Genomic DNA, 161,712 nt, shown 5'->3' on the forward strand with positions numbered 1-161,712 from the left:
TAGGTTTTCACACAGTCTGATGAGTGCCGGTTTTTTCATGTCGCCCGATCTTACTTGATCAGCGCCAGGAACTCGCTGCGGGTCGCGGCGTTTTCGCGGAACTCGCCGAGCATCACCGAGGTGATCATCGACGAATTCTGTTTCTCCACACCGCGCATCATCATGCACATGTGCTTGGCTTCGATCACCACCGCGACACCCAGGGCCCCGGTCACCTGCTGGACCGCGTCGGCGATCTGGCGGCTGAGGTTTTCCTGGATCTGCAGGCGCCGGGCGTACATGTCGACGATACGCGCGACCTTGGACAGGCCCAGCACCTTGCCGCTCGGGATGTAGGCCACGTGGGCCTTGCCGATAAAGGGCAGCAGGTGGTGTTCGCACAACGAGTAGAGCTCGATGTCCTTGACCAGCACCATTTCGCTGTTGTCGGAGCTGAACAAGGCACCGTTGGTGACTTCTTCCAGGGTCTGTTCGTAACCGCGGCAAAGGTACTGCATGGCTTTGGCGGCGCGCTTGGGCGTGTCGAGCAGACCTTCGCGGGAGACGTCCTCGCCGAGTTGGCCGAGGATCGCGGTGTAATTCTGTTCCAGGGACATGAAGCTACCTGTGGGAGTTTACGCAAAGAGCAAGGATACGGCGGCTGGCAGCCGCCTGCAAATTCGATGACGGTTCGGTTACTCGTCGCGACCTTCCATCATGGTTCGTTTCAGCATCACATACACCGCGCCCGCGCCGCCATGCTTGGGCTGGCAGGAGGTGAACCCCAGGACCTGGGCGTGCTGACGGAGCCAGGTGTTGACGTGGCTCTTGATCATCGGGCGCTTGCCGTCCAGGCGTACGGCCTTGCCGTGGGTGACGCGCACGCAGCGGATTTCGAATTTGGTCGCCTCGGCAAGAAACGCCCAGAGGGTTTCCCGGGCTTTTTCCACACTCATGCCGTGCAGGTCGAGACTGCCTTCGAAGGGGATCTGGCCGATCTTGAGCTTGCGCATCTGGCTTTCCTGGACCCCGTCACGGGCCCAGTGCAGGTCGTCTTCGGGACCGACGTCGATGACGAACTGGTCGGACAGCCCGTCCACCGCGGTGTCCTGCACCCGCACCGTGGCCGCCTGGCGCAGCTTGGCCAGTTGCGCACGGTCGGACTTGGGCTTGCCGGTGTCGGCACGGTCATGCTTGATCGGCTTGACGCCACGGATCTCGCTTTTGAACAGGGAAAAGTCGTCGTCTTGCATGTCAGCCTCCGCAGGGCCTGGCAGTTTACCCAAGTCCCCCGGGTGTCGTCACAGTCGATTGCGCGCAGGTGCTTGATCAGTCGTGCTTTTTCATCAGGTGGGGGGCGATGTTCAGTCCATGGCGGCTGCGCATCCGACGACGGCTGCGGCGCCACAGCCAGACCCCGAACCAGAGCGTCAGCACGCCCACGCCCAAGGCCACCGCCGAACCGGTCGGCGTGGCATTCAAATCCCCGAGTGCCGGCGCATGGCCGAGCAGGCTGGCCGCCCCGGCCATCACCAGCAACACCCCGAAGGTGGCCAACAGCGCCGCAATGGCAGCGCTCAAACGCGAGCCCCAGGTGCTCTGGCCCCGGGGACGCAGGCGGCGAGCGTCAAAACCATCGGATATCTTCATTCCGATTTCCTCTATGAGTATCGGCCCTTCGACCGGGAGATGGTCGGCTTGTTCCTGATGTGTCCGGGAAATCGGAAAATGAGACGCAATTGACAGGACTAATGGATGGGCGGTCGCCAGGACAACCCATCGCCGCCGCTAGCCGATCAGGTCTTTGGTCTGCGCCAGGGTGGCGAAATTGTCCGCCATGATCGCCATCTCGGTGCGCTGGACCTGGGCGGCGCTGATGATTTCATCCTTGTAGGGCAGGTCGCGGGTCGCGCAGGCATCTTCCACCAGGGTGCAGCGGAAGCCCAGGTTCTTGGCCGCGCGCACCGTGGTGCTGACGCTGGAGTGGCTCATGAAGCCGCAGACGATCAGGTCCAGGGAGCCGAGTTCCTGCAGGTGCTTCTCCAGGCCCGTGCCGTGAAAGGCGCTGGGCAGCAGCTTGCCGATCAGGGTTTCGTCGCCCTGGGGTTCCAGCCCCGGAATGAACTCACCGCGCTCGCCCTGGGGATCGAACAGACCGCCCACGGTGCCCAGGTGACGGATATGCACGATAGGCCGTCCGGCCTGGCGGGCGGCGGCAACCAGTTGCTTGATATTGTCGACGGCAGCGTCCATGCCGGACAAGGCCAGCGGGCCACTGAGATATTCTTTCTGGGCGTCGATGATCAACAGGCTGGCATGGCTCAGATTGGCGGCTGCATAACCACGACCGCTGAGTTGAAACATCGTCTTTGGAACGGACATTCGGGGCTCCTTTGAGTGGGGCTTTTACCGCATTGTCCTCCGGCTGAGCGCGTATGTGAATCGCAACCCGTGCAGGCGGCGTGGTTATTGGGCTGTAGCCGTGTCAAGGGTTGTTTGCCGGCGTGCGAAACCGCGCTCGATGATGTCTTTTTGCCTTATTTTCACCCGGTGCTGGTTTGACTGTTAGAATCCCCCGTCGTTTTTTTCAGGAGCCTCCCCGTGATCAATTCCCGCCTGCGCACGCTGCGCGACCATATTCGTTGGGCTGTCAGCCGCTTTCATGGCGCGGATCTGTTTTTCGGCCATGGCACCGACAATGCCTGGGACGAGGCGCGTCAATTGGTGCTGGGGGCCTTGCACCTGCCTTGGGAAATTGCCGATAGCTATCTCGACTGCCGCCTGGAAGACGACGAACTGAGCCGTTTGCAGCACTTGCTCAAGCGCCGCATCGAAGACCGTGTGCCCACTGCTTACCTGTTGGGTGAGGCGTGGTTCTGCGGCATGTCGTTTATCGTCGATGAGCGGGTGTTGATTCCGCGTTCGCCGATCGGCGAGTTGATCGAAGGCCACTTTGCTCCCTGGCTGGCGAATGAGCCGGCGCGGATTCTCGACCTGTGCACCGGCTCCGGCTGCATCGGCATCGCCTGTGCCTATGAGTTCCAGCAGGCGGAAGTGGTGTTGGCCGACCTGTCTTTCGAAGCGCTGGAAGTGGCCAACCAGAATATCGAGCGCCATGGTGTCGATGAGCGGGTGTTCACGGTCCAGGGTGATGGCTTCGATGGTCTGCCCGGTCAGCGTTTCGACCTGATCGTCTCCAATCCTCCTTATGTGGATGCCGAGGACTTTGCCGACATGCCGGAGGAATACCAGCACGAGCCCGAGCTGGGCCTGGCCTGCGGCGAAGACGGCCTGAACCTGGTGCGACGGATGCTGGCCGAGGCGGCGGATCATCTGACCGAGAAGGGCCTGCTGATTGTCGAGGTCGGCAACAGCCAGGTGCATGTCGAGGCGTTGTACCCCGAGGTGGATTTTGCCTGGCTGGACTTCGAGCGGGGCGGGCATGGCGTGTTCATGCTGACCGCCGAGCAGTGTCGTGCGCATCAGGCGCTGTTTGCCGCGAAAATCTGAAGAACGACACCGACCTGTAGGAGCAGGGCTTGCCCGCGAAGCTTTTGGCGCCCTCAAGGACGCCTTCGCGGGCAAGCCCGGCTCCTACAGGTTTTGCCGTGTTCTGGAGATCGCCGAACGCTTGAGCAATCCTGGCGGACATATTCCCGACGAGTGAACCGTTTAAGTCGCCAGGCCCGCCCGGCAAGGTGAGCCAGAGGCAAACCTTCCCTCGGTTATCCGCAAAGCCCGCCATAGAGAGGCGTGCAGCGATATTTCGAGATAAATAAATCTCCCTTTTTTCGCCAATTCCGGTATAGTGCGCGCCGGCCTTTAACCGGGCCGCGTTTAGGTAATGCAATTCCCCGAAGTCAGCTTCGGCTGCTGTCCGCCATGCGGACTATCCTTGACGATTCTTTCATTCAATCGTTTTCGCAAATCCCCGCCGACAAAGCTGCCAGGGTGACTCTCAGAGTCTTACAAGGCATGCGCAGCTTTGGAGCATGGGTCTTTGCGGATGCACTTAGAGGCAGACCCATGACCCAGGAAATCGGCGGCTTCGCCGCTTTTAATCTTAATCCGAATATTCTTGCAGCCGTCACCGCGACTGGCTACGAAGAGCCTTCGGCTATCCAGCAGCAATCGATCCCGATCATCATGGCCGGCCACGACATGATTGGCCAGGCGCAAACCGGTACGGGTAAAACCGCTGCGTTCGCCCTGCCGATCCTGCATCGCATCGATCCTGCTAAGCGCGAACCGCAAGCCCTGATCCTGGCGCCAACCCGTGAGTTGGCGTTGCAAGTAGCAACCGCTTTCGAAACCTACGCCAAGCAAATGCCGGGCGTTACCGTTGTGGCCGTTTACGGCGGCGCGCCCATGGGCCCACAACTGAAAGCAATCCGTAATGGCGCACAGATTGTTGTCGCCACTCCGGGCCGTCTGTGCGACCACCTGCGTCGTGACGAAAAAGTCCTGGCCACCGTGAACCACCTGGTTCTCGATGAAGCGGACGAAATGCTCAAGCTCGGCTTCATGGACGACCTGGAAGTCATCTTCAAGGCCTTGCCGGCAACCCGCCAGACCGTTTTGTTCTCGGCGACCCTGCCGCAGTCGATCCGCGCCATTGCCGAACGCCACCTGCGCGATCCGCAACACGTCAAGATCCAGACCAAGACCCAGACCGTGACCGCGATCGAACAGGCTCACCTGTTGGTTCACGCCGACCAGAAGACCTCGGCTGTGCTGAGCCTGCTGGAAGTCGAGGATTTCGACGCCCTGATCATGTTCGTGCGCACCAAGCAAGCGACCCTGGACCTGGCCAGTGCCCTGGAAGCCAAAGGCTACAAAGCCGCTGCGCTGAACGGTGACATCGCCCAGAACCAGCGTGAGCGCGTGATCGACTCCCTCAAGGATGGCCGTCTGGACATCGTTGTGGCGACCGACGTTGCTGCTCGTGGCCTGGACGTTCCGCGCATCACTCACGTATTCAACGTCGACATGCCGTACGATCCTGAGTCCTACGTTCACCGTATCGGCCGTACCGGCCGTGCCGGTCGCGAAGGTCGTGCGCTGTTGCTGGTGACTCCACGTGAGCGCCGCATGCTGCAAGTGATCGAGCGTGTAACCGGTCAGAAAGTTGCCGAAGTCCGCCTGCCGGATGCCCAGGCCGTTCTCGATGCGCGCATCAAGAAACTGACCAACAGCCTGTCGCCACTGGTAGCCGATGCTGAATCGACCCACGGCGAACTGCTGGATCGCCTGACCGCCGATATCGGTTGCAGCCCGCGTGCCCTGGCCGCGGCCCTGCTGCGCAAGGCCACCAATGGCCAGGCGCTGACCCTGGCGGCGATCGAGAAAGAGCGTCCGCTGGTGCCGAACAACGCGCCACGTGGCGATCGTCCGGAGCGTTCCGGTGACCGTCCCGAGCGTAGCGATCGTGAGCGTCGTGCCCCGGTGCCATTGGCCGAAGGCCGTGCCCGCTGCCGTACCGCGCTGGGTGCGCGTGACGGTATCGCCGCCAAGAACCTGCTGGGTGCCATCCTCAACGAAGGTGGCCTGGCCCGTGAAGCGATCGGTCGCATCCAGGTGCGTGACAGCTTCAGCCTGGTGGAACTGCCGGAAGATGGTCTGGAGCGTCTGCTGACCAAGCTGAAGGACACCCGTGTGGCTGGCAAGCAGCTCAAGCTGCGTCGCTACCGCGAAGATTGATCAACCCCCGGGTTGATTGATCGATAAAAAAATCCCCGACTGGTTCGGGGATTTTTTTTGCCTGCTGTAGGAGCGAGCTTGCTCGCGATGGGCGTCAACGATAACGCGGGGCGTCTGATACCCCGCGGTGCCTGAGCCATTATCGCGAGCAAGCTCGCTCCTACAGGGGATTGGTGGGGTCAGGCGAAGCGATAGATGTCCATGCCCAGCGCGCCCATGGTGAACCCCTTGTGGGCGATGCTCATCTGGCCACCGGCGCCACGGGCGAAATACAACGGCAGCAGGTGCTCGTCACTGGGGTGGCTGCGCACGGCGTAGGGCGCCTGTTTGCGGTAGTCGTGCAGGGCGGCTTCGTCATCGGCAGCGAGTTTGTCGACCATCCAGTCGCGGAAGGCCTTGGCCCACGGCTCGATGCTGTCGGGGCCGGCATGCCAGTCCAGTTCTCCGAGGTTATGGGTAATGCTGCCGGAGCCGATCAGCAGGATGCCCTGGGCCCGCAGGCCGCTGAGGGCATGCCCGATACGGGTTTGCAAGGCAGGGCCCATGCGGCTTGGCAAGGACACCTGGACCACCGGGATATCGGCTTGCGGGTACATCAGCGACAGGGGCACCCAGACCCCATGGTCGAATGGGCGCTGGTCATCGAGGCGGGCGGCCAGGCCGTCGGCGTTGAGCAGGGCGACAATCTCGGCGGCCAACTGCGGTTCGCCGGGTGCCGGGTACTGCACGGCGAACAGTTCCCGTGGAAAACCACCGAAGTCGTGCCAGGTTTCCGGCTGCGGATTGCTGCTGACCCGCAGGTCCTGGCTTTCCCAGTGGGCCGAGACGATGACGATGGCCTTCGGTCGCGGCAGCTCGGCCGCCAGGCGGGCCAGGGCCGGGCCGCTGGCGCCGGGGTCCAGGGCCAGCATGGGTGAACCGTGGGAGATGAACAGGCTGGGGAGCATAATGAAAGTCCTGAGCGTCAAGTTTAAGATGACGCCATCTTCAATCAGATCATTGATCTAAATCTAATATAAGTTTTAGTGCTTTTTGATCGAATTTTCAGGGTGAACCTATGCAACCGGAATTTTGGCACAAGCGTTGGGAACACAATCAGATCGGCTTTCACCTGGAGCAGGTCAACCCCCATCTACAGCGCTTCTGGCCCGACCTGGCGCTGCCGATAGAGGCGCGGGTGCTGGTGCCCTTGTGTGGCAAGAGCCTCGATCTGGCCTGGTTGGCGGCCCAGGGCCTGCGCGTCTTGGGGGTGGAGTTGTCGGAGAAGGCCGTGGAGGCGTTTTTTGCCGAGCAGCAGCTCAAGCCGCTGATACGCCGGCAGGGTGAGTTCATGGTCTATGAGGCGGGTCCGCTGGAACTCTGGTGTGGAGACTTCTTCGCCTTGACGGCCGCCGACGTGGCCGACTGTGTGGGGCTGTATGACCGGGCGGCGCTGATCGCCTTGCCACCGCCAATGCGCGAGCGTTATGCGGCGCATTTGAGCGGGATACTGGCGGCGGGCACCCAGGGCTTGTTGATCACCCTCGACTACGATCAGACCCAGCTCGACGGGCCGCCGTTCGCCTTGCTCGATGGCGAGGTCCGGCGCTTGCTGGAGCCGCAGTGGCAGCTTCAGGTGGAGGATGAACAGGATGTGCTTGGCGAGAGCTGGAAGTTTCTCCAAGCTGGTGTGACCCGGCTTGATGAGCGGGTTTACCGGCTGGAGAAGGTTTTGTAATCAGGGGCGGGAAATGCAAAAGGGCGACTTTCGTCGCCCTTTGCGTTGTGCCTGTGAGGTCTGATCAGCCGCGACGACGCAGGGCTTCGATACGCTCTTCCAGCGGCGGGTGGCTCATGAACATCTTCGCCAGGCCCTGTTTCAGGCCGCCGTTGATACCGAAGGCGTTCAGGGTATCCGGCATGTGCACCGGCAGGCCCTGTTCGGAGCGCAGGCGTTGCAGGGCGCCGATCATCGCGGCGGTACCGGCCAGGCTGGCACCGGCTTCGTCGGCGCGGAATTCACGCTTGCGCGAGAACCACATGACGATGGCGCTGGCCAGGAAACCCAGGACCAGTTCGGCGAAGATGGTCGCCACGTAGTAGGCGATACCCTGGCCCTCTTCGTTCTTGAAGATGACCTTGTCGACGAAGTTGCCGATGATCCGTGCAAAGAACATCACGAAGGTGTTCACCACGCCCTGTATCAGCGCCAGGGTGACCATGTCGCCATTGGCCACGTGGCCGATCTCGTGGGCCAGCACGGCCTTCACTTCATCGGGCGAGAAGCGTTCCAGCAGGCCCTGGCTGACCGCGACCAGCGCGTCGTTCTTGTTCCAGCCGGTGGCGAAGGCGTTTGCCTCGTAGGCCGGGAAGATACCCACCTCGGGCATCTTGATCCCGGCGTCGCGGGACAGTTGCTCGACGGTTTGCAGCAGCCACTGCTCATGGCGGGTACGAGGCTGGGTGATGAGCTGGGTGCCGGTGCTCATCTTCGCCATCCACTTGGAGATGAACAACGAGAACAGCGAACCCGCGAAACCAAAGACCGCACAGAAGACCAGCAGCTGATTGAGGTTGAGATCAACCCCGTTGGCCGCCATGAACCCGTTGAAGCCGAAAAGGCTCAGGGTGATGCTGGCAATCAGCACGACCGCCAGGTTAGTGGCCAAGAACAGCAGGATGCGCATCATGGTTGAAAGTTTCTCCTCAGCTAAAGATGTAGCGTCATGCGGGGTATATAAGGTGCAGCTGCGACCTATTCAACCGGGTGACTATTTCAAACTGTGTCCTACAGCTTGATTCTAGCCGCTTGCCAGTCATTTCCTAATGGAGGGCTTGGGTTTTCGAGGCGTTGCAACGCCGCACGCCCCTTTGAAACCGGGGGATGTGCTGGCAATGAGAGAGGTTCCCTGGCCGGCGGCATGCTGACGCAAAGACATACAAAAAGAAATGGGGGCAAAGCGCTTTCCTGCGACTCTCGGATGAGTCGCAGGAAAGTGTAGGAAATTACTGGCGGTAGGTTTTCAGGAACGAACCGATGCGCCCGATGGCCTGTTCCAGGTCATCCACCCGTGGCAGGGTGACCACGCGGAAGTGATCGGGCCATGGCCAGTTGAACGCGGTGCCCTGGACCACCAGCAGCTTTTCCGAGATCAGCAGGTCGAGGACGAACTTCTCGTCGTTGAGAATCGGGCAGACTTTCGGGTCGATCCGCGGGAAGGCGTAGAGCGCGCCCATGGGTTTCACGCAGCTGACGCCGGGAATGTCGTTGAGCAGTTCCCAGGTGCGGTTGCGTTGTTCCAGCAGGCGACCGGCCGGCAGCACCAGGTCGTTGATGCTCTGGTAGCCGCCGAGGGCGGTCTGGATCGCGTGCTGGCTCGGCACGTTGGCGCACAGGCGCATGTTGGCCAGGATGTCGATGCCTTCGATATAGCTCTGGGCATTGTGCTTGGGACCGGAGATCGCCACCCAGCCGGAGCGGAAGCCCGCGACCCGGTAGGACTTGGACAGGCCGTTGAAGGTCAGGCACAGCAGGTCCGGCGCCAGGGATGCGGTGCAGACGTGTACGGCATCGTCGTAGAGGATCTTGTCGTAGATCTCGTCGGAAAAAACCACGAGGTTGTGCTGGCGGGCCAGTTCGAGCATGCCCAGCAGCACCTCCTTGGAATACACCGCGCCCGTCGGATTGTTCGGGTTGATGATCACCAGGGCCTTGGTATTGGGGGTGATCTTGGCCTTGATATCGGCCAGGTCCGGCCACCAGTTGGCCTGTTCGTCGCACAGGTAGTGCACCGGGTTGCCGCCGGCCAGGCTCACGGCGGCGGTCCACAGCGGGTAGTCCGGTGCCGGGATCAGTACTTCGTCGCCATTGTTGAGCAGGGCCTGCATGGACATCACGATCAGTTCGGACACGCCATTGCCCAGGTAGATGTCTTCGATGCCGACACCTTCGACCTGCTTCTGCTGGTAGTACTGCATGACCGCCTTGCGGGCGCTGTACAACCCCTTGGAGTCACTGTAGCCCTGTGCGGTCGGCAGGTTGCGGATCACGTCCAGGAGGATTTCGTCCGGGGCTTCGAAACCGAAGGGCGCCGGGTTGCCGATGTTCAGCTTGAGGATGCGATGGCCTTCCTCTTCCAGGCGTTTGGCGTGCTTGAGCACCGGGCCGCGAATGTCGTAGCAGACGTTGGCGAGCTTGTTCGATTTGCTGACCTGCATGGCGATGTAATCCTGAAAATGGACGATCCAGGCGGTCTCGTCGAGGCCGCTATGGCAATACTGCGTTTTCACCTCGTCCCATGGTCCCCGGCCGCCGGCTTGGAAAATCCGTTTGAATGCGTCGGACGCGGGTGCCAGACTGGCGTTTGACGAGGCGCAATCATACGTGCCACCCGATCCGTGGAAAAGATACAGATCGGGGTTTTTCAGCCGCCGAGGTGTGACGATGGAAAAGTTGGAAAAAACCCTGGACGAATGGCGCGCCATGCTCGACCCGGAGCAGTACAACGTGTGCCGGCTCAAAGGCACGGAGCGGCCGTTTTCCGGCAAATACAACGGCACCAGGACCGATGGGGTCTATCACTGCATCTGCTGCAATGAGCCGCTGTTCGATTCCCGCGCCAAGTTCGACTCCGGCTGCGGCTGGCCGAGCTTCTACCAGCCCATCGGCGACAGCGCGATGGTCGAGATCCGCGATATCAGCCACGGCATGATCCGCACCGAAGTGGTCTGCGCCAAATGCGACGCGCACCTGGGCCATGTGTTTCCCGACGGTCCGCCGCCGACCGGTTTGCGCTACTGCATCAACTCCGTGTGCCTGGATCTGGTGCCGCGGGGCTGAGTCCGGTTCTTGCGCGGTGTCCCGGAATTCAGGGCCCGCGCCAAGCCCGGCGGGGGAGTCTGTGTGGTCGTGGCTTATAAAGCTCCATCCACCCCGGTTATTAAATTGTGTGCAATTCAATTGCTCGCTATCTTGTTCGACATTCATTGGAGGAACTGTCATGAGCGATAACCTGCTGAACATCCCTTGCACCACCATCAAGGGTGAGCAAAAGACCCTGGGCGACTTCGCCGGCAAGGCGATCCTGGTGGTCAACACCGCCAGCAAATGCGGTTTTACCCCTCAGTACAAAGGGCTTGAGCAACTCTGGCAGTCCTACAAGGACCAGGGGCTGGTCGTCCTCGGTTTCCCCTGCAACCAGTTCGGCAAGCAGGAGCCGGGTAACGAAGGGGCGATTTCCGAGTTCTGCGAGCTGAACTACGGCGTCAGTTTCCCGCTGTTCAAGAAGATCGACGTCAACGGCGACGGCGCCCACCCGCTGTTCGTCCAGTTGAAGAAACGCGCGCCGGGGTTGCTCTGGTCCCAGGGCATCAAGTGGAACTTCACCAAGTTCCTGATCGGCAAGGACGGCCGTCTGGTGAAGCGTTTCGCGCCCACCACCAAGCCCGAGAACCTCACCCGCGAGATCGAAGCCCTGCTTAAATGAACGACCTGTCCAGCGATTCGCTGAGCCTTGACTCCCAGCTCTGCTTCAAGCTCTACGCCGCTTCACGGGCAGTGATTCGGGGCTACAAGCCGATGCTGGAACAGTTGGGCCTGACCTATCCGCAGTACCTGGCGATGCTGGTGCTGTGGGAGTGGCATGACGGCGCACCGGCGCAACCGACGGTCAAGGCCCTCGGTGAGCGCCTGCTGCTGGACTCGGGGACGCTGACGCCACTGCTCAAGCGCCTTGAGCAGATGGCCTTGGTGCAGCGCCGGCGTTCGGCCCTCGACGAGCGTGAAGTGCACCTGAGCCTGAGTCCCGCCGGAGTGGCTCTGCGCGCGCAGGTGCTGCCGATCAAGGCACGCCTGCTTTGCGACAGTGGTCTCGATCTGACCCGGCTGGATGAACTGCGCGACGGTCTCGACCAGTTACTGACCCAACTCAAGCCGTTGTAGCCGGTACCCACTGTTCGAGCAGGGCGATCAGCTCTTCTCGGCGGAAGGGCTTGGCCAGGTAGTCGCTCATGCCCGCGGCCCGGCAGCGTTCACGTTCCTCGGGCATGGCGTTGGCCGTCAGCGCCACGATCGGCAGGTTCGGCCAGCGCCCGCTGCGGCGAATCTGCCGACTGGCTTCGTAGCCGTCCATGACGGGCATATTGCAATCCATCAGCACCAGGTCGAACACCTGCTGTTCCAGTTGGCTCAGCGCCTCGCCGCCATGGGCGGCCACCGTTACTTCGCAGCCGAGCTTGCCGAGCATGCCCTTGGCCACCAGCTGATTGACCGGATTGTCCTCCACCAACAGGATCCGGGCCCGGCGTAGCGGCTGGTTGTCCCGCGGCTGCACGTTCAGCTCGGCCGGGTCATCGGGCAGCAGGATGCGCGCCAGTGTCTGGTACAGCGCGTTGCGCGCCAGCGGCCGGGCCTGTTGCTGCAGCGGGGTGAGGGCGTTGGCCTGTTCGGTGGGCATGAAGTTGCCATAGGCGGTGACCAGCAGGATCGGCGCGCTGATCGCTGGCCGCAGGCCGAACAGGCATTCCGGGCAGTCGGTGATCAACAGGTCGGGGCTGACCCCCGCCAGGCTGTCGTCCAGCCCGTAGCGCTGGTAGTCCAGGCCCCAGACCGGCAATTGGTGGCTGAGCAATTCGCTCAGGCCGCTGGTGCTCGACGTCACGGCGATGACCTTGCCGGTGAGGCGTCGCGGTGTCGCGGCCGGCGTGTGCCCGGGCAAGGGCAGTTCGGCACAGAACTGGCTGCCGAAACCGACTTCGGAATTGATCGTCAGGCTGCCTTTCATGGCCTCGCACAGGTTGTAGGTCAGGGTCAGCCCCAGGCCGGTGCCGCCGTACTGGCGGGTAATGCCGGCGCCGGCCTGGGTGAAGGGCTGGAAGATCTTGGCCTGGGCCTCCTGGGCGATGCCGATGCCGGTGTCGCAGACTTCGATGCGCACGCCGTTGTCGCGAGCACTCAGGCGCACATCGACGCGGCCGAAGCGGGTGAACTTCAACGCGTTGGACAACAGGTTGCTGACGATCTGCCGCACCCGCGTCGGGTCGCCCAACACCAGGGCCGGGAATTGCGGGTCGATCAGGCAGGCCAGTTCGACGCTGGGGGCGGCGTTTTGCGAGAGCAGGTTGGCGGTGTCCTCGACCAGGGCGCCGAGGTCGAAGGGGATGCGTTCCAGCTCCAACTGGCCGGCGTCGAATTTCGACAGGTCGAGGATATCGTTGAGCAACTCCACCAGCACCTTGCCGGAGTCGTGGGCAATCGACAATTGCTGGCGTTGCTCGGCGTTCAGCTGGCTGTCCAGGGACAGGGCGATCATGCCCAGCAGGCCGTTCAGGGGCGTGCGGATTTCATGGCTCATGTTGGCCAGGAACGCCGAACGGGCCTGGGCCATGTCCAGGGCCGTGCGGCGCGCCACTTCCAGTTCTTCGTTGGACTGGCTCAGCCGCGCGTTGCTGGCCTTGAGTTCGGTGGTGCGCGCCGAGACGATATTCTCCAACTGGCCGAGGTAGTCGGTCAGGCGGTTTTCGGCGCTGCGCCGCTGCTGGATCTCGGTGCCCATGTTTTCGAATTGCTGGTTGGCGACCTTGACCAGTACGCCGATTTCATCGTGTTCATGGCCGGGGGGAAAGGCCAGGCGCGCCTGTTTCGACTGGCCCGGGGTGCTGCTGCTGAGCGCCTCGATCACCCGCACCAGGGGTTTGGTCAGCATCGTATAGAACAGCACGAGAAGGATGATGGTGAGGATCAGGCTGCGGACAAAACCGTTGAGCAGGGTGATCTCGGCCCGATGCAGGAAGCGGATACCGAAGGTGTAGGTGTCGATATCAAGGTGCAGGGTGCCCAGGGATTCGTCTGGCAGATGGCTGAGATAAAGCCGGTCTTCGAAGGTGCGATCAGAGCCGAACAGCCAATCGCTGATCATCCGATAGCTGCCTTCCTGGCGCGGTCGCTCGACGCTGGCCAGGACCATATTGTTGTTGTCGATCAACTGCGCGCGCAGCACCGCCGGCGAGTGCAGCAGGCCAAGGGCCAGTTCCTGCGCCAGTTCGGCGTCGATGTTGTAGGCGATCCTCGATGCCGGGTTGTGGCTGATTTCCAGCAGGGAAAGGATTTCACGGTTGATCGAGGCGCTTTCGCTGGCATAATCGATGCCGATTTGCAGCAGACTGAGCAGTGTTCCCAGAATGAAGCCGACCAGCACCGTCAACCGGGCTTGTTTGTAGGACAAGCGGTGGGTGAACTTTATATCCATGGGGTGGTGTACCACTTTCCTTTCCCTTAGCCCGGCAAGCATAGCTGATTCGATGCGTGCACCGGCAGTGGGGGATTCGATACGCGCGGTGTGCAGTCTGCCAGAGCTTGCAGGCGCCCGGCGGCGCCAACGCGACATCATCGTATGAACTTGCCTGAGGAAACGTCGTGGATTCTCGATTGAATGCCTTTCTTGAGCGTGCCGATGCGGTGCTCGCCCGTCTTGAACCCCTGTTGCCGGCACCGCGCCAGGCCATCGACTGGAACGGCTGCCTGGCGGCCCGCTGGCAGCGCGAAGGGCGCAGCGGTTATCTGTTGCCGCTGGAGGTCAGCCTGGACATGCGTTTGTCCGACCTGATCGGCGTCGACAAGCAACGCGAGCAACTGGCGCGCAACACCCGCCAGTTCCTCGATGGCCTGCCCGCCAACCATGCCTTGCTCTGGGGGTCGCGCGGCACCGGCAAGTCCTCGTTGGTGCGCGCCTTGCTCGCCGAACATGCCAAGGCCGGTTTGCGCCTGATCGAGATCGAGCGCGATCACCTGGCCGACCTGCCGCGGGTGGTGGAGCAGTTGCAAAAGCTGCCCCAGCGTTTCGTGCTGTTCTGCGATGACCTGTCCTTCGAGGCCGGTGAAGGCGACTACCGTGTGCTCAAGAGTGTGCTCGACGGTTCCCTTGAACAGGCCCCGGACAATGTCCTGCTCTACGCCACCTCGAACCGCCGGCACCTGGTGCCCGAGAAAGAGAGCGACAACGAAAACTGGAAGCGCGTCGACGGCGAGCTGCACCCCAGCGAAGCGGTGGAGGACAAGATTGCCCTGTCCGATCGTTTCGGCCTGTGGCTGTCGTTCTATCCCTTTACCCAGGAGCACTTCCTCAGCGTTGTCGAACACTGGATCGGCGAGTTGGCGCTCAAGGCCGGCCTGGCCTGGCAGCGCGACGAGGCGCTGGATATCCAGGCGGTGCGCTGGGCCACCGGACGCGGCAATCGCAACGGTCGCTGCGCCTATCAGTTTGCGCGTTATTGGGTGGGTTTGAAGTTGTTGGAGCAGGCACCATGATCGATTTGCAGAACACCGGGGCCGGCCTCGAGGGCTATGGTCTGTTGCACGCACAGCTGGAATCGTTGCTGGCGGACGAGCGGGATTTCATCGCCAATGCCGCGCAGTTCTCGGCCTTCCTGTTCAATCAGCTGGATGACCTGAATTGGGCCGGTTTCTACCTCAATCGCCATGAGGAACTGGTCCTTGGGCCGTTCCAGGGGCAGATCGCCTGCGTGCGCATCCCCTTCGGCCGGGGCGTCTGCGGCACCGCCGCGGCCACCCGGGAAACCCAGCGGGTCGAAGACGTGCATACGTTTGCCGGGCATATCGCCTGCGACAGCGCCTCGAACAGCGAGCTGGTGGTGCCACTGGTCAAGGACGGCCGCCTGATCGGCGTGCTCGACCTGGACAGCCCGAGCCTGGCCCGCTTCACCCTCGAAGACCAGGCCGGGATCGAACACCTGGCAGCGATCTTCCTGCGCCTGACCGACTGCTGAGGCGACTCAGGCGCCCAGACCGGCCTTTTCCAGCAGCGACTCGGCATCCACCGTGTCGATCTGCTGGGGCAGGACGTGTTGCCGGGCGTACGCCAGGTAGATTTCCTCACGGATAAACAGCTCGAACAATTGCGGGTCGATATGGGCGTCGCGGCACATGCCGGCCATGATGCCCAGCGCTTCGCTCAGGGTCTTGCCCTTTTTGTACGGGCGATCGGCGGCGGTCAGCGCCTCGAAGATATCGGCAATCGCCATCATCCGCGCCGGCAGGCTCATCTGTTCGCGCTTCAGGCGCTTGGGGTAACCGGTGCCGTCCATTTTCTCGTGGTGGCCGCCGGCGATCTCCGGCACGGCGGTCAGGTGCCCGGGAAACGGCAGTTGATCGAGCATCAGGATGGTCTGCACCATGTGATGGTTGATGATGTAGCGCTCTTCGCGGGTCAGCGTGCCGCGGGTAATGCTCAGGTTGTACAACTCCCCCCGATTGAACTTGTAGGGCGGCACGTCGAGCTGAAAGCCCCAGCGATTGTCGGCGGGGATCAGTTCGGCCTCGTTGCGTTCGAACAGATGCTCGGGCTTGTCCGCCAGCAGCGCTTCGGTGGCCGGCAGGGGCGCGGCGGGGCTGCGTTCCTGGCGGAGCTTTTCTTCCCAGGACACCCCGAGACGATCGTCCAGCGTGCGGGTCCAGGTGCGTTGGGCAATCCGCTGCAGGTGTTCCAGGTCGGCTTCGGCCATGGCCTCGCCGCCCAGGTTGCAGTGGGCGACAAAGGCGAAGTCCTCGTCCAGGGCCGTCAGGCTGGCGTCGCGCGCCCGGCCCAAGTCGGCTTCGTCGCCACCCAGCGCCCGGCCTTGCCAATAGTCGACCCAGGCATCGCGCTTGAGCACTTCGAAGCGGGTGCGTATTTCGTGAATGCGGTCGTACAGGGTTTCCAGCTTGGTGGCCTTGTCGACCACGTATTCGGGAGTGGTGACCTTGCCGCAGTCATGCAGCCAGGCAGCGACATGCAGCGCCTCCCATTCGTCTTCGCTGGGTTGGTAGCCTTTGAACGCCGGTGTCTGGCTGGCCGCGGCGGCCTCGGCGATCATCAGCGTCAGCACCGGCACCCGTTGGCAGTGGCCGCCGGTGTAAGGACTCTTGGCATCGATGGCGCCGGCCAATAACTGGATGAACGCGTCCAGCAGTTGTTTCTGCCGGGCTTGCAGGCGCTGGCTTTCGATGCAGGCGGCCGCGGTGCCGGAAATGGCGCTGATAAAGGCGATGCGGTCCGGCTGCAGGTTCTCCATATCGGTCTCGGTGCCACTGTCGGGCAGCAGCAGGGCGAGGACGCCGACGGTTTCGCCATGGCGGTTGTGCAAGCGGATGCCGATCAGGTGAATCCGCGGGCTCTCCAGGGCGAGCATGACCTTTTGCAAGTCGGCCGCCTGCTCGAAGCCGAGGGTGGCGACCACGTTGTCCTGCCGGTCCAGTGCCTTGAGCCAGTCCGGGCGCTGTTCGTCAGCCTCGGCTGCACCGCGGATATCGAAGTGCCGGGGATCCTGCTGGACACCATCGATGATCAGGGCATGGGCTTCCAGCTGGCGGCTGTCGCTGTCCAGCAGGTAGATCAGCCCGGCGCGGGCCTGGGCGATTTTCAGCGTTTCCTCGAGCACCCGTTGCAGCAGGGGATCGAAGCGGGTTTGCGCCGAGAGGCTGGAGGCGATTTCGAAGAAGCTCGCCAGGGTCTGCTTCATTCGGATCATCGAGGTCGCCAGCCGGTCGACTTCCAGCACCGGCGAGCGCGGTGTCGCCGGGTGGTTGAAGTTGAAGCTGCGAATCGCATCGGCCTCCTGTACCAGGGTGTGCAGCGGCTTGACCAGCAGCCTGGACGTCAGCCAGCCCAGGGGCAGGCACAGCAGCAGGGTGGCCAGGGTGATCAGCGCGCCTTGCCAGCGGATCCGGTAGGCGTCCGCCAAGAGTTCGTCTTCCGGAACCAGCAGGGCCAGTTGCAGGCCCTTGGGCCCGCCTTCGGCGAGTTGCGTACGGGCGACTATCCATTGCCGTTGCGCGCTGTCCAGGTGGTGCTCGGTGCTGCTGCCCGGTTCCATGAAGCGTTGCAGGATCGGGCTCAGATCCTGGACCCGGGGCAACCGTGCGTCGCTGCTGTGGCCGATCAGCCGGGCGTAGTCGGGATAGGCCACGGCATTGTCGTGTTCATCGAACAGGACGATTTCGGTCGAGGGCGTGACCTTGTGTTTGTCCAGGGTCGCGGAAAGATCCGCCAGGGTCAGGTCGGCGGCGATCACCACGTTGGCGCTGCCGCGCCGGGCGAGGGTGGTGCCGACATTGTGGGTGGAGAAAAACAGGTAGGGCGCGGTGGTGATCTGGTCGCTGTCCTTCAGGGCGCTGTTGAACCAGGAGCGTACGCGGGGATCGTAGGCTTCGCGGTGATTGTCCTGGCGGCTGATCAGTTGCAGGGCCGCGTCGTAGAACAATGATTCGGACTTGACCCCCGCGACGCCGGGGTCGCGCTCGATACTCCAGACCTGGAAGGCGGCGTTCTCCGGTGCCTTGAAATAGGCGCGCAGGGCGCTGTCGCGCAGCGGCCGGACCATGAAGAAGTCGCCATCGGCGTAACCGAGGTACAGCGATGCCAGGTTCGGGTTGTCGTTCAGGGCCTGGGTGAAGGGCTTGAGCAGTGCCAGCCGTTGCCCAAGCGTAAGGGCCTGGGTGCGATCGTCGATGGCCAGCAGGCTCAGCAGATGACGAATCGGCTGGTAGGTGTGCAGCAGATCCAGCTGTACATCGTCGCGGACCCTGCCGAAGATTTTTTCGCTGCTGGCGAGAATGATCTGCGTGGTTTGCCGGTAGTTGAACAGCCCCAGCAGGGTGCCGGTCAGCAGCAGCAGGCAGGTGAACAGGATACTGATGTGCACGTGCAGCGCCAGCCGGCGTCTTTCGCGTTGCATGGGACGGGGCATCGCTGATCTCCCTGGGTGATGGGGCCGTGCTCAGCGCCCAAGGATAGCCAATGTCCGCTGTCAGGTGTGCTCCTGGCCGGGCATTTTTTCAGGCGGCGGGCCGGTGTGCTCGCGCAAGGCCGTTTCGAGTTCGAGCAAGGCCTGCACAATCGCCTGCCGGGCGCTTTCGATCTGCGGCCTCGGAGCGTCCTCCTGGCATTGTTTTTCCAGGATTTCGCAGTGTTCCACCAACGCGTTGGCCTGGGCGATCCGCGCCGCGCCCTTGATCTTGTGGGCCATGTCGATGAGGGGTACCAGGTCACCGCTGATGGGCAGTCCGAGCAGTTCCTCGCGGTCCGCCTGGCAACTGCTCAGCAGCTCGTCGATCAAGCGACGCATCAGCAGCGGCTCGCCCCCGGTCAGGGCGTGCAGGCCGTCGAGGCTGAAGGCGGCCTGGCTCGGACGCGGGCGCGGCGTGACGTCGGCGAGTTTCTGGTTGAGGGTGGTCAGGCTGATGGGCTTGAACAGGCAGTCGTTCATGCCGGCTTCCTTGCAGCGGGTGCGTTCCTCGGGCTGGGCGTTGGCGGTGAAACCGAACACCGTGCAGGCCGGGAGGTCATGGCGGGCTTCATGTTCGCGCAGGCGGCGGGTCATCTCGTAGCCGTTCAGGACGGGCATGTTGCAGTCGACGATCACCAGGTCGAAATGCCCGTCTTTCCAGGCCTGCAAACCGGTTGCACCATTCTGTGCGGTGCTGAACGAGTGGCCGAGAAAGCCCAGTTGCTGGCACATCAACAGGCGGTTGGCCGGGTGGTCGTCCACCACCAGGACATTCAGCGCCTGCAGCGCCGGGGTCAGTTCCGGATCGCGCCGGGCGGTGCCTTGAGTGGCTTCGAGGCAGTCCAGTTCCAGGGCCACCACCACTCGGGTGCCTTCGCCCGGCACGCTGGACAGGCTCAGGGTGCCACCCATCATTTCGCACAGGCTGCGGCAGATCACCAGGCCCAGGCCGGCGCCGCTACGGGCCAGGTGGCCGGAGTTGTCGGCCTGTACAAAGGGCTCGAACAGCCGGGCCTGATCGGCGGCGCTGATGCCGATGCCGCTGTCCTGGACGGTCAGGGTCATGTTCGTCCGTTGCGCCACCGCGGTGGGCTGCATCTGCAACGAGATGGTGACCTGGCCCTGCTCGGTGAACTTGATGGCATTGCTGATCAGGTTGGACAGGATCTGCTTGAAGCGCAGGGGATCGATCAGGATGTCGCCGATGTCCTGGCGTTCAGGCAGCTGCACCACCAGGTCCAGTTGCTTCTGCCGTGCCAGGCCATCGAAGACCCGGACCACCGATTCCACCAGTTCGCCGAGGTTGACCCGCTCGGGGGACAGGCTCAGGCGACCGGACTCGATGCGGGCGATATCGAGGATATCGCCGATCAGTTCCAGCAGGTCCTTGGCCGAGTTGTAGGCGACTTCGATGGCGGGGCGATCGAGGTGGCCCTGGTCCGCGCGCTTGAGGGTCAGTTCGAGCATGCCGATCACCGCGTTCATCGGCGTGCGGATTTCGTGGCTCATGGTTGCCAGGAAGGTGCTCTTGGCCCGGTTGGCGCTGTCGGCCTGGTCCTTGGCCGCGCGCAGTTCTTCGAACAGTTCGCGGCGTTCGCTGATGTCGATCCAGCCGCCGATGATGCCCTGCACCTCGCCCAGGGAGTTACGGTAGGGCAGGATCCAGTGATAGATGGTCATCCGGCGGTCGCCGATATGCAGGGTGCGGTCGCAGATCTGCGCCGTGCCTTCGTCCATCACCCGCTGGTAGTCGGCCTGGTATTCCCGGGCCTCGAAGGCGTTGCCCTGGTAGGCGTCCATGACCCGCTTGCCGATCACATCCTCGAGCTTGGTCGAGAAGGCTTGCAGGTAGCTGTCGTTGCAGGTCTGCAACAAGCCTTCGCGATCACGCACATAGATCGGGTGCGGGGTGCCGTTGACCAGCGCGCGCATGAATTCGAACTGGTCGCTCAGGGCCCGCTCGGCCAGTTGCCGTTGTCGGATCTGCCGGCGCATGTAGGCGTTCCAGCCCAGCGAGAGCAGCAGCAGCGCGCCGGCCCCCATGACGATCTGCAGGATCAGCCGATGGTAGTTGCGCCAGTAGCTCTCGGACGATGGTGTGTAGCCGCGCCAGCGACTGTTGATGATGCCCAGTTCGTCCGGGGCGATGCTCAGCAGCGCCTTGTCGAGAATCGAGCCCAGCTCCGTGGCCCCACGGGCGGTGGCCAGGGCGAAGATCGCCTGCTGGGTGCCGATGGTCGCGCTGATCTGCAGCTTGTCGTCGAAGGTTTGCGAAGCGATCAGGTAGTTGGCGATCACCAGTGAACTCACCGCGCCTTCCGCCTGGCCCTGGGCGAGCAGTTCGACCGCCTTGAGGCTGTCGTCGGTTTCAATCAGCTTGATCTCCGGGAAATCGCTGCGCAGGTAGTCGATCAGCGGGTTGCCGCGGATCACCGCCAGGCGCCGGCCCTGCATCTGGTCGAGGTTGTTGACGCTGTCGCGGCCCTTGGCCGTCAGCAGCACGAACGAGTTCTCCATGTACGGCCGGCTGAAATGCAGGATGTTCTCGCGTTCATTGGTCGGGCTGACGGCGGCGATAATGTCGGCCTGGTTGTTTTTGATCCGGTTGATCATGTCGTCCAGGCTGCGCGAGCGCTGCACGTCGAAACGCAGGCCGGTGCGCAGGCGGATCAGTTCCAGCAGGTCGGCGGTGACGCCACGGAAGCTGTTGTCGGCGTCGAAGAAGGTGATCGGCGCCAGGGCTTCGTTGACCACCACGCGGACCACCGGGTGCTCCTTGATCCAGCGTTCTTCGCGCGCGGTCAGTTGCAGCTTGTGGTCGGTCAGCAGGATGTCGCTGCCGGCGCTCCAGCGGTGGGCGATACTCTCGCGCTCGCTGGTGGGGATCGCTTTCAGGGTGGCGTTGACGGCGCCCAGCAGGGCGGCGTTGTCACCGCGCACGGCAAAGCTGAAGCCGTAGGCCTCGTGCTTGCCGAAGTTGGCCATTTTCACATTGCGCAAATAGCCCTTGTTGATCAGGTAGTGGGTCGAGATGGTGTCGCCGAGAAACACGTCGGCCTGGTCGAACGCCACGGCGTTGAGCGCGTTCAGGTAGGACGGGTAGAACTGCAGCGTGGCGTTGGGATAAAGGCTCTTGATCTCGTCCAGTGGCAGGTAGTGGTAGACCATGCTCAGGCGCATGCCCGCCAGGCCATCGCTCAGGGCGCGGGTTTCGTTTTCACGGGTGACCAGCACCGGCTGGTCGATGGCGTAGGGGGTCGACAGCGCGATGTTCTTGTTCACCGCCTCGAAGCCGTTGGCGCTGCCGAGCAGGTCGATTCGGCCTTGTTCGAGGGCACTGATGGCGGCTTCGCGGGTGGCAAAGCTCTGCACCTTGATCGGCAGGCCCAGGGCCTTGGCCAGGATACCGGCGTAGTCGGCGGTGATGCCTTCATAGTCATGGCCGCTGACGGTCATGTCGAAAGGCGGGTAATCCGGAGCGGAGGTGCCGAGCACCAGCTCGCGCTTGTCCTCGACCCAGCGCCGTTGCTCCTTGTCCAGCACGACCTCCATGTGGCTGGCGCTTGAACGGCTGAGTAATGAGAAGTGGGTGATACCCGGGGTCTCTGCAAGCGCTGACAGGCACAGGCACAAGCCTGTGATCACCATCAGATAGTCCTTTATGCGCATGGGCATTGGTTTTCTCACACTACCGCGTTGCGTTTGGCCATCTCGATAAGCTCTACCAGGGATTTGGCCTTGAGTTTTTGCATAAGTCTTTTCTTGTAGGTACTGACGGTCTTGTTGCTGAGAAACATACCCTTGGCGATTTCCTTGTTGGTCCGGCCCTGGGCAAACAATTGCAGGACCATCAGTTCCCGATCATTGACGAGTTTGAAGAGTTCGATCTCCGGATTTTCCGGCCCCTCTTTTCGAGCACCGATCAACGCCTGGCTTGGGAAGTAATTGTAGCCGGACAGTACCGCCTTGATCGCACTCAGCAACTCGCTCAAGTCTTCGGCCTTGCAGACATAACCCGAGGCGCCGGACTGCATGCAGCGCATGGCGAACAGGTTGGGCGTCTGCGCCGTCAGCACCAGGGTCTTGAGCGGCGAATTCATTGCATTGAAGCGGGCCAGCACCTCCAGGCCGTCGAGTTTGGGGATACTGATATCGAGGATCACCAGGTCCGGCATGCATTCGCGGACCATTTGCATCGCGTCGACACCGTTATCGGTTTCCCCGACTATTTCATAACAATCTTCTTGTTCCAACAATATCCTGATGGCCAGGCGGACAACGGGGTGGTCGTCGACGATAAAAACCGAGTTCATAATAAAGTCCCATACGAGCTGTTTGGAAAGCGCGAACCTTAGCTCAGTTGGACAAGCGGGCGCATGAAGGGAAGGCCCTACAGAGGTAGTATAGGAATATTCCTACTTTAAATAGGGTTTCGACTTACGCATGACGCAAGTTTGAAAGGGAAGAGCCGTTCAGTATTGAATGGGGTGGTTATACGGAATGGTTGATGCTTTATAAATTCTTATAATGTTTTGGGAAATGTCCTACTTGCTGGTAGGCATGTTTTTGCCATTGCCGCCCCCGGGGCGGAGTCGGGGCAGGGGGGCAGGTCACGTCGGCGCGCCGGGATGAGGCTCGGCGATGGCTAGGGCTCGGCAGGGCCGCGTACCTCATGCGGGTAGCGATCCAGGCCCAGGGCGCTCTGCAGGTCCGGGCCGTTCAGCGGTTTGCTCAGGCAGCCGAGCAAGGGCAGCCGTCGCTCCAGCGCGAGGGCGCTGAGGGCCGCGAGTTCTTCGCTGCTGAGGCTGCTGAGCAGGATCGCCTGTTTGATCATGCCGCTGCGGCAGGCGGTTTCGATCAGGTCCAGCCCGAGGACGTCCGGCAGGCACTGGTCGCACAACATCAGGTCGAACGGGGTGTGCGCCGAATTCAGTGCACTCATGGCTTCCCGGGCGTTGAGCGTTGGCGTCAGGGCGTGGAAGCCATAGCTGTTGAGCAGGCTCTGGGTGGCGGCCAGTTGAAAGGGGTGATCCTCTACCAGCAACACGCGTAAGTTGTGTTTGGGCATGGTGTTTTCCGGGCGACCTGTCGGCTCGGGACAAGGCTACATAGATAGGCGCTGTGTAGGAAAATATGCCTGGAATCGGGCGCTTGTTGAATGGCAGGTCAGCTTGAGTGTGGGCGGCAGACATAAGAGGAAAGCAATTATTTCAGTGGGCCGAAGCCATGATCAATCAGTTCATTCTCTCGCCGATGTAGGTTTTATCCCGCTAGACAGCCCGCCCTGATCAGGGGCGGGCGGCTGAGGTTTATACCGGGCTGGAGCGACCGGTCATTTCCCGGGCCATTTCACTGGCGTAGCTGTCGGTCATGCCGGCGATGAAGTCGATCACCCGCAGGAACGAGCTGTGCAGCGGCCACTCGGGCCGGGGGGCGCTGTTGCCGAGCAGGTCGAGGATACGCCGATGCTTGAACGACGGCGTGCGTCCGCCGTGTTGTTCCAGGGCCGCGCCACAGAAGGCGTTCAAGAGGATTTCCAGGGTGGTGTAGGCGCCGATCTCGTGGAGGGTCTTGCGCTTGTCCTGGAAGATTTTCTTGCGGGCGATGTCCTTGGCGTTGAGCACGCAGCGTTTGGCCGGGCCATGCATATGCTCGACCAGATCCCCTGGCAGGGTCCCGGCCAGCAGCGCGTCCTGTTGCTCGACGAAGGCCCTGGCCGCGGCGTTGGTCAAGTGTTCGATGGCCTTGCCGCGCAGGATCGCCAGCTTGCGTCGACGGGAGTCCTGCGGCCCGAGTTGCCGATAGGTTTCCGGCAGGTCGTCGCCCACCAGGCCGAGCAGCAGGGACTCGACCTCGGCATACTCGAGCAGGTCCATTTCCAGGCCGTCTTCCAGGTCGATCAGGGCGTAGCAGATATCGTCGGCGGCCTCCATCAGGTAGACCAGCGGGTGGCGCGCCCAGCGTTGTTCCTCCAACTGTGGCAGGCCGAGCTTGTGGGCGATCTGCTCGAGAATCGGCAGTTCGCTCTGGTAGCAGCCGAACTTGTGTTTCTTGTAGCCCAGGGAATCGGCGTGGCGCGCCGTCCACGGGTACTTGAGGTAGGTGCCGAGGGTGGCGTAGGTCAGGCGGGTACCGCCTTCGAACTGGTGATATTCCAGCTGGGTCAGGACCCGGAAGCCTTGGGCGTTGCCTTCGAAATTGAGGAAGTCATTGCCTTCGGCCACGCTCATGCCGTCCAGCCAGCCGCGCCCGGCCGCCTGCTGGAACCAGTGGCGAATGGCGTCCTCGCCGGAGTGGCCGAACGGCGGGTTGCCGATGTCATGGGCCAGGCAGGCCGATTGCACGACCATGCCCAGGTCGCTCGGTTCGCACCAGTCGGGCAGGGCATCGCGCAGGGTTTCACCGACGCGCATACCCAGGGAGCGACCGACACAACTGACTTCCAGCGAGTGGGTCAGGCGGGTGTGGATATGGTCGTTGCTGGTCACCGGGTGGACCTGGGTCTTGCGCCCCAGGCGCCGGAAGGCTCCGGAGAAGATGATGCGGTCGTGGTCTTTGTGGAAGGGGCTGCGGCCCAGTTCTTCAGGGCTGTGCAGCGATTTCCCGAGACGTTCGCGGGTAAGCAGGGTGTGCCAATCCAAGGCGGGGCTCTCCGTCGGTGACTGATGCCCCAGCTTCCCGTTTAGTGTGCCGGCCTGCAAGCAAAACTGTGCAAGTAAACCTGTGCAGGCAAACCTTATAGGCCGGCGGCGTCGATGTCGATCAGCAGCAGCCGCTGGCCGTTGCCGAAGAATTGTCCGGCGGTCAGGCAATACTGGTTGCTGGTGGCGTCGCGATAGGTGCTGGAAAGGATCAGACGGCGCTCGTCCCAGCCTTCGGCCAGCAGGTGATAGAAGTAGGGCCGCCAGGACCAGTTGTGGCCCAGGTAGCTGCTGTCGGCCTGCCAGGCATTGTGGCGCCATTCCAGATTGGGCGTGAGCTGGGTGCCGTGGCGATCGCACTGGTAGAAACGCAGCAGCCAGGGGTAACCGTCGGGCCGTGGCAACTGGCTGAGCGGCGCCTGGCCCTGGGCCCAGCTCTGCAGTGTGGCCATGAGCCCGCCCAGTTGCTGGCGCAGGTTCATCAGGCGCGCGCGCTCGGCCAGCTTCTGCTGCACATAACGCTCGCGCAGTTCGGCGAAGCGGGCGACAAAGGCATCGGTGGCAAAGAAATCCAGTTCGGCCTTGGCGAACAGATAACCCTGGACGTAACGCGAGCCGCATTCCAGGGCGAAATTCAGCTCGGCCTCGGTTTCCACGCCTTCGGCGATGATCCAGCAGCCGGTCTTTTCCGCCATTTGCGCCAGGGCCTTGACCACTTCGCTGCTGGGACCGCCGCGCGCCGCGGCCTGGAACAGGCGCATATCGAGCTTGAGAATGTCCGGCTGCAAGGCCAGCACGCGATCGAGTTGGGAATACCCGGCGCCGAAATCGTCGATGGCAATCCGTGCGCCGGCCTCTCGATAGCGCTTGACCACTTCCGCCAGGCGCAGGCTGTCGCCCCCCAGTTCGGTGATTTCGAAGACGATGCGCCGTGGGTCGACAGCGTACTGCGCCAGTTGCTTGAGGCTCGGCAGGGCCTGGCCATTGCTCAGGCGGCTGATCCAGCGCGGCGACATGTTCAGGCTCAGGAACCAGTCCGGGGGCGCTTCATGCAGCCGGCTGAGGGCGTTGTCGCGGATCTGCCGGTCCAGGCGTCGCAGTGCGGCGGAGGGGGTTCGCGGATCGGCGAACAGGGGGCCCACGGAGGTCAGTTGTCCATTGTCCTGGCGCAGTCGGCCAAGGGCCTCGACACCGGCGATACGGCCGGTGGCGGTATCGATGAACGGCTGAAAGCAGGCGAGCGGTTGCCCGTCGATCACGGTGCCTCCTTGGGCTGGGTCTTATAGGTCTGGCTGCGGCGGGCAAGGCAGATTGAGCGCGAGCCCGAAGGTTCGCGCTCAACCCGATGGCTACTGCAAGAATGCAGCCAGCTTTTCTGACGTCAGGGTTTGGACGCGGTGCCCCGCAGCGCCAGCCGAATCAGCGGCAACAGGCTGGCCCCCAGGCGCGCCCAGCGCGACAGGCTGTCGACGCCGCCGCCCTTGGCGCCCCTGCCGCTCATGAAACCCAGCAGCGTGACGATGCCGATTCCCCACAGGGGCGCGTGCTTGAGGCCGAGGTTGGCCTGCCAGTTCTGGCCCAGGCCACGCATGCGCTGCAAGGGTTGCAGCAGTTCCCGGGACTCATGGCGGATTTCCTGGCGATGCATTTCCATGCGCAGGCGGATCAGCGCCTTGCGCATATCACGCCGGGTATGGAGGTGCGTCAGGTCGGGCAGGCTCATGGCAGCAGTCGCTCGCGGTCGTTGGCCAACTCTTCAAGGGTGGCATGGAAGGGCGACGACTCATCGAAGATCGCCGCTTTCAGGCGCAGGGCGCAGAACAGCGCGGCCATGCAGTAAAACACGCAAAGGCCGATGATCCCGGCCAGGCGCGCGGTGTCCCAGAGCAGGATCAGTACCAGCGCCGACAGCCCCACCAGCAGCAACAGGCCGAACACCAGGGTCAGCCCGGCGAACAGCAACAGGCTGACGGTCCGGGCCTTCTGCTCCTGGAGCTCGATGCCGAACAATTCAACATGGCTGTGCAACAGGCCGAGGAACGCCGCACCCAGGCGGCGACTCGAGGCGCCGCTGCCGCTCGATTCATCTCCAGCCATATCAGCGCCGCGTCGCCAGCAGGCCGACGATAAAGCCGATACCGGCGGCAATCCCGATGGACTGCCAAGGTTTGGCCTGGACATAGGCTTCGGTCGCGTCGACCGCCGCCTGGCCGCGATCGCGCAGGGAGGCTTCGGTCAGTTGCAGGGTTTCGCGGGCCTTGAGCAGGCTTTCGTGAATCTGCGTGCGCAGCTCATCGGCCTGGTCGCCGGCGAGACTGGCGGTGTGCTCGAGCAGGCGCTCGGTGTCGCTGACCAGGGTCTGGAAATCCGCCATCAGTATCTCTTGAGCCGTCTGTGCCGTTTTGCGAGCCATGATGTTCTCCGTGAAAAGCTATCTATGAAAAAGCGTCCGTGAAAAGTCTGTGCAGGTTTCGAGTGTGGACCCGGGCTGAAGGTTCACTGCGATCGGCTGGTACAGCTTTTGCTTTGTGCTGGTGCGTTGTGCCGGGCATGTGCGCTGTATTTGGGCGCGCCAGGGCCCTGGCCTGCGAAAACCATACCTCAAATAATCAAAAAACGCGGAAAAAACCCGAGGGTTCCTCGCGCTGCGTGTTTCGTCCTGCGCCAAAGCGGTTCGCTCTCGGCTCGGGGTGGCGCCAATCTGGTGCGAAATGCGTAGTAATTGAACTGCTTTGGTGCTTTTCCCTGACTTCAGGTCTGCCGTCTCCATGGAAAATTTGCAAAGCGCTGTGGACACTCTGGTCCACGGTTCCAACACCCTGTTCATTCTGCTCGGGGCGGTCATGGTCCTGGCCATGCACGCCGGTTTCGCCTTTCTCGAGGTCGGCACCGTTCGGCAAAAGAACCAGGTCAATGCCTTGTCGAAAATCCTCAGCGACTTCGCGATTTCGACCCTGGCCTATTTCTTTATAGGTTACTGGATTTCCTACGGTGTGAGCTTTTTACAGCCGGCGGCGCAAATCAGCGGCGACCACGGCTATGGCCTGGTGAAGTTCTTTTTCCTGCTGACCTTCGCGGCGGCGATTCCGGCGATCATTTCCGGCGGGATTGCCGAGCGTGCGCGGTTTGCCCCGCAGTTGTGCGCCACCGCCCTGATCGTAGCCTTTGTCTACCCGTTTTTCGAAGGCCTGGTCTGGAACGGTAACTTCGGCCTGCAAGCCTGGCTGCTGGCGCGCTTTGGCGCCAGCTTCCATGATTTCGCCGGCTCCGTGGTGGTGCACGCCATGGGTGGCTGGCTGGCGCTGGCGGCGGTGCTCTTGCTGGGGCCGCGTCAGGGTCGCTACCGCGAGGGGCGGTTGGTGGCGTTCGCACCGTCGAGCATTCCGTTCCTGGCCCTGGGGTCGTGGATCCTGATCGTCGGCTGGTTCGGCTTCAACGTCATGAGCGCGCAGACCCTGCAAGGGGTGAGTGGGCTGGTGGCGGTCAATTCGTTGATGGCGATGGTCGGCGGCACGGTGGCGGCGCTGATCATCGGCCGCAACGATCCGGGTTTCCTGCACAACGGCCCCCTGGCCGGGCTGGTGGCGATCTGTGCCGGTTCCGACCTGATGCACCCGGTGGGCGCGCTGGTGACCGGCGTGGTGGCGGGCGGCTTGTTCGTCTGGTGTTTTATCGCGGCCCAGAGCCAGTGGAAGATCGACGATGTGCTTGGCGTCTGGCCGTTGCATGGCCTGTGTGGGGTCTGGGGCGGGATTGCCTGTGGGATCTTCGGCCAGCAGGCGTTGGGCGGCCTGGGTGGCGTCAGCCTGGTCAGCCAGTTGATCGGCACCGGCTTGGGGGTGGTGGTGGCCCTGATCGGTGGCTTTGCCGTGTACGGCGCGATCAAGGCCGTGCATGGCCTACGCTTGAGCCAGGAAGAGGAGTACTACGGGGCCGATCTGTCGATCCACAAGATCGGTGCGGTGAGTCAGGACTAATCCGACTCGGTTCGCTATGATCAACCCCAGATCAGGGGGGGCGTGTGGCCAGGTTCCCGTCGAGCGGAGAGGTCTATGGAGCGTCTGTATTCACTGCAAGGCTTGAGGGGCGCGGCAGTGCTGGGCGTGGTCTTGTTCCACATGGCGGCGGTCGAGCACAAGTACTCCGGCGGCGATACCTTGCTGCCGGCGTGGGTGGATTTTTTCCAGCTGGGTGTCGACCTGTTTTTTGTCATCAGCGGCTTCGTCATGGTGATCGTCACCCGCGGCCGCTTCCAGGATCGGGTCCAGGCCCAGCGTTTTCTGTTCAACCGGGTCTCGCGGATCTACCCCAACTACTGGCTCTACTTCTTTATCACCCTGGCGGTCTATCTGGTCCAGCCGATGCTGGTCAACAGCTCCCACGGTGGTTCCAACCTGTGGCTGTCGTTCCTGCTGCTGCCCAATGATCGGGTATTGCTGGTGATGGTGGCCTGGTCGCTGGTGTTCGAGTTGTGGTTCTACCTGGTGTTCAGCCTGCTGCTGGGGTTTCGCGAGCGTGGCTTGCCGCTGTTGCTGCTGGCCTGGGCGGTGGCGCTGGTGGCGTTCAACCTGTTGGACTCCTGGCGCGACTATTCCTCGGCCCTGAAGATTATCCTGCACCCCTATGCACTGGAATTCATTATCGGCAGCGCGGCGGCGCTGTTCTTCTATGGTCGGCACAGTGCAAAAGTACCGAACGCCGTGCTCTGGCTGGTCCTGGCGACGGCGCTGGTGCCGGGTTTTGCCTTGATCGGGCACTATGAACTGTTCTCTACCGAGGGCTTGCCGAGGATGCTGTGGGTGGGGCTGGTATTCGGCGCCTTGACACTGTCGCTGGCCTTGCTGGAGCGGCGCCAGTTGATCCGTTGCCCACGCTTTCTGGTCTTCACCGGTGATATGTCCTACACCATCTATCTCTCGCACTTGCTGGTGCTCGGCGTCGTGGGCCGGGCCTGGCAGATCATCGGCAACTGGCCGACCCATATCGAGGACAATCTGGTGTTCCTGGTCCTGATGATGCTCGCGGTCTGGGGTTACGGCTGGGTCGGCTACTCGTTTTTTGAAAAACCGGTGCTCGATCGGGCGACAAGCTACTGCAAGCGACGGTTTCGGACCGTCTCCTCCCACAAAGCGTCCGATCCGTTGCCGGACGGCAAATGAGGATGGCTAAAGTCCTCAACGGCAATCTGGATGCCTTGAAAGTCCTGCTGGCGATATTTGTCGTGGTGCTGCATTGCCATTTCATGGGCGGCAACTACACCGCGGTGGGTTACTTGCTGTGCAATGGCTTGTTCCGCGTGGCGGTGCCGACCTTCTTTGTCATCAACGGTTACTACCTGTGGCAGACCCTCGCCTCCGGGCACTCGTTTGCGCTCTGGTTCAAGCGTGGCCTGCAGTTGTATCTGCTCTGGATGCTGGTCTACAGCCCGATCTATGCGAGCTTCGCCGACCTGGGCAGTGTCGGCGGCGTGCTGGGAATACTGAAGCAGTTCGTGATCGGTTACTTCCACCTCTGGTACCTGGTGGGCATGCTCGGTGGCGGCCTGATCCTCTACCTGTTGCGCAATCGACCCACGGGCCTGCTGCTGGCGCTGGCGTCGAGTGCCTTTGTGGTCGGCCTGGTGCTGCAATATGTCCGGGTCTATTTCGAGCTGCCCAACGCCTTTCTCCAGCATTTCAACCAGAACGACTACACCGCGCGGAATTTCCTGTTCATGAGCTTTCCGTTCATGGCGCTGGGGTTTCTCCTGGCCCGTCACGGCGTGCCGGAACGGGCTACCCGGGGAAAGGTCTGCCTGGCGTTGGCGCTCGGCCTGGCCCTGCTGTTGGGCGAAGCCTGGCTGAATTACTCGCATCAGGCCGATGCCCGGCAGAACTTCGATTTCCTGGCATCGTTGCCGCTGGTCACGTCGGCGTTGTTCCTGTTGCCGTTCGTGTTTTTCCGCGCTTCCAGCAGCAACCTCAACGCCAAGCTGTCCTCCGCGCTCTACTATGTGCATCCGTTGTTCCTCTACGGGGCGTTGTCGGCGGGACTGGCGTACGGCAATACCCTGACCGCGGTAGTGCTGCTCCTGGCTTTAGTCGCGGCACCATTGCTGATCCTCGTCAGCCGGCGTGTGCGCTTCCTGCTCTGAGGGCCGTGTCGTCGCTCGACTGGCCCGGATGACGGACCTAGAATAAGTCTTCATCCTGTCCCGGACCCCTTGCCATGCTTCCTGAATGCCAGCTGTTCGGCACCCTGGGTTGCCATCTCTGTGAAGTCGCCGAAGCCCTGCTGATGCCGCTGGTCGATCACGGCCTGATGGTGGAACTGGTGGATATCGCCGCCGATGAGGCCTTGTTCGATGCCTATGGCTTGCGGATTCCGGTGCTACGCCGGGCAGACACCAGGGCCGAGTTGGACTGGCCCTTTGATGTCGAGCAGGTCGTGGCCTTTCTACGCTGAAGCGATCTATCTCGCTCCTGTCATATGCCTGCTGCACCCTTGTCGGGTGGTGGTGGCGCTTCTGTTTCATCAAATTACCTGCGGTTGCGCTGGAAAAACGACTGTGCTTACGTCGCTGCATGACGTTTGAGGCAGCACGTTCCAGTGGTGCAAGGGAGGAAATGAAATGAAAGGGAGGTCCATTCTGCTGGTCAACCAACTGGGCGGTCGCAAGTTCCTGGCCACCGTGGTGGTTGGCGTAAGCACCGCGGCGTTGACCTGGTATGGAAAGATCGATGGTGGGACCTACGCCATGGTGATCCTCGGCACGGTGGGCTCGTTCATCGGCGGCAACGTCTATGGAAAAGTCCATCCCAGGGAATCATGAGGGCTGCCGGCAGGCGGCAATCGGTTGGCGGGTCATCAAAAAATCAGTTACTGTATGTTTATACAGTTTTCGTTCCGGTGTTGGGACAGGATGCCCACCCTGACGTGCGCACCCGGGAACGGAATCCAGAGAGATTAAGAGGGTTAAAGCATGCTCAATGTCGAACAATTGAAATCCAGCGTGAACCGCATGTCCGCTGATGTGGTGCGCGAGGCGGTACTCGAGTTGCGCCTGGACGGGCTGGTAACGGAAGGCAAGACACCGTTCAACAAGTTGCATTTCAACACCTGTTTCGCGGAAATCGAAGCCCTGTTCCAGCGCGCGGGTTATCACCGGCAACTGGATGTGGTGGGTTACCAGGGCTTGTTGTATGCCCTCTACGATCCGGGGCGCTGGGAGGCGGTGGATGTGTTGCGCTGGCTGAAGGACTACACCGAGGCGGCCGGTGCAAAGCTGCTGGGTAGCAAGATCGCTTCGGGCTGAGGCACGGGCAAGGCGACGGGCATCGCGATTGCGTTACCGCGAGCCTAGGTTCTGCCGGGGTCTTGCGGGATAATGCCGGCTTGCCCAGCCGTTCGAGTCCTGTCATGTCCGCCTTGCCCTTCAATGCCGCCGAGCACCAGGCCAGCACCTTGTACCTGCCACCCGGTTCGTGGGCCACGGTGCTGGACTGCCTGTGCGAACATTTCAAGGCGATCAGCCGCGAGCAATGGCTCGATCGCATTGCCCGCGGCCGGGTGCTGGACGCCGAGGGCGTGGCCATCAGCGCGCAGTTGCCTTACCGCGAAGGCCTGCGCATCCACTACTTTCGCGAAGTGCCGAACGAGACGCCGATTCCGGTGAGGGAGACGATTCTCTACGCCGATGAACACCTGGTGGTGGCGGACAAACCGCATTTCCTGCCGGTCACGCCGGCCGGCGAGTATGTCGAGCAGACCTTGTTGCGACGCTTGATCCACCGCCTGGACAATCCGCACCTGGTGCCGTTGCATCGGATCGACCGGCATACCGCCGGCCTGGTGCTGTTCTCGGCCAATCCCGCGAGCCGTTCGGCCTATCAGGCGCTGTTTCCGACCCGGCAGATTGAAAAGCGCTACGAGGCGATTGCCCGTGCCTTGCCGAGTCTGTCGTTCCCGCTGGTGCACAAAAGCCGCCTGGTGGAAGGCGAGCCGTTTTTCCGCATGCGCGAAGGGGACGGTATCAGCAATACCGAAACCGCTGTCGAGGTCGCTGAAAAAAATGGCGAGCTGTGGCGCTACGGGCTGTATCCGGTGACGGGCAAGAAGCATCAGTTGCGGGTGCATATGGCGGCTCTTGGCGCGGGCATCTGCAACGACCCGTTTTATCCACAGGTGCTCAAGGATGCCGTGGATGACTACGCCAACCCTCTCAAGCTGTTGGCCCAGGGCTTGCGTTTCATTGATCCGATCAGCGACCGGGAGCGTCGCTTCGAGAGCGAGATCGTTCTGCACTGGTGACACCGACGGCCGTCAGTAGCAGGCCTGGGCTTGGGCCTGAGCCGCGCTCACCGCGGCCCGCAGGCCCAGCAGGTAGCTGTCGACGCCGAAACCGCAGATCTGGCCCCGGGCCACTTCGGCCAGCACCGAAGGCTGGTGCAAGGGTTCGTTGCGATTGATATTGGCCATGTGCAACTCGATCACCGGCACCGACAAGTGCGCCAGGGCGTCGCGAATATCGTAGCTGCTGTGGGCCCAGGCACCGGCATTGATCAGCACCGCGTCGACCTGCTCGCGGGCGCCTTGGCGAATGCGGATGCACATCGCCCCCTCGCTGTTGGTCTGGAAACTGGTGACATCCACGTCCAGTTCCCGGGCCAGCGTGCGCAGGCGCTCGTCGATCTGTTCCAGGGTGATGCCCGCATGGCGGATCGGCTCGCACTTGCCGAACAGATGGTGGTTGAGGCCGTGCAGCATCAGGACTTTCATGATTCAGCTACCGGAAGAGAAATGGGCTCGAGTGAGGGATTCCCATAGAATAGGCCGTACCCGCGGGTTGTGCCTGTACGTCGCCGCCGTCGGGAAAAAAACGACGGAGCCCGCGCAAGGCGGGCTCCGTGTTGAAAGCGTAGAGGCTTTACAGCTCTTTGACTGTCCGCACCTGGTCCTTGTTGATGCGGGTCTTTTTACCGTCCAGTTGCTTGAATTCGTAGAACCCCGAGTCTTCGTCGTATTTCGGGGTGTCCACCGCCTGGATTTCACGTCCGTCATTCAAGGTGATCACCGTCGGCGACGAGCAGCCGGCGAGGCCGGCCAGGGCGGTTGTCAGCAGGAGTGCGGCAAGAGTCCGTTGCGTCATGGTACTTCTCCGGAAAGGGTGTTTTTTGAGAATAGCGTTAATGGATGTCAGGGCCGATGGATTACAACACTGATTGAAGTTTCTGACGGATATAGGCTCAGCAAGTTCCTTATGAGGGTGCATCAGGCGAGCGATCCGGCGATTGCAGCAGCTCCGGGGTATTCAGATTGGCCAATCGGGGATCATCCGGCGGGCACTGCAGGGCCTGGGCCCGCAGTTGCAACATGACCTTGCGCGGACTGCGCTCGCCCAGGGCCCAGGCGCTGTCGAAGACTCCGGCGTGGGCAGTGGGGATCACACATAACAGCGGTTCCCAGTGTTCGCCCTGGCGCAGCATCAGCGGCCGGCTCGGATCGCGGCGAACGGCCTCGAGCATGGCCGTGAGCAAGGCGGCGTCGATTTGCGGCACATCGCAGGGCAGTACCAGCAAATGCCCATGGCGTGCCGCCGCGAGGCCCGCGCGAATGCCGGCCAGGGGCCCGGGAAAATCGTCGCTGTCGTCGCTCACCAGCCGGTCGGCATAGGCCGCATAGCGCTCCGGGTTGCGGTTGCAGGAGATGATCAGGTCATCGGTGAACGGCCGCGCCACGGCATGCAGATGGGCGATCAACGGTTGCCCGCGCCACTCCAGCAGGCCTTTGTCCTGGCCGCCCATGCGTTGGCCGCGCCCGCCCGCCAGGAGCAGAATGGAAAAGTCGTTTACGGACATGGGCAGTGGTCTCGGCAGCAGCGATCAAAAGGGACGCTGTGATATAACACCGGGCTGTTCCTCCCTACAACTGGACCGAGCCTATGAAAGCCAAGGCTGATACACCTTTCGTACCGCTGAACATCGCGGTCTTGACCGTCAGTGACACCCGTACCTTTGAAACCGACACCTCGGGGCAGGTCTTCGTCGACCGCCTGACCGCCGCCGGGCACCGCCTGGCCGAGCGGGTGTTGCTCAAGGACGACCTCTATCGGATTCGCGCGCAGGTCGCTACCTGGATCGCCGAAGATGTGGTCCAGGTCGTGCTGATCACCGGCGGCACCGGTTTTACCGGGCGCGACAGCACCCCGGAAGCCGTGGCCTGCCTGCTGGATAAACAAGTCGACGGCTTTGGCGAACTGTTCCGGCAGATCTCCGTGGCGGATATCGGCACCTCCACCGTGCAATCCCGGGCCCTGGCCGGCCTGGCCAACGGCACCCTGGTCTGCTGCCTGCCGGGTTCGACCAACGCGGTGCGCACCGGCTGGGACGGGATCCTCGCCGAGCAGCTGGACTCGCGCCATCGCCCGTGCAACTTCGTCCCCCATCTGAAACAGGCGGCGCCTTGTGAATCCCGCGGGTAAGCCGGGCAAGCTCGGTGCCTTGATGCCGGTGGAAGTCGCCCTGGCCCGTCTGCTTGAACTGGCCGAGGCGGCGCCGATCCGTGAGGCGCAGCGTGTACCGTTGGCCCAGGCCGATGGGCGGGTGTTGGCCGAGGACCTGATTTCCGGTCTCGACCTGCCGCCCTGGCCCAACAGCGCCATGGACGGGTACGCCCTGTGCCTGGCCGATTGGCAGGGCGAGCCGCTGCCAGTCAGCCAGCGGATTTTTGCCGGGCAGGCCCCCGAGCCTTTGCAGCCGGGCACTTGCGCGCGGATCTTTACCGGTGCCCCGGTGCCGGCGGGGGCCGATTGCGTGGAAATGCAGGAAAACGTCGAGGTACTCGCCGATGGGCGGGTGCGCTTTATCGAAGCGCTGGTGGCTGAGCAGAATATCCGGCCCCAGGGCCAGGAAACCACGGTGGGCGAAGTGGTACTCACCGCCGGGACCCGCTTGGGGCCGATCGAGCAGGGCTTGGCGGCGTCCCTGGGCTGTGCCGAGCTGAACGTGGTGCGGCGGGTGCGGGTGGCCGTGTTGTCCACCGGCGACGAGTTGATCGAGCCGGGCCAGCCGCTGGGGCCGGGGCAGATCTACAACAGCAACCGCGTGTTGCTGTGCAGCTGGTTGACGCGCCAGGGTTGCGAAGTGCTGGATGCCGGGATTTTGCCGGATGACCTGGAGGCAACCCGCCAGCGCCTGACGCAGTTGGGCGATGTCGACCTGATCCTGTCCACGGGCGGGGTGTCGGTGGGCGAAGCCGATTTCCTTGGCATCGCCTTGCGCGAGGCCGGTGAGCTGGAGCTGTGGAAGCTGGCGATCAAGCCGGGCAAACCGCTGACCTTCGGGCATTTTCGCGGGGTGCCGGTGATCGGCCTGCCGGGCAATCCGGCTTCGACCCTGGTCACCTTTGCGTTGTTGGCCCGGCCTTATCTGTTACGTCGCCAGGGTGTACAGGAGGTCCGGCCCTTGCAGTTCAAGGTGTCGGCCGGGTTTGTCTGGCCCAAGCCGGGCAATCGCCGTGAATACCTGCGCGGGCGCCTGGAAAACGGCCGGGCGATCATCTACCGCAACCAGAGCTCCGGCGTGCTGCGTAGTGCGGCGTGGGCAGAGGGTTTGGTCGAGGTGTTGGAGGAGAGCACCCTGGTGGAAGGTGACTGGGTCAACTTTATTCCGTTGAGCGAAGTGCTGGGTTAGTCCGGCAGGTTCATATGGTGGTCTTGAGGGCCTCTTCGCGGGCAAGCCCTGCTCCTACAGTGCGGTGTCGGACACAAGTCTGAAGCACGCACAAACCTGTAGGCGCAGGGCTTGCCCGCGAGGCTCTTGGCGTCCTCCAGAACGCCACAATCGCATCAGCCCTCCAACGACCCCCCCGCCAGCGCACAGAGCTGGATCGGGTCGAGGATATGCACTTCCTTGCCTTCGGCGGCGATCAGTTCATTGCTCTGAAAACGGGTAAACACCCGCGAGACGGTCTCCACCGCCAGCCCCAGGTAATTGCCGATCTCGTTGCGCGACATGCTCAGGCGGAACTGGTTGGCCGAGAAACCCCGGGCACGGAAGCGCGCCGAGAGGTTGACCAGGAAAGTCGCGATGCGCTCGTCGGCGGTCTTTTTCGACAGCAGCAACATCATTTGCTGGTCGTCACGAATCTCCCGGCTCATCACCCGCATCAACTGCCGGCGCAATTGCGGCAGTTGCAGGGCCAGTTCGTCCAGGCGCTCGAAGGGAATCTCACAGACCGAAGTGGTTTCCAGCGCCTGGGCCGACACCGGATAGGTCTCGGTATCCATGCCCGACAGGCCGACCAGTTCGCTCGGCAAATGAAAGCCGGTGATCTGTTCTTCGCCGCCGTCACTCAGGCTGAAGGTCTTCAGCGCCCCGGAGCGCACGGCATAGACCGAGCCGAACGTGTCGCCCTGGCGAAACAGGAACTCGCCTTTCTTCAGTGGTCGGCCACGCTTGACGATTTCGTCCAGCGCATCCATGTCCTCCAGATTCAGCGAAAGGGGCAGGCAGAGAGGGGCCAGGCTGCAATCCTTGCAATGGGCCTGACTGTGGGTGCGCAATTTCACTGGGTCGGACATTTCTTAAATCCTTGTGGGAGAACACACATAAGACGTAAGGGTAACCCAGCTAGGGTCGCTCAGGCCAGCCTGCGCCGAAATGGCGCACCCCTGCCCTGGGTGACCCCCCCCAACTCGGATCCTGGGTTGGCGTGAGTGGCACCGCGCAGGTCCGGGGCCCGGCCGTGGCAAACCGATCGATCCTTCAGATCACCCGCGAGAAACGCTGGCGGTTCTGCTGTTCCAGATAGGCATCGAAGACCATGCAGACCGAACGCACCAGCAGGCGCCCGGCCGGCAGGACCGTGAGGCGCTGGCTGTCGAGTTCGATCAGGCCGTCCGCGGCCATCTCCGTCAGACGTGGCCAGAGCGCGGCGAAATAACCGCCGAAGTCGATATTGAACTGGCGCTCGATATCGGCGAACTCCAGGCTGAAGTTGCAGATGATCTGCTGGATCACGGCCCGGCGCAGGCGGTCGTCGGCATTGCACAACAGGCCCCGGCTGGTGGCCAGTTGCGCACTGGCGAGGGTGTTCTGGTACTGGTTCAGGTCACTGCTGTTCTGGCAGTAGAGGTCGCCGATCTGGCTGATGGCCGAGACACCGAGGCCGATCAGGTCGCAATGGCCGTGGGTGGTGTAGCCCTGGAAATTGCGCTGCAGGGTCGATTCTTCCTGGGCAATCGCCAGCTCGTCGTCGGGCAGGGCGAAGTGGTCCATGCCGATATAGCGGTAACCGGCGGCGGTGAGTTGCTCTATGGTGCGGTGGAGCATTTCCAGCTTGTCGGCCGGCGCCGGCAGGTCATCGCTGTTGATCCGGCGTTGCGGCATGAAGCGCTCGGGCAGGTGGGCGTAGTTGAACACCGACAGGCGATCGGGTTGCAGGTTGATCACTTCGTCGACGGTACGGGCGAAGTTGTCCGGGGTCTGCTTGGGCAGGCCGTAGATCAGGTCGATATTGATCGAGCGGAATTGCAGGGTCCGCGCCGCCTCGATGATCGCCCGGGTTTCTTCCAGGCTCTGCAGGCGATTGACCGCCCGTTGCACGTTCGGGTCGAGGTCCTGCAGGCCGATGCTGACCCGGTTGAAGCCCAGTTCGCGGAGCAGGCCCATGGTCGACCAGTCGGCTTCCCGTGGGTCGATCTCGATGCCGTAGTCGCCGGAATCGTCGTCCAGCAGGTTGAAGTGCTGGCGCAGGCAGCTCATCAGTTGTCGCAGTTCGTCGTGATTGAGAAAGGTCGGGGTGCCGCCGCCCAGGTGCAGTTGCTCGACTTTCTGCGCCGGGTTGAGGTGGCAGGCGACCAGCTGGATTTCCTGCTCCAGGCGTTGCAGGTAGGGCAGGGCACGGCCGCGGTCCTTGGTGATGACCTTGTTGCAGGCGCAGTAATAGCAGATGTTCGCGCAGAACGGCACGTGTACGTACAGCGACAATGGCCGCAGGGCCTTGCGGCTGTCACGCAGGGCGTGGAGCAGGTCGAAAGTGCCGACCTGGCTGTTGAACTGTACGGCCGTGGGATAGGAGGTGTAGCGCGGTCCCGCGATGTCGTAGCGGTGGATCAGGTCTGAGTCCCAACGAATGGCGTCGAGCATGCGGGCGTTCCCCCGGATTGGCTGCAATATCCGAAGTCTAGGGGCTGCGCCACCGGGCCATCTTGACCTGAATCAACGGCCGTTAGTGCCCCATCAACCAGTGCTGGTGCGGCCCCGGCAAGGTCCACAGGCCGAACAGGATCACCAGCAGGCCGCCGCTCATGCGCACGCTGCGTTTGCGCAGCACGGCGGTGACCCGCTCCGCCGCCAGCCCGGTGGCCAGCAGCAACGGCCAGGTGCCCAGGCCGAAGGCGAGCATCAGCAGCGCACTGTCGACGGCATTGCCCTGGCTCGCTGCCCAGAGCAGGGTGCTGTAGACCAGCCCGCACGGCAGCCAGCCCCAGAGCGCGCCCAGCAGCAAGGCGCGGGGCAGGCTCGACACCGGCAGCAGGCGGTTGGCCAGCGGCTGGATATGCCGCCACAGGCCGCGTCCCAGGCTTTCGATACGGGTCAGGCCGCTCCACCAGCCGGCCAGGTACAGGCCCATGCTGATCAACAGCAAGCCGGCGATCACCCGCAGAAACAGCGCCGCCGGGCTACTGGCCACGGCCCAGCCGGCGAGGCCGATCAGCAGGCCGGCGCTGGCATAGCTGAGAATTCGCCCGAGGTTGTAGGCCAGCAGCAGGCGAAAGCGCCGGCTGCGTTGCTCCGGGGGAATCGCCAGGGTCAGGGCGCCCATCAGGCCGCCGCACATGCCCAGGCAATGACCGCCGCCGAGCAGGCCGAGAATCAGCGCCGAGACCAGCAGGGGCGCGAGTTCAAGCATGGGGTGGGGCCTTGTCGTGCTTGTCCGGGGTGGCTTTGCTTTCTTCGACGGCGGCGGTGTGGTTCGGGTCCTGGTCGTCGAACAGGATGCTGTGGGCCGGACCTTCGAGGTCGTCGTACTGGCCGCTGTCCACGGCCCAGAAGAAGATGTAGACGGCGATGGCCACGATCAGCAGCGCGGCGGGGATCATGATGTAGAGAGCTGGCATGGGAACTCCATGCCCGCGCGGCTCAGGCCGGCAACGGGCTTTGCTTTTTCATAATTTCTCACTTCCAGATCGCGTGAAAACGTAGCGAGCGAAGGAAAGGCAAAAACAGGCGAGGAAGCGGAGTTTACTGACTGTAAATGAGCATTCCGAGCCTGTTTTTAACGCAGCATTTCCGAGCGCAGTAGTTTTCACGTGATCTGGCGGGTCAGGCGCAAGGCATTGAGGACCACGGTCAGCGAGCTGATGGACATGCCGATCGCGGCCCACACCGGGGTGACCCAGCCGAGGGCGGCGAACGGCAACATCAGGCCATTGTACAGGCTGGCCCAGATCAGGTTCTCGATGATGATTCGCCGGGTCCGCCGGGCCAGGCCGATGGCTTGCACCAGGGCGCCCAGGCGATTGGACAGCAGCACCGCGTCGGCACTGGTCTTGGCCAGGTCGGTGGCCGTGCCCATGGCCACGCTGATATCGGCGGCGGCCAGGACCGGCACGTCATTCACGCCGTCACCGAGCATCAGCACCTTGTGGCCCTGGCGATGCAGGTCCCGCAGTACCTGCAACTTGTCGTCCGGACGGAGGCCGCCCCGGGCTTCATCGATGCCCAGTTCGGCGGCGACGCTGGCGACCATCGGCGAGCTGTCGCCGGACAGCAGCAGTGTGCGCCAGCCCCGGGCCCGGCAGGCTGCCAACAATGCGGGGGCGTCGTCCCGCAGGCGGTCGTCGAGGACAAACCAGGCCAGTGGCCCTTGGGTGTCGCCCAGCAGCAGCCATTGTCCGGCTTCGTCCGGCGTCGGCGGCAGCGGGCTGGCGCCGAGTTCGCAGACAAACGCCGCCTGGCCGATCCGCAGCAACTGCTCGCCGACCCGGCCCTCAAGGCCCAGGCCGGGGGTGCCGTGGACCTCTTCGGCGGCTTGCGGGGCTCGGCCGAAGGCGCGGGCAATCGGGTGCTCGGAACGGTTTTCCAGGGCTGCGGCGAGGCTCAGGCAGCGTTCGCTGTCCAGCTCGCGCAACGGGCGGATGGAACGCAGGGTCAGGCGGCCTTCGGTGAGGGTGCCGGTCTTGTCGAAAATCACCGTGTCGATCTGGTTCAGGCCCTCGAGCACGTGGCCGCGGGTCAACAGCAGGCCGAGCTTGTGCAGGGTGCCGGTGGCGGCGGTCAGGGCGGTGGGGGTGGCCAGTGACAAGGCGCACGGACAGGTGGCGACCAGCATCGCCAGCACGATCCAGAACGCCCGGGTCGGGTCCAGTTGCCACCAGATCAGGCCGATGACCGCTGCGGCGATCAGCGAGAACAGCAGGAACCACTGCGCGGCGCGGTCGGCGAGCTGCGCCAGGCGCGGTTTTTCGCTCTGGGCACGGTCAAGCAGGCGGACGATGGCGGACAGGCGGGTGTCCTGGCCGAGGGCCATGACCTCGACGGTCAGCGCGCTTTCGACGTTCAGGGTGCCGGCGGTGACCGCATCCCCCACGGTGCGCGGTTGTGGCAGGTACTCGCCGGTCAGCAGGGATTCGTCGATGCTCGACTGGCCGTCGATAATCCGCCCGTCAGCCGGCAGCACGGCACCGGGATGCACCAACACCCGCTCCCCCAGGCGCAGTTCACTGAGCAGGATGCGTTCGCTCTGGCCGTCGGCTCCCAGGCGCAGGCAGGACGCGGGTAGCAGGTTGACCAGTTGCGCGGTGGCGGCGGCGGTGCGTTCGCGGGCGCGGCGTTCCAGGTAGCGGCCGGCCAGCAGGAACAGGGCGAACATGCCCACGGCGTCGAAATAGAGTTCGCCGACCCCGGTAATCGCGGTCCAGATCCCGGCGAAGTAGGCGCTGCCAATGGCCAGCGAGACCGAGACATCCATGGTCAGATGGCGGGTGCGCAGGTCGCGAAAGGCACCGCGAAAGAACGGCGCACAGCTGTAGAAGACGATGGGTGTGGTCAGGAACAATGCGACCCAGCGCAGGATGGTGTGCAGTTCCGGACTGAGGTCGATATTGAATTCCGGCCAGGTGGCCATGGTCGCCATCATCGCCTGGAACCACAGCAGGCCGGCCAGGCCCAGTTGGCGCAGGGATTTGCGGTTTTCGCTGGCGAGCTGTTCGCTGGCCTGGTCGGCCTGATAGGGGTGCGCGGCGTAGCCGATATGGCGCAGTTCGCCGAGGATCTGGCTCAGCGGCAGCTGGCTGTCGGCCCAACGCACCTGCAGGCGGTGATTGGACAGGTTCAGCCGCGCCTCGGCCACGGCGGGCAGGCCGAGCAGGTGTTTCTCGATCAGCCAGCCGCAGGCGGCGCAACTGATGCCCTCCATCAGCAGGGTCGCTTCGGCGAGTTCGCCGTCATGGCGGACAAAGGGTTTTTGCACGTCGCTGCGGTCGTACAGCGCCAGTTCGTCCACCCGTTGCACCGGCAGGCTTTCGGGGTTGGCCGAGGTTTCGCTGCGATGGCTGTAATAGTGTTCCAGGCCACCGGCAACAATCGCCTGCGCCACCGCCTGGCAACCCGGACAGCAGAACTCGCGGGGCTCGCCCAGGACGACAGCGGTGAAGCGACTGCCGGAGGGGACGGGCAGGGCGCAGTGGTAGCAGGGTGTCGGGGTTGTCATAGGCGCCATCGGTCACTGTAGGAGCCGGCTTGCCGGCGATGGGCCCTTGAACCTGGCATTGCCTGTTCGGACGCCATCGCCGGCAAGCCAGCTCCCACAGAAGCGGGATCGTATTTATTTGCTCTGTTCTTCAGCGCCTTGCAGCGGCTCGTCGCCCAGCTTCAGGTCCTTGTCCTGGCTGATCTGTTCTTCCTCGAACATGCGCCAGGTCTTGTCGCCTTCGACCCCCAGCAACTCGACAAAGCGCCGGCCTTCGATCTTGTCGGCCAGTTGCCCGATATAACGCCCCGGTTCGCTGGCGCTGCGGTTCAGGATGACCTTGCGGTCCTTCTCCGGCTGGGTCGGCGAGATCAGGTTCAGCTCGACACTGGCCGGCTGGCTGTTGCCCAGCAGGCGCAGGTCGACCTCACCGGTCACCTCATCCAGATGCACACTGGCATGCAGCTTCAGGCTCTGGGCCAGCAGTTCGCGGTCCAGGGAACGGTTGATGCCCTTGCCGGCCTCGTAGTAGTTGTCGTTGACCAGGTTGTCCGGGTTCTTCACCGCAATGGTCACCATCGACAGGGTCAGGGTCACCGAGCAGGCCATGATCCCGATCAGGATCCAGGGCCAGAGGTGCTTGTACCAGGGGCTTGCGGCGGTTGCTGCGGGCATCGTGTCGTTCCTTAACGGATTTGCGGGCCGATGAATCGGCTCTTGGCTTCAATATGAACGCTGTCGTCATCGGCATCGCGCAAGGTGAATTTCACCTCGTTGGTACTCGACGGCAGTTGCTCGGGGGCGCTGGACAGTTCCATCGGCATGCTGAATATCTCGCCGGCGGCCACGTGGATTTCGCGCTTGCCCTGGAGTTTCAGGTCGGGCAGTCCGCTGGCGTCCAGGACATAGGTATGGTCGCGCTGATCCTTGTTCATGATCTTCAGGCTGTAGACGTTTTCGATCCGCCCTTCGGCGTTCTCGCGGTACAGCACGCGGTCCTTGCTGACGTCGAAACCCACCAGCGGACGCATGAAGAACGCCGTCACCAGCAGGCCGATCATGGTCAGCAGCACCAGTGCATAACCGATCAGGCGTGGCCGCAGCTTATGGGTTTTCTGCCCGGAAAGGTTGTGTTCGGTGGTGTAGCTGATCAGCCCGCGGGGGTACTGCATCTTGTCCATGATGCTGTCGCAGGCGTCAATGCAGGCGGCGCAGCCGATGCACTCGATCTGCAAGCCGTCGCGAATGTCGATACCGGTGGGGCAGACCTGCACGCACATCGTGCAGTCGATGCAGTCGCCCAGGCCCTGGGCCTTGTAGTCGACGCCTTTCTTGCGCGGACCCCGCTCTTCGCCCCGGCGCGGGTCGTAGGAGACGATCAGCGTGTCCTTGTCGAACATCACGCTCTGGAAGCGCGCATAGGGGCACATGTAGATGCACACCTGTTCGCGCAGCCAGCCGGCGTTGCCGTAGGTGGCGAGGGTGAAGAAGCCGACCCAGAAGTACGACCAGCCATCGGCCTCGCCGGTGAAGAAGCTGATGACCAGTTCGCGAATCGGCGAGAAGTAGCCGACAAAGGTCATGCCGGTGACAAAACCGATCAGCAGCCACAGGCTGTGCTTGGCGAATTTGCGCAGGAATTTGTTGGCGCCCATGGGCGCCTTGTCCAGCTTGATGCGCTGGTTGCGGTCGCCTTCGGTGACCTTTTCACACCACATGAAGATCCAGGTCCAGACGCTTTGCGGACAGGTATAGCCGCACCAGACCCGTCCGGCATAGACGGTAATGAAGAACAGGCCGAAGGCGGCGATGATCAGCAGACCCGAGAGCAGGATGAAGTCCTGGGGCCAGAAGGTCGCGCCGAAGATGAAGAACTTGCGTTCGGGCAGGTTCCACCACACGGCCTGGTGACCGCCCCAGCTCAGCCACACGGTACCGAAGTACAGCAGGAACAGGCCGGCCCCCCCCACCATCCGCAGGTTGCGGAACAGGCCGGTGAAGGCACGGGTGTAGATTTTCTCTCGCGAAGCGTAGAGGTCGACAGTTGCATTGGCGGGTTTGGCAGGTGGCGTGACGTCGTGTACCGGAATCTGCTTGCTCATTATTGCGTCCCACGGCTGGGGGAAATGCCTCGGTCAGTACGTGCCGACCGCGATCGGAAAGAGTAGTGCAATGGCGCAATGATACGCCCGTCCCTGCGCTCCAAGGGTGCGACCTTTGGTCGCGTTGGGTCTGCGCTCAGTATGGTGTAGCAGATGTAACAAAGCATGATCCAAGTCAATTGACTATAGATGATTGATCGTGAGTGGGGGCGGATTGGCGCCGGCTATGGCGATCTCTGATCCGCCGACCCGTGGGGTGTCTCCTGCGTGTGGAAAGCGGCCGCGCGTAATGAAAACGGCCCCGCCAGTTATGCTGGTGGGGCCGTCGGGGGTTGCTCAAACTGGCTTATTCAGCAGGCTTGTTATCACCGTGGGACAGGCTGTAGACATAGGCGGCGAGCAAGTGAACCTTGTCGTTGCCCTGCAACTGCGCCTGGGCCGGCATCTGCCCTTGGCGACCATAACGGATGGTCTGTTGCAACTGCGCGAAGCTTGAACCGTAGATGAACGCCGCCGGGTGCGTCAGGTTCGGCGCGCCCATGGCCGGGGTGCCTTTACCTTCAGGACCGTGACAGGCCACGCAGTTGGTGGCGAAGAGTTTCTGCCCCGCCACCGGATCGGCCTTGGCGCCTTCCGGCAGCTTGCGCCCATCCAGATTGGTCAGCACGAACGAGGCGACATCGGCCACGCCCTGCTCACCGATGACTTCGGCCCAGGCCGGCATCACCGCGTGGCGACCGCCCATGATGGTGGTCTTGATGGTTTCCGGTTCACCGCCCCAGCGCCAGTCTTCGTCGGTCAGGTTGGGGAAGCCGTAGGCGCCCTTGGCGTCGGAACCGTGACACACCGAGCAGTTGGAGGCGAACAGCCGTGCGCCCATCTTCAGCGCCAACGGGTCCTTGGCTACGTCCTCGATGGGCATGGCCGCGTACTTGGCGAAGATCGGCCCGAACCTGGCATCCGAGCGGGCCATTTCCTTTTCCCACTCGTGCACGCCGGTCCAGCCGGTCTGGCCGTTGGCGAAGGCGGTCTGCTTATCGTTGTCGAGGTAGGCGTAGCCGGGCAGCAGGCCTTTCCAGTTGCCCAGGCCCGGGTACAGGACCAGGTAACCGAGGGCGAAGATGATGGTGCCGACGAACAGCATGAACCACCATTTGGGCAGCGGGTTGTCGTATTCCTCGATACCGTCGAAGGAGTGGCCAACCGTCTCCTCGGTCTGATCGGCGCGCTGTCCCTTGCGGGTGGACAGCAGCAGCCAGGTCAGGGCGAAGATGGTACCCAGAGTGAGGACTGTGACGTACAGACTCCAGAACATAGTCATTCTTTATTACTCCTAGACGCTTTTTCGACCTGCTTGATGGCTTCGGGGTCATCCGCGAAAGGCAACAGGGTTGCATCCTCGAATTCCGATTTGCGCCGTGGGCTGAACACCCACAGCGCCAGGCCGATAAAGGCCACCATCACCACCAGGGTGCCCAGGCCACGAATCATCCCGATATCCATCCAGATCACCGTTTGCTTTTGATGATGGTGCCCAGGCCCTGCAGGTAGGCCACCAGCGCGTCCATTTCGGTCTTGCCCTTCACGGCATCCTTGGCCCCGGCGATGTCTTCGTCGGTGTAAGGCACGCCGAGGGTGCGCAGGACTTCCATTTTCTTCGCCGTGTCCTTGCCGTCGAGCCTGTTTTCCACCAGGAACGGATAAGCCGGCATTTTCGACTCGGGCACCACGTTGCGCGGGTTGTACAGGTGCGCGCGGTGCCAGTCATCGGAGTAACGCCCGCCGACCCGGGCCAGGTCCGGCCCGGTGCGCTTGGAACCCCAGAGGAACGGGTGGTCCCAGACGCTTTCACCGGCTACAGAATAGTGCCCGTAGCGTTCGGTCTCGGCGCGGAATGGGCGGATCATCTGCGAGTGGCAGCCGACACAACCGTTGGCGATAAAGATGTCACGGCCTTCCAGTTCCAGTGCCGGGCGTGGCTTCATGCCTTCGACCGGCTTGTTGGTGACGTCCTGGAAGAACAACGGGACGATCTGGGTCAGGCCGCCGATGCTCACGGCGATGACCATCAGGAAGGCCAGCAGGCCGATATTCTTCTCGACTACTTCGTGCTTCATCAGTGAGCTCCAACGACAGCGATCTGAGCGGCGGCTTCAGCTTCAGCCGGGTCCGAGGCGCGAACGGTACGGAACACGTTGTAGGCCATGAGCAGCATGCCGCTGGCGAAGAACGCACCGCCGATGGCGCGTACGATATAGCCGGGGTGGCTGGCCTGCAGGGCTTCGACGAACGAGTAGGTCAGGGTGCCGTCGTCGTTGATCGCGCGCCACATCAGGCCCTGGGTGATGCCGTTGACCCACATCGAGGCGATGTAGAGCACGGTGCCGATGGTGGCGAGCCAGAAGTGCGCGTTGATCAGGCCGACGCTGTGCATCTGCGGACGCCCGAAGATTTTCGGGATCATGTGGTACAGCGAGCCGATGGAGATCATCGCCACCCAACCCAGGGCCCCTGCGTGCACGTGACCGATGGTCCAGTCGGTGTAGTGGGACAGCGAGTTGACGGTCTTGATCGCCATCATCGGCCCTTCGAAGGTCGACATGCCGTAGAACGCCAGGGACACCACCAAAAAGCGCAGGATCGGGTCGGTGCGCAGCTTATGCCAGGCGCCCGAGAGGGTCATCATGCCGTTGATCATGCCGCCCCAGCTCGGTGCCAGGAGGATGATCGACATCGCCATGCCCAGGGACTGGGCCCAGTCCGGCAGGGCGGTGTAGTGCAGGTGGTGGGGACCGGCCCAGATATACAGGGTGATCAGCGCCCAGAAGTGCACGATGGACAGGCGATAGGAGTAGATCGGCCGCTCGGCCTGTTTCGGCACGAAGTAGTACATCATCCCGAGGAAGCCGGTGGTCAGGAAGAAGCCCACGGCGTTATGGCCGTACCACCACTGGATCATCGCATCGGTCGCCCCGGCATAGGCCGAGTAGGACTTGAAGAAGCTCACCGGCAGCGAGATGTGGTTAACGATGTGCAGCATCGCGGTGACGATGATGAAGGCACCGTAGAACCAGTTACCGACATAGATGTGCTTGGTCTTGCGCTTGATGATGGTGCCGAAGAACACCAGGGCGTAGACCACCCAGACAATCGCCAGGAGGATTGCCAGCGGCCATTCCAGTTCGGCGTATTCCTTGGTGGTGGTGTAACCCAGGGGCAGGGTGATCCCGGCACCGACGATCACCGCCTGCCAACCCCAGAAGTGGAAGGCCGCGAGGCCGTCGGAGATCAGTCGTACCTGGCAGGTTCGCTGCACGACATAGTAGGAGGTGGCAAACAACGCACAACCACCGAAGGCGAAGATCACCAGGTTGGTGTGCAGCGGGCGCAGGCGTCCAAAACTCGTCCAGGGCAGGCCGAAATTCAACTCCGGCCAGACCAGTTGCGAGGCGATGAAGACACCGAGCCCCATGCCAAGGATCCCCCAGACCACCGTCATGATGGCGAACTGGCGGACTACCTTATAGTTATAAGCAGTCGGACTGATTGCTGTGCTCATTCTAAGGTTCCACGGTTTAGGTATATTTATTAGGGGTGAAAATCGCCCGCAAGTATGGATAAAGCCCAGGGTCATTGCAACGCGGCATGACCTGGGTCAATACCGTGCGACGCTGATTCTGCGGCCTTTCCATGCTCGGTGTAAGGTCAAAACGCGCCCTCGAAAAGGCCGGAATCGTCCGGCAGGCGAGGGGATGCGGTTTGATCGAAGTGAGCAAAGCTTAGTACCGATTCCCGGGAGTGGGTAGGCGGACTAAAAGAGAGGTGCGACATTGGGTCGCGTACAGGCGGGGAACTGTCGCATCCTGATCGATGCGACAGGAAATATCCGGTGGTTATTGGGCTTTGTTTTCTCCTTGACCGCCATGGGAGAGGCTGAACACGTAAGCGGCCAGCAACTGCACCTTATCGTTGCCGAGCAGTTCGCTCTGGGCCGGCATCTGGCCCTGGCGGCCGTGACGGATGGTCTGCTGCAATTGCACCAGGCTGCTGCCGTAGATAAAGCCGGAAGGCTGGGTCAGGTCGGGGGCGCCCATGATCTGGCTGCCCTGGCCGGTGGCACCGTGGCAGGCGATGCAGGTGGTGCTGAAGGTTTGCCGGCCCGCCGCCAGGTCCGCCGTGGAATCCTGCGCCAGCGGTAGCTTGGCCAGGTCGTGACGGACATAGGCCGCGACGTTCTTCACCCCGTCCTCACCGAGGATTTCGCCCCAGGCCGGCATGGCCGCGATGCGTCCGCCCATGATGGTGGTCTTGATCGTGTCGGCACTGCCGCCCCAGCGCCAGATCTCGTCGGCGAGGTTGGGGAAACCGTAGGCGCCCTTGGCGTCCGAGCCATGGCACACCGCGCAGTTGGAGGCGAACAGGCGTCCGCCCATTTTCAGCGCTTGCGGGTCCTTGGCTACTTGTTCCACGGGCATGGCCGCGAATTTGGCGAAGATCGGTCCGAACTTGGCATCGGCCTTGTCCATTTCCTTTTCCCATTCGTGGACGCCGGTCCAGCCGTTCTCGTAGCCGGGCAGGATACCTTTCCAGTTGCCCAGGCCGGGGTAGAGGATCAGGTAGCCGACGGCAAACACCAGGGTCCCGGCGAACAGCATGAACCACCACTGCGGCAACGGGTTGTCGTACTCCTCGATGCCGTCGAAGCTGTGGCCCATGGTCTGGTCGACGCTGCCCTTGGTTTCACCCTTGCGTGTGCCGATCAGCAACCAGGTCAGGCCGATCAGGCTGCCGATGGTCAGTACGCAGATATACGCACTCCAGAAGGTGGTCATGGCCGGGTGCTCCTTGTTGCAGTGGGATCTTCAGGGGGGGCGGGAAGCGGCTCGTCATCGGCGAAGGGCAGCATGCAGGCTTCGGCGAACTCGGAAGTACGCTTGGCGTTGAACACCCAGAGGGCCAGGCCGATAAAGGCGATGAACACCACCAGGGTGCCGAGGCCGCGGATCATTCCGCTACTCATGTCCATGACTCACCTCTTGCTCTTGATCGAAGTGCCGAGCACTTGCAGGTAGGCGACCAGGGCGTCCATTTCGGTCTTGCCCTTCACGGACTCCCTGGCCCCGGCGATATCGTCGTCGGTGTAGGGCACGCCCAGGGTGCGCATCGCCCGCAGCTTGGTTTCGGTCAGGCTGTTGTCCAGCGGGTTGGCCACCAACCAGGGGTAGCCCGGCATTTTCGATTCCGGGACCACGTTGCGCGGGTTGTACAGGTGCGCGCGGTGCCAGTCTTCCGAGTAGCGTCCGCCGACCCGGGCCAGGTCCGGTCCGGTGCGCTTGGACCCCCAGAGGAACGGGTGGTCCCAGACGCTTTCACCGGCCACCGAGTAGTGCCCGTAGCGTTCGGTCTCGGCACGGAATGGGCGGATCATCTGCGAGTGACAGCCGACGCAGCCTTCGCGGATGTAGATATCGCGGCCTTCCAGTTGCAGTGCGGTGTAGGGCTTCATGCCTTCCACCGGTTTGTTGGTGACGTCCTGGAAAAACAGCGGAACGATCTGGGTCAGGCCGCCGATGCTCACGGCCAGCACCATCAGCAGCATCAGCAGGCCGACGTTCTTTTCAATCACTTCGTGTTTCATGACGAACTCCTCAGGCCATCTGCGCGGCGGCGATCACGGCGGCGGGTTGCGCGCCGCGCACGGTGCGCCAGGTGTTGTAGGCCATCAGCAACATGCCGCTGAAGAAGATTGCCCCGCCGATCAGCCGGACGACGTAGCCGGGGTGGCTGGCCACCAGGGTTTCGACGAAGGAGTAGGTCAGCGTGCCGTCATCGTTGACCGCGCGCCACATCAGGCCCTGGGCGATGCCGTTGACCCACATCGAGGCGATGTAGAGCACGGTGCCGATGGTAGCGAGCCAGAAGTGCGCGTTGATCAGGCCGATGCTGTGCATCTGCGGGCGGCCGAAGATTTTCGGGATCATGTGGTACAGCGCGCCGATGGAGATCATCGCCACCCAACCGAGGGCACCGGCGTGTACGTGGCCGATGGTCCAGTCGGTGTAGTGGGAGAGGGCGTTGACGGTCTTGATCGCCATCATCGGCCCTTCGAAGGTCGACATGCCGTAGAACGCCAGCGACACCACGAGGAAGCGCAGGATCGGGTCGCTGCGCAACTTATGCCAGGCCCCGGAGAGGGTCATCATGCCGTTGATCATGCCGCCCCAGCTCGGGGCCAGGAGGATCAGCGACATCACCATGCCCAGGGACTGGGCCCAGTCCGGCAGGGCGGTGTAGTGCAGGTGGTGGGGACCGGCCCAGATATACAGGGTGATCAGCGCCCAGAAGTGGACGATGGACAGGCGATAGGAATACACCGGGCGCTCGGCCTGTTTCGGCACGAAGTAGTACATCATCCCGAGGAAGCCGGCGGTCAGGAAGAAGCCCACTGCGTTGTGCCCGTACCACCACTGGACCATGGCATCGGTAGCGCCGGAGTAGATCGAGTAGGACTTGGTCAGGCTGACCGGCAGTTCCAGGTTGTTGACGATATGCAGGATCGCCACGGTGATGATGAAGGCACCGAAGAACCAGTTACCGACATAGATGTGCTTGGTGGTGCGCTTCACCAGCGTGCCGAAGAACACGATGGCGTAGGCGACCCAGACAATGGTGATCAGGATATCGATCGGCCATTCCAGTTCGGCGTATTCCTTGGAGCTGGTGTAGCCCAGCGGCAGGCTGATGGCCGCCAGGAGGATCACCAGTTGCCAACCCCAGAAAGTGAACGCCGCGATCTTCGGCGCAAACAGCTGGGTCTGGCAGGTGCGTTGCACCGAGTAGTAGGAACTGGCGAACAGTGCGCAGCCACCAAAGGCGAAGATCACCGCATTGGTGTGCAACGGGCGCAGGCGGCCGAAGCTGGTCCACGGCAGGTTGAAGTTGAGTTCGGGCCAGACCAATTGGGCCGCGAGGAAAACCCCGAGCCCCATGCCGACGATGCCCCACACCACCGTCATAATGGCGAATTGGCGGACCACCTTGTAGTTGTAGGCGGTACTGATTGAAGTGTTCATGGTTCCCCATCCACGGTTCAGACCCGGCCGGCGCTGTTGCATTCGCGGGATCTGGAGTTATAGGCAGACTAAAAGCCAGCCAAGCATGGGCAAATAGCCAGCGGGTGGTATTGACGAAGGTCAATGGGGCGGGTTGAGCAGGCGCGGGCCTGTGGGCACGCGGAGCTTGTGTGGGAGCGGAGCTTGCCCGCGAAGAGGCCCGCGAGACCGCCAAAAGCCTCGCGGCGCTGCGGCAATCCGACAGCACCGCTCCCACAGGGTATGCGTTCAAGCCTCGAGGCCGGCGCAGGTTTCGGTTCAGCTCAGGCCCAGGCCATAGGCATTGCTCAGGTCGAACAGAATCGACTCCTTGCCGCTGGGCAGGTGCAGCACGTAGTACTTGATCGGCGGTACCACGGTCGCGCGATCGGTGGACCAGGTCAGGCCGAAATCCCGTGAGCTCGTCGACTCCGTTTCCCGCAGGGTTTCCTCCAGCCATTCGCGCTGGGCGCCCAGGGGCCAGCGGTTGCCGTAGAGGCGATGGATTTCCTTCAACTCGGCGCGTGCCGGCAGGCGCCGATGCCCGGCGTTGGCCTTCGCCTGCATATTGGCAAAGGTGCCCAGTCCCAGCCCATGGCAGTGGATAACGCCGCTGACCGTCAGGTTGTAGCTTTTCATCTGTCCACCCTGATCGCGCACGGTGATGGTCGTGCTGCCGTTGCCGCGCACCGTGACCAGACCGGACGCGTCGACCACGGCAATCGCCGGATTGCCCGAGCTGTAGGTATAACCGGGCGTACCGCCACTGGCCTGGCGTCGGACCGAGGTGGTTGGGCCGAAGGCGGGCAACACCGTCGGATGGCTGGGGATCAGGTAGATCTTGCCGCTGAGCGTCACCGGACGCTGGTCGAACACCAGATCGGGACGCCCACTGCCCGACAGTCGTAACTTGACGGTGACCGCTTCCGAGCGTTCCGACAGGTTGCCCGCGCGGTCCTGGATCCGGTAGGACACCGGCCAATCGGCATCGGCCCCCAGTGAGAGGAGAAAGGCGCGGGGAAACTCGATGACGATGGTCTTGAGTTCCATGACCCGCATCCCCGGCCCCTCGATATTGCCCCAGAAGGTGCTCACCTGGTCGCCGACCGCGAAACCGTTGTAGCTGGCGATGGTCCCCGGCAGCACATTACCCAGTTGGCTCAGCTGTGCCGAGGTCAGGCCGTCGTGGACCTGGGGTGGAAAAGCCATGGCCGCGAGCAACGGCTGGCCGGGTTTTTCACGGTCGACCTCGATCAGGGTCGGGAACGAGTCCGTCCATTGCTGGCTGATGGTGTCGTATGCCCGGTATCTGAGTTCGTGGTTACCGTGGGTCAACGCCTCGACGGGAATGTCCAGGTTCAGGGTGTCCCCGGGATTATCGCCCGGACCGATGAACACCGGGCTGCCCAGCAATTCCGTGCCCCACAGCAACTGATAGGTCTCGTCGGAGGAAGGGTTGCTCCAGACCGGGAAGGTCACCCGGACGGGGGCCTCGAGGGCGCTGATCGGCAGCAGTCCCTGGCCGTCATCCAGGGCCGCCTCGACCCTCGGCCGCTCCAGTTCCCGGGCATTCTCGGGCAGGCCCCGGGCTTTTTTGCAGTCGAGGAGCAGCGCGGAGCCGATGCCCAGGCCGCTGGCTTCATAGAGCAGGCTCAGGCCGGGGGTGACCTTGATATAGGGGTGCTCCGGCTCGACCACGTCCAAGGTCATGTCGAGTACCGCGTGCACCAGTCCCAACGGGCTTTTGCTGGTCGATGACCAGGTTTTCGGTTTGAGCGGCGACTGCAACGGCCAGCGGTTGCCGTAGGCCGTGCGGATGCTGATCAGTTCGTCCAGCGACGGAATGCTCAGGCCTTTTTGCCGGGCCTTGTGCAGGGTCTCGTCGTTGCTGCCCTCGCCCAGGTTGTAGCACTGGACCACGCCGCTGACGCTGACTTCGTAGCTTTTGCGCTGCCCGGCGCTGTCGCTGACCCGGATCCGGGTCTGGCCATTGCCACGCACGCTGACCTTGCCGTTGCCGTCGACCACGGCGATCCGCGGGTTGTCGCTGCTGTAGTGATAGCCGGGCACGCCGCCGCTGGCCGTGCGCTGGCTCGTCGTGCCCGGGCCGAAGGCCGGCAGCACCTGTGGGTGGCAGGGAATCAGGTAGATCTTGCCGGGCAAGCTGACGGGGTGGGTGTCGAAGAGCAGTTCCGGCACCCGCTGTCTGGTCCGCACCACCAAGCGTAGCCGGGGGAAGGTCAGGGCGGTGGATTCGTCGGGGCTGCCGTCGAAGGTCACCTTGAAGGTGAAGGTCAGGCCGCTGAGGTCTTTCAATTGATCAAGCTCCCCCCGTGGCACGGGGTCGTCGAAGGCGTCGGCGATCGAGGGGATTTCCCGGGCCTCCCAAATCGCGAAGGAGTAAGGCCGGCCGTCGGCCCGGGTACCTTCGCCACGCAACCAGACCCGTTGCCCGAGCTGGATATGCGGCCATTTCAGGATCTCGATGCGGGCATCGCCGCTGAAGGTGTTGAGGTCGAGGACCTGATTGTCCGGTGCCTGATGAACGAAGGGCGTGGGCAGGTCATCCTGGGCGATGGGCAGGACGTCCAGCAGCAGTTTCTCCGATGGGGCGGGGATGCCGTCGCGGGTGACGGTATAGCCGACCTCCACGCGTTTGCCGATATTGGCGCTGACCGCCGTGACGGGCACGGCGAAGTCGACACTGCCGCCGGCACTGCCGGGCTTGGCATCGATAAGAGGGGTGCCGGCACCGGGCGTGCCCCGCCAGTAGGCCTGGATACTGTCGCGGGTCTCCATGACATAGCCGACTCGGATCGTCGCGCCCATCAGCGCCTGCAGCGGGAACAACAGCGTGTCGTGGGCCTCCAGCACCTTGGGCACCGGCAGATCCAGCGGGCTGGCGCTGACCGGCAACAGCAGGGCCTGGGACACGACGGGCTCCGGGGCGACGGTCTGGACTTCATAGCGCACCACCACGGAGCCCCCGGCCAGCACGCTGACCTGGTCGTCCGGAATGCTGAAGTCGATGTCCTGGTCGGTCCCGATTACCGCCTTGGCCTCCTGGTGCCGGGTTTCCATGCCGGTGGCGGTGGTGCCGAGCCAGATCAGGGTCACGCTCTGGCCCGGGGCGATAAACGAATAGGGCTCGACCCGGGCAATCACGCCGGTTTGCGTCGGGTCGAGCACATTGCCGTTGGCTTCGGCCACGGGCACCCGGGGCGGCTTGAGGGTCAGGGCGCGGCCGGTGATCTGCAATGGCAGGCTCCGGGAACGGCGCGCGGGCTGGTTGGGCGTCTCGACGTAGTAGTAGAACCGCGCCTGGCCCCGGATGATCAGGAGAAACTGCTCGTTCGGCACTTCGAAGGAGACGAAGGCATCGCTGTCGCTGCCGGGCAGCATCGCGCTGTACGCGGGCAGCGTCGCGCCGAGGGCGGTTTCCCGTTCGACCAGCAGGCGCAGGGTCTGGGCGCTGCTCATGCCTTCATACCGCAGCACCAGGGTCTGCACGTCGGCGCCATTGAGTGTGTCCAGGTTCAGTTGCATGCCCTGGGCACGGGGGACCACCGGCGGGCGCAGGTCCGGATCGCCGATGCCGACTTCGACCAGGGCCGGGCGTGACCAGCGCGACCAGTTGTTGACCCCATCGCGTATCTCGTAACGCACGATGATCGCGTCGGAGTTGCCGGCCTCGCGGATAATCTGCGGATCGATCGGCACCACCACTTCGTCGCTCGGGGCCAGCAAGGGTGGGTGCTGTACCAGGCGGCCATGCCAGGACACCACGATCGCATCTCCGGCGGCCATGTTCGCATAACGTTTGACCACCACGCTGACCCCCTCCGGGTCTTCGATCACCCCGGGCGGCAGGATCACCGGCAGTTCGAGCTTGTCGTTGACGGTGGGCGTCGCGGATTGGGTGTCGGGGTCGCCGGGGACGTCCAGCTTGATCCGTACCTGGGTTTCGGCGGTTTCCGGCGCGCCGCCGGGAAAGGGAGTGAGGACGTAGCGCACCGTCACGGCTTCCGCCGACATGATCCAGCGGGTCTCGACCCGCAGGGTCAGGTGGCTGGCGCCGGGTGTGCTGTCCTGGGTATGGCTGGCGACCGGATCGGGATGGCTGCCCCAATACAGGTCGATCCGATCCCTGGGTTTCAGCTCCAGCGGGGCGATCACCACGGGCAACGGCCGTTGCGGGTCGATCACATCGGTGGCGCCGATGCCGCCGAGATTAAAACTGTTGATCAGCGGCGGGACCAGCTCCCGCGTGGCGCGCGGGCGTCGATCGGTGCTGGCCGGCGGCGGGTTCCAGGTGGGGGAGATCGGGCCTGCCTTCTCCCAGAACGGGCTGGTCTCCAGCACACTCAATTTGCCCGCGCTGGCGACGGCGTTGATCAAGCGAACATGAGGCAGGGTGATGCTGTTGCCGCTGACCGGTTCGACCGGTATGCACAAATCCCGTTGTGCGCTGGAATCCCTCGGCTCGTACTTGAGCAAGGCGCCGTCCTGGCTGGAGTAGTAGATACCGTTGAGGAAGAGATTTTCCGCCAGCAGGGTCTTGGTGACGAAGCAGATATCCTCGACGCAGAAAAAGTCGGCGCAGGGTGTGTCGCCGGTCTGATAGCGGGCAGGGTCGAGGGGTTTGGCATAGTGAATACTGTCGAGCGGGGTTTTCCCCAGGGTCAATTCAAGACGCTGTTGCTCCAGTGCCTGTGTCTTCCGGTCGGCCAGGGTGCGGGTGACCTTGATCGCCTGGCCATCGACGAAAGGTTCGAGGGTGACATAACCGTCAGGGGCGGAGGTGCGATAGATCGCATCCGCCAGCAGTGCGCCTCGACCCTGGCCGATCTTGCCATGGGTATAACGCGCGGCATCGTCCGGGTGAGCGAAAAGCGGGCTGAGGGCATAACGTTCGATTGCGCCCGATGCGCCGTCGGACGGGTCCCAGGAGGCGCTGACCGGGCCTGTCTGGCGCCACAGCGTACCGGGCCGCAAGACACTCAATTTGCCGCTGGCGGCCACACGACGAACATAGTCACGACCGGACAGCGAGCCGTTCTCCAACTGGCCCTGGGTATCGATACCGTCGTTGTGAAAGAGACTGCCCCGCAGCACTTCGTCGGCATCGGGCACCAACGGTACCTGGTAGCTGAACAAGGCCCCGTCGGCGCTCGCCAGATACAGCCGGGTGGTGCTCTGGTGGCCTGGCACTATTGCCGTTTCGCGAGCGGTCTTGATGGCGTGGGCGAAATCGCGCACTGAGATAAAGTGTTGGTAGACCCTGTCGCTGGGCGGCGCCTCCCGCCGGGGTTCCGACACATAGAGGCCATCGAGGCGATAACCGGGGATCAGGCTGAGAACGGCGATATCCGGCGGGAGTATAAGCGTGCGATCGAAGTCACCGCTGATGTCGAGGGCGGGGGCGGTAGAGACGTATTCCTTCTCGGTTTTCTTGAAAATAAAGCCGAAGTTGCGCTGGGTTCTCGGATTGGTTTGCGCAAGGGCATGTCGCACGGCATCCGCGGCGCTCATGAATACCGGGCTGAACACAGGGGAATAGTTGGCAATCGCTGCCTGGTCCGTCTCGACCAGCACCCCGGCGGCGCTGTCGCGAATCGACAGCACTTTCCCGGGGCTGGTCCAGATATCGCGACCAGGGACCAGCACCCGCAGCTCGCCGGCCTTGACCAGATCACGAGCGAATGTCAGCACGGCGCCCTTGTCGGTCTCCAGGCCGCTCTTGAAGCGTTGTTCCGTGGGATTTTCCATCAGGTTCAGCGGGTCTGTCGGCGAGGGCGACAGCGTCTTGAACAGGTCGATTTCGCTCGGGGAGTGCTGGCTGGTGTAGCGGATCAACGAGCCGTCCTGGCCAGAGAAATAGCGCAATGGAATCGCGCGATCCTTGATGGCCCGATAGATATCCCAGGTCGGAAACAGGTTCAGGTACAGCTGGGCTTCCGTCGCCGCCAGCAGGAAATCCAGGTTGCCCAGGCGTGAGCTGTAGGTCCCGACAATCGTGTGATCTTCCAGGGGAAAGCCATTTCGGTGGGGGAATACCAGCGTGTGGTCGAAGATCTCGGTGGCTGAAACCAGCGGCGCGCTGGCGACAAACAGGCCGTCCGCGCGTTTCAGGATCACCCCGCCATGGACCTTGTCGTAGCGCCGGGGGATCTGCCCGTGGGCGTGGCGTGCCGCGTCGTCGGCGCTGGCGAAGAGCGGGCCGAGGACGCGCCGTTGCAACTGATGATAAGCGTGCCATTCACTGCTGACCCGACCGGCCGGTCCCCACAGTTCACTGGGCTGAAGCACGCTCAGTTCACCGCTGTCGGCCAGCGCGTGGATGAAATTCAGCGGGTCGAGGATGCCCTTGACCAGGCGTTCGCCGTAGCTCAGCAGGTTTTCGCTGCCGGCGAGCAGCGCTTGGTCGGCGTGGATATCCAGCGATCGGTATTTCAACTGCGCGCCATCGCGGGTGCTCAGGTACAAGGGCAGGATCGGCGAGTTCGGCTCCGGACGATAGGCTTTGATCTGTTTGAGCGCCGCCAGCAGCTCAGCGGGCAGAAAGAAGTTGCGGTATATCCAGACGTCCTTGCACGGCAGGCGTCGCGGATACAGCGCGGCGCTGTAGTAGAAGCCGGCCAGGCGACAGCCGGACGGCAATGTCGGAGAACCGTCGGCGCCGGTGGGCAAGCGTGGGTCCGCGGCAAACAGCGGTTCCTGGGCGCTCAGCGGTTCACTGGCGGCGTAGCGCTGGTGGCTGTCGCTGATAATCACGCCGATCCGCCGGTCGCGGTAATGACCATTGATGCGTTCGTTGGCGTACAGGGCCGCGGCATCCGCGCTGTCGAACAGTGGCCCGAAGGCCGGCAAGGCCGGAGTCGAGGCTTTCTGCGCTGGATAGGGTGCCCAATCGCGGGGCACCTGGCCGGGCGGGCCCCAGTAGGTATCGCCACGGACCACGTAGAGCGCGCCGGTTTTGGCCAGGGATTTGATGAACTCGCTGGGCAGCAACCGATTGAGGTCGCTGAGATCATTACCCGGTAGCAGGCGCGGGATCAATGCGTCCTCTTCAGCGGAGCCGCTGGGCATGTATTTGATGATGGTGGAGTCGGTCATCAGTGCATAAAACGCCCTGACCCCCTGTGGCCGGGCGAGAAGGGTGGTCAGGACCTCAGCCGGGGTGATGCTTTTCAGGCGCAGGCGGGTCTCCTGTTCGGAGAGTATCGAGGGCCTGTCGAGGGGCCCGTCGTTTTGCTCCTTGAGGGCCGACAGGCTTATGTTGGAACGGTAGACGGCATAGAGCCGGTGTCCGGGGGGGAAGCTGGCGATACCGGTTTCGGTGATCGGATACAGGGTATTGCGGTTGAAGCGGCGGTCGTTACCGGTGGTCGGCAGCGTGGCGACAAAGGTCGCGTCCTGGCGTTGGAAGATCAGCCCGCCGAACTCCTTGTCGCTGCCGCCCTGGATCAGCTGTTGGGCATGGCGGGCGGCGTCGTCCGCCGAGAGGAAGGTCGGGCCCAGTTCAGGCAGGACGGCGTCGGTGAAGGGGGCCCAATGGATCGGGTCGACCCGCCCCTGTCGGTTCCACAGGTAGCTGCCGTGCAACACCAGCAAGGAGCCGGCGGCGGCGATCGTGCGGACGAATTGGTGGGGCGGCAGTGCGCCGCTCAACAGTTGCTCGCGAGCGTGCCGGGCCCGTGCCTGCCAGTCCGCGCCTTCGGGCAGCAGTGCCTGCTCCAGTTCGCTGTCCCCTGGGTGGTAGGCCAGCAGCGCCCCGTCGGGGGTGCCGAAAAACAACGGCGGCGGATGCGCGCCAGGCGCGGGGGCACGGGAACGGCGTGCGTGATGGAGCCCGGCGAACAGGTCGTAGGGACTGAAAAAGTTTTCGTACAGCGAGCTTTCCCGGGGCGGCAGTTGTTCATGGGCGGTCTCGGCCTGGCAGTAGAGGCCGGCGAGGATAAAGCCTTCGGGCAACCGCAGCCGGCCCTGGGCGTCCCGACCGAAGAGCGCGTCCGGGTCGAAGGGCATCGGGGCGCCGTCCAGCGCTTGCGCAACGGTGAATTCCGCCTTCTGTGCCTGCTTGAGGATAAACGACGAGGGGCGCTTCAAACCTTTGAAAGCGGCCTGGCCGTGGGCATACTGGACGGCTTCGTCGAGGCTGGCGAAGGTGCGGCTGAGCAGCGGCGTGGCCGTCTTCTGACGCATCGGCGCGACCGCAAGGTCCGTTGGAAGGCGACTGGCGCCGGGTTGTTCGGCGTGGGTGAGGGCGTCTTGAGGCATGGCAATACTCGTCTGGAAATGGACCGGGGAGCGTCCCGTGTCGGCGCCGCCGGCCTTGCAGTGTCTGGGCTGGCAGATAAGGTGTTTTCATTTTCAGGAAAAGCGGCGCAGCGATGCGTTACATATCTAGGTTTCCGGCGCGGGCCCATTTGGGGGCCGTGATCGGTGCGGACAGTGAGATGAGAGGCGACATGTCGACCCTGCAAACAACCCATTCCCAGGCCACATGGGTCGTGGACTCGGGCTATCTGTACAACGCCGCCGGGGAGGCTGGCCCGCTCGCCACGCTGATCCTCGCCCACGGTGCCGGCGCGCCGATGGACAGTGACTTCATGGCCGCCATGGCCGATCGCCTGGCGACACAGGGCATTGCCGTGGTGCGTTTCGAGTTTCCCTATATGGCGCAACGGCGCCTGGATGGCGGCAAGCGTCCACCGAACCCACAGGCGCGCTTGCTGGAGTGTTGGCGCGAGGTGTACGAGGGCGTGCGGCGTCAGGTCCAGGGGCCGCTGTTCATTGGCGGCAAGTCCATGGGCGGACGCATGGCCAGCCTGCTGGCCGACGACCTTGGTGCGTCGGGACTGGTATGCCTGGGCTATCCGTTCTATGCGGCGGGCAAGCCGGAGAAACCACGGGTGGCGCATCTGGCGGATCTCGTCACGCCGACTCTGATCGTGCAGGGCGAACGCGATGCCCTGGGCAATCGGCAAACCGTGTCGGGTTATGAACTGTCGGCGCAAATCGAGCTGAGCTGGCTGGCAGCGGCCGATCACGATCTCAAGCCGCTGAAGGCCAGCGGTTTCACCCATGGGCAGCATCTGGACACGGCGGCGCGGCACATCCACGACTTTATCCTGAGTCAGGCGCTGTAAAGCGCCGGTTGCCTGGCCGGTGGCAACCGACGCGGGAGTGGTCAGCCCCCGAGACTGACCACCACCTCGGTGGCGGGTGAGCGTTTCGACCAGTTGCCGACCACATCATGGATCTCGTAGCGCACCGGCAGGCTACTGGAGTTGCCGACGCTTTCGACGATTTGCGCGGGGATCGGGACGACCACCTCTCGCTCCAGTTCCGCCGCGCCCAAGGCCGGGTGTTGGAGCGTCTGGTCGGCCCAGCTCACGCTGATCCGGTCGCCTTCGCTCATGTGCGGGTAAGGCGCGATTATCACCCGCACGCCTTGCGGATCGACGATTACCCCCGACGGTTGCACCTGGGGTGGACGCAGGGCTTCGTTTTCATAGGGCGTCGCCGGGTCGGTGTCGATGCCGCCGGGGGCTTCCAGCTTTACCCGGATGTGGCTGGCGTCGGAGTCCTCCGATGTGCCACCGGGAAATGGGCTGAAGCGATAGCTGACCGGCACCGGGTCCGGGGCGGACGCCAGGCTGCGGCTGTCGACGGACAGGGTCACGAAGTCGTTGGTGGGTGGCGCGTCGAGGGGATGATCGTAAGTGGCGGCCGGTTCCGCGGCCTCCGCCCAGTACAGATCGATATGATCCAGGGGCTTGAGGTTCAACGGCCCGACCAGCACGTTCAAGGGTTTCTCCGGGTTTTCGACATCGATGGCACCGACCCCGGCGGGATTGGCGCTGAGGATCAGCGGTTTATCCAGGTTTCGCTGATGGATGTGCTTGGACATGATAAAGGCTCCATGGGCAAAAGAGATCAGGTCACTGGCTGAAGGCGGACGGGCATCGACCAGCCACGCGCATGTCCAGATAGGCGCTCCGGCGTTTCGAGCGGCCGGTTCCGGTGACGCTGTCGACGTGGAACGAGGCCTCGGCATGACCGTAGCAAGTGGCATCCAGCACCGTTCTTGGGACGCGCAGGTCATAGCCGTCGCGGACCTGTTCCTCGGTCAATGGCGCGGAGGTGTGCGGCCACTGGTTTGTTGGATTACCGCCAATCAGCTGGTCGAAACCTTCGTAAAGGAAGTGGATGACATCGCCTGCCTTGATATTGAAGTAGGGGACGATATGCACCGGTGCGCCGTCCTGGCCGTTGGCCGTGTTGATCGCGCCGTTTTCGTTCAGCTCGGTGAATAGCGGGGCGTCGGGCCCTTCGGGTCCGCCGGGCAGTTCATCGCGGGAGCGGACGATGATGCTTTGCTCCGGCGATCTTGAAGTGTTCGGATTGCCGGCCTGGGTCACGCTGTACCACACGCGGATATCGCTGCCGGTGCCCAGCGGCCTGAAGCGGCTGTTGAGGACCGGCAGGTGCAGGTCGCGGGCGGCGGCGACATCGCCCTCGGTGATGGCATAGGGCGGGTCGAACATCGGTTGTCCGGCCCAGAGCAACTGGATGTCTTGCCCTTCGCGCAAACCGGGATTCCAGGTAATGACGGCACGCGCATCCCGCTCAAAATCATTTTCGTCGATCAGGTTATCCACAGCTTCGGGCGAGGCGCCGCGAATGGTGGGGCGTTGCAGGTCGCCTGGCAGCGGAAGCCCGTTGAGCAACAGCAACACATCGATGGCGGTCGAGTCCTGGGAGCTGTTTCCGGCGCGGTCCGTGACCGTATAGAACACCGGGCCGTTGAAGTCGTCCAGGGACTCGAGAAAGGCGCGGGGGTACTCGATGATGACTTTTCGCGGTTCCTCCATGTCATCTTCCTCGACCTTGCCGCCGGGACCTTCGGTGGCTCCCCAGAAGGTTCTGATCCGGTCGCCGATGGCGAAGCCGCTGTAGCCGTGGATAGTGCCTGGCAGCACATCGCCCAGTTGTGTCAGTTCTTCCGAGGTGAGGCCGTCGCTGACAGCCGGGGGGAAGTCGAGGGGCGCGAGGGTAGTGGGATAGCCGGGGGCGGTGGTGTCGATTTCGACGGGGGAGGGGAAGGAGTCGGTGAATTCTTCGCTGAAAGTATCGGTGACACGATAGGCCAGTTGATACTTGCCCTCGATCAGCTGGTCGAGGGGAACATAAAGTTCCAGGGTGTCGCCGGGCTGGTCCTCGGGTTTGATAAATTCGCTATTGCCGATAGGCACTTCGTTCCAGAGCAACTGGTAAGTTTCGCTGGTCGAGGGATTGTCCCAGACTTTGAATGTCACCAGGACCGGGGCATTCAGTGCGCTGATGGGCAGCAAACCATCTTCGAAGGCATCGGGAACATGGGGCTGGTCGAAAACAGGTACTTTAAGTGTCATATTGATTTCCTTGTTTGAATACGGCCTTCAAGAGAAGGCCGCAGACACACTGAGGCACTTGATAAGTCTTGGCTTATAAAGGGCTTTTAGGTTTTCAGGGGATATTAAGTTGGCGCGTTAACTGCAACCGACACCGGGTTTGTTCATACTGACCGGGGCCGAGCCCATCAACGAGTTGGCCGGTTCCTGATTATGTTCAGGGCGCGGTTCAACCCGATAAGTAACCTCCGCATAACCTTTGCAAATGCTGATCAACTTGGGGAGCGGGATCAGAAAAGTCAGGCCCGTGTCGATATTGGTCGGGTTGATCGTATCGGTCTTTTCATAGAGCGCGTCCGGGATCGGCGTTCCGTCCAGTTCAAACCCTTTGAACGTCAGGGCAATGTCGTGGTAGAGGCGGATATTGTCATAAGGCCTGACCAGTACCGGCGTGCCGTCCGGACTCAGGCTCGGAATGACATGGCCGGCGTCGGACAGCCGGGTGAACACCGGCTCCAGTAATCCGAGCTCGCCACCGGGTTGTTCCATTTTCGAACGCACCACCACCGGTTGGCTCGGCGCCAGTGCCGGGTTGGGGTTGGTGTCGCGGGTGATGGTGTAGGTCACCGGGATGGCGGCACCGGTCCCCTCGGTTTTGATGACCTGGTTGCTCACCGGAATGTCGATATCGACACCGGCATTGAAGTCCGCCTGGGTGATCCGATACCACTGATCCACCACCTGCTGGCCCCAGTGCAAGTTGACGTAGTCGTCGACGCGCAGGCCGTTGACCCAACGGAAGATGGCCCGCCCATCCAGCTCATAGTCGTCCGGGTCGATGAAGTTGTCTTCGCGGTTGGGATTGCCGCTGGTGCCCTGGATCGTCAGTGGCTGCAGGCGTTCCTCCGGAACGGGCAGGGTCAGGTAGACCGCCACGGGCTGCACCAGCGAGGACCCGACCAGTTGGCCGTTGCGGCGTACTTCATAGTGGACATTGACCGTCGCCTCGGGGAAGCGATTGATAATGTCGAATTGCAGGACCGGCGAAAGAACCGGATCGTTGTCTTCCTCGCCGTCCTGGACCGGAATGGCCGGCAACGGGTTGTTGTCGCCCCAGTAGAGCGTCACCAGGTCCTCGGCCTGGGCACCCAGGTAATGTGGAATATCGACGGTGACACCGGTGATCGCATCGTTGTAGTCGATCAGCCCGCCTTGTGCGGGGCTGGCCTGTTCGACGATCGGCCGTGGCAGATCGTCCGGGATCTCGGCCAGCAGCAGGCGGATCTGCCGCGCCAGGGAGCGCGGCGAGACGTTGCCGGCACGGTCGGTGACGATATAGGTGACATCCGACAGGACGTTGCCGACCTGGGACTCGACGTCTTCAAGGAAGGCGCGGGTGAAGGACAGGGGGACTTCCTCCAGTTCGACATCGTTCATCTGCACCGTGGCCGTGGGGCCTGGGATGTTGCCCCAGAACGTCTCGATGAAGTCACCCTCGGCCATGGTGCTGTAGCTGGTCACCATGACATCGAGGCTATTGCCCAGTGCGGTCAACTCCGCCGAAGTCAGGCCATCATCGACCTCCCGGGGGAAGGCCATCGGGCCATGGCTCGGCAGGCCGGGACGGGTGGTGTCGACCTCGATCAGGGTCTCGAACGAGTCGGTTTCCTCTTTGCTGATTTTGTCGTAGACCTGATATTTGAGCTTATATTTCTTATCGGTTGGATTGACCGGGTCATTCTTCTCAACCAGCAGTTCCACGGGAATATCCAGGCTCAGGTATTCCTCCGGGTTTGCCAGGTCTTCATCGAGGACATCGGTGCGGGTACCAATGGCATCGCCCTCCCAGAACAATTGATAGGTCTGGTCGGTCGTGGCGTCGTCCCATAATCTGAAGGTGACGGGAAGTGGTGCATTAAGTGCACTCAAGGGCAATAAGCCGTCTGGAAAGGCACTTGCTACATCGGGTTTATCCAGCTCTTTGTGGTTGGCTCGGGTGTAACTGTTTTGAGTAAGAATAAGGCGCTTCTTGTTTGTGCACATATTTCTGTTCCTGATTGGAAATGGATGAAGATAAGGCGACTGACGGTGTCAGATATTGATAAGTCAGGAATGCGTTACTTCAGGTTTTATCGATAGGTGTTTTCCTATCTGGGGCTCACGTAATAGATATGTGAAAAGAGTGTCAAGCGCTTTTTAGATGTTGAGATGCTCGAAAGCATGATTTTCTTGTAGGAATGTATCTTGTGTTATTTGGGAGGTGTCCTACTTTTTTGACGGCCTTTTTTAATATTAAATCGGGGTCGAGCCTTATCAAACTATTACTTCTGTTTGGTGGAGAAGAAGTAATGTTACGCACGACTTATCGATTGGCCCCGTATAAAGGCCTCGGGAAAATCGCCTGCCTCATGGGGGCCGTATTGGGTTCCCCGGTGAGTCTGGCGCAAGACGCTCCGGACAATGAGCCCCAGGGGATAGTGGACAATCGCCGGGAGACGGTCACGGCCGGGAGCGAGGCCACGTCATGGCAAGTGATCAATGGCGGCATATTGGATATTGTCGACGGCGGTGCCGCGACCAGCGTCAGGGCTGACGGATCGACCTCCCAGGTGAGGGTCAATGGCGGTACGGTCACCGGAGGTATCCACTTGGGGGGCGCCAGGGCTACCCTCAATGAGGCGCAGGTGCGCAACGATACCGGCACTGCACTCGAACTGAGTACCTTGACGTCGGCGGGTACGACAACCGCCTCCAGGGCGACTATCCAGGACAGTACGTTGTCCGGAGCTGGAATCGGAATTGCGGTGGCGGCGCTGGGACAACTGAGCCTCGACAATACCCGGGTGTTCGGCGGCGACTTCGGCGGGGTGGGGGGCGTCGGGATAAAATTGCTCGGCGCAACGCTGACCATGACCAACAACAGTCATGTGCAAGGCGATTCGATCGGCTTGCAGCTCGATGGCCGGACCGCCGCGCCGGGCGGGCCGATCATTCCCCGGGAAGCCGACATCGTGGTCGATAACTCGATCATCGAAGGTCTCTCTGGCCCGGCTATCTCGGCGGTGGAAGGCACGATTGCGAAAATCACCGTGCAGAACGACGCGCACCTGCTGTCCGGCAACGGCATCTTGCTGGACGTCGCGGGCGCCAGTAACGTCGGTTTCACCGCCGACAGCAGCCTGCTGCGCGGCGACCTGGTGGCCGACGACAGCAGCACCCTGGATGTCACCCTGCAAAACGGCGCGCAACTGTTCGGTAACCTGATCAACACCAACAGCGTGGCGATCAACAGTCGAGCGAACTGGACGCTGACCGGCGACGCCGAGGTCAAGTCGCTGTCCATGGACGGCGGCAACGTGACCCTGGGCTCGGCCGAGCAGTTCTACACCCTGTCGCTGGGGGAGCTGTCCGGTACCGGCATGTTCAATATGCACGTCAACCTGATGGACAACACCGGCGACAAACTGGATATCAACGGCGAGGCCCACGGCAACTTCCTGCTGAATGTCCAGAACACCGGGCTCGAACCCAACTCCCCGGAGATCACACCCTTGCACGTGGTGCACACCGAAGGCGGCGATGCGCTGTTCGAAGCGGTCGGCGGCAGCATTGACCTGGGTGTCTACTCCTATCAGTTGGAGAAGCAGGGCGATGACTGGTTTATCGTCGGCTCCGGCAAGACCATCAGCCCCTCGACCGAGGCCTCGCTGGCGCTGTTCAACGTCGGGCCGACCATCTGGTATGGCGAGCTGCCGACTTTGCGCAGCCGCATGGGGGAAATTCGCACCAGTGGCGAGGGCGGTGGCTGGATTCGTAGTTACGGCAGCCAGCACAACATCACCGCTGAGGCGGGGCTCGGCTACAAGCAACGCCAGAAAGGCTTGTCATTCGGCGCCGATCTGCCCGTGCCGGTCAGGGACGGGCAGTTGCTGGTCGGGGTCATGGCCGGCCACAGTCGTTCCGACCTGAGCCTCAATCGTGGCACCTCCGCCACGGTCGACAGCTACTCCCTCGGTGCCTACGGCACCTGGCTGCGGGACGACGGCTACTACCTCGACGGCGTGCTCAAGCTGAACCGTTTCGATAACCAGGCCGATGTCAGGATGACCAACGGCACCAAGGCCAAGGGTGACTACGACAACTTCGCCTATGGCGCTTCGCTGGAGTTAGGCAAACACATCAAGCTGCGTGACGATGTCTTTGTCGAGCCTTACGCCCAGTTGTCCTCGGTCCTGGTCAAGGGCGGCAGCTACCAATTGGACAATGGGCTGCGAGCGGAGAACGACCGTACCGTCTCCGTGCTTGGCAAGGCCGGCGCGACCCTGGGGCGTAACCTTGAACTGCGCGACGGCGGTCTGTTGCAGCCGTATCTGCGGGTGGCCATGGCCCATGAGTTTTCCCGCAACGACAATACGGTGAAGGTCAATGACACGGCCTTCGACAACAGCCTGTTCGGCACCCGTGGCGAATTGGGTGTGGGGGTTTCCGCCGCGCTGTCGACGGACCTGCAACTGCATGCCGATTTCGATTACATGAAGGGCGAGCACATCGAGCAGCCCTGGGGTGTCAATCTCGGCCTGCGCTACGCGTTCTGATCGGCGCGGTCATTGACGACCGTTTTGATCCGAAGCCCTCGACGAAGGATCGCCGAGGGCTTTTTTCGTGTCTGACGCTCAACGCGCCATGACGGTCGCGCGTGACGAGATGTAGACATCGGCGGGCAATGAGGTGACCCTCCCCAGCTCGCTGATCACCTCATAGCGGGCCCGGCCACGACCATGCTCGATAGCCATCAGGCGCGCCAGCGGCACCCGCAGCCGGCAGCCGTTGCGCAGTTCGTGCTCGCTGACCAGGCGTTCGCTGCTGAAGGCCGCGGCCTCGATCTCGTTGCCGCCAGTGAGGGCGTCGAAGCCGCAAAAGCGCAGGACGATGCGGTCGCCGACTTTCATGTTGCGGTAGGGGCTGATCAGCACCACCGTGCCCTCCGGGTCCTGGCGCGGGTCCACTACATTCAGCACGTTGGCCGCGGCGAACACCGGCTCCATCAGGCCCGCCGAGCCACCCGGCAACTGCATCTGGAAGATCACCGCGACCGATTGCTTGGGCGAGTAGGAGGTGTTCGGATTGCCTTCCCGGGTCACGGTGTACTGCACACTGATATCGACGCCGCAGCCTTGTTCGGCAATCAGGCTGTTCGGTACGTTGATCACCAGATAGCAGGCGGCCTCGACATCACGAGGGGTAATCAGGTGTACCAGCGGTTGGCTGGACTGGCCCCAGAACAGGTTGATCCGGTCGCCGGCCTGGAACGCCTTGCGCCAGGCGATGACCGCGTCGGCCGAGAGTTGTGCATTGTCCTCATCCAGGTAGTTGTCCAGCCGCCGGCCATTCGGATTCTTGCCCTTGATCAACGGCGCGGCCAGGGCCTCGTTGACCATCGTCTGCGGGGTCGGGTCCTGCGGGCCGGGCAGCTGCAAAAAAACCTCGAGTTCCAGTGTCGGTGAGGTGAACACCTCGCCATTGCGGCGAACCTGGTAGTTCAGCCGGGCCGGGCCGTCGCCGTGGCGGGAAATCACCAGATAACGCGCCATGACGTTCAGCAGCAAAGGCTTGTCCAGTTCGTGGGCGGTGATGATCCGCCTGGCGGCGGCCCGTTCGCCGTTCCACAGCACGCAGATTTCGTCGCCGATGGCGACATGCTGGTAGGTGGGCACCGCGATCTTCACGCCGATGCGGGCCTGGGCATCATGGACCTGGCCATTTTCCAGTTGCAGGGCCAGGGGTGCTTGCAGGTTGGCCGGTGCCTGCTGTAACTGCAACTTGAGCATGACCGCTTGCGAGCGCACGGAGGTATTGCCGGCGCGATCGCGGACGCTGTAACTCAGGGCGAATTCGCCGTTGCCCAGGTGTTCGAGGAAACTTCGGTCGACACTGAGCCGGATTTTATCGCTGCCGAGTTGATCGGCTTGCACGGTATGGCTGGGCCCGGCCTGCTCGCCCCAGTAACTTTGAATCACATCGCCCCACTGCATGTCGAAGTAACCGGGAACCGTGACGGTGAGTTGGTTGCCCAGGGCGACGAGTTCATGGTTGCTCAGGCCGTCGAGGGCGACGAGCGGAAGGATAAGGGCGGCGAGAAGAGTGCCGCCGGGTGGGCTGCGATCAATAACCAGGGGCGTGGTTTGCGACTGATAGGCGATTGCGCCCGGCCCCGTGCTGATTCGGTAACCAAGTTGATAAGTCCCTTCGACGGCGAGTGTGCTGACCGGGAGATGCGCATACAAGATATCACCCGATTGCAGAGGCGGCGTCAGTGGAATGGGGTCGCCAATCAATACATTGTTCCAGGTGAGTTGATAGCGGTCATCGGGCCGTGCATTCGGCCACAGTGGCAGGGAAACCGAAAGGGGACTGTCAAGCTCGCCGACTGGCAGCAGCCCATCCTCCGGGGCCGCTTGCTCGACACGGGGGGCGATAAGGTCCTCTTTCGTGAAGCGAGACTGTAGGGTGTTTACTAGATCCATCATAAGGATAGTCCTGCTATCTAATTGAGTGTTGTCAGGTCGTTTCACGGTCAGACGCGTTACCGATTATTGTGAGTGTTTTATGTCGGCACGTGCTGATCTGGCAAATAAGGCATGAACGTCTCAAGTGGGTAGTAACTATCTATGGGATGTCATGCCTGCTCTTTAACGAATAGTAACGGTTGAGCATTGTCAAGGGTTTTGCAGGGATGGTTTTGATGAGGCAAGTTGTGTCGGTTAAAGGTTTGTATGTTTTGGGAAGTTTCTTACTCTAAAAGTAGAGTTGATTGACTTTCTTCAGGCAATAAAAAACCCGATGACTATTAATCATCGGGTTTTCCGGGCGCTTTAACGATTACCGGTTAAAACGCTCCACCAACGAATACTGCGTGTTGGCGGTGCGGGTCAACTCTTCGCTCAAGTGCGCCGAGTCGTGCGCCTGCTCCGAGGTCTGGTCGGCCAGTTGCGCAATGGTGCTGATATTGCGGCTGATCTCTTCGGCCACCGAGCTTTGCTCTTCGGTGGCGGCGGCGATCTGGGTGGTCATGTCGGTGATATTGGCCACTGCTTCGCTGATCCCCACCAGCGCCGCATCGGCTTCCATGACTCGCGCCACGCCTTCCTGGGCCTGGCGGTGGCCGGCGTCCATGGTTTGCACGGCGTTGCCGGCGGTCTGTTGCAGCTTGGCGATCAGGGCGTGGATCTGGCCGGTGGATTCGCTGGTGCGTTGCGCCAGTTGACGCACTTCATCGGCAACCACCGCAAAACCACGACCCATTTCCCCGGCGCGGGCCGCTTCAATCGCCGCGTTCAAGGCCAGCAGGTTGGTCTGGTCGGCAATGCCCTTGATCACATCGACCACGCCGCCGATCTCGTCACTGTCCTTGGCCAACTGCGTAACCGTGCTGCCGGTCTCGCCGACCACCACCGACAGGCGCTCGATGGCCTCGCGGGTCTCGCCGGCGATATCACGACCGCGACTGGTCAGGCGATTGGCTTCCTGGGTCGCATCGGCCGTGCGCTGGACATGACTGGCGACTTCCTGGGTGGTGGCGGCCATCTGGTTGACGGCGGTGGCCACCTGCTCGGTTTCCTGGCGCTGGCGATCCAGGCCGGTGGAGCTTTTCTGCGCCAGTTCGTCGGACTTCTTCGCCTGGCTGGTCAGGTGCTCGGCGGTGTCCTGCAAGCGGGTCAGGCAGGTTTTCAGACGGGCTTCCTGGCTGAGGATGGACATTTCCAGACGGGCCTGGGCACCACGACTGTCGGTGTACATCTGCGCGATCAGTGGGTCGGAGGTGGTCTGTTCGGCTAACTGCAACAGGCGCTTGAGGCCGCGCTGCTGCCAGCTCAGGCCCATCAGCCCGAGCGGTACCGAGACCGCCGCGGCCAGGGCGAAGCCCCAGTAGGAGTTGAGCCAGATGCTGATCAGGAAGCTGACCTGGCTGACCAGGATAAACGGCAGCCAGTCCTGCAGTACCGGCAGCCACTTGTCGCGCCGCGGCACGGCCGACTTGCCCTGGTTGATGCGCTGGTACAGCGCCTCGGCACGGCGGATCTGCTCGGCGGTGGGTTTGATCCGCACCGATTCGTAGCCGATCACCTGGCTGCCTTCGAAAACGGGCGTCACATAGGCGTTGACCCAGTAATGGTCACCACTCTTGCAGCGGTTCTTGACAATGCCCATCCATGGCAGGCCTTGTTTCAGAGTGTTCCACATATGGGCAAACACCGCCTCCGGAACGTCCGGGTGGCGCACCAGGTTGTGGGGCGCGCGGATCAGTTCTTCGCGGGAAAATCCACTGATCTCGACAAAAGCGTCGTTGCAGTAGGTGATCACGCCTTTGGCGTCGGTAGTGGAAATCAACCGTTGCTGAGCGGGGAAGGTGCGTTCGCGTTGGGTAATGGGTTGGTTATTACGCATGGTTTCTCTATCCGCAAGGCTTTGACGGGTTGTCGGCAGGGCAGGGGAAATATTGAATATATTTTTCAACTTTCAGCGCCGGTTCATATTCTGGCCTTTGCGTACTCGTACCCGTCCTTGAATACGAGTCGAACACGCGTGAAGTTAATGTGTTCAGTTTCCCCTGGGGGTTAACCGAACGACAGTACCCAATAGGTACTATCGTTCGGTTTATCACGGTTGCAACATTGGATAAGTAAAGAAAACGAAGTGCACTGTATTAAGTGCGACATGGGTGGCGATGGCCGCGGCCAAACCGCCAAAACGGTAGGCCAGACCATAGCCGACACCGGCCAGTGTCGCCAGTAATGCCCATTGCCAGCCTGCCCCCAGGTGCGTCAGCCCGAAGATCAGCGCGGCGCCGAACAGCGCCAGGCTTTCTCCCCGTGGCAAGGATCTGAAGCAGCGACTCAGGCCGCCCTGGATATAGCCGCGAAACAGCACTTCCTCGACCAGGCTCACCAGCAGCAGGTTGTTCAGCAGCCAGAGCCCGCCCTCTTCTGGCCACTTCGGCGCCCAGTCGACGATGCCCAGGCTGATGGCGCCGCCCAGGGCCAGCAGCGAGGTCACGGCCCCGGCAAGCGCCGTAGTGCCCAGCACCCGTCGCGCGGAGCGGCGATTGACCACCCACGGGCAGACCAGCAGCAGCCAGAAGCCGACCAGCGGTTTATCGAGATTGAGGTACATGGTGAAAGGCACGGCGTCCGGGGTGAAACGCACCGCGCTGATCATCCGGCCATTCTCGAAGCCCGGCAGCCAGTGCAGGGCCAGGCCGATGGCGAGCAGCAGGAACAGGCCGTGACCCAGGTAACGAACCGGGCGATTGCGCTGCTGGAATGCCGCGGCACCGGTGGCCAGCAGCAGGGCGAAGGCGATCAGGCTGGGCAGCCCCAGATGGCCCACGCTCAAGGCCAGGGCATAACCCAGGGAAAGCAGGGCCAGATACGCCCAGGGCAAAACAGACATGCAGGGTCCTCTATTCGTTGAACAAGTAAATCCCGGTGTTGAGGGCCAACTATCATAACGTACGGGCCAGAGCCGCTGGCCAATGAAAAACAGCGGCCGTACCGGCGTGTTTTCAAGGCTGGGCTCCTCCAGCCCGGGCGATGAGGCACACTCTCAACGGCGGTTGTCAGGGATGTAGCATGACTCTGCGAGACTGAACGCATAAGTAGTGCGCGGAGGTTGCGCTGTGTTATTTGTGCGTGTGAGAGGCGATATTCGTGAAGGGAAGAAACTGTTTCGTCGTTTGTAAGATAGTATTTGGGGATGAATAACCGGGGGGCTGGCCGATCTGGCTTGAAAGGCGCACCGACCAACGCCGGCGCGCCTTCGCGCTATTTCATGGAACCATCAAGAAGCAATGAGTTGCCGTAATACGTAATGCAGGATTCCCCCGGCCTTGAAGTATTCCACTTCATTAAGCGTATCGATCCGACACAACACGTCGATTTTCTCCTGGCTGCCATCTTCACGGGTCAGGGTCAGTGGCAGGTTCATTCGCGGTTGCAGTTCGGTGCCGCTCAGTCCGCCGATACTCAGGGTTTCCCTGCCGGTCAGTTGCAGGCTCTTGCGGTTCTGGTCGAGCTTGAACTGCAAGGGCAGCACACCCATGCCCACCAGGTTGGAACGGTGGATACGCTCGAAACTCTCGGCGATCACCGCCTTGACTCCCAGCAGGTTGGTGCCCTTGGCGGCCCAGTCTCGGCTCGAGCCGGTGCCGTATTCCTGGCCGGCAATCACCACCAGTGGCGTGCCTTCGGCCTGATAACGCATGGCCGCGTCATAGATCGGCAGTTTTTCGCCGGACGGCACATGGAAGGTATTGCCACCTTCCTCGCCGCCGAGCATTTCGTTGCGGATGCGGATATTGGCAAAGGTGCCGCGCATCATCACTTCATGGTTGCCACGGCGCGAACCGTAGGAGTTGAAGTCCCGGGGTTCCACGCCCAGCTCGCGCAGATAACGTCCGGCGGGACTGTCGGCCTTGATATTGCCGGCGGGGGAGATGTGGTCGGTGGTCACCGAGTCGCCGAGCAGGGCCAGTACCCGTGCGCCTTCGATATCTTCGATCACCGGCAGGGGCCCGGCGATATTGTCGAAGAACGGCGGGTGCTGGATATAGGTCGAGTCCTTCTGCCAGACATAGGTGGCGGCCTGGGGGACTTCAATCGCCTGCCACTGGGCGTCGCCGGCGAAGACTTCGGCGTACTCCTTGTGGAACATGGCGGTATCGACCTGGGCCACCGCGTCAGCGATTTCCTTCTGGCTCGGCCAGATATCCCGCAGGTACACCGGCTTGCCGTCCTGGTCTTCGCCGAGCGGTTCGTGGCTGATATCGATGCGCACGCTGCCGGCCAGGGCGTAGGCCACTACCAGTGGCGGCGAGGCCAGCCAGTTGGTCTTCACCAACGGATGCACCCGGCCCTCGAAGTTACGGTTGCCGGACAACACCGAGGCGACGGTGAGGTCGGACTGGGTAATGGCTTTTTCAATCGGCTCGGGCAACGGCCCGGAGTTGCCGATGCAGGTGGTGCAGCCATAACCCACCAGGGCGAAGCCCAGTTCGTCGAGGTAGCGGGTCAGGCCGGCGGCCTTGTAGTAGTCGGTTACCACCTTGGAGCCGGGGGCCAGGGAACTCTTGACCCAGGGTTTGCGTTTCAGGCCTTTTTCCACGGCCTTCTTGGCCACCAGTCCGGCGGCCATCATCACGCTGGGGTTGGAAGTGTTGGTGCAGGAGGTAATGGCGGCAATGACCACCGCGCCATTTTTCAACCGGTAGGTTTGGCCTTCATAGCTGTAGTCGGCTTCACCGACCATATCCGCATTGCCCACCGCGACACCGCCGCCGCCTTCGCTTTCCAGGCGGCCTTCGTCCTTGTGCACGGGTTTGAATTGCAGCGCCATGAAGTCGTTGAAGGCTTGCGCGACATCCGGCAGCGACACCCGGTCCTGCGGACGTTTTGGCCCGGCCAGGCTGGCTTCGACGCTGGCCATGTCGAGGGCCAGGCTGTCGCTGAAGGCCGGCTCATGGCCCGGCAGCCGCCACAGGCCCTGGGCCTTGCTGTAGGCCTCCACCAGCTTGACGGTTTCGCTCGGCCGGCCGGACAGGCGCAGGTAATCCAGCGTCACCTCGTCCACCGGGAAGAAACCGCAGGTGGCGCCGTATTCCGGGGCCATGTTGGCGATGGTCGCGCGGTCCGCGAGGGGCAGTTCGGCGAGACCATCGCCGTAGAACTCGACAAACTTGCCGACCACGCCTTTCCTGCGCAGCATCTGGGTCACTGTCAGCACCAGGTCGGTGGCGGTGATACCTTCCTTGAGCTTGCCGGTGAGCTTGAAACCTATCACTTCGGGAATCAGCATCGACACCGGCTGGCCGAGCATCGCCGCTTCCGCCTCGATGCCGCCGACGCCCCAGCCGAGCACGCCGAGACCGTTGATCATGGTGGTGTGGGAGTCGGTGCCGACCAGGGTATCGGGGAAGGCATAGGTGCGGCCGTCCTCATCCTTGGTCCAGACGGTTCGGCCGAGGTACTCGAGGTTGACCTGATGGCAGATCCCGGTGCCCGGCGGCACCACGCTGAAATTGTCGAAGGCGTTCTGGCCCCAGCGCAGGAAAGCGTAGCGTTCGCCGTTGCGCTCCATTTCGATATCGACGTTCTCGCCGAAGGCCTGCGGCGTGGCGAATTTGTCGACCATCACCGAGTGGTCGATTACCAGGTCGACGGGGGAGAGCGGGTTGATCCGCTGCGGATCGCCGCCGGCCTTGGCCACGGCGGCGCGCATGGCGGCCAGGTCGACCACCGCCGGCACCCCGGTGAAGTCCTGCATCAGCACCCGGGCCGGGCGGTACTGGATTTCCCGGTCGGAGCTGCGGGTCTTGAGCCAGGCGGCGATGGCCTTGAGGTCGGCGCCGGTGACGGTCTTGTCGTCTTCCCAACGCAGCAGGTTTTCCAGCAGGACCTTGAGCGACATCGGCAGCTTGTCCAGGTTGCCGAGGGACTTGGCGGCATCCGGGAGGCTGAAATAGTGGTAGGTCTTGGCGCCTACCTCCAGGGTTTTAAGGGTTTTCAGGCTATCGAGGGAGGACATGAAATGACTCCTTGAGGCCCGCACGGCACGGGCCGGGTGGAACGAACAGAGCCTTAACGCTAGCTCCGATCGGGAAAACTGGCTAGTTACTGGACTCTATGGGCAGGTCCAAGGTTCCGAACTCGGCTATGATGCGCCGGTTTTAGTGACAGGCTGAGTTCAATGAACACCCTTTTTATGCATTGCCGTCCGGGCTTCGAAGGCGAAGTCTGCTCGGAGATTTCCGAGCACGCCGCGCGCCTGGACGTCCCGGGCTACGCCAAGGCCAAGACCAACAGCGCCTGCGCCGAGTTCGTCTGCAGCGACGACGACGGCGCCCGTCGTCTGATGAACGGCTTGCGTTTCGCCGAGTTGATCTTCCCCCGGCAGTGGGCGCGCGGGCGGTTCATCGACCTCCCGGAAACCGACCGTATCAGCGTGATCCTCGCTGAATTGGCGGCGTGGCCGACGTTCGGCAGCCTCTGGCTGGAAGTGGTCGATACCAACGATGGCAAGGAACTCTCGAACTTCTGCAAGAAATTCGAAGGCCCGCTGCGCAAGGCCCTGGTCCAGGCCGGCAAGCTGGTGGAGGACGCGCACAAGCCGCGCCTGTTGCTGACTTTCAAGAGCGGTCGGGAAGTCTTCCTCGGCCTGGCCGACGCGGACAATTCGGCGATGTGGCCGATGGGCATTCCCCGGCTCAAGTTCCCCAGGAGCGCCCCGAGCCGCTCGACCCTCAAGCTGGAAGAGGCCTGGCACCACTTTATCCCCCGCGACCAGTGGGACGAGCGCCTGCACAGCGACATGACCGGCGTCGACCTCGGCGCCGCGCCCGGCGGCTGGACCTGGCAACTGGTCAACCGGGGCATGCTGGTGACCGCCATCGACAACGGCCCGATGGCCGAAAGCCTGATGGACACCGGCCTGGTCCAGCATCTGATGGCCGACGGCTTCACCTTCAAGCCGAAACAGCCGGTGGACTGGATGGTCTGCGATATCGTCGAGAAACCGGCGCGCAATGCCGCCTTGCTCGAGACCTGGATCGGCGAGGGGCATTGCCGCGAGGCGGTGGTCAACCTCAAGTTGCCGATGAAGCAGCGTTATGCCGAAGTCCGGCGTTTGCTGGAGCGTATCGAAGAGGGCTTCAAGGCCCGTGGCATCCGGGTGGAGATCGGCTGCAAGCAGCTGTACCACGACCGTGAGGAAGTGACCTGCCACTTGCGTCGACTGGATGTGAAAAAAGCTGGATAATGCCGGCCTGGTTTCAGGAGTGAAGCATGACCCAACCCCACGACCCCGCCGTTGACGGCACCCTCGACGCCACCGGGCTCAATTGCCCGGAGCCGGTGATGATGTTGCACCAGCATATCCGCGACCTGGCGCCGGGGGGGCTGCTCAAGGTGATCGCCACCGATCCGTCGACCCGTCGCGATATCCCCAAGTTCTGCGTGTTTCTCGACCATGAACTGGTGGAGCAGCGCGAAGAGGCCGGTACCTACCTGTACTGGATTCGCAAGAAGCTCGACTAGGCAGTCGAGCGGCTCATCCGGATCCGCCTGCGCGCGCTGCGTACCAGGCGGATCGAGAGCATCACCGCCGCGCACGACAATCCCACGATCAAACCCTGCCACAGCCCGCTCGGGCCACTCGGCGCACCCAGCCAGTCGGTCAAGCCGAGGGCGTAGCCCACCGGCAAACCGATGCCCCAATAGGCGAACAACGTCAGGATCATGGTCACCCGGGTGTCCTGGTAACCGCGCAAGGCCCCGGCCGCCGTGACCTGGATCACATCCGAGATCTGGAACAGCGCCGAATACACGATCAGCATGGTTGCCACCTGGATCACCCGCGGATCGTTGGTGTAGAGGGTCGCCAGGTGTTCGCGAAACAGCAGCATCAGGCTCGCCGACAAACAGCCATAAGCCAGCGCCGTGGCCACTCCAACCCCAGCGGTAAAGCGCGCTTCACGGGGCTGTTCGCGGCCCAGGGCCTGGCCGACCCGTACGGTGATGGCCATGCTCAGGGAGTAGGGGACCATAAATACCAGCGAACTGATGTTCAGGGCGATCTGGTGCCCGGCCACCACCGTGGCGCCGAGGCTGCCGATCAGCAGGGCGATCACCGAGAAGATGCTGGCCTCGGCGAATACCGCGATGCCGATGGGCAGGCCGATATTCAGCAACCGCTTGATCACCGCCCACTGCGGCCACTCGAAATGGCTGAACACCTGGCTCGGCCGATAGACCTTGGCCCAGCGCACCCAGCCGGCCATGCCGAACAGCATGCACCACATCACGATGGCCGTGGCCCAGCCGCAGCCCGGTCCGCCCATGGCCGGCACGCCGAAGTGCCCGTAGATAAATACGTAGTTCAGCGGAATATTCAGCGCCAGCCCGCACAGGCCCAGGACCATGCTCGGCCGGGTGCGGCCCATGCCGTCGCTGCAGCAGCGCAGCACGTGATAGAGCGCCACCGTCGGCAGGCCGGTGCCGATGCCGCGCAGGTAGTCCATGCACGGGCCGATCAGCTCTGGGTCGACCTTCATCAAATGCAGGACCGGCTCGGCGTTGTAGAGGATCACGCCCGCCGCCAGGCCCACCGCCAGCGCCAGCCACAGGGCCTGGCGCACCAGCGGGCCGATCTCGGCCGGGGTTCCGGCGCCATGGCGCTGGGCGACCTTGGGGGTGGTCGCCAGCAGGATGCCGGTCATCAGCAGGAACACCGGCACCCAGATCGAGTTGCCCAGCGCCACCGCTGCCAGGTCGCGGGGGCTGACCCGGCCGGCCATCACCGCGTCGACGAAGCCCATGGCGGTATGCGCCAGTTGGGCAATGATGATCGGCAGGGCCAGGCCCAGCAGGTTACGCAGTTCCAGGCGGACCCGGGCCGGGCGGCTCAGAGGCGGGGTGTCAGATGTTGCAGTGAGGCTGTTCACCGATGATGTATCCAGGCATGACGCGAAAAACCGCCGATTCTACCTGTTGACGCAGGAGTCAGGTAATCGCCGGTTGTAGCTCATTTGTAAGGTCGAAGTTCCGCCAGGGACAGGAGGCTTGACGCTTGGCTGGCCCTCGGACGCTGACTGCGCCTACACTGCGCCCTTGCCCAAGGAGCCTGCCATGCTGATTGTTGCCGACGAAAATATTCCCCTGATCGATGCCTTCTTTGCCGGTTTTGGCGAGATCCGTCGCTTGCCGGGCCGCAGCATCGACCGGGCGGCGGTGGCCGAGGCGGATGTGTTGCTGGTGCGTTCGGTGACCCCGGTCAGCCGCGAGTTGCTCGAAGGCAGCCCGGTGCGCTTTGTCGGCACCTGCACCATCGGCACTGACCACCTGGATCTCGACTACTTCGAGCAGGCCGGCATTCACTGGTCCAGCGCTCCCGGCTGCAATGCTCGTGGAGTGGTCGACTATGTGCTGGGCAGCCTGCTGACCCTGGCGGAAATCGAAGGCGCGGACCTTACCGCGCGCACCTATGGGGTGGTCGGCGCGGGTGAAGTCGGCGGGCGGCTGATCAAGGTCCTGCGCGGGCTGGGCTGGAACGTCCTGGTCTGCGATCCGCCGCGGCAGGCGGCTGGAGGCGGCGATTATGTCAGCCTGGAGCAGATCATCGAGCAGTGCGATGTGATCAGCCTGCACACGCCCTTGACCCGCACGGGCGAGCAACCCACCTGGCATCTGCTCGATCGCCGGCGCCTGGAGCAGCTCAGGCCCGGTACCTGGCTGATCAACGCCGCGCGCGGTCCGGTGGTGGATAACGCCGCGCTGCGCGAAGTGTTGCTGGCCCGCGACGACCTGCAGGCGGTGCTGGACGTCTGGGAGGCCGAGCCGCAAGTGGATGTCGCCCTGGCCGACTTGTGCGTACTGGGCTCGCCGCATATCGCCGGGTACAGCCTCGACGGCAAGCAACGCGGTACCGCGCAGATCTACCAGGCGTTCTGCGCCTTTCTCGACCAGGCCCCCACGGTCGGTCTCGATGAACTGCTACCCAAGCCCTGGCTGGCGCAGGTCACCCTCAATGCCGGTAGCGACCCGGCCTGGGCCATGGCGATGATCTGTCGCGGGGTCTATGACCCACGGCGTGACGATGCGGATTTCCGCCGCAGCCTGACCGGCAACGTGGCCGAGCAGAAGGTCGCGTTCGACCTGCTGCGCAAACACTATCCCGAGCGCCGGGAAATCGAAGGCTTGCCGGTGAAGATCAACGGCGACGACGAAGTGCTGCGCAAGCTGGTGTTGGCCCTGGGGGCTGTCCTGTTGTAGACGCAGGCATAAAAAACCCGGCAGCGAGGCCGGGTCAAGGGGGAGTTCGGGCTGTCAGTCTTGCTCAGCAGGCTTGACCAAGCGCTGTTCCAGTTCGCGGCAGGCGTCCTGGATCATTTCTTCGGTGATCGGCACTTCACGGCCCTGTGCGTCGATAATCGCGCAGCCCAATTTCTGCGGGCAGGGACGAATCACCGGAATCTGGTTGTTGCTGCTGTTTTGCAAATCCATGGCCTGTCTCCTCGCTCAGGTTTCGTCATCAGGTTCAACTAGAGATTATAAGCGTCGCATGACCAGCCTGTGACAACAGGCTACAAGCAGGGCCATGGAACCAGTGCAGCAGAAACCGCCCGTCACCGCCAGAGAGGCTTTAGACCAATACTTTCTAGGGATTAGCATGCACGGTCATAATTAATCCGATTGATTGCGTTTTGCATAAGTTCCTTCCCGGTTCGGTGTAGGCTCTGTCTTCGTCGCCCAACGGATTCCTTGCCCATGCTCTCTGCACGCCATCGCCGCGCCATTCGCCTGGCCAGTCGTTTTGTCGCCCCTTATCGCTGGCAGGCGGCCGGTGCCCTGGTGGCGCTGATCGTCACCGCCGCCATCACCCTGTCCATGGGCCAGGGTATCCGCCTGCTGGTGGACAAGGGGTTCATGACCCAGTCGCCGCAGTTGCTCAACCAGTCCATCGGCTTGTTCATGCTGCTGGTCCTGGGCCTGGCGGTGGGCACTTTCGCGCGGTTCTACCTGGTGTCCTGGATTGGCGAGCGGGTGGTGGCGGATATTCGCCGGCAGGTGTTCAACCACCTGATCTACCTGCACCCGGGGTTCTACGAGAACAACCGCAGTTCGGAAATCCAGTCACGCCTGACCGCCGACACCACGCTGTTGCAGTCGGTGATCGGCTCGTCGCTCTCGCTGTTCCTGCGCAATGCACTGATGGTGATTGGCGGGGTGGTGCTGCTGTTTATCACCAACCCCAAGCTCACCAGCATCGTGGTGATCGCCTTGCCGCTGGTGCTGGTGCCGATCCTGATCTTTGGTCGCCGGGTGCGTGGCCTGTCGCGGCTGAGCCAGGATCGGATTGCCGATGTCGGCAGCTATGTCAGCGAAACCCTCGGCCAGATCAAGACCGTGCAGGCCTACAACCACCAGGTGCAGGACGAGCGGCGCTTTGCCGTGACCGTCGAGCAGGCCTTCGAGACGGCGCGCAAGCGCATCGTGCAACGGGCCTGGCTGATTACCCTGGTGATCGTGCTGGTGCTGGGCGCGGTGGCGGTGATGCTCTGGGTCGGCGGCATGGACGTGATGGCCGGGAAGATTTCCGGCGGCGAACTGGCGGCCTTTGTCTTCTACAGCCTGATCGTCGGTAGCGCCTTCGGCACCCTCAGCGAGGTGATTGGTGAGTTGCAGCGGGCGGCGGGAGCGGGGGAGCGGATCGGTGAGTTGTTGCAGTCGAGCAATGAAATCACCGCGCCGGTCGGCGGCGGTGTGAAGCTGGCCGAACGGGTCAGCGGCAACCTGGTGCTGGAGAATCTGCGCTTCAGCTACCCCTCGCGTCCGGACAGCCATGCCATCGATGGCCTGAACCTGACAGTCAGGGCTGGAGAGACCCTGGCCCTGGTCGGGCCGTCGGGGGCGGGTAAATCCACGGTGTTCGACCTGTTGCTGCGTTTCTACGATCCACAACAGGGGCGCCTGCTGCTCGATGGTCAGCCCTTGACCGAGCTGGACCCGCAGGACCTGCGTCGTTGCTTTGCGCTGGTTTCGCAAAGCCCGGCGCTGTTCTTTGGCAGCGTCGAGGAAAATATCCGCTACGGCAACCCGGCGGCCAGCGACGCCCAGGTCCGCGAGGCGGCACGTATCGCCCATGCCCACGAATTTATCGAGCAAATGCCTGATGGCTATCGCACGCACCTGGGGGATGGCGGCCTGGGGCTATCCGGCGGCCAACGACAACGCCTGGCGATTGCCCGGGCATTGCTGGTGGATGCGCCGATCCTGCTGCTGGACGAAGCCACCAGCGCCCTTGATGCCCAGAGCGAACACTTGATCCAGGAAGCGCTGCCAAGCCTGATGCACGGCCGCACCACCCTGGTGATCGCCCATCGCCTGGCCACGGTGCAGAACGCCGACCGGATCGCGGTGATGGACCAGGGCAAGCTGGTGGCGATCGGCACCCACTCCCAGTTGATCGCGAGCAACCCGTTGTACGCGCGGCTGGCGGCGTTGCAGTTCAATGCGCGGGAGTCCGTGGTGCACGAGTGATGTGCTTGGACTTCCAGGTTCGGGCATTATGACGACCTTCGCCAGCCATCCCGGATGAGGATATGTCCCGCTATCAGCCGCCTTTGACCTTGACGCCCCGCATGTTTTCGCTGGTTGCCGGTATCAGTGAGCAACTGGGGCAGTTGTCGGCGGTGCGCAACGAACCGCTCACGCCACAACTGCGTCGCGGGAATCGTATCCGGACGATCCAGGCGTCGCTGGCCATCGAGAACAACACCTTGAGCCTGGAGCAGGTCACGGCGGTACTCGATGGCAAGCAGGTATTGGGGCTGCCGCGGGAAATCCAGGAAGTGCGCAATGCCTTTGCAGCTTATGAGGCGATGCCGGATTGGCGACCCGAGAGCCGGGGCGACCTTCTAAAGGCCCATGGCTTGCTGATGCAGGGGCTCATCGATGATGCCGGTCGCTTGCGCCAGGCTGGGGTCGGCATCTACCGAGGTGACCGGTTGTTGCATATGGCGCCTCCGGCCAGCCGTGTGCCGCAACTGGTGGATGACCTGCTGCTCTGGCTCAAGGATTCGGATCTGCATCCGCTGATTGCCAGTTGTGTATTCCACTATGAATTCGAATTCATCCACCCCTTTGCCGATGGCAACGGACGCATGGGACGTCTCTGGCAGACGCTGATGCTGAGCCAGTGGCGCCCGATACTGGCGTATTTGCCGGTGGAGACGGTCATTCGTGAGCAACAGGATGCCTATTACGCGGCCTTGGCGGCCGCCGACCAGCGGGCCGAGGCCACCCCTTTCGTCGAGTTTATGCTCCAGGCCCTGGCGTTGGCCCTCACCGAAGCGGCGCAAAGCGATTACTTGACCGACCAAGTAACCGACCAAGTAACCGACCAAGTAACCGACCAAGTAGCGCGTCTGCTGGCGGTGCTCGGCGATACGCCTGAACTCAGTTCCAGCGAGCTTATGTCGCGTCTTGAGCTGAACCATCGCGCGAGCTTTCGCAGCACTTATCTGGGACCGGCGCTGGTGTCCGGGTGTGTGGAGATGACGGACCCGGACTCACCGCGCAGTCCTGCGCAGAAGTATCGGTTGACCGAGAAGGGGCGGGCCAGGGTTCGCCCTTGACCACCTGGCATCGGGACAATGCCAGACGGGATGTTCTCAAGGGCTGGGGACAGTCAGCGTTGCTGACTCAGCGGTATTCGCACAGATAAGCGGTGTCCACGGCGACTTTCAGCTGGAACTTGCTGTTGGCCGGTACGTTGAACTGGCTGCCGGTTTCGAAGGTTTCCCAGGTGCTGCTGTCGGGCAGCTTGACGGTCAGGGAACCGGAGATCACGTGCATGATCTCGCGCTGGGCGGTGCCGAATTCGTATTCGCCCGCGGCCATCACGCCGATGGTGGCGGCGCCTTCGGCTTGTGCGAAGGCAATCGACTTGACGGTGCCGTCGAAGTACTCGTTGACTTTAAACATGGGCGATTCCTCGAAATGAGCTGAAAAATTGGGCCGATCAGTATGCCCAAGGCGTTTTGCCTCGTCACGCGTTGAAGAGGGGTATTCAGTTCGGCAGGCTCAACGGCAGCAGGCGCGCGGTATTGCGTGCATCCTCCAGTGCCCGGTGCTGCTGGCCATTGAATTGCAGTCCGGCCAGTTGCAAGGCGCCGTTCAGGCCCAGCGGCCGCTCCAGGCGCCTTGCCTTGGCGAAGCGCTGCTTGAGGTTGATATGCGGCACCTGGCCCAGGGCACTCGACAGCCCGAGCTGTCGCCAGTCCTGTTCCAGCTGCCGGCGGTCGTAGTCGCCCCAACTGGCCCAGCCTTCCAAGCGCGTCTGGTGCTGGCCCAGCCAGCGCTCGAACAGCGGCCAGACCTCGCCCAGTGGCGCCGCACCGTCGATCTGCGCCTGGCTGATATGGGTCAGCTCGCGGCAGAAGAGGGTCAGCAGGGGACGGCGCAGGGGCCTGACAAAACGCTGGAAGTGGTCCAGCTCGCGGCCTTCACGGTTGACCAGGGTGGCGCCGATTTCGATGATTTCCATCTCGGCCAGCGGCCAGCCCCCATCGTCCGTCGTGGCTTCCAGATCAATCACCAGCCAGTGGGGCATCTCAAGCTCCGAATACAGCATCCTAGTCGGACTCAAGCGTAGCCAAAGGCGCTTGATCCGCCTAGCGGCTTATTCGACTTCCAGCAGGATCTGGCGGTTTTTTACCTGATCGCCCTGGATAACCCGCACTCGCCGCACCACACCCTCCACTCCGGCCTTGAGTGGATGCTCCATTTTCATGGCCTCCAGCACCAGCAGCAACTGGCCTTTGCTGACCGGGCTGCCTTCGCTGACCAGTACCTGGACGATGGCGCCGTCCATCGGTGCTTGCAGTGTGCCCGAGCCGATAGCGCCCGGTGCTTGCACGGGGGCGTGGGTACGATCGCACAGGTGCAGGCTGCCGGGGCCGGTGCAAAGCCAGAGCTGGTCGCCGTCAAGGCGGTAGGCGTAGCGCCGGAGCACACCGTCGATCTGCACCCGTACCCAGCGTGCATCGCGCTCCAGTATCCGTAGTTCGACACGTTCATCGGCTCGTTGAACCCGCAGTGCCGCGCCGGGACGATCGGTGAGCAACAGATCGAAGTGGCTGTCTTCCAGCGCCAGTCGACAGGGGCGCGGGACACTGGCGGTGTTGCTCCAGCCCGACAGCCTGGGCGCATGCCGGTCAGCCGCCTGCCGATAGAACAGCGCGGCGGCCAGGGCCAGCTCCACCGTCGAGGGGAGATAACTTGGGTGTTCACTGAAATGTTCGTCGATAAAGGCGGTACTGAATCGGCCTTCGACAAAGCGCGGATGTTTCAGCAACCGCACCAGCAGACGCTGATTGCTGGCAATCCCCAGCAGCACGCAATCCTCGACCGTCCGCAACAATTTGCGCCGGGCTTCTTCGCGGGTTGCGCCGTGGGCGATCAGCTTGCCCAGCAGTGGATCATAGAACGGGCTGATGGCGTCGCCCTCGACCAGGCCGTGATCGATCCGTACGCCCGCCATCGGTGCCGGTTCCCAGCCGAGGATCCGTCCGGTTTGCGGGAGGAAGTCCCGGGTCGGATCCTCCGCATACAGGCGCACTTCAATGGCATGGCCCTTGAACTCGACCTGTTCCTGGCGCAGCGGCAGCGGCAGGCCGGCGGCGACATTGATCTGCCAGGCCACAAGGTCCAGGCCGGTGATCATTTCGCTGACCGGGTGTTCGACCTGCAAGCGGGTGTTCATTTCCAGGAAATAGAACCGGCCGCTGGCATCCAGCAGGAATTCCACGGTGCCGGCACCGACATAGTTCACCGCGCGGCCGGCCTTCAGCGCCGCCTCGCCCATGGCCTGGCGCAGTTCGGCGGTCATCACCGGGCAGGGCGCCTCCTCGATGACCTTCTGGTGACGGCGCTGGATCGAGCAGTCCCGTTCGCCGAGATGGATCAGCTGGCCATGCTGGTCGCCGAACAGCTGGATTTCCACATGGCGCGGTTCGACCAGCGCCTGTTCCAGGATCAGTTCGTCGCTGCCGAAGGCGTTCAGGGCTTCCGAGCGGGCGGAGTGGAGCTGTTGCGCCAACTCCTCGGTCCGTTGCACCAGGCGCATGCCGCGTCCGCCGCCGCCGGCGCTGGCCTTGATCATCAACGGATAACCGAGGCGTTCGGCTTCGCGGGCGAGGGTCGCGTCATCCTGTTCCGCACCCTGGTAGCCGGCGATGCACGGCACGCCGGCGGCGAGCATGGCGATTTTCGACAGGCGCTTGCTGCCCATCAGGGCGATGGCGGTGGGGCTGGGGCCGATAAAAGTCAGGCCGGCGTCCAGGCAGGCCTGGGCGAAGGCGGCGTTTTCCGAGAGCAGGCCGTAGCCGGGGTGGAGTGCATCGGCACCGGTCTTGCGGGCGGCGTCGAGCAGGGCGGCGCTGTTCAGGTAGGACTGGGTGACCGGGGGTGGGCCGATGCAGACTGCTTCGTCGGCCAGTTGCACATGGCGGGCCTGGGTGTCGGCTTCGCTGAACACGGCAACGGTGCGATAGCCCAGGGCCTGGGCGCCGAGGATGATCCGACAGGCGATTTCACCGCGATTGGCGATCAGGATTTTATGGAAGGCGGGCATGGGGGGCATCCTCGGGTGAATGGGTTGTCAGTGAGGCCGTCTTCGCGGGCAAGCCCTGCTCCTACAAATTTGTGTCGTACTCTCGTTTTGTGTTCGACTCGGATCTGTAGGAGCAGGGCTTGCCCGCGAAGCTTTTCAGGGCTGCCAACGCGGTGCCCGTTTCTGCACAAAGGCCAATGTCCCCTCGGCCCCTTCCTCTCCGGTCACCGCCTGTGCAAACCACTCGGCCGCCCGATCCAGCAAAGGCCCCAACGGCTGCTCATCGAGCAACAACGCCTTGGTCAGCGCATTCGCCCCCGGCGCGCAGCGCAGCACCTGGACGATCACTGTCTCCAGGCGTGTGTCCAGGGCCTGCTCGTCCGCCTCGACAAAATGCACCAGCCCCAAACGTCCGGCCTCATTCCCATCGAGCCGTGCCGCAGTCAGTGCCAATCGCCGTGCCTGGGTCAAACCGATCCGCCTTACCACGAACGGCGCAATCTGCGCCGGTAATACCCCCAGGCTGGTTTCCGGCAAGCCCAAGCTGGCGCTGCTCTGGGCGATGGCGATATCGCTGACACAAGCCAATCCCAAACCGCCACCCAGCACCGCCCCTTGCAGCACGGCGATCACCACCTGCGGGGCGCTCTGGGTTTCCTCCAGCAAGGCACCGAATGCCCGGTTCAACTCACGGCAGGCCTCCACACCCGCATCCCGCGCCCGGGCCATATCCTGAAGATCGCCACCGGCACAGAAATGCCCGCCGGCGCCGCGCAACACCAGCACGCGAACGCTGTGATCAAGGCACACGGCGGCGAGGGTCGCGCGCAGCTCGTCGACCATCTGCCGGTTCATCGCGTTACGGCTGTCCGGACGAGCAAGGGTGATCCGCAGCACGCCGCCTTCCAAAGCCAGGCGCAAGGTCCGGCACACCGGCAGGGCAATCACCGCTTTTTCCCCGGCAAGCTGCCCATCAACTTGCAGATGATCCCCAGCATGATCTCGTCGGCACCGCCGCCAATCGACACCAGGCGCATATCGCGATAGGCCCGGGCCACCGGGTTGTCCCACATAAAGCCCATGCCGCCCCAATATTGCAGGCAACTGTCGCTGACCTCGCGACCCAGGCGCCCGGCCTTGAGCTTGGCCATGGAGGCCAACCGGGTCACGTCCTGCCCGTTGATGTACTGCTCGGTGGCCTGGTAGACCAGCGCCCGCAGGGCTTCGATCTCGGTCGACAGCTCCGCCAGGCGGAAGTGAATGACCTGGTTGTCGATCAGCGGTGCGCCGAAGGTCTGGCGCTCCTTGCAGTAGGCCAGGGTGCTGTCGACGCAATACTCCAGTCCCTTGATCATATTGGCCGCGCCGAACAGCCGTTCCTCCTGGAACTGCAACATCTGCATCATGAAACCCGCGCCTTCCTGGCCGATGCGGTTGCGCTGGGGCACCCGCACATTGTCGAAAAACACCTGGGCGGTTTCCGAACTGCGCATGCCGAGTTTGTCCAGGTGCGGGCTCAGGCTGATCCCGGGGCTGTCCATCGGCACCATGATCAACGACTTGTTCAGATGCGGCTTGTCGTCCGAGGTATTGGCCAGCAGGCACATGAAGTCGGCGCAGGGCGAATTGGTGATCCACATCTTGCTGCCGTCGATCACATAGTCGTCGCCGTCCTTGCGCGCGCGGGTCTTGAGCCCGGCGACATCGGAGCCGGCACCGACCTCGGACACGCCGATGCAACCCACCTGTTCGCCACGGATCGCCGGAATAAGGAACTGCTCGCGCAGTTCATCGGAACCGAAGCGCGCCAGGGCCGGGGTGCACATATCGGTCTGCACGCCGATGGACATGGGAATCCCGCCGCAATGAATGGTGCCGAACTCCTCGGCGGCGACGATGGAATAGCTGTAGTCCAGGCCCAGGCCGCCGAAGGCTTGCGGCTTGGAGATACCGAGCAGGCCCAGCTCGCCGGCCTTGCGGAAAATCTCATGAATGGGAAAGCGTCCGGCTTTCTCCCACTCGTCGACATGGGGGTTGATATCGCGTTCGACGAACTGGCGCACGGTGCGCCGCAGGGCTTCATGTTCCTGGGTGAAGATCATTTCCTTGTGCTCCGTGATCGTTGATCAGAACCGCGCCACGCCAAAGCTATTGGGTTGTAGCTGACGAACCTCGGCTTCGTGGCAGATATCCAGCAAATAACCCAGCAGCGTGCGACTGTCCCGAGGGTCTATCAGACCGTCGTCCCACAGGTTGGCCGTGCCGTAGAGCGCGGTGGACTGGCTGTCGAGCTTTTGCGCGGTCATCTGCTCCAGCCCGTCGAGCATCTTGGTGTCGGGCACCAGGCCGTCCTTGAGCTGCCGCGCCTCGGTGACGATGCGCAGCACCTTGCCGGCCTGGGCGCCGCCCATCACCGCCGTACGGCTGCCGGGCCAGGCGAAGATAAAACGCGGGTCCAGGCCGCGGCCGCACATGGCGTAGTTGCCGGCGCCATAGGAGCCGCCGACCACCAGGGTCAGTTTCGGCACCCGGGCATTGGCCACCGCCTGGATCATCTTCGCCCCGTGCTTGATCACCCCCTGTTGCTCGGCCTCGGTGCCGACCATGAAGCCGGTGGTGTTATGCAGGAACACCAAGGGCGTGCGGCTCTGGTCGCAGAGCTGGATAAACTGCGCCGCCTTGCTCGCGCCCTTGGGCGTGATCGGGCCGTTATTGCCGATCAGGCCGCAGGGCCGGCCCTGGATCTGCAGATGGCCGCAGATTGTCTGGGTGTCGAACTCGGCCTTGAATTCGAGGAAGTTCGAGCCGTCGGCCAGGCGGGCGACGATCTCGCGCACGTCATAGGGTTTTTTCGGGTCGTCGGGGATCAGTCCGAGCAGCTCGTCGATGGGGTAGAGCGGTTCGGTCCAGGTCCTGGCGGCTGTGATCGGCAGTCGGTCGTTCCAGGGCAGTTGGGCGATGATTTCCCGGGCGATACGCACGCCGTCGGCATCGTTTTGCGCCAGGTATTCCGCGGTGCCGGCCACCTGGGCATGCATCTGCGCGCCGCCGAGTTCCTCGTCGGTCGCCACTTCACCGGTGGCCGCCTTGAGCAATGGGGGACCTGCGAGAAACAAGCGGGCCTTGCCACGGACCACCACCACGTAATCCGAGAGCCCCGGTTGATAGGCGCCGCCCGCCGTCGCCGAGCCGTGGACCACGGTGATCTGTGGCAGGCCCATTGCCGACATCCGCGCTTGATTGGCGAAACTGCGCGCGCCTTCGACGAAAATCTCCGCCGCGTAGTTGAGGTTGGCCCCGCCGCTTTCGGCCAGGGTGATCACCGGCAGTTTGTTTTCCAGGGCAATCTGTTGCAGGCGCAGGGTCTTTTTCAGGCCGCTGGGGGAAATGGTCCCGCCCTTGATCGCGCTGTTGTTGACTACCACCAGCACGCGCACGCCGCAGACATGGCCGATACCGGCAATCAGGCCGCCACCGGCGAGGCTGCCATCCTTGTCGTCGTGCAACTTGTAGCCGGCGAGGCTGGCCAGTTCGAGAAACGGCGCGCCGGGGTCGAGCAGCAGGTTCAGGCGTTCCCGGGGCAGCAACTGACCCCGGCCGGTGAATTTCTCCCGCGCGCTTTCGGCCTTGTCCAGCAGGTTCTGTTCCAGTTGGCGGATCTGCCCGAGGCCGGCGAGCATGGCCTGGCGATGACGGGCGAAATCCTCGCCATGGTCATCGAGCCGGGATTCGATCACGGGCATGGGATTCTCCTGGGTGCTTGATCGAACGGGGATGCACAGGTCACGGTGACAGTCCTCAAGCCAGTTGATCGGCAATCTGTCGTGGCACGGGAATCTGGATTTCCAGCAGTTGCTGGGCGAAGGCCTTGCCCTGGGGGTCGATGCGCAAGCTGGCGATACCGCCGCCGCCCAGGGCGTTTTCCAGCAGAAAATTCAGGCTGTGGCTGCCGGGCAGGTACCAGCGTTCGACACGGCCATGGATGGGGTCGAGGACATGGCCCATCCAGTCCACCACCACCGCCGGGGTCAAGGCCTCGGCGATCCACGGCAGATAGTCGGGGTGCCGCGCCATGACCCCGATATTGCTGTGATTGCCCTTGTCGCCGGAGCGCGCCACCGCCAGTTTCACCAGGGGCACATTGGCTTCGGCACGGCCCTGTGGCCTGGGCGGTTGCAGGTCTTCGGCAATGGATTGCATGGCGCTCGAGGCGGGCAGGGCGACGGCATGCGCCTGGCCGTCGAGATGCACGCTCAATGTGCAGGCCTCTTTATCGATCAGGAAGGAAAACAGGCGGATCAGCGGGGAGACCGTGGGCCGTCCGCCGAGGATCCCGGTCAGCCCCGGGGCCATGCCGGTGGCGGCCTGGGCGATCTCCCGGGAAAACAGCAGCAGCGCCTGGCGCTCGGGATGACGCACCGCCAGCTTGATCACCACCTCGCGGCTGTCCTGGCGGCGGCCATGGGGTCCGTAGGTGGCTTCGCTGCCGAGCAGCTCGCTGCTGACTTCGCTGTAGGGCGGCCAGCCCCGGGCGCCGAGCATTTCACTGGTCTTGTCGAGGATCGCCTGGCTGACCCGGCGGGCCTTGGCCACGGCGTCAATCCCGGCCATCAGGCAGCTGGCGGTACAGCGGAATCCATCAGGATAGGTGGCGCAGACCTTGTATTGCGCGGTCGGTGGCAAACCCCTGGCGCCGCTGACGCTGACGCGATTGGCGGCCTGCTGCACAAGCCGGACCCGGGTGAAATCGCAAATGACATCCGGCAGCAGATAGGCCCTGGGATCGCCGATTTCGTAGAGCAGTTGCTCGCCCACGGTCAGCGACGTCACCAGGCCGCCGGAACCTTCAGGCTTGCTGACAACGAAGTGGCTGTCGGCGCTGACCTCGACGATGGGAAAACCGATGTGTTCGTAGTCCGGCACCTCGCGCCAATCGGTGAAGTTGCCGCCGGTACACTGCGCGCCGCACTCGATGATATGCCCGGCGAGGGCGGCCTGGGCCAGCTTGTCGTAGTCCTGCCAGGACCAGCCGAATTCATGCACCAGGGCGGCACTGACCAGCGCGCTGTCGACCACCCGCCCGGTGATCACCACATCCGCGCCCAGGCTTAGTGCTTGGGCGATGCCCGGCGCGCCAAGGTAGGCGTTGGTCGACACACAGTGTGCGGGCAGCGCCGTGCCATTGAACATTTCCTGGATGCCGCTCGCGGCCAGTTGCCCAAGCTGCGGTTGCAGGTCGTCGCCCAGCAGCACGGCAATCTTCAACGGTACTCCGGCGGTGTTGCAGGCTGCTTGCAGGGCCGCGGCGCAGGCCTGTGGATTGACCCCGCCGGCATTGCTGATCACGCGGATTTCCTGGCGGGCGATCTCGCCGAGCAAGGGCCGCAGGACCTCGACGAAGTCCGTCGCATAACCGGCGCCGGGGTCTTTCATCCGCGCCCCGGCCATGATCGACATCGTCACTTCCGCCAGATAGTCGAACACCAGGTAGTCCAGGCGCCCGCCTTCGACCAGTTGCGCCGCCGCGCTGCTGGTATCGCCCCAGAACGCACTGGCGCAACCGACACGAACCCTTGCCTTCATCAGAGCCGCCTCCGAAAATCCCTGGACGAGACTACCAAGCAAGCGCTTGGTTTGTAAATCCCACCGGTCCGTTCACCCCAAGCGCTTGCTTGGCTGTCCTTGTAGGCTTAAATTGCGCGCAACCTCCCTCCTGCGGTGGGCCGAGGGTGGGACGCCGTAGAGTCATGAGGAAAATGCCGTGAACGAGCAACAAGCCCAGCGTGTCATGCGCGAACTGGTCAGCGCCGGACAACTGACCGACCCGGACAGCGCCCGCGGCAAATTGCTGCAGACCGCGGCCCACCTGTTTCGCAGCCAGGGCTTCGACCGCACCACGGTGCGCGACCTGGCCAGTGCCATCGGCATCCAGTCCGGCAGCCTGTTCCATCACTTCAAAAGCAAGGACGAAATCCTGCGCGCGGTGATGGAGGAGACTATCGTTTACAACACGGCCCTGATGCGCGCGTCGCTGGCCGAAGCCGGCAGCCTGCGTGAACGGGTGCTGGCGCTGATCCGTTGTGAACTGCAATCGATCATGGGTGGCACCGGTGAAGCCATGGCGGTGCTGGTCTATGAATGGCGCTCGTTGTCCGAGCAGGGGCAGGCCAAGGTCCTGGCCTTGCGCGATCTCTACGAGCAGATCTGGCTCCAGGTGCTGGGCGAAGCCCGCGATGCCGGCTATATCAAGGGCGACGTGTTCATCACCCGGCGCTTCCTGACCGGCGCCTTGTCCTGGACCACCACCTGGTTTCGACCCCAGGGCAGCCTGACGCTGGACCAACTGGCCGAAGAGGCTTTGATGTTGATTCTCAAAGACTCGTGATGTTGCTGCGCAAGTCATTAATTAGCGGGCGGAAAGTTGTCTAAGTTGGGAAAACCGCCTAGTTTGATGCCACGATTTTTTTCCTGAGGTGTGTGCCTTTGAACGTCCTGTCCGTGCGCACGGTTTCCCGGATCCTGTTGTTGGCGCTCTCGGCGTTGGTGGTCTTGCCAGTTTCGGCGGCCCAACTGATTCGGATTGGCGCCGCGCATTTCCCGCCCTACACCATCCGACCCGAGCAGGGCGCCGATACCGGCTTGTTGCCGCAGTTGGCCGAGGCCTTGAACAAGTTGCAGAGCGATTACCAGTTCACCCTGGTGCCGACCTCGATTCCGCGTCGTTTCGGTGATCTGCAGCAGGGGCGGACCGATATGGCGATCTTCGAGAATCCGGCCTGGGGCTGGAAGGATATTCCGCATACAGCGGTCGACATGGGGCTGGAGGATGCCGAGGTGTTTGTCGCCCAGCGTGAGCCGGGTCGCGGCGAAAGCTACTTTGCCGACCTCAAGGGCAAGCGCCTGGCCCTGTTCAGCGGGTATCACTACGAGTTTGCCAGCTTCAACGCCGACCCCAAGTTCCTCGCCGACACCTACAACGCCACCCTGACGTACTCCCATGACGCCAATCTGCTGATGGTGCTGCGCGGGCGGGCCGATATCGCCCTGGTGACCCGCTCCTACCTGTCCGACTACCTGATCCGCAACCCGGATGTGGCCAAGGAGCTGCTGATCTCCGAGCGGATCGACCAGGTCTACCATCACTACGCGATCCTGCGTCCGCAAGCGCCCATCAGTGGCGAGGCGTTCGGCAAGCTGTTGCAGCGCCTGCATGACAGTGGCGAGTTATTGAAAATCTTCCAGCCTTATCGCATCACGGTGATGCCGGCCGCCGCTGCGGTGGCGGGCCAGTAGTCCCTGCTTAACGTCCTGCCAGGCTGTTGCCGCGGGTTCCCGAGACCTTGCGGCAATGCACCAGCGCATCGCGAATCATAAAGTTCACCAGGGTCGGTGAAACCCCCAACTCCTTGGCGATGTCCTTCTGCGGCACGCCGTGCAGCCGGTACATCTCGAACGCATAGCGGGTGCGCTGCGGCAACTCGCCGAGGGCATCGGCGATATTTTCCAGTGTGCGGAAATTGATGTGCGAGTTTTCCGGCGACGCACCCTGGACCACCACATTCAAGCCTTCCTCTTCCGGCCCCGAATACCTCAACTCCAGCGCCTGCTTGCGGTAGTGGTCGATGGCCAGGTTGCGCACGATCTGGAACAGGTAGCTCAACTGGGCCTTGAACGAGGAGGTGATCTGCGGCGCCGACTGCAGGCGGAAAAACGCGTCCTGCACCACGTCCTCGGCGCGAGAGCGGCAGCCGGTGATGCGCGCGGCAATCTTGACCAGGATCAGACGGTTGTCGACAAAGGCCTGCAGTAGCGGTGAGTCGCACTTGCTTGTGGGTACATGTTCCATCATGGAAATCACCTTGTAGCGAGTAGGTAGCGGGGCAGTGCCGTGAGAGGTGCCCGGCGTGGCGGACATAAAAGTAGGATGAATGATAATGATTGTCAAATGAGAAAAATAACTAATCATATTGTGTGCCGCTTGATACCTGCCTGTTCATTGTGCTCTGCCACCGGCCTTGCAGAGGGCGGCCGGGACTAATTATTCCCTCGGGCCATCCGTTCTCATGGAGAACAGGCCGGGCACCCGCACGGCCCAGGATCGGTATCTTCGAGGAGGGCGACATGGTTTTCATCAAGGGTGGCTGGGCATGAACACCTCCCCCGGGCTGCGACTGTTCTGCCTTCCTTACTCTGGTGCCAGCGCCACGTTCTACCACCGCTGGCGGCGCAAGCTGCCGCAGTGGCTGCAGGTCTCGCCGCTGGAGTTGCCGGGGCGAGGCATGCGCATGAACCAGCCGCTGCAAAGCGATATCAGAACCCTGGCCGGGCAGTTGGCCGAGGAGATCGCCGTTGATCTCGACCAGCCCTATGCCGTGTTCGGCCACAGCCTTGGCGGCCTGCTGGCGTTCGAGTTGCTGCACGTCCTGCACGAGCGTGGCTTGCCGCTGCCGTTGGCGCTGTTCGTTTCGGCGACCGCCGGGCCGGTGCGGCGCGATGTCAGCCAGTACGCCGTGGCGAAAACCGATGAACAACTGCTCGAGCGGCTGCGCGAACTCAAGGGCACGGCCGAGGAAACCCTGGCCAACCGCGACCTGATGCAGCTGATGCTGCCGATCCTGCGTGCCGACTTCCTGCTCTGCGGCAGTTTCAGCTACGGCCAGCGCGCGCCGCTGCCGCTGCCGATCCATGTGTTCGGCGGCAAGCAGGACAGTATCCGCGCCGATGAGCTGCTCGACTGGCAGGAAGAAACCGGCACCGGTTTCTCCCTGGATATGTTCGACGGCCATCACTTCTACCTGATCGATCAGGAAGCCGCGCTGCTGCGTTGCCTGCGGCGTTATGCCGACGAGCATCTGGCTCGCTGGCGTAACGGCTCGCGGCGTCAGTTGGCCTGGGCGACGGGCTGACCCGGGGCTTTGCGCCTCACCTTTATTTTTCACGTCTCATATTCAATCGGCCTGCCCGTCTTCAAGACTCCGGGCCGGCCGACTTCAGGCAGGAATACCATGATGGATGCGTTCGACCTCCCCAGCACCCTGGCCCAGGCCCTTCAACGTCGCGCGGCGCAGACGCCGGAGCGGCTGGCCTTGCGTTTTCTCGCCGAGAACCAGGAGCAGGGCGCCGTGCTCAGTTACCGCGACCTGGACCTGCGGGCGCGGACCATTGCGGCAGCGTTGCAGACCCAGGCCGAGGTTGGGGACCGCGCGGTCCTGCTGTTTCCCAGCGGCCCGGATTACGTCGCGGCGTTCTTCGGTTGCCTCTACGCCGGGGTGATCGCGGTGCCGGCCTATCCGCCGGAATCCGCCCGTCGTCATCATCAGGAACGCCTGCTGTCGATTATTGCCGATGCCGAGCCACGCCTGGTCCTGACCCAGGAAGCCTTGCGCGAACCGCTGTTGCAGATGGCCGAGCTGTCCGCCGCGGATGCCCCGGGCCTGCTCTGTGTCGATCAGTTGGACAGCGCGCTGGCGGCTGACTGGAACCCGCCCGAGCTGCATGCCGACGGCATCGCCTTCCTGCAATACACCTCGGGTTCCACCGCGTTTCCCAAGGGCGTGCAGGTCAGCCATGGCAATCTGATGGCCAACGAACTACTGATCCGTCGCGGTTTCGGTATCGATCTCAATCCTGATGACGTGATCGTCAGCTGGCTGCCGCTTTACCACGATATGGGCCTGATCGGCGGGCTGCTGCAACCGATTTTCAGCGGCGTGCCCTGTGTGCTGATGTCCCCGGCCTATTTCCTTGCTCGCCCATTGCGCTGGCTGGAAGCGATCAGCGAATACGGCGGCACCATCAGCGGCGGCCCGGACTTCGCCTATCGGCTGTGCAGCGAGCGGGTCAGCGACAGCGCGCTGGCGCGCCTGGACCTGAGAAGCTGGCGGGTGGCCTATTCCGGTTCCGAGCCGATTCGCCTCGACACCCTGGAGCGTTTCGCCGAGCAATTCGAGCCTTGCGGTTTCAGCGCCGATGCCTGGTTCGCCTCCTATGGCCTGGCGGAAGCCACCTTGTTCGTTGCCGGTGGCCAGCGTGGCCGGGGGATTCCCGCCCTGCGCCTGGACGATGCGGCCCTGGCGCAGAATCGCGCGCAACCGGGCGACGGCAACGCGGTGATGAGTTGCGGCACCGGCCAGCCCGGGCATGCCGTGCAGGTGGTCGAACCGAACACTCTGCACGTGTTGGCCGACAATCAGGTCGGTGAGGTCTGGGCCACCGGGCCGAGTATTGCCCGGGGTTACTGGCGCAATCCCGAAGCCTCGGCCAAGACCTTTGTCGAGCACGCCGGGGCGACCTGGCTACGCACCGGCGACCTGGGTTTCCTGCGCGACGGTGAGCTTTACATCACCGGGCGCCTGAAGGACATGCTGATCGTGCGCGGTCACAACCTGTATCCCCAGGACATCGAAAAGACCATCGAGCGGGAAGTGGAGGTGGTGCGCAAAGGCCGGGTCGCGGCGTTTGCGGTCACCGAACGGGGCGAGGAGGGCATCGGTATCGCCGCCGAGATCAGCCGCAGCGTGCGCAAGATCCTGCCGCCAGAAGCCCTGATCAAGGCGATCCGCCAGGCGGTGGCCGAGGCGTATCAACAAGCGCCGAGCGTGGTGGTGCTGCTCAATCCCGGGGCTTTGCCGAAAACCTCCAGCGGCAAGTTGCAACGTTCGGCCTGCCGCAGCCGTCTGGCCGATGGCAGCCTCGACGCCTATGCGGTATTCCCGGATCGCTCGGTAGACGCGGAACCGGGTGTGGCGGCAGATAACGCCGGCGATGAACTGCAAGCCCTGATCGGCCGAATCTGGTCCGAGCTGTTGCAGGTGACGCAAGTCGCCAGCGACGACCATTTCTTCCTGTTGGGCGGCAACTCGATCCTGGCGACCCAGGTGGTGGCCCGCCTGCGCGAGGCGTTGGGTATCGAACTGAACCTGCGCCTGTTGTTCGAAGCGCCGACCCTCGGCGATTTCAGCGCACAAGTGGCGCGCGTGCAGCAGGACGGCGGCCTGGCCCTGGGCGCGATTGCCGTGCTGTCGCGAAACCAGGACCTGCCGCAATCCCTGGCCCAGAACCGCTTGTGGTTCCTCTGGCAACTGGACCCGCAGAGCAGCGCCTATACGATTCCCGGTGCCCTGCGCCTGCGCGGCGAGCTGGACGAAGCGGCGCTGCGCAGCAGCTTCCAGCAATTGATCGACCGCCACGAATCCCTGCGCACGCGGTTCCTCGAACGCGACGGTCAGGCCCTGCAACGGATCGAGGCCAAGGCCACTTTCGAATTGCAATGCATCGACCTCGGTGACTTGCCCGCCGACGCCCGTGAAGCCCGCGCCCGGCAAATCCGCGAGGACGAAGCGCGCACTCGATTCGATCTGGAAAACGGCCCGTTGCTGTGGGTGACATTGGTGCGCCTGGACGACCAGGAACATCAGTTGCTGGTGACGATGCACCACATCATCGCCGACGGCTGGTCGCTGAATATCCTGATGGACGAGTTCGCCAGGCTTTACGCCGCGGCAGCCCAAGGCCAGGTCGCGGAGCTGGCGCCACTGTCCTTGCAGTACGCCGACTACGCCGGCTGGCAGCGCCAATGGCTGGCCCAGGGCGAAGGCCAGCGGCAGCTGGATTACTGGAAAGCCCGCCTGGGCGGCGACGAACTGCCGACCCTGAGCCTGGCCACCGATCACCCGCGCTCGGCGCAAAAACGCCACAGCGCCGAACGCTTGACCCTGCGCCTGGACAAGACGCTGGGCGAGGCCGTGCGCCAGACCGCCCAGGCCTTCGAGTCGACGCCGTTCATGCTGTTGTTGTCGGTGTTCCAGGGCCTGCTGCACCGCTACAGCGGCCAGCAGGACATTCGCATCGGCGTGCCCGGCGCCAACCGTCCGCGCCTGGAAACCCAGGGGCTGATCGGCTTCTTTATCAACACCCTGGTGCTGCGGGTCGAGCTGGACGCGCGCCTGCCGTTCAGCGAACTGTTGGCCCGCACCCGCCAGGCCACCCTCGAAGCCCAGGCGAACCAGGACCTGCCGTTCGAACAACTGCTCGAAGCCTTTCCGCAGGCTCGCGAACAGGGTCTGTTCCAGGTCCTGTTCAACCACCAGCAACGCGACCTCGGTGCCTTGCGCCGCTTGCCCGGCCTGCTGGCCGACGAGCTGCCCTGGCACAGTCGTGAAGCCAAGTTCGACCTGCAATTGCACAGCGAGGAAGATCGCGGCGGGCGCCTGAGCCTGTCCTTCGACTACGCCGACGAGTTGTTCGACGCGCCGACCATCGAGCGCCTGGCCGGACATTTCGTCAGCCTGCTGCGTGAAGTCTGCGCCCAACCGCAACGGGTTATTGCTGATGTGCAACTGCTGGATAACACCGAACAGGCACGGCAGATCGAATGGGGCGCGGCGGCCTGTGCCCCGGCCCGGCAATGGTTGCCGGAACTGCTGGAGCAACAGGCCCGACTGACCCCGGAACGCATCGCCCTGCAATGGGAGGGCGGCAGTCTCGACTTCGCCAGCCTGCACACCCAGGCCAATCGCCTGGCCCACTACCTGCGGGACAAGGGCGTCGGCCCGGACGTGCGGGTGGCCATCGCCGTCGAGCGCTCGCCGCAACTGCTGATCGGCCTGCTCGCCATTATCAAGGCCGGCGGCGCCTATGTGCCGCTGGACCCGGACTACCCGGCCGAGCGCCTGGCCTACATGCTCGCCGACAGCGGCGTCGAACTGCTGCTGACCCAGAGTCATCTGCTCGACAGCTTGCCGGTGGCCCCCGGGGTCAGCGCCATCGCCCTCGACCTGCTCAAGCTCGACACCTGGCCGAGCCAGGCACCGGGCCTGCACCTTGAAGGCGATCACCTCGCCTATGTGATCTACACCTCCGGCTCCACCGGCCAGCCCAAGGGCGTCGGCAACACCCACGCGGCCCTGGCCGAGCGCCTGCAATGGATGCAGGCGACCTACGCGCTGGATGACAGCGATGTGTTGATGCAGAAGGCCCCGATCAGCTTCGACGTGTCGGTCTGGGAATGCTTCTGGCCGCTGATCAGCGGCTGCCGCCTGGTGCTCGCCGGCCCTGGCGAACACCGTGACCCCCAGCGTATCGCGCAATTGGTGCAGACCTACGGCGTGACCACGCTGCATTTCGTCCCGGCGCTGCTGCAACTCTTCGTTCATGAGCCGCAGGTGCCCGCTTGCGGCAGTTTGCGGCGGCTGTTTTCCGGTGGCGAAGCCTTGCCCGCCGAGCTGCGCGACCGGACCCTGGAGGCTTTGCCGAATGTGCGTTTGCACAACCGCTACGGCCCGACCGAAACCGCGATCAACGTGACCCACTGGCACTGCCAGGTCACGGACGGCGAGCGTTCGCCCATCGGCCGGCCGCTGGACAATGTGATTGCCCGGGTTCTCGATACCGACCTCAACCCACTGCCCGCCGGTGTGCCCGGGGAGCTGTGCATCGGCGGTATCGGCCTGGCCCGGGGTTACCTGGGACAGCCGGGGCTGACGGCCGAGCGTTTTGTCGCCGACCCGCTGGGAGAGGCGGGCGCGCGTCTGTACCGTACCGGCGACCGGGTGCGCTGGAATGCCGAGGGCGTGCTGGAATACCTCGGCCGTCTCGACCAGCAGGTCAAGCTGCGTGGCTTCCGTCTGGAACCGCAGGAAATCGAAGGGCGGCTGCTGGCCCAAGAAGAGGTGGCCCAGGCTGTGGTACTGGTACGCGAAACCGCGGCCGGTGCGCAGTTGATCGGCTACTACACCAGCCCCGCCAGCGCCGAGTCCGAAGCGCAGCAGAGTGAACGTCTCAAGAGCGTACTGGCCGCCGAGCTGCCGGACTATATGGTGCCCTCGCAACTGGTGCGCCTCGACGCCATGCCCCTGAGCCCCAGCGGCAAGCTGGATCGCCAGGCCTTGCCGGAACCGCAATGGCAGGTGCGCGAGCACCTTGAGCCGCAAAGTGCGCTGGAGCAGCAGATCGCCGCGATCTGGCGCGAAGTGCTCGGCCAGCCGCGTATCGGCCTGCGGGACGACTTCTTTGCTCTCGGCGGCCATTCGTTGTTGGCCACCCGGATCATTTCCCGCACCCGCCAGGCCTGCGATGTCGAGCTGCCGCTACGGGTGCTGTTCGAAGCCAGCGAACTGGGGGCCTTTGCCGAACAGATCCGGCTGATCCAGGGGGCCGGTCGGCGTAATCCGCAAACCGCGATCCAGCCGGTCGACCGAAGCCGGCCGGTGCCCTTGTCCTATTCCCAGCAGCGCATGTGGTTCCTCTGGCAGATGGAACCGGACAGCCCGGCCTACAACGTTGGCGGCATGGCGCGCTTCAGTGGTGTGTTCGACCTGGCCAGTTTCGAGGCGGCGTTGCAGGCGTTGATCCTGCGCCACGAAACCCTGCGCACCACCTTCCCGAGCGTGGATGGCGTGGCCTGTCAGCGGGTTGCCGCCGAGACCGGTCTGAGTCTGGCCCTGAAGGACTTCTCCGCCTTCGACCCCGTCACCCGCGAGCAGCGTCTGCGGCAACTGGCGGACAGCGAGGCGCACCAGCCATTCGACCTGGAAACCGGACCCTTGCTGCGCGCCTGCCTGGTCAAGGCCGGGGAACAGGAGCATTACTTCGTCCTGACCCTGCACCATATCGTCACCGAAGGCTGGGCGATGGATATCTTCGCCCGGGAACTGAGCGCGCTCTATGAAGCCTTTGTCGAAGGTTGCGAATCGCCGTTGGCGCCGCTGGCCGTGCAATACCTGGACTACAGCGCCTGGCAGCGCGAATGGCTGGAATCCGGCGAGCGCCAGCGCCAGCTGGATTACTGGACCGCGCAACTGGGCAACGAACACCCGTTGCTCGAACTGCCCGGCGACCGTCCGCGGCCGCCGGTGCAAAGCCACCATGGCGAGCTCTACCGCTTCGACCTCGACGATGCCCTGGCCACGCGGGTTCGTACCTTCAATGCCGAGCACGGCCTGACCCTGTTCATGACCATGACCGCCGCCCTGGCCGTGCTGCTCTATCGCTACAGCGGCCAGGGCGACCTGCGCATCGGCGCACCGGTGGCCAACCGGATCCGCCCGGAAAGCGAAGGCCTGATCGGTGCCTTCCTCAATACCCAGGTGCTGCGTTGCCAGCTCGACGGCCAGATGCGCGTCGGCGAGCTGTTCGAGCAGGTCCGGCATACCGTGATCGAAGGCCAGTCCCATCAGGACCTGCCGTTCGATCAACTGGTCGAGGCCCTGCAACCGCCCCGCAGCGCGGCCTACAACCCGCTGTTCCAGGTGATGTGCAATGTGCAGCGCTGGGAGTTCCAGCAAAGCCGGCGCCTGGGCCAGATGACCGTGGAATACCTGGTCAACGATGCGCGGGCGACCAAGTTCGACCTCAACCTGGAAGTCACCGACCTCGACCAGCGCCTGGGTTGCTGCCTGACCTACAGCACCGACCTGTTCGACGAGCCCCGTATCGCCCGCATGGCCGGCCATTGGCGCAACCTGCTGCGGGCCTTGTTGGACGATCCGCAACAACGCCTCTGCGAGCTGCCGCTGTTGCAGGCCGACGAGCAACAGGCATTGCGCGACAGCCTGGGCCTCGAGGCCGGCGAACAGCGCCTGGACCAGTGTATCCAGAGCCTGTTCGGCCAACAGGTCCTGGCCCGGCCGGACGCACCGGCCTTGACCTTCGCCGGCCAGACCCTGAGCTACGGCGAACTCGACCGTCGCGCCAATCGCCTGGCCTGGCGCCTGCGCGAGCAGGGCGTCGGCCCGCAGGTGCGGGTCGGCCTGGCGCTGGAGCGCTCGCTGGACCTGGTGGTTGGTCTGCTGGCGATTCTCAAGGCCGGCGGCGCCTATGTGCCGCTGGACCCGGAATACCCGCTGGACCGCCTGCATTACATGATTGAAGACAGCGGCGTCGGTTTGCTGCTGAGCCACACAGCGCTGCTCGACGCCCTCGGGCCACTGCCGACCGGTGTGGCGAGCTGGTGCCTGGAGCAAGACGCTCCGGCCCTGGCCGACTATCCCGCCACCGAGCTGCCGTTTATCAATCTGCCGCAGCACCAGGCGTACCTGATCTACACCTCCGGCTCCACCGGCAAACCCAAGGGCGTGGTGGTGTCCCACGGCGAAATCGCCATGCATTGCCAGGCGGTGATCCGGCGTTTCGAGATGCGTCCCGACGATTGTGAACTGCATTTCTATTCGATCAACTTCGATGCCGCCACCGAACGCCTGCTGGTGCCGTTGCTCAGCGGTGCCCGAGTGGTACTGCGGGCCCAGGGACAATGGGATGCCGAGCAGATCTGCCAGTTGATTGATGAGCAGCGGGTCAATGTTCTTGGCTTTACCCCCAGCTACGGCAGCCAGTTGGCCCAATGGCTGGCGACCCAGGAGCGGACCTTGCCGGTGCGCCTGTGCATCACCGGCGGCGAAGCCCTGACCGGCGAGCACCTGCAGCGGATTCGCGCGGCCTTCAAGCCCCGGCTGTTCTTCAACGCCTACGGCCCGACGGAAACCGTGGTCATGCCCCTGGCCAGTCTCGCTCCCGAGCAGTTGGAGGAGGGTGCCGCCAGCGTGCCGATTGGCCGCGTGGTCGGGGCGCGTGTGGCGTTTATCCTCGATGAGGACCTGGCATTGCTGCCACAAGGCGCTACCGGTGAGCTGTATGTCGGCGGCGCGGGCCTGGCCCAGGGTTACCATGCGCGTCCCGGCATGACCGCCGAGCGTTTTGTCGCCGATCCGTTCTCGGCCGATGGCGGACGCCTGTACCGCACCGGTGACCGGGTCCGGCAGCTGGCCGACGGCCAGGTCGAGTACCTGGGCCGGGTCGACCATCAGGTGAAGATTCGCGGTTTCCGCATCGAACTGGGGGAAATCGAAAACCGTCTGCTGGAACATCCGGCGATTCGCGAGGCGGTGGTCCTCGCCCTGGAAATCCCGGGCGGCCGGCAACTGGCGGCGTATCTGACCAGCGACGTGGTCGAGCAGGGCGAGACCGAACAGGCTGCCTTGCGTGAAGCCCTCAAACTGCATCTCAAGCGCCAACTGCCGGACTATATGGTCCCCGCGTACCTGATCCTGCTGGAACAGATGCCGCTGACCGGCAACGGCAAACTGGATCGCCGCGCCTTGCCGGCACCGGACCCGGAGCTCAACCGCCAGCACTATGTGGCGCCAGGCAACGAACTGGAGCAGTCCCTGGCGGCTATCTGGAGCGAAGTGCTGAACCTCTCGCCAGTGGGCCTGCACGATAACTTCTTCGAACTGGGCGGCGACTCGATCCTGTCGATCCAGGTGGTCAGCCGGGCGCGGGCGCAGGGGATTCATTTCAGCCCCCGCGACCTGTTCCAGCACCAGACCGTACAAAGCCTGGCGGCGGTGGCCACCCGCAGCGAGCGGATCGTCGCCGAACAAGGCCTGCTCAGCGGCGCCTCGGGCCTGACACCGATCCAGCACTGGTTCTTCGACAATGAAATTGCCGAACGCCAGCACTGGAACCAGGCGGTCTTGCTGGCGCCGACCCGTGTCCTCGAACCCCATGCCCTGGAACAGGCGCTGTTGATCCTGCTGGAGCACCATGACGCGTTGCGCTTGAGCTTTACCCGCCCCCACGGCCAATGGCTGGCGGAGTACGCGGTACCAAAGGACGTCAGTGTGTTGCAGCAGGTCCGCGTCATGGATTGGGCGCAGTGCACCGAGCTGTACACCGAAGCCCAGCGCAGCCTCGACCTGCAACAGGGACCGCTGCTGCGGGCCTTGCTGGTGGACGGGCCGCAGGGTGAACAGCGCCTGCTGCTGGCGATTCATCACCTGGTGGTGGATGGCGTTTCCTGGCGCATCCTGCTGGACGATCTGCAAACGGCGTATGCCCAATTGATCGAAGGCCAGGCTTTGCAACTGCCGATCAAGACCAGTGCCTTGCGCGACTGGGCGGTGCGCTTGCGGGCCTATGCCGGCAGTGAATCGCTACGCGAAGAGATGACCCTCTGGCAGGCGCAACTGGCTGGACCTGCGACCGAACTGCCGGGCACGAACCGCCAGGGCGGGTTGCAGAACCGTCATGGGCAAACCCTCAGCGTGCACCTGCCGGCGGCGCGCACCCGGGCCTTGTTGCAACAGGCTCCGGCGGCCTATCGCACCCAGGTCAACGACCTGCTGCTGACCGCCTTGGCGCGGGTGATCTGCCGCTGGACCGGCAGCGACTCGGCGCTGATCCAGCTCGAAGGCCATGGCCGCGAAACCCTGTTCGACGAAATCGACCTGACCCGCAGCGTGGGCTGGTTCACCAGTGCCTACCCGGTGCGCCTGACCCCGTGCCTGATCGAAGATGCCTCTGGGCAGGGCGCCTCGATCAAGGCAATCAAGGAGCAATTGCGCGGCGTGCCGCACAAGGGCCTGGGTTATGGCGTGCTGCGTTATCTGGCCGATCCGGCGCATCGCGCGGCGATGGCGGCTTTGCCGCAGGCGGCGATCACCTTCAACTACCTGGGGCAGTTCGACCAGAGCTTTGGCGACGAGGCGCTGTTCCGGCCGCTGGACGAATCGGTGGGGCAAGCCCATTCGCCTGAGGCACCGCTGCCCAACGAGTTGAGTATCGACAGCCAGGTGTATGGCGGTGAGCTGGTCCTGCGCTGGACCTTCAGCCGCGAACGCCTCGCCCCACAGACCGTCGCCGAGCTGGCCCAGGCCTACCTGGGCGAACTGGACAGCCTGATCGAACATTGCCTGAAAGACGGCAACGGCGGCCTGACCCCATCGGACTTCCCCCTGGCGCGCCTGACCCAGCCGCAGCTCGATGCGCTGCCGGTGCCGGCCGCGCGGATCGAGGACGTCTACCCGCTGACGCCGATGCAGGAAGGCCTGCTACTGCACACCTTGCTGGAACCGGGCACCGGCCTCTATTACATGCAGGACCGCTACCGCATCGACAGCGAACTGGACCCGCGGCGCTTCGCCGAGGCCTGGCAGCAGGTGATCGCCCGTCACGAAGCCCTGCGCGCGTCCTTCTGCTGGAACGTCGGCGAGGAGATGTTGCAGGTTATCCACAAGCCGGGCAGCATGCCTTTCGAATACCTGGACTGGAGCCTTGAAGCCGAGGCCGGCCATGAGCCGCGTCTGCAAGCCTTGCTCGAAAGCGAGCGCGAAGCCGGTTTCGATCTGCTCCGTGAGGCGCCGTTCCACCTGCGCCTGATCAAGGTCGGCGCGGCGCGCTACTGGTTCATGATGAGCAACCACCATATCCTCATCGATGCCTGGTGCCGCTCGCTGCTGATGGACGATTTCTTTGAAATCTACATGGCCATGGGCGAGGGCCGTGAGGCGCAACTGGTGCAGCCGCCGCGCTACCGCGACTATATCGGCTGGCTGCAACGCCAGGACCTGGTGCAGGCCCGGCAGTGGTGGAAACACAACCTGCAAGGTTTCGAGCGGGCCACCCATATTCCGAGTGACCGGCCGTTCCTGCGCGAGCATGCGGGGGCTACTGGCGGGATGCGGGTAGGGGATTGCCATACCCGTCTCGATGTCCGCGATGGCGCACGTCTGCGGGAGTTGGCCCAGCAGCATCAGCTGACCGTGAACACCTTTGCCCAGGCGGCCTGGGCTTTGGTCCTGCGTCGTTTCAGCGGTGATCGCGACGTGCTGTTCGGTGTGACCGTGGCCGGTCGTCCGGTGGATATGCCGCAGATGCAACGCACCGTCGGCCTGTTTATCAACAGCATCGCGCTGCGGGTGAAACTGCCCCGGGACGGCGTGACCTGCCGTGTGCGTGATTGGTTGAGCGGCTTGCTGGCGCACAATATGGAACTGCGCGAGTACGAATACCTGCCGTTGGTGAATATCCAGGAACACAGCGAGCTGCCCAAGGGCCAGCCGTTGTTCGACAGCCTGTTCGTGTTCGAGAACGCCCCGGTGCAGGTCTCGGTACTCGACCATGCGCAGAGCTTCAATGCCACTTCGGATTCGGGTCGGACCCACACCAACTTCCCGCTGACGGCGGTCTGTTATCCGGGCGATGACCTCGGGCTGCACCTGTCCTACGACCGGCGTTATTTCGAGGAGGCCAGCATCGAGCGTCTGCTCGGTGAGTTCAAGCGCCTGTTGCTGGCCTTGATGGACGGTTTGCACGGCGATATGGCCGATTTGCCGCTGCTGGCTGAAGAGGAGCGGGAATTTCTGTTGCACGACTGCAACCAGAGCGAACGGGCTTATCCGTTGGAGCAGAGTTATGTGGCGCTGTTCGAGGCGCGGGTCGAGGAACATCCGCAACGGATCGTGGCGAGCTGCCGGGATCAACAGCAAAGTTACGAGCAACTGAACCTGGCGGCCAACCGACTGGGCCATGCACTGGTTCAAGCCGGTGTCGGTCTCGATCAGCCCGTGGCGCTGCTGGCCGAACGGGGTCTGGAACTGCTGGGCATGATCGTCGGCAGCTTCAAGGCCGGCGCCGGCTACCTGCCGCTGGACCCGGGCTTGCCGGGCCAGCGCCTGAGCCGGATTGTCGAATTGAGCCGCACGCCGTTGCTGGTCTGCACCCGGGATTGCCTGGAGCGGGCGCGGGCCTTGCTGGCGGAGTTCGCCGAGCCGCTGCGACCGAAGCTGCTGGTCTGGGAAGACGTCCAGGAAGGGGGATATGCGTCGTCCAACCCGGGTATCCACAGCGCCCCGGATAATCTGGCCTACGTGATCTACACCTCCGGCTCCACCGGCCTGCCCAAGGGCGTGATGGTGGAGCAGCGCGGCATGCTCAACAACCAGTTGAGCAAGGTGCCGTACCTGCAACTGAGCGAGGCGGATGTGATTGCCCAGACGGCGTCGCAAAGCTTCGATATCTCGGTCTGGCAGTTCCTGGCGGCGCCGTTGTTCGGCGCTCAGGTAGCTATCGTGCCGAATGCCCTGGCCCATGATCCGCAAGCTTTGCTGGAGCATGTCCGGGAGCAGGGCATCAGTGTGCTGGAAAGCGTGCCGTCGCTGATCCAGGGCATGCTCGCCCTCGACCCGGTCAGCCTTGACGGCCTGCGCTGGTTGCTGCCGACCGGCGAGGCGATGCCGCCCGAGCTGGCCCATCAGTGGTTGCAACGCTATCCACAGGTCGGGTTGGTGAATGCCTATGGTCCAGCCGAGTGCTCGGATGATGTGGCGTTTTTCCGGGTCGACGAGGCCTCGACGCGGGGCAGCTACCTGCCGATCGGCCTGCCGACCGACAACAACCGTCTGTACCTGCTCGACGGTGCCGATGAACTGGTGCCGCCGGGGGCGGTGGGCGAGTTGTGCGTGGCCGGGATCGGGGTCGGTCGCGGTTATATCAGCGATCCGTTGCGCACCGCGCAGGTGTTTGTGCCGCATCCATTCGGTGGGCCGGGTGAGCGCTTGTATCGTACCGGCGACCTGGCACGGCGCCGTGTCGATGGGGTGCTGGAGTATGTCGGGCGGATCGACCATCAGGTGAAGATCCGCGGTTATCGGATCGAACTGGGGGAAATCGAGGCGCGCCTGCATGAACAGCCGGAGGTCCGCGAGGCGGCGGTCGGGGTTCAGGAGGGGGTCAACGGCAAGCACCTGGTGGGTTACCTGGTGGCGACGGATTCGGCCCTGGGTGTGAACGAACGACTGGAGCGGATCCGCCAGCGCCTGCGGGCCGAGTTGCCGGAGTACATGGTGCCGTTGCACTGGTTGTGGCTGGACGCGCTGCCGTTGAACGCCAATGGCAAGCTTGATCGCAAGGCCTTGCCGGTCCTGGAGATCGGCCAGTTGGCCAGCCAGGACTATCTGGCGCCGCGCAATGAACTGGAGCAGATTCTGGCCGGGGTCTGGGCCGAAGTGCTGAAGGTCGAGCAGGTCGGTGTACGCGACAACTTCTTCGAACTGGGCGGGCATTCGTTGCTGGCCACGCAGATCGCTTCACGGGTGCAGAAGGTCCTGCAGCGCAATGTGCCGCTGCGGGCGATGTTCGAGTGCGGCACGGTGGAGGCGTTGGCGGCGTATATCGACGGGCTGGAAGCCAATGGGATCAGCGAGGATAAGGTTGATCGCCTGAGCGACCTGATGGCGGAGCTGGAGGGGTTGTGAAGGGCGTGGGGTCATGAAGGCCCCGCGAAATCTTGATCGTTAACCCGTAGCCGCGGCCAATGCGGTCATTTGTAGGAGCCGGCTTGCTGGCGATGGCGTCCCTGAGAACGATGCAGGGTTCAAGGGCCCCATCGCCAGCAAGCCGGCTCCTACAGGATCGTGTTTCAGCGTAACAATAGCGTCAGGCACCTTGGTGCCTGTGGATGAATCACTTCGGCCCGAGAATCTTCAGCAGCTTGTCCGGTGACGGTGCACCCTGCTGCTGTTGCAGATCACCATTCTCATCGAGATAGAAAATCGACGGGGTCGCCGACAGCTCCAGATCCTCCATCAGCTTCATGTTGGCATCGAGCTTGGCCTGGATCGGTGCCGGGATCGTGTCCAGCGGCTTGAGCTTGCTGCCCTTGCCGGCCTTCTCATGGTCATGCAGGGCCAGTTGCGGGTCCTTGGCGGTAAACAGCGCGGCCGCCTTGGCCGCACTGTCCTCGCGGATAATCCCGACCATGATATGGCGCAATTGCACCTTGCCCGAGTCGACCCACGGCCGTGCCTGTTCCCAGAACATATTGCAGTACGGACAGTTCGGATCACTGAACAGATAGACGGTGCGCGGTGCATCCTGCTTGCCGTCCTCGATCCAGCTGCTCTTCTCCATCTGTCCCCAGACCTGCTTGGCCATCGGCCCATACACCAGCTTGTGCAGCGGCGCCTGGCTCAGGTCGTTGCCGTCGGCGTCATACAGGTTGCCGGCGATCACATTCTTGCCATCGGCGGTCAGGTACAGGGCCATGCCCCGATTCTGGAACTGGGCGGCATAACCCCGCAGGCCACCCGGCGCGTCGAAGCTGCCGACGATTTTCGCGCCCTTGGCTTCGATGCTCTTGATCGGCGCGGGCAGTTCTTCGGCCTGGACCATGGGCGCTTGCAGCAGCAACGCGCCCAGTGCGGTGCTCAGGCTCAGGTTCAGCAGGTGGCGGTTGAAGGGCATAGCGGTTTCCTTGCGGTGGCCGGTGTGGCCGAAGTGGATTTGGGCGGACCGAAGTTTTCCAGGGCCCGGGCCAGGCTGGCCTGGGATAATTCGCCCAGGTGAGTACCCAGCAGGCGGCCTTCGGCGTTGTACAACAGGGTGGTGGGCAGGGCCATGGAGCCGACGCTCTGGGCCAGCTTGCCGGTACCGTCGAACAGCACGTTGTCCAGGTTCAGGCCCTGGGTCATCAGGAAGGTGCTGACGCTCTGCATGCTTTCGGCCTGGTTGACGAACAGGAAGGTCACGTCCTGGCGTTCATACTGGGCTTTTTGCAGCACCGGCATTTCCCGTCGGCACGGCGGGCACCAGGTGGCCCAGAGGTTGATCACCAGCGGGCCGCCCTGGTAGTCGCGCAATTGCACCTCCTGGCCCTGGGCATTGCGCAGGGTGATTTCCGGCAGGCGCGTGCCTTGTTCGTAGAGGGTCATCGACAGGCTGGCCAGCAGCCAGAACGCCAGGCCACTGCCCAGTCCTAAACCCAGCGGCCGGCGCAGGGCCGGACGTCGCCAGCAGAACAGCACGGTGCCCGACAGCAGTGCCAGCACCCCCGGCCAGGCGAGGAAACCACCGTCGCGGATATCCAGCACCTGCAACGGATCGTCGCGAAAATAGCTCCAGTAGGCGATCACGAAACTGATTCGCGCCACCAGCATGGCCAGCATGAACAGACCGAACAGCACCGACTCCGGGTTGTCACCGCCCCGTTTCGCCACCCGCCAGCCCACCAGCGTCGCCAGGGCGAGGGCGAGCAACAACAGCAGGTGGTTGATCGACAACGCGAAGGTACCGAGGGTCAGGGTGAGCATCAGCGAACATCCCGTGTGCTGTTCCAGTTCTGGAGAAAAGCCTTGGCATCGACTTCGCCGGTAATCCGGCTGCCCCGGCGTTCCTGGCCGTCCGGCGCGAGCCACAGCAGGGTCGGTGGGCCCGGTACTTCATAACGGCCGAGCAGTTCGCGGCTGGCGGCGTTGTCGTTGGTCACATCCAGGCGCACCAGCCGGACATCGCCCAGGGCAGCCTGTACCTCGGCCTGGGAGAAGACCGTTTTTTCCATGATCTTGCACGACACGCACCAGTCGGCGTAGTAGTCCACCAGCACCCATTGGCCCTGGGCCTTGGCCGTGTCCAGTTCGCGCTGCAAGGCGGCCGGGTCCTTGAGGGTGATAAAGGCATCGTGGGCCGCTGCGTTGCCATTGGCCGTTGTCGTGCCGGTATAGACGTGCAACGGCTGCCACAGCTCGGTGCTGCCGCCGGCGGCACCGACCACCAGAATCGAGCCCCAGAGACCGAGCAGGGTGCCCACGCAGGCACTCAGCAGGGCGCCGCGTCCAGGCTGGCGGCCCTGTCTCCAGGCGCAGCAGGCGATGATCAACAGCAACGCGCCCCACAGACCGAGCCACAGCGATTCGCTGACCACCGGGCGGATCATCAGCACGGCGATGCCGAGGAACAGGAAGCCGAACACCGCCTTGACCCGGTCCATCCAGGCGCCCGGCTTGGGCAGGAAGCGGTTGCCCACGGTCACCAGCAGCAACAGCGGCAAACCCATGCCGATGCCCATGGTGAACAGCACCAGGCCGCCTTCGACGATTTTTCCGCTCTTGGCGATATACAGCAGGGCACCGGCCAGGGGTGCGGTCATGCACGGGCCGACCAGCAGGCCGGAGAGGGCGCCGAGTATCCCGGCGCCCAGCAGGCTGCCGCCGCGCCGACCGCTGCCGGCGTTTTCCAGGCGATCACGCAGGGCCGCCGGCAATTGCAGTTCGAAGAAACCGAACATCGGCAGGGCCAGCACCACGAACAACGCGGCGAAGCTGCCCAGCAGCCAGGGTTGTTGCAGCAACGCCTGCAAGTTGCCGCCGAGCAGGGCCGCGAGCATGCCCAGCGCGGCATACACCAGCGCCATGCAGATCACATAGCTGCCGGCCAGGGCAAAACCACGCCGTGGACTGGCGCCACTGCCCACCACCAGGCCGGCGAGGATCGGCAGCATCGGCAGCATGCACGGGGTGAACGCCAGTAGCAGGCCGATGCCGAAGAAGATCAGCAGGCTCCAGCCCAGGGCATTGTGTTGCAGGCTGGCGGCCAGGGATTGGTCCTGTGCCTGAGCCTGGCCTGGCGCCGTGGACACCGGGGCCTTGCCGCCCAGATCGACGACCTGGCTTTGGGGCGGGTAGCACAGGCCGGCGTCGGCGCAGCCTTGCCAGCCCACGGTAACCTTGCCACTGGCGCCGGCCGGGATCAGCAGCTCGAGTTCGCTGCGATAGACCTGCTGGTCGCCGAAGAACTCGTCGCTGTGGTGCTCACCCGTGGGCAGCGCGGGCCGTTGGGCCGCGTCGAGGCCGTCGAGCTTCAGGCGTTTCTGGTAGAGGTAGTAGCCGTCGGTGATCTGCCAATACAGCCGGGTTTGCCCGGAGGGCAGGGTCTCGGTGCTGAAGGCGAAGGCCTGGCCGACGGGCAGGAAATCCGGCTTTTTTACCGCGAACGGATCGTTACCGGCCTGGGCCAGGCCTGCGAAAAGGACAAAAACAAAGGTCAACAACCAACGCATAAAAAAGCCTTAGAACCGTGGCAAGTGGGGCAAGCCTGCAAGCAGGCGATTAACCGATCATTAACCCGATTTTATCCGGGTTGTACACGGACTTTGTAGGCGCCGGGTGATTAACTATTCTGCGGGCATTGGCGGCATAATCGCCGCTTAATCCATTTGCGTTCCAATCGACACATTTGCGCAGGTATCCCCATGCATGTACTGGTTTGCGAAGACGATGAACTGATCGCCAGCGGCATCAAGGCCGGACTGACCGCCCAGGGCATGATCGTCGAGCATGTCGCCAACGCCGCGGCGGCGCGGGCCATGTTGCGCGCGGCCGAGTTCGACGTGATGGTACTTGACCTCGGCCTGCCCGACGAAGACGGCCTGAAGCTGCTGGCACAACTGCGCCAGAAGGGCCTGGAGATACCGGTGCTGATCCTCACCGCCCGCGACTCGGTGACCGACCGGGTCGACGGCCTGCAGGCCGGCGCCGACGACTACCTGCTCAAGCCCTTCGACCTGCGCGAACTCTTCGCCCGCCTGCAAACCCTGCTGCGGCGCGTGGCCGGGCGCAGCGTCAACCTGATCGAGCACGGCGCCCTGAGCTACGACCCGAGCAGCCGCGTGACCCTGCTCGGCGGCCAGCCGGTGGACCTCTCGCGCCGTGAGCAGGCGCTGTTGCAGGCGCTGCTGCACAACCGCGGCCGGGTCCTCTCCAGCGAGCAACTGAAAGACAGCGTCTACGGTTTCAGCGACGAGCTGGAAAGCAATGCCTTGAACGTGCATATCCATCACCTGCGCCGCAAGCTCGGCAACGGCATTGTCGAAACCGTTCGCGGCCTCGGCTATCGACTGGGCCCGGCGGGTAACGAGGACACCGCGTCATGATGAGCCTGCGTCTGCGCCTGAGCCTGACCATCGGCGCGGCGTTTATCCTGATCTGGGCCCTGGCCGCGACCTGGATGCTCAGCGACCTGCGCCACCAGATGATGTTTTCCCTCGACCAGCGCCTGGTGGCTTCGGCGCGCATGGTCGCCGGGTTGCTGGAGCAGTTGCCGCCGATTTCGACCAAGGGCGACGGCACCCATTTCAGCGCCGAACAGCTTAATATCCCGGGAGGCATGGCCTGCCAGGTCAGCTCCCTGCGTGGCGAGATCCTGGCCCGCAGCCACAACAATCCAGAGCAGGCCCTGGAGGACCAGACCGCCGGTTTCCATGACCAGATGATCGACGGCGCGCCCTGGCGCAGCTTCACCCTGGTGCGCGGCGACGTGCATATCACCACCGCCGACCGCCAGGTCGAACGCGAGGCGCTGAACCTCTCGGTGCTGCTGGCGGCCTCGGTGCCGGTCGGCGTGGCATTGGTGGGTTGCCTGTGCCTGCTGTGGCTGGGGATCGGCCAGGGCCTGGCGCCGCTCAATCGCATGCGCGATGCCTTGATGCGCCGTAGCCCCGACTCCCTCGAACCCTTGCAGGTGCAGCCGCTGCCCCGGGAATTGCAGCCGTTGCTGGACACCCAGAACCAGCTGTTCCAGCGTATCGGCAAGACCATCGAACGCGAGCGCCGCCTGACCGGCGATGCCGCCCACGAACTGCGCAGCCCGCTGACCGCGATCAAGACCCACCTGCAAGTGGCGCGCATGACCGAAGGCGCGGCCCGTGACCAGTCCCTGGCCCACGCCGAGGCCGGCGCCGACCGCCTGCACCGGACCCTCGAGCAATTGCTGCTGTTGGCGCGGGTCGAAGGCAGCCTGTCGTTCGACGATGGTGTGCAGTGCAATGCCGAGCAGGTGGCGCGCCTGGCGATCCAGGATTCGGCCAATGGCAATCGTGGTCGCATTGCCTTGCACCTCTCGGACAACTTCTCCGCGGCGCCGCTGGAAATGCCCTCGACCCTGTCCATCGCCGCCTTGCGCAACCTGCTGGACAATGCCCTGCGCCACACACCGGGGGATGCGCCAGTGGAATTGAACGTGGAAACCATCGGCAACCGCGTGCGCTTCCAGGTCCGCGACCACGGCCCGGGCATCGCCCCGGACGATCTGCAACACCTGACCCAACGTTTCTGGCGCAACAGCACCAGCACCGGTTGCGGCCTGGGGCTGGCGATTGTCAACGCCATCGTCCAGCGTTGCGGCTGCGTGCTGCACTTCGACAGCCGTCCCGACGGGCTGCGGGTCGAACTGACCATGCCGTTGCAGGCGGTCTGAACCCCCTCTCCTGAAAAACTCCTGATGCAAAGCGTCGCCCGGGTGTAAATCCTGGCGCCGCCGGTGCGTTTCCAGAACACAAAGCCTGCGCGCACCCGCGCGCGGGCACAGGGTTTTGGTCACTATCAGCAGAGTATTGAGGGATCGAGAGATGTCAGTCGCTACCAGCCTTATCGAAAAATTACCGGTGGGTGCCAGTCAGCTGCCGGTTGGAACGCTCTATCAGTTCGACGAGTCGCCGATCCTGGCCCGTCAGAGTCGCCAGGAATCCAACGCTCGCAGCTACCCACGGCGTATCCCCCTGGCGCTCAAGCGCGCCAAGGGCCTGTATGTCGAGGATGTCGAGGGCCGCCGTTTCATCGACTGCCTGGCCGGTGCCGGGACCCTGGCCTTGGGGCACAACCACCCGGTGGTGATCGAGGCGATCCAGCAGGTCCTGGCCGATGAGCTGCCGCTGCACACCCTCGACCTGACCACGCCGGTCAAGGACCAGTTTGTCCAGGACCTGTTCGGCTTGTTGCCCGAGGCCCTGGCCAAGGAGGCGAAGATCCAGTTCTGCGGCCCCACCGGCACCGATGCGGTGGAGGCCGCGCTGAAACTGGTGCGTACGGCCACGGGGCGCAGCACCATCCTGTCCTTCCAGGGCGCCTACCACGGCATGAGCCAGGGCGCCTTGAGCCTGATGGGCAGCCTGGGGCCGAAAAAACCGCTGGGTGCACTGTTGGGCAATGGCGTGCAGTTCCTGCCGTATCCCTACGACTACCGTTGCCCGTTCGGCCTGGGTGGCGCGCAGGGGGTCAAGGTCAACCTGCATTACCTGGAAAACCTGCTGAACGATCCCGAGGGTGGCGTGCAGTTGCCGGCGGCGATCATTGTCGAGGCGGTGCAGGGCGAGGGCGGCATGATCCCGGCGGACCTCGACTGGCTGCGCGGCCTGCGGCGGATCACCGAGCAGGCCGGCGTGGCGCTGATCGTCGACGAGATCCAGAGCGGTTTCGGGCGTACCGGCAAGATGTTCGCCTTTGAACACGCCGGCATCATTCCGGACGTGGTGGTGATGTCCAAGGCCATTGGCGGCAGCCTGCCCCTGGCGGTGATGGTCTATCGCGACTGGCTCGACACCTGGGCCCCGGGCGCCCATGCCGGGACCTTCCGTGGCAATCAGATGGCCATGGCCGCCGGTTCCGCGGTGATGCGTTATCTCAAGGAACACGACCTGCCGGCCCACGCGGCGGCCATGGGCGCGCGTTTGAGCGAGCACCTGCGCATCCTGCAGCGGGACTTCCCGCAGCTGGGCGATATCCGTGGGCGCGGCCTGATGCTGGGGGTCGAACTGGTCGATCCGAGCGGTACCCCGGATGCCCAGGGTCATCCGCCAGCCTTTGCGCGCCTGGCGCCGCTGATTCAGCGTGAATGTCTCAAGCGCGGGCTGATTCTCGAACTGGGCGGGCGTCACGGTGGCGTGGTGCGGTTCTTGCCGCCCCTGGTGATAAGCGCGCCTCAGATTGACGAAGTGGCACGGATTTTCGGTGATGCGCTGGCGGCGGCGGTGGCCGGCCTCTAATTTTTTGCCGGGCTTCAACGTTTCCTTCTACACGAGCGCTGCGCAGCGGGCGCGGCCTCATCCCCACACGACGGAGAACAGCAATGACTTCAGTATTCGACCGCGACGACATCCTCTTCCAGGTAGTGGTCAACCACGAGGAGCAATATTCCATCTGGCCGGACTACAAGGCGATCCCCAATGGCTGGCGCGCCGTGGGTAAAAGCGGTTTCAAGAAAGAGTGCCTGGACTATATCGAAGAGGTCTGGACCGATATGCGCCCGCTGAGCCTGCGCCAGAAAATGGAGGCGCAGGCCGTCGCGGGTTGAAGGCTTGCCCCCGCGCGCGATGGGGGCCGACTGTTCAGAGATCGTGATGGGCTATGTAAGGGTCCAGATTCTTCGCGTAGATCAATTCGCGCTTCAAATGATCGAGATCGTCAAAGACTTCCGATCCGTCGTAGCCCAGTGCTGGTGCTTTAAGGCAGAGCTGGTCGGGCATCCCGGCCTTTTGCAGGATCGGGATGACCTTCAATGAGCGGTCCGTTGAGCGATAGACCAGCACGGGGCCGTTCTCGACCTGGCCGAACAGAAACATGCCAGGTCGATGGAGTTGAGGATGGGTATCGAGCCTGAGTGTCCCGGGCAGGCCTCCGGGCGTCCCGGCCACCTGCACCATGCCGATGCTCTTGAGCCGCCATACCAGATCGCCAATGCTGCTGAATCTTTCGCTGTCAGGAATACCGGATCCGGCCGGGGCAAGGAACTGTCCTTCGCTGGCAATCAATGGGATCTCCGTGTAGGGCCTGTCTTTAGGTTTCTGGACCAGCAGGAAACCCTCGTTGGTGGTTTCAATCAGGAAGTCCGATGGCTTGTGCAGACACTCCCTGGAGTTGTGCTGGTTGGGGCGCAGGGGGGAGGACTGAATACTGATCTCCAGCTTCAGGTCCGCGCGGACCTGATGAACCCCATTGGAAAAAAGCGCCACTTCGCCGCTGTCTGGCGTGATCCGTAGCGCCGGCTTCCCCCCCGTGGCGACAGTACGCAGGCCCACCGCGCCTTGTAATTCGGCCAGACCGGGTATTTGCCTGAGCGTGTTGACATGGATACTTTCCACCAGCGCCAGCCATCGATGCGCACCGTATTGCTGTTGGTCGGCGCTGATCAGCTTGTGGGCAATATAGTTGAAGGTGGACAAGCGCCTGATGCTCGGACTCCATGCCGGGTCCCGGTTCTGCACGCGCTTCCCATCGGGATAGCTGATGGCCGTGTCCAGTGCCTGGATCCTGATACCGTGCTGGCGAGCGCCGACCAGCAATTGCCGCAGTGAATACTTGCCCTTCGGATCAATCGAGTCCTTGCTGTCCTCATTGCGAAGCAGGTTCTTCAGTTCGTCGGGTATCACACCCGTGGTGTGAAAATCGTCCAGAAGCTGCTGGTCGAAGTCTTTCATCAGGTGCTGTACATAAATCCTTTGCACCTGCAGCTTCGAGAGAACCGGCAGGTTGTCGATCAGCAGTTGCCTCGCCATGGTTGACTTGGCGCCAGCCCCCAGCACCAGTCCCTGGCTGTTTTCGTAGATTTTTTCAAGGAACTGCGCCGGAGGACTTTCTGCCGGTAACTGCGGCACTGGGCGTTGGCCAGGGATGACCTGGGAGTGGGAAAAGAAGGCCTGGGCGGTTTTCTCCAGGAGTTCCTTGCGGCGAAAGAATTCGCTGCGGATATTGCGATTGACGCTATTCGTGGCATTGCCGGAGTCCATTATCGCGACACCCTTTTTTTCGCGGATTTCGGGGTTGAGCAAGTCCCTGAAACGGGGCGAAGCTTCAAACGAGACATTCCAGGGTACTTTTACCGACAGTTTCAGGTCGGCGCCGATGAAGTTGGTATGGGTGGTGCTGGAGGCGACCGGCAGCAGCGTTTGTGCCGCGGGCCCGATCACCACATCTTCGACCTGCAGGCCGATAACGCCTTGGGCCATGGCCAGTCCCGGGGCAATTCCGGAGTGACGGCTATTGGCATGTTTGTTTTCCAGCAGGGCAATCCATTTACCCCCGGCGCCATTCAGCCGATCGGCGTGGATGACCTGATTGGCATGCTGGACCATCACCCGTCCGTGGTCGAACAGGGCGCGTTCATCTTTCGAGAGTGAGTAGCTCGCCGCACAATCGAGCGCCTGAACCCGAATACCGTGAGCTTGCGCGGTGCTGACCAGGCGATGGTAATTGTAAAAGCCCGGCGAGGAGCTGCCATACACGGTGCCCAGTACTCGCAAGTGGGTATCCAGTTGATGGCTCATGATTCCGGTTTTGTGGAAGTGGTCCAGGTGAATCTGCTCGATATCGGTTCTGAGGTGTTCCAGATAAAGGGTTTTCACGCCTTTTTCAGCCAAGGTGGCCATGTTCTCGATCAGGAAAAGCTTGCTGCCCGGGCTGGTCAGCACTTCGCCGAGGACCAAGCCTTCGGCGTTTTGATAAAAGGCTTCGATCATTGCGCGAGGGCTGGTGCCACGGCTTGGCTGGGGGCGCGTGGGCGCGGGCGGCAGTGCGCTGTTTCTGAAGAAAGTGTCGGAATTCGCCAGCAGCCGTGCGCGCAGCTCCACGAGCTTCTTCTTCGTGGCGATTTGCACGAGGGAACTGCTGGTGTTCGACAAGGCTGGCGCCTGGGCGACAACCAGTCGATGTTCCTCAGGCAGTTGATACTGACGCAAGGCCGTTGCAGCACTGTTTTCTTTCCAGATATCGCTGCCCGCGACCCGGTACAAGGCCGGGCCCGAGGGTAGGAACTCTTCCCGCGCCTGGGCGCAGTAGGACCTGACGCTTTCGTCATAGCGGACCATGACCACCTGGCCATCTTCGAGATTGACGAACTTGCGCTGCTGGGCCACGCGAAACCCTTCGCTGTCGGCGGGCGGCAGGCCTTTGGGCGCGGGCCTTGAGTAGGCGCTCAAGGGGCGGCCCGGCGACAGGCTGTTGGCAACGGGCCCGGTGATGTTGCTGATGGCAATGGGGGCTGCGCCGGGGATTCGTGCGACGGGAGCCACTGCCGGCCTGACGGGCGGTATGCCCCCGGGTGCGCTCGGCAGCACCGGGGTGCCGGTGGCGGGCAGGCGGTTGCGTATCGCCGGGCTGATTTCGGGGAGTCTGATGGCCGGCAGATCGGGTTGTCCGGTGCCGGAGGTGCCGGGGCGAATCGGTGTTCTGGGGGACATGACGGAATCCTTTCGTTGATCGTGGTCTCACTGGGGCCGGCCAACGGCGCGTCTTGCGCCGCGGGCAAGCCCGCTCCGGTTTTGCTCGTGTAGGCTTGGAAGCCCCGTGCGGCTAGCGCGGGGTGTGGATAAACAGGTCCGCGGAGTCGACGAGGGAGGCCTCGTCGTTGTCGGTGCGCCACTGCCGCGTCAGCGTGTCGTAAGTGATCGCGTCGTAGGCCGCCTGGGAGCGTGTACTTGACGTCGAGTCGCTGATCACCCTGAGTCCTTTGATCCTGACGCGGTTGCTGGCCAGCTGGTCGTCTGCCTGATGCTGTTCGATACAGCGCTTTATGGCGTCCAGATCGGCATGGGCGCGGGCATCCAGTTCCTGCAGCAACAGCTGGTCGAAGATCCGGTCCACCTCATACCGGGCGCCGGATGTCACGACGATGTAGATCAGGTCCATCGGTTGCGCGGGATCGTCGTGGGTCGGCAGCAGGAAGCGGATATTGCCGACCCATAGCTGCTGGGGGGCGATCCTGATATCGCCGGGCGTTACGATCTGCGCGCTTGCCTGGGTATGGATGTACCAGGTCGACGCATTGGTGATTTTCGCCAGGGCTCCCGGCGTCGACAGGTGGATGGTCGCGCCGGAGCAGGGATAGAGTTCATAGGTTGAACTCATTCCCTCCAGGGTGTAGATCGTCGAGGCGCCGCCGGCTTTGAAGTCGACGCGCTGCGGATGGTCCTTCAGCAAGGCGCTCTGGCTTTCCGGCGAACGGAACAGGCAGTTGCCGGTACGCCTGCGTAATGAGGCACGGCCATCGATGCTCCTGATGCCCGGGTTGCGGCTGTCGTCGAGATAGCTGGCGGTTGGCGCGCCGACCTGGTACGAACTGCCATCGCGCAGCACCAGGACAATCCCATGGTTCAGGTCGAACCCCGTGGTATGCAAAGCGGCACCGACATCGGTCGCTTTGCCCGCGCCTTCGACCACCCAGTCCTTGAGCGTCAGTTGTGTCTGGTCGTCGAACCGCAGGCTCAGGCTGGCCTCGCTGTAGCTCAGGTAGTTGAAGGCACCGATCCTCTTCGATTGCACCTGGTAACGCGTGCTGACCTGCTCGATCTCAGCGCTGTCGTAGTCGAGGAACAGCGTGGTTGAGGGGCGCGTGTCGTCGGGTGTGACCTGGAAGGTCGTGTGCAGGGTCTGCCTGGCGATGAAGTAGCCGTTCGTCGAGGCTCCGGGAAGCCTGTACTCGCCGCCATTGACGGGCTGCGGGGCTGGCGGGAGTTTCCCGAGGACCAATACCGTTACCCGGATATCATGGTCGTCGGTGCCTTCCAGGGTGGCCGGCAGATCGGGTTTGAGGGTGTGGCCTTCCTGGGTGACAAACAACAACAGGTCATTTTGCAGTTGCCGCCCGCCGTCGTGCCTGTAGACATCCCGGATGGTCAACTGGTGACTGGGCAGCACGCCATTTTCGTCCCGCAACGAGGTGACAACCAGCGCGGTGTCAACGATGCGCCAGCTCTGGATACGCTCCATGGGCCAGTCCAGTTCGATGGTACTGGGTTCACCGCCGTCCTCGTCGAGGATCACGGTTCTTCCCGCAGGGGTAATCCGGTAGTGGTCCTTGCCGGCTCCTCCAGCGACCCTGCTCTGGGTACCCTTGAGTATGAAGTGGTCGTCGCCGTCACCGCCGCTCGCCTGGTCGTCCGAGCCCTGCAGGGTGATGTGATTGGCCTGCGAGTTACCGTTCACGCGACTGCTGCCACCGGCAAGGGTCTCGACATGCTCGATGGAGTCCAGCGTGGCATAGGCGACCGGGTTGAGGTCAGCGGCGTTGCGCCGCAAACCCAAGGTGCCGCTGTCCAGGTCAACCGCGTGGCCGACGAACCGGAAGCTATTGCGAGATGGGACCTGCCCTTGCAGCGACAGCGTATCCTGGCCGCCTCCACCCTGTAGCGCACTGATGGCGGGCACGCTGGGGGCGGTCAGGGTGGCCTGGGCCTGGAACAGAAAGGCGTCATCCTGATCGCCGCCGGTCAGGGTCTTTTTACCGGTCGAAAAGGCAAAGTAATTGGGTTTGCCGGGCACGCCGATGACCCGGTCGTTGCCGCCGCCCAATTGCCAGAGCAGGCCCTTTTTTTCCCCCGGCGTTCCGCTGACCAGACCCGGGATTTGCCCCAGGCCCTTTGCGGCATCGATGACATCGTCGCCTTCGCGGACCACCGGCGTATTGACGGTCGTATAGGGTTGTTCCTCGCCCTCATCCCAGCGCGCTGCCCAGTGTTTGACGGGCTCCAGCTCAACGTGGAAGTTGCCGTTCACCACCCCCGCGAGGGTTTCCTTCATTTCCACGTCGAGGAGCGCCCTGGCGCGGGTTTCCAGGGCCTTGCCATAGTCGACCCGGGTGCGCTCGACCAGGTAGCGGTCCATGACCTCCTGGTCCAGCGCCTGCCCGGTAAAGGCGAACCAGCCCGAACGCCAGCGCTCGTTGACGCTCAGCTCGATATAGTCGTCGATATCGTCGACCTGGCGCACGGCGCTGTAGATCTTCGCACCGACGATCAACACCGCGCAGGCGACGAGACCGAGCGGGCCGGCGGAGCTGAAGCCGGCGGCGGCGGCCGCGCCGAGGGCCAGCGACAAGGTGGCGCTGGCAATGCTGAACCCGGCGGTGACGTAATGGTCCATGGCCTCCTTGCCGCTGGCCTTGGCGGCATTGTTGAACGCCACCACGGCACTGTGGATATCGAACGGCAGGGTCAGCACATTGCCCAGCAGGCCGGCACTGCGGCTGACCAGCAGGCCGGCGGAGGTGGCGCGAAAGCCCTGGAAAATCCTGCCGCCCTGGCTGAGCAGGGCCTCCCCGGTTTTCCGCAAGCCGCGCTCGACCAACACCGACGTCAGCTCGGCGCCAATACTGCCGGCATTCACGGCCGCCTCGGTGACGTCGCGCTTTTTCAGCGCTTCACGGATGCCGACCAGGCCGCTGTAGATCCCGTAGGCCTGCATGCCGGATCCCGCCGTGAGCATGCTGCGGCTCTTGGCGGTATCGATCCAGCTCGGAAGGCTGAAGGTGACATATTTGTGCGTGAGAATTTGCAGGTTCTGCAAGCGCACCAGCAACTGATTGAGATGCTTCATCAGGTTGGCGGCCAGCGCCGGTTTTTCTGTCCCGAGCAAGGGCGGGGCCTGCAGGGAACGTTGCGAGCCTATTTCAAACAGCACGTCGATCGGGCGCTGATGGGTGTCGTCCCCGGTCTCCAGATGCCGTTGCAGTTTATCCGGATCGAACTGCAAATCATCCACCAGGGCCCGGCCGCTGCCCTGGAGTTGCGGGGCGGCACTGTCGAGGGCGCGTCCGCCGAGCCTGGCGCCCATGTCGTAGAGTTCCACGCGACTGATGACAAAGCTGTCCAGGGTCACCGGTCCCAGGCGCGCGTCCAGTTCGGCGAGGCCGGCCCGGCCCCTGGCCGGTGAGGGAACGGGGCTGGTGGAAGGCTTCCTGACGGCAGGGTTTGCCACAAGGTCCGAGATGACAATGCCATCGACCGGCCTGGCGACCCGATCATTCCTGCTGAGTGTGTTGGCCATGGATAAATCCTTTTATCGTGAGTTTTGAGGAACCGCACGAAGGAGTATCTCCAGGGGTGTTTTTGCGCTTGAGGTATCTGTTTATGGTTTCAGCCTGTCCTTGTCGGGGATGAGCGGAATTTGCAGCGGGACAACGCTTGTCTATAAGGGAGCCAGTTTCTCCAGGACTTGCGTGATCGAGTCTTCAAGCCCGGTCAGCGGGTCGGCGTTCTCGTTCTCGAGCACCAGCAGCGTACTGCCGGCCTGACTGATCGCCGACTTCACGGCCTGCGGAGGCTGACGGTGATCCAGCACCAGTTTCACCTCGGCGTCCTTGAGGGTTGCGCTCAGCTTGGCCAGGGCTTCGGGCGTCCATTGCTCGTCGGCCCGGGCATCGACCTGGATCAGCTCCAGGTTGAGTCCGCCCAGCAGGTAGTTGAAGCGCTCGGAGAGGCTGAACACGCTCAGGTTGTCGGCTTTGGCCAGTCGCGCTTCGCTGTCGGCGCTGAGTTTGAGCAGGCGCTGCTTGAGGGTCGCCAGGTTGCTTTCGATCTTCGGCTTGGCCTCGGGGGCCAGGCGCACCAGGTCGGCGGCGATCACATCGGCCATCCGTCCCAGGTTGTTGCTCGACAGCCAGGGCTGGCTGTTCAGACCGTCCACGCCGTTGCCCGGCTGCACCGCGATACCCGCCAGGCCGCCGTCCACCGGACGGGCCGCATCCACCTCGACGATTCGCACATTGTTGCGCCGGGCCATGGGGTAGAGCGGGTCCTCGGGCCACAGCGAACGCAGCCCGATCACCGCGTCGGCATTGCTCGCCAGCTTCTGCAGGGCCGGGGCCCCGCGACCGCTGAAATAGGCGCTCTGGCGACTGCCCGGCAGGTTGGCATCGGCGGCCCGTTGCAGTTCCACGTCGGTGTCCTTGAGCAGGATTTCGCCCAGGCCGTAGGTGATCGGCAGGCTGGCGAGAATGCGCACCGGTTTGGCCGTGCTGCTGGCATGCAACGCCACAGTGCCCAGGCCGTGATTGGCGGTGATCTGCAGAGGCGCCTGGTTGGCGAACGACGCTACGCTGTACAGGCTACTCAGGGTAAGGGCGAGTGCCAGGGGACGAAAAACAGGCATTTATCCAATATTCCCTTTGAGGCTGGGCACGGTGCCACGGGCGAGCGCCGCGAGGGCGAAGGCGATACCGGCCATCAGGATGATCGCCGCGCCGGACGGCACGGGCAGGTCGAACAGGATCGGCAACAGGATGCCGCAGAGCGTGCTGACGGTGGCAATCGCCACCGAAATCCAGAAGAACCCCTTGAGCGATTGGCTGAGCAGGCGCGCGGCGGCGGCCGGAATCACCAGCAGGGCGCCCACCAGGATTGCGCCGATGACTTTTACCGCCGCCACGGTGATCAGCGTCACCAGCACCACGAACAGGTAGTCGAGGGTTTTCACCGCGACACCGCGCACCGCCGCCAGTTGCGGGTTGAAACTGGCCAGCATGATGCGGTTGTACAACGGCAGGCTCAGGCCCATCACCAGGCTGCCGACAATCAGCAGCACCAGCAGGTCGTCGCCGTTGACCGTCAGCACCGAACCGAACAGCACGTTTTCCAGGATATGCACGTTGATCTTGCCGGCCAGCACCAGCAGCAGGCTGGCACCGAGGGCCAGGGACACCGAGAGAAACACCCCGATCAGGGTATCCGGCGCCAGGCCGGTGCGGTTGCGCAGGTAGTTGAGCAGCACGCCGAACAGCAGGCAGTAGCCGAACAGGCTGCCGTAGGGGCCGGTGTAGGGTTCGCCGAGCAGGATGCCGATGGCCACGCCGGTCAGGGCCGCGTGGCCCACGGCTTCGGAAAAGAACGCGAAGCGCTTGACCACCACCAGGGTGCCGAGGCCGCCCAGCACCGGGCCAATCAACAGCCCGGCGATCAGGGCATTGACTACAAAACCGTAAGCCAGTGCCGCCGGCAGGAAACCGGACGAGGCCCAGCCCTGGATCATCAGGCGAAAAGCTTCATAAGTCATGGCCGGGTCTCCTCGTTGAGGCTACGCGGATGGGTGGAGAACAGGCTCAGCAGGCGGTCCGGGGTCAGGGCCTCGGCCGGCGAGGCATCGAACAGGATGCGGCGATTGAGGCCGGTGACCCGGTCGGCCAGGCGCTTGACCGCTTCCAGGTCATGTTCGATCCACAACACGGTGATGCCGGCGCGACGCCAGTCGAGCAGCAAGCGCTCGAAAACCTGGATGCCGGCTTCGTCCAGGGCTGACATCGGTTCGTCGAGCACCAGCAGTTGTGGCGCCGGTATCAGGCCCTGGGCCAGCAATACCCGCTGCCGTTCGCCACCGGACAAGGCGCCCATGCGGCGCTTGCGTTTGTCCTGCATGCCGACCCGTTCCAGGGCCTCGCCAATCGCTCCGGCGAAATGCCGGGACAGTCCGAGGAAAGCCGGACGGCGCTGGCACATGGCGGCCATGAAATCGTCGACGGTCATCGGCAGACCGCGGTCGAACTCCAGGGCCTGGGGCACATAGCCGATGATCCCGGGAGCCTCGGGCCATTCCAGGCTCAGGCGTCCCTGGTGGGGCATCTGCCCGAGCAGGGTCTTGATCAGCGAGCTCTTGCCGCCACCGTTGGGCCCGACCAGGGCGTGCACATGACCGGGGCGAACCTGGAAGCTGACCTGATCGAGAATGGTGGTGTTGCCCAGCACCAGATCGATGCTGTCGAACTTCAACGTCGGGCCGATGGCCCGGACGACCAACCGTTCGGCGGCGGTCATACCCCGGCCTCCTGAATCGCCCGGACCACGGTGTCCAGGTTGTCGCTCATTTCCTTCTCGTACTTGTCGGCGCTGTAGTCGCCATAGGAAATATGCGACAGCGGATAGATCCGCACCCCCGACTCGCGGCGGATGGTCTCGACATAGGTGGACGGGAAGTCCAGTTCCGAGAAGATCACCTTCACATCCAGCTCGCGCAGTTGGTCGATGGTCTTCTTCAACTGGCTCGGGCTCGGTTCGATGCCGTGGGCCGGCTCGACCACGGCGGTGACTTCCAGGCCGAACTCCCGCAGCAGGTAGTCATAGGCCGCGTGCACCGTCGCCACCCGCAGGTCGGCGTTGGGGGCCTGGGTGAGTTTTGCCAGGGCGTCGGCGCGGATCTGCCGCAGGCGCTTGCCGTAGGCCCGGGCGTTGGCGGTGTAGGTCTTGGCATTGTCCGGGTCGAGCTTGCCGAGTTCCCGGGCAATGTTGTTGACCTGGGCGATGGAGGCGCTGATGGAGAGGAAGGTGTGCGGGTTGACCACCTTGCCGGCACCCCGCGCGGCGGTGCCGGTGGCCGCCAGCAGCGGCACGTTTTCATTGGCCTCGATCACCGGGATATTGGGCTTTTCGCTGGCGGCGATCATGCGGTCGGCGAAGTCGTCATGACCGACGCCGTTGACCACGATCACATCCAGCGTGCCGATGCGCTTGATGTCCTCGGCGCGGGGTTCGTAGGCATGGGGATTGAAGCCGGCCGGGATCAGCGGCACTACTTCGGCCTTGTCGCCGACGATATTCGCCACGTAGCTGTAATAAGGATGCAGGGTGATACCGATGCGCAGGCGCTTGGCCGGGTCGGCCTGGACCTGGAAGGACAGCAGCAGGGGCGAGAGCAGCAGCGCGAGCAACAGGCGACGGCGGCCGAACAGAGCGGAAATGGACATGGGTAGACAGTCTTCCCTGGGGTGAGTCGGAAGGTTCAGTGCCGATGCTGGCGGGTTACGCCGGCATCGAATTGCGCGACCACCCGCTGCCAGCCGCCGGCGATCAGGGCGCTGTCGCTGAGGTCGGCGGGGGCCGCCAGGTTGTTGCTACGGTTGAGCCAGATGTCCGGCGCGGCGTTCGCATCGTTGCCGACCCGCATCAGGAACGAACCGGCAGTGGCCGTGGCGTGGCTCAGGCCGAAGTAGGCGCGCTGGTCGAGCAGGCGCCAGGCGTGGCCGCCGCGACTGACCGAGCTGGCGTCCTGGGCAAAGGGGGCAAAGCCTTCTTCGCCGAGTTGCTCGGGGGCGGGCAGGGCCTGCTGGTCCTGTTGCAGCAGGTGGATTTCGTCGAGGGTGACCCGCAGGTCGGCGTAGATGCCCTGCTCGCCGGCGCTCAGGTCGCGGCGCGCATCCACCTGATAGGCCTCGAGGGTGCTGACGTTCTGCTTCTCGCCATGCAGCGCCACCACGGAACCGGCGACCAGCAGCACGATCAGGCAGAACAGCAGCACGCAGAGGGTTTCATGGCCGGCCCCGGCGGGGCGGACGACCTGGGTGGTGGTGTTCATGGGGCTTCGATATCCCCATGGTCAATTTCAACGATATGCCCGGGACCGGCGTCGAACAGCACATAAAAATCGGTCGCCGGCTTCTTGAAGGTCAGGGTCGAATCCGCGCCCAGCTTGCCCGGCAGCAGGATGCTTTCGTCATAGCCGATCACGTCCAGGGTCACCCCGGTGGCCGCGCTGCCGTCGGAGAAACCGCCCTTGCATTGAATCTGCTCGGCATCGATCTGCTTGCACTCGCAGATCGGATTGTGGGCCAGGGCGCTGGTACTGAAACCGGCGGCCAGCAGCAGGAGGCCGGTGGCAAGCGTCTTGGGTGGCGTGAAGGTCATTTCCGCGCTCCTTGTTTGTCCAGCCAGGCAAGGGTGGCCGGGGAGGCCTGGCGCAGTGGAAAAGAGGCCTGGTGCACCGAACCGTCCCAGCCCTCGAGGGTGATCCACAGTTCGGCATCGTCCTGGGTCCGGTCGGGAATCGGCACCACGGCATTCATGCGATAGGCGGTGCCGAAGAAGATCACCCCGGCGGCGCGCAGGCTGCGGGGTTTGCCGACGCGCAGGTAGGCGGCCTTGATCTGTTCGCCGCAAACGTCGCACAGGCGGGCATTGAAGCTTTTCAGATAACCGGCGGGTCCGTCGCGACGCGGTCCTTCGTCCCAGAGTTCGGCCATTTCCAGGCTCCAGGGGCCGACCTGGATTTGATTGAGGTGCTTGCCCAGGCCGGTGTCGCCACGGAACAGCGCGGCATCGGAAAAGTAGCGCGGCATAAAGCCCAGGGGGATCAGCACCAGCAGGATATTCAGATGGAAGCGCCACTTGTGCCAGAAGCGGCGGAGGGGCGAGGGCGCCGGCAGCGGGCTGTCCTTGCTCACGGGGTCACCTCCGGGGTCTCGGTATTCCGCGCCCGGACCTTGGGCGCCGGCGCCCGTTCGGTCTTGCCGCTGCGTTTCAGGGCCTGGGCGGTAGCCAGGGCGGTGCGCTTGGTCCAGATCAGCAGGCCGCTCAAGACCATCATGCTCAGCACCAGGCCGAAGAAGAACCAGATCAGCTTGATCCACAGGCCGCCGAAATCCCCGGTGTGCAGGGGCCGCATCGATTCGGTGACGAACTCCAGGTTGTTGCGATCCGAGAGCAGGCGCGATTGTTCGATCTTGCCGCTGTAGGGGTTGATCTGCAGGGTCTGGTACATCAACGGATAACCGCTACGGCCGCCGACTTCGATGGGGCTGAAGGCATTGCCGGGCAGGCTGACAAAGCTCGAATCGAGCCCGGGAACCCGTTGCTGGGCGATGCGCAGGGCTTTGTCCGCGCCGAGCATCGGCGCCGGCCGGCCGTCGGGCATCAGCGGCGCGCTGTCATGGGAAATGATCGCCGGGATCGGCCGGCTGGCGAAGCTGATCTGGTTGTCGGCGAGGATCGCCTGGATCAGGAACCAGGTGCCGGTGATGGAAATCACCGCGATAAACCAGATCGACCAGATGCCGCTCAGCCGGTGGAAATCCCCCCAGAAAATCCGCGCGCCGTGGTTGAAGCGCAAGGTTGGCTTGAAGAAGCCCTTCCAGAAACGCTTGTACACCACCAGTCCGGTGACCAGCGACGCCAGCAGCGGTAGTCCGAGCAGCGACACCAGGTACCAGCCCCAGCTGTAACCGTTGACGAAAGGCACCAGCCACCAGCCGTGCAGGGCGCGGGTGAACTGCTTGAAGTCGAACGGCGGGCTGATGCCCTGGATCACCCCGGTATAGGGATTGACGTAGACGATCACCGAACGGCCGTCGGGGTAGTTGATATCGGCGCGCAAGGCGAAATGCGCTTCGTCCGGGCGAATGATCTGCTGGACGATCACCTCGGGATCGCTCTTGGCGATGGCGGCGATCACCTGGTCGAAGCTGAGCAGCGGCGCGTCGTCGAACGGCTTGCTGGCGCGGATCTCGGGATTGGCCAGCCAGACGATTTCCTGGCTGATCACCGCCAGGGTGCCGGTGACACAGACGATCAGGACAAAGAACCAGATGGGCAGCGCCAGCCAGCCATGGACCAGGAACCAGAGTCTTGAGCGGGATTTCTTCGAGGTGGAAGGCTTCGACATGGGAAAGCGGGGGCTCGATTTCTAAGGGTGTCATTTGGATAAGACGGATGAGCCTTGGAAAAACGTATAAGGAAATGAAAGTAAATGTTTCAGCGGTCAAAACCGCCTTGGTCGCCGAGCGACGTTGCCCGGTCCGCCTAATTTCCCTGTACGGCCATCCGTTAATCGAAGCACAGCCAAGTGCACGGCGCATTCGCGCGCCCGGCACTTGCGATCCGAGATCAAGGGAGAAGAGTCGTCATGAACACTGCATTGAGTTTGGATATCCGGCCGCTGCTGACCGGGTCGGGCACCTTGCCCATGCTGATCCAGGCGCCTGAACCCGGTCTCGACCTGCGCGAGGCGTTCGCCGAATGCAAGCCGCTGATCGACGCGCACCTGTACCGTGCCGGCGGGATTCTGCTGCGCGGTTTCGAGGTGGGCGGCGCCGAGGCCTTTCGCGAGTTCGCCGCCGGTTTCGGTCATCCATTGCTCAACTACGAGTTCGGCTCGACACCGCGCAGCAACGTGACCAAGGGGGTCTACACCTCCACCGAATACCCGGCGCACCAGAGCATTCCGCTGCACAACGAGCAGGCCTACACCCTCGAATGGCCGATGAAGATCTGGTTCTACAGCATGATCGCCGCGCAGACCGGCGGCGAGACGCCCATCTGCGACAGCCGTGAAGTCTATCGCCGGGTCCCGGCGCGGATCCGCGAGCGTTTCATCAGCAAGGGCCTGATGTACGTGCGCAACTACGGCAACGGCCTGGATGTGGAGTGGAGCCAGGTGTTCAACACCGAGGACGAGGCGCTGGTCGAGGCCTACTGCCGGGCCCATTCCATCGAATGCGAGTGGAAGGACGACGGCGAGTTGCGCACCCGCCAGCGCTGCCAGGCGGTGGCCCGGCACCCGGTGACCCAGGACATGGTCTGGTTCAACCAGGCGCATCTGTTCCATGTCTCGAACCTGCAGCCGGAAGTGCGCGAGACCCTGCTCGATGCGGTGGATGAGGAAGACCTGCCGCGCAATGTCTATTACGGCGACGGTTCGGCCATCGAGGTCGACCTGCTGGACGAAGTCCGTGGCGTGCTCGACGACTGCACCATCAGTTTTCCCTGGCAGGAAAACGATGTGCTGATGCTCGACAACATGCTCAGCGCCCACGCCCGTTCGCCGTTCACCGGCAAGCGCAAGGTGGTGGTGGCGATGGCCGAGGGGTACGCGCAATGAATCCGCGGGACGCACAGCAACTGGCCCGCCGTTTTATCGCGTTGCCGGAGGAGAAGCGCAAGGTCTTCCTCGCCGCGATGGACCGGGAGGGCGTCGATTTTTCGTTGCTGCCCATCGTTGCCGATAACGGCGTCGCCGAACGCGACGGCCTGTCCTATGCCCAGCAGCGCCTGTGGTTTCTCTGGCAGCTCGATCCCACCGGCGCGGCCTACAACCTGCCGATGGCCGTGCGCCTGAATGGTGTGCTGGAGCTGCCTGCGCTGGAGCAGGCCTTCAGCGCCCTGGTGGCGCGCCATGAGTGCCTGCGCACCACCTTTGGCCAGGACGGCGAGCGGGCTTTCCAGCGCGTGGCCGAGCCGAGCGCGGTACGCATCGCGATCAGCGACCTGTCCGCGCTGGCCCCGGACCTGCGCGTGCAGCGCGCCCGGCAAGCCATGGCCGAGGAGGCGGGGCAGGCGTTCGACCTGGAGCGCGGGCCGTTGCTGAATATTCGCCTGCTGCGCCTGGCCGAGCAGGAACATGTGCTGTTGCTGACCCTGCACCACATCATCGCCGACGGCTGGTCGATGAATATCCTGGTGGACGAGTTCACCCGTTTGTATGACGGCTGCGTCGCCGGCCAGGCACCGGGTTTGTCGCCCCTGACCGTGCACTACCGCGACTACGCCCTGTGGCAGCGCAGCTGGCTCGAAGCCGGTGAGCGTGAACGGCAACTGGCCTATTGGCGCGGGCACCTGGGTGAAGAGCATCCGCTGCTCGAACTGCCCACCGACCGAGCCTATCCGGCCCAGGCCAGTCACCGTGGCGCGCGCCTGGAAGTGCAGGTCGACGCGGATCTGCGCCAGCAACTCAAGACCCTGGCCCAGCGCCAGGGGGTGACCTTGTTCGTGGTCCTGCTGGCTTCGTTCAAGACCCTGCTATACCGCTACAGCGGGCAAACCGATATCCGTGTCGGGGGCCTGATCGCCAACCGTACCCGCAGCGAGACCGAGGGCCTGATCGGCTTCTTCGTCAACACCCAGGTGTTGCGCAGCGAGGTCAGTGGCCAGCAATCCTTCGCCGAGTTGCTGCAGCGCGTACGCGAGGCCGCCGCCGGTGCCCAGGCCCATCAGGAACTGCCTTTCGACGCCTTGATCGAGGCCCTGCAACCGGCCCGTAGCCAGAGTCACAACCCGCTGTTCCAGGTGATGTTCAACCACCAGCCGTTGGTTACCGATGTGCAGGGCAAGACCCTCGCCTGCGGGCTGCAGGTGCAGCACCTGGGTGCGGAGGAGGGGGCTGCGAGTTCGCGGGAGCACGCCGCCGCCAGCGACCTGATGCTGGAAACCCGCGAGGAAGGCGAGCAGCTGTTCGCCGCCTTTACCTATGCCGCTGATATTTTCGACGCTGAGACCATTGCCCGTCTGGCCGGGCACTGGCGCAATCTGCTGGCGGCTGTGTGCCGCGATCCGCAACAGGCGGTGGCGCAGTTGCCGATGTTGGTGCCCGAGGAAATCATCCAGTTGCTGGGCCATTCGACCGGCAAACCGGCATCGGTCGCTGATCCGATGCTGCTGCCGCAGCTATTCGAAGCCCAGGTCCGGCGGACCCCCGAAGCCACAGCGCTGATCCTCGCCGAACCCGAAGGTGCACCCCACCTGACCTACGCCGAACTGAACCGCCGCGCCAACCGCCTGGCCCATCTGTTGCGCGAGCGTGGCGTCGGCCCCGACGTGCTGGTGGGGCTCGCCGTGTCCCGCAGCCTGGAAATGGCCGTGGCCATCCTCGCCGTGCTCAAGGCCGGTGGCGCCTATGTGCCGCTGGACCCGCAAACCCCCATCGAGCGCTTGCAGCACGTCCTGCAGGACAGCGGCCTGCAACTGTTGCTGACCCAGAGCCCTTGGCTGGCCAGCCTGCCGACCTTCCAGGGCGGCGAAATCCTCTGCCTGGACCAGCTCGACGACTCGGCCTTTTCCGACCACGACCTGCCGCCAGGCATCGAGCCGGATTCCCTGGCCTATGTGATCTACACCTCGGGCTCCACCGGCCGGCCGAAAGGCGTGGCGATCAGTCATGTCGCCCTGGCCGAGTTTATCGCCCGGGCCAGCGAATACAGCCAACTGGTGGACTCCGACCGAGTCCTGCAAATGGCCATCAGCAGCTTCGACGGCTTTGTCGAACAGTTCTTCCCGCCGCTGTGCCTGGGCGCCTGCGTGGTCCTGCGGGACGGGCGCCTGTGGGACAGTGCGACCCTGCATGACGCGATCCTTGAACACGGCATTACCCTGGCGGACCTGCCGGCCGCCTACTGGCACCTGCTGGTCCAGGACTGGGCGGCCCGTCCGCCGCAGCACTACGGCGTACTGCGGCAGATCCATATCGGCGGCGAGGCCATGGCGGTCGACGGCCTGCGTCTCTGGCCGCTCGCCGGCCTGGGCCACGTACGGCTGATCAACACCTATGGCCCGACCGAAGCCACCGTGGTTTCCACCACCCATGACTGCTCGGCATTGTTGCCCGAAGACGTGTCCTGGCGCGGTGTGCCCATCGGCCAGGGGTTGCCCAGTCGACGGCTGCTGGTGCTGGACGACGAACTGAACCTGCTGCCCCAGGGCGCGGTCGGCGAGTTGTATATCGGCGGGCCCGGACTGGCGCGCGGCTATCAGGGGCAACCGGCCCTCAGTGCCCAGCGCTTTATCGTCGATCCGTTCAACCCCGGCGAGCGCCTCTACCGCAGCGGCGACCGCGCCCGCCTGCGCGCCGACGGTGCCCTGGAGTACGTCGGTCGGGTCGACCACCAAGTGAAGATTCGCGGTTTCCGTATCGAACTGGGGGAAATCGAAGGTCGTCTGTTGCAGTGCCCGGGCGTGCGCGAAGCCGCCGTGCTGGCCCTGCCGCTGACGGGCGGCACGCAACTGGTCGGCTATCTGGTGGCGGAGCAGGCCGCGGACGCGGCGACCCTGCGCCAGCAGGTCAAGACCTTGCTGCAAGGCTGGTTGCCCGACTACATGGTGCCGACCCACCTGCTGCTGTTGCCGCGCCTGCCCCTGACCCCCAGCGGCAAGCTGGACCGCAAGGCCTTGCCGCTGCCCGATCCGAGCCAGTTGCAGGCCCGTTACCGGGCGCCCCACAGCGAGATCGAACGCAATCTCGCCGAGATCTGGGAACAGGTCCTGCAGGTGCCGCAGGTCGGGCTCGACGATCATTTCTTCGAATTGGGCGGGCATTCGTTGCTCGCCGCCCAGGTGATCGCGCGGATCAAGGCGCGCCTGGCGGTCAGCCTGCCGTTGCGCAGCCTGTTTGAAACCCCCTTGCTGGGGGACCTGGCGATTGAAGTGGCGAGCCTGGCCAAGGGCGTCGGCGAGAGCGACTGGGGTGATATGGAGCAGTTCATGAGTTCGCTGGAGGAGGTGGGAGCATGAGTGCCCAGGCCGCATTGAGTCTTGCCAAACGTTTTATCGGCCTGCCGCTGGAGCAACGGCGGCAATTCCTCGCCCGCCTGAGCCAGCAGGGCAAGGATTTCAGCCTGCTACCGGTGCCGGTCAGCCGCCATGAGCAGGCGGTGATTCCCTTGTCCTATGCCCAGCAGCGCCTGCTGTTTCTCTGGCAGCTCGAACCGGACAGCGCCGCCTACAATATGGCCGCTGCCTTGCGCCTGCGCGGTCAGCTGGATGAAAGCGCCATGCAGCGTGCGTTTGAACATCTGGTCCAGCGCCACGAGGTACTGCGCACCCGTTTCCAGGTCGACGGCGAGCAGCCGCGCCAGGTGATCCTGGAACAGCAGGCGCTGCCGCTGGAGCGTATCGACCTGACGACCTGCGCCACGGAGGCTCGTGAAGCCGAGTTGGCCGAGCGGGTTGCCGCGCTCACCGCACAACCCTTCGATCTGCTCACTGGTCCGCTGCTGCGAACCAGCCTGATCCGGCTCGACGAGGAACAATGGGTGCTGCTGGTGTGCATGCACCATATCGTCTCCGACGGCTGGTCGATGGACGTGATGGTCAAGGAGTTCGTACAGGGCTATCAGGCCTTCTGCCAGAACCGCGAGCCCGGGCTGCCGGAGCTGGCCTTGCAGTACGCCGACTATGCGGTCTGGCAACGCCGCTGGCTGGAAGCGGGCGAGGGCGAGCGGCAGCTGGATTACTGGCGGCAGCAATTGGGCGAGGAGCAGCCGCTGCTGGAGGTGGCTGCCGACTTCCCGCGTCCACCGGTGCAGAGCTTCCGGGGCCAGACCCTGCGTTTCGATTTCGGCGTCGAGCGTTCGGCGCAGCTCCAGGCCTTTGCCCGCAGCCAGGGCCTGAGCCTGTTCATGCTGGTGCTCGGCGGTTATGCCTGGTTCCTGTCCCGGCACGCCGGACAACGGGATATCCGCGTCGGTGTGCCCAACGCCAACCGTGGTCGGGCCGAGGTCGAAGGCCTGATCGGCTTCTTCATCAACACCCAGGTGTTGCGTTGCGAAGTCGACGAGCGCGAGAGTTTCCTTGAGCTGCTGGCGCGGATTCGTGAAAGCAGTTTTGGCGCCCAGGCGCACCAGGAGTTGCCGTTCGAACAACTGGTGGATGCCCTGGCGCCGCAACGCAGCCTGGACCACAACCCGCTGTTCCAGGCCAAGTTCAACCAGAACGTCGGCATGCAGAAGCAGCGCACCCTGAGCCTGCCGGGCCTGCTGGTCGAGGAATACCCGCTGCACAAGGACGGCACCCACTTCGATCTGGCCCTGGACATCACCGACGCCGGCCATCTGATCCTCGGTGAGATGACCTATGCCAGCGACCTTTACCAACCCTCGACTATCGAGGGTTTCATTGCTTCGTTGCTGCGGCTGTTCGATGCCGTGCTGCGCGCCCCGCACGCGCCGCTGCTGAGCCTGGAAAACCGCCCACCGGCCCTGGCGACGGAACCCCGTATGGCGGCGATTCCGGTGCTGCAACAGTGGAACGCCCAGGTGCAACGCCAACCCCAGGGACTGGCCGCTCGCTGCCTCGAGCGGACCCTGGGTTTCCTTGAACTGGACCAGGCGGCCAATCGCCTCGCCCATCATCTGCGCGACCAGGGCGTCGGCATCGGCGAGCCGGTGGCGGTGCTGATGGAGCGCTCGCTGGACTGGCTGACCTGTGTCCTGGGGATTCTCAAGGCCGGTGCGGTGTATATGCCGCTGGACAGCAAGGCCCCGGATGCGCGTTTGCAACCGATGCTCGAACGCGCCCGCGCGCGCCTGCTGCTGTGCGCCGAAGGCGATCCCCGGGTGACGACGCTGGCCGTTGCCGGTTGTATCGGCCTGGCTTATGCCCCCGGACAATGGCGTCATCAAGCCGATACCACGCCGGACCTGGACCTGGCGGAACAGGCCCCGGCCTACGTGATCCATACCTCCGGCTCCACCGGCCTGCCCAAGGGCGTGCTGGTCAGCCACGGGGCCCTGGCCAGTTATGTCAGCGGCCTGCTGGAGCGTCTGGAGCTGGCACCCGAGGCGAGCATGGCGCTGGTCTCCACCATCGCCGCCGACCTCGGTCACACCATGCTGTTCGGTGCCTTGTGTTCCGGGCGCACTTTGCATGTGCTCCCCGAAGAGCTGGGTTTCGACCCCGACCGCTTCGCCGAATACATGCGCGAGCATCAGGTCGGCGTATTGAAGATCGTTCCCGGCCATCTGGCGGCGTTGTTGCAGGCGAGCGAGCCCGCCGACGTGCTGCCCTGGCATGCGCTGATCGTCGGTGGCGAAGCCTGTTCGCCGGGGTTGTTCGAGCAGATACGGGCACTCAAGCCGGACTGCCGTTTTATCAATCACTACGGTCCCAGCGAAACCACCGTCGGGGTGTTGGCGAACGAAGTCTCGGCGCTGCATCCGCATGCCCGTGGTGTCGCGGTGGGCCGCGCCTTGCCGGGTGCCCACGGCTATGTGCTGGACGATGTACTCAATAGCGTCGCCGAGCAGGTGCCGGGCGAGCTGTATATCGGTGGCGCCAGTGTCGCCCTGGGTTATCTCGGGCAGCCGGGGCTGACCGCCGAGCGTTTCCTGCCCGATCCTTTCGGTGCGCCGGGAGCGCGGGTCTATCGCAGCGGCGACCGCATGCGTCGCACGCGCCAGGGACTGCTGGAATTCCTCGGGCGCAATGACGACCAGGTTAAGATTCGCGGTTACCGGGTGGAGCCGGCGGAAGTCACGCGGGTGCTCCAGGGCCTCGACGGCGTGGCCCAGGCGGCGGTCCTGGCATTGCCGGTGGATGAGGACGCCGGGCGCCTGCAACTGGTTGCCTACTGTGTCGCGGCAGCCGGTGCGCAATGCTCGGTCGATGACCTGCGCCGCCAGTTGCAGGCGTGTCTGGCCGATTATCTGGTGCCGGCGCAGATCGTGCTGCTGGAGCAATTGCCGCTGACGGCCAACGGCAAGCTGGACAAGCGCGCGTTGCCGCAGCCGGGTTCCGTGCAGCAGGGCTACGTTGCCCCGGTCGGCGAGATCGAAGAACAACTGGCGGCGGTCTGGGCCGATGTGCTCAAGCTGGAGCGGGTCGGCATCCGCGACAACTTCTTCGAACTGGGCGGTGACTCGATCCTCAGCCTGCAGATCATCGCCCGGGCCAAGCGCCTGGGCATCCGCCTCAGTCCCAAGCAGTTGTTCGAGAAGCAGACCATCGGCGAGCTGGCGAGGGTGGCGAAGCGGATCGAGAAAAAGCCGGCTGGCGATGTCATGGCCCAGGCCAGCGGTCGGCAGTTGTTGCTGCCGATCCAGGCACGTTTTTTCGAGATGGAGATTATTCAGCGTCAGCACTGGAACCAGTCGCTGATGCTCAAGCCCCGCGAAACCCTGGAGGCCGCGCCTCTGCAAGCGGCGTTCGCGGCGCTGGTGGCGCAACACGATGCCCTGCGCCTGAGTTTCGAACAGCAGGAGGGTCAATGGCAGGCGCAGTATGCGTCGGCGGCTACGACCGATCTGCTGTGGGTCCGTGAACTCGCCGACCCGGCGCAACTGACGGAGCTGGCCGATCAGGCCCAGCGCAGCCTGGACCTGAAAAACGGTCCGTTGTTGCGTGGGGTGTTGGTCAATCTGCCCGCCGGCGAGCAGCGCCTGCTGCTGGTGATCCATCACCTGGCGGTGGACGGCGTGTCCTGGCGGATCCTGCTGGAAGACCTGCAGCAGGCTTATATTGCCAGCGTCTCCAGGCAGCCACCGGCGCTGGCCGCGCGCAGCAGTTCGCTGCAGACCTGGGCCGAGCAGTTGCACGGTTATGCTCGCAGTGAACGTCTGCTGGCCGAGCGTGATTACTGGTTGCAGACCCTGGCGGGCGACCTCCAGGAATTGCCGTTTGAAGTGGCTCCCGGGCAGGCGCCTGGCGGCGAGGTCGGTCATGCCAGCTCACGCCTGGACAAGACGCTGACCCAGCAACTGTTGAAAGTCGCGCCGACGGCCTATCGCACCCAGGTCAACGACCTGCTGCTGACCGCCCTGGCGCGGGTGCTCTGCGACTGGAGCGGGCAACCGTCGGTATTGGTCCAGCTCGAAGGTCACGGTCGCGAAGACCTGTTCGACGACCTCGACCTGAGCCGCACCGTGGGCTGGTTCAGCAGTCTGTTTCCGCTCCGCCTCACACCCCAGGCGGAGCCGGGTGTTTCCCTGTGCGGCATCAAGGAGCAACTGCGGGCGGTGCCGAACAAAGGCATCGGTTATGGCGTGCTGCGTTACCTGGGCGATGCCGGTTTTGCCCGACAACTGGCGGCCTTGCCCCAGGCGCGGGTAACCTTCAACTACCTGGGCCAGTTCGACGGCAGTTTCACCGAAGCCGACGGCGCGCTGTTCGTGCCCAGCGGCGAGTCCACCGGGCGCAACCAGCCCGAGGATGCACCGCCGGGCGATGGCCTGAGCCTCAATGGCCAGGTGTTCGACGGCGAGCTGCAACTGGATTGGGCGTTCAATCGCCAGCAGTATCGGCCTGAAACCATCGAAGCCCTGGCCCGCGCCTATGAACAGGCCCTGGCCGAACTGATCGGACATTGCTGCCAGGGCGGACAACTGGGCGTGACGCCATCGGACTTCCCGCTGGTGACTCTCAGTGCCGGGCAACTGCAGCGTCTGCCGGCGGCGGCGGGGGCGATCGAGGATCTCTATCCGCTGTCGCCGATGCAGCAGGGGATCCTCTTCCATCATCTGGACGATCCGGAGGGGGCGGCCTATATCAACCAGCTGCGACTGAATGTACGACAGCTGGATGTAGAGCGTTTCCGCCAGGCCTGGCAGCAGGCCGTGCAGGCCCATGAAATGCTGCGCACGGTATTTGTCTGGCCCCAGGAACTGGCGGCGCCGGTGCAGATTGTCCTGCGCACGTTGCAGATGCCGATGCAGGTCCACGACTGGCGCACGCGGGGCGAGCATGAGGCGGCCTTCGAGCAGTTGGCACAAGCCGACCTCGCCGCCGGTTTCGAGCCCCATCGCGGACCTTTGCTGCGGGTGACGCTGGTGCGCACCGGCGAGACCGAATACCGGATGATCTACACCAGCCACCATCTCCTGATGGACGGCTGGAGCACCTCGCAGCTGTTCGGCGAAGTGCTGCAACGTTATGCCGGGGTGAGCATTGCCCGGGGTACAGGACGTTATCGCGACTATATCGGGTGGCTCGGCCAGCGCGATGCCCGCGCCAGCCAGGACTTCTGGAGCGCGGCCGTGGCCGGTCTGCAGGAGCCGACCCGCCTGGTCGGGACGCTGGGCAGCCACGAACAGGCGCAGGGGTATGGGGAACATCTGCATGTGTTCAGCGAGGCGCTGACTGCCGGATTGAACCGTTTTGCCCGGGAACGCAAAGTCACCCTCAACACCCTGATGCAGGCCGCCTGGCTGCTGCTGTTGCAGCGGTATACCGGCCAGGATTGCGTGGCCTTCGGTGCCACCGTGGCCGGCCGTCCGACTGACCTGCCCGGGGTCGAGCAGCAGATCGGCCTGTTTATCAACACCCTGCCGGTGGTGGCGAGCCCTGATGCACAACTGACGGTGGGTGAGTGGCTGCAACAGGTGCAGGACCTCAACCTGGCGTTGCGCGAGCACGAGCAGACGCCGCTTTACGAGATCCAGCGTTGGGCGGGCCTGGGCGCGGGCGGGTTGTTCGACAGCCTGCTGGTGTTCGAGAACTATCCGATGGCCGAAGCGCTGGGCCGGGCTTCGGATGCGGGTCCTGAGTTCGCGGCTATAGAACGTTCCGAGCAGACCAATTATCCGCTGACCCTGGTGGCGGTGACCGGGCGCGAACTGATCGTGGATTGCGGTTACGACCGGGCTGGTTTCGACGCTGCGGGTGTGGCGCGACTGGGCCGGCAGCTGGAATACCTGATGCGCCAGTTCATGGTCGACGCGCGCCAGCCGTTGGGTGCGCTGGAGTTGCTCGACCCGGCCGAGCGGCAGGTCGCCCTTGACTGGAGCCGGCGCTCTTCTGTAGGAGCGAGCTTGCTCGCGATGGACGTCAACGATAACGCGGGGTACCTGGAGAGTCACGGTGCCCTTGCGCTCATCGCGAGCAAGCTCGCTCCTACAGGGGCAGCGTTCAATCCGCGGATCCGGGGTCATGTGCTTGAGCATCTTGCGGATCAGGTCGCCGGTCAGCCCGAGGCCCCGGCGATCCTCTTCGCCGACTGGCAGCTGGACTACCGGACCCTGGACCGGCGCGCCAATCGCCTGGCCCACCTCCTGCGCGAGCGCGGCGTCGGCCCCGAGGTGCGGGTCGGCGTGTGCCTGCGTCGCACCCCGGACCTGATCGTCGCCTTGCTGGCGATCCTCAAGGCCGGCGGTGCCTATGTGCCGCTGGACCCCGAGTACCCGCGCGAGCGGCTGTTGCATATGCTCGACGACAGCCACGCGGCGCTGTTGCTGAGTGAGGCGATCCTCCTCGAACGCCTGCCTGAGACGCTGCCCGCTCCGGTGCTGCTGATAGAGGAGGGCGACGACTGGCTGGCGAGCTACCCGACCAGCACGCCGTCCGTGGACACCTGCGGGCAGAACCTGGCCTATGTCATCTACACCTCGGGTTCTACCGGCAAGCCCAAGGGCGTGGCGATCACCCATGACAACCTCGCGGCCTTGATCCACTGGTCGTTGCAGAGCTACGACCGCGAGCAACTGTGCGGGGTACTGGCCTCGACCTCGATCTGCTTCGACCTGTCGGTCTGGGAGATCTTCGTCACCCTGGCCGGTGGCGGCTGCCTGGTGCTGGCGGACAATGCCCTGGCGCTGGCGGAGCTGCCGGCCCGCGAGCGGGTCACGCTGATCAATACGGTGCCCTCGGCCATCGCCGCGCTGTTGCGGGCCGGGCAGATCCCGGCCTCGGTCGGCACCCTCAACCTGGCTGGCGAGCCACTGAAGCAGACGCTGGTGGATGCGCTCTACGCCGGCACCCGGGTGCGTCAAGTGTATGACCTGTACGGTCCTTCGGAAGACACCACCTATTCGACCTTCAGCCTGCGCACCGCTCAGGGCACGGCGAATATCGGGCGTCCATTGGAGAATACCCAGGCCTATCTGCTCGATCCCGGCTTGCAGCTGTTGCCCGCCGGGGTGGCGGCCGAGTTGTACCTGGGCGGTGCCGGGGTTTCCCGGGGCTATCTGGGCCGACCCGGACTGACCGCCGAGCGTTATGTGCCGAATCCGTTCGGCACTGACGGCGAGCGCCTGTATCGCACTGGCGACCTGGTGCGCCAGGGCGAGGGCGAGCGGATCGAGTACATCGGTCGCGCCGACCATCAGGTGAAGATTCGCGGTTTCCGCGTCGAGTTGAGCGAAGTCGAAGCCTGTCTGCTCGAGCAGCCGTCGGTGCGCGAAGCGGTGGTGCTGGCCCAGGAGGATGCGGCGGGCAAGCACTTGCAGGGCTATGTGGTGACGCCAGCGGGGATTGTCGATGCCCAGGCGTTCATCGCCGGTCTCAGGACTGCCCTGGCCGCGCGCTTGCCGGCACATATGGTGCCCGGCCAGTTGCACCGGGTCGAGGCCTGGCCGCTGACCCCCAATGGCAAGCTCGACCGCAAGGCCCTGATCGCCCTGGGCAGCGGCCCCCGGCAGCAGCACTACGAGGCGCCGCGCAGCGAGTTGCAAGGCCAGGTCGCCGCGCTCTGGCAGGAGGTGCTGGGGATCGAGCAGGTGGGCCTGGGCGACAACTTCTTTCAGTTGGGCGGCCATTCGTTGCTGGCGACCCTGGTGGTCAGCCGGATCGGCGAACGCCTGGGCGACAAGATCCCCCTCAAGGAACTGTTCCAGGCCGACAACCTGCTGGCGTTCTGCGAACGGATCGAAGCGCTGCGCGGTGCATCGTCGCCTGTTCAGGATGAATTGGCTAAATCCCTGGAGGCCCTCAAACGTCTATCCCTCGAAGATCTGGAAAAACTGATTTCTTGAGGGGAAGCACGAGTGCAAGGGTTAATCGAGTCGGTGGGGCAACTCTCGTCCAGGCAGCGCAAAGGCTTGGCGGCGCTGCTCAAGCACAAGGGCATCAATCTGTTCGAGGTCGCGCCGGTGTTTCGCCGCGCGGCCGAGGAGCCCCTGCTGCTGTCCTACGCCCAACAGCGCCAGTGGTTCCTCTGGCAATGGGCGCCGCAGAGTTCGGCCTACAACATTGCCACGGCCTTGCGGGTACGGGGCCGGCTCGATGTGAACGCCTTGCAGGGCAGCTTCCAGGCCCTGGTGGAGCGGCACGAAAGCCTGCGCACGGTCTTCACCCAGACCGACGGGCAACCGTTGCAGGTGGTGTTGCCCGCCGCTCGCTTCAGCCTGGATCTGCACACCCTCGAACCGGCCTTTTCGGCGGAGCGTGAGGCGCGGGTCCAGGCCTTTGTCCAGGCACAGAGCCAGACGCCTTTCGACCTGGCCCGTGGCCCGCTGTTGCGGGCCGCGCTGTTGCAGGTGGCGGCCGATGAACAGGTGCTGGTGCTGACCCAGCACCATATCGTGTCGGACGGTTGGTCCTTGCAGGTGATGACCGAGGAGCTGTTGGCGCTGTATGCCGATCTGAGCCAGGGCCGTACGCCGCAGTTGCCGGCGCTGCCGATCCAGTACGCCGACTATGCGTTGTGGCAGCGGCACTGGATGGAAGCCGGTGAGCAGGAGCGGCAACTGGAGTATTGGCTGGGCAAGCTCGGTGGCGAGCAGCCGGTGCTGGAGTTGCCGGTCGATCATCCGCGACCCTTGTCTCCCAGCTTTGCCGGGGCCAGTCATGCCCTGGTGCTCGATCCGGCGTTGAGCGAAGGGCTCAAGGCATTGGCCCGACAACAAGGGGTCAGCCTGTTCGCTTTGTTGCTGGCATCGTTCCAGGCGCTGCTGCATCGCTACAGCGGGCAGGGCGATATTCGCGTCGGCGTGCCGGTGGCCAATCGCGAGCGGGCCGAGGTAGAGCGGCTGATCGGCTTTTTCGTCAACACCCAGGTGCTCAAGGCCGAGGTGGACGGGCAGCGCGGTTTTGTCGAGCTGCTGCGCCAGGTCTGGCAGACGGCGCAAGAGGCCCAGGCTCATCAGGACCTGCCGTTCGAACAACTGGTCGAGGCGCTGGAGCCGGGACGCAGTCTGAGCCACAGCCCGTTGTTCCAGGTGATGTTCAATCACCAGGCGCAGGCTCCGGCCAGCCCTGTGAATCCAGTCTCGCCATCCCAGGCATTGCGCATCGAACCCCTGCACTGGCAAAGCCGGACGGCGCAGTTCGATCTGGTGCTCAATACCGTCGACCAGCCCCACGGCATCGAGGCCGTCTTCAAGTACGCCACTGACCTGTTCGAGGCGAGCACCGTGGAGCGCTTGGCCCGGCACTGGCTGAACCTGCTGCGTTCGATCAGCGCCAATCCCCATCAGCGCATCGCCGATATCGCCCTGCTGGAGCCAAGCGAGCAGCGGCAAGTCCTGGCCCAGTGCAACCCGGCACCCCGGCAATACCCGGTGGACGGTTGCCTGCAACAACGTATCGAAGCCCAGGCGGCTCGGCGTCCGGACGCGGTGGCGGTGGTCTATGCCGACCAGCAACTGACCTACGGCGAACTCAACACCCGGGCCAACCAGTGGGCTCATCACCTGATCGCCCAGGGCGTCGGCGCGGATGTGCTGGTAGGCGTGGCCTGCGAGCGTTCACTGGAGATGCTCGTGGCGATTGTCGCCGTACTCAAGGCCGGTGGCGCCTATGTGCCGCTGGACCCCGGCTACCCGGACGAGCGCCTGCGCTACATGATCGAGGACAGCGGCCTCAAGCTGCTCCTGGCGCAAGGGCACCTGCTGGGGCGCCTGCCAGTACCGGCAGATGTCGAGTGCCTCGACCTGGATCAACTGCCCCAAGACCGCTCGTGGGACAATCCGCCCTGTGTCACCGGCGCCGATCATCTCGCCTATGTCATCTACACCTCGGGTTCCACCGGCAAGCCCAAGGGCGCGCTGTTGCCCCATGGCAATGTGCTGCGCCTGTTCAGTGCCACCGACGGCGAATTCGGCTTCGGCGCCGATGATGTCTGGACGCTGTTTCACTCCTACGCCTTCGATTTCTCGGTCTGGGAAATCTTCGGTGCCTTGCTCCATGGCGGCAAGCTGGTGGTGGTGCCCCAGGACATCAGCCGTTCGCCCCGGGACTTCCACCGCCTGCTCTGCGATAAGCGGGTGACGGTACTGAACCAGACACCATCGGCGTTCAAGTCACTGTTGTCGGTGGCCGTCGAGTCACCGCGCGAGCTGGCCTTGCGTTACGTCGTGTTTGGCGGCGAGGCCCTCGAAGTGCAAGGCCTGCGGCCCTGGTTCGAGCGCTGCGGCGATCAGTCCCCGCAGTTGGTCAATATGTACGGCATCACCGAAACCACCGTGCACGTGACCTACCGGCCGCTGTCCCTGGCCGACCTTGAGCAGGCCGCCGGCAGCCCCATCGGCGAGCCGATCAGCGACCTGTCCCTGTACCTGCTGGACGATGGGCTGAACCTGTTGCCAGCGGGCTGCGTCGGCGAGCTGTATATCGCGGGTGCCGGGCTGGCACGGGGTTACCTGAAGCGGCCGGACCTGACGGCCACGCGTTTTGTCCCCGATCCGTTCGATCCCCAGGGCAGCCGACGCCTCTACCGCAGCGGCGACCTGGCGCGCTTGCGCGCCGACGGCACGATCGAATACATCGGCCGGCGCGACCAGCAGGTGAAGATTCGCGGCTTCCGCATTGAACTGGGGGAAATCGAAGCGCGCCTGCAAGGCCACGCACGGGTGAGCGAGGCTGCGGTGCTGGCGGTGGAAGGCGCGACCGGCACCCAACTGGTGGCCTACCTGGTCCCCGCCGACCCGGCGGTGCTGCAGGATGAATCCCGGACAACGGCCCTGCATGGCGAACTGCGGGACTACCTCAAGGCCCATCTGGCCGACTACATGGTGCCGACGCACCTGGTGCTGCTCGACTCGTTGCCGCTGACCGCCAACGGCAAGCTCGACCGCAAGGCCTTGCCCGCGCCGGACAGCCATGTGCTGCAGCAGTCTTACATCGCTCCGCAGCGGGAAATCGAAGAGCAACTGGCGGCGATCTGGGCCCAGGTGCTGAAGGTCGAACAGGTCGGCCTGCGGGACAACTTCTTCGAACTGGGCGGCCACTCGCTGCTGGCGACCCAGGTGATCGCCCGGGCTCGCCAGGAACTGGGTCTGGAACTGTCCCTGCGCAGCCTGTTCGAAACCGCCGACCTGGGCGGCTTTGCCGCCAGTGCCGAAACGGATCAGGCGCAGGACGCACCGGCCTTCAGCCTGGTCGACCGTGACCAGCCGCTGCGCCTGTCCTATGCCCAGCAACGCCAGTGGCTGCTCTGGCAACTGGAGCCGGACAACAGCGCCTATCACATCCCGGCGGCCCTGCAACTGGACGGGGCCCTGGATCGCGAAGCCTTGCGCCGCGGTTTCGAGGCCTTGATCGACCGTCATGAGAGCCTGCGCACCACCTTCGGCCAACTGGACGGGCAGGGCGTGCAGCGGGTGCAACCGGCCGGGGTCTTTGCCCTGGCCCTGGACGAGTTCAACCCGGGTTTGGGCGAGGATCCCGAACGCTGGGTCAAGGCCCGGGTGGCGCAGGAGGTAGAGGCCCCCTTCGACCTGCAACACGGGCCGTTGCTGCGGGCCTGCTTGTTGAGCCTTGGCCAGACCCGCCATGTGCTGGTGGTGACCCTGCACCATATCGTCTCGGATGGCTGGTCGATGCCGATCATGGTCGACGAGTTGATCGAGTACTACGCCGCCTTCAGCCAGGGCCATGCGCCGGTGCTCAAGGACTTGCCGTTCCAGTACGCCGACTATGCCCACTGGCAGCGCGACTGGATGGCGGCGGGCGAGGAAACCCGGCAACTGGACTACTGGCGCGGTCAGTTGGGCGACCAGCAACCCGTGCTGGAATTGCCCACCGACCGACCGCGCCCGGCGTTGCAGAGCAGTGCCGGCGCGCGCCTCGAGGTGGCCTTCGAGCCGGCCTTGCTGGTGCCGCTCAAGGCGATTGCCCGGGAGCAGGGCGTGACCCTGTTCATGCTGCTGCTGGCCTCGTTCCAGACCCTGCTGCATCGCTACTCGGGGCAGGCCGATATCCGCGTCGGCGTGCCGATCGCCAACCGCACCCGCACGGAAACCGAGGGCCTGATCGGCTTCTTCGTCAACACCCAGGTGCTCAAGGCCGAGTTCGGGTTGCACAGCACCTTTGGCCAGTTGCTGGCCCAGGTCAAGCAGGCGGCGCTGGGTGCCCAGGCACACCAGGACCTGCCGTTCGAGCATCTGGTGCAGGCCCTGCAACCCGAGCGCAGCCTCAGCCACAGCCCGTTGTTCCAGGTGCTCTACAACCACCAGACCGAACGCAAGGGCGCGGTGCGCCAGGTGCCGGGCTTGCGGATCGAAGGACTGGACAGCGGCGGCCATAGCGCCCAGTTCGACCTGGCGCTGGACACCTTCGAAGGTGAAGAAGGCCTGCGGGCCGCCCTGACCTACGCCACCGCGCTGTTCGATGCCGCCACCGTCGAGCGTATGGCCGGGCACTGGCGCAATCTGCTGCGGGCTGTCGTTGAACAGGGGGTGGCGCAGCGTATTGCCGACCTGCCGCTGCTCGGCGACGAAGAGCGCCAGTGCATCCTGCAACGCTGGAGCCGTATCGACGGCGTCTACCCGGACACGCCCTGTGTCCACGAGCGGATCGCCATCCAGGCCCGGGCGACTCCCGAGGCCACGGCGCTGATCTTCGGCGACGCGCAGTTGACCTATGCCGAGCTGGAGCGCCGGGCCAACCGCCTGGCCCACAGGCTACGGGCGCTCGGCGTCGGCCCGGAAGTGCCGGTGGGCATCGCGGTGGATCGTGGGCTGGAGATGGTGGTCGGGCTGCTGGCGATCCTCAAGGCCGGCGGCGCCTATGTGCCGCTGGATCCGGAGTTCCCCCGCGAGCGCCTGGCCTACATGATGCAGGACAGCGGCATCGAGCTGTTGCTCTGCCACGTTCATCTGCTGGCGCAGTTGCCGGTGGTGGCTTCGCTACGCACGCTGTGCCTGGATCAGATCGAAGATCAGCTGCCGGGGATCGACGATGAAGCTCCGGCCAGCCAGGTGCAGCCGCACAACCTGGCCTACATCATCTACACCTCCGGCTCCACCGGCCAACCCAAGGGCGTGGCCATCGACCATGCCGCCCTGAGCGCCCATAGCCACGTAGCCATCGAGTATTTCCGCCTGCAACCCGAGGACCGCGTGTTGCTGTTCTCCACCCTGAATTTCGACGGCTTCGTCGAACAGCTGTTCCCGGCCCTGTGTCACGGAGCAGCGGTGGTGGTACGCGGCAACGAGGTCTGGGACAGCAACACCTTCCACCAGGAAGTTCTGCGCTCGGGCATCACCGTGGCGGATTTGAGCACCGCCTACTGGTACCTGCTGGTGCAGGATTTCAGCCGCCAGGCGCCCAGGGATTTCGGTCCGCTGCGCCAGGTCAGTGCCACCGGCGAGGCCATGCCACCGGAGGGCCTTGAACTGTGGAAACAGGCGGGGCTGGGCCATGTGCGCCTGCTCAATACCTACGGCCCGACGGAAACTACCATCACCGCCAGTTACCTGGAGTGTGACGCTTATGTTCGCGGCGAACTGCCCAAACCAGCGTCGATGCCGATCGGTCGGCCGCTGGGGGGCCGGCGCATGTATATCCTCGACAGCGATTTCACCCCGGCGGTCCAGGGCGCCACGGGCGAGTTGCTGATCGGCGGCGCCTTGCTGGCCCGGGGTTATCACAGCCGCGCGGCGCTGACGGCCGAGCGTTTTATTCCCGATCCGTTCGACGGGCAGGGTGGTGGTCGGCTGTACCGTACCGGCGACCTGACCCGTTACCGCGACAAGGGGCTGATCGAATACGCCGGGCGCCTCGACCATCAGGTCAAGATCCGTGGTTTCCGTATCGAACTGGGCGAAATCGAAGCGCGCCTGCAACAGCATCCGCAGGTGCGCGAAGCGCTGGTGGTGGCCATCGACGGCCCGTCCGGCAAGCAACTGGCGGCCTATCTGGTGCCCGCCGATCCGGCCTTGCACGACACACCACAGCTTTTGCGTGATGCCCTGCGCGACGATCTCAAGGCCAACCTGCCGGACTATATGGTCCCGGTGCACTGGGTGGTGCTCGACGGTCTGCCCATGACCCCCGGCGGCAAGCTGGACCGCAAGGCCCTGCCCAAGCCGGACCCGAGCGCCTGGCAGCAAACCTACGTGGCCCCGCGCAGCGAGCGCGAGCAGCAACTGGCGGCAATCTGGGCGCAGGTGCTGCAGGTCGAACGGGTCGGCCTGGACGACAACTTCTTCGAACTGGGCGGGCACTCGTTGCTGGCGGCCCAGGTGATCTCCCGGATTCATTCGGGCCTGGGGATCGACATACCGCTTCGGATGATTTTCGAGAAACCTCAATTGAACGAGTTTGCACAGGCACTTGAAGGCACTGGCCTTTCCCTGACCGATGACGGGCTGTCCGACATTGAACGCATGATGAACGACATGGCGGAGGCTTGAGATGGATACCACCACGGCACAACGGATTGCCCGGCGCTTCGTCGGCTTGCCCCTGGACCAGCGTCGCCAGATCCTGGAAAAGATGCAGGCCACCGGGCAGAGCTTCAGGCTGCTGCCGATCGCCGTCACCCGTCACGAGGTCCCGCGCATTCCGCTGTCCCATGCCCAGCAGCAGATGCTGATTCTCTGGCAACTGGAGCCGGGCAACAGCGCCTATAACGTGCCGATGGCCGTGCGCTTGAGCGGCGGGCTGGATGAGGCGGCGCTGGGACGGGCCCTGGAACGGCTGGTGCGGCGGCATGAAAGCCTGCGCACGCGGTTTGTCTCGGATGAGGGCGCGTTTCATCAGGAGATTCTTGAGCAGTCCGTGGTGAGCCTGGTGCGGGTTGACGTCTCGGGGACTGTCGCCGACAGTGCCGAGGAGCACCTCAAGGGGTTGGTCGCCGCCGAACTGAGCGCGCCGTTCGACTTGCTGGAAGGGCCGTTGCTGCGGGTCAGGCTATTCCGCCTGGGCGAAGCCGAACACGTGCTGACCCTGTGCATGCACCACATCATCTCCGACGGTTGGTCGGGAGAGGTGTTGGTTCGTGAATTCATCCGTTTCTACCTCGGCGAACTCGAAAGCGCCGCTAACCCTGTAGGAGCCGACTTGCTGGCGATGACGGCGGTGAATACAACATCGCAATCGCCGGCAAGCCAGCTCCTACAGGGACCGCGTCTGGCCTTGCCGGAGCTGCCGATCCAGTACGCCGACTTCGCCATCTGGCAACGGGCCTGGCTCGAAGCCGGCGAGGGCGAGCGCCAACTGGCTTATTGGAAAGAACAACTGGGCGACGAACATCCGCTGCTGGAACTGCCACTGGACCACGAGCGTCCGGCGCAACCGAGTTACCGCGGCGCTATCGTCCACAGCGACCTGACGCCGGCCCTCTCGGCACAACTCAAGAGCCTGGCCCGGCAGAACGGCCAGACCCTCTTCATGCTCAGCCTGGCGGCGCTGGCCGTGGTGCTTTCGCGCTACAGCGGCCAGGCCGATATCCGCATCGGCGCGCCGAATGCCGGACGCAGCCGCGAGGAGCTGGAAGGGCTGATCGGCTTCTTTATCAACACCCAGGTCCTGCGGGTACAGGTGGACGAACGCGCCAGCTTCCAGCAACTGCTGGAACAGGTGAAACAGGTGGTGACCGGCGCCCAGTCCCATCAGGAGCTGCCTTTCGAGCAACTGGTGGAAGCCCTGGCCCCGGAGCGCCGCCTCGGTCATAACCCGCTGTTCCAGGTCAAGATCAACCAGAACGTGCTGGCTGCTGCCAGCGCTGGAGACAAGGCCCAGGACCTGAGCGTCGAAGCCTTCGCCATCAATGTCGCCGACGCCCGTTTCGACCTGGCCCTGGATTTCACCGACACTCCACAGGGCGTCGAGGCCAGCTTCACCTATGCCACGGACCTGTTCGAGGCCGCGACCATCGAGCGCATGGCCGCGTCCTGGCGTCAGGTACTGGAGCAATTGGTGCGCACCGTTGAACAACCGTTGCTGGAACAACCCGTTAGCGCTGCCCAGCCCATCGAGCACCAGGCCGCGCCATGGCCCTTTACCGATTTTCTCGCACTCTGGGAACAGGGTCGGCAGATCGGGCGTGGCCAGCCCGCGTTACACGCTGCCGGTCAATCGATCGACTACGACGAACTGGAGCGCCGTTCCAACCGGCTGGCGCACTACCTGCACGCCCAGGGCATCGGTCGCGGTGATGTGATCGCCCTGTGCCAGGAGCGTTCCTTCGAGTGGGTGATCGGGCTGCTTGCCGTGCTGAAAACCGGCGCGGTCTACCTGCCCCTGGATACGGCGCAGCCGAGCGAACGTTTGCAGCAACTGCTCAAGGACAGTGCCACCACGCTGCTGATGCATGCGCCGGGCGATAACAAGTCCGCCGGCCTGGGTGTTTGCCCGGTGCTGGCCCATGACCCCGGACAATGGGCCGATTGCAGCGCCGAATCCCTGGCGATCCGAGTCCTGCCGGAACAGCCGGCCTATATCATCTACACCTCCGGTTCCACCGGGCAGCCCAAGGGTGTGCTGATCAGCCATCAGGCTTTGGCGAACTATGTGCAGGCGTTGTTGCAACGCCTGGAGCTGGCGCCCGGGACGAGCATGGCGCTGGTCTCGACCATTGCCGCCGACCTCGGTCATACCCAGCTGTTCGGTGCCCTGGCGTCCGGTCGCCCACTGCACCTGATGGCCGCCGAACACGCCTTCGATCCCGACGGATTCGCGGCCTATATGGCCGAGCACCAGGTTGATGTGCTGAAAATCGTCCCGAGCCATTTGCAGGGCCTGTTGCAGGCCGCGCGGCCGGCGGACGTGCTGCCCCGGCAATTGCTGGTCCTCGGTGGCGAAGCCAGCCCCTGGGCGCTGATCGAGCAGATCCGGCACCTGGCGCCGGAGTGCCGTATCGTCAATCACTACGGGCCGACGGAAACCACCGTGGGCATCCTGACCCACGAAGTCCGCGAGCGCCTGGCGGGTTGCCGCACGGTGCCGGTGGGTCGGCCCCTGGCCAACGACCAGGCGCGGGTGCTGGACGCCTGGCTCAACCCGGTGGCGGAACGTGTCGCCGGCGAGCTGTACCTCGGTGGCGCCGGTCTGGCCCAGGGATATCTGGGACGGGCGGCCATGACCGCCGAACGTTTTGTGCCCGATCCCGAGTCCCGGCACGGCGAACGTCTGTACCGTGCCGGTGACCGGGCGCGGATGATTGACGGCCGGGTGGAATACCTCGGTCGGGCCGACGACCAGGTGAAGATTCGTGGCTACCGGGTCGAGCCCGGCGAAGTCGCGCAGGTGCTGCAAGGCCTGGACGGTGTGCGTGAGGCGGTGGTCCTGGCCTTGCCGCTGGACAGCGATGCCTCGCGCCTGCAACTGGTCGCCTATTGTGTGCCTGTCTCCGGCACCGAACTGGCGGTCGAGACCTTGCGCCAATCCTTGCTGGCCGAACTGCCGGAGTATCTGGTGCCGGCGCATATCGTCGCCCTCGGACGCCTGCCGCTGACCGCCAACGGCAAGCTCGACAAGCGCGCACTGCCGAAACCGGGCGTCGCCGGCAAGCGTTACACCGCGCCGGTCGGCGAGATCGAAGAGAAACTCGCGGCGGTCTGGGCCGATGTGCTCAAGCTGGAGCGGGTCGGCAGCAGCGATAACTTCTTCGAACTGGGCGGCGACTCGATCCTCAGTCTGCAGATCATCGCCCGGGCCAAGCGCCAGGGCATCAGGTTGAGCCCCCGGCAGTTGTTCGAGAAGCAGACCATCGGCCAACTGGCGACGGTGGCCCGGCTGATCGAGAAGAAGGCCGAGGTGGTCGAGACGGTGCGGGGCAACCTGCCGCTGTTGCCGATCCAGGCGCGCTTTTTCGAGCTGGAAATCCCCCAGCGTCAGCACTGGAACCAGGCGCTGATGCTGGAACCGTCGACAACCCTGGACCCGGCGCATCTGCGTAATGCCCTGCACATGCTTATCGAACGGCACGAGGCCCTGCGCCTGAGCTTCGAGCTGAGGGACGGCGTCTGGCAGGCGAGCTTCCGCGCGGGCCCCGCGATTGATCCGTTGTGGGTGCACGAACTCGACGATCCGGCACGGCTGACCGAGCTGGCCGACGAAGCCCAGCGCAGCCTCGATTTGAAACAGGGGCCGTTGCTGCGTGCACTGCTGGTCAACCTGCCGCAAGGGCAACAGCGTTTGCTGCTGGTGATTCACCACCTGGCGGTGGACGGGGTGTCCTGGCGTGTGCTGTTTGAAGACCTGCAACAGGCTTACACCGCTTTGGCGGCGGGCCGCTCGCCGGTCCTGGCACCGCGCAGCAGTTCACTCAAGGCCTGGGCCGAGCACCTGCAAGGTTATGCCCATGGCCCGCTGCTCAAGGCCGAACGCGACTACTGGTTGCAGAGTCTCGGGCACATGGAAGGCGAGTTGCCCCGGGATAATCCGCTGGGGGCCAATACCCGGCGCCAGGTCCGCTATGCCCGTTCGAGCCTGAGCAAAGACCTCACCCAACAACTCTTGAAAGTGGCCCCGGCGGCCTATCGCACCCAGGTCAACGACCTGCTGCTGACCGCCCTGGCCCAGGTGCTGTGCACCTGGAGCGGGCAGGCCTCGGCGCTGATCCAGCTGGAAGGCCACGGTCGTGAGGACCTGTTCGAGGACCTCGACCTGAGCCGCACCGTGGGTTGGTTCAGCAGTCTGTTTCCGCTCAGGCTCACGCCCGAGGGCGAGCCGGGTGCGAGTATCCGCAGCATCAAGGAACAATTGCGCGCGGTGCCGAACAAGGGCATCGGCTACGGCATCCTGCGTTACCTAGGCGATGCCGAGACCGTCGCGGCCTTGCAGGCATTGCCCGAGGCCCGGGTGACCTTCAACTACCTGGGGCAGTTCGATACCGACGCTGCTTCTGGCGAGCGCGCGTTGTTGATCCCGAGCGCCGATGACAGCGGTGCGAGCCAGAGTGAAGACGCGCCACTGGGTAACTGGCTGAGCCTCAATGGCCAGGTCTACGACGGCCAGTTGCAACTGGACTGGAGTTTCAGTGGCGAGGTCTATCGCGGCGAAACCATCGAGGGCCTGGCGGCGGCGTACGAGCTGGCGTTGGCCGAGGTGATCGCTTACTGCGTCCACGACGGGCACCACGGCGTGACCCCGTCGGACTTCCCGCTGGCGGGCCTGAACCAGGCCCAACTGGATCGCCTGCCGGTGGCGGCGCGGGATATCGAGGATATCTACCCGCTGTCGCCGATGCAGCAAGGCATGCTGTTCCACAGCCTGTCGGCACCGGCCTCGGGCAACTATCTGAACCAGATGCGGGTCGATGTGACGGGGCTCGATGTGCCGCGTTTCCGCGCCGCCTGGCAGGCCGCCATCGACCGTCACGAGGCGCTGCGGGCGCGCTTTGCCGAAGGCAGCGGACAACCGGTGCAGGTGATTCGCAAAACCGAGGCCCTGGCGTTTGTCGAGCAGGATCTGCGTGGCCGCGACGGCCTTGACGCGTTGTTGGCCGAGTTGGCCGAAGCGGATCTGCAACGCGGCTTCGACCTGGCCTGCGACCCGCTGTTGCGCCTGACGGTATTGCGCACCGCCGAACAGCGTCACCATCTGATCTACACCAATCACCATATCCTGCTGGACGGCTGGAGCAGTGCGCGGCTGTTGGGCGAGGTGCTGGAACATTACAACGGACAGGTGGTGACGCCACCCGGCAGTCGCCTGCGGGATTACATCCAGTGGCTGCAATGCCAGGACAGCGGCGCCGATCAGCGTTTCTGGACCGAGCAGATGGCCGCCTTCGTCGAACCGACCCGCCTGGTGCAGGCGTTCAAGGCCGGTGGCACGGCCGACGCCCGGGGTTATGGCGAATATCGCCAGACCCTCGACGCGGCGCGGACCCTGCACCTGGGCGAGTTCGCCCGTGAGCAGCGGGTGACTCTCAACACCTTGGTGCAGGCGGCCTGGCTGTTGCTGCTGCAACGCTACACCGGCCAGCGCAGTGTCACTTTCGGCGCCACGGTGTCCGGGCGTCCGGCGGACCTGCCCGGCGTCGAGGAACAACTGGGCCTGTTTATCAATACCTTGCCGGTGCTGGGCAGCCCGGGGCCGGAGCTACAGGTCGGCGACTGGGTGCAGCAGGTGCAGGCGCGCAACCTGGCCTTGCGCGAGCACGAACACACCCCGCTCTATGACATTCAACGCTGGGCCGGCTGGAGTGGCGAAGCACTGTTCGACACCTTGCTGGTGTTCGAGAACTACCCGACCTCGCAGGTCCTGGCGCAGGGCGCTGACAACGGACTGTCCTTCAGTGGCTTGCAGAGCCGGGAGCAGACGCACTATCCGCTGACTCTGGTGGTGGAGGTGGGCGAGGTCATGTCGGTGGACTACCGTTACGCCCGGCAGCAGCTTTCGGACGCGGCGGTGGTGCAGTTGGCCGGGCATTTCGAGCACCTGCTGCTGGCCCTGGCCGATTCGGCCGGGCAATGCCTGGGCGAACTGCCGATGCTCGCTGGCGCCGAGGCGCGGCAGACGCTGCTGGAGTGGAACCAGACCCATGCCGACTATCCGGGACCCTGGTGCCTGCACAGCCTGATCGAGGCCCAGGTACAACGCTCGCCGGAGGCGTCGGCGCTGGTGTTCGACGGACAAGCCTTGAGTTATCGCCAGCTCAATGCCCGGGCCAATCAACTGGCCCATCGCTTGCGCGAGCAAGGGGTTGGACCGGATGTGCTGGTGGGTATCGCCGCCGAGCGCAGCCTGGAGATGGTCATCGGCCTGCTGGCGATCCTCAAGGCCGGTGGCGCCTATGTGCCCCTGGACCCTGAATATCCTCGCGAACGCCTGGCCTACATGAGCGAGGACAGCGGCATCGACCTGCTGCTGACCCAGCGCCATCTGCTTGAGACCCTGCCGATCCCGGCCCATGTGCGCAGCCTGTGCCTGGATGTTCCCGAGTCGTTTACCGCCAGCGAGGAAAATCCGCGCAACCTGACCTTGCCGGACCATCTGGCCTATGTGATCTACACCTCGGGTTCCACCGGACGGCCGAAGGGCGCCGGCAACAGTCATCGGGCGCTGCACAACCGTCTGGCCTGGATGCAGAAGGCCTATGACCTGAAGGCCCACGACACGGTCCTGCAAAAGACCCCGTTCAGCTTCGATGTGTCGGTCTGGGAGTTTTTCTGGCCGTTGCTGACCGGCGCCCGCCTGGCCATCGCCAGGCCGGGTGAGCATCGCGATCCGCAGCAACTGATGGAGAGCATCGAGCGTTATCAGGTCAGTACCCTGCATTTCGTGCCGTCGATGTTGCAGGTATTCATGGCCGGGGTTGATGTGCGGCGCTGCCGTGGCATTCGACGCCTGGTGTGCAGTGGCGAGGCGCTGCCGGCCGAGTTGTCCCAGGAGGTGCTGAAGCGTCTGCCCCAGGCGGCGTTGTACAACCTCTATGGCCCGACCGAAGCCGCCATCGACGTGACCCACTGGACCTGCACGGCGGATGACAAGCTGAGCGTGCCGATTGGCCGACCGATCGACAACCTCAAGGGCCATGTGCTGGACAACGGCCTGCTGCCGGCCGCGTTCAGTGCCGCCGGTGAGTTGTACCTAGGTGGCGTCGGTCTGGCCCGTGGTTATCACCGACGTCCGGCGCTGACCGCCGAGCGCTTTGTCCCGGACCCGTTCGATGAGCACGGTGGCCGTTTGTATCGCACCGGCGACCTGGCCCGTTATCGTGACGAGGGGGTGATCGAGTACGCCGGGCGTCTCGATCATCAGATCAAGATTCGTGGTTTGCGCGTGGAGCTGGGTGAGATCGAGGCCCGGTTGCAGGAGCATCCGGGTGTACGCGAGGCCAACGTCATCGATATCGACGGGCCGCTGGGCAAGCAGTTGGTGGCGTACCTGGTGCCGGTCGAGCGCGATCTGGTTGATGCCGGAGCTGTGGCGCAAGGCCCGTTGTGTGACGCGCTCAAGGCCCATCTCAAGGCGCAATTGCCGGAGCATATGGTGCCGGCCCATCTGGTGCTGCTGGAAGGCATGCCGCTGAGCCCGAACGGCAAGCTGGATCGCCGGGCGTTGCCGGCACCGGATATGAATGCCTCGGGGCCGGTTTACCGCGCCCCGCGTACCGAACTGGAGCAGCGCCTGGCGGCTATCTGGGCGCAGGTGCTGGAGGTCGAGCGGGTCGGGCTGGATGACAACTTCTTCGAGCGTGGCGGTCACTCGCTGCTGGTGATCGCCCTGGTCGGACGCCTGCGTGAGGCGTTTGATGTGACGATCAAGTTGCATGATTTCCTGTTGCTGCCGAACCTGGAGGCGCTGGCGGATTTTCTGCTGGAAGGGGAGGCGCGGGTCAAGTCGCCGGTGATTGCCATGAACGCCTGCCGCAATGACCGGAGTCCGCTGTTCTGCCTGCCGCCCGGTGGTGGTGGGGCCTACGCCTACTATCCGTTGGCCGGGACCCTGGGCAATCAGCGCCGGGTCTATGGGCTGGTGAACAGGAGTTATGTGGTGCCGGGCTGGTTCGATGAGTCCTGGGATGGCATGGTGGCCTACTACCTGGAGCAGATCCGCGCCACCCAGCCGCACGGGCCTTACAACCTGCTGGGCTGGTCATTGGGTGGGGCGTTGGCCGTCGAGGTGGCCCATCGTCTTGAGCAGGCGGGTGAGCGGGTGGGTTTTGTCGGGCTGGTGGATTCGCTGATGCCCCAGGGGGGCGAGGAGCACACCGCCGAGTCTGAAGTGCAAGCTGATGCGCACGTCGATGCACCGGGGTTGTATGGCCCGCTGTTGAGCAGCCTGCTGGCTTTTGTGCCTGGGGTCGATGAAGCGACGGTGCTGGGTTTCCTGGAACAGGCGCGTGCCAGCTTGAGTGATGAACAAGCAGTGGTCGAGTGGGTGATCGAGCAGGTGGCCGAGGTAGGCGGGGTGAGTGTCGAGCGATTGCGCGAGATCCACCGCGATATCGCGTTGCAGGACGAGATCGAGACCGGGTATCGCCTGCTGCATGCCAATGCAGTGTTGAGCGAGGCCTTCAGCCTGAAACCGCTGGCGGTGAAGGTCGATTGCTGGTGGGCGACAGGGAGCCGCAGTGCCGCGCGGATACATGAGGCCGAGGCGCGGTTGCTGCGTGAATGTTCGGTCAATGGCCTGGCGGGGTCGCGGGTGCTGGAGGAGACTCATGACAGCGTCATCCTCAGTCCGGCGTTGTTGAATGCAGTGCTGGAGTGCCTGGCTGCCGAATAAGTCAGTGCACGATCTTTGTAGCGACGGTATTGACCCAGGCCCCGGTATTCGGGGCAACACGATTACCTGTAGGAGCCGGCTTGCTGGCGATAGCGGTGTATCAGTCGACAACGATGTCGACTACCCGATCGCATCGCCAGCAAGCCGGCTCCTACAGGTTGGTGTTGTGTTCCCGATGGGGGTCGACAGATATTTCTGCAGCCATTAAAAAAGCCAAGGGTATGGGCCCTTGGCTTTTTTATGCACGCCTGGTGGGTTTACCCACCAGGTTGCTTCGAGGATCAGAAGTCCGCGCGGACGGTCAACATATAGGTGCGTGGATCGCCGTAGTAGTTGCCACGACGTAGCTCACCCAGGGACTTGTAGTAGGCCTTGTCGAAGACGTTCTTCACGTCCAGCCCGACCTTCCAGTTCTTGTCGATCTTGTACGAGGCCAGCGCATCCCACACCGCACGTCCGCTGTTGGATATGTTCGGACCAAAATCATTCGTTGAGTAGCCGCTCTGTGCCGAGACCCCGCCGCCCACGGTCAGGTGGCTCCAGTCGCCTTGCAGGTTGTAAGTGGTCGAGGCCCGCAGCATGTGCTTGGGCGTCTGGTAGTCGGTCGGGCCACCAGTGCTCGTATTGGTGACGTTGAAGGTATAACCGCCAGCCACCTGCCAGCCCGGCAGCACTTCCCCGCTGGCCTCCAGTTCGTAACCCTTGCTGCGTTGGATTGAACCGCCGAGGTAGCAGTAGCCACTCGGGTCATTCGAACAGAAAGCGTTTTCATCCGGATCCACTGTCGCGACGTTTTTCTGCTTGATATAGAACACTGCCGCCGAGACGTTCAGGCGTCCGTCGTACAGTTCGCCCTTGATGCCGGTTTCGTAGTTGGTACCGATGGCCGGGTCCAGCAGCTTGCCGCTGGAGGTTTGATACTGGCTTTGTGGCAGGAAAATATCCGCGTAGCTGGCATACCACGACCACTGATTGTTGAAGTCGTAGATCAGGCCGGCAAAGGGTGTGAACTGATGGTCCTGGCGGTTCGATTGCTTGCTGCCGGTATACGCGTTCTTGGTCTGGTACTGGTACCAGGATAGTCGCCCACCCAGCACCAGGCTTAGATCTTCGGTCAGATGCAGGCGGGTATTGCCGTAGACGCCGTAGCGACGGGTATCGTCGTCGGTGATCTTGTCCCAGGCGGTGCGCAGGGGCTCGGCAACAGCGTTGTGGTCGGGGTCGAACACATTGATAGGGGTGTTCAGGTCTATGTTGGTTTCCTTGCTGCGCAGCTTTTGGTCCGACCAATTGGCCCCCACCATCACCGAGTGCTCCAGGCCAAAGGCATTGAAGTTACCGGAGAGGTTGCTGTCCAGCCCCGTGCTGACCACCGAGTCCTGGCGGAACAGCGCGTCATACAGCTTTGATCCTGTGCCTGTGACCGGATCGATGCTGCCGCGTGGCAGGGCTACCTGTTGATCGTAGGCTCCCTGGCTGCGGGTAACCGAGGTCTTGCTCTTCCAGTCGTCGTTGAAGCGGTGTTCCAGCTCGGCGAAGACTTCGGTCTGCTGGTTTTCATGACGGTTCCAGTTCTGGGACAGCGACGTAGCGCGGGATATCCCCAGAGGCAGGCCATTGCTGTAGCGTGGCAAACCGAAGATCGAGTAGCCATTGGTCACGCTGGTCTGGTTACGCAGGCCTACGGACAGGGTGGTGTCGTCGTTCAGGTCGGCCTCGACGATGCCATAGAACACCGGCTTGCGGCTACTGGCTGAGTCATAAAAGTAGTGCCGGTTCTCGTTGGCGACCACCATGCGCCCGCGTACCGAGCCCGAGTCGTTGAGGCGCCCGGTGGCGTCCAGGTCCATGCGATAGAAGTCGTTGGAGCCGATGCGGGTGGTGATGGAGTAGTGCGGGTCGGCACTCGGCCGCTTGCGCACCAGGTTCACCGCGCCGCCGGGGTTACCGTTGCCCACCAGCAGGCCGGCTGCGCCACGGAGGATTTCCACTCGGTCAAACACCGCGGTGTCCGGGGTGATCCAGCCGGTAGGGCTGTAGGTCAGGCCGGGCACGCCGTCGATCATGTAGGCGTCGGCCCCCAGCTCAAAACCCCGGGAGTTGTACTGGTTGTCACCGAAGTTACGGCTCTGCAAGGTAATGCCGGTGGCCTGGTCCATCACCTGTTCAAGGGAAGTGAGGTTCTTGTCGTCCATCTGCTGGCGGGTCACCACGGTGACCGACTGTGGGGTTTCGCGCAGGGTCTGGGCGGTCTTGCCGATGGTTACCGCGCCGGTGGTGTAGGAGCCGGTGCCGTCGGTGTTGCTGCCCAGGGCCTGGCCGCTGATGTTGGTGGCGGCCAGGGTCAGGCCCGAGCCCTTGGCGGCGGTATCGCTCAGGGTCAGGGTGTCGCCCTGCAGGTTGTAGTCGACGCCGGTGTTCTTCAGCAACTCACTGGCGGCCTGGCCGGGCGTGAACACGCCTTTGACCGGCGCACCGTGAAGACCCTGGACCCGCTCCGGGTTGTACAGGATCTGGATATTGCCCTGGCGCCCCAGTTCCTGCAGGGCGCTGCCCAACGGTTGGGCGCCGATGTTGAATTCGAACTCCTGGGCCTGGACCTGTGCCGCCAGGGGCAGTGCCAGCGCCATCCCCATGACGGCCAGCGAAGGTGGCGAGCAGAACAGCTGGCGAACCAGCAACGCTTTGCTCAAGGGTGTGAGGCGGTGTTGTTTTGGCATTGTGTCTGCTCTTGTCAAAATTGCTGGAAAAGCGAGTGAGAATTTTTTGCATTTGAAATAAAGACGTACGAGGCCGACAAAGACGGAAAAGAAAAGTGAAAAAAGTTGCGACGGGAGGGCGCTGCGGTCTTTTTTTGCAGGAGCCGGATTGCGGGCGATTGGCCCTCAAGCCTTACAGCGCTCTCAAGGTCTGCCATCGCCAGCAAGCCGGCTCCTACACGGGGTGTGGGTGTTACGAGAAGGCATTTTCAGCGAACGCGGGCTGTTCCTCGCGGCGCTCGACCTTGATCTGTCCGGCCTGCATCCGCACCAACTGGTCGGCCACCGGGAAGTAGCGGTCGTCGTGGGAAATCACGATGATCGTCTTGCCCTGCTGGCGCAGCTCGGGCAGCAGTTCGGTGTAGAACACCCGGCGGAAGGCCGGGTCCTGGTCGGCGGCCCATTCGTCGAACACCAGTACCGGACGCTGGTCGAGCCAGGCATTGATCAGCGCCAGGCGCTTGCGCTGGCCGGTGGACAGGTCGGTGGTGGTGAAGCGGCCGTCGCGGATGCTGACCTTGTGGGCGATGTCCAGGCGTTCCAGGTACTTGATCGATTCCGGGGGTAGCAGGTCGTCGCCCTGGAGCACTTCGTCGAACAGGTAGTAGTCGGCAAAGATGGTGGTGAACAACTGCCGGTAATCATCCAGGCCCTCGGCGGTCACCGCCTGGCCGTTGAGGCGCACCTCGCCCTGTTGCGGGCTGTACAGCCCCAGCAGCAGTTTGATCAGGGTGGTCTTGCCGCAACCGTTCTCGCCGACGATAAAGAGGATTTCACCCTGTTTGATGGTCAGGTTCACCGGCCCCAGGTGGAAGGCCTGGCTGCCTTCCACCTGGGGGTAGTCATAACGCAACTGATGCAGTTCGATGCTCTGCAGCGGCGCCGGGGCGGCCTGGCGGTCCTGGATCAGCAGGTGCGGTTCCGGCGAAGAGAACTGCCAGGACAGCTCGGCGATCCGGCGCAAGGCGATTTCCGCGCGGCTGATGATCGGCAGGGTGTTGATCAGGCGTTCCAACGGACCTTTCATATACAGCATGACCAGCACGAAGCCACCCAGCACGGTGCGGTCAGTCCCGGGCCAGAGGGCCTGGAAGGTGATGGCGATACCGATCACGGCGAAAAACAGCATCGAGCCGAAGGTTTCCGCGCTGACGAAGATATTCGCCGCGCGGATGTTGGCCCGGCAGATCCGCTCGGTGGTGCCGTGGATCTGTTCATCGTGCATATGCTGGCGGCGCTTGCGCTGGATCCGCAGCTCCTTGGCCCCGGCCGAGATCGCCTGGTAGTGCTTCTGCAATTCGTCTTCGCCGTCGCGGGCGGTGAGGATGCTGCGCATGCCGTAGCGGTGCGCGAGCCATTGGGCGCCGGAGCCGATGATCACGGTGACCACGGTCAGCAGCAGGATCTGCCAGGAGAGCATCGCCAGGTAGGACAGGCAGCCCAGGGTCACGGTAAAGGCGATCACCATCGGCGCCACCGACAGGGCGAAGGTGCTCAGGGTGCTGACATCGCCGAGCAGCACGGGGATCAGGCGATGGGCGCGGTAGCGTTCGAGTTGCTCGATGGGCGCCACCAGCACCTGGGCGGCCAGTTCGCGGCGCAGGCGCGCGACCACTTGTTGGCCGACATAGTTGGTCAGCAGGTTGGACAGGGTGGAGCAGGCCAGGGTCAGCAGGCACAGGCCGCCGAACAGCAGGGCGGTGTGGCTGTCGGGCCCGGCGGCGGCGTTCATGGCGTTGTTGACGGTGGCCAGCAGGCCGGTGACGCTGAGGCCGCTGACGATCCCCAATACGGCCGAAAGTACGACCAGCAGCCAGAACGGCTTGAGGATCCTGAAGGTTTCCCGGGCGAGACTTGGGGCTGGGAGGGACATGGGGGTTACTCGTGAAAGGTCTGTAGAAACGGGCGCAGTGGAAAGCGCCTTGAACTCTGTAGACGAGTCGATGGGGTCGGGATTTAGGACGCGCGATTCCTGTAGGAGCAACTGTCTTGA

General features: G+C 63.7%; 105 protein-coding genes. 37 read left to right on the plus strand and 68 right to left on the minus strand.

Annotated elements, in window-relative coordinates:
- Positions 1-50 precede the first annotated feature (50 nt).
- The 4 genes from folE to HX830_RS23830 form a co-directional block, all read right to left on the minus strand.
- Positions 51-596: a GTP cyclohydrolase I FolE gene (folE, locus tag HX830_RS23815; protein ID WP_017129709.1), complete on the minus strand. Its 546-nt coding sequence runs from the start codon at positions 594-596 to the stop codon at positions 51-53.
- 78 nt (positions 597-674) lie between these two features.
- Complete coding sequence (locus HX830_RS23820; protein ID WP_103498210.1) at positions 675-1,232, minus strand: Smr/MutS family protein; 558 nt, start codon at positions 1,230-1,232, stop codon at positions 675-677.
- Positions 1,233-1,308: 76 nt separating this feature from the next.
- Positions 1,309-1,629 (minus strand): hypothetical protein, encoded by a 321-nt coding sequence (locus HX830_RS23825; protein ID WP_103498209.1) that lies wholly within the window; start codon positions 1,627-1,629, stop codon positions 1,309-1,311.
- Positions 1,630-1,767: 138 nt separating this feature from the next.
- Positions 1,768-2,361, minus strand: coding sequence for a cysteine hydrolase family protein (locus HX830_RS23830; RefSeq protein WP_103498208.1), 594 nt, complete (start codon positions 2,359-2,361; stop codon positions 1,768-1,770).
- A 219-nt stretch (positions 2,362-2,580) separates the two neighbouring features.
- Between HX830_RS23830 and prmB the strand changes: the two genes are divergently transcribed.
- Positions 2,581-3,489 (plus strand): 50S ribosomal protein L3 N(5)-glutamine methyltransferase, encoded by a 909-nt coding sequence (gene prmB, locus HX830_RS23835; RefSeq protein ID WP_103498207.1) that lies wholly within the window; start codon positions 2,581-2,583, stop codon positions 3,487-3,489.
- Between the two features lie 516 nt (positions 3,490-4,005).
- Entirely contained in the window at positions 4,006-5,679 is a 1,674-nt protein-coding gene (locus HX830_RS23840; RefSeq protein ID WP_103499836.1) for a DEAD/DEAH box helicase, read from the plus strand.
- Positions 5,680-5,858: 179 nt separating this feature from the next.
- Here the strand turns inward: HX830_RS23840 and HX830_RS23845 are convergent, their stop codons facing one another.
- Positions 5,859-6,626, minus strand: coding sequence for a DODA-type extradiol aromatic ring-opening family dioxygenase (locus HX830_RS23845; RefSeq protein WP_103499845.1), 768 nt, complete (start codon positions 6,624-6,626; stop codon positions 5,859-5,861).
- 110 nt (positions 6,627-6,736) lie between these two features.
- On the opposite strand from HX830_RS23845, the gene HX830_RS23850 reads away from it, so the two are divergent.
- Entirely contained in the window at positions 6,737-7,396 is a 660-nt protein-coding gene (locus HX830_RS23850; RefSeq protein WP_177102990.1) for a thiopurine S-methyltransferase, read from the plus strand.
- A gap of 64 nt (positions 7,397-7,460) precedes the next feature.
- Here the strand turns inward: HX830_RS23850 and htpX are convergent, their stop codons facing one another.
- Positions 7,461-8,348, minus strand: coding sequence for a protease HtpX (gene htpX / locus HX830_RS23855; RefSeq protein WP_103499304.1), 888 nt, complete (start codon positions 8,346-8,348; stop codon positions 7,461-7,463).
- Positions 8,349-8,664: 316 nt separating this feature from the next.
- The gene (locus HX830_RS23860) at positions 8,665-9,876 is read right to left on the minus strand and encodes a pyridoxal phosphate-dependent aminotransferase (RefSeq protein WP_103499336.1); all 1,212 of its coding nucleotides are present in this window, start codon (positions 9,874-9,876) and stop codon (positions 8,665-8,667) included.
- Positions 9,877-10,102: 226 nt separating this feature from the next.
- Between HX830_RS23860 and msrB the strand changes: the two genes are divergently transcribed.
- The 3 genes from msrB (at position 10,103) to HX830_RS23875 (ending at position 11,599) form a co-directional block, all read left to right on the plus strand.
- The gene (gene msrB, locus HX830_RS23865) at positions 10,103-10,498 is read left to right on the plus strand and encodes a peptide-methionine (R)-S-oxide reductase MsrB (RefSeq protein WP_103499305.1); all 396 of its coding nucleotides are present in this window, start codon (positions 10,103-10,105) and stop codon (positions 10,496-10,498) included.
- Between the two features lie 160 nt (positions 10,499-10,658).
- Positions 10,659-11,144 (plus strand): glutathione peroxidase, encoded by a 486-nt coding sequence (locus tag HX830_RS23870; protein WP_100940610.1) that lies wholly within the window; start codon positions 10,659-10,661, stop codon positions 11,142-11,144.
- Entirely contained in the window at positions 11,141-11,599 is a 459-nt protein-coding gene (locus HX830_RS23875; RefSeq protein WP_177102992.1) for a MarR family winged helix-turn-helix transcriptional regulator, read from the plus strand. The genes HX830_RS23870 and HX830_RS23875 overlap by 4 nt, the downstream gene beginning before the upstream one ends.
- Here HX830_RS23875 and HX830_RS23880 read toward each other — a convergent pair.
- On the minus strand, positions 11,586-13,904 hold the full coding sequence (locus tag HX830_RS23880; protein WP_177102994.1) for a hybrid sensor histidine kinase/response regulator: 2,319 nt from the start codon (positions 13,902-13,904) through the stop codon (positions 11,586-11,588). The genes HX830_RS23875 and HX830_RS23880 overlap by 14 nt on opposite strands.
- 167 nt (positions 13,905-14,071) lie before the next feature.
- On the opposite strand from HX830_RS23880, the gene HX830_RS23885 reads away from it, so the two are divergent.
- Both HX830_RS23885 and HX830_RS23890 read left to right on the plus strand, forming a co-directional pair.
- The gene (locus HX830_RS23885) at positions 14,072-14,962 is read left to right on the plus strand and encodes an ATP-binding protein (protein WP_103499308.1); all 891 of its coding nucleotides are present in this window, start codon (positions 14,072-14,074) and stop codon (positions 14,960-14,962) included.
- A complete protein-coding gene (locus HX830_RS23890; RefSeq protein WP_103499309.1) occupies positions 14,959-15,441 on the plus strand; it encodes a GAF domain-containing protein in 483 nt (160 codons plus the stop codon). Before HX830_RS23885 ends, HX830_RS23890 begins: the two co-directional genes overlap by 4 nt.
- 6 nt (positions 15,442-15,447) lie before the next feature.
- Here HX830_RS23890 and HX830_RS23895 read toward each other — a convergent pair whose 3' ends face one another.
- The 9 genes from HX830_RS23895 to HX830_RS23935 all read right to left on the minus strand — a co-directional run bounded on the left by HX830_RS23895 (position 15,448) and on the right by HX830_RS23935 (position 27,492).
- Entirely contained in the window at positions 15,448-18,399 is a 2,952-nt protein-coding gene (locus tag HX830_RS23895) for an HD domain-containing phosphohydrolase (RefSeq protein ID WP_177102996.1), read from the minus strand.
- Positions 18,400-18,459: 60 nt separating this feature from the next.
- The gene (locus HX830_RS23900; protein WP_177102998.1) at positions 18,460-22,113 is read right to left on the minus strand and encodes a transporter substrate-binding domain-containing protein; all 3,654 of its coding nucleotides are present in this window, start codon (positions 22,111-22,113) and stop codon (positions 18,460-18,462) included.
- 8 nt (positions 22,114-22,121) lie between these two features.
- Positions 22,122-22,751, minus strand: a complete 630-nt coding sequence (locus HX830_RS23905) for a response regulator transcription factor (RefSeq protein WP_040064687.1) — start codon at positions 22,749-22,751, stop codon at positions 22,122-22,124.
- 332 nt (positions 22,752-23,083) lie between these two features.
- Positions 23,084-23,506: a response regulator gene (locus tag HX830_RS23910; protein WP_103499312.1), complete on the minus strand. Its 423-nt coding sequence runs from the start codon at positions 23,504-23,506 to the stop codon at positions 23,084-23,086.
- Between the two features lie 241 nt (positions 23,507-23,747).
- Positions 23,748-25,079, minus strand: coding sequence for a deoxyguanosinetriphosphate triphosphohydrolase (locus HX830_RS23915; protein WP_103499313.1), 1,332 nt, complete (start codon positions 25,077-25,079; stop codon positions 23,748-23,750).
- 95 nt (positions 25,080-25,174) lie between these two features.
- Positions 25,175-26,338, minus strand: coding sequence for an EAL domain-containing protein (locus tag HX830_RS23920; RefSeq protein WP_103499314.1), 1,164 nt, complete (start codon positions 26,336-26,338; stop codon positions 25,175-25,177).
- Positions 26,339-26,460: 122 nt separating this feature from the next.
- Positions 26,461-26,802, minus strand: a complete 342-nt coding sequence (locus HX830_RS23925) for a hypothetical protein (protein WP_177103000.1) — start codon at positions 26,800-26,802, stop codon at positions 26,461-26,463.
- Positions 26,799-27,176 (minus strand): phage holin family protein, encoded by a 378-nt coding sequence (locus tag HX830_RS23930; RefSeq protein WP_103499316.1) that lies wholly within the window; start codon positions 27,174-27,176, stop codon positions 26,799-26,801. Before HX830_RS23930 ends, HX830_RS23925 begins: the two co-directional genes overlap by 4 nt.
- A 1-nt stretch (position 27,177) precedes the next feature.
- Positions 27,178-27,492, minus strand: coding sequence for a DUF883 family protein (locus HX830_RS23935; RefSeq protein ID WP_103499317.1), 315 nt, complete (start codon positions 27,490-27,492; stop codon positions 27,178-27,180).
- 355 nt (positions 27,493-27,847) lie between these two features.
- Here HX830_RS23935 and HX830_RS23940 point away from each other — a divergent pair, with 355 nt between their 5' ends.
- From HX830_RS23940 to HX830_RS23970, 7 genes are all read left to right on the plus strand, one after another.
- On the plus strand, positions 27,848-29,056 hold the full coding sequence (locus HX830_RS23940) for an ammonium transporter (protein WP_103499318.1): 1,209 nt from the start codon (positions 27,848-27,850) through the stop codon (positions 29,054-29,056).
- A 75-nt stretch (positions 29,057-29,131) separates the two neighbouring features.
- Complete coding sequence (locus HX830_RS23945) at positions 29,132-30,238, plus strand: acyltransferase family protein (RefSeq protein ID WP_103499319.1); 1,107 nt, start codon at positions 29,132-29,134, stop codon at positions 30,236-30,238.
- 2 nt (positions 30,239-30,240) lie between these two features.
- Positions 30,241-31,212 (plus strand): acyltransferase family protein, encoded by a 972-nt coding sequence (locus HX830_RS23950; RefSeq protein ID WP_177103002.1) that lies wholly within the window; start codon positions 30,241-30,243, stop codon positions 31,210-31,212.
- 74 nt (positions 31,213-31,286) lie between these two features.
- Positions 31,287-31,523, plus strand: coding sequence for a glutaredoxin family protein (locus tag HX830_RS23955; protein WP_103499321.1), 237 nt, complete (start codon positions 31,287-31,289; stop codon positions 31,521-31,523).
- A gap of 166 nt (positions 31,524-31,689) precedes the next feature.
- Positions 31,690-31,890 carry a hypothetical protein gene (locus HX830_RS23960; protein WP_100940593.1) on the plus strand — a complete coding sequence of 67 codons (201 nt, stop codon included), beginning with the start codon at positions 31,690-31,692 and terminating at the stop codon, positions 31,888-31,890.
- A 150-nt stretch (positions 31,891-32,040) separates the two neighbouring features.
- A complete protein-coding gene (locus tag HX830_RS23965; RefSeq protein WP_100940592.1) occupies positions 32,041-32,373 on the plus strand; it encodes a transcriptional regulator in 333 nt (110 codons plus the stop codon).
- A 104-nt stretch (positions 32,374-32,477) separates the two neighbouring features.
- Positions 32,478-33,368 carry a pseudouridine synthase gene (locus HX830_RS23970; protein WP_177103004.1) on the plus strand — a complete coding sequence of 297 codons (891 nt, stop codon included), beginning with the start codon at positions 32,478-32,480 and terminating at the stop codon, positions 33,366-33,368.
- Positions 33,369-33,380: 12 nt separating this feature from the next.
- Here HX830_RS23970 and HX830_RS23975 read toward each other — a convergent pair whose 3' ends face one another.
- The 3 genes from HX830_RS23975 to mobA all read right to left on the minus strand — a co-directional run bounded on the left by HX830_RS23975 (position 33,381) and on the right by mobA (position 34,915).
- Complete coding sequence (locus HX830_RS23975) at positions 33,381-33,836, minus strand: type II 3-dehydroquinate dehydratase (RefSeq protein WP_177103006.1); 456 nt, start codon at positions 33,834-33,836, stop codon at positions 33,381-33,383.
- Between the two features lie 148 nt (positions 33,837-33,984).
- The gene (locus tag HX830_RS23980; protein WP_103499324.1) at positions 33,985-34,206 is read right to left on the minus strand and encodes a YgdI/YgdR family lipoprotein; all 222 of its coding nucleotides are present in this window, start codon (positions 34,204-34,206) and stop codon (positions 33,985-33,987) included.
- Positions 34,207-34,315: 109 nt separating this feature from the next.
- Positions 34,316-34,915, minus strand: a complete 600-nt coding sequence (gene mobA / locus HX830_RS23985) for a molybdenum cofactor guanylyltransferase MobA (RefSeq protein ID WP_177103009.1) — start codon at positions 34,913-34,915, stop codon at positions 34,316-34,318.
- An 83-nt stretch (positions 34,916-34,998) separates the two neighbouring features.
- On the opposite strand from mobA, the gene moaB reads away from it, so the two are divergent.
- Together moaB and HX830_RS23995 are read left to right on the plus strand one after the other, a co-directional pair.
- Positions 34,999-35,538, plus strand: coding sequence for a molybdenum cofactor biosynthesis protein B (gene moaB / locus HX830_RS23990; RefSeq protein WP_017125903.1), 540 nt, complete (start codon positions 34,999-35,001; stop codon positions 35,536-35,538).
- Between the two features lie 22 nt (positions 35,539-35,560).
- Positions 35,561-36,748 carry a molybdopterin molybdotransferase MoeA gene (locus tag HX830_RS23995; RefSeq protein WP_177103108.1) on the plus strand — a complete coding sequence of 396 codons (1,188 nt, stop codon included), beginning with the start codon at positions 35,561-35,563 and terminating at the stop codon, positions 36,746-36,748.
- A 155-nt stretch (positions 36,749-36,903) separates the two neighbouring features.
- Here the strand turns inward: HX830_RS23995 and fnr are convergent, their stop codons facing one another.
- The 16 genes from fnr to HX830_RS24075 all read right to left on the minus strand — a co-directional run bounded on the left by fnr (position 36,904) and on the right by HX830_RS24075 (position 60,225).
- A complete protein-coding gene (gene fnr / locus HX830_RS24000; protein ID WP_103499328.1) occupies positions 36,904-37,638 on the minus strand; it encodes a fumarate/nitrate reduction transcriptional regulator Fnr in 735 nt (244 codons plus the stop codon).
- Positions 37,639-37,822: 184 nt separating this feature from the next.
- Complete coding sequence (hemN, locus tag HX830_RS24005) at positions 37,823-39,205, minus strand: oxygen-independent coproporphyrinogen III oxidase (RefSeq protein ID WP_103499329.1); 1,383 nt, start codon at positions 39,203-39,205, stop codon at positions 37,823-37,825.
- An 82-nt stretch (positions 39,206-39,287) separates the two neighbouring features.
- Positions 39,288-39,971, minus strand: coding sequence for a sulfite exporter TauE/SafE family protein (locus HX830_RS24010; RefSeq protein WP_177103011.1), 684 nt, complete (start codon positions 39,969-39,971; stop codon positions 39,288-39,290).
- Positions 39,964-40,179 carry a cbb3-type cytochrome oxidase assembly protein CcoS gene (gene ccoS / locus HX830_RS24015; protein WP_103499330.1) on the minus strand — a complete coding sequence of 72 codons (216 nt, stop codon included), beginning with the start codon at positions 40,177-40,179 and terminating at the stop codon, positions 39,964-39,966. Before ccoS ends, HX830_RS24010 begins: the two co-directional genes overlap by 8 nt.
- A gap of 188 nt (positions 40,180-40,367) precedes the next feature.
- Complete coding sequence (locus HX830_RS24020) at positions 40,368-42,773, minus strand: heavy metal translocating P-type ATPase (protein ID WP_177103013.1); 2,406 nt, start codon at positions 42,771-42,773, stop codon at positions 40,368-40,370.
- 114 nt (positions 42,774-42,887) lie between these two features.
- Positions 42,888-43,427: a FixH family protein gene (locus tag HX830_RS24025; RefSeq protein WP_103499332.1), complete on the minus strand. Its 540-nt coding sequence runs from the start codon at positions 43,425-43,427 to the stop codon at positions 42,888-42,890.
- Positions 43,428-43,438: 11 nt separating this feature from the next.
- A complete protein-coding gene (gene ccoG, locus HX830_RS24030; protein ID WP_103499333.1) occupies positions 43,439-44,854 on the minus strand; it encodes a cytochrome c oxidase accessory protein CcoG in 1,416 nt (471 codons plus the stop codon).
- A 346-nt stretch (positions 44,855-45,200) separates the two neighbouring features.
- Entirely contained in the window at positions 45,201-46,175 is a 975-nt protein-coding gene (ccoP, locus tag HX830_RS24035) for a cytochrome-c oxidase, cbb3-type subunit III (protein ID WP_177103015.1), read from the minus strand.
- Positions 46,172-46,357, minus strand: coding sequence for a cbb3-type cytochrome oxidase subunit 3 (locus tag HX830_RS24040; RefSeq protein ID WP_100940961.1), 186 nt, complete (start codon positions 46,355-46,357; stop codon positions 46,172-46,174). Before HX830_RS24040 ends, ccoP (HX830_RS24035) begins: the two co-directional genes overlap by 4 nt.
- 5 nt (positions 46,358-46,362) lie before the next feature.
- A complete protein-coding gene (gene ccoO / locus HX830_RS24045) occupies positions 46,363-46,971 on the minus strand; it encodes a cytochrome-c oxidase, cbb3-type subunit II (RefSeq protein WP_103499335.1) in 609 nt (202 codons plus the stop codon).
- Complete coding sequence (gene ccoN, locus HX830_RS24050; RefSeq protein ID WP_177103017.1) at positions 46,971-48,413, minus strand: cytochrome-c oxidase, cbb3-type subunit I; 1,443 nt, start codon at positions 48,411-48,413, stop codon at positions 46,971-46,973. Before ccoN (HX830_RS24050) ends, ccoO (HX830_RS24045) begins: the two co-directional genes overlap by 1 nt.
- A gap of 334 nt (positions 48,414-48,747) precedes the next feature.
- Positions 48,748-49,686, minus strand: coding sequence for a cytochrome-c oxidase, cbb3-type subunit III (ccoP, locus tag HX830_RS24055; RefSeq protein WP_152737002.1), 939 nt, complete (start codon positions 49,684-49,686; stop codon positions 48,748-48,750).
- Entirely contained in the window at positions 49,683-49,880 is a 198-nt protein-coding gene (locus HX830_RS24060) for a cbb3-type cytochrome oxidase subunit 3 (protein ID WP_103499660.1), read from the minus strand. Before HX830_RS24060 ends, ccoP (HX830_RS24055) begins: the two co-directional genes overlap by 4 nt.
- Positions 49,881-49,883: 3 nt before the next feature.
- The gene (gene ccoO, locus HX830_RS24065; RefSeq protein WP_103499661.1) at positions 49,884-50,492 is read right to left on the minus strand and encodes a cytochrome-c oxidase, cbb3-type subunit II; all 609 of its coding nucleotides are present in this window, start codon (positions 50,490-50,492) and stop codon (positions 49,884-49,886) included.
- A 10-nt stretch (positions 50,493-50,502) separates the two neighbouring features.
- Positions 50,503-51,927 carry a cytochrome-c oxidase, cbb3-type subunit I gene (gene ccoN, locus HX830_RS24070; protein ID WP_152737001.1) on the minus strand — a complete coding sequence of 475 codons (1,425 nt, stop codon included), beginning with the start codon at positions 51,925-51,927 and terminating at the stop codon, positions 50,503-50,505.
- 297 nt (positions 51,928-52,224) lie between these two features.
- Complete coding sequence (locus HX830_RS24075; protein ID WP_177103019.1) at positions 52,225-60,225, minus strand: Ig-like domain-containing protein; 8,001 nt, start codon at positions 60,223-60,225, stop codon at positions 52,225-52,227.
- Between the two features lie 191 nt (positions 60,226-60,416).
- Here HX830_RS24075 and HX830_RS24080 point away from each other — a divergent pair, with 191 nt between their 5' ends.
- Positions 60,417-61,097, plus strand: a complete 681-nt coding sequence (locus HX830_RS24080) for an alpha/beta family hydrolase (RefSeq protein ID WP_247263293.1) — start codon at positions 60,417-60,419, stop codon at positions 61,095-61,097.
- Between the two features lie 41 nt (positions 61,098-61,138).
- On the opposite strand, the gene HX830_RS24085 is transcribed toward HX830_RS24080, so the two are convergent.
- The 3 genes from HX830_RS24085 to HX830_RS24095 form a co-directional block, all read right to left on the minus strand.
- A complete protein-coding gene (locus HX830_RS24085; protein WP_177103021.1) occupies positions 61,139-61,861 on the minus strand; it encodes a hypothetical protein in 723 nt (240 codons plus the stop codon).
- 31 nt (positions 61,862-61,892) lie between these two features.
- The gene (locus HX830_RS24090; RefSeq protein WP_177103023.1) at positions 61,893-63,365 is read right to left on the minus strand and encodes an addiction module component; all 1,473 of its coding nucleotides are present in this window, start codon (positions 63,363-63,365) and stop codon (positions 61,893-61,895) included.
- Positions 63,366-63,482: 117 nt separating this feature from the next.
- A complete protein-coding gene (locus HX830_RS24095; RefSeq protein ID WP_256350605.1) occupies positions 63,483-65,273 on the minus strand; it encodes a hypothetical protein in 1,791 nt (596 codons plus the stop codon).
- Between the two features lie 419 nt (positions 65,274-65,692).
- Here HX830_RS24095 and HX830_RS24100 point away from each other — a divergent pair, with 419 nt between their 5' ends.
- On the plus strand, positions 65,693-67,939 hold the full coding sequence (locus HX830_RS24100; RefSeq protein WP_248767688.1) for an autotransporter outer membrane beta-barrel domain-containing protein: 2,247 nt from the start codon (positions 65,693-65,695) through the stop codon (positions 67,937-67,939).
- Between the two features lie 78 nt (positions 67,940-68,017).
- On the opposite strand, the gene HX830_RS24105 is transcribed toward HX830_RS24100, so the two are convergent.
- The 4 genes from HX830_RS24105 to acnA form a co-directional block, all read right to left on the minus strand.
- Positions 68,018-69,628, minus strand: coding sequence for a hypothetical protein (locus HX830_RS24105; RefSeq protein ID WP_256350607.1), 1,611 nt, complete (start codon positions 69,626-69,628; stop codon positions 68,018-68,020).
- Between the two features lie 595 nt (positions 69,629-70,223).
- A complete protein-coding gene (locus tag HX830_RS24110) occupies positions 70,224-71,789 on the minus strand; it encodes a methyl-accepting chemotaxis protein (protein WP_177103028.1) in 1,566 nt (521 codons plus the stop codon).
- Between the two features lie 213 nt (positions 71,790-72,002).
- The gene (locus HX830_RS24115) at positions 72,003-72,794 is read right to left on the minus strand and encodes a CPBP family intramembrane glutamic endopeptidase (RefSeq protein WP_177103030.1); all 792 of its coding nucleotides are present in this window, start codon (positions 72,792-72,794) and stop codon (positions 72,003-72,005) included.
- A 387-nt stretch (positions 72,795-73,181) separates the two neighbouring features.
- Positions 73,182-75,923, minus strand: coding sequence for an aconitate hydratase AcnA (gene acnA / locus HX830_RS24120; RefSeq protein ID WP_177103032.1), 2,742 nt, complete (start codon positions 75,921-75,923; stop codon positions 73,182-73,184).
- Between the two features lie 162 nt (positions 75,924-76,085).
- Here acnA and rlmM point away from each other — a divergent pair, with 162 nt between their 5' ends.
- Positions 76,086-77,153, plus strand: coding sequence for a 23S rRNA (cytidine(2498)-2'-O)-methyltransferase RlmM (rlmM, locus tag HX830_RS24125; RefSeq protein ID WP_177103034.1), 1,068 nt, complete (start codon positions 76,086-76,088; stop codon positions 77,151-77,153).
- 26 nt (positions 77,154-77,179) lie between these two features.
- Positions 77,180-77,431, plus strand: a complete 252-nt coding sequence (gene tusA / locus HX830_RS24130) for a sulfurtransferase TusA (RefSeq protein WP_103499689.1) — start codon at positions 77,180-77,182, stop codon at positions 77,429-77,431.
- Here the strand turns inward: tusA and HX830_RS24135 are convergent.
- Positions 77,428-78,837: an MATE family efflux transporter gene (locus HX830_RS24135; RefSeq protein ID WP_177103036.1), complete on the minus strand. Its 1,410-nt coding sequence runs from the start codon at positions 78,835-78,837 to the stop codon at positions 77,428-77,430. The genes tusA and HX830_RS24135 overlap by 4 nt on opposite strands.
- 184 nt (positions 78,838-79,021) lie before the next feature.
- On the opposite strand from HX830_RS24135, the gene pdxB reads away from it, so the two are divergent.
- A complete protein-coding gene (gene pdxB / locus HX830_RS24140) occupies positions 79,022-80,164 on the plus strand; it encodes a 4-phosphoerythronate dehydrogenase PdxB (RefSeq protein WP_177103038.1) in 1,143 nt (380 codons plus the stop codon).
- Between the two features lie 54 nt (positions 80,165-80,218).
- On the opposite strand, the gene HX830_RS24145 is transcribed toward pdxB, so the two are convergent.
- Positions 80,219-80,395, minus strand: a complete 177-nt coding sequence (locus HX830_RS24145; RefSeq protein ID WP_177103040.1) for a PA1571 family protein — start codon at positions 80,393-80,395, stop codon at positions 80,219-80,221.
- A 258-nt stretch (positions 80,396-80,653) separates the two neighbouring features.
- On the opposite strand from HX830_RS24145, the gene HX830_RS24150 reads away from it, so the two are divergent.
- Complete coding sequence (locus tag HX830_RS24150) at positions 80,654-82,432, plus strand: ABC transporter transmembrane domain-containing protein (protein WP_177103050.1); 1,779 nt, start codon at positions 80,654-80,656, stop codon at positions 82,430-82,432.
- A 62-nt stretch (positions 82,433-82,494) separates the two neighbouring features.
- The gene (locus HX830_RS24155; RefSeq protein ID WP_177103052.1) at positions 82,495-83,529 is read left to right on the plus strand and encodes a Fic family protein; all 1,035 of its coding nucleotides are present in this window, start codon (positions 82,495-82,497) and stop codon (positions 83,527-83,529) included.
- Positions 83,530-83,596: 67 nt separating this feature from the next.
- Here HX830_RS24155 and ppnP read toward each other — a convergent pair whose 3' ends face one another.
- The 7 genes from ppnP to HX830_RS24190 all read right to left on the minus strand — a co-directional run bounded on the left by ppnP (position 83,597) and on the right by HX830_RS24190 (position 92,090).
- On the minus strand, positions 83,597-83,878 hold the full coding sequence (ppnP, locus tag HX830_RS24160) for a pyrimidine/purine nucleoside phosphorylase (protein WP_100940553.1): 282 nt from the start codon (positions 83,876-83,878) through the stop codon (positions 83,597-83,599).
- A gap of 85 nt (positions 83,879-83,963) precedes the next feature.
- Positions 83,964-84,506: an exonuclease domain-containing protein gene (locus HX830_RS24165; RefSeq protein WP_103499702.1), complete on the minus strand. Its 543-nt coding sequence runs from the start codon at positions 84,504-84,506 to the stop codon at positions 83,964-83,966.
- A 69-nt stretch (positions 84,507-84,575) separates the two neighbouring features.
- Entirely contained in the window at positions 84,576-86,528 is a 1,953-nt protein-coding gene (locus HX830_RS24170) for an acetyl/propionyl/methylcrotonyl-CoA carboxylase subunit alpha (protein WP_177103054.1), read from the minus strand.
- A 135-nt stretch (positions 86,529-86,663) separates the two neighbouring features.
- Positions 86,664-87,455, minus strand: a complete 792-nt coding sequence (locus HX830_RS24175; protein ID WP_177103056.1) for an enoyl-CoA hydratase/isomerase family protein — start codon at positions 87,453-87,455, stop codon at positions 86,664-86,666.
- Positions 87,452-88,609 (minus strand): citronellyl-CoA dehydrogenase, encoded by a 1,158-nt coding sequence (atuD, locus tag HX830_RS24180; RefSeq protein ID WP_103499695.1) that lies wholly within the window; start codon positions 88,607-88,609, stop codon positions 87,452-87,454. The genes HX830_RS24175 and atuD overlap by 4 nt, the downstream gene beginning before the upstream one ends.
- A gap of 24 nt (positions 88,610-88,633) precedes the next feature.
- Positions 88,634-90,250 (minus strand): geranyl-CoA carboxylase subunit beta, encoded by a 1,617-nt coding sequence (gene atuC / locus HX830_RS24185; protein ID WP_152736987.1) that lies wholly within the window; start codon positions 90,248-90,250, stop codon positions 88,634-88,636.
- Positions 90,251-90,305: 55 nt separating this feature from the next.
- Entirely contained in the window at positions 90,306-92,090 is a 1,785-nt protein-coding gene (locus HX830_RS24190; RefSeq protein ID WP_177103058.1) for an acyclic terpene utilization AtuA family protein, read from the minus strand.
- A 178-nt stretch (positions 92,091-92,268) separates the two neighbouring features.
- Here HX830_RS24190 and HX830_RS24195 point away from each other — a divergent pair, with 178 nt between their 5' ends.
- Complete coding sequence (locus HX830_RS24195) at positions 92,269-92,892, plus strand: TetR/AcrR family transcriptional regulator (RefSeq protein ID WP_103499698.1); 624 nt, start codon at positions 92,269-92,271, stop codon at positions 92,890-92,892.
- Between the two features lie 107 nt (positions 92,893-92,999).
- Positions 93,000-93,800, plus strand: a complete 801-nt coding sequence (locus HX830_RS24200) for a substrate-binding periplasmic protein (protein WP_177103116.1) — start codon at positions 93,000-93,002, stop codon at positions 93,798-93,800.
- 7 nt (positions 93,801-93,807) lie between these two features.
- Here the strand turns inward: HX830_RS24200 and HX830_RS24205 are convergent, their stop codons facing one another.
- Positions 93,808-94,356 carry an RNA polymerase factor sigma-70 gene (locus HX830_RS24205; RefSeq protein ID WP_103499700.1) on the minus strand — a complete coding sequence of 183 codons (549 nt, stop codon included), beginning with the start codon at positions 94,354-94,356 and terminating at the stop codon, positions 93,808-93,810.
- A gap of 298 nt (positions 94,357-94,654) precedes the next feature.
- Here HX830_RS24205 and HX830_RS24210 point away from each other — a divergent pair, with 298 nt between their 5' ends.
- Together HX830_RS24210 and HX830_RS24215 are read left to right on the plus strand one after the other, a co-directional pair.
- A complete protein-coding gene (locus HX830_RS24210; protein ID WP_177103060.1) occupies positions 94,655-95,413 on the plus strand; it encodes a thioesterase II family protein in 759 nt (252 codons plus the stop codon).
- A 99-nt stretch (positions 95,414-95,512) separates the two neighbouring features.
- Entirely contained in the window at positions 95,513-108,538 is a 13,026-nt protein-coding gene (locus HX830_RS24215) for a non-ribosomal peptide synthetase (RefSeq protein ID WP_177103062.1), read from the plus strand.
- 208 nt (positions 108,539-108,746) lie between these two features.
- Here the strand turns inward: HX830_RS24215 and dsbG are convergent, their stop codons facing one another.
- From dsbG to dsbD, 3 genes are read right to left on the minus strand one after another with little or no spacing between them, the layout of a single operon-like run.
- Positions 108,747-109,526: a thiol:disulfide interchange protein DsbG gene (gene dsbG / locus HX830_RS24220; protein WP_152736981.1), complete on the minus strand. Its 780-nt coding sequence runs from the start codon at positions 109,524-109,526 to the stop codon at positions 108,747-108,749.
- Positions 109,502-110,371, minus strand: coding sequence for a TlpA disulfide reductase family protein (locus HX830_RS24225; RefSeq protein WP_177103064.1), 870 nt, complete (start codon positions 110,369-110,371; stop codon positions 109,502-109,504). Before HX830_RS24225 ends, dsbG begins: the two co-directional genes overlap by 25 nt.
- Positions 110,371-112,116 carry a protein-disulfide reductase DsbD gene (gene dsbD, locus HX830_RS24230; protein WP_177103066.1) on the minus strand — a complete coding sequence of 582 codons (1,746 nt, stop codon included), beginning with the start codon at positions 112,114-112,116 and terminating at the stop codon, positions 110,371-110,373. Before dsbD ends, HX830_RS24225 begins: the two co-directional genes overlap by 1 nt.
- 192 nt (positions 112,117-112,308) lie before the next feature.
- Between dsbD and HX830_RS24235 the strand changes: the two genes are divergently transcribed.
- The 4 genes from HX830_RS24235 to HX830_RS24250 all read left to right on the plus strand — a co-directional run bounded on the left by HX830_RS24235 (position 112,309) and on the right by HX830_RS24250 (position 116,183).
- On the plus strand, positions 112,309-112,989 hold the full coding sequence (locus tag HX830_RS24235; protein ID WP_103496883.1) for a response regulator: 681 nt from the start codon (positions 112,309-112,311) through the stop codon (positions 112,987-112,989).
- On the plus strand, positions 112,986-114,311 hold the full coding sequence (locus tag HX830_RS24240) for an ATP-binding protein (RefSeq protein ID WP_177103068.1): 1,326 nt from the start codon (positions 112,986-112,988) through the stop codon (positions 114,309-114,311). The genes HX830_RS24235 and HX830_RS24240 overlap by 4 nt, the downstream gene beginning before the upstream one ends.
- Before the next feature lie 151 nt (positions 114,312-114,462).
- Positions 114,463-115,875: an aspartate aminotransferase family protein gene (locus tag HX830_RS24245; protein WP_177103070.1), complete on the plus strand. Its 1,413-nt coding sequence runs from the start codon at positions 114,463-114,465 to the stop codon at positions 115,873-115,875.
- Positions 115,876-115,958: 83 nt separating this feature from the next.
- Positions 115,959-116,183 (plus strand): MbtH family protein, encoded by a 225-nt coding sequence (locus HX830_RS24250; RefSeq protein ID WP_103496885.1) that lies wholly within the window; start codon positions 115,959-115,961, stop codon positions 116,181-116,183.
- A 34-nt stretch (positions 116,184-116,217) separates the two neighbouring features.
- Here the strand turns inward: HX830_RS24250 and HX830_RS24255 are convergent, their stop codons facing one another.
- From HX830_RS24255 to HX830_RS24300, 10 genes are all read right to left on the minus strand, one after another.
- Positions 116,218-118,896, minus strand: coding sequence for a membrane-targeted effector domain-containing toxin (locus tag HX830_RS24255; protein ID WP_177103072.1), 2,679 nt, complete (start codon positions 118,894-118,896; stop codon positions 116,218-116,220).
- 280 nt (positions 118,897-119,176) lie between these two features.
- On the minus strand, positions 119,177-122,647 hold the full coding sequence (locus HX830_RS24260; protein WP_177103074.1) for a calcium-binding protein: 3,471 nt from the start codon (positions 122,645-122,647) through the stop codon (positions 119,177-119,179).
- 141 nt (positions 122,648-122,788) lie between these two features.
- Positions 122,789-123,751, minus strand: a complete 963-nt coding sequence (locus tag HX830_RS24265; RefSeq protein ID WP_177103084.1) for a metal ABC transporter solute-binding protein, Zn/Mn family — start codon at positions 123,749-123,751, stop codon at positions 122,789-122,791.
- A complete protein-coding gene (locus HX830_RS24270; protein WP_103496889.1) occupies positions 123,752-124,651 on the minus strand; it encodes a metal ABC transporter permease in 900 nt (299 codons plus the stop codon).
- Entirely contained in the window at positions 124,648-125,406 is a 759-nt protein-coding gene (locus HX830_RS24275) for a metal ABC transporter ATP-binding protein (protein WP_177103086.1), read from the minus strand. The genes HX830_RS24270 and HX830_RS24275 overlap by 4 nt, the downstream gene beginning before the upstream one ends.
- The gene (locus tag HX830_RS24280; protein ID WP_177103088.1) at positions 125,403-126,332 is read right to left on the minus strand and encodes a metal ABC transporter substrate-binding protein; all 930 of its coding nucleotides are present in this window, start codon (positions 126,330-126,332) and stop codon (positions 125,403-125,405) included. The genes HX830_RS24275 and HX830_RS24280 overlap by 4 nt, the downstream gene beginning before the upstream one ends.
- Before the next feature lie 35 nt (positions 126,333-126,367).
- A complete protein-coding gene (locus HX830_RS24285) occupies positions 126,368-126,940 on the minus strand; it encodes a DUF6162 family protein (protein ID WP_177103090.1) in 573 nt (190 codons plus the stop codon).
- Positions 126,937-127,269, minus strand: a complete 333-nt coding sequence (locus HX830_RS24290; protein WP_177103092.1) for a hypothetical protein — start codon at positions 127,267-127,269, stop codon at positions 126,937-126,939. Before HX830_RS24290 ends, HX830_RS24285 begins: the two co-directional genes overlap by 4 nt.
- Positions 127,266-127,805 (minus strand): thiamine pyrophosphate-binding protein, encoded by a 540-nt coding sequence (locus HX830_RS24295; RefSeq protein ID WP_177103094.1) that lies wholly within the window; start codon positions 127,803-127,805, stop codon positions 127,266-127,268. The genes HX830_RS24290 and HX830_RS24295 overlap by 4 nt, the downstream gene beginning before the upstream one ends.
- Positions 127,802-129,022, minus strand: a complete 1,221-nt coding sequence (locus tag HX830_RS24300) for a PepSY-associated TM helix domain-containing protein (protein ID WP_177103096.1) — start codon at positions 129,020-129,022, stop codon at positions 127,802-127,804. The genes HX830_RS24295 and HX830_RS24300 overlap by 4 nt, the downstream gene beginning before the upstream one ends.
- A gap of 240 nt (positions 129,023-129,262) precedes the next feature.
- On the opposite strand from HX830_RS24300, the gene HX830_RS24305 reads away from it, so the two are divergent.
- Genes HX830_RS24305 through HX830_RS24325 form a run of 5 tightly spaced genes read left to right on the plus strand, consistent with a single transcriptional unit; the run spans position 129,263 to position 156,960 of the window.
- Positions 129,263-130,237 (plus strand): TauD/TfdA family dioxygenase, encoded by a 975-nt coding sequence (locus HX830_RS24305; RefSeq protein WP_152736970.1) that lies wholly within the window; start codon positions 129,263-129,265, stop codon positions 130,235-130,237.
- Positions 130,234-133,638, plus strand: coding sequence for a non-ribosomal peptide synthetase (locus tag HX830_RS24310; protein ID WP_177103099.1), 3,405 nt, complete (start codon positions 130,234-130,236; stop codon positions 133,636-133,638). The genes HX830_RS24305 and HX830_RS24310 overlap by 4 nt, the downstream gene beginning before the upstream one ends.
- Positions 133,635-141,587, plus strand: coding sequence for a non-ribosomal peptide synthetase (locus tag HX830_RS24315; protein WP_256350613.1), 7,953 nt, complete (start codon positions 133,635-133,637; stop codon positions 141,585-141,587). The genes HX830_RS24310 and HX830_RS24315 overlap by 4 nt, the downstream gene beginning before the upstream one ends.
- 12 nt (positions 141,588-141,599) lie before the next feature.
- Positions 141,600-148,190, plus strand: a complete 6,591-nt coding sequence (locus HX830_RS24320; RefSeq protein ID WP_177103100.1) for a non-ribosomal peptide synthetase — start codon at positions 141,600-141,602, stop codon at positions 148,188-148,190.
- A gap of 1 nt (position 148,191) precedes the next feature.
- Positions 148,192-156,960 (plus strand): amino acid adenylation domain-containing protein, encoded by an 8,769-nt coding sequence (locus HX830_RS24325; RefSeq protein WP_177103102.1) that lies wholly within the window; start codon positions 148,192-148,194, stop codon positions 156,958-156,960.
- 281 nt (positions 156,961-157,241) lie between these two features.
- On the opposite strand, the gene HX830_RS24330 is transcribed toward HX830_RS24325, so the two are convergent.
- Positions 157,242-159,680, minus strand: coding sequence for a TonB-dependent siderophore receptor (locus HX830_RS24330; protein WP_177103104.1), 2,439 nt, complete (start codon positions 159,678-159,680; stop codon positions 157,242-157,244).
- 232 nt (positions 159,681-159,912) lie between these two features.
- Complete coding sequence (locus HX830_RS24335) at positions 159,913-161,592, minus strand: cyclic peptide export ABC transporter (protein WP_177103106.1); 1,680 nt, start codon at positions 161,590-161,592, stop codon at positions 159,913-159,915.
- Positions 161,593-161,712: the final 120 nt, after the last annotated feature.

The sequence above is a fragment of the Pseudomonas gingeri genome, assembly GCF_013385425.1.
Lineage (GTDB): Bacteria > Pseudomonadota > Gammaproteobacteria > Pseudomonadales > Pseudomonadaceae > Aquipseudomonas > Aquipseudomonas gingeri_D.

Excerpts from the sequence above, each read along its gene's own strand:
- folE (WP_017129709.1), bottom strand. The coding sequence starts at position 596 with ATGTCCCTGGAACAGAATTACACCGCGATCCTCGGCCAACTCGGCGAG.
- HX830_RS23820 (WP_103498210.1), bottom strand. The coding sequence starts at position 1,232 with ATGCAAGACGACGACTTTTCCCTGTTCAAAAGCGAGATCCGTGGCGTC.
- HX830_RS23825 (WP_103498209.1), bottom strand. The coding sequence starts at position 1,629 with ATGAAGATATCCGATGGTTTTGACGCTCGCCGCCTGCGTCCCCGGGGC.
- HX830_RS23830 (WP_103498208.1), bottom strand. The coding sequence starts at position 2,361 with ATGTCCGTTCCAAAGACGATGTTTCAACTCAGCGGTCGTGGTTATGCA.
- HX830_RS23840 (WP_103499836.1), top strand. The coding sequence starts at position 4,006 with ATGACCCAGGAAATCGGCGGCTTCGCCGCTTTTAATCTTAATCCGAAT.
- HX830_RS23845 (WP_103499845.1), bottom strand. The coding sequence starts at position 6,626 with ATGCTCCCCAGCCTGTTCATCTCCCACGGTTCACCCATGCTGGCCCTG.
- HX830_RS23850 (WP_177102990.1), top strand. The coding sequence starts at position 6,737 with ATGCAACCGGAATTTTGGCACAAGCGTTGGGAACACAATCAGATCGGC.
- htpX (WP_103499304.1), bottom strand. The coding sequence starts at position 8,348 with ATGATGCGCATCCTGCTGTTCTTGGCCACTAACCTGGCGGTCGTGCTG.
- HX830_RS23860 (WP_103499336.1), bottom strand. The coding sequence starts at position 9,876 with ATGCAGGTCAGCAAATCGAACAAGCTCGCCAACGTCTGCTACGACATT.
- msrB (WP_103499305.1), top strand. The coding sequence starts at position 10,103 with ATGGAAAAGTTGGAAAAAACCCTGGACGAATGGCGCGCCATGCTCGAC.
- HX830_RS23870 (WP_100940610.1), top strand. The coding sequence starts at position 10,659 with ATGAGCGATAACCTGCTGAACATCCCTTGCACCACCATCAAGGGTGAG.
- HX830_RS23875 (WP_177102992.1), top strand. The coding sequence starts at position 11,141 with ATGAACGACCTGTCCAGCGATTCGCTGAGCCTTGACTCCCAGCTCTGC.
- HX830_RS23880 (WP_177102994.1), bottom strand. The coding sequence starts at position 13,904 with ATGGATATAAAGTTCACCCACCGCTTGTCCTACAAACAAGCCCGGTTG.
- HX830_RS23890 (WP_103499309.1), top strand. The coding sequence starts at position 14,959 with ATGATCGATTTGCAGAACACCGGGGCCGGCCTCGAGGGCTATGGTCTG.
- HX830_RS23895 (WP_177102996.1), bottom strand. The coding sequence starts at position 18,399 with ATGCCCCGTCCCATGCAACGCGAAAGACGCCGGCTGGCGCTGCACGTG.
- HX830_RS23900 (WP_177102998.1), bottom strand. The coding sequence starts at position 22,113 with ATGCCCATGCGCATAAAGGACTATCTGATGGTGATCACAGGCTTGTGC.
- HX830_RS23905 (WP_040064687.1), bottom strand. The coding sequence starts at position 22,751 with ATGAACTCGGTTTTTATCGTCGACGACCACCCCGTTGTCCGCCTGGCC.
- HX830_RS23910 (WP_103499312.1), bottom strand. The coding sequence starts at position 23,506 with ATGCCCAAACACAACTTACGCGTGTTGCTGGTAGAGGATCACCCCTTT.
- HX830_RS23925 (WP_177103000.1), bottom strand. The coding sequence starts at position 26,802 with ATGAGCCTGCCCGACCTGACGCACCTCCATACCCGGCGTGATATGCGC.
- HX830_RS23930 (WP_103499316.1), bottom strand. The coding sequence starts at position 27,176 with ATGGCTGGAGATGAATCGAGCGGCAGCGGCGCCTCGAGTCGCCGCCTG.
- HX830_RS23935 (WP_103499317.1), bottom strand. The coding sequence starts at position 27,492 with ATGGCTCGCAAAACGGCACAGACGGCTCAAGAGATACTGATGGCGGAT.
- HX830_RS23940 (WP_103499318.1), top strand. The coding sequence starts at position 27,848 with ATGGAAAATTTGCAAAGCGCTGTGGACACTCTGGTCCACGGTTCCAAC.
- HX830_RS23945 (WP_103499319.1), top strand. The coding sequence starts at position 29,132 with ATGGAGCGTCTGTATTCACTGCAAGGCTTGAGGGGCGCGGCAGTGCTG.
- HX830_RS23950 (WP_177103002.1), top strand. The coding sequence starts at position 30,241 with ATGGCTAAAGTCCTCAACGGCAATCTGGATGCCTTGAAAGTCCTGCTG.
- HX830_RS23955 (WP_103499321.1), top strand. The coding sequence starts at position 31,287 with ATGCTTCCTGAATGCCAGCTGTTCGGCACCCTGGGTTGCCATCTCTGT.
- HX830_RS23960 (WP_100940593.1), top strand. The coding sequence starts at position 31,690 with ATGAAAGGGAGGTCCATTCTGCTGGTCAACCAACTGGGCGGTCGCAAG.
- HX830_RS23965 (WP_100940592.1), top strand. The coding sequence starts at position 32,041 with ATGCTCAATGTCGAACAATTGAAATCCAGCGTGAACCGCATGTCCGCT.
- HX830_RS23970 (WP_177103004.1), top strand. The coding sequence starts at position 32,478 with ATGTCCGCCTTGCCCTTCAATGCCGCCGAGCACCAGGCCAGCACCTTG.
- HX830_RS23975 (WP_177103006.1), bottom strand. The coding sequence starts at position 33,836 with ATGAAAGTCCTGATGCTGCACGGCCTCAACCACCATCTGTTCGGCAAG.
- HX830_RS23980 (WP_103499324.1), bottom strand. The coding sequence starts at position 34,206 with ATGACGCAACGGACTCTTGCCGCACTCCTGCTGACAACCGCCCTGGCC.
- mobA (WP_177103009.1), bottom strand. The coding sequence starts at position 34,915 with ATGTCCGTAAACGACTTTTCCATTCTGCTCCTGGCGGGCGGGCGCGGC.
- moaB (WP_017125903.1), top strand. The coding sequence starts at position 34,999 with ATGAAAGCCAAGGCTGATACACCTTTCGTACCGCTGAACATCGCGGTC.
- HX830_RS23995 (WP_177103108.1), top strand. The coding sequence starts at position 35,561 with ATGCCGGTGGAAGTCGCCCTGGCCCGTCTGCTTGAACTGGCCGAGGCG.
- fnr (WP_103499328.1), bottom strand. The coding sequence starts at position 37,638 with ATGTCCGACCCAGTGAAATTGCGCACCCACAGTCAGGCCCATTGCAAG.
- hemN (WP_103499329.1), bottom strand. The coding sequence starts at position 39,205 with ATGCTCGACGCCATTCGTTGGGACTCAGACCTGATCCACCGCTACGAC.
- HX830_RS24010 (WP_177103011.1), bottom strand. The coding sequence starts at position 39,971 with ATGCTTGAACTCGCGCCCCTGCTGGTCTCGGCGCTGATTCTCGGCCTG.
- ccoS (WP_103499330.1), bottom strand. The coding sequence starts at position 40,179 with ATGCCAGCTCTCTACATCATGATCCCCGCCGCGCTGCTGATCGTGGCC.
- HX830_RS24020 (WP_177103013.1), bottom strand. The coding sequence starts at position 42,773 with ATGACAACCCCGACACCCTGCTACCACTGCGCCCTGCCCGTCCCCTCC.
- HX830_RS24025 (WP_103499332.1), bottom strand. The coding sequence starts at position 43,427 with ATGCCCGCAGCAACCGCCGCAAGCCCCTGGTACAAGCACCTCTGGCCC.
- ccoG (WP_103499333.1), bottom strand. The coding sequence starts at position 44,854 with ATGAGCAAGCAGATTCCGGTACACGACGTCACGCCACCTGCCAAACCC.
- ccoP (WP_177103015.1), bottom strand. The coding sequence starts at position 46,175 with ATGACTATGTTCTGGAGTCTGTACGTCACAGTCCTCACTCTGGGTACC.
- HX830_RS24040 (WP_100940961.1), bottom strand. The coding sequence starts at position 46,357 with ATGGATATCGGGATGATTCGTGGCCTGGGCACCCTGGTGGTGATGGTG.
- ccoO (WP_103499335.1), bottom strand. The coding sequence starts at position 46,971 with ATGAAGCACGAAGTAGTCGAGAAGAATATCGGCCTGCTGGCCTTCCTG.
- ccoN (WP_177103017.1), bottom strand. The coding sequence starts at position 48,413 with ATGAGCACAGCAATCAGTCCGACTGCTTATAACTATAAGGTAGTCCGC.
- ccoP (WP_152737002.1), bottom strand. The coding sequence starts at position 49,686 with ATGACCACCTTCTGGAGTGCGTATATCTGCGTACTGACCATCGGCAGC.
- HX830_RS24060 (WP_103499660.1), bottom strand. The coding sequence starts at position 49,880 with ATGGACATGAGTAGCGGAATGATCCGCGGCCTCGGCACCCTGGTGGTG.
- ccoO (WP_103499661.1), bottom strand. The coding sequence starts at position 50,492 with ATGAAACACGAAGTGATTGAAAAGAACGTCGGCCTGCTGATGCTGCTG.
- ccoN (WP_152737001.1), bottom strand. The coding sequence starts at position 51,927 with ATGAACACTTCAATCAGTACCGCCTACAACTACAAGGTGGTCCGCCAA.
- HX830_RS24075 (WP_177103019.1), bottom strand. The coding sequence starts at position 60,225 with ATGCCTCAAGACGCCCTCACCCACGCCGAACAACCCGGCGCCAGTCGC.
- HX830_RS24080 (WP_247263293.1), top strand. The coding sequence starts at position 60,417 with ATGTCGACCCTGCAAACAACCCATTCCCAGGCCACATGGGTCGTGGAC.
- HX830_RS24085 (WP_177103021.1), bottom strand. The coding sequence starts at position 61,861 with ATGTCCAAGCACATCCATCAGCGAAACCTGGATAAACCGCTGATCCTC.
- HX830_RS24090 (WP_177103023.1), bottom strand. The coding sequence starts at position 63,365 with ATGACACTTAAAGTACCTGTTTTCGACCAGCCCCATGTTCCCGATGCC.
- HX830_RS24100 (WP_248767688.1), top strand. The coding sequence starts at position 65,693 with ATGTTACGCACGACTTATCGATTGGCCCCGTATAAAGGCCTCGGGAAA.
- HX830_RS24110 (WP_177103028.1), bottom strand. The coding sequence starts at position 71,789 with ATGCGTAATAACCAACCCATTACCCAACGCGAACGCACCTTCCCCGCT.
- HX830_RS24115 (WP_177103030.1), bottom strand. The coding sequence starts at position 72,794 with ATGTCTGTTTTGCCCTGGGCGTATCTGGCCCTGCTTTCCCTGGGTTAT.
- acnA (WP_177103032.1), bottom strand. The coding sequence starts at position 75,923 with ATGTCCTCCCTCGATAGCCTGAAAACCCTTAAAACCCTGGAGGTAGGC.
- rlmM (WP_177103034.1), top strand. The coding sequence starts at position 76,086 with ATGAACACCCTTTTTATGCATTGCCGTCCGGGCTTCGAAGGCGAAGTC.
- tusA (WP_103499689.1), top strand. The coding sequence starts at position 77,180 with ATGACCCAACCCCACGACCCCGCCGTTGACGGCACCCTCGACGCCACC.
- pdxB (WP_177103038.1), top strand. The coding sequence starts at position 79,022 with ATGCTGATTGTTGCCGACGAAAATATTCCCCTGATCGATGCCTTCTTT.
- HX830_RS24145 (WP_177103040.1), bottom strand. The coding sequence starts at position 80,395 with ATGGATTTGCAAAACAGCAGCAACAACCAGATTCCGGTGATTCGTCCC.
- HX830_RS24155 (WP_177103052.1), top strand. The coding sequence starts at position 82,495 with ATGTCCCGCTATCAGCCGCCTTTGACCTTGACGCCCCGCATGTTTTCG.
- ppnP (WP_100940553.1), bottom strand. The coding sequence starts at position 83,878 with ATGTTTAAAGTCAACGAGTACTTCGACGGCACCGTCAAGTCGATTGCC.
- HX830_RS24165 (WP_103499702.1), bottom strand. The coding sequence starts at position 84,506 with ATGCCCCACTGGCTGGTGATTGATCTGGAAGCCACGACGGACGATGGG.
- HX830_RS24170 (WP_177103054.1), bottom strand. The coding sequence starts at position 86,528 with ATGCCCGCCTTCCATAAAATCCTGATCGCCAATCGCGGTGAAATCGCC.
- atuD (WP_103499695.1), bottom strand. The coding sequence starts at position 88,609 with ATGATCTTCACCCAGGAACATGAAGCCCTGCGGCGCACCGTGCGCCAG.
- atuC (WP_152736987.1), bottom strand. The coding sequence starts at position 90,250 with ATGCCCGTGATCGAATCCCGGCTCGATGACCATGGCGAGGATTTCGCC.
- HX830_RS24190 (WP_177103058.1), bottom strand. The coding sequence starts at position 92,090 with ATGAAGGCAAGGGTTCGTGTCGGTTGCGCCAGTGCGTTCTGGGGCGAT.
- HX830_RS24205 (WP_103499700.1), bottom strand. The coding sequence starts at position 94,356 with ATGATGGAACATGTACCCACAAGCAAGTGCGACTCACCGCTACTGCAG.
- HX830_RS24210 (WP_177103060.1), top strand. The coding sequence starts at position 94,655 with ATGAACACCTCCCCCGGGCTGCGACTGTTCTGCCTTCCTTACTCTGGT.
- HX830_RS24215 (WP_177103062.1), top strand. The coding sequence starts at position 95,513 with ATGATGGATGCGTTCGACCTCCCCAGCACCCTGGCCCAGGCCCTTCAA.
- dsbG (WP_152736981.1), bottom strand. The coding sequence starts at position 109,526 with ATGCCCTTCAACCGCCACCTGCTGAACCTGAGCCTGAGCACCGCACTG.
- HX830_RS24225 (WP_177103064.1), bottom strand. The coding sequence starts at position 110,371 with ATGCTCACCCTGACCCTCGGTACCTTCGCGTTGTCGATCAACCACCTG.
- dsbD (WP_177103066.1), bottom strand. The coding sequence starts at position 112,116 with ATGCGTTGGTTGTTGACCTTTGTTTTTGTCCTTTTCGCAGGCCTGGCC.
- HX830_RS24235 (WP_103496883.1), top strand. The coding sequence starts at position 112,309 with ATGCATGTACTGGTTTGCGAAGACGATGAACTGATCGCCAGCGGCATC.
- HX830_RS24240 (WP_177103068.1), top strand. The coding sequence starts at position 112,986 with ATGATGAGCCTGCGTCTGCGCCTGAGCCTGACCATCGGCGCGGCGTTT.
- HX830_RS24245 (WP_177103070.1), top strand. The coding sequence starts at position 114,463 with ATGTCAGTCGCTACCAGCCTTATCGAAAAATTACCGGTGGGTGCCAGT.
- HX830_RS24250 (WP_103496885.1), top strand. The coding sequence starts at position 115,959 with ATGACTTCAGTATTCGACCGCGACGACATCCTCTTCCAGGTAGTGGTC.
- HX830_RS24260 (WP_177103074.1), bottom strand. The coding sequence starts at position 122,647 with ATGGCCAACACACTCAGCAGGAATGATCGGGTCGCCAGGCCGGTCGAT.
- HX830_RS24265 (WP_177103084.1), bottom strand. The coding sequence starts at position 123,751 with ATGCCTGTTTTTCGTCCCCTGGCACTCGCCCTTACCCTGAGTAGCCTG.
- HX830_RS24270 (WP_103496889.1), bottom strand. The coding sequence starts at position 124,651 with ATGACTTATGAAGCTTTTCGCCTGATGATCCAGGGCTGGGCCTCGTCC.
- HX830_RS24275 (WP_177103086.1), bottom strand. The coding sequence starts at position 125,406 with ATGACCGCCGCCGAACGGTTGGTCGTCCGGGCCATCGGCCCGACGTTG.
- HX830_RS24280 (WP_177103088.1), bottom strand. The coding sequence starts at position 126,332 with ATGTCCATTTCCGCTCTGTTCGGCCGCCGTCGCCTGTTGCTCGCGCTG.
- HX830_RS24285 (WP_177103090.1), bottom strand. The coding sequence starts at position 126,940 with ATGAACACCACCACCCAGGTCGTCCGCCCCGCCGGGGCCGGCCATGAA.
- HX830_RS24290 (WP_177103092.1), bottom strand. The coding sequence starts at position 127,269 with ATGACCTTCACGCCACCCAAGACGCTTGCCACCGGCCTCCTGCTGCTG.
- HX830_RS24300 (WP_177103096.1), bottom strand. The coding sequence starts at position 129,022 with ATGTCGAAGCCTTCCACCTCGAAGAAATCCCGCTCAAGACTCTGGTTC.
- HX830_RS24305 (WP_152736970.1), top strand. The coding sequence starts at position 129,263 with ATGAACACTGCATTGAGTTTGGATATCCGGCCGCTGCTGACCGGGTCG.
- HX830_RS24310 (WP_177103099.1), top strand. The coding sequence starts at position 130,234 with ATGAATCCGCGGGACGCACAGCAACTGGCCCGCCGTTTTATCGCGTTG.
- HX830_RS24315 (WP_256350613.1), top strand. The coding sequence starts at position 133,635 with ATGAGTGCCCAGGCCGCATTGAGTCTTGCCAAACGTTTTATCGGCCTG.
- HX830_RS24325 (WP_177103102.1), top strand. The coding sequence starts at position 148,192 with ATGGATACCACCACGGCACAACGGATTGCCCGGCGCTTCGTCGGCTTG.
- HX830_RS24330 (WP_177103104.1), bottom strand. The coding sequence starts at position 159,680 with ATGCCAAAACAACACCGCCTCACACCCTTGAGCAAAGCGTTGCTGGTT.
- HX830_RS24335 (WP_177103106.1), bottom strand. The coding sequence starts at position 161,592 with ATGTCCCTCCCAGCCCCAAGTCTCGCCCGGGAAACCTTCAGGATCCTC.